Source organism: Halomonas sp. FeN2, from assembly GCF_020595105.1.
In the GTDB taxonomy this organism is placed as follows: domain Bacteria; phylum Pseudomonadota; class Gammaproteobacteria; order Pseudomonadales; family Halomonadaceae; genus Vreelandella; species Vreelandella neptunia.
Genome location: NZ_CP074200.1, coordinates 1,672,477 through 1,903,162, shown reverse-complemented (window position 1 = coordinate 1,903,162; position 230,686 = coordinate 1,672,477). Strand labels below are relative to the sequence as shown.

General features: G+C 56.0%; 197 protein-coding genes, 3 pseudogenes and 1 riboswitch (2 of these 201 running past the window's edge). Of the genes and pseudogenes, 105 read left to right on the top strand and 95 right to left on the bottom strand.

Annotated elements, in window-relative coordinates; translation table 11 throughout:
* The 4 genes from KF947_RS08765 to KF947_RS08750 form a co-directional block, all read left to right on the top strand.
* Positions 1–762 carry the 3' portion of a LysR family transcriptional regulator gene (locus KF947_RS08765; protein WP_223288524.1) on the top strand. 222 nt of this gene lie to the left of the window's left edge, so 762 of the gene's 984 nt are visible here — the last part of the coding sequence; its start codon lies beyond the left edge, outside the window; the stop codon is at positions 760–762.
* A 36-nt stretch (positions 763–798) separates the two neighbouring features.
* Positions 799–1,782: a TRAP transporter substrate-binding protein gene (locus KF947_RS08760; RefSeq protein WP_227406286.1), complete on the top strand. Its 984-nt coding sequence runs from the start codon at positions 799–801 to the stop codon at positions 1,780–1,782.
* Between the two features lie 92 nt (positions 1,783–1,874).
* Positions 1,875–2,438 carry a TRAP transporter small permease gene (locus tag KF947_RS08755; protein WP_223288581.1) on the top strand — a complete coding sequence of 188 codons (564 nt, stop codon included), beginning with the start codon at positions 1,875–1,877 and terminating at the stop codon, positions 2,436–2,438.
* 110 nt (positions 2,439–2,548) lie between these two features.
* The gene (locus tag KF947_RS08750; protein WP_223288523.1) at positions 2,549–3,853 is read left to right on the top strand and encodes a TRAP transporter large permease; all 1,305 of its coding nucleotides are present in this window, start codon (positions 2,549–2,551) and stop codon (positions 3,851–3,853) included.
* A 90-nt stretch (positions 3,854–3,943) separates the two neighbouring features.
* On the opposite strand, the gene KF947_RS08745 is transcribed toward KF947_RS08750, so the two are convergent.
* On the bottom strand, positions 3,944–5,026 hold the full coding sequence (locus tag KF947_RS08745; RefSeq protein WP_227406001.1) for an HDOD domain-containing protein: 1,083 nt from the start codon (positions 5,024–5,026) through the stop codon (positions 3,944–3,946).
* Between the two features lie 197 nt (positions 5,027–5,223).
* On the opposite strand from KF947_RS08745, the gene KF947_RS08740 reads away from it, so the two are divergent.
* The 3 genes from KF947_RS08740 to KF947_RS08730 all read left to right on the top strand — a co-directional run bounded on the left by KF947_RS08740 (position 5,224) and on the right by KF947_RS08730 (position 9,634).
* The gene (locus tag KF947_RS08740; RefSeq protein ID WP_227406000.1) at positions 5,224–7,899 is read left to right on the top strand and encodes a GGDEF domain-containing phosphodiesterase; all 2,676 of its coding nucleotides are present in this window, start codon (positions 5,224–5,226) and stop codon (positions 7,897–7,899) included.
* Between the two features lie 79 nt (positions 7,900–7,978).
* Positions 7,979–8,704, top strand: coding sequence for an HAD family hydrolase (locus tag KF947_RS08735; protein ID WP_223288521.1), 726 nt, complete (start codon positions 7,979–7,981; stop codon positions 8,702–8,704).
* A 36-nt stretch (positions 8,705–8,740) separates the two neighbouring features.
* Positions 8,741–9,634: an EamA family transporter gene (locus KF947_RS08730; protein WP_227405999.1), complete on the top strand. Its 894-nt coding sequence runs from the start codon at positions 8,741–8,743 to the stop codon at positions 9,632–9,634.
* Positions 9,635–9,652: 18 nt separating this feature from the next.
* Here the strand turns inward: KF947_RS08730 and KF947_RS08725 are convergent, their stop codons facing one another.
* From KF947_RS08725 to KF947_RS08690, 8 genes and pseudogenes are all read right to left on the bottom strand, one after another.
* Complete coding sequence (locus tag KF947_RS08725; RefSeq protein WP_227405998.1) at positions 9,653–10,903, bottom strand: RHS domain-containing protein; 1,251 nt, start codon at positions 10,901–10,903, stop codon at positions 9,653–9,655.
* Between the two features lie 379 nt (positions 10,904–11,282).
* Positions 11,283–14,717, bottom strand: a complete 3,435-nt coding sequence (locus tag KF947_RS08720; RefSeq protein WP_227405997.1) for an RHS repeat-associated core domain-containing protein — start codon at positions 14,715–14,717, stop codon at positions 11,283–11,285.
* A gap of 59 nt (positions 14,718–14,776) precedes the next feature.
* Positions 14,777–14,980: pseudogene (locus KF947_RS08715) on the bottom strand (DUF6531 domain-containing protein); the annotation flags it as partial.
* A 69-nt stretch (positions 14,981–15,049) separates the two neighbouring features.
* Positions 15,050–17,098, bottom strand: a pseudogene (locus KF947_RS08710) (type VI secretion system Vgr family protein); the annotation flags it as partial.
* A 229-nt stretch (positions 17,099–17,327) separates the two neighbouring features.
* A complete protein-coding gene (locus KF947_RS08705; protein WP_227406285.1) occupies positions 17,328–18,071 on the bottom strand; it encodes a sulfite exporter TauE/SafE family protein in 744 nt (247 codons plus the stop codon).
* Positions 18,072–18,173: 102 nt separating this feature from the next.
* Complete coding sequence (iolB, locus tag KF947_RS08700; RefSeq protein WP_227405996.1) at positions 18,174–18,980, bottom strand: 5-deoxy-glucuronate isomerase; 807 nt, start codon at positions 18,978–18,980, stop codon at positions 18,174–18,176.
* 11 nt (positions 18,981–18,991) lie between these two features.
* A complete protein-coding gene (gene iolG / locus KF947_RS08695; RefSeq protein WP_227405995.1) occupies positions 18,992–19,999 on the bottom strand; it encodes an inositol 2-dehydrogenase in 1,008 nt (335 codons plus the stop codon).
* Positions 20,000–20,042: 43 nt separating this feature from the next.
* Complete coding sequence (locus KF947_RS08690) at positions 20,043–20,906, bottom strand: MurR/RpiR family transcriptional regulator (RefSeq protein ID WP_227405994.1); 864 nt, start codon at positions 20,904–20,906, stop codon at positions 20,043–20,045.
* A 238-nt stretch (positions 20,907–21,144) separates the two neighbouring features.
* On the opposite strand from KF947_RS08690, the gene KF947_RS08685 reads away from it, so the two are divergent.
* The 9 genes from KF947_RS08685 to KF947_RS08645 all read left to right on the top strand — a co-directional run bounded on the left by KF947_RS08685 (position 21,145) and on the right by KF947_RS08645 (position 32,676).
* On the top strand, positions 21,145–22,095 hold the full coding sequence (locus KF947_RS08685; RefSeq protein WP_227405993.1) for a sugar ABC transporter substrate-binding protein: 951 nt from the start codon (positions 21,145–21,147) through the stop codon (positions 22,093–22,095).
* Between the two features lie 54 nt (positions 22,096–22,149).
* Entirely contained in the window at positions 22,150–23,280 is a 1,131-nt protein-coding gene (locus KF947_RS08680) for an ABC transporter permease (protein WP_133731503.1), read from the top strand.
* A gap of 1 nt (position 23,281) precedes the next feature.
* Positions 23,282–24,172, top strand: a complete 891-nt coding sequence (locus KF947_RS08675; RefSeq protein WP_227405992.1) for an ATP-binding cassette domain-containing protein — start codon at positions 23,282–23,284, stop codon at positions 24,170–24,172.
* A gap of 9 nt (positions 24,173–24,181) precedes the next feature.
* Positions 24,182–24,979: a TIM barrel protein gene (locus KF947_RS08670; RefSeq protein ID WP_227405991.1), complete on the top strand. Its 798-nt coding sequence runs from the start codon at positions 24,182–24,184 to the stop codon at positions 24,977–24,979.
* A gap of 100 nt (positions 24,980–25,079) precedes the next feature.
* Positions 25,080–27,032, top strand: a complete 1,953-nt coding sequence (locus KF947_RS08665; protein WP_227405990.1) for a bifunctional 5-dehydro-2-deoxygluconokinase/5-dehydro-2-deoxyphosphogluconate aldolase — start codon at positions 25,080–25,082, stop codon at positions 27,030–27,032.
* 1 nt (position 27,033) lies between these two features.
* Positions 27,034–28,881 carry a 3D-(3,5/4)-trihydroxycyclohexane-1,2-dione acylhydrolase (decyclizing) gene (gene iolD / locus KF947_RS08660; RefSeq protein ID WP_227405989.1) on the top strand — a complete coding sequence of 616 codons (1,848 nt, stop codon included), beginning with the start codon at positions 27,034–27,036 and terminating at the stop codon, positions 28,879–28,881.
* 31 nt (positions 28,882–28,912) lie between these two features.
* Positions 28,913–29,815, top strand: a complete 903-nt coding sequence (iolE, locus tag KF947_RS08655; protein ID WP_227405988.1) for a myo-inosose-2 dehydratase — start codon at positions 28,913–28,915, stop codon at positions 29,813–29,815.
* Positions 29,816–29,850: 35 nt separating this feature from the next.
* Complete coding sequence (locus KF947_RS08650) at positions 29,851–31,353, top strand: CoA-acylating methylmalonate-semialdehyde dehydrogenase (protein WP_227405987.1); 1,503 nt, start codon at positions 29,851–29,853, stop codon at positions 31,351–31,353.
* A 198-nt stretch (positions 31,354–31,551) separates the two neighbouring features.
* Positions 31,552–32,676 carry a Gfo/Idh/MocA family protein gene (locus tag KF947_RS08645; RefSeq protein WP_227405986.1) on the top strand — a complete coding sequence of 375 codons (1,125 nt, stop codon included), beginning with the start codon at positions 31,552–31,554 and terminating at the stop codon, positions 32,674–32,676.
* Positions 32,677–32,740: 64 nt separating this feature from the next.
* On the opposite strand, the gene mgtE is transcribed toward KF947_RS08645, so the two are convergent.
* From mgtE to KF947_RS08630, 3 genes are all read right to left on the bottom strand, one after another.
* The gene (gene mgtE, locus KF947_RS08640; protein WP_223288503.1) at positions 32,741–34,096 is read right to left on the bottom strand and encodes a magnesium transporter; all 1,356 of its coding nucleotides are present in this window, start codon (positions 34,094–34,096) and stop codon (positions 32,741–32,743) included.
* Between the two features lie 68 nt (positions 34,097–34,164).
* Positions 34,165–34,506, bottom strand: coding sequence for a DUF6482 family protein (locus KF947_RS08635; protein WP_133731495.1), 342 nt, complete (start codon positions 34,504–34,506; stop codon positions 34,165–34,167).
* 129 nt (positions 34,507–34,635) lie between these two features.
* Positions 34,636–35,652 (bottom strand): 1-aminocyclopropane-1-carboxylate deaminase, encoded by a 1,017-nt coding sequence (locus KF947_RS08630; RefSeq protein ID WP_223288502.1) that lies wholly within the window; start codon positions 35,650–35,652, stop codon positions 34,636–34,638.
* A gap of 203 nt (positions 35,653–35,855) precedes the next feature.
* On the opposite strand from KF947_RS08630, the gene KF947_RS08625 reads away from it, so the two are divergent.
* Complete coding sequence (locus KF947_RS08625) at positions 35,856–36,362, top strand: Lrp/AsnC family transcriptional regulator (protein WP_223288501.1); 507 nt, start codon at positions 35,856–35,858, stop codon at positions 36,360–36,362.
* Here KF947_RS08625 and otnC (KF947_RS08620) read toward each other — a convergent pair.
* From otnC (KF947_RS08620) to KF947_RS08595, 6 genes are all read right to left on the bottom strand, one after another.
* On the bottom strand, positions 36,359–37,018 hold the full coding sequence (otnC, locus tag KF947_RS08620) for a 3-oxo-tetronate 4-phosphate decarboxylase (protein WP_223288500.1): 660 nt from the start codon (positions 37,016–37,018) through the stop codon (positions 36,359–36,361). The two genes, KF947_RS08625 and otnC (KF947_RS08620), sit on opposite strands and share 4 nt — an antisense overlap.
* A complete protein-coding gene (gene otnK / locus KF947_RS08615; RefSeq protein WP_227405985.1) occupies positions 37,015–38,301 on the bottom strand; it encodes a 3-oxo-tetronate kinase in 1,287 nt (428 codons plus the stop codon). The genes otnC (KF947_RS08620) and otnK (KF947_RS08615) overlap by 4 nt, the downstream gene beginning before the upstream one ends.
* Before the next feature lie 22 nt (positions 38,302–38,323).
* The gene (locus KF947_RS08610; RefSeq protein WP_211594075.1) at positions 38,324–39,814 is read right to left on the bottom strand and encodes a tripartite tricarboxylate transporter permease; all 1,491 of its coding nucleotides are present in this window, start codon (positions 39,812–39,814) and stop codon (positions 38,324–38,326) included.
* Between the two features lie 58 nt (positions 39,815–39,872).
* Positions 39,873–40,361 (bottom strand): tripartite tricarboxylate transporter TctB family protein, encoded by a 489-nt coding sequence (locus KF947_RS08605; protein WP_227405984.1) that lies wholly within the window; start codon positions 40,359–40,361, stop codon positions 39,873–39,875.
* A 113-nt stretch (positions 40,362–40,474) separates the two neighbouring features.
* Positions 40,475–41,443: a Bug family tripartite tricarboxylate transporter substrate binding protein gene (locus KF947_RS08600; protein WP_227405983.1), complete on the bottom strand. Its 969-nt coding sequence runs from the start codon at positions 41,441–41,443 to the stop codon at positions 40,475–40,477.
* Between the two features lie 50 nt (positions 41,444–41,493).
* Complete coding sequence (locus KF947_RS08595; RefSeq protein ID WP_227405982.1) at positions 41,494–42,918, bottom strand: flagellar biosynthesis protein FlgA; 1,425 nt, start codon at positions 42,916–42,918, stop codon at positions 41,494–41,496.
* A 245-nt stretch (positions 42,919–43,163) separates the two neighbouring features.
* Between KF947_RS08595 and KF947_RS08590 the strand changes: the two genes are divergently transcribed.
* Positions 43,164–43,865 (top strand): GntR family transcriptional regulator, encoded by a 702-nt coding sequence (locus KF947_RS08590; RefSeq protein WP_227405981.1) that lies wholly within the window; start codon positions 43,164–43,166, stop codon positions 43,863–43,865.
* A gap of 61 nt (positions 43,866–43,926) precedes the next feature.
* Here KF947_RS08590 and KF947_RS08585 read toward each other — a convergent pair whose 3' ends face one another.
* Positions 43,927–44,904: a LacI family DNA-binding transcriptional regulator gene (locus tag KF947_RS08585; protein ID WP_227405980.1), complete on the bottom strand. Its 978-nt coding sequence runs from the start codon at positions 44,902–44,904 to the stop codon at positions 43,927–43,929.
* A gap of 358 nt (positions 44,905–45,262) precedes the next feature.
* On the opposite strand from KF947_RS08585, the gene KF947_RS08580 reads away from it, so the two are divergent.
* Genes KF947_RS08580 through KF947_RS08560 form a run of 5 tightly spaced genes read left to right on the top strand, consistent with a single transcriptional unit; the run spans position 45,263 to position 51,205 of the window.
* A complete protein-coding gene (locus KF947_RS08580) occupies positions 45,263–46,195 on the top strand; it encodes a Bug family tripartite tricarboxylate transporter substrate binding protein (protein ID WP_223288494.1) in 933 nt (310 codons plus the stop codon).
* Positions 46,196–46,232: 37 nt separating this feature from the next.
* Positions 46,233–46,670, top strand: a complete 438-nt coding sequence (locus tag KF947_RS08575) for a tripartite tricarboxylate transporter TctB family protein (protein WP_211594069.1) — start codon at positions 46,233–46,235, stop codon at positions 46,668–46,670.
* Between the two features lies 1 nt (position 46,671).
* Positions 46,672–48,192 carry a tripartite tricarboxylate transporter permease gene (locus tag KF947_RS08570; RefSeq protein ID WP_223288493.1) on the top strand — a complete coding sequence of 507 codons (1,521 nt, stop codon included), beginning with the start codon at positions 46,672–46,674 and terminating at the stop codon, positions 48,190–48,192.
* Positions 48,193–48,225: 33 nt separating this feature from the next.
* Positions 48,226–49,371, top strand: a complete 1,146-nt coding sequence (locus KF947_RS08565; protein WP_227405979.1) for a mandelate racemase/muconate lactonizing enzyme family protein — start codon at positions 48,226–48,228, stop codon at positions 49,369–49,371.
* Between the two features lie 31 nt (positions 49,372–49,402).
* Positions 49,403–51,205 carry an alkaline phosphatase family protein gene (locus KF947_RS08560; RefSeq protein WP_227405978.1) on the top strand — a complete coding sequence of 601 codons (1,803 nt, stop codon included), beginning with the start codon at positions 49,403–49,405 and terminating at the stop codon, positions 51,203–51,205.
* Positions 51,206–51,287: 82 nt separating this feature from the next.
* Here the strand turns inward: KF947_RS08560 and KF947_RS08555 are convergent, their stop codons facing one another.
* The 7 genes and pseudogenes from KF947_RS08555 to hemP all read right to left on the bottom strand — a co-directional run bounded on the left by KF947_RS08555 (position 51,288) and on the right by hemP (position 57,792).
* Positions 51,288–51,665, bottom strand: a complete 378-nt coding sequence (locus KF947_RS08555) for a YbaN family protein (protein ID WP_227405977.1) — start codon at positions 51,663–51,665, stop codon at positions 51,288–51,290.
* A 109-nt stretch (positions 51,666–51,774) separates the two neighbouring features.
* Positions 51,775–52,476, bottom strand: a pseudogene (locus tag KF947_RS08550) (ATP-binding cassette domain-containing protein); the annotation flags it as partial.
* Positions 52,477–52,529: 53 nt separating this feature from the next.
* Positions 52,530–53,570: a FecCD family ABC transporter permease gene (locus tag KF947_RS08545; protein ID WP_227405975.1), complete on the bottom strand. Its 1,041-nt coding sequence runs from the start codon at positions 53,568–53,570 to the stop codon at positions 52,530–52,532.
* Positions 53,567–54,445, bottom strand: coding sequence for a heme/hemin ABC transporter substrate-binding protein (locus tag KF947_RS08540; protein WP_227405974.1), 879 nt, complete (start codon positions 54,443–54,445; stop codon positions 53,567–53,569). The genes KF947_RS08545 and KF947_RS08540 overlap by 4 nt, the downstream gene beginning before the upstream one ends.
* On the bottom strand, positions 54,442–55,497 hold the full coding sequence (locus KF947_RS08535; RefSeq protein ID WP_227405973.1) for a ChuX/HutX family heme-like substrate-binding protein: 1,056 nt from the start codon (positions 55,495–55,497) through the stop codon (positions 54,442–54,444). The genes KF947_RS08540 and KF947_RS08535 overlap by 4 nt, the downstream gene beginning before the upstream one ends.
* A gap of 31 nt (positions 55,498–55,528) precedes the next feature.
* On the bottom strand, positions 55,529–57,502 hold the full coding sequence (locus tag KF947_RS08530; RefSeq protein ID WP_227405972.1) for a TonB-dependent receptor domain-containing protein: 1,974 nt from the start codon (positions 57,500–57,502) through the stop codon (positions 55,529–55,531).
* Between the two features lie 119 nt (positions 57,503–57,621).
* Entirely contained in the window at positions 57,622–57,792 is a 171-nt protein-coding gene (hemP, locus tag KF947_RS08525) for a hemin uptake protein HemP (protein WP_133731487.1), read from the bottom strand.
* 210 nt (positions 57,793–58,002) lie between these two features.
* Between hemP and KF947_RS08520 the strand changes: the two genes are divergently transcribed.
* Entirely contained in the window at positions 58,003–60,138 is a 2,136-nt protein-coding gene (locus tag KF947_RS08520; RefSeq protein WP_227405971.1) for a PhoX family protein, read from the top strand.
* Positions 60,139–60,337: 199 nt separating this feature from the next.
* On the opposite strand, the gene KF947_RS08515 is transcribed toward KF947_RS08520, so the two are convergent.
* From KF947_RS08515 to KF947_RS08500, 4 genes are all read right to left on the bottom strand, one after another.
* Positions 60,338–65,008 (bottom strand): beta strand repeat-containing protein, encoded by a 4,671-nt coding sequence (locus KF947_RS08515; RefSeq protein ID WP_227405970.1) that lies wholly within the window; start codon positions 65,006–65,008, stop codon positions 60,338–60,340.
* A 56-nt stretch (positions 65,009–65,064) separates the two neighbouring features.
* Positions 65,065–66,726, bottom strand: a complete 1,662-nt coding sequence (locus KF947_RS08510) for a ShlB/FhaC/HecB family hemolysin secretion/activation protein (protein ID WP_227405969.1) — start codon at positions 66,724–66,726, stop codon at positions 65,065–65,067.
* Between the two features lie 110 nt (positions 66,727–66,836).
* Positions 66,837–67,820 (bottom strand): helix-turn-helix transcriptional regulator, encoded by a 984-nt coding sequence (locus tag KF947_RS08505; RefSeq protein ID WP_227405968.1) that lies wholly within the window; start codon positions 67,818–67,820, stop codon positions 66,837–66,839.
* Between the two features lie 465 nt (positions 67,821–68,285).
* Positions 68,286–68,924 (bottom strand): NAD(P)-dependent oxidoreductase, encoded by a 639-nt coding sequence (locus KF947_RS08500; protein WP_223288481.1) that lies wholly within the window; start codon positions 68,922–68,924, stop codon positions 68,286–68,288.
* Positions 68,925–69,034: 110 nt separating this feature from the next.
* On the opposite strand from KF947_RS08500, the gene KF947_RS08495 reads away from it, so the two are divergent.
* Positions 69,035–69,940 carry a LysR family transcriptional regulator gene (locus tag KF947_RS08495; RefSeq protein WP_227405967.1) on the top strand — a complete coding sequence of 302 codons (906 nt, stop codon included), beginning with the start codon at positions 69,035–69,037 and terminating at the stop codon, positions 69,938–69,940.
* On the opposite strand, the gene KF947_RS08490 is transcribed toward KF947_RS08495, so the two are convergent.
* A complete protein-coding gene (locus KF947_RS08490) occupies positions 69,937–70,635 on the bottom strand; it encodes a FadR/GntR family transcriptional regulator (protein WP_227405966.1) in 699 nt (232 codons plus the stop codon). The two genes, KF947_RS08495 and KF947_RS08490, sit on opposite strands and share 4 nt — an antisense overlap.
* Positions 70,636–70,911: 276 nt before the next feature.
* On the opposite strand from KF947_RS08490, the gene KF947_RS08485 reads away from it, so the two are divergent.
* From KF947_RS08485 to KF947_RS08465, 5 genes are all read left to right on the top strand, one after another.
* On the top strand, positions 70,912–71,907 hold the full coding sequence (locus tag KF947_RS08485; protein ID WP_227405965.1) for an asparaginase: 996 nt from the start codon (positions 70,912–70,914) through the stop codon (positions 71,905–71,907).
* 77 nt (positions 71,908–71,984) lie between these two features.
* Entirely contained in the window at positions 71,985–72,986 is a 1,002-nt protein-coding gene (locus KF947_RS08480; RefSeq protein ID WP_223288478.1) for a TRAP transporter substrate-binding protein, read from the top strand.
* A 62-nt stretch (positions 72,987–73,048) separates the two neighbouring features.
* Positions 73,049–73,570: a TRAP transporter small permease gene (locus KF947_RS08475; protein ID WP_227405964.1), complete on the top strand. Its 522-nt coding sequence runs from the start codon at positions 73,049–73,051 to the stop codon at positions 73,568–73,570.
* A gap of 15 nt (positions 73,571–73,585) precedes the next feature.
* Positions 73,586–74,860 carry a TRAP transporter large permease gene (locus KF947_RS08470; protein WP_227405963.1) on the top strand — a complete coding sequence of 425 codons (1,275 nt, stop codon included), beginning with the start codon at positions 73,586–73,588 and terminating at the stop codon, positions 74,858–74,860.
* Positions 74,861–74,944: 84 nt separating this feature from the next.
* Complete coding sequence (locus tag KF947_RS08465) at positions 74,945–76,345, top strand: amidase (protein WP_227405962.1); 1,401 nt, start codon at positions 74,945–74,947, stop codon at positions 76,343–76,345.
* A 13-nt stretch (positions 76,346–76,358) separates the two neighbouring features.
* On the opposite strand, the gene KF947_RS08460 is transcribed toward KF947_RS08465, so the two are convergent.
* The gene (locus tag KF947_RS08460) at positions 76,359–77,408 is read right to left on the bottom strand and encodes a LacI family DNA-binding transcriptional regulator (RefSeq protein WP_223288474.1); all 1,050 of its coding nucleotides are present in this window, start codon (positions 77,406–77,408) and stop codon (positions 76,359–76,361) included.
* A gap of 190 nt (positions 77,409–77,598) precedes the next feature.
* Here KF947_RS08460 and ltnD point away from each other — a divergent pair, with 190 nt between their 5' ends.
* The 10 genes from ltnD (at position 77,599) to KF947_RS08410 (ending at position 87,845) form a co-directional block, all read left to right on the top strand.
* On the top strand, positions 77,599–78,534 hold the full coding sequence (gene ltnD, locus KF947_RS08455) for an L-threonate dehydrogenase (RefSeq protein WP_223288473.1): 936 nt from the start codon (positions 77,599–77,601) through the stop codon (positions 78,532–78,534).
* A 1-nt stretch (position 78,535) separates the two neighbouring features.
* Positions 78,536–79,834, top strand: coding sequence for a 3-oxo-tetronate kinase (otnK, locus tag KF947_RS08450; protein ID WP_223288472.1), 1,299 nt, complete (start codon positions 78,536–78,538; stop codon positions 79,832–79,834).
* Complete coding sequence (gene otnC / locus KF947_RS08445) at positions 79,831–80,490, top strand: 3-oxo-tetronate 4-phosphate decarboxylase (protein WP_227405961.1); 660 nt, start codon at positions 79,831–79,833, stop codon at positions 80,488–80,490. The genes otnK (KF947_RS08450) and otnC (KF947_RS08445) overlap by 4 nt, the downstream gene beginning before the upstream one ends.
* Before the next feature lie 49 nt (positions 80,491–80,539).
* Positions 80,540–81,337, top strand: a complete 798-nt coding sequence (gene otnI / locus KF947_RS08440) for a 2-oxo-tetronate isomerase (RefSeq protein WP_227405960.1) — start codon at positions 80,540–80,542, stop codon at positions 81,335–81,337.
* Positions 81,338–81,400: 63 nt separating this feature from the next.
* On the top strand, positions 81,401–82,363 hold the full coding sequence (gene denD / locus KF947_RS08435; RefSeq protein WP_227405959.1) for a D-erythronate dehydrogenase: 963 nt from the start codon (positions 81,401–81,403) through the stop codon (positions 82,361–82,363).
* 109 nt (positions 82,364–82,472) lie between these two features.
* On the top strand, positions 82,473–83,492 hold the full coding sequence (locus KF947_RS08430; protein WP_133731469.1) for a TRAP transporter substrate-binding protein: 1,020 nt from the start codon (positions 82,473–82,475) through the stop codon (positions 83,490–83,492).
* Positions 83,493–83,552: 60 nt separating this feature from the next.
* Positions 83,553–84,116 carry a TRAP transporter small permease gene (locus tag KF947_RS08425; RefSeq protein ID WP_133731468.1) on the top strand — a complete coding sequence of 188 codons (564 nt, stop codon included), beginning with the start codon at positions 83,553–83,555 and terminating at the stop codon, positions 84,114–84,116.
* A complete protein-coding gene (locus KF947_RS08420; protein ID WP_227405958.1) occupies positions 84,113–85,390 on the top strand; it encodes a TRAP transporter large permease in 1,278 nt (425 codons plus the stop codon). Before KF947_RS08425 ends, KF947_RS08420 begins: the two co-directional genes overlap by 4 nt.
* A gap of 50 nt (positions 85,391–85,440) precedes the next feature.
* Positions 85,441–86,901 carry an aldehyde dehydrogenase family protein gene (locus tag KF947_RS08415; RefSeq protein WP_227405957.1) on the top strand — a complete coding sequence of 487 codons (1,461 nt, stop codon included), beginning with the start codon at positions 85,441–85,443 and terminating at the stop codon, positions 86,899–86,901.
* Positions 86,902–86,972: 71 nt separating this feature from the next.
* Positions 86,973–87,845: an NAD(P)-dependent oxidoreductase gene (locus KF947_RS08410; RefSeq protein ID WP_223288577.1), complete on the top strand. Its 873-nt coding sequence runs from the start codon at positions 86,973–86,975 to the stop codon at positions 87,843–87,845.
* A 13-nt stretch (positions 87,846–87,858) separates the two neighbouring features.
* Here the strand turns inward: KF947_RS08410 and KF947_RS08405 are convergent, their stop codons facing one another.
* A complete protein-coding gene (locus tag KF947_RS08405) occupies positions 87,859–88,527 on the bottom strand; it encodes a TetR/AcrR family transcriptional regulator (protein ID WP_223288464.1) in 669 nt (222 codons plus the stop codon).
* 101 nt (positions 88,528–88,628) lie between these two features.
* Between KF947_RS08405 and KF947_RS08400 the strand changes: the two genes are divergently transcribed.
* Together KF947_RS08400 and KF947_RS08395 are read left to right on the top strand one after the other, a co-directional pair.
* A complete protein-coding gene (locus KF947_RS08400) occupies positions 88,629–89,789 on the top strand; it encodes an efflux RND transporter periplasmic adaptor subunit (protein ID WP_227405956.1) in 1,161 nt (386 codons plus the stop codon).
* Complete coding sequence (locus KF947_RS08395; RefSeq protein ID WP_227405955.1) at positions 89,776–92,850, top strand: efflux RND transporter permease subunit; 3,075 nt, start codon at positions 89,776–89,778, stop codon at positions 92,848–92,850. The genes KF947_RS08400 and KF947_RS08395 overlap by 14 nt, the downstream gene beginning before the upstream one ends.
* Before the next feature lie 303 nt (positions 92,851–93,153).
* On the opposite strand, the gene KF947_RS08390 is transcribed toward KF947_RS08395, so the two are convergent.
* On the bottom strand, positions 93,154–93,915 hold the full coding sequence (locus KF947_RS08390) for an SDR family NAD(P)-dependent oxidoreductase (RefSeq protein ID WP_227405954.1): 762 nt from the start codon (positions 93,913–93,915) through the stop codon (positions 93,154–93,156).
* 247 nt (positions 93,916–94,162) lie between these two features.
* On the opposite strand from KF947_RS08390, the gene KF947_RS08385 reads away from it, so the two are divergent.
* Positions 94,163–95,509, top strand: coding sequence for an aspartate aminotransferase family protein (locus KF947_RS08385; protein WP_227405953.1), 1,347 nt, complete (start codon positions 94,163–94,165; stop codon positions 95,507–95,509).
* Positions 95,510–95,517: 8 nt separating this feature from the next.
* Here the strand turns inward: KF947_RS08385 and KF947_RS08380 are convergent, their stop codons facing one another.
* The gene (locus KF947_RS08380) at positions 95,518–97,047 is read right to left on the bottom strand and encodes a PLP-dependent aminotransferase family protein (RefSeq protein ID WP_227405952.1); all 1,530 of its coding nucleotides are present in this window, start codon (positions 97,045–97,047) and stop codon (positions 95,518–95,520) included.
* Positions 97,048–97,317: 270 nt separating this feature from the next.
* Here KF947_RS08380 and KF947_RS08375 point away from each other — a divergent pair, with 270 nt between their 5' ends.
* The 6 genes from KF947_RS08375 to KF947_RS08350 all read left to right on the top strand — a co-directional run bounded on the left by KF947_RS08375 (position 97,318) and on the right by KF947_RS08350 (position 100,893).
* On the top strand, positions 97,318–98,175 hold the full coding sequence (locus tag KF947_RS08375; protein WP_227405951.1) for a transporter substrate-binding domain-containing protein: 858 nt from the start codon (positions 97,318–97,320) through the stop codon (positions 98,173–98,175).
* 65 nt (positions 98,176–98,240) lie between these two features.
* Positions 98,241–98,882: an amino acid ABC transporter permease gene (locus tag KF947_RS08370; RefSeq protein ID WP_022521643.1), complete on the top strand. Its 642-nt coding sequence runs from the start codon at positions 98,241–98,243 to the stop codon at positions 98,880–98,882.
* Between the two features lie 22 nt (positions 98,883–98,904).
* On the top strand, positions 98,905–99,570 hold the full coding sequence (locus KF947_RS08365; RefSeq protein WP_227405950.1) for an amino acid ABC transporter permease: 666 nt from the start codon (positions 98,905–98,907) through the stop codon (positions 99,568–99,570).
* Positions 99,563–100,330, top strand: coding sequence for an amino acid ABC transporter ATP-binding protein (locus KF947_RS08360; RefSeq protein ID WP_227405949.1), 768 nt, complete (start codon positions 99,563–99,565; stop codon positions 100,328–100,330). The genes KF947_RS08365 and KF947_RS08360 overlap by 8 nt, the downstream gene beginning before the upstream one ends.
* Positions 100,331–100,445: 115 nt before the next feature.
* Positions 100,446–100,631, top strand: coding sequence for a stability determinant (locus tag KF947_RS08355; RefSeq protein ID WP_223288456.1), 186 nt, complete (start codon positions 100,446–100,448; stop codon positions 100,629–100,631).
* Positions 100,618–100,893: a type II toxin-antitoxin system RelE/ParE family toxin gene (locus KF947_RS08350; RefSeq protein ID WP_227405948.1), complete on the top strand. Its 276-nt coding sequence runs from the start codon at positions 100,618–100,620 to the stop codon at positions 100,891–100,893. The genes KF947_RS08355 and KF947_RS08350 overlap by 14 nt, the downstream gene beginning before the upstream one ends.
* Positions 100,894–100,900: 7 nt before the next feature.
* Here the strand turns inward: KF947_RS08350 and KF947_RS08345 are convergent, their stop codons facing one another.
* The 4 genes from KF947_RS08345 to KF947_RS08330 form a co-directional block, all read right to left on the bottom strand.
* Positions 100,901–101,665 carry a M15 family metallopeptidase gene (locus KF947_RS08345; protein ID WP_208862673.1) on the bottom strand — a complete coding sequence of 255 codons (765 nt, stop codon included), beginning with the start codon at positions 101,663–101,665 and terminating at the stop codon, positions 100,901–100,903.
* 20 nt (positions 101,666–101,685) lie between these two features.
* Positions 101,686–102,960 carry a TRAP transporter large permease gene (locus tag KF947_RS08340; protein ID WP_227405946.1) on the bottom strand — a complete coding sequence of 425 codons (1,275 nt, stop codon included), beginning with the start codon at positions 102,958–102,960 and terminating at the stop codon, positions 101,686–101,688.
* A 404-nt stretch (positions 102,961–103,364) separates the two neighbouring features.
* Positions 103,365–104,627, bottom strand: coding sequence for a D-amino acid dehydrogenase (locus KF947_RS08335; RefSeq protein WP_227405945.1), 1,263 nt, complete (start codon positions 104,625–104,627; stop codon positions 103,365–103,367).
* Between the two features lie 165 nt (positions 104,628–104,792).
* A riboswitch (glycine riboswitch) is annotated at positions 104,793–104,893 on the bottom strand.
* A gap of 87 nt (positions 104,894–104,980) precedes the next feature.
* Positions 104,981–106,654, bottom strand: coding sequence for an isovaleryl-CoA dehydrogenase (locus KF947_RS08330; RefSeq protein ID WP_227405944.1), 1,674 nt, complete (start codon positions 106,652–106,654; stop codon positions 104,981–104,983).
* Positions 106,655–106,883: 229 nt separating this feature from the next.
* Between KF947_RS08330 and KF947_RS08325 the strand changes: the two genes are divergently transcribed.
* From KF947_RS08325 to KF947_RS08315, 3 genes are all read left to right on the top strand, one after another.
* Positions 106,884–107,177, top strand: a complete 294-nt coding sequence (locus KF947_RS08325; RefSeq protein WP_227405943.1) for a hypothetical protein — start codon at positions 106,884–106,886, stop codon at positions 107,175–107,177.
* A 21-nt stretch (positions 107,178–107,198) separates the two neighbouring features.
* Positions 107,199–107,495 carry a YciI family protein gene (locus KF947_RS08320; RefSeq protein ID WP_227405942.1) on the top strand — a complete coding sequence of 99 codons (297 nt, stop codon included), beginning with the start codon at positions 107,199–107,201 and terminating at the stop codon, positions 107,493–107,495.
* A gap of 204 nt (positions 107,496–107,699) precedes the next feature.
* Complete coding sequence (locus tag KF947_RS08315; RefSeq protein WP_227405941.1) at positions 107,700–108,227, top strand: HPP family protein; 528 nt, start codon at positions 107,700–107,702, stop codon at positions 108,225–108,227.
* Between the two features lie 2 nt (positions 108,228–108,229).
* Here the strand turns inward: KF947_RS08315 and KF947_RS08310 are convergent, their stop codons facing one another.
* Positions 108,230–108,820, bottom strand: coding sequence for a gamma-glutamylcyclotransferase (locus KF947_RS08310; protein WP_227406284.1), 591 nt, complete (start codon positions 108,818–108,820; stop codon positions 108,230–108,232).
* Between the two features lie 128 nt (positions 108,821–108,948).
* Between KF947_RS08310 and KF947_RS08305 the strand changes: the two genes are divergently transcribed.
* Positions 108,949–109,803 carry a sirohydrochlorin chelatase gene (locus tag KF947_RS08305; RefSeq protein WP_227405940.1) on the top strand — a complete coding sequence of 285 codons (855 nt, stop codon included), beginning with the start codon at positions 108,949–108,951 and terminating at the stop codon, positions 109,801–109,803.
* Between the two features lie 270 nt (positions 109,804–110,073).
* Positions 110,074–111,663, top strand: coding sequence for an ABC-F family ATPase (locus tag KF947_RS08300; protein WP_227405939.1), 1,590 nt, complete (start codon positions 110,074–110,076; stop codon positions 111,661–111,663).
* A 46-nt stretch (positions 111,664–111,709) separates the two neighbouring features.
* On the opposite strand, the gene KF947_RS08295 is transcribed toward KF947_RS08300, so the two are convergent.
* The 3 genes from KF947_RS08295 to KF947_RS08285 form a co-directional block, all read right to left on the bottom strand.
* Positions 111,710–112,306 carry a cell division protein ZipA C-terminal FtsZ-binding domain-containing protein gene (locus tag KF947_RS08295; protein ID WP_133731446.1) on the bottom strand — a complete coding sequence of 199 codons (597 nt, stop codon included), beginning with the start codon at positions 112,304–112,306 and terminating at the stop codon, positions 111,710–111,712.
* A gap of 32 nt (positions 112,307–112,338) precedes the next feature.
* Positions 112,339–112,806 carry a TspO/MBR family protein gene (locus KF947_RS08290; RefSeq protein ID WP_227405938.1) on the bottom strand — a complete coding sequence of 156 codons (468 nt, stop codon included), beginning with the start codon at positions 112,804–112,806 and terminating at the stop codon, positions 112,339–112,341.
* A gap of 132 nt (positions 112,807–112,938) precedes the next feature.
* Positions 112,939–114,057 carry an alkene reductase gene (locus KF947_RS08285; protein ID WP_133731444.1) on the bottom strand — a complete coding sequence of 373 codons (1,119 nt, stop codon included), beginning with the start codon at positions 114,055–114,057 and terminating at the stop codon, positions 112,939–112,941.
* 182 nt (positions 114,058–114,239) lie between these two features.
* Here KF947_RS08285 and KF947_RS08280 point away from each other — a divergent pair, with 182 nt between their 5' ends.
* Entirely contained in the window at positions 114,240–114,995 is a 756-nt protein-coding gene (locus tag KF947_RS08280) for a FadR/GntR family transcriptional regulator (RefSeq protein ID WP_166650365.1), read from the top strand.
* 20 nt (positions 114,996–115,015) lie between these two features.
* Here KF947_RS08280 and KF947_RS08275 read toward each other — a convergent pair whose 3' ends face one another.
* From KF947_RS08275 to KF947_RS08265, 3 genes are read right to left on the bottom strand one after another with little or no spacing between them, the layout of a single operon-like run.
* A complete protein-coding gene (locus tag KF947_RS08275; RefSeq protein ID WP_166650364.1) occupies positions 115,016–116,275 on the bottom strand; it encodes an allantoate amidohydrolase in 1,260 nt (419 codons plus the stop codon).
* A gap of 52 nt (positions 116,276–116,327) precedes the next feature.
* Positions 116,328–117,029 carry a DUF1028 domain-containing protein gene (locus KF947_RS08270; protein WP_133731441.1) on the bottom strand — a complete coding sequence of 234 codons (702 nt, stop codon included), beginning with the start codon at positions 117,027–117,029 and terminating at the stop codon, positions 116,328–116,330.
* An 18-nt stretch (positions 117,030–117,047) separates the two neighbouring features.
* Positions 117,048–118,442, bottom strand: a complete 1,395-nt coding sequence (locus KF947_RS08265) for a YfcC family protein (RefSeq protein WP_133731440.1) — start codon at positions 118,440–118,442, stop codon at positions 117,048–117,050.
* A 289-nt stretch (positions 118,443–118,731) separates the two neighbouring features.
* Here KF947_RS08265 and KF947_RS08260 point away from each other — a divergent pair, with 289 nt between their 5' ends.
* On the top strand, positions 118,732–120,291 hold the full coding sequence (locus tag KF947_RS08260) for a Fic family protein (RefSeq protein ID WP_227405937.1): 1,560 nt from the start codon (positions 118,732–118,734) through the stop codon (positions 120,289–120,291).
* A 112-nt stretch (positions 120,292–120,403) separates the two neighbouring features.
* Here the strand turns inward: KF947_RS08260 and KF947_RS08255 are convergent, their stop codons facing one another.
* The 5 genes from KF947_RS08255 to KF947_RS08235 all read right to left on the bottom strand — a co-directional run bounded on the left by KF947_RS08255 (position 120,404) and on the right by KF947_RS08235 (position 125,165).
* The gene (locus tag KF947_RS08255) at positions 120,404–120,778 is read right to left on the bottom strand and encodes a hypothetical protein (protein ID WP_138799281.1); all 375 of its coding nucleotides are present in this window, start codon (positions 120,776–120,778) and stop codon (positions 120,404–120,406) included.
* Between the two features lie 141 nt (positions 120,779–120,919).
* Positions 120,920–122,107 (bottom strand): M24 family metallopeptidase, encoded by a 1,188-nt coding sequence (locus KF947_RS08250; protein WP_227405936.1) that lies wholly within the window; start codon positions 122,105–122,107, stop codon positions 120,920–120,922.
* Between the two features lie 69 nt (positions 122,108–122,176).
* Entirely contained in the window at positions 122,177–122,917 is a 741-nt protein-coding gene (locus KF947_RS08245; protein WP_227405935.1) for a sulfite exporter TauE/SafE family protein, read from the bottom strand.
* An 11-nt stretch (positions 122,918–122,928) separates the two neighbouring features.
* Entirely contained in the window at positions 122,929–123,633 is a 705-nt protein-coding gene (locus tag KF947_RS08240; RefSeq protein ID WP_227405934.1) for a lysozyme-like domain containing protein, read from the bottom strand.
* A 113-nt stretch (positions 123,634–123,746) separates the two neighbouring features.
* On the bottom strand, positions 123,747–125,165 hold the full coding sequence (locus KF947_RS08235; protein ID WP_227405933.1) for a PLP-dependent aminotransferase family protein: 1,419 nt from the start codon (positions 125,163–125,165) through the stop codon (positions 123,747–123,749).
* Positions 125,166–125,442: 277 nt separating this feature from the next.
* Between KF947_RS08235 and KF947_RS08230 the strand changes: the two genes are divergently transcribed.
* The 4 genes from KF947_RS08230 to KF947_RS08215 all read left to right on the top strand — a co-directional run bounded on the left by KF947_RS08230 (position 125,443) and on the right by KF947_RS08215 (position 130,403).
* Positions 125,443–126,858, top strand: coding sequence for an APC family permease (locus tag KF947_RS08230; RefSeq protein WP_227405932.1), 1,416 nt, complete (start codon positions 125,443–125,445; stop codon positions 126,856–126,858).
* A 46-nt stretch (positions 126,859–126,904) separates the two neighbouring features.
* The gene (locus tag KF947_RS08225; RefSeq protein WP_227405931.1) at positions 126,905–128,356 is read left to right on the top strand and encodes an NAD-dependent succinate-semialdehyde dehydrogenase; all 1,452 of its coding nucleotides are present in this window, start codon (positions 126,905–126,907) and stop codon (positions 128,354–128,356) included.
* An 11-nt stretch (positions 128,357–128,367) separates the two neighbouring features.
* Complete coding sequence (gabT, locus tag KF947_RS08220) at positions 128,368–129,639, top strand: 4-aminobutyrate--2-oxoglutarate transaminase (RefSeq protein WP_227405930.1); 1,272 nt, start codon at positions 128,368–128,370, stop codon at positions 129,637–129,639.
* 362 nt (positions 129,640–130,001) lie between these two features.
* Positions 130,002–130,403, top strand: coding sequence for a GFA family protein (locus tag KF947_RS08215; RefSeq protein ID WP_227405929.1), 402 nt, complete (start codon positions 130,002–130,004; stop codon positions 130,401–130,403).
* A 574-nt stretch (positions 130,404–130,977) separates the two neighbouring features.
* On the opposite strand, the gene KF947_RS08210 is transcribed toward KF947_RS08215, so the two are convergent.
* Positions 130,978–132,558 (bottom strand): cryptochrome/deoxyribodipyrimidine photo-lyase family protein, encoded by a 1,581-nt coding sequence (locus tag KF947_RS08210; protein WP_227405928.1) that lies wholly within the window; start codon positions 132,556–132,558, stop codon positions 130,978–130,980.
* A gap of 158 nt (positions 132,559–132,716) precedes the next feature.
* Between KF947_RS08210 and KF947_RS08205 the strand changes: the two genes are divergently transcribed.
* Entirely contained in the window at positions 132,717–133,019 is a 303-nt protein-coding gene (locus KF947_RS08205) for an antibiotic biosynthesis monooxygenase family protein (protein WP_022521683.1), read from the top strand.
* 58 nt (positions 133,020–133,077) lie between these two features.
* Here KF947_RS08205 and KF947_RS08200 read toward each other — a convergent pair whose 3' ends face one another.
* Positions 133,078–134,004, bottom strand: coding sequence for a 1,4-dihydroxy-2-naphthoate polyprenyltransferase (locus KF947_RS08200; RefSeq protein WP_227405927.1), 927 nt, complete (start codon positions 134,002–134,004; stop codon positions 133,078–133,080).
* A 142-nt stretch (positions 134,005–134,146) separates the two neighbouring features.
* Between KF947_RS08200 and KF947_RS08195 the strand changes: the two genes are divergently transcribed.
* Genes KF947_RS08195 through menH form a run of 4 tightly spaced genes read left to right on the top strand, consistent with a single transcriptional unit; the run spans position 134,147 to position 138,512 of the window.
* Positions 134,147–134,650: a DoxX family protein gene (locus KF947_RS08195; RefSeq protein WP_223288439.1), complete on the top strand. Its 504-nt coding sequence runs from the start codon at positions 134,147–134,149 to the stop codon at positions 134,648–134,650.
* 28 nt (positions 134,651–134,678) lie between these two features.
* Entirely contained in the window at positions 134,679–136,001 is a 1,323-nt protein-coding gene (locus KF947_RS08190) for an isochorismate synthase MenF (RefSeq protein WP_227405926.1), read from the top strand.
* Between the two features lie 5 nt (positions 136,002–136,006).
* Entirely contained in the window at positions 136,007–137,770 is a 1,764-nt protein-coding gene (menD, locus tag KF947_RS08185; RefSeq protein WP_227405925.1) for a 2-succinyl-5-enolpyruvyl-6-hydroxy-3-cyclohexene-1-carboxylic-acid synthase, read from the top strand.
* Positions 137,760–138,512, top strand: a complete 753-nt coding sequence (menH, locus tag KF947_RS08180; RefSeq protein ID WP_227405924.1) for a 2-succinyl-6-hydroxy-2,4-cyclohexadiene-1-carboxylate synthase — start codon at positions 137,760–137,762, stop codon at positions 138,510–138,512. Before menD ends, menH begins: the two co-directional genes overlap by 11 nt.
* Here the strand turns inward: menH and KF947_RS08175 are convergent, their stop codons facing one another.
* Positions 138,513–139,982 carry an anion permease gene (locus KF947_RS08175; RefSeq protein WP_227405923.1) on the bottom strand — a complete coding sequence of 490 codons (1,470 nt, stop codon included), beginning with the start codon at positions 139,980–139,982 and terminating at the stop codon, positions 138,513–138,515. It abuts the gene before it with no gap.
* 267 nt (positions 139,983–140,249) lie between these two features.
* Between KF947_RS08175 and frdA the strand changes: the two genes are divergently transcribed.
* The 10 genes from frdA (at position 140,250) to KF947_RS08125 (ending at position 148,942) form a co-directional block, all read left to right on the top strand.
* On the top strand, positions 140,250–142,037 hold the full coding sequence (gene frdA, locus KF947_RS08170) for a fumarate reductase (quinol) flavoprotein subunit (protein WP_227405922.1): 1,788 nt from the start codon (positions 140,250–140,252) through the stop codon (positions 142,035–142,037).
* On the top strand, positions 142,034–142,786 hold the full coding sequence (locus tag KF947_RS08165; protein WP_133731416.1) for a succinate dehydrogenase/fumarate reductase iron-sulfur subunit: 753 nt from the start codon (positions 142,034–142,036) through the stop codon (positions 142,784–142,786). The genes frdA and KF947_RS08165 overlap by 4 nt, the downstream gene beginning before the upstream one ends.
* 12 nt (positions 142,787–142,798) lie before the next feature.
* On the top strand, positions 142,799–143,194 hold the full coding sequence (locus KF947_RS08160) for a fumarate reductase subunit C (RefSeq protein ID WP_133731415.1): 396 nt from the start codon (positions 142,799–142,801) through the stop codon (positions 143,192–143,194).
* 17 nt (positions 143,195–143,211) lie between these two features.
* Positions 143,212–143,592 carry a fumarate reductase subunit FrdD gene (gene frdD / locus KF947_RS08155; RefSeq protein ID WP_227405921.1) on the top strand — a complete coding sequence of 127 codons (381 nt, stop codon included), beginning with the start codon at positions 143,212–143,214 and terminating at the stop codon, positions 143,590–143,592.
* A 47-nt stretch (positions 143,593–143,639) separates the two neighbouring features.
* Positions 143,640–144,500 (top strand): 1,4-dihydroxy-2-naphthoyl-CoA synthase, encoded by an 861-nt coding sequence (gene menB / locus KF947_RS08150; RefSeq protein ID WP_133731413.1) that lies wholly within the window; start codon positions 143,640–143,642, stop codon positions 144,498–144,500.
* A complete protein-coding gene (gene menC / locus KF947_RS08145; RefSeq protein WP_227405920.1) occupies positions 144,500–145,450 on the top strand; it encodes an o-succinylbenzoate synthase in 951 nt (316 codons plus the stop codon). Before menB ends, menC begins: the two co-directional genes overlap by 1 nt.
* A 189-nt stretch (positions 145,451–145,639) precedes the next feature.
* A complete protein-coding gene (locus KF947_RS08140) occupies positions 145,640–146,107 on the top strand; it encodes a PAAR domain-containing protein (RefSeq protein WP_227405919.1) in 468 nt (155 codons plus the stop codon).
* Position 146,108: 1 nt separating this feature from the next.
* Positions 146,109–146,909 (top strand): polymorphic toxin type 44 domain-containing protein, encoded by an 801-nt coding sequence (locus KF947_RS08135; RefSeq protein WP_227405918.1) that lies wholly within the window; start codon positions 146,109–146,111, stop codon positions 146,907–146,909.
* Between the two features lie 5 nt (positions 146,910–146,914).
* Positions 146,915–147,487, top strand: a complete 573-nt coding sequence (locus KF947_RS08130) for a hypothetical protein (RefSeq protein ID WP_227405917.1) — start codon at positions 146,915–146,917, stop codon at positions 147,485–147,487.
* Between the two features lie 57 nt (positions 147,488–147,544).
* The gene (locus KF947_RS08125) at positions 147,545–148,942 is read left to right on the top strand and encodes an AMP-binding protein (protein ID WP_227405916.1); all 1,398 of its coding nucleotides are present in this window, start codon (positions 147,545–147,547) and stop codon (positions 148,940–148,942) included.
* A 27-nt stretch (positions 148,943–148,969) separates the two neighbouring features.
* Here the strand turns inward: KF947_RS08125 and KF947_RS08120 are convergent, their stop codons facing one another.
* Positions 148,970–150,238, bottom strand: a complete 1,269-nt coding sequence (locus KF947_RS08120; protein WP_133731410.1) for a Zn-dependent hydrolase — start codon at positions 150,236–150,238, stop codon at positions 148,970–148,972.
* 193 nt (positions 150,239–150,431) lie between these two features.
* Between KF947_RS08120 and KF947_RS08115 the strand changes: the two genes are divergently transcribed.
* The 3 genes from KF947_RS08115 to KF947_RS08105 all read left to right on the top strand — a co-directional run bounded on the left by KF947_RS08115 (position 150,432) and on the right by KF947_RS08105 (position 154,063).
* The gene (locus KF947_RS08115) at positions 150,432–151,805 is read left to right on the top strand and encodes an aspartate aminotransferase family protein (RefSeq protein ID WP_227405915.1); all 1,374 of its coding nucleotides are present in this window, start codon (positions 150,432–150,434) and stop codon (positions 151,803–151,805) included.
* A gap of 46 nt (positions 151,806–151,851) precedes the next feature.
* Complete coding sequence (locus KF947_RS08110; RefSeq protein ID WP_133731408.1) at positions 151,852–153,348, top strand: CoA-acylating methylmalonate-semialdehyde dehydrogenase; 1,497 nt, start codon at positions 151,852–151,854, stop codon at positions 153,346–153,348.
* A 94-nt stretch (positions 153,349–153,442) separates the two neighbouring features.
* Positions 153,443–154,063 (top strand): TetR/AcrR family transcriptional regulator, encoded by a 621-nt coding sequence (locus KF947_RS08105; RefSeq protein WP_133731407.1) that lies wholly within the window; start codon positions 153,443–153,445, stop codon positions 154,061–154,063.
* A 7-nt stretch (positions 154,064–154,070) separates the two neighbouring features.
* Here the strand turns inward: KF947_RS08105 and KF947_RS08100 are convergent, their stop codons facing one another.
* A complete protein-coding gene (locus KF947_RS08100) occupies positions 154,071–154,529 on the bottom strand; it encodes an Lrp/AsnC family transcriptional regulator (RefSeq protein ID WP_227405914.1) in 459 nt (152 codons plus the stop codon).
* 125 nt (positions 154,530–154,654) lie between these two features.
* On the opposite strand from KF947_RS08100, the gene KF947_RS08095 reads away from it, so the two are divergent.
* From KF947_RS08095 to KF947_RS08080, 4 genes are all read left to right on the top strand, one after another.
* Complete coding sequence (locus tag KF947_RS08095) at positions 154,655–155,593, top strand: nucleoside recognition domain-containing protein (protein WP_227405913.1); 939 nt, start codon at positions 154,655–154,657, stop codon at positions 155,591–155,593.
* 354 nt (positions 155,594–155,947) lie between these two features.
* On the top strand, positions 155,948–156,580 hold the full coding sequence (locus KF947_RS08090) for a hypothetical protein (protein WP_133731404.1): 633 nt from the start codon (positions 155,948–155,950) through the stop codon (positions 156,578–156,580).
* Positions 156,581–156,603: 23 nt separating this feature from the next.
* Positions 156,604–158,541, top strand: a complete 1,938-nt coding sequence (locus tag KF947_RS08085; RefSeq protein WP_227405912.1) for a hypothetical protein — start codon at positions 156,604–156,606, stop codon at positions 158,539–158,541.
* Positions 158,542–158,702: 161 nt separating this feature from the next.
* On the top strand, positions 158,703–163,622 hold the full coding sequence (locus KF947_RS08080) for a DNA repair ATPase (RefSeq protein ID WP_227405911.1): 4,920 nt from the start codon (positions 158,703–158,705) through the stop codon (positions 163,620–163,622).
* Between the two features lie 114 nt (positions 163,623–163,736).
* On the opposite strand, the gene KF947_RS08075 is transcribed toward KF947_RS08080, so the two are convergent.
* Complete coding sequence (locus KF947_RS08075; protein ID WP_227405910.1) at positions 163,737–164,279, bottom strand: hypothetical protein; 543 nt, start codon at positions 164,277–164,279, stop codon at positions 163,737–163,739.
* 509 nt (positions 164,280–164,788) lie between these two features.
* Here KF947_RS08075 and KF947_RS08070 point away from each other — a divergent pair.
* From KF947_RS08070 to KF947_RS08055, 4 genes are all read left to right on the top strand, one after another.
* Positions 164,789–165,841, top strand: coding sequence for a class I fructose-bisphosphate aldolase (locus KF947_RS08070; protein ID WP_227405909.1), 1,053 nt, complete (start codon positions 164,789–164,791; stop codon positions 165,839–165,841).
* A 121-nt stretch (positions 165,842–165,962) separates the two neighbouring features.
* Positions 165,963–166,238, top strand: a complete 276-nt coding sequence (locus tag KF947_RS08065; RefSeq protein WP_133731399.1) for a PAAR domain-containing protein — start codon at positions 165,963–165,965, stop codon at positions 166,236–166,238.
* 187 nt (positions 166,239–166,425) lie between these two features.
* Positions 166,426–166,887 carry an Hsp20/alpha crystallin family protein gene (locus tag KF947_RS08060; RefSeq protein WP_133731398.1) on the top strand — a complete coding sequence of 154 codons (462 nt, stop codon included), beginning with the start codon at positions 166,426–166,428 and terminating at the stop codon, positions 166,885–166,887.
* A gap of 37 nt (positions 166,888–166,924) precedes the next feature.
* Positions 166,925–167,323, top strand: coding sequence for an Hsp20/alpha crystallin family protein (locus KF947_RS08055; protein ID WP_133731397.1), 399 nt, complete (start codon positions 166,925–166,927; stop codon positions 167,321–167,323).
* Between the two features lie 72 nt (positions 167,324–167,395).
* On the opposite strand, the gene KF947_RS08050 is transcribed toward KF947_RS08055, so the two are convergent.
* Together KF947_RS08050 and KF947_RS08045 are read right to left on the bottom strand one after the other, a co-directional pair.
* On the bottom strand, positions 167,396–168,268 hold the full coding sequence (locus KF947_RS08050; RefSeq protein WP_227405908.1) for a PhzF family phenazine biosynthesis protein: 873 nt from the start codon (positions 168,266–168,268) through the stop codon (positions 167,396–167,398).
* Positions 168,255–168,467, bottom strand: a complete 213-nt coding sequence (locus KF947_RS08045) for a DUF1127 domain-containing protein (RefSeq protein WP_227405907.1) — start codon at positions 168,465–168,467, stop codon at positions 168,255–168,257. Before KF947_RS08045 ends, KF947_RS08050 begins: the two co-directional genes overlap by 14 nt.
* A 164-nt stretch (positions 168,468–168,631) precedes the next feature.
* On the opposite strand from KF947_RS08045, the gene KF947_RS08040 reads away from it, so the two are divergent.
* Positions 168,632–170,071 carry a PLP-dependent aminotransferase family protein gene (locus tag KF947_RS08040; RefSeq protein ID WP_227405906.1) on the top strand — a complete coding sequence of 480 codons (1,440 nt, stop codon included), beginning with the start codon at positions 168,632–168,634 and terminating at the stop codon, positions 170,069–170,071.
* Here the strand turns inward: KF947_RS08040 and KF947_RS08035 are convergent.
* Both KF947_RS08035 and KF947_RS08030 read right to left on the bottom strand, forming a co-directional pair.
* A complete protein-coding gene (locus KF947_RS08035) occupies positions 170,066–170,776 on the bottom strand; it encodes an anti-sigma factor domain-containing protein (RefSeq protein WP_133731393.1) in 711 nt (236 codons plus the stop codon). The genes KF947_RS08040 and KF947_RS08035 overlap by 6 nt on opposite strands.
* The gene (locus KF947_RS08030; protein ID WP_227405905.1) at positions 170,755–171,318 is read right to left on the bottom strand and encodes an RNA polymerase sigma factor; all 564 of its coding nucleotides are present in this window, start codon (positions 171,316–171,318) and stop codon (positions 170,755–170,757) included. The genes KF947_RS08035 and KF947_RS08030 overlap by 22 nt, the downstream gene beginning before the upstream one ends.
* Before the next feature lie 187 nt (positions 171,319–171,505).
* On the opposite strand from KF947_RS08030, the gene KF947_RS08025 reads away from it, so the two are divergent.
* The gene (locus tag KF947_RS08025; protein WP_133731391.1) at positions 171,506–172,057 is read left to right on the top strand and encodes a fasciclin domain-containing protein; all 552 of its coding nucleotides are present in this window, start codon (positions 171,506–171,508) and stop codon (positions 172,055–172,057) included.
* A 67-nt stretch (positions 172,058–172,124) separates the two neighbouring features.
* Here the strand turns inward: KF947_RS08025 and KF947_RS08020 are convergent, their stop codons facing one another.
* Positions 172,125–172,748, bottom strand: coding sequence for a DNA-3-methyladenine glycosylase I (locus KF947_RS08020; RefSeq protein ID WP_133731390.1), 624 nt, complete (start codon positions 172,746–172,748; stop codon positions 172,125–172,127).
* Positions 172,749–172,762: 14 nt separating this feature from the next.
* Positions 172,763–173,488 carry a phosphatidylcholine synthase gene (gene pcsA, locus KF947_RS08015; RefSeq protein WP_413614122.1) on the bottom strand — a complete coding sequence of 242 codons (726 nt, stop codon included), beginning with the start codon at positions 173,486–173,488 and terminating at the stop codon, positions 172,763–172,765.
* Positions 173,489–173,768: 280 nt separating this feature from the next.
* On the opposite strand from pcsA, the gene KF947_RS08010 reads away from it, so the two are divergent.
* The gene (locus KF947_RS08010; protein ID WP_133731388.1) at positions 173,769–174,218 is read left to right on the top strand and encodes a GNAT family N-acetyltransferase; all 450 of its coding nucleotides are present in this window, start codon (positions 173,769–173,771) and stop codon (positions 174,216–174,218) included.
* 21 nt (positions 174,219–174,239) lie between these two features.
* On the opposite strand, the gene KF947_RS08005 is transcribed toward KF947_RS08010, so the two are convergent.
* The 4 genes from KF947_RS08005 to KF947_RS07990 form a co-directional block, all read right to left on the bottom strand.
* Positions 174,240–174,749: a YbaK/EbsC family protein gene (locus KF947_RS08005; protein WP_227405904.1), complete on the bottom strand. Its 510-nt coding sequence runs from the start codon at positions 174,747–174,749 to the stop codon at positions 174,240–174,242.
* A gap of 44 nt (positions 174,750–174,793) precedes the next feature.
* The gene (codA, locus tag KF947_RS08000; protein ID WP_227405903.1) at positions 174,794–176,047 is read right to left on the bottom strand and encodes a cytosine deaminase; all 1,254 of its coding nucleotides are present in this window, start codon (positions 176,045–176,047) and stop codon (positions 174,794–174,796) included.
* Between the two features lie 16 nt (positions 176,048–176,063).
* The gene (gene codB, locus KF947_RS07995) at positions 176,064–177,329 is read right to left on the bottom strand and encodes a cytosine permease (RefSeq protein WP_227405902.1); all 1,266 of its coding nucleotides are present in this window, start codon (positions 177,327–177,329) and stop codon (positions 176,064–176,066) included.
* Positions 177,330–177,395: 66 nt separating this feature from the next.
* On the bottom strand, positions 177,396–178,019 hold the full coding sequence (locus KF947_RS07990) for a TetR family transcriptional regulator (RefSeq protein WP_133731385.1): 624 nt from the start codon (positions 178,017–178,019) through the stop codon (positions 177,396–177,398).
* Between the two features lie 324 nt (positions 178,020–178,343).
* Here KF947_RS07990 and KF947_RS07985 point away from each other — a divergent pair, with 324 nt between their 5' ends.
* The 3 genes from KF947_RS07985 to KF947_RS07975 all read left to right on the top strand — a co-directional run bounded on the left by KF947_RS07985 (position 178,344) and on the right by KF947_RS07975 (position 184,658).
* Entirely contained in the window at positions 178,344–179,438 is a 1,095-nt protein-coding gene (locus tag KF947_RS07985) for an efflux RND transporter periplasmic adaptor subunit (RefSeq protein WP_133731384.1), read from the top strand.
* A 1-nt stretch (position 179,439) separates the two neighbouring features.
* Positions 179,440–182,487: an efflux RND transporter permease subunit gene (locus KF947_RS07980; protein ID WP_227405901.1), complete on the top strand. Its 3,048-nt coding sequence runs from the start codon at positions 179,440–179,442 to the stop codon at positions 182,485–182,487.
* A 467-nt stretch (positions 182,488–182,954) separates the two neighbouring features.
* Positions 182,955–184,658, top strand: a complete 1,704-nt coding sequence (locus tag KF947_RS07975) for a methyl-accepting chemotaxis protein (RefSeq protein WP_227405900.1) — start codon at positions 182,955–182,957, stop codon at positions 184,656–184,658.
* 83 nt (positions 184,659–184,741) lie between these two features.
* Here KF947_RS07975 and KF947_RS07970 read toward each other — a convergent pair whose 3' ends face one another.
* The 5 genes from KF947_RS07970 to KF947_RS07950 form a co-directional block, all read right to left on the bottom strand.
* Positions 184,742–185,605 (bottom strand): ABC transporter substrate-binding protein, encoded by an 864-nt coding sequence (locus KF947_RS07970; RefSeq protein ID WP_133731381.1) that lies wholly within the window; start codon positions 185,603–185,605, stop codon positions 184,742–184,744.
* A gap of 167 nt (positions 185,606–185,772) precedes the next feature.
* The gene (gene preA, locus KF947_RS07965) at positions 185,773–187,116 is read right to left on the bottom strand and encodes an NAD-dependent dihydropyrimidine dehydrogenase subunit PreA (protein ID WP_133731380.1); all 1,344 of its coding nucleotides are present in this window, start codon (positions 187,114–187,116) and stop codon (positions 185,773–185,775) included.
* A complete protein-coding gene (locus tag KF947_RS07960; protein ID WP_133731379.1) occupies positions 187,113–188,492 on the bottom strand; it encodes an NAD(P)-dependent oxidoreductase in 1,380 nt (459 codons plus the stop codon). Before KF947_RS07960 ends, preA begins: the two co-directional genes overlap by 4 nt.
* A 47-nt stretch (positions 188,493–188,539) precedes the next feature.
* The gene (gene hydA / locus KF947_RS07955; protein ID WP_133731378.1) at positions 188,540–189,979 is read right to left on the bottom strand and encodes a dihydropyrimidinase; all 1,440 of its coding nucleotides are present in this window, start codon (positions 189,977–189,979) and stop codon (positions 188,540–188,542) included.
* Between the two features lie 32 nt (positions 189,980–190,011).
* Entirely contained in the window at positions 190,012–190,878 is an 867-nt protein-coding gene (locus tag KF947_RS07950; protein WP_133731377.1) for a nitrilase-related carbon-nitrogen hydrolase, read from the bottom strand.
* Positions 190,879–191,495: 617 nt separating this feature from the next.
* Between KF947_RS07950 and KF947_RS07945 the strand changes: the two genes are divergently transcribed.
* Positions 191,496–193,013: an NCS1 family nucleobase:cation symporter-1 gene (locus tag KF947_RS07945; RefSeq protein WP_133731376.1), complete on the top strand. Its 1,518-nt coding sequence runs from the start codon at positions 191,496–191,498 to the stop codon at positions 193,011–193,013.
* Between the two features lie 36 nt (positions 193,014–193,049).
* Here the strand turns inward: KF947_RS07945 and KF947_RS07940 are convergent, their stop codons facing one another.
* Positions 193,050–193,952, bottom strand: a complete 903-nt coding sequence (locus tag KF947_RS07940) for a LysR family transcriptional regulator (protein WP_133731375.1) — start codon at positions 193,950–193,952, stop codon at positions 193,050–193,052.
* Between the two features lie 204 nt (positions 193,953–194,156).
* On the opposite strand from KF947_RS07940, the gene KF947_RS07935 reads away from it, so the two are divergent.
* Entirely contained in the window at positions 194,157–196,856 is a 2,700-nt protein-coding gene (locus tag KF947_RS07935; RefSeq protein ID WP_227405899.1) for an EAL domain-containing protein, read from the top strand.
* On the opposite strand, the gene KF947_RS07930 is transcribed toward KF947_RS07935, so the two are convergent.
* From KF947_RS07930 to KF947_RS07910, 5 genes are read right to left on the bottom strand one after another with little or no spacing between them, the layout of a single operon-like run.
* A complete protein-coding gene (locus KF947_RS07930; protein ID WP_227405898.1) occupies positions 196,853–197,842 on the bottom strand; it encodes a CobW family GTP-binding protein in 990 nt (329 codons plus the stop codon). The two genes, KF947_RS07935 and KF947_RS07930, sit on opposite strands and share 4 nt — an antisense overlap.
* Positions 197,843–197,878: 36 nt before the next feature.
* On the bottom strand, positions 197,879–198,931 hold the full coding sequence (moaA, locus tag KF947_RS07925) for a GTP 3',8-cyclase MoaA (RefSeq protein WP_227405897.1): 1,053 nt from the start codon (positions 198,929–198,931) through the stop codon (positions 197,879–197,881).
* Positions 198,928–200,199, bottom strand: coding sequence for a gephyrin-like molybdotransferase Glp (gene glp, locus KF947_RS07920; RefSeq protein WP_227405896.1), 1,272 nt, complete (start codon positions 200,197–200,199; stop codon positions 198,928–198,930). The genes moaA and glp (KF947_RS07920) overlap by 4 nt, the downstream gene beginning before the upstream one ends.
* Positions 200,196–200,822 carry a molybdenum cofactor guanylyltransferase MobA gene (gene mobA / locus KF947_RS07915; RefSeq protein ID WP_227405895.1) on the bottom strand — a complete coding sequence of 209 codons (627 nt, stop codon included), beginning with the start codon at positions 200,820–200,822 and terminating at the stop codon, positions 200,196–200,198. The genes glp (KF947_RS07920) and mobA overlap by 4 nt, the downstream gene beginning before the upstream one ends.
* Positions 200,819–201,694, bottom strand: a complete 876-nt coding sequence (locus KF947_RS07910) for a formate dehydrogenase accessory sulfurtransferase FdhD (RefSeq protein WP_133731370.1) — start codon at positions 201,692–201,694, stop codon at positions 200,819–200,821. The genes mobA and KF947_RS07910 overlap by 4 nt, the downstream gene beginning before the upstream one ends.
* Before the next feature lie 212 nt (positions 201,695–201,906).
* Here KF947_RS07910 and KF947_RS07905 point away from each other — a divergent pair, with 212 nt between their 5' ends.
* The 11 genes from KF947_RS07905 to glp (KF947_RS07855) all read left to right on the top strand — a co-directional run bounded on the left by KF947_RS07905 (position 201,907) and on the right by glp (KF947_RS07855) (position 212,636).
* Complete coding sequence (locus KF947_RS07905; protein ID WP_133731369.1) at positions 201,907–202,347, top strand: DUF3305 domain-containing protein; 441 nt, start codon at positions 201,907–201,909, stop codon at positions 202,345–202,347.
* The gene (locus KF947_RS07900) at positions 202,344–202,976 is read left to right on the top strand and encodes a DUF3306 domain-containing protein (protein ID WP_227405894.1); all 633 of its coding nucleotides are present in this window, start codon (positions 202,344–202,346) and stop codon (positions 202,974–202,976) included. The genes KF947_RS07905 and KF947_RS07900 overlap by 4 nt, the downstream gene beginning before the upstream one ends.
* 199 nt (positions 202,977–203,175) lie before the next feature.
* Positions 203,176–204,903 (top strand): 4Fe-4S dicluster domain-containing protein, encoded by a 1,728-nt coding sequence (locus KF947_RS07895; RefSeq protein WP_227405893.1) that lies wholly within the window; start codon positions 203,176–203,178, stop codon positions 204,901–204,903.
* A gap of 4 nt (positions 204,904–204,907) precedes the next feature.
* Entirely contained in the window at positions 204,908–205,522 is a 615-nt protein-coding gene (locus KF947_RS07890) for a molecular chaperone (RefSeq protein WP_133731366.1), read from the top strand.
* A gap of 84 nt (positions 205,523–205,606) precedes the next feature.
* Positions 205,607–205,807, top strand: coding sequence for a twin-arginine translocation signal domain-containing protein (locus tag KF947_RS07885; RefSeq protein ID WP_227405892.1), 201 nt, complete (start codon positions 205,607–205,609; stop codon positions 205,805–205,807).
* A 24-nt stretch (positions 205,808–205,831) separates the two neighbouring features.
* Positions 205,832–208,684, top strand: coding sequence for a molybdopterin-dependent oxidoreductase (locus KF947_RS07880; protein ID WP_133731365.1), 2,853 nt, complete (start codon positions 205,832–205,834; stop codon positions 208,682–208,684).
* 64 nt (positions 208,685–208,748) lie between these two features.
* Entirely contained in the window at positions 208,749–209,363 is a 615-nt protein-coding gene (gene fdh3B / locus KF947_RS07875) for a formate dehydrogenase FDH3 subunit beta (RefSeq protein ID WP_035580821.1), read from the top strand.
* Positions 209,364–209,374: 11 nt separating this feature from the next.
* Positions 209,375–210,475: a formate dehydrogenase subunit gamma gene (locus tag KF947_RS07870; RefSeq protein WP_227405891.1), complete on the top strand. Its 1,101-nt coding sequence runs from the start codon at positions 209,375–209,377 to the stop codon at positions 210,473–210,475.
* A gap of 103 nt (positions 210,476–210,578) precedes the next feature.
* Positions 210,579–210,911 carry a DUF1244 domain-containing protein gene (locus tag KF947_RS07865; RefSeq protein WP_223289106.1) on the top strand — a complete coding sequence of 111 codons (333 nt, stop codon included), beginning with the start codon at positions 210,579–210,581 and terminating at the stop codon, positions 210,909–210,911.
* A 5-nt stretch (positions 210,912–210,916) separates the two neighbouring features.
* Positions 210,917–211,438 (top strand): molybdenum cofactor biosynthesis protein B, encoded by a 522-nt coding sequence (gene moaB / locus KF947_RS07860; protein WP_133731362.1) that lies wholly within the window; start codon positions 210,917–210,919, stop codon positions 211,436–211,438.
* Positions 211,431–212,636 (top strand): gephyrin-like molybdotransferase Glp, encoded by a 1,206-nt coding sequence (glp, locus tag KF947_RS07855; RefSeq protein ID WP_227405890.1) that lies wholly within the window; start codon positions 211,431–211,433, stop codon positions 212,634–212,636. Before moaB ends, glp (KF947_RS07855) begins: the two co-directional genes overlap by 8 nt.
* Here the strand turns inward: glp (KF947_RS07855) and KF947_RS07850 are convergent.
* The 17 genes from KF947_RS07850 to KF947_RS07770 all read right to left on the bottom strand — a co-directional run.
* Positions 212,611–213,063 (bottom strand): hypothetical protein, encoded by a 453-nt coding sequence (locus tag KF947_RS07850; RefSeq protein ID WP_227405889.1) that lies wholly within the window; start codon positions 213,061–213,063, stop codon positions 212,611–212,613. The two genes, glp (KF947_RS07855) and KF947_RS07850, sit on opposite strands and share 26 nt — an antisense overlap.
* A 1-nt stretch (position 213,064) precedes the next feature.
* Positions 213,065–213,625 carry a chemotaxis protein CheW gene (locus KF947_RS07845; RefSeq protein ID WP_227405888.1) on the bottom strand — a complete coding sequence of 187 codons (561 nt, stop codon included), beginning with the start codon at positions 213,623–213,625 and terminating at the stop codon, positions 213,065–213,067.
* Positions 213,615–215,297, bottom strand: a complete 1,683-nt coding sequence (locus tag KF947_RS07840; protein ID WP_227405887.1) for a diguanylate cyclase — start codon at positions 215,295–215,297, stop codon at positions 213,615–213,617. Before KF947_RS07840 ends, KF947_RS07845 begins: the two co-directional genes overlap by 11 nt.
* Before the next feature lie 74 nt (positions 215,298–215,371).
* The gene (locus KF947_RS07835) at positions 215,372–215,734 is read right to left on the bottom strand and encodes a response regulator (RefSeq protein ID WP_227405886.1); all 363 of its coding nucleotides are present in this window, start codon (positions 215,732–215,734) and stop codon (positions 215,372–215,374) included.
* A 54-nt stretch (positions 215,735–215,788) separates the two neighbouring features.
* The gene (locus tag KF947_RS07830) at positions 215,789–217,909 is read right to left on the bottom strand and encodes a hybrid sensor histidine kinase/response regulator (protein ID WP_227405885.1); all 2,121 of its coding nucleotides are present in this window, start codon (positions 217,907–217,909) and stop codon (positions 215,789–215,791) included.
* A gap of 1 nt (position 217,910) precedes the next feature.
* Positions 217,911–219,407 (bottom strand): CheR family methyltransferase, encoded by a 1,497-nt coding sequence (locus KF947_RS07825; protein ID WP_227405884.1) that lies wholly within the window; start codon positions 219,405–219,407, stop codon positions 217,911–217,913.
* Positions 219,404–220,471: a chemotaxis-specific protein-glutamate methyltransferase CheB gene (gene cheB, locus KF947_RS07820; RefSeq protein ID WP_227405883.1), complete on the bottom strand. Its 1,068-nt coding sequence runs from the start codon at positions 220,469–220,471 to the stop codon at positions 219,404–219,406. The genes KF947_RS07825 and cheB overlap by 4 nt, the downstream gene beginning before the upstream one ends.
* Before the next feature lie 12 nt (positions 220,472–220,483).
* Positions 220,484–222,538: a methyl-accepting chemotaxis protein gene (locus tag KF947_RS07815; RefSeq protein ID WP_227405882.1), complete on the bottom strand. Its 2,055-nt coding sequence runs from the start codon at positions 222,536–222,538 to the stop codon at positions 220,484–220,486.
* 166 nt (positions 222,539–222,704) lie between these two features.
* Positions 222,705–223,871, bottom strand: a complete 1,167-nt coding sequence (locus tag KF947_RS07810) for a glutathionylspermidine synthase family protein (RefSeq protein ID WP_227405881.1) — start codon at positions 223,869–223,871, stop codon at positions 222,705–222,707.
* Positions 223,872–223,890: 19 nt separating this feature from the next.
* Positions 223,891–224,499 carry a DUF1190 domain-containing protein gene (locus KF947_RS07805; protein WP_133733321.1) on the bottom strand — a complete coding sequence of 203 codons (609 nt, stop codon included), beginning with the start codon at positions 224,497–224,499 and terminating at the stop codon, positions 223,891–223,893.
* A gap of 26 nt (positions 224,500–224,525) precedes the next feature.
* Positions 224,526–224,939, bottom strand: a complete 414-nt coding sequence (locus KF947_RS07800) for a DUF350 domain-containing protein (protein WP_007112741.1) — start codon at positions 224,937–224,939, stop codon at positions 224,526–224,528.
* A gap of 323 nt (positions 224,940–225,262) precedes the next feature.
* Positions 225,263–225,985, bottom strand: a complete 723-nt coding sequence (locus KF947_RS07795; RefSeq protein WP_227405880.1) for a DUF2491 family protein — start codon at positions 225,983–225,985, stop codon at positions 225,263–225,265.
* A 45-nt stretch (positions 225,986–226,030) separates the two neighbouring features.
* On the bottom strand, positions 226,031–226,726 hold the full coding sequence (locus KF947_RS07790; RefSeq protein ID WP_227405879.1) for a PspA/IM30 family protein: 696 nt from the start codon (positions 226,724–226,726) through the stop codon (positions 226,031–226,033).
* 117 nt (positions 226,727–226,843) lie between these two features.
* Complete coding sequence (locus KF947_RS07785) at positions 226,844–227,302, bottom strand: DUF2170 family protein (protein WP_227405878.1); 459 nt, start codon at positions 227,300–227,302, stop codon at positions 226,844–226,846.
* A 133-nt stretch (positions 227,303–227,435) separates the two neighbouring features.
* Complete coding sequence (locus KF947_RS07780; protein ID WP_133733317.1) at positions 227,436–228,974, bottom strand: malonate--CoA ligase; 1,539 nt, start codon at positions 228,972–228,974, stop codon at positions 227,436–227,438.
* Positions 228,971–230,338, bottom strand: a complete 1,368-nt coding sequence (locus KF947_RS07775) for a malonyl-CoA decarboxylase (RefSeq protein WP_223288629.1) — start codon at positions 230,336–230,338, stop codon at positions 228,971–228,973. The genes KF947_RS07780 and KF947_RS07775 overlap by 4 nt, the downstream gene beginning before the upstream one ends.
* Before the next feature lie 11 nt (positions 230,339–230,349).
* Positions 230,350–230,686: the 3' end of a TRAP transporter large permease gene (locus KF947_RS07770; protein WP_133733315.1), read on the bottom strand. The gene runs 998 nt beyond the window's last position; only the last 337 of its 1,335 coding nucleotides appear in the window; its start codon lies off the right edge, out of view; its stop codon occupies positions 230,350–230,352.

The window sequence follows — 230,686 nt, the reverse complement described above, 5'->3', positions numbered from 1 at the left end:
CAGCGTGACGAGGCGATGAAGCTTTTCGATGATGAAGAGGCGTTTTCTGCACCATTGCGGCTCGGCACAATTGAAACCATCGCCCATAGCTGGTTTCCCGAATTTATGCGCCGTTTAACCGAACGGTATCCGCGTTTGACCATTGAACTGACAGTGGATTATTCGCCGGTGCTCAATGAGCGGCTATTGGGCAACGAACTGGACATTGTATTGGCGATGAATGGTTATTCACCGCAAAAGCAGATCGAGTACGAGTCCTTGAGCCCCTATGAAATGGGCATGTTTGTCTCTCCGCGCCACGTCAAGGTGCTGAGCGAGAGTGCCGACACTTGGGGCAAGCAGTTGCCGTTTATTTCATTTGGTAAGCAGGCTCGACCCTATGCAGAATTGGTGAGTTATTTGGCAGAGCTGGGAGTCGCTAATCCTCGTATCCATAGTGTCAGCACGCTAATGACCATTGTGCGCATGACCACCGAAGGGCTGGGGATTGGCGCGCTGCCCGTCGCCACCGTGCTGGATGAGTGGCAGCGTGGGGAGCTCTACCGTCTCTCGCTACCGGTGCCGTTACCGGCCATGCACTATGATGTGATATGGCGCAACGCTAACCACCCGCGCTTTTGTCGTGGGGTGGCCCGCCTGGCCCAGCAGTGTGCCTGCAGCTATGCCCAGGCGCGCCGTGCCGATATGACAACAACACTTTTCTCCGGGCGCTGGGTTACCGCCAGCGCCTCCTCTGGTACCACCGAAGCAACACACTATTAGCACCATACTATTAATAGAAATAAGAGGGTTCTTATGATGCGCAAGACAATAACGACTTCATTGCTACTGGCAACTGCGTGCGGTTTAACGGTGACGGCTCACGCTGCGGAATGGACTATGGCCACGCCTTACGGTGATGCCAGCTTTCATACCCAAAACAACAAGCAGTTTGCCGAGGATGTGGCTGAAGCCACCGACGGGGAGTTGACCATTACCGTTCATAGCGGCGGCTCGCTGGTTTCTCATGGTGAAATCAAGCCGTCGGTTCGCCGTGGCACCATCGATGCGGGTGAAGTATTCCTCTCCGTTCTTTCCAACGATGATCCCATTTTCGAAGTGGATACCTTGCCCGGTGTGGCGGGCAGCTACGAAGATGCCTATGCACTGTGGGAAGCCACCAAGCCGATGATCACAGAGCTGTTTGCCTATGAAGGCTTGATTCCGCTCTACGCCGTCACCTGGCCTGCGCAAGGTATCTATACCTCTGAACCTCTTACTGACCCGGAGCAGTTTGAAGGCTTGCGCGTTCGTGCTCCTAACATCAATACCCAGCGTTTTGTCGATAACCTGGGCGGTAGCCCTACCGAAACCGAAGAGTCTGATATACCCACTGCGTTCAGCACTGGCCGTGTGGATGCCATGATTACCTCAAGCTCTACCGGCAACTCCATGGCGGCGTGGGATTACGTGACTGATTACACCGACGCTAACCTATGGCTGCCCAAAAATATCGTCTTCATTAGCCAACGCAGTTTTGATGCCCTGGATGAAGCGACTCAGGAAGCTCTGATGGAAGCCGCCGCTGAGGCTGAAAAACGTGGTTGGGAAATGAGCCGCGAAGATAATCAGGCGAGCCTAGAAGCTCTGCAAGAGAACGGTATCTCTGTTTCAGAACCTAACGACGCCGTTTCAGAGGCACTCCAGGCAGCCGGTGACAAACTGTTTGAAGATTGGCAGTCGCGTGCTGATGACGAAGCCAAACAGGCGCTGGAATCCTATCGCGAGCAGCGCGACAGCTAAACGCTGTTGTAATGTCTCTTACAGCGGGGGTGGCAACGCCTCCGCTGCTGTTCCCGCGTGCTTTTTCCCATGTGCTTCGTGAGGCTGCGAACATGACGTTTAAATTCGACAAGCTCTACCGCCTGGGTGCTTGGGGTGCGGCGGCCTGCATGGTTGCTATTTGCGCGCTGATAGCGCTTCAGGTGACCTTTCGTCTGGTAGACGCCCTGCTGGTGCTCGTGGGCCTGAGCCGCTTGGGCCTGAGTATTACCGGCGTTTCGGAAATCGCTTCTTATCTATTGGTGGGGGCGACCTTTCTGGGGTTGGCCTACACCTTTGTGCATCACGCCCATATTCGCGTGACGCTGTTGATTACCCGGCTACCTTCGGCAATCCGTGTGTGGTTTGAAGTGTTTGGTTTGATCATCGCCCTAACGATCAGCCTAATGCTCTGTTACGGCCTCATTGGGTTGGCGAGGGAGAGTGTGCAATACAACGATGTATCTTCGGGCTTTGTGTCGATTCCGCTCTGGATCCCCCAGCTTGTGCTGGCGACCAGCGTAGGGCTGCTCTGTTTAGCGCTGGCTGAAGCCCTGTTTATGGCGCTACGGATTGCCATTCGAGACCCTGCGAGCTTTCGTGAAGCGACGGCCCCAGATGAAAGCGAGGGCGATTAAATGGTGACGTTAGCTATGTTGTTGTTGAGTACGTCGTCTTGGTTGAGTACGTCGCGGTTAGCTGGATCACTGTTAACGCTGCTTCTGCCTTATAAACTGGAGAGATCCTCGTGCTGCTACTAAGTCTCGCCACTATTTTCACCCTCGTGGTTCTTCTAGGGAGCGGGGTGTGGATCGCCTTTGCGCTAATCGGCACTGCCTGGATAGCGCTAGAGTTCTTTAGCTCGTTCTCGCCGGGCTCTATTTTGGCCTCCGATTTTTGGGGCGCCAGCTACGGTTGGGATCTCACCGCGCTGCCTATGTTTATCTGGATGGGGGAAATTCTGTTTCGCTCTGGGCTTGCGGACAATATGTTTCGTGGTCTGTCACCCTGGTTAAACCGCCTGCCGGGACGTTTACTGCATACCAATATTATTGGCAGCGGCATGTTTGCGGCGGTCTGTGGCTCCTCGGCGGCCACCTGTGCCACGGTGGGCAAAATGACCCTGCCAGAGCTCGAGCGGCGGGGCTACGACAGCAATATGGCGATTGGTACCTTGGCCAGCGCCTCCACCTTAGGGCTTTTGATTCCACCTTCCATTGTGCTCATCGTCTACGGTGTGGTCACCGAGCAGTCGATCTCCAGGCTGTTTATGGCCGGTATTGGTCCGGGGCTGATGATCCTGGCCATGTTCATGAGCTACCTCATTTTGTGGGCGTTGCTCAAGGGCAATCGTGAAGGGCTTACCGGCGAAGATGAATCCGGTATGAGCTTTGCTGAAAAGCTGCGTAATACCTGGTCGCTGGTGCCTATTCTGCTATTGATCGGTGGGATTATCTTTTCGATCTATGGCGGGTTGGCGTCGCCCACCGAGGCCGCGGCGGTTGGTGTGGTGCTGTCGATTGTCATTGCGCGTTTTAACGGTCACTTTGATCGCGACATTTTTAAAAGCTCGCTGTTTGCCGCCGTACGTACCGCCTGCATGATTGCTTTTATTATTGCCGGCGCGTCGTTTTTGACCTCGGCCATGGGCTTTACCCAGGTGCCGATGAAGCTGGCGCAGGCGATTGGTGAGATGGGGCTTTCGCCGACCATGCTGCTGATTGCGCTGACCTTGCTGCTGCTGGTGATGGGCTGTTTTCTCGACGGTATCTCGCTGATTCTACTCGTCACCGCGATTATCATGCCGCTGGTGAGTGCTGCCGGTTTCGATCTGATCTGGTTCGGTATTTATCTGGTCGTGGTGGTCGAGATGTCGCAGATTACCCCGCCGGTGGGCTTCAACCTGTTCGTGATCCAGGGGCTAACCGGTAAAGATATTCTGACCATCACCAAAGCCACGCTGCCGTTCTTTCTATTAATGCTGTTAGCGATTGCCTTAATGCACCTCTTTCCGGGTATCGCTCTCTATCTACCTGAGGCAATGACTCGGTGAGGCGTTTATAAAAGGAAAAGTGTTCAGCGTGAAGTAGAAAAAAACGCTCTGGCCGGGGCGCTTGATGGCATGCATGCTCTGGCCAGCAATTTAAGACTGAGTACGGGATTGTTTATTGAGTTTTTTGAAAGAAATATCTTTGTTGAATCCATCAGGGTCACTGTACCCTTTACGCAACATCGTTAATGCTTTGTGTTGGGCTTCTCTACGGCTATTGAGTATAAGCGTATGGTTTAGCAAGAGTTGCTGAGCATTTTCCAGCAGCTCTTTGGGTTCAATAGTCGCGGGGGTGTCTATCATCAGCGTTTTAGCGATCAACTCCATTTTAGGCTGAACTTCTTGTAGAACGCTTTTAAATGAGAAAGAGGGCACACCTGCGGTCGTGCTTAAATCGTATAGCAGGGCGGCAAGTTGCTCTTCTGGTGCGCTTGATAAGCAGGCATCTGCCGTGGGGCCGGATATGCGAACGCAGGTTTCCATCAAACTATCGCTTGCATAACCGGCATGGCTAAAGCGTATGGTGTTAACCATCGCCGATGGGATACCCCATTTAGCGGCTAGCCAAGCCCCAATAATGGTGTGGTCACAACCAAAGTAACGCTGCTCCTCCTCGATAAGACGAGCATGTGGAATAGCACTATCGATATACAGTTCGTCTACTTGTTCAGGGTACGTCGCACTCAGAGCCAATATGCCAATATCCTGCAACAGTGCTGCCGTAAAAGCATTACCTGCCTGTTTGGGGCACGCTTGCTCAGCCAACTGGCGTGCTATCAGCGCAGACAGAATAGACCGCTGCCAAATATGCGTATGCTGTGGCCCCTTACTGGGGTGCTGAAAAAGATTGAAGCTCAACACTACGGTCAATGTGGCATCTAGCCCTAAACGCTGGATCGCCTCAAGGCACGTTTGCGTGGAATTGGCGGAGCGGGTGTGGTGAACGCTATTGGCGAGGGATATTAACCGAGCGGTTAAGGCTGGATCATGTTCAATGGTGTCGGCAACATCGTTGATAGTCGCTTTTGAAGATTGCGTTAACCTGAGGATGCGTAATGCGATTGAGGGAAGCGAAGGCAAGCGCTGGCACTTTAGAAAATCGCTGATCAGAAAACCAGGCAGTGCTTCAGTTAGCATTACATACAGTGCTTCATCCTTTGTCGATGTTTTAGTCACGTTATCTCCTGCGCACTTTGTAGCGTAGCTGCCAGCCATTATGAGGTGATGTCCTAAGTTTACCATATACCCAGCGAGTGTTGACGTTGTTATAGTTGGAAAAGAACGGTTTATGCTTTGTAGGTCGCTATATATACTTTCTGAGGTGAGTAGCAGGCGCCCCAACTGCTCCAGAATTAAAAAAAGTGAGTGCAACCATGCACACAAAGAACGACGCGGCCGATATATTTCGTCAGTTGGCAGAAGGCGTAGGGAACAGCGGGAGCCCCCGCTTTTATGCAACGCTGGTGGAACGCCTGGCAACAATACTGGGCGTCGATCATGTGCTAGTCGCCGATGTTACTCAATTGCATCGGGCTGAGACGTTGGCTGTCTGGTCAAATGGGGGATTAGTCAGCAACATTACTTATTCGCTGGCCGGCACCCCTTGCGAGACCGCGTTGGGGCGCGAGTGCTGCCTTTATGCCCGTGATGTTCAGTCACGCTTTCCTGACGATAAACTGCTGTGTGAGCTGGGAGCCGAAAGCTACTTAGGGCGGGCGCTCTATGCGGTGGATGGCGCGCTGATTGGCCTACTAGCAGTGCTCAAAAATTCCCCTATGCAGCAGGGGGGCTTAGCCAATGAAATACTGCACATCGCCGCCGCCCAGGCGGGTGCGGAGTTGGGCCGACAAAAAGCGGAGCAGGCATTAAGAGAGAGCGAAGAGGTCGCGCGGGAAAGCGAGCGCCGTTTGGATACGCTGCTCAACCATCTGCCGGGAATGGCCTATCGCTGTCTGAATGACCGCGCTTGGACGATGCAGTTGGTTAGCCAGGGTGCGGAGGTGCTAACCGGATATCGGCCTGACGAGCTACAGGGTAATCGGCTAATCAGCTTCGCGGCACTGATTCATCCTGATGATCAAGACAAGGTCTTCCATGAGGTACAGTCGGCTATTGCCAACAGGCGCCCTTACCGTGTGATTTACCAACTGCGCCATCGCGACGGCGGTTACCGCTGGATGTGGGAGCAGGGTCAGGCCGTCATGGACGAGGCGGGCGATATCATATGCTTGGAAGGCTTTATCTCTGATATGACCGATCAGCAAGAGTCGCAGCGGGTGCAAAACGCGGTGGTTCAAGTGGCTTCTACGGTGACTACCCAGGTGGGGGATGGTTATTTTCAGCAGTTGATTGCTACCTTGGTCAAGGTACTGGAAGCCGACGCAGGCTTTATTGCGTTGCTGCACACCTCACCCCAGGGCAATGAAAGCGTCTATGGAAAGGCAACCACCGTCAGCATGGTGGTTGACGGGGCTCAGCGTGAACCGTACACCTTTGCGCTGAGAGGCTCGCCCAGCGAGCAGGTAGTGCTGGAGCGTGAAGCGGTTATGCATGATGGCCCACCGTTGCTATTGCCAGGCACCCTGTTACCCACAAAGGCATGGATTGGGCGGCGTTTAGATAATGCCAATGGGGAAGCCATTGGCGTGATGATGGTGTTTTATCGCCAGCCGTTGACCACTAATGCGTTTGCCACTTCGGTGCTGCAAATTCTTTCGACCGGTGCTGCGGCAGAGCTTGAACGCCGTCGCGACCATCGTCACATGCATCAACTGGCCTATACCGACAGCACCACTGGGTTACCGAACCGTATCCGTTTTATGGAGTTGTTAGCGGAGATGTGGAAAGAAGCCCACCAAGCAGGGAGCGGGCTTTCGCTGCTGTTGCTGGATATCCGCCGTTTTAAAGAGGTCAATGACCTGCATGGCCACCAGGTGGGCGATCAACTGCTGGTGACAGTGGCCGATCGCTTAGCGAAGCTCAGCCGTTCATACGGCTCCCTGGCACGTTTATCAGGAGATGAGTTTGCCCTGCTGGTAGCCGATACCACCCCCAGTGGCATAGGCGACCTCGCGGAACAGCTACGATTAGCGGTGAAACCGCCACTTCATCTGGAGCGCCGCGTCTTTCACCTCGATGTTAGTATCGGTTTTGCTCATTATCCACAGGATGTAAGCGAAGCAGGCGAACTCTTTAACGCTGCCAGCATTGCCCTCCATCACGCCAAGCGGCGTGAAAATAGTATCTGCCCCTATACTCAAACGATGCGCCACGCGTTGCAGCGACGCCAAAGGATGACTGAGCGACTCAGCGCTGCTATCACTGAACATCGATTAGAGCTCTACTTTCAGCCCCAGGTAAACCTTACTAGCGGTCAACTGACCGGCGCAGAAGCCCTTTGCCGCTGGCACGACGCCGAGTGGGGCTGGGTGAGCCCCGGTGAGTTTATTCCCCTGGCCGAAGAGCGTGGTTTGATACGTGCCCTGGGGGACTGGGTGCTGGAAGAGTCGGCAAGGCAGTTACTGGCATGGCGTGAACAGCCTGAGGGCGGGCTGCCTGGGAGGCTATCGATCAATATTTCCGCCCAACAGTTTGCCGACCCAGAACTCACCAGCCACATCGGGCAACTCACCGCTGGCGTTTCGCCGAGCGCTATCGCTCTGGAGCTCACCGAAAGTGATTTTATGCGCGACCCGGATCAGGCCGTTGAGATCACCCACACCATGCGCCAAGCGGGCTATGCCCTCTCTATCGATGATTTCGGCACCGGCTATTCATCGCTTTCCTACCTACGGCGCTTCGCTGCCGACGCACTAAAAATTGATATCTCCTTTGTGCGCGAGATGCTCGATAACCACCATGACCGCACCATCGTTCAGACCATCATTGCCATGGCGCAAGCGCTAGAGATGAAAACCGTGGCGGAAGGCGTTGAAACCCGCGACCAAGCGAGTTTACTTGCTGAAATGGGGTGCAATGAGGCGCAAGGGTACTGGTTTGGTCGCCCGCTACCGGCGGATAAGTTCGCGGCGCAGTGGTTGACGACGTAGCCTTCACTTAGCGTCATCGTCTTGTCATCACCTTTGGCATACCCTACGCGCCGCCAACCCGCGATGAAAGGAGTGCCCCATGCGCCTGGCCCTGTTTGATCTTGACGATACCCTCCTGGATGGAGACTGCAGCGACCGCTGGAATTTATGGATGATAGAGCAAGGTTGGATCAGCGATGCCGAAGCCTTTATGGCGCGGGCGGAGCAAATGCACCAGGCCTATCACGCGGGGAAGCTAAAGCTTGAAGAGTATTTGGCCATGACCCTAGCGCCGCTGCGAGGGCGCCGGGTGAAAGATGTGCAAAAAGAGGTCGAGCGTTTTGTGGCCACACACCTGCAACCGCGTATTTTTGAACAAGCCTGGGCCTGCCTGGAAGCGCACCGTCAGGCAGGCGATACCCTGGTACTGATTTCTGCCTCGTCACGCCATCTGGTCGAGCCGATAGCGACCACGCTAGGCATTGAGCACGTGCTGGCGGTCGAGTTGAGCGTGGAACACGGTATCAATGAAGACGCGCGCTACACCGGTGGCAGCGAGGGTATTTTTTCTTATCGCGGCGGTAAGGTGCTGCGCTTAAAACAGTGGTTGGCCGAACAGCAGGTCATCCCCAGCCACACGACTTTCTACTCAGACTCCCGCAACGACCTTCCGCTGCTGCAGTACGTGGATTGCCCTGTAGCGGTCAACCCCGATCCAGTACTCGCTGAGGTGGCTAGCGTTGAAGGTTGGCGGCGCTTAGACTGGCGGACGCCCACAAGCGCTTCGTCGCCTAATGCTCTGCCAGGAAAATCGGCGCATGTCTGATGCCATCAATACACGTCTTCAATACAGAGAGCGTCCTTGAGTTCAGCCGCGCTTGCTCTGGTGTTAGTCTCGGTATGCATGCACGCCGGATGGAACGTGTTGGGCAAACGCAATGCGCCGTCGTTAGCCTCTTTTACCCTGGCTTACGGCGCGGGTGGGGCGGTGATGCTGCCGCTGGTGTTGTTTGGGCCGTCGCTCACTGCGTTACCAAGTGCATTCTGGGGCTGGCTGGCGCTTTCTGGGCTGTGTCAAATGCTCTACATGGGCGGCTTGGCCTGGGCCTATGCGAGAGGGGACGTTAGCGTACTCTACCCAATCGCCCGGGCATTGCCGGTAGTGCTAGTGCCGCTGGTATCCATTGTGCTGTTGGGTAGTCAGGTGCTGGATCGCTGGGACGGCCTTGGCATGGTGCTAGTCGTGGCAGGCGCGCTTTGCCTGCCGCTTAGCCATCCGCAGGCGCGCAGGATATCCACCTATCTCACCCCGGCCATGGGGTTTGCGCTACTAGCGGCAGCAGGCACCGTTGGCTATTCGCTGATCGACAAGCAGGCCCTCGGGCTAATGCAGGGGGCAGGGCACAGCGGGTTAACCGCCGGGGCGGTGTTTATGGTGCTGCAAGCGCTGATGACACTAACCTGGTCAGTACCTCTAATGGCGTTGCTACCGGCAGAGCGACGCCGCTTGCCTGCGCTTCGCCAGCAGGGGCTGACCATGCTGGTTGTTACCGGGCTGATGATGACTTGCACGTATGGCTTGGTATTAATCGCCATGGCGCTTACCGACGAGGTGAGTTATGTGGTGGCGCTGCGCCAGCTCTCTATTCCAGTCGGCGTGCTAATGGGTGTGCTGTGGCTGAAGGAGCCAGCATCCAGGGCAAAAGCCGCCGGTACGCTGGTGATGTTGGCAGGGCTGGTGCTGGTGGCGCTTTAGACCATTACGCTGGCGGCGCTATTGGGCATCCCCAACTGATTCCGCTTGGGGGCTGACAGTTGGTTGATAAGCATTGGAATATAAGTTGGTCAGGATAATAGCAGTGAATACATATTGGCCTTGGAACCGGATCGGTTGGGTGAGGTTGCGCACAGCGCGTTGGTTTTTGACTGCCGCCCAGTCGTCCGGTTCGGCGAGCCAGCGGGGTTGGCCGTTGGGGGTGACCAGTTGCATGGGCGTACCCAGTGCATCGGTGATGTAGGCGCTGAGCACTTGGCCTTGTTTAGTATCATCAATACGCAGCATGGGCACAAAACTGCCCGGCTCGTAGACCACCGTAGTGCGCTGGTTGTCCGTTTCTTCGCGGACGATGCGATCACCGTCCCAGCCGTAGTAGGTGGTGGCGGTGGTGCCGTTGGGGTGGCGCACGGTTTTGCTGATGCGTCTTCCCAGGCCGTCGTAGCGGTAGGTGACTTCGCGGGTCGCCCCCAGCTCACTGGCGTGGATCAGGTGCACTAAGCGGTTGGCGCCGTCGTAGCCAAGCGTTAGGCGTTCGCCGTTGGGCTGTTGGCGTTCGACCAGGTTACCGGCACCGTCGTAGCGGTAGCGGGTACCGTTTAACTGCCCCAGGCGATTATCAGAAAGGGCCTGTTGGCCTTCTAACCGGTTACCGGCCGCGTCCACGCTATAGCGGTGGGCGTGGTCGCCGTGCTGGCTGCCGATCAAGCGCCCGGCAGCATCGTAACTGTAGGCGATGACTTTTTCTGCTGGATCACCTTGCAGGCTGCGGAAGCTCATACGGCCCAGGGCGTCGTATTGGTAGCTCTGCTGGCTGGTGGTGTCCGGGCTGCGTAGGGTGAGGTGATCCAGCTGGCCCAGGTTCGTATACCCGCGCTCCAGCACCAGCGGTTGATTGTGCGCATTGGCACCGGTGCTGAGTCGGCGCTGGGTTTCCCGGTGCAGGGCATCGGGTTCCAGGGCGATCTCAAGATCCAGGCCGGGGGCGCTCATGCCGTGCAGGTGGCCGCTGCCATAGGTATGCCAGTTAAGCGCGGGTAGGTCGCCGAACTGGCTGGCCTGGGGCGCGCCGTTGGCGATGAGGGTGTGCTGATGTTGCCACTGCCAGCCACTTTCACCTGCTAGGCTCGCATGGCGCTGGTGTTCGCCAATTAAGCGCTGGGCTTGATCATAGCGAACCCTAGTGTCGCAGGCCTCTAAGTCACCGGCTACTCGGTTGGCGGCGAGTATTTGGTCGATGGTGTGAGCCATGGTGCTAGGGTGAGTTGGCTTGTAGGTATATTGTCGTCTGGTAATATGAAAGGAAGGCTCGGCTCTCCCTGACGAACAAGCTACAGCGATACGTGCTGCTATTGTCTATTGCGTAGGCTCAGGAGCGACTTATCGGCGATTTTTTTTATCCCTTTTTACGTCTTTTCCTTTTTGATATTTATCTAGGTAGTCACCGAAGCCTTGTATGAGAAGTATGAATGTGGTGCCAATCGCTATTACGCCGGAGATCCTTAATATCCACATTAGTAGCTCCCACTTCTCCACTACGGAACTATTATCAGATCCAAGCGCTAGTATGGCGCCACTCGCAAAAAAAATCACAAAAGATGAAAGTCGTACTTTATGGATTAAATTCATATTATTGCTCACTATCTCCTTTCCTTAAAACTGTAGTTGTTGTTTTACAGTGCTGAATTCCACCTGCTAGGCCTAAGCTAGGCCCAAGCCAGCCGCTCGCTCCAGCTATAGCTCCTCCACCAACATCAATAGATGCACCGCCTCCTTTAATAACAGCACCGCGTACAAAAGGTCCCCAAGTTTCTGAAACACCATCTTCAAGGGGAGCGGAGCCAACACTCGCATTTCCTCCAACGCCTGCTCCTCTAAATATACCTAGACCATACTGTTGGCATTCAGTTATTACCCATGCAGCGTTACCAACATTGTCGAACTTTAAGCCCGTCGACACTGTTTGGCCAAATACACCGCCGAATGTTTCTGCAGAAGCATTTCCTTCGCCGGTTATAACAATATTTTCTGCAGCCCTACTCACAGTGTTGGATTGGCTATAAGGTCCGTTGCCCAGGCCATAGACTCCACTTAGCCCTTGTGGGTCTACTTCGATGCTTGGAGCAACCGCATATTGATACATGTTAGTACCACCCCGCAGTCCAATCGGATCCTGGCTAATATACCGCCCCTGCTGCGGGTCATAATAGCGGTGGCGGTTGTAGTAGAGACCTGATTCTTCGTCGTGCCATTGGCCCTGGAACCGGATCGGTTGGGTGACGTTGCGCACGGCGCGTTGGTTTTTGACGGCCGCCCAGTCGTCGGGTTCGGCGAGCCAGCGGGGATGGCCGTTGGGGGTGACCAGTTGCATGGGGGTGCCCAGGGCGTCGGTGATGTAAGCGCTGACTAGCTGGCCTTGCTGGGTATCATCAATTCTGAGCATGGGCACAAAACTGCCCGGCTCGTAGACCACCGTGGTGCGCTGATTGTCGGTCTCTTCGCGCACGATGCGATCACCGTCCCAGCCGTAGTGGGTAGTGGCGGTAGTGCCGTTGGTGTGGCGCACGGTTTTGCTAATGCGTCTTCCCAGGCCGTCGTAACGGTAGGTGGCTTCGCGGGTCGCTCCCAGTTCGCTGGCGTGGATCAGGTGCACTAAGCGGTTGGCGCCGTCGTAACCAAGGGTTAGGCGTTCGCCGTTGGGCTGTTGGCGTTCGACCAGGTTACCGGCACCGTCGTAGCGGTAGCGCGCGCCGTTGAGTTGTGTGAGGCGGTTATCCGTCAGTCCTTGCTGCTTGTCTACACCCTGCTCTAAGCGATTACCCGCCGCGTCCACCGAGTAGCGGTGGGCGTGGTCGCCGTGTTGGCTGCCGATTAAGCGGCCTGCGGCGTCGTAGCTGTAGGCGATGACTTTTGATGCTTGATCGCCTTGTAGCGCCCGGAAGCTCATGCGCCCCAGGGCGTCGTACTGGTACTGCTGTTCACTGGCGGCGCTGTTGGCACCGCGCAGGGTAAGGTGGTCTAACTGGCCGAGGTTGGTGTAACCGCGTTCTAAAATCAGCGGCTGTGATTGCTCACTACCGCTTAGGCGGCGCTGGGTCTCCCGGTGCAGGGCATCGGGTTCCAGGGCGATCTCAAGATCCAGGCCGGGGGCGCTCATACCGTGCAGGTGGCCGCTGCCGTAGGTGTGCCAGTTAAGCGCGGGTAGGTCGCCGAACTGGCTGGCCTGGGGCGCGCCGGTAGCCGTGAGGCTGTGCTGGTGCTGCCACTGCCAGCCGCTATCGGCATGTTGCTGCTGTTCGCCGATTAAGCGTTGGGCGTGGTCGTAGTTAAAACTGACCTCACCGTGGTCGTTGGTGACGCTGAGTAGCTGGCCATTCGTACCCCACTGGTACTGCTCCGTGCTGGCCGGGGCGTGCTCGGTCGCGGGTAGATGGCGGGCGGTGAGGCGACCGGCTTGGTCATAGTCGTAACGGGTGACCAGCGGCTGGCCGTCCGGGCCTTTGCGGTTAGCTTCAATGCGTTCGACCAGTCGTCCGGCGTCATCGTAGCGGTACTGCTGCTCGCGGCCATCGGGGCCGGTCTCGCTGGCTAAGCGATCCATGTCGTCATAAGCAAAGCGGTAGACGGCGCCGTTGCCCAGGGTCAGCTCGCTTAAGCGGCCCACGTCATCATAAGCGGTAAACTGCTGACTGCCGTCGGCCTCGATGCGTTGCACAGGGCGGCCGTGGTCATCAAAGAAGAACTGCTGCCTAAACCCTTGCGGGCCTTCCAGCTCTACCGGCCGCCCTAGAGAATCTACATGGTGGTGCCAGTAGAGCCCGTCGGGGAGCTGGGTGGCGATACGCAGGCCCATCTCGTCGTGCTGGGTGCGGGTGGTCTCGCCCAAGGCGTTGGTGACGCTAGCCAGATAGCCGTTTCGGTCATAGGCGTACTCGTTACGCTGCTGTGAGCAGTCGATCTGGGCGGTCATCTGGCCTAGAGCGTTCCACTCCCGCTGGTGGGTGGCGCCACCCGCATCGGTGAGAGTAGTCGGGCGGTCAGGTAACTGTTCATTCTCATAGGTGAAGGCGGTAGTGCCTTCTGGCCCGGTAACCTCCAGCGGATGGCCGAGGTCGTTACGTGTGATCTGCCAGCGCTGATTGTCGGGCCGCTCGATACTCACCGGCTGGCCCAGGGCATCCCGCTCGATGGCCCAGCGGGTGCCGTCCGGGCCGGTCTGTGTAATCACTTGCCCGTGGTCATCCCGTTCAATCAGCGTCTCGTGGCCCAACGGATCCACCGTCGCTATCTTGAGCCCCGCACGGTCGTAACGAAACTCTATCCGCGAACCGTCGGCGCGGGTATGGGCCGTCCAGCGGCGGCCGGGGCCGCTGCCCACAAAGTGGTAGCGCTCCTCCCGGCCCAGGCTGTCGGTGACCAGGGTGTGAGCTACTTGGTAGCTGTACGTCCGCGCCAACCCACCGGCTTCCTGCTGGCCCACCACGCGACCATCCGGGGCGTGACGATCCCAGGTGTAGTGGGCTTCCATGCCCCCGGGCACCCGGTGGGCGGTAAGCATATGGTCTTGCCACTCAAACTCGCGTACCACTTCACCGTGGCGGTGGCGCACCGCAATCAGGTCGCCTGCGGGACTAAACGAATAGCGTACCAACCACTCGTCCGCCGACTCACCGTCGTGGGCCTGCACCAGCTTAACGCCGGTTAAGCGTTGCCCGCTATCGCCCTGCATGGCGGGTAACAGCGCATCGTAAACCAGTTGGTAGTGGCGCTGGGCGCTGTCGATCACTCGCACCAGCAGGCCACCTTCCCAGCGGTACTGGGTGGTGTAGCCATTGCGGTCGCGCTCTTCGATTAAGGGCCAGCGAGCAGCGTTATCTTTTGAACTATCACCTGAAGGCGTATCCGAGGTTGTCGCCACGTCTGCTGGATGGGCAAACACATAGTAAAGCCCGCTGGCATCGCTAAGAACAATACGTTCGGGATCCTGGCGCAGCGTCTCGTCCAGGGCTTGCCAGCGAGGCGCGTTACTCTCTTCATCGGCTGAGGCGCCTCCACGACGTACCACAGCTGCTCGGTGGGCGAGAAGCGCGCCTGGCCGGGGGCCAGTGGCCCAAAGGTAATCGCACGGCCCTGGGCATCGTGGACGATACAGGCGTCATCGTTAAGGGTAATGGCGAGACTTTCCCCTGGCACCGACCAGCCCTGGCCGAGTACCCCAATCCGCCCGTTGCTGGAGAGGTAACCCCGGCTAAGCACAAAGGGCCGTGGCGCCGGGAGGGCAAAATCGGTCTCGGCGGGCAGCAGCTTGGCGCCCAGCAGCGGGTTCACCGGGCTACCCACCGCGGGTTGGCAGGCACTGCAGTCGTCGGCCAGGCCATCGGTGATATCGATATCGTCCAACGCTAACGGGGTCGCGGCGGCAATCTCACTGCTCAGCAGCGGCGTCTGGTGCGGTTCGAGGGTGACGTCCTCGCTCTCCTCGGGCTCGGCCTCAAAGGGTAAGCGGGGCAGTACAATCGCTTGGCCCTGGCCACGTCCAGGGCTACCGCCGGAGTTGATCTTGACCTGGGGGCCGACAATGGTCACCCCGCCGGGGTCGAGCTTAATAAAGCTACCCCCGGCTTTCAGGGTGATCTCGCTACCCGCTTCCAGGACGATCTGGCTGCCCGCCTTGTGGTGCAGCTCGCGACCGGTCTCCACCAGTTGGGCTTCACCGTAGACCTCATGGCGGGTTTGATCGACCTGGAGGTGATCGTCGCCCTTGATCTGGGTGTAGCGCTTACCGTGGACGGTGAGGTGGTCGTCGTTATGGATTTCGCTCAAACGGTTGCGATGCAGCTTGAGGTGGCTGTCCCGGCGGATCTCCTCGGTGCGGTCGTTAAGGGTCAGCAGCTCCAGGTCTTTCTGGGCGTGGAGCCAGATCTGCTCTTCGCCGGTGGCATCCTCGAAGCGCAGTTCGTTAAAGCCTTCCGATTTGTGGCTTTGGGTGCGGATCACCGTTCGGGTCTTGTGCTCCGGCAGCGGGTAGGGCGGGGTATTCACTGCGTGATAGGTGCGCCCGGTGACCAGCGGCTGATCGGGGTCGCCCTCTAAAAACGAGACAATGACCTCATGGCCGATCCGCGGGATCGCCATGCTGCCGTAGCCGCCGCCTGCCCAACCCTGGGCGACCCGTATCCAACAGCTGGCGGTCTCATCAGGATCAGCATAACGATCCCAGGGGAACTGTACCTTGACCCGGCCGTGTTCGTCGCAGTAGATCTCTTCGCCTTCGGGGCCGACCACAAAGGCCACCTGGGGGCCGTCAACGCGGGGCTTAGGATTGGGCACCGGACGAAAGGTCTGATCCCGGGGCATGATCACCACGTCGTTGTGGTAGCGGGTCATCAGCTCGCCTGACTGGGCACTGCTCCCGTTATTTCCCCGCGCCATACCGTCCTCTTCCAGGGCCTGGGGCTGCTCGCCGTGGTGCACCACAGAAACTACTTGCCAGGCACGGTTAAGGCTGTCGATATCATGGTCGGTCAGGGTAAAGCAGATGCCCGGGGCGAGCTCGGGCAGGTCACTCTCCGCTTCGGCGGTGGTGGCGTCGGCGCGCAAGGACTCTAAGCGGTGGCGGGTAAAGGGCTTGCCGGAGGCGTCCTTCTTGTAGCGGCCGGGGTAGTCGAAGTGTTCGTAATCCTCCCGCTGGGCGTGTTCGCCCAAGTTGGGAGCGAGGTGCTCGTGGATCTGGGCGTAGGGCGGGTTTTTAAAGGTGTAGTCCTTGAGCATCGCCGAAGCAGGGCGCACCCGGTTGGCCTGACGCAATTTGCGCAGGTGTCGTCGGGGCGGCGTGCCCCCGGCGCGACTGTGGTAGGTGCGCTCACCCACGCTGGGCAAGACCACCGTGGCATCGGCAAACACCAGCTGGTGTTTACCACCTTCGGCATTTTCAAATTCATGAAAATAGAAGCAGCCCTCTTCGGCGGCTAAACGCTCGATAAAGGCCAGGTCGGTCTCGCGGTACTGAACCAGAAACTCCCGATCAAGGGGTGTGCGGGTAGTGGCAAAGCCGATATCGGTGAGGCTGCGTTCGCTGGCTAGGGTGGTGATGGCGTCAAAAGGCGAGGTGTCCTGAAAGATCCGCGAGTTATGGCGCAGCGATAACCGCCATAGCGCGGGACGAATCTCCACCCGGTAGAAGCTGCGCCGGTGTCCCCTGTCGCCGCGGTGAAGCTCAGCGACCATGCCATGGACACGACGTAGCGGCTCGCCGTCCTGCCAAATGGTCAGGGTGGCGTTTTGATCCAAGCAGTCGCTGGGCGACAGGTCGTGGGTACGGCTGGCAAACTCAACCGAGAGCGAAAACGGCTCAGACAGGGCCTCACGATGGGTAAAGCGCACCACGGCGGTGTCATCGGCCCCGGGTAGGGTCAGGGTAAACTGTAGGCCTGTGCCGTCTGCCATTGCGCCGCTCCTTGGATCATCACGAGTAAATGAGAAACGATCAGGATAGCGAGCGGGGGCCAGAGAGCAAGGCCTGAAGGGCAAGTGACAGGGATCTCTTACACGCATGTAAGATATCTCTTACATGCGTAAGCCATCGCTTACAAATTTTTAAGTGATGGCTTACAGCTAAAATGTTTAAAAAGTGGTTGGCTTAAAAATGAGTGACACTCCGTAACTGAATACCACCCTATTTCAGCGCCTGCCAAATCAGATTAAAACCGACTAAAAACATGGCCAGAATCACTAAACGGTAAAACAGTGCTTCGTTGACGCGGCTTTGTAGCCACAGGCCGTTGCGTACACCGATCCAGGCGATGGGTACGAGCAGCAGCGATGCCCAGGCGCTGGTGACGTTGATTTCGCCAAGCCACACATAGGGCACTAGCTTGATCACGTTGACTACGGCAAAGGTCACCGCACAGGTGGCAATAAAGGTCTCTTTCGATAGTTTGCGCGGCAGTAGGTAAACGTTTAGCGGCGGCGCGCCCGCATGAGCCATAAAGCTGGTAAAGCCGCAAACGCTTGCCGCTGGCAAAGCCCAACGGGGGGAGATCGGTTTCTTGGCAACGGGCTTGAGCAACATGTAAGCGGCGAACAGCAGGGTAATCACGCCGAGCGTCAGGCGTAAGCCCTGTTCACTCAAACTGCCAAACAGCAGCGTCCCTACCGTCACGCCGATAAACAGCCCCGGCACAAAGCGCCAGACCTCAGTGGCGTCCTGTTTGCCCCACCATGCTTTCACCGCAAACACGTCCATCACTAGCAACAGTGGTAGCAGCAAGCCCGCTGCCTGGGCGGGGCTGATCGCCAGCGCCATTAGCGGTACCGAGAGCGTACCAAAACCACCCGCAAAGCCACCTTTTGAAACGCCGGTCAGGTAAACGGAAAATGCAATTAACAACCAGGCGATGACGGAGTAGTCGGGGAGCATTGAGGCCTCTGGATACTCAAAAAAGTGAACCACAAAAAAGCCCCGCATCGGCGGGGCTAGTTAGCATAGCATTAGATAAACGTTAGCGGGCGAAGTGTCGATCTATCCAGCGTTCATCAGCCATTCGTGATTCGGGTCGTTGTGAAATTTCCATGCCCGCTTGGGCCCCGCCATCACATTTAAGTAGTAGAGCGAGTAGCCATGGGGTGCTCCCACGGGGTGGTAGCCCTTGGGTACTAACACACAGCAGCCGTTTTCCACCGCCATGGTTTCATCAAGGCTTCGGTCATCGGTGTAAACGCGCTGGAAGGCGAAGCCTTGTGAGGGATTGATCCTGTGGTAGTAAGTCTCTTCCAGCAGCGACTCGTGGGGTAATTTATCCACATCGTGTTTGTGTGGCGGGTAGCTCGACCAATTGCCCGCGGGTGTGAATACTTCGACGACCAGCAGGCTATCGGCGGGCTCGGTTTCCGGCAGAATATCGTGAACATGGCGGGTGTTGGTGCCCTGGCCACGAGTGCTCTGCTTGATGCTGTTAGGCGCGATCAGCCTTGGGGCGTGATTGCCATGCCCAGGGGCGGCGCACACGGCTAGCTCTAAGTCCGTTGTCGCTTCCACAGCGTAGCTAACATGGTCAGGCAGGTAAACCGCATAGGGCGGGGTCTGTTCAAATATATCCATGCGCTGGCCGATATCTTCAAAGCGGTGCTCGCCGCAGGTTACCGTGGCGCGACCGGTGAGCAGCACCAGGCACACTTCCTGATCATCGCTGCTGGCCTCCAGGCGCTGGCCCTTGGCGAGTTTATGCACCCGAAAGCCAACGTGCGTCCAGCCAGCAGATTCAGGGGTAACGTCAATCACGGTGCCCTGGGCATCTGGGGCGGTGGGGCGTACCAGTAGGGAAGCCATACGTTGCTCCTTTATTTATCAAGGTTGGAATCAGCCTGAAGCAGGATTTTGCGACCTTCCCGCAATGAGCGCTCCGCTGCGTCGGCTAAGCGCAACGCCTCTAGGCCATCTTGGGCGCCTGCTAGAGGGGCGCGCTTTTCTCGCCAAGCTTCGACAAAGTCGCCAATCTCTAATCGATAAGCCTCGGCATAACGCTCCAGGAAGAACCACTTGGGTTTGTCTTCCACTTGGCCTGCTTCACCGGTGAAGCGCAGCCGGGTATCACTCTCGTTCTGGGCTTGCAGCATGCCTTGGCTACCAAAGGCTTCGATGCGTTGATCGTAGCCGTAGCAGGCGCGTCGTGAGTTGCTAATTTGGCACAGCTTTCCACTGGCGGTGGTAAGGGTGACCATGGCGGTATCCACATCGCCCGCTTCGCCAATAGCAGGGTCAATAATGCTGCTACCAACGGCAAAGACACTTTCGATGGGTTCATCTAGTAGCCAGCGCGCCATGTCCAGATCATGAATCATCATGTCTCGGAACAGGCCGCCGGACTCAGCCACGTACTCGGCAGGCGGGGGAGACGGGTCGCGGCTAATAATCGTTAGCGTTTCAAGTGCGCCAATACGCCCTTCGGTAATCGCTTTTTTCAGTGCCGAAAACTGAGGATCGTGGCGGCGGTTAAAGCCTAACGCGCAGGTCACCGGATGTTCACTGAGTACCTGCAGAGCATCTCGTGTGCGGGCTAAATCCAGGGCGATGGGTTTTTCGCACAGAACAGCCTTGCCCGCGCGGGCGGCACGCTCCAGATACTCCGCGTGAGTAGGCGTGCTTGAAGCAATCAGTACGGCGTCAATGGTGTCATCCGCGAAGATTTCATCCACAGAGGCCGCTTGGCTGGCGTACTGCTCGGCCAACGCTTCTGCGGCAGGCTGATGAAAATCGGCCACGGCGGCCAGTGTAACGTTTGGGTGTGAATAAATGGCCTGGGCATGCACCTTGCCGATGCGTCCAGCGCCGATAAGTGCGAGTTTCATAAGCTCTCCTGTTTTGTTTTTGCTGTTGGCTTGCTTTGGATGTTTAGGCCTTATGCTGTTTGTCACGGCCCTTTTCTTTGTCGCGTGTTTTGTCTTGCCGCACGCCCAGGGCAATTGCCAAGGTCTGGGTCAAGCAGAGCGACGCGGTCAAACTGCGGAAACTTTTCACTTCGGCTTCGTTGACAACGAAGACGACATCCGCGAAACGGGCCAGCGGGCTGAGGTTCGAATCGGTAATCACTACAATAGGTAGACCGCGCTGATGGGCGTCTTCGCAGGCTTTTTGGCTCTCTTCTGCATAGGGGGAAAAGCTGATGGTCAGTAGGGCGTCGTGTTGGCTCATAGCGCGCAGCTGCTCGCCGTACATGCCCCCCAAACCATTAACCAGCAGCGCAGGCTTATCCACATGCGCTAAGGCATAGGTCATGTAGCTGGCGACCATGAAGCTTCGCCGTGCGCCCATCACATGAATGGCGTGCGCCTTCTCAAAAATATCTAACGCTTTTTCCAGGCTCTCTGGATTAATGCGGCTGGGAAGCTGCTCAAGCACGGCACGGTTGGCGTCAGCGAACTCCCATAACAGCTGGGTGCTATCCGGTGTTTCTCCGGTGGCGCTGCGTACCGCGCGAATTCGCTCGGTGTAGTTAGGCAACTCATCGACTAGGCGGCTGCGAAACAGCTGCTGCATTTCTGAAAAGCCCTTAAAGCCCAAACTATTGGCCAAGCGAATTAAGGTGGATGGAGTGACATCCGCCTGTTCGGCAATTTTGGCCACGGTCGCTAAAGCAACTTCTTGGGGGTGATCAAGCATAAAACGGGCTGTTTGCTGCAAACGTTTGCTTAAAGTGGCGTATTCGGCAGTGATCAGCGTTTCCAGCTCACGGTAGCTTTGTGGCGGTTGAGGCATACAAATTCCTTCGCGTTGGCCCATTTAGCACCCATTTGCTAATGCACTACGGGTTATCAGTAGTAGGCGAAATTACTAGTTGCTATGCAGTCTAGTTGAGTGGAATAAATATTCCATTTATACCAAAGTATAGAATAAATAATTTGCAGTAATTACTATTTGGAATCTATATTCCATAGCGCCAAGGCATTTAATGCCACTTCCCTTCCAACAACGATAACGTTATGAGGAATTATTTATGGCACGTCTATCTCAATGGCTTCTAGCTACTGCCGCCACCACGGCATTAATGGCAGGAGCAGCACAAGCACAAGAACCGCAGCAAGACGCGAGCCGTTTCGTCATGGTGACCCACGGTGTCCCCTCTGATCCTTTCTGGTCAGTGGTGAAAAACGGCGCAGAGGCGGCCGCGGATCTCGTAGGCGCTGAGCTGGAGTACCGTGCACCGTCTACCTTTGATATGGCCAAAATGCAGCAACTTGTAGAGGCAGCGGTAGCCTCTAACCCCGATGGCTTGATCCTCTCTTTTACCGACGAAAATGCCCTGGGCGGCGCTGTCCAAAATGCGGTCGATAACGGCATTCCAGTGATCACTATTAACTCCGGTGGCGACGTGGCGAGGGATTATGGTGCCCGCCTGCACATCGGGCAGAGTGAATACGAAGCAGGCAAGCAGGCTGCTGAACGCATGCAAGAAATGGGCGTCGAGAAAGGCGTCTGCGTTAACCATGAACAAGGCAACCAGGGACTTGATCAGCGCTGCGATGGCTTTGTCGAGGGTTTTGACGGCAATGCGGAGCAGCTAGCGACGACCTACGACCCCACCAACATTCGCAATGCCATTGTCGCTTACCTCAACGAGAACAGTGATGTGCGTGGTGTACTGACCTTGGGGGCATTGGCTGCTGAACCGATGATTCAGGCCATGCGTGAGCAGGGAGCTACCGATATGTTCACCCTCGGTACCTTTGATCTTTCACCCGGTATTTTAGAAGCCTTGGATGCGGGTGAGCTGAACTTTGCGATTGACCAACAGCAGTACATGCAGGGCTACTTGCCTGTCATGTTCCTAGATCAGTTCGTCAAGAACGGTCTACTACCCGCAGGGGATGTTGCCACCGGCCCAGGATTTGTCACTCAGGAAAACGCAGCACAGGTCATTGAGCTGAGTAGCCAGGGCATCCGTTGATAACGAGCTAATCGGAAAAGGCTCGACGGTGTCGAGCCTTGGGAGTCGATCGCCATGAATTCCACTGAAACGAAGCAATCGGTTGCGCCAGCAGCGGCTGATCAAGATGAGCGTATCCAGAGAGTCTCTTTCTGGAAGAAGGCGCTTAATCGCCCAGAGCTGGGGGCTTTGGCCGGTGCCGTGTTGGTGCTTGCCTTTTTTATCGCTGCTTCCAGCGGCACTGGGATGTTTACCCCTGCAGGTATTATTAATTTTCTTGAAGTCGCCGCTCAGCTCGGCATTATCGCCACGGCGGCTGCATTGCTGATGATCGGCGGGGAGTTCGACCTTTCGATTGGTTCAATGATTGGCCTAGCAGGCATTCTGATTGCTATTCCTGCGGTGGAGTATGGCTGGCCACTATGGGCCGCCATTTTATTGGCGTTCGCCTGTGCGGGGCTGGTGGGCTGGATTAACGGCAATCTGGTCAATAAAACTGGGTTGCCATCATTTATCGTTACTCTGGGCTTCCTGTTCATTCTGCGTGGTTTGGCTATCGGTACTAGTCGGTTGTTGACAGGACGTACTCAGGTGGGGGGAGTTCAGGATCATATCCCCGGAGATTGGTTCGCGGCGCTTTTCTCTGGAGAAGTCGCTACGGGGCTATTTAGCTGGATGGCGGAAAATGGCTGGATGGCGACCAACTTTGCGGGCAACCCTACGGTCACCGGTATTCCCGTCTCGATCGTCTGGTGGCTGGGCTTAACCGCTGTAGCGACTTGGGTGCTGCTGTGTACGCCTTATGGCAACTGGATCTTCGCCAGCGGTGGCGATGCCAATGCGGCGCGCAATTCAGGCGTCCCCGTTCAACGCGTCAAGATTTCGCTTTTCATGTTCACCGCTTTCTCCGCCACCATCTTTGCCTGCATCCAGGTCATGGATACCGGTTCGGCAGACACCATTCGCGGCTTATTAAAAGAGCTGGAGGCCATTATTGCGGTGGTTATTGGCGGCGCTTTGCTGACCGGTGGCTATGGATCCGCTATAGGGGCAGCTCTTGGTGCGCTGATTTTCGGCATGGTGCAAATGGGCATTTTTTACACCGGCGTTAACACGGATTGGTTCCAGGTTTTCCTGGGTGTGATGTTGCTGGTGGCGGTGCTATTCAACAATTACATGCGCAAGAAGGCGATGGAGGCTAAATAACATGACTACACGCACTCCAATGATTGAAATGCGCAGTGTCAGCAAACACTTCGGCAGTGTGATCGCCTTAAGCGATATCTCGATGCAGGTCTATTCCAGTGAGGTGATGTGCCTGCTGGGGGATAATGGTGCTGGCAAGTCAACGTTGATTAAAACCCTTTCCGGTGTTCACCAGCCCACCCATGGCGAGATGCTACTGGATGGCAAACCCGCCCGTTTCAAATCCCCGGCTTACGCACTCGACGCCGGTATCGCCACTGTGTTCCAGGATCTGGCCATGGTGCCGTTGATGTCGATTACCCGTAACTTTTTTATGGGACGCGAGCCGACGGTGGGCTGGGGCCCTTTAAAGCGGATTGATTGGAAGTATGCCGACCGGGTTGCCAAAGAGGAAATGGCTAAAATCGGTATTGATGTACGCGACCCAAGCCAGCCAGTGGGCACCCTTTCCGGTGGCGAACGCCAGTGTGTGGCCATTGCCCGCGCTGTCTACTTTGGCGCCAAAGTGCTGATTCTGGATGAGCCAACATCAGCGCTTGGGGTTAAGCAAGCCTCCGTTGTACTGCGCTACATCGCCAAAGCCCGTGCGGATGGCCTTGCGGTCATTTTTATCACCCACAACGTCCACCACGCTTACCCCGTGGCTGATGCATTCACCCTACTGTCACGCGGCGGTAGTTTGGGCTCCTTCCGCAAAGAAGAGGTCAGCCGCGAAGAGGTGCTCAACATGATGGCGGGTGGCGCTGAGCTTGAAAGCCTGGACGCAGAGCTCGCGGAATTCCAGCGTGACGATAAAGCCAAGAAGGCCAGCTTAGCCGAACAAGACGCCCAGCCCGTGAATGAAACAAGCAGCACTGAGCCCCCTTCACCGCGAACGGCGAGCGGCTATTAAGGAGCCATGATGAATAAACCTACCCCATCATCCCCGTTCACGCTGGCCGTTTGCGCTGAAATGGTTTTCCGCGATTTACCCGTGTTGGAACGAATTAAGCGCATTTCTGATTTGGGTTTTCAGGTCGAAATCTGGGACTGGACCAAGCACGATATTGACGCACTGGCGAACAGCGGGGCGACGTTTTCATCCATGACCGGCTATGTCACCGGTACCCTGGCCGATGCCGCCGGGGCCGATGAAATGTTACGCACCGCCGCTGAGTCGGTTGAAGTGGCCAAACGGCTGGGTATTCCGCGTCTTAATTTACATGGCACGGGGCTGGATGGTAATGGGCTTCCCGTAAAACCTTGCCAACAGATGACCGGCGCTATGTGGCTAAAAGCCCGAGACACCCTCAATCGGCTGGCGGATCTCGGCGAGCAGCACGGCGTCACCTTTGTGCTTGAAAACCTCAATACTGACGTTGATCACCCAGGTGTGCCTTTTGCGCGCTTGGAAGATGTTCTAGCGCTGGTGGAAAGTGTTGATCGGCCCAGCTTGCGCATTATGTTGGACGTTTATCACGCCCAAATTGGCGAAGGTAATCTGATCGAATTGATTCGCCGCTGCGGGCCGTACATTGGTGAAGTGCAGGTGGCTGATGTGCCGGGGCGCTGCGAACCAGGGACTGGCGAGATTAACTATCCGGCGATTGCCAAAGCGCTGAACGACATAGGTTATCGCGGCACCGTGGGCTTGGAAGGCTGGGCCTCTGGGGATGACGACCTCGCGCTCGACCGATTCCGTGCTGCCTTCTCACTTTAAGCCACGGTTGATAAGCCTTATCGATTGCCGCCCAAGACGCTTGTATGCCCAGTGCCATCTTTTGCCCGATACCACGAATTTGTGACGTGGGGAGACGTTTATGCTGAATAACAATAGTCAACACAGACCACTTGACCTGATTTGTCTTGGGCGCGTGGCGGTCGATCTTTACGCCGAACAGATTGGCAGCCGTTTAGAAGACGTAGCCAGCTTTGCCAAGTACCTGGGTGGTAGCTCGGGCAATATGGCCTACGGCACTGCGCGGCTTGGGCTGAAGTCCGCCATGCTTTCGCGAGTCGGCGACGAACAGATGGGCAGCTTTGTACGCGAAGAGCTGGAACGGGTGGGGGTAGATACCTCAGCGTTACAAACCGACCCCGAACGTCATACCGGTTTGGTACTGCTAGCGTTAAAAGACCGCGAGAGCTTCCCACTGCTGTTTTACCGCCGCGACTGTGCTGATATGGCCATCGACGCCGACGCCATTGACCCTGAATTTATCGCCCGGGCCAAGGCGCTGGCGATTACCGGCACGCACCTTTCTACCGATACCACCCGCCGAGCCTGCCGCAAGGCACTGGACGCCGCCGCCCATTATGGCGTGAAGCGGGTGCTGGATATCGACTATCGCCCCGTGCTGTGGGGGCTAACCAACCCTGGGGATGGTGAAACCCGCTTTATCGCCGACGAAACCGTCACCACTGACCTGCAGCGCTGGCTTCCGGATTTTGATCTGATTGTGGGCACTGAAGAGGAGTTTCATATTGCCGGCGGCAGCACAGACACCTTAGCGGCTCTGCGCGCAGTGCGTGGGGTTAGCGAAGCTACCTTGGTATGCAAGCTGGGGCCCATGGGCTGTGTGGTGTTTGAAGGCGCCATTCCTGACCGTATTGAAGACGGCATTCTGGTCAAGGGTGTACAGGTCGAGGTGCTCAATGTGCTGGGCGCCGGGGATGCCTTTATGAGTGGCTTGCTACGCGGCTGGCTACGCAATGAACCCTGGCAAACCAGCGCGGGTTACGCCAATGCCTGTGGTGCGCTGGTGGTCTCCCGCCACGGCTGTGCCCCGGCCATGCCCACCGAAGACGAGTTATTTGATTACCTGGCGCGCCGCGACGAGGTACCCCGTCCGGATATCGATCAGCGGCTAAACCATTTACACCGGGTCACTACCCGAGTGCCTGCTCAGTGGCCTGAAGTGCTCGGGCTGGCATTTGACCACCGCCGCCAGCTCACCGATATGGCCCGCGAAGAGTATGCCGACAGCGCGCGGCTGCCAGCACTCAAAAAACTGCTGGTCACCGCCGCCGAAGAGGGTGCCAAACTGGGCGGTATTTCCACGCCCGCGATCCTGGTAGACGACGTGCTGGGTCAGGACGCGCTCAATCGAGCCAGTGGAAAAGGCTGGTGGATTGGTCGCCCGGTAGAGCTTCCAGGCTCACGCCCGCTGCGCTTCCAGCATGGCGATGATTTAGGTGCCTGCCTGCGCAACTGGCCTAGAGAGCAGATCATTAAATGCCTGGTGTTCTACCACCCCGACGATGAACTCTCGCTGCGCCTGGAGCAGGAGGAGCGGCTACGCCAGCTCTACCAGGCGGCCTGTGCTTATGGGCTGGAGCTGCTGATTGAAGTCATTCCGCCCGCCGACATGCCCAATGACGACACCACCTTGCCGCGCAGCCTTCAGCGACTCTACAACCTGGGTGTTCGCCCTGATTGGTGGAAGCTACCCTCAATGACGGATGTTGCCTGGCAGGCGGTGGGCGAGACGATTGAGCGCGAAGATGTCTACTGCCGTGGGGTCGTACTGCTTGGGCTCGACGCCCCTATGGACGACATGAAACGCGGCTTTGAAGCAGCGGCCAATCATGCCTGCTGTAAGGGGTTCACCGTTGGGCGCACGCTATTTGCCAGCGCGAGTCGTGACTGGTTGGCCGGGCGTATCGACGACGCCAGCTTGGTAGAGCGGGTCGCCCAGAACTATGCCGAACTGATAAAGGCGTGGCGGCAATTAAGGCAGCCACAGTCGCTGGCTCACACGGAGGAGGCGTAAGATGAGCACCATTCGACTCACCATGGCCCAGGCGCTGGTCAAGTACCTTGCTGCACAACGTATAGAGGTGGATGGCCAAGAATTGGCGCTGTTTGAAGGCGTATTTGCGATTTTTGGTCATGGCAATGTGGCCGGAATGGGTGAAGCGCTCTACCACGTGCAAGACACGCTGCCGACCTTTCGCGCCCATAACGAACAGTCCATGGCCCACGCGGCGATTGCCTTTGCCAAAGCCAATGGCCGCCAGCGCTTAATGGCGGCTACCAGCTCGATTGGCCCAGGGGCGACTAATATGGTCACCGCTGCGGCGCTCGCCCACGCCAACCGTTTGCCGATCCTACTGCTGCCGGGGGACACCTTTGCTACCCGCGAACCCGACCCGGTACTCCAGCAGGTGGAGCACTTTGGCGACCCGACCATTAGTGTTAACGACTGTTTTCGCCCGGTGTCGCGCTACTTCGACCGCATTAACCGCCCCGAGCAGCTGCTGACCAGTTTGCCCCAGGCTATTGCCACCCTGCTTGACACTGAACATTGCGGCCCCGTGACCCTGGCGCTGCCCCAGGATGTGCAAACCTTTGCCTACGATTACCCGGAGGCCTTTTTTGCCCCCAGGGTGCATCGCATTCGCCGCTCGCCGCCGGATGCTTACGAGCTTCGTCAAGCCATCGCCGCGCTACAGCAGGCCAAGCGTCCGCTGATCATTGCCGGTGGCGGCGTGCATTACGCCGCTGCCTGCGACGCTTTGGCCGAGTTTGCCAAAACACGCGGCATCCCGGTAGCTGAAACCCAGGCCGGAAAAGGCGCACTGGCCGATAGCCACCCTTGTGCGGTAGGTGCTATTGGGGTGACCGGCAGCGCAGCCGCCAACCAGTTGGCAGAGCAGGCGGATGTCATTCTGGCGGTGGGTACGCGGTTGCAGGACTTTACCACCGGCTCCAGAGCGCTGTTTGAAAGCAGCGATAAAACGCTGATCGCCCTCAACGTTGGCCGCTTCGACAGCCTCAAGCATCAAGCACTGCCGCTAAGCTGCGATGCCTTGGTCGGGCTGAGTCAACTCGACGCGGCGCTGGGAGAATGGCGTGGCGGTGATGAATGGCGCGAACAAACCGGCACGCTCAAGCGCGAGTGGGCCGAAATCGTGCACAACGTGACCGCTGATCAAGGGCTGGCGCTGCCCACCGATGCCCAGGTGATCGGTGCGGTTAATCGCCAGGCTGGCAATGATACTACCGTGGTATGCGCCGCCGGTGGCTTGCCCGGCGAGCTGCATAAGCTCTGGCAATGCTCCGGCCCCGGCAGCTACCACGTGGAGTACGGCTTCTCCTGCATGGGCTATGAAATAGCGGGCGGGCTGGGCGTCAAGATGGCCAAGCCAGAGCGGGAAGTGGTGGTGATGGTCGGCGACGGTAGCTACCTGATGCACAACTCGGAGCTGGCGACCTCGGTGATGCTGGGCCACAAGTTGACGGTAGTGGTGTTGGATAACCGCGGCTATGGCTGTATCAACCGCTTACAGCAGGCCACTGGTGGCGCCGGGTTCAACAACCTGCTGCAAGATTGCCGCACTGTGGAAGCGGGTGCACCCAAAACCGATTTTGCCGCCCACGCCAAATCGCTGGGCTGTGAATCTGAAGCGGTCACCGGTATTGCGGAATTGGAGCAAGCGCTGGTGCGCGCTCGCAGCGCCACCTCGACCTATGTGATTGCCCTGGACACCGATCCGTTACCCAGCACCCAAGAAGGCGGTACCTGGTGGGACGTCGCTGTGCCCGAGGTCTCCGAGCGGGAAACGGTCAATAAAGCCTATCAGGGCTATCGCGAGGCCAAGCAGCGCCAACGCCACTAATACCAACAAACATAATCACAAGGAATACGCTATGCCAACGGTTACTTTAGGCATCAACCCGCTCACCTGGACGAACGATGACTTGCCCAGCCTGGGCGGCGCAACACCATTGGAAACCTGTTTGAAAGAGGGCCGCGAAGCAGGCTTTAGCGGCTTTGAACTGGGTAACAAGTTCCCCCGCACGCCCGACGCCTTGAATCAGGTGCTGAGCGCCCACGACCTGGCGCTTGTGTCGGGCTGGTACTCCGCACGCTTGCTGGAGCGCACTCCTGAAGAAGAGATTGACGCCATTCAGGATCACATGAACCTGCTCAAGGAATGCGGTGCGAAGGTAATGGTGCTGTGTGAAGTCACCCACTGTGTGCACGGCGATCAGGAGCGACCGCTCTCCCAGCGTCCGCACCTTTCCGAGCAAGAGTGGCAGCGACTGCTGCATGGCCTGGATGTCGTGGGCGACTACCTGAAATCCCAGGGTATTCAACTGGTGTATCACCACCACCTGGGCACGGTGATCGAAAGTCAAGCCGACGTTGAACGCTTAATGGACAACACTGGCGAAGGCGTGGGGCTGCTGCTTGATTTTGGTCATTTGCGAGGTGCTGGCGGTGACCCTCTCGCCGTCGCCAAACGCTACAGTGGGCGCATCCATCATGTGCACTGCAAAGACCTGCGTTTCCCGGTGCTGGATGCGGTGCGCAACCGCGACAAAAGCTTTTTAAACGGCGTGTTAGACGGCCTATTTACGGTGCCGGGGGATGGCAATGTGGATTTCCTGCCTGCCTTAACCCACCTGTGCGAACAGGGCTACCAGGGGTGGTTAGTGGTTGAAGCCGAACAAGACCCGGAAGTCGCCCACCCGCTGACATACGCCCGCCTGGGTTACCGCAACTTGCGTCAACTTGCCGAGCAGGCAGGCTTCGACGTTGCCAGCTAAACAGCGCCAGCGGCGCCTTTTAATCAGGAGCCTATATGCAAACGTTATCCCACTATCTTAATGGTCAGCTCTCCACCGGTCAGAGCCAGCGCACTTCGCCGGTTTATAATCCAGCCACCGGTGAGCAGAGCGCCCAGGTGGCGCTGGCCACCGTTGACGAAACCCGCGAAGCGGTGCGTATCGCCGATGAGGCCTTTGTCGCCTGGTCAAAAACCTCGCCGCTGAAGCGCTCGCGTATCCTGTTTAAGTTCAAGGCGCTGGTTGAGGAGCATACCGATGAGCTGGCGCGCCTGATTTCCAGCGAACACGGCAAGGTGTTTTCTGACGCCAAAGGCGAAGTGACCCGCGGCCTGGAAGTAGTCGAGTTTGCCTGTGGCATTCCCCACCTGCAGAAGGGCGAGCACTCCATGAACGTCGGCACCGGCGTGGATAGCTACTCGATGATGCAGCCGCTGGGCGTGTGTGTAGGTATCTCGCCGTTCAACTTTCCCGCCATGGTGCCCATGTGGATGTTCCCCATTGCGCTGGCCTGCGGCAACACCTTCGTCATGAAACCTTCGGAAAAAGATCCCTCTACGCCGCTGCGCTTAGCCGAGCTGCTTAAAGAAGCGGGTCTGCCGGATGGTGTCTTTAATGTCGTCAATGGTGATAAAGAAGCGGTGGATGTACTGCTTACTGATGAGCGTGTTCAAGCGGTTAGCTTTGTGGGCTCTACCCCAATTGCCGAGTACATCTACGCTACCGCATCAGCCCATGGCAAGCGTGTTCAGGCCCTGGGCGGTGCCAAAAACCATATGGTGATCATGCCCGATGCGGATCTCGATCAGGCCGTGGGTGCCCTGATGGGGGCGGCCTATGGCTCGGCAGGCGAGCGCTGCATGGCGATTTCGGTGGCCGTACCCGTTGGCGAAGAGACCGCCAACCGTCTGCGCGAAAAACTGGTGGCCGAACTTGATAAGCTGACAGTTGGGCCTGGCCTGGTCGATGGCCCGGATAACGATATGGGGCCGCTGATCACCCGCGAGCACCGCGAAAAAGTGGCGGGTTATATCCAAACCGGCGTGGATGAAGGCGCAGAGTTAGTGGTCGACGGTCGCCAGACCACGATTGACGGCGCAGGGGATGGCTACTTTATCGGCGGCAGTCTGTTTGACCATGTCACGCCCAGCATGCGTATTCACTCCGAAGAGATCTTCGGCCCGGTGTTGGCGATTGCTCGCGTGGCCAGCTTCGACGAGGCGGTCAGCATGATCAATGTCCACGAATACGGCAATGGTACGGCGATCTTTACCCGGGATGGCGATGCGGCGCGTCAGTACTGCGAGCAGATCCAGGTCGGCATGGTCGGCGTTAACGTACCAATCCCGGTACCTATGGCGTTCCACAGCTTCGGTGGCTGGAAGCGCTCGCTGTTTGGCCCGCTGCATATGCACGGCCCCGACGGTGTACGTTTCTACACCCGCATGAAGACCATTACCCAGCGCTGGCCCAGCGGCATTCGTGAAGAGACCAACCACTTCACCATGCCGACCATGTAAACAACCTGAAAGTGGGCCACTAAAACAGGCCAGTATATCTGGTGATGAGGGCAGATTTCCGCGAGGGCGCTGTGAACCCGTCCATGGGCGCTACTTTCGCCATCCATGGCGAAAGACCCTCGCTTCAACCTGCTCTCACACCACCTTTATGGAGTCTTTATTTTACTGGCAGTGAAATTGTTAGCAGGGATAACCACAATGAAAACCCTCAAAATTGGCCTAATCGGCACCGGCTTTATGGGCAAAGCCCACGCCATTGCCTTTAATGCGGCGTCCAGCGTTTTTGAACTGCCCGCCAAGCCCGTTTGCGAACTGCTGGCGGATGTCGACCTCGCCACGGCAGAGAGCCGAGCGCGGGCCTGGGGATTTGCCCGCGCCACCGGCGATTGGCGCGCCCTGGTGGCCGACAGTGACGTGGACGTGGTGGATATCTGCGCGCCCAATTTCCTGCATAAAGAGATGGCGCTGGCCGCCATTGCCGCCGGTAAACATGTTTACGCCGAAAAGCCGCTGGCGCTGAGCACGGTAGACGCCGACGAGATGGTCGTTGCGGCTGAAAAGGCGGGCGTCAAAACCCTGGTGGGCTTTAACTATATTCGCAATTCCGCCACCCAGCTGGCCCGCCAGGTTGTTGCCAGCGGTGAAATTGGTGAGCTGATTCACTTTCGTGGGCGGCACAACGAGGATTACCTGCTCGACCCGGAAAAGCCCCACGACTGGCATACACAGCGGGCAACGGCAGGTGCCGGTGCGCTGGGCGATGTGGGCTCGCATATTCTCAATATGGCCGAGTTTTTAACCGGGCAGCGCATTGCCAAGGTATGCGGTCAGCTACAAACCGTTATCCCCACTCGGCCCAAGGCCGACGGTAGCGGTATGGCGGCGGTAGAGAACGATGACCAAGCCCAAGCCATGCTGCGCTTTGACCAGGGATTAATCGGTAATATCGAAACCTCCCGGGTGGCGGCTGGCCGCAAAATGGGCCTGGCCTACACGCTAACGGGCACCAAAGGCGCCATTGTGTTTGATCAGGAACGCATGAGCGAGCTGCAGCTATATCGCCATGGGGATGCCCACGGCAGGCGCGGCTTCACCACCCTGTTGGCGGGCCCCGAACACCCTGACTATGCGGCGTTCTGTCCCGCGCCGGGTCACGGCCTGGGCTATAACGATCAGAAGGTTATCGAGGTGCGCGACCTGGTCGAAGGCATCATCAACGATCGCCCCCTTTATCCAGACTTCCGCGAAGCCGCGCGGGTGAATCGATTAATAGATGCCATCGAAACGTCAGATCAGACGGGGCAGTGGGTGACGGTACCGTAGTTGCTTCTGCCTTGAGCGCCTGGGCTTTTAAATCAACGCCCAGGCGCCTGCCGGGAGGAAAAAGTTACAGAATAATCAGCGTCGCGAGTCCTAAGAAGGATAAAAAGCCGACCACATCGGTAACGGTCGTCAAAATAACCGCGCCGGATAACGCGGGGTCGATCTGGAGTTTTTTCAACACCATGGGGATGAGTACGCCGGATAAGTTGGCGAGGCTCATATTGATAAAGATGGCCAGGGTGATCACCAGCGTAATCATGGTGTCGCTAAACCAAATATGGGAAATCAAGCCGACCACTAATGCCCACACCAAACCGTTACTCATACCCACCCACATCTCTTTGTTATACAGCCAGCGGACGTTGTTGCCCGCAAGTTGGCCCAGCGCCAAGCCGCGTATAACCACGGTGAGGGTTTGGCTACCCGCAATACCCCCCATGCTCGCCACCACCGGCATCAAAATGGCCAGCGCCACGATTTGATCTAAGGCCGCTTCAAATTGCCCGATAACGAAGGCGGCTAAAAAAGCCGTTAACAGATTAATACCCAGCCAAATGCCGCGACTTTTCGCACTGCGTAAAACGGGCGTGAAGACTTCCTCTTCGTTACTGACGCCGGACATATGCTTTAACGTCATGTCAGCGTCGTCTTGGGTGATTTCAAGTACGTCGGCGGCGTTTAGCTGACCTACTAGTAACCCATCGCTATCGCACACGGGCACAAAGTGTAGCTCTTTAGAGCGCAATAACGCCGCTGCATCACTGACTTTCATTTGATCATTTAGGGTAAAAAAGTCATCCATGTAATCATCAACCATCGCATCTTGTGGTTGCTTGATTAAATCAATCAGGGTCAAAGTGCCGAGTAAGCGTTTGTCTTTATCCGTAATCATGATCTGTTGCGACTCATCGTCGAGCAGATGGTGGATGCGGATATAGCGCTGTACGGCCTCTAACGACACGCCCTGTTTTACATTGACCGTCTCGGGATCCATGTAACGGCCAACAACGTCATCTTCATAGGCGTGAAGATTCTCAACCTGGGCGCGGATTTCTTGCTCTAAGCTAGCGTAAACGCTGGTTTTTATGGCTTCATCGGCAACATCTAAAACTTCAGCAACTTCTTGAGCATCCAAGCCTTTAACAATTTGCTCTACATCGCTGGCCGATAAGTCTTCGATGTAGTCAGCGCGGATGTCTTCGTCAACTTCAGCAAGAACCTCGCCGATTAAATCGTCGGGGACATACTCCCAAAGAAAATCTCGCGTTTTGGCCGGGAAGGACTCCAGCGTTCGCGCGATGTCTAAAATATCGAGTTCAGAGAAATACGCTTGTAATGCCGCTGTGTCTTGGTCATCTAGCAGGTTTTGAAGGTAGAGTAGCTGCTCTTCGGAATTGGTGTATTTTTCATCATCGCGCATAGAGTCCGTCCTTGTTGGAAGCTAAGTGTTAAAGAAGTGCAAACTCCTGGCGGCTCGCTTTATGAATGTTATAGACAGGTATGGTTGAACGCCACGCGAACACCATAGACCATGCGCTGCTGGGCAGAAACGGGCGGTACGTCGGTGCCAATCATCTCATCATCGGCGTCGGCCCAGGTCAGCGTACCGTGGGTGAAACCCAGCGGCGCCAGCGCGCGACCAATCCACTGCGTACCGGTAAAGCGTTGCGCCTCACCATTCTGGTCGGTAAGCACGCTGATGGCGTTATCCTGATGCAGGCGCACGATGTACCAGCCCATATCGAGTCCGTGTACTTCTACATCGGGCAGCGGTGCGGAACATTGCGCTAGTTCTTCAAGGGTGAGATGTGCGGGAAGCGTTGAAGACATGGCGTATCCTCATGAGTGAGCATCTTATACGCCAAGACTAAAGGGTGTGCATTATTTGTACAGCAGTAACCGCCTGATCGGCGTCATTGAGGCGCTGTATCAGACGGTTCGAGGCAGGTATTTTATTCCTTATCCATTTCTAAACAGGAAACTATAGGCATTTAACGCAGGTACGCCGCCTAGGTGGGCGTAGAGCACCTTGGAGCCTGGCGGAAATTCACCGTTGCGCACCATGTCGATCATGCCGTGCATGGATTTACCTTCGTAAACCGGGTCGGTAAGCACACCCTCCAGACGAGCACAGAGGCGAATGGCTTCCAGCGTGCCTTCGTTGGGCAGGCCGTACTCGGGGCCGCCGTAGCGGGTATCCAAAATGACATCGTCATCGCTAACACCGCCTTCCAATTCCACCAGCTCGGCCGTATTACGCGCAATGCGCAGGATCTGTTCACGGGTTTGCTCAGGCTTGGCAGAGGCATCAATGCCAATCACTCGCTGGGCACGGCCATCGGCGGCAAACCCCACCACCATGCCCGCCTGGGTGCTGCCGGTAACCGAGCACACCACGATATAGTCAAACGTGAAGCCCAGCTCTTTCTCCTGCTGGCGCACCTCTTCAGCAAAGCCTACAAAGCCTAAGCCGCCGTAAGGGTGCTCGGAGCAACCAGCGGGAATCGGGAATGGCTTACCACCGCGCTGGCGAACATCTTCCATGGCCTGCTCCCAGCTGGGGCGAATGCCGATATCGAACCCGGCGTCATCCAAGCGTACATCGGCACCCATGATGCGCGACATCTCGATATTGCCCACACGGTCATACACCGCGTCGGAGTAGTTGACCCAGTTCTCCTGTACCAGCACACACTGCATGCCCAAATGAGCGGCCACGGCGGCGACTTGGCGGGTCTGGTTGGATTGAATACCGCCAATAGATACCAGCGTATCGCAGCCCTGTTCCAGCGCTTCAGGAATCAGATACTCAAGCTTGCGGGTCTTGTTACCCCCAAAGGCCAAACCGCTGTTGCAGTCTTCACGCTTGGCGTAGAGCTCTACTTCACCGCCTAAATGTTCGCTTAGCCGCTTGAGCGGCGTAATGGGAGAGGGGCCAAAGGTGAGTGGGTAACGTGGGAAGCGTTCGAGGTTCATAGCAATCTCCAGCTTTAAAACATTGGGTGCGATATAGGGCGGCTAAGGTTGTTGTGAACAATTGGCGTGCTCTCTGCTATTTATAGTAAGTGTTAGCTATGATTTTTGTGTTGCAAATTTGGCTGGTTTAAAGCAATAAAGGTTTCTAAAACATGTTTTATATGGGTTTGAATAGTGTCTATAGATGAATAAGGTAAATAATAGTGTGTGCAAAAACCTCCCGTTCACGCCCTGAGCCTGATGATCAGGCCGCTGAACTAGATCGAACAGATCGGCGTATCCTTAAACTACTTCAGGAAGATGCCACGCTCTCCAATGTGGCACTGGCGGAGCAGGTGAACTTGAGCCCGGCGGCGTGTTTACGCAGGGTGGAAAGGCTCAAGCGGGATGGGGTCATCAGCCGAGTGGTGGCGCATTTAGACCCAGAGCAGCTTCAGGCAGGTATGGTGGTGTTGATTGGCGTGGTGCTGGATCGCTCGACGCCGGAATCCTTCGCCGCCTTTGAAGAGGCGGCCCAGAAGGTTTCTGGCTGTATGGAGTGCCACGTGGTCACCGGGGAGTTTGATTACTTTATGCTAGTGCGCACCCGGGACAGCCAAAGCTTTAACAGGCTGCACGCTGAACAACTACTCTACCTACCCGGCGTGCGCCAGATCCGCTCGTTTATGGGGCTGCGACAGGTGGTCTCTACCCATAAAGTGCTGGTTTAGTCTCTTGGAAAGCGTGCTTCCAGCTCGACCACCTGTTCCGGCGTTAGCCCGCGCGGGTTCTCGCCCCGTAGCAGCAGGTAGAGCTTGGCGGTCTCTTCCAGCTCTTCAGTGGCATACACCGCAGCTTCGAGGTTTTTCCCTGCCACCACTGGGCCGTGGTTGGCCAGTAGTACCGCGCTATGCTTGCCCGCTAATCCCCGTACTGCATCGCCCAGCTTTGGGTCACCGGGAATGTGATACGGCACCAGCGGTAGCTTGCCCACCCGCATCACGTAGTAGGCGGTGAGCGGTGGTATGCAGTCGCAGGGATCCACTTCGGGCAGGCAAGAGACCGCTACAGAGTGAGTGGAGTGCAGATGCACAATCGCTCCGGATTGCGGTCGCTCCTCGTACATTGCCATGTGCAAAAACTGCTCTTTGGTAGGCTTGTCTCCACTCAGCAGTTGGCCGCTGTTATCCAGGTGGGATATTCGTGCAGGATCCAGCCGCCCCAAGCAGGCGTTGGTGGGAGTCATCAGCCAGCCGCCATCGTCCAGGCGCACGCTGATATTACCGCTGGAACCCATGGTCAGGCCGCGGTCAAATAGCGATTTCCCCAGCGTGCTGATCTGCTCCCGCATGCTGTTCTGAGAATGGCGATGCAAGTGGATGCTCATGCCAACACCTCAAACGCCCGGGTAAAGAAGTCGACGCCGCCGAAATTGCCAGACTTCAACGCAAGCGACAATGGTGCCTCGCGTACCGCCAGTGGGGCTTGAGTCCAAGGTACGCCTGGATCAATCTGCTCACCAATCCGTAGGGTAGTAATGCCGAGTGCTGAGACCACCGCGCCGGAAGTTTCACCCCCGGCGACCAGCAAGCGGCCCACGCCTTCGTTGACCAGCGTGACAGCCAGTTGGCTCAAAGCCTCTTCGACTAGATGACCTGCACGTTCCACGCCCAGTTCGGCTTGTGCGGCTTTCACTCTCTCTGGATCCGCTGAGGCGTAGATCAATACCGGAGCGTTGCTGGATAAACGCTCCAGAGCAAAGGCCAGCGCTTGCTCCCACTGCTTGTCTCCTTCACTTAGCGATAACGGATCCAGGGCAAAGCCACCGTCGGGGTACTTGGCCAAAAAATCCGCCACCTGGGCCAGCGTCGCACGGGAGCAACTGCCGGAGAGCACTAGCGCACCGCCTGAAGCAGGAGATAAACGGCCCGGCTCAGTGATCCTTTCTAGCCAGCCCTGGGCACGGTATTGAGCTGGCAGCGCCTGCCCCAGACCAGACCCACCTGTGACTAACGGCATCAAGACGGTAGCGTCGGCCAGCACGTCCAAATCCTGCTCATCCAAGGAGTCACAGATCACATGGCGCATGCCGTGCTCGGCCAGTGATAATAAATGCGCACGGGTGGCCTCCGATCCTTTAGCTAGTATGGCGCGATTGGCTAAACCCACTGGGTGTGGTGTTTGGCGAGAGAGCACTCGTACTAGGTCGGCATCCTTCATCGGCGTGAGCGGGTGGTGCTGCATACCGCTGTCGTTGAGCAAGCGGTCGCCCACAAACAGATGGCCTTGGTAAACCGTACGGCCGTTAATCGGGAAAGCGGGCACCATCACCGTTTGATGCGCTCCTAGCGCTTCCAGCAGCGCATCCGTAACCGGGCCGATATTGCCCTGGTCGGTGGAGTCAAAGGTGGAGCAGTACTTGAAGAACAACTGCCGGGCCCCCTGCTGGCGAAGCCACTCAAGGGCGGCCAGAGAGTCCGCCACGGCTTCGCCCACCGGGCAGGAACGCGATTTCAGCGCCACGACCACCGCATCGATATCAGTGAGGTCGATCTCTTGTTGGGGCACGCCAATTACCTGCAGGCAGCGCATACCGCCGCGCACCAAGTTATTGGCAAGATCCGTGGCCCCAGTGAAGTCGTCGGCAATAGCGCCTAATACAATTGTCATAGGTTGCATCCGTTATCAGGGGTCAGGGAGTGGCGGCTTTCATGCGAGCGCGTTTAATCAGTGGCGAGATAATCGTCACTGCCAACAGTAGTGCTGCAATGGCCAGTAAGGTGGCGCTGATGGGGCGGGTAAAGAAGATCGATATATCTCCCTGGGACATCGACAACGCACGGCGCAGCTCGCTCTCTGCAATGGGGCCTAGTACTAGGCCTAGGATGATCGAAACCAGCGGGAATTTTAGTTTTTCCAGCAGGTAGCCCATGACGCCAAAGCCAAGCATCAACCACACATCAAACATAGAGTTGCGCACCGAGTAGGTACCCACGATGCAACACATAAGAATGATCGGGCCGAGCGCCGAGTAGGGCACATTCAATAGCTTGGTGAACAGGGTGATAAATGGCTTGGAGAACAACAAAATCATAAAGTTGACGATAAACAGACCCGCGAACACGGCATAGATTAGGCTGCTGTGGGTCATCATAAACATTGGGCCAGGCTGCAGGCCGTGCATGATAAATGCCCCAAGAATGACCGCTGTGGTGCCACTACCTGGAATGCCCAGGGCAAACAACGGTACTAAGGCGCCCATGGCAGCGGCATTGTTCGCCGACTCTGGCGCTGCAATACCTTCCGGGGCCCCTTTACCAAATTTCTCGGGATGCTTAGACCAACGCACTGTTTCGCTATAGCTCACCATGGCAGCGGTACTAGCGCCAATGCCCGGTAAGATGCCAATGATTACGCCAATAATAGAAGAGCGCGTAAGCGTTGTGCCGATTTGGCGCAAGATAGGTAGATCAAAGATTTTAACTTTTACTTTCGTAATCGGCTGATGGCTGTCTTGATCTAGGGAGCGTTTCATCACTTCAGAAACGGCGAACAGCCCCACAATCATAGGTATCAGTCCCACCCCTTCCATAAGGTTCAGGTTATCGAAGGTATAGCGGCTGGTGCCTGTGAGTGGGTCAATACCAACGGTGGCGATAAACAAGCCAAGAGTGGCGCCAATCAGTCCGTAGATCAGGCGGCCTCCTAAAGAGGCAACAACGGTTAAGCCAAGCACGGCAAGGGCAAAATACTCGGGGGAGGAGAACCTTAGCGCCATTGTGGCCAACATGGGGGTAAAGATAATCAGCGCAATGGTACCCACTAAGCCGCCAATCGCGGAGCTTAGTACGCCAATGCCCAGTGCTTTACCTGCCTGGCCCTGCTGGGTCATCGGGTAGCCATCGAAGGCAGTCATTACCGCCTCTGGCGTCCCGGGGGCACGGTAGAGAATAGCGGTGATCAAACCAGAAAAAACAGTCGCGCCGTAGATGGCAGTCAGCAACATAAAGGCAGTCGTGGAGTCCATGCCATAGGTAACGGGTAGCAGGATAACCACCAGAATAACGCCGCTGATGCCGGGTAACGCACCACCGATAAATCCGATAAAAACGGCTGAAGTAAGTAGTAGCAGGTTGAGTGGCTGCATCACTACAGCCAGCCCGCCTAGAAAATTCTCTAGCATCATCAACTCCTAAACAGGTAGCAGTAGCGGTTATCGGCAAGCTTCTTAACAACAAGTGTCATAGCGGGATGCCAAGCAGCATGACGAAGACACCCTGCATCAGCAGCGTGGCAACCACCACGGTAATTAGAATCGTGCGCCAGGAGCGAGCCCCAAGCAGCAGCGTACCTACCAATGTGAAAGCGATACTGGCGATTAAAAAGCCCACTATGCTGATTAACCAGGTGTAGATAACGGTGGCGGCAATCAGCCACCAGTGTCGCGTGGACACTAGGGCAAAGCGTTGAGCCGTGACGGGATCGTTCTGAGGACGAGAAGCTTCTTCCGGTTCATCGCCATAAATTTTGCCTCGCCGCACATCACGCCAAGTGATCAGTAGTAGTGCGCTACCCAACCCAAAAAGCACAATTACTAGCGTCAGAGGCCATACGCGAGGGCCGATAAAGGTAGAAACCTCAGCGGAACTGGGAAACTGCAGTGTGGGCACTAAACTGACCAGTGCAAGCAGCACCACCGCGAATGCGAAGAGAGAAATCCTGGCGTGCATGATAAACCCCGAAGGGAACGTGGCAGGGCCTACCTGAGAAAAATAGTCCCAGCCAGTGAGTTAAAAGGCAGGCAAATTTATTGCCTGCCTTCACTTAGCACTTAATTCGATTTTTATTGATCGTTATTAAGTAGGCGCGAATAGAGTTCATAGTTATTTTCTAGGCGCTGACGATATTCGTCGCTGCCCATCCAGCCTTCACGATAAGTAAGGTTTACTCGCTCGGCGTATGTCTGGTACTCCTCAGAGTCGTAAACCTTTTTGAAAGTATCTTCTAAGCGTTTCAGAAGCGGTTCAGGTGTATCGGCATGGACAAAAATGGCACGGTCGTTGCCATCGGTTAGATCCCACTCGTATTCAGCTGTAGTTGGAACATCAGGATAATCGGCCAAACGCTCATCGCTGAATACCAGGATTGGCATCATTTGGCCCGCTTCCATATAGCTCAGCAAAGGGCTAAGTGACGTGGTGGTCGCGTCGATATTGTTGCCCAGAACATTAGCGGTGGCATTGCCTGTGCTGTCGTAAGGAATGAAATTCATATCCAGGCCTGATGCATCACGCAACGACAGAAATGAAACGTGGTCAGGGCTAGCGGTGTGGGTGCCGCCCACAGTGACTTCGCCTGGGTTTTCCTTGGCGTATTCCAAGAACGATTCAAAATCCGGGTAACGCTCTGGATTGACGAATAATGCCATTACATCTGACTGCATCCGTGCCACTGGCGTGAGCTGATCTAAGCCGATTGGGTTTTGTCCCGCTGCTAAAGACGTCACTAGGGTGGTGGAAGCGAAATCAAGGGTATGGCCGTCAGCTGCGCCAGTAGCGGTGCGCTGGTGAGCTAATGCACCAGAGGCGGAGGGCAGGTTAATAACTGTAATATTTGCGCCGCCCAGGGCTTCTTCAAACATCGGGCGAACCACACGAGCGAAGTTATCCGTGCCGCCACCAGCGCCTGCCGCTACCAAAAACTGGATAGTCTTTGTCGGATAATCCGCTGCATCATCAGCGTTGACAGCTGTGGCGACGCTAACCAGCGCGACGCCGAGCGTTGCCATTTTGAGAGTGGATTTAGTGAGCATAGTGTTTCTCCTATCTGATTGTTATTGCTTTTAATTCCCGTTAGGGAAGTTTAATTTAGCGCGCTGTCGATAGCGGCTTTAGGAACTAAGGTATTTTGTTGAAACAACTGATCCTGCTTTTCACGAAGCTGTTTTAAGGTTGATTCAGGCAGTGCCACATCCGCTAAGGTAATGGGCTGATTGGGGGCAATGTCTCGGATCACTTGAGCGCCTGGCAGTAGATAAAAAGGCACTTTTGCTTCTGGTGCTAGCGCCGCGGCGGGATGCAGCTCTGGACGTAGCCCTTCGATGTGCCTGTGGTGGCCGCGCATTTCGAGGTGCTGGCCCGCTTTCATGTGCTGGGTTGCCCGCGCTGTTAGGTCAAACCTGGGTGTCGTGGCGTGACCACCGCCGGAGGTTTGACCATTGATGACTACATCGAGAAGTGAAATTGGTGCTTCTAAGCCAAGCAAGTGGCGAGGCAGATAAATCATCGCACTACTGCCGCTGTGGCTAAGCACATGGCCTTTATCCCTCAGTAGGGACCAAACATGCGCATCTTCGCAGCGCACCACTACAAAAACGCCTCCTGCAAAGCTCAGTTCATCTGGTCGGCGTAGGCAATTAAACACTTCCAAGCGCTCAAGCCCTTGCAGTACCCCACCTTGATTTTGAATGTCCAACAGGGTCGGTACTTCCGTGGTGCGCAGCACCATGGCATGAAGCTCAGGGCGATCCGGACTTAGCCCCGTGGCGTTGGCTACGTTGACCATTTCGCACAGATCAGGCACTGAAATTTGAGGAATCGCAGCGAGTAGCTTGCCACGCGCTTCCACCACATCGCGTTCGCGGCCTGCCGGTAATTCCCAAAGTCCGCTCAAGCCAGGGGCAGGAAATGCGGTACCGTTGCAAGTAACGGTCTCGTTTGCCTCATCCCAGATAAAGTCGTATTCGCTGCTTTTACCTGCTGCAATAATCTCAAAACCAAGGGTGCGGGCCCAAGTAAGTAGGCCAATAAGCAGGCTAGGCTGGTCACCATCCAAAGGAGTGAAGAGGCGACCCTGTTGATAGGCAAGGCTAGTCAAATAGGGGCCAACCACAGATTCCGTCTCTTTGGTGGCAATGCCAACGTGTTTACCTGCGAGCAGAGCGGCTTCTGCATAGTGCGCTCCTACGTCAGGTATGCCAGTAGATTCCACTAAAATATCGAAAGGCAGGGCTTGGATAGTTTCAAAGGCAGTCGTAGCGATAAATAATCCTTTTTGCCAAGCTTTTTCAGCATCATTTTGAGAATGGCATACCATTATCTGATCGTTAGGGATGCCAGCATGACGCAGCGCATCAGCTGCTTTTTCAGGATTAATGTCGATTGCAATACGTGCTGATAGTTTTTCCATTTGGCGCGCTTGTCGCAAAACGCCACGCCCAAAGTCACCAGCGCCCGCGATGCAGGCCTCAACAACCTTGCCTTTTTCAAAATGTTGTAAGTAGTTCATAAGGTGTTGGTATTCCCTTTACTGGTAAAACTGCTGCGATGACATTTTCTATCGTCATGGCGCTAAAGAGGTAAGCCTTTCAGAAATTCTATGAATGAAATGTAGTGGTATACCATTTTAGAGGTCAATTGGCTGATGTTAATACTTTGGTATTGAGTAGCTCTTTTTTTTATTTATAGTATTGATAAATATGGATTTAAAAAATAATCGTTTTAACGTAATTTGTTTGAAAGGTTTTTTTTGGTATGCCATTCTTGGTGTTCGCTTACTATGTGAACATGCCAATGGAAGAAGTCGCCCAGCCAAATCAGCCCGGACTTGTGGAGAAAGTCGCGAATTATTTACGTGAACATATCGTGATGGACCATTTTCAGCCTGGCCAACGTTTACCCGAGCGAACATTGGCGGTTGAACTTCAAGTATCGCGTACCCCGTTACGCGAGGCCCTGAAGATACTTGCTGCGGAAGGGTTGGTGGTGATATTGCCAAACCGGGGGGCCGTGGTGGCGGATGTAAGTCCCGCCGATATGAAAGAGAAAGCGTATGTATTGAGTGTGCTTGAGCAGGCCGCAGCAGAGCTAACGTGCGCCAACGCCAGTGATGATGATATTGCGGAGTTGCAGGCGCTTCACTATGAGATGAAGGCTTCATTCTTACGACGTGACCGGCAGAACTATTTCCGCCTAAACCAAGATATCCACAACCGGATTGTGGCACTGTCGGGAAATACGACGCTGATTGATATGCACGCCAACCTCAGCCGTCAGCTATATCGTGTCCGCTACCTTTCAAATCAAAAAAATGAAAAGTGGGCAACGGCGATGGAAGAGCACGAAGCTATTCTTGCTGCTTTGGAAGCGCGGGATGGTAAACGTGTGGGGCACGAGCTACGCAATCATCTGGGCAAGACGTGGGTTAAGTATGCTAATGGGGAGGCTTTGCCTTAGGTACTCGCACAACGTTTTCTTTTCTTTGTAATCAGCCAGAGGCAAACTAAGTAAAAGAACCTCAGGTGCTTTCTCTTACGATTAGCTTGATGCCTAAATCAATCCTCTTTTCTGGGTTACCTCCCTTGAGCCGATCAAGTAGCAATCTCGCGATATGCTCGCCAATTGCTTGTCGCGGAGGCTCCACCGTGGTCATTGGCGGCACTGTGCTGTCAGTGAAGTCTTGGTTGCCGAATCCCACAATAGCCAAACGCTCGGGTATCGCCCAGCCTTGTCGTTGGCATTCAAGCATTGCGCCTAGGGCGACCATGTCATTGGAGCAGAACACTGCTTGAATCTCAGGATGGTCGTTGACAAGAGTGCATAGCAATTGGCCAGCCTCTGCGGTATTGCTTCGCCCGGTAAGTTCTCGAACTAGCACCGAGCCGCCAGTGGCGGCGATCGCGTCGTGAAAGCCCTGATAGCGTTCGTTGGCACGGATGTCGCGCTGGAAGTTGGTGCTCAAAAAAGCCATGTGCTGATACCCGCTACGCATGAGGTGTTCCGCCACCAGTCGCCCACAGGTGCGGTGCGAAAAGCCCACAACCATGTCCAATCCTTCCTGACCGTAATCCCACATTTCAATGATTGGAATATCGCTATTACTCAGCAGTGAGACTGACTTTCTGCTATGCGAAAAACCAGTTAATACGAGTCCTGAAGGATTCCAGCTTAGGATTGAGCGGATCAGTTCCTCCTCACGCGAAGCATCGAACTCGGTGTTGCCTATTAATAGTTGGTAGCCGGCTGCGCGAAGGTTTCTTTCCAGTGTCTCTAGCGTCTCCGAAAAGAAGGAGAAGGTTATCGTGGGAACGATCACACCAATGATATTGGAGCGTGATGAGGCTAAACCACCAGCCATCGTGTTAGGTAGATAGCTCAGCTTATCAATCGCCATTTGGATCCGCTCGGCCCTACGAGAAGAGACCTCATCGGGACGACGCAAATACAGCGATACGGTACTTGGAGAAACATCCGCGAGCTGTGCGACTTCGCTCATGGTGGCTCGTTGTGAACTTCGTTTGCGTTTTTTCACTTTCCCTCTCTACCCGTTTTCTTTTCGAAACAGATCCTTGCATGCTTTCGATTAGGCTGAACAGTTATCTCATAACGTTGAATTCATAATTGATCATGCTGGATAAAGCGCGTGCTGGTAGCGGTATTAGCGCAGACCTTGAGTGATAACCCGATAGCTAGCTATTCGACCAATGGACAATCATTTCATTATTGACCTCCCATATCGTAGCGCTACGATTAAAGCGTGGAAAGTACGCAAATGATAGAAACTGACGTTAAATTCAAAATAAAAGCATCAGCTATGGAAAATTTCGTAGCGATACGAAAAGGAGATTACAATAATGAAGCCTATACGCCACTCCCTGGCTCTGATGGTTCTCATCGGGGCCTCACATGCTGTTCAAGCCCAAGAGACCTTAGAAATCGTTGTCCCATTCGCGGCGGGCGGCGCTACGGATATCGTCGCACGTAGTTTCGAACCGATTTTCTCCGAGAAGCTTGGCGTCACCTCGGTCGTTCGCAACCTTGCCGGCGCCAGCGCCACGGTTGGCACCAGCGAGGTCGCCAAGAGTGAAGGCAACCCCAACATAATCGGCTACGAACCGGCCGGCGCGCTCAGCATTCAGCCATCGTTGAAAGACCTTTCCTACGGGCCGGAAAGCTTCACCTATATCTGCCGAACCACGTCTAACCCGATGTTCCTGATGGTGTCGAAGTCTTCTGATATCGAGAACTTCGATCAGCTCGTTGCCGCCTCCCAGGAGGAACCGCTGTTCTATGGCTCATCCGGCCCCGGCACCTTGCCCCAACTGGCGGTCGCCGCCCTGGTAAGCGAAAGCGATCTTGATGCTGCACATATCCCCTATAGCGGTTCCGGCCCGGCCATGAACGCGCTGGCGGGTAATGAAATCCAGATCTTCGCGGACACCGAGACCGTACTCACCAATTACGACCTCCGGCCTCTGGCGGTATTCGCTGAGCAACGCCTGGAAGGCTACGACGATGTGCCGACCATCGGCGAACTCGAGGGTGTGCCTGACATGGACTTCTCCGTTTGGCAGGGTGTCGTGGCGCCTAAGGGCATCAGCCAGGAGCGTGCCGATCAGTTTACTCAGGCATGCAAGGCCACCATGGAGTCCGATGAGTTCAAGAGCTTTGCCGAACGGGCCAACGTCAACATTGCCTACCTCGGGCCGGACGACTTCGAGTCGTTCGTGAAGGAACGCTTCGAGGCCAACAAGCAGGTGCTGCGTGATGCAGGCCTGCTTGATTGAAACGACCAAGGCATAACGATTTAGCGAGGTAAGCATCATGGTTGCGAGATTGGCCCACCCCAGGGTATTGCTGGCTCTGGGGCTGTTCCTGATCGGTGTCGTGCTAGCGTTCCATGCCTGGAGCGGTCCCGCCGATGCCATGCTGGTTCCGCGCATTGTCTTGACCTTGTGGTGCGTGATCGCCCTGGCGATCACGCTCGTAGAGCTTTCACGTGTATCGGGGATGGGCAGCGGGTCGCTGTCGACACTCCCCGTATTGATGGCGGCCTTACTCATCGCTGCCATCGCCGTGGCGAGCCTGGGGTTTCTGATCCCCTCGCTGCCGCTCGTCGCCTTGACTCTCTGGATGTTTCGCCTGCGTCGCCCACTGCCGTTGGCGGTGGGTACGCTGGTGATCGCCGGTGGTCTGTGGTTCCTGTTTCACCATGTGTTGCTGATTCGATTGCCGACACTCTTAAACAGTGGAGCGCTGTGACATGGATATCATTCTTGCCGCGGTGAGTGATGCCTTCACTTGGCAGGCTTTGCTCGCCATTGTCATAGGTACCTGGGCGGGGATAATCATCGGTGGTCTGCCTGGCCTCGGATCAGTGGTGGGGCTGACCATCTTCCTTCCTTTTACCTTTGGCATGGACACCATTACCAGTATGGCGCTGTTGATCGGTGTTTACTGCGGCTCGGTCTATGGTGGGTCGATTACCGCTATTCTCATCAACACCCCTGGCACGCCCCAGTCGGCAGCGACGACCTTTGACGGCTACCCTATGACACAGCAAGGGCGTGTCGACGAAGCACTGGGTTGGGCGACGTTCGCGTCCTTCTTTGGCGGTGTATTCTCCTGCGTAATTTTGATTTTCTGCGCGCCGCAACTCGCTAAATTCGCCGTCAACTTCGGTTCGATAGAAGTCTTCGCGCTCATCTGCCTGGCGATGATGTGCATCGTGGGCGTGTCCAAGGGTAGCGTCATGAAGGGGCTGGTTTGTGGCATGGTCGGCTTTTTTCTTTCCATGGTGGGATCGGATCCCATCACCGGAGCCGACCGCTTCACCTTTGGCAGCTACGCCCTGTCTTCGGGGCTGACGCTGATTCCGGTAGTGGTTGGTGCGTTCGCACTCTCGGAAATCTTCATGCGCTTTGCCACGCGAGACGACCCCAGTGCGAAGATCCCTGAGGCCACCTTGCGCTTTCCCAAGCTAAGTGAGTGGTTCAAGCGCTTGGTGGAGTTGGTACGTGGTTCGTTGATCGGCAGCTTTATCGGCGCACTGCCGGGCACCGGGGCGGCCGCTGCAGCGTTTATCAGCTATGCCACAGCGCAAAAGCTGTCCCCACGCCGCGATCGCCTGGGCAAAGGTGAGCCGGATGGCATCATTGCTTCAGAGTCGTCCAACAACGCGGTGACCGGCAGCTCGTTCATTCCCACGCTGGCGCTAGGCATTCCCGGAGATGTCGTCACGGCGATGATGATGGGCGCGATGGTGATCCATGGCATAACGCCAGGTGTGCGGTTGATGGTCGATCAAGCACAGACGGTTTACTCCCTGTTCATCGTGCTGATCATCGTCAACGTCGCCATGCTGATCCTTAGCAAACCCTCCATTGGCCTGTTTCGCTACCTGTTCCGGCTGCATCAGGGCTACATCATGGCCGCCATCGTGATCTTCAGCTTCATCGGTGCCGCGACGGTGCGCGGCAATCCGCTCGATCTAGTGGTAGCCGCTATGACCGGCATCCTGGCTTACGCCCTGCGCCGCGCTGATTATCCGATGGCACCACTTGTAATAGGTATGGTGCTGGGCCCAGAGCTGGAAAGTTCGTTGCGTCGCGGCCTGCTGATCAAACGCGGCGACTTCCTGGAATTTTTCACCCATAGCGGGATTTCCATGACACTGTTTTCGTTGCTCGCGCTGTTTATCGTCTGGACCGTGTGGTCGAGCATCGCCCAGCAGCGCCAGGCATCGACCGCCTCCCGGCACGCCGAGAGCAACTCAGCCAAGTAAGGCCCTTTTCGAATTCGTTACTGGATACGCCACATGATCATTACCGACATCAAAACACACGTGCTTTCCGCCCCGCTCGAACAACCCTTCGCCTTCTCGCAAGGGTGGGTTCATCAGCGCACTGCCATGCTGGTTGAGGTTCATACAGAAGATGGTCTGATCGGCTGGGGTGAGTCGATCAATCATGGCCTTCAGCCGCCGCAGGTCGCCCAGGCCGTCGTGGAGTATGCTTTAAAACCTTTGCTGATGGGTCGCTCGGTGTTCGATCACGAGGTGCTTTGGGAAGAGATGTATAACCACACTCGGCCCTATGGGCAGAAAGGGGCAGCGCTGTTTGGCATAGCAGCGATAGACATTGCCCTATGGGATCTTTTCGGCAAGGCGTTGGGGCAGCCGATTCATCGGCTCATGGGCGGCGCGTTTCGGCGAGAGATCTGTCCCTATGCGACCGGCTTCTATCGCCGCAAAGACGGATGCTACCCCGAGGATATTGTGGAAGAGGCATTGCGCCACCAAGCCAACGGCTATCGGGCAATGAAGATCAAGACCGGCTTTGGTGTCGAATCGGACATTCGTGACATGCGCGCGGTGAGGGAAGCGGTCGGTGACGATGTCCAACTGATGATGGATGCCAACTGCGCCTATAACGTGCCGGCGGCACGTCGCATCCTCATGGAACTCGAAGATACGCGGGTGCACTTCTTCGAGGAACCGCTCAGCCCCGAGAATCGTCATGGTTACCGCGAGCTCAAGGGCGTGTCGCGCACTTATGTGGCTGCTGGTGAGAACGAGTATACCAAGTTTGGCTATCGCGAGCTGATCAGCGAGGGCGCGCTGGATATTATCCAGCCTGACCTAGGAGCCGCCGGCGGATTCACGGAGTGCCGCAAGATCGCCGCGCTAGCCCAGGCCTGGCACGTGCCGCTAATTCCACACGTGTGGGGCACCGGCATCGGCCTCGCCGCTGCCGTGCAATTCATTGCCACACTGCCGCCACAGCCGCTGTCGCTGAACCCGGACGAACCGATGCTCGAGTACGACCAATCAGCGCACCCCTTCCGTCAGGAACTGATTGGTGGTGAGTTCGCGCTCAACGCACGGGGTTATGTTGAGATCCCCGACAAACCTGGGCTGGGTATCGAGATCGACCGAAATGTCATCGACCGTTATCGACTCTGAAGCACGCATGTTCTAGCCAAGGGAGCAATGTATGTACAACGCGAAAAAAGTATTGGTGCTGGGCGTCGACGGTCTGATTCCCGAGTTGGTCGATAGGTTTTGCCATGAAGGTGTACTTCCCCATATTGATCGATTGCGTCGCGAGGGTGGAACAACCCGGCTTATGCCCTATATCTCGACCTGGGGAGACACCAACTTCGTCAACTTCTTGACCGGGCAGGCACCAGGGAACAGTTGGGTCGGGCAGCGCATCTCTCCTAGTGGTACGCGGCACTTGTTGGAGTTGATGACCGAAGCAGGACAAAATTGTGCGCTGGTGCACTTCCCCGAGTCACTCAAGCCCACCGGCAAGAACGATCTCTGTCTGGCGCCGTTCTGGAGCGGTAAAGGCCCGGCCCCCATGGAGATGGCCCCGGCCGGCGTGCATAGCACGGATCTTTCCCAGTGGCCCAACGTTGCCCAGAACGAGGCGCTGGGCTGGCCACCCAGCGGTAGCCTAGCCCATCACCAGAAGCACAACCGCCACGCAATCGAGCGCTCGGAGGATGGCTATCACGCCTTAATCCGGCTCAATGCCGGCGCTAGTCTGGCAGTGACCTTGAGCCCAGTGGCCGACACGCGGCTCCGACTGACGCTAAACGAGTGTGCGGCGACACTGGGCGTCGGCGAATGGAGTGACTGGTTGCCCATCGAGGCCGGAGACGAGCGGGGGCATGTGCGCTTCAAGCTGCTGGCCTACGATGCCGAGCGGAGGCACGTGGATCTGCTGCAATCACAGATCACCATGCCCGAACGGCTGGGCAACCACCTGGCCCTGGCCGAGAAGCTGACACAACGCCACGGGCCATTCATCTCCAAGTGGGCCGTGTCAGCGGATCCCGACACGCCCTATTTCGAGACCAGCTTCGAAGAGGGTCGCTACCAACTGGATTGGCTCGTCGATAGTGCCCTGACCTTGCTGAACGAGGAGGACTTTCACCTGTTTGCCACGGTGTTCCGTCTCAATGACGAAACCCATCATACCTGTCTGGCCTATTGCGACCCGGAATCCCCATTCTTCACTTCCGATGGGCAGGAACGTTACTTGAACACCATCCGTACTGCGTACCAAGTGCTCGACGATGCAGTGGGCCGCCTGCTGGCCGGGCGCCGCGAGGACACCGTGATCGTGCTCGCTTCGGATCATGGTGACGTGCCGAACCATTACCTTTGTGATATCCACCGGCGACTGGCTGCGTTCGGGCTCTGTACACTCGATGAAAATGGCCGACCAATACGTCAGCGTAGCCAGGCCTTCCTTAAGGATGAGCGCGGTGGCCTGGAGGTCTTTGTCAATCGAGACATCCTGGACGAGGGAATCGTTTCCGAGGCTGATGTGGCCGAGGTGCAGACACGCATCCTCAAGGCGTTGAGCACGTGGTATATCGATACCCAGCAAGGCGAGAGTAACGTGGTCGCTTTCGCTCTCAAGAAGCAGGATGCCAGTGTATTGGGGTACTGGGGTGAAAACGCCGGGGATGTAATGTTCGCCTATGCCTCCGGGTTCGTATGGGGTGTCAATAGACGTGGTGATACCGTGGCTGCCGTTGAAAGCGCCGGAGCTAACCACGGCCCTCAGGTACCGTCCGCCAGCACCGCATTCGCCTCCAATCATGGTTTGGCGATCCTGCACGGTGAGGGAATACTGCCCGGCTCCAGGATACCCTTCGATACCCAACGCGGCATCCAGCGAATGGACAATGCCGGGGCCACGTTCGCACGCTTGCTGGGGCTAGACTCCACCACCCTCGATGGCATGCCGCTGAATGCGCTATTAGACGAAGATGTTAGATAGCAGGCCGCTGCCGCGAAATGTTAGGCGTTAACAGCGCAGAATTTTGTAGCGTTAAAGCCGTGTTAGCCACCACTGCCAAGCTTTACTCATTAGAAGACGAAGGCTCTGGCCGAGTAGCCAGCCAAACGGCAATCAGCATTAGTAGAGCGATCACGCCCCAGCGTGTCCAGCCGGGGCCGAGCGACCAAGCCGTGATCAGTGCACTCAATGCGATCATGCTAACAGCCGCCAACTTAGCGCGCCGGGGTATGGCGCGCTCTTGCTCCCAGTTAACCAGCAGTGGCCCGACATACTGGCGGGAGCGAATCCATGCCTCAAAGCGCGGTGAGCCTTTGGAGGCACAGTAAACAGCCATTAGCATAAACACGGTGGTCGGCAGCAGGGGTAGAAAAATGCCTAACACACCGATGCTAAAACTCATCCCTGCCAGCATTACCCACATGAGGCTGATCAGTCTCATTCTTGCTCCCCAATTGGCACGGTGATGCCTATATTGCCCTTTACGTATGGATAAGTATGGACTTATATGAGGGCTTTGCCACTCGACTCGTTGGCTGCTGAAAGCCGTCTTAAGGCGCCAGGGCGAGCAGGGGCTTGCCATGGGGGCCGCCCTCAATGTGCTGCAACTCGGCCGCGTAAATCTTCGCGATGGTTGCGGGGTTGAGTACTTGGTTGGGTAGACCATGGTCAATACGCTGCCCTTGATGTAGCAACCATACCCGGTCAGCGTAGGTGCTGGCGAGATTAAGGTCGTGGAGCACGCAAACAATGGCCATGTGGTGCTGCGTGGCCCAACCGCGCAGTTGGCGCATCAGGCGCTGCTGCTGGCCGATATCCAAGGCGCTGGTAGGCTCATCCAGAAGTAAAATACCGCCATCCTTGGCGGTGGGAGAACACCTTGAGAGTAGCTGGCAGGCGCCTCTCGCGATCATCACCCGCTGGCGTTCGCCGCCGGACAGCGAGAGTACGCTGCGCTTGGCGAGGCGGGTTAGATCCAGATCATCCAGTAGCGCCGCTACTAGTGATTTAGCCGGGTTACTGCCTAGACTCAACAGCTCGTCGGTTTGCCAGTCAAAGCCGGGTAACTCCTGCTGGGCGACCAACGCTCGGCGATTGGCAAGTTCGGCGATGGGCCATTCGCGCAAGGGTGTGCCATCCAGATGTAGTTCGCCCTGTTCGGCTGGGCGAAAGCCTGAAAGCATGCTGAGCAATGTGCTCTTGCCCGCGCCGTTGGGGCCGACAATGGCTAGCAGCTCGCCGGGTCGAATCGTGCCATCTAGTGGGGCGATAGTAGGTGTGGTGGTTAAGCCAGCCTGATGGAGCGTTAGCATGCTCGGTTCCTACGCATTAGTAGGTACAGGAAGTAAGGGCCGCCGATCAGGCTAGTCAGCAGCCCGACGGGGATTTCTGCCGGGGCAGCGACGGTGCGGGCCAGGGTGTCAGCCACGACCAGCAGTAGCGCGCCGCCGAGCATCGAAGCGGGTAACAACAGCCGGTGGCCAGGCCCTAGCCAAAGCCGCAGGCAGTGGGGCACCAGCAGGCCCAAAAAGCCAATGACGCCGGTAAGCGCCACACAGATTCCTACTCCCAATGAGGTCGCGATCACCACCCGGCGTTTTAAACGCGCCGCATCCAGTCCCGCCGCATGGGCGGTAGCTTCGCCCAGCTGGAGCAGGTCGAGTTCACGAGCGCTAAGCATTAACAGCCATAGAGCAGCGGCAATTAGGACGAGGGCTAACGCCGTGGTGCGCCACAGGGCGTTAGTGAGCGTACCCATGCCCCATAAACTAAGCTGGCGTAGCTGTTCATCGCTGGCGATAAAGGCTAAAACCCCACCGCCAGCTCCGGCTAGGGTGTTGATGGCCAAACCAGCCAGTAACAGGGTCATCACAGCGGCGCTGCCGCCGCCCTGGCGCTTGGCGATGCCAAAGACAATCAAACAGACGCATAAGGCGCCCAGAAAGCCTGCTGCAAACTGACCGTAAAGGCTGCCTGCGCCGCTGTTTTGAAACAGCACAATCCACACGGCTACGAAAAGCCCGGCACCACTGGCAAGGCCGAGCAGGGTGGGGTCGGCCAGCGGGTTACGAAACAGCCCTTGCATGGCGGCGCCGCTACCGGCAAGCATTGCACCCACTGCCACGCCCAGCAGTAAGCGCGGCAGGCGCAGCTGCCACCACACCTGAATACTGAGCGAGTCGGCTTGGCCGCTGATGAGTCCCCAGGGGGAAATGCCCAACGCGCCAGAGGCGGCCGCCCAAGCTAAGGCCAGCAGCAGCGTAGCGGTTAATCCGACGAGCACGCGGGTAGTGCGACTCACCGGCAGCCGCACTCGGAAACGGTCAGTGTTAAGAATGGCTATCATGGGCTTAGCTGGGCGCTAGTTGGTGCGCTCAATAGCGCTTCAACGTCCTGGCGCAGGGTGAGTAGCTGATCGGGCGTGCGCGGGCCAAAGCCAAGCAAGGCTTGGTCATCAATGATAATCAGCTGCTGCTCTCGACCTGCGGGCGTTAACGCCATACCGGGTAACTGCCATAGCGCGGCTTCGCCGCCCATTGCCGCCAGGCCCCGTTCGGAGACAATCACAACCTCCGGCGCTTGCCGGGCCAGGGCTTCGGCGCCCACGCTGTGGTAGCCCTGCATCGCGGCGAAGGCATTGGTCAGGCCCACCGCTTCGAGCGCGCTATGCGCTGCGGTATCTCTGCCCGCCGCCCGAGGTGTTAAGCCGCTATGCTGCATGATAAACATAGCGCTGGTCGGGGGTAGGGTAGGCAGGTTGGCTAGTCGGTCAAGTTTCTCATCCAAAGCGTCTGCCAATGCCCCTGCTGCGTCACTGCGATCAGTTAATTGGCCGACGGCACGGACTTTATCGGCAATGGCATCAAGGGTTGGCGGGGCGTTAATAGTGGCGACGTCGATCCCCACCGCCTCAAGCTGCGCCAGCACTTCCTTGGGGCCTGCATGTCCTGCTGCTAACACTTGGTTAGGTTTAACCGACAGGACGCTTTCAGCGGAGAGCTGGCGTAGGTAACCCACCGAGGGCAGCTCCGCCATGGCGGGTGGATGCACGACCGTGTCATCCCGAGCGATAACGTTGATATCGGCATCCAGGGCGGCCAGGGTTTCGGCGATATCGCCGCCCAGCACCACCCAGCGCTCGCTGGCCAATGCGGCCCCGGTGGTTAGCCACCCCATCAGCAGTAGTGCCAGTGAGCGGCGCATTAGGCGTTTTGCGTTCATGCCACCGCCTCTTGGCGACCGAGTTCATCCAGCAATTGCCGCCACTCGCGACGCTCCGCGCGGCCTTCCTGGCGCTGTGCGTAAAGTTGCAGCACTAGCGAGCCTTCGGCATCAAAGGCTTCAATGCTGGTCACGCCGCCGTCGCGGTTGGGTTTGCTGACTTGCCACACTTGGTCAATCGCGGTGTCATCAAGGTGCAGGGTGAACTGCTCGCCAAATAGATTCAGCCAGCCACGAGCCCGTTGCGGGGTGGGCAGGGTGCCGGTGCGAATCTGCACGCAGCCGGGGCTGGCGACAAACAGCATCAACGGCAGCGCGCGTTGGCTTGCATGCTGCAGCACTGCTTCCAGGGCATTGAGGGGCAGCGCGCGGGTATAGCGGCCTTCCATTAACTGGTTGGCCTCAATACGCTCCAGATGATGGCGCTGGAGGAGGGCAAAGAACTGGTGCACGTCGCGCATCGCACCCCACTCGCTGGCCAGGGTCGGCGCTTCGGGCAGCGGCCGCTGTAGGCGGGGCATGCTCTGGGTAAACGCCGGCGTATCCCGAGTGCCCAAGGCCGCTAAGGCACCCCAAGAGCGCGGCAGTGGGTTCTCCAGGGCAAAGCATTTGTGAACGGCGCAGCCATGCTGGTTGAATATCTGCAGGCTCCAGCGCCACTGCGCCTCTTGCGCACTGGTGGCAGGCATAGGATCACGAATCAGGCAGGCCCAGTGCCAGTTCGTGTAGAGCAGCCGTAAATCCAGGCCGCCAGGGTCGAGCAGCAGGCCAGTATGCTCCCCGCCGCTAAGCTCAGGGTAGTCGCCGGTTTGCTCTAGCACGGCCAGCCGGGAGCGAGTCAACGCCTTAACCCGCCCCAGTTGGGGCAGGTAGGCAGCGATATCGCTGGGCGAGAGCGGCAGCGTCCATACGTCGCGCCCTAAACGGGCGGCCTGCAGCTCGCCTTCGCTGATCGATAAGCGTTCGGCAATCTCAATCGCAGGTAGCCGCGGCTGCGCGGCGCGTGCCGCGTCAAAGGCTTCGATAATCGCGATCTGTTGGGATGGAATCATGACGCACCTCTATCGGGTTGACTGCATGGATTTACCACTGCCAGTTGAGGGTGGCGAACAGGCTGCGCCCATCGCCCAGGCTGCCGTCGGGGCGGTACCACACCTTGTCGCCAATATTGGCAAGGCGCAGCGAGGTATCCACGGCCGGAGTGAGTTGCCAGGCAAGGTGTACATCGTGCAACCCATAGCCGGGCAGGCGTTCGTCATCGCCCTGCTTATCGAAAGATTGGGCAAAACGCGCTTGCCAGCCCAGGCGGATATCGCTGTTGTACAGAGCCACCTCGCTACCCAAAGTGGCTTCCAGCGGTGTTTGACTGCCTAGGGGCTCGCCAGAATCGCGGTCTTTGCCGGAGACTTCCGACAGGCCCACAAAGCTGGTGAGTAGTGGGAAGGCGCTGGGCTGCCAGGTCACCCGGGCGTCATAGCCCCATAGCTGGGCGCGCTGAACGTTCACCGCCTGGGTGGTGCCCGCCATGATGTCGACGTGGGTGTCGATAAAATCGTCGGCGCGGGTGTCGAAGTAGCTGGCACGCACCTGCCAGTCGCCCTGATGCCAGACCATGCCGCTTTCCCAGGTGTGGCTGGATTCAGGCGAGAGGTTGGGATTGGGAATCCAGTAATTGTCCGGTGTGCAGAAGGCTGGCCCGGCGCAGAAACCGGCAAAGTGGCGCTCGTTAGCGTAAAGCTCGGAAAGGCTAGGCGCGCGAAATGCTTCGGCGTAGCCCGAGAACAGCATCAAAGCGTCATCGGGCCGCCAGGCGAGGCGAAAACGCGGCGATACCTGGTCGTGGACGCTATCGGCTTCATTACCGCTGGCGTCGTAGCGGTCGTAGCGGGCACCCAGGCCAACATCAAACTGGCCGGCGCCGCCATCGGATAGATAGCGTCCAGCGGTAAGCGTGGTGTCGAGATAGGCTGACTCGGTGTCGATATCGGCTTTAGGAAAGCCATTCGCTTCGCCACCTGGCCGTTGGCGTGCCTGCTCCAATTCGGCACCGAACACAAGCGTTTGCGAGAGCCAGCCGTGATCCATGGTGTGGAAACCGTCGCTCTGGAGACCGACCCGCTCTAAGGTGCGGTTGGCCTGGGGCTCATCGATATCCTGCTGGCTAAAGGTAAGCTGCGAAGTGACTTCGGTTGCAGCGCTGGGCTGCCAGCGGTGGCCCAACTGGACGTTGTTGCTTTCCACATCGCGATCGCGCAGCGGATTGCTGGCATCGGTGGAAAGCTGCTGTGGGTTGGCGGGCTGGGTGGCGCGTTCGTCGTAGTGCTGCCAGCTCATAAATAGCCGCTGATCGTCGCTTGGCTCCCAACCGCCTTTTAGCAGCAGGCTATTGAGCGTTGCATCCTCTTCGGCTTCATCGCCCCCGGCGCGGCGAATATCACCGGATTCACTGCGACCGATTGAAAAGAGACCATCCACCTGGCCATTGGCGGTATCGCGGCGGCCAAAGGCCGTCAGGCTGCCCCGCAGCTCATCGCTGGCAGTGGTGCCGCCTACCGATAGGCGTACGCCGCTATCTTCGCCGGGAGCAAGCAGGTCGTTGGCATCCACACTGGTGAAGCTGACCACTCCGCCCATGGCATTGCTGCCGTAAAGGCTGGAGAGCGCACCGCGCGCTATCTGTACTTCTTGAATCAAGCCAGGGTCGAGGAAGAAGTTACCGATATGACCGGTGGAGATATCCTGGCGTACCCCGTCTAATCGCACCAGCACACCTTTACTGCCAAAACCGCGCATACTTAAGGTCTGGCCATTTCGACGCCCTTGTCCAGCCACATGCAGGCCGGGTTGGCGGCTAAGTACGTCTTCGACCCGGCTGGCGGTGGCCAGCACCGCATCATCGCGATCAATAATATCGATAATTAGCGGCGCCCGGGAAAGGTCAGTCGGTGCTCGGGTGCCGGTGACCGTCACTGGGTTCAGCTCGGCATCGTCTGCTTGGGCGGCTAGCAGTGGGAGCAGCGTTAAACAGAGGCCACCAAAAGCGCGTGTGTGGTTCATAAGCCAGAGATTTCCAACAGGGATAAGTGGAAGAGGTCGCTGGCTGGGTGCGATGGGCTACCTGGCTGGCTTTGCTGTATAAATCTTTAAATTAATTAGGTGCTTAGATGTTAAGGGCGTTAGGCGTTAAGGATTAACTTGCCGTTTTTAGTACGGCGCAACACATAGCGGCGCTGTTCATGGTGAATAACCAGCTGGCCTGAGTTACCAAGTAATTCTTTGCTATTCACCTCGTGGGGCGTCGAGGCCGACGTATCTCCCTGGCCAGTGCCCTTGGCGGGTAACTGCATGAGAGAGTAACTCCTGTGTTAATGATAACTATTAGCGTTAATTTAGCAGAGTTGCAGACATCCCTCAATAGGGTTGGGGGAGTAAAAGTGGCTAGCATTCGACCGTTCTTCATCTAAATGCAGGCGCTCCGTCATCGTGCTGTCATTAAGCTTCTTTAGTGTCTCCTAACGTTCAATCGTTGGCTTACAAACGATCAGGGGGAGACCAAAATGAGTAAAGAGATCGAAGATCATCGCCTGTTTAACCACAGCGGCAATCAACCTTTTGCGGAAGTATTGGCGCGCCATGTATCCCGGCGCGATGTGATGCGCGGTGGTTTGAGCATGGCGGCTGCCTCGATGCTTAGTTTTGGCGGTGCTGCGCAAGCGCTTGCCTCAAGCAGCAACCAAAAAACACCCCTGACACTGGCGTTTGAAGCGGTTCATGGGTCGCTCACCGATGCCGTGGTGGTGCCAGAAGGTTATGTGGCCCAAGTCTTGGTGCCGTGGGGCACGCCGCTGAACCAAAATATTACCTGGCAGCCCGAACAGCCGATGACCGCTGAGCGTCAGGCGGAGAGTGTGGGTATGCACCATGACGGCATGGCCGGTTTTGCCCTGGATACCGACAACGCCTCGCGTCGTTTTGTGCTGGCGCTCAACAATGAGTATATCGATCAAGCCGCGCTATGGGCGCCCCAAGGTGGCCCCACTAATGCTGATGAAGGCCAGCGGCCAGCAGAGGAGTCGCGCACCGAAATCAACGCTCACGGTGTTACCCTTGTTGAGGTCGAAAAGAACGCCAGCGGCCAATGGGCGCACGTGCCGGGATCGCGCTATAACCGGCGCCTCACCAGTGCGACGACGATGGAGCTTTCCGGGCCAGTGGCGGGCAGTGACTACGTCAAAACGCGCTTTTCGCCTGAGGGCACCCAAACCCGTGGTACAAACAATAACTGTGGTAACGGGGTAACGCCCTGGGGCACCTATATTGCCTGTGAAGAGAACTGGCCCGATATCTTTGTGAACCGCGGCGAACGCTTCCAGGACGATGCCCGGATTGGTATTCCCACCGATAAAAGCCGCTATGGTTGGGATACTTCGGCAGGTGATGCCTCTGAACAGAATGACGAATTTGCTCGCTTCGATATTACCCCGCGCGGCGAGCGTGCCGAAGACGATTACCGTAATGAAGCACGCACGTTCGGCTACCAGGTGGAAGTCGATCCCTATAGTGATGCATTGGCGGTTAAGCGAACGGCGCTTGGGCGTTTCCGCCATGAAGGGTGTTGGTTAGGCAAGCTGGAAGCCGGTCAGCCAGTGGTTTACTACTCGGGGCACGATGCCCGCAACGAGTACGTATATAAATATGTCTCTGATGCCGCCTGGGATCCCGCCGATGCCAACCGCCCAGGTGAAGAGTACGATCGTCTTGCCATTGGCAACAAATATTTGGATAACGGCACCCTCTATGTGGCCCGTTTCCACGCTGACGGCAGCGGCGAATGGCTGCCGCTAACGCCTAGCACCCAAACGCGCGATGGTCGCACACTGGCGGCGGCGCTGGGGCTAGCCGACGATGATGCGGCAGGTATCATCATCAACACCTGCGATGCAGCGGATTTGTTGGGTGCCACGCCAATGGATCGCCCTGAGTGGGCTTCCGTCGATCCTGCATCCGGTGAGGTGTATCTCACCCTCACCAATAACACGCAGCGTACCGCTGAAGAGACATCCCCAACTTACACTAATGACGGTGAGCGTCTGGAACAGGTAGGTGTTGGTTACGATTTAGCGCCTACCAATGCCGCCAACCCTCGCGCCAATAACGAAGCGGGGCATATTATTCGCTGGCGCGAAAGCCGGTTGCCCAATGCCTTTACTTGGGAGGTGTTTGTGTTCGGCGCCGCCGCTGACGATGCAGATAACCACTCAGGCCTGACAGAAATGAATCAGTTCGCCAGCCCCGACGGGCTCTGGTTCGACGAGCGAGAAGACGGTCAGGGTATCCTCTGGATCCAGACTGATAACGGTTATGATGGGGTCACCGAGTACACCAACGATCAGCTGCTTGCCGTGGTACCTAATGGGCTAGACGACATCCAGGGAACCGGCCCAGTGATTAACCGCAGCAACCAGCAGCAGCTTAAACGCTTTGCGGTAGGGCCTAACGGCTGCGAAGTCACCGGTATTTTTGCCACGCCGGATAAAACCGCGCTGTTTATTAACATTCAACACCCCGGTAACTGGCCTGCCGATGGTGGCGCGCTGACACAAGACGCCACCGTTGCGGCTAGCGGCCCAGTCCGCCCACGGGCATCAACCGTTGTTATTCAGAAGCGCGATGGCGGGCCAATAGGGGTTTAAAATTACGCGCTGAGTGCAGAGCGCTGCCGCTATTAAGACGCCGCTATGTTAAAGCTTCGAACCTCTCTCGGGTTCGAAGCTTTTTTATTCCAGGCTGGGTGAGCCTGACACTTTTTCTGTCGGGCTTCTAACGCCTGAATGGCATTTGACCCTTAATGGCAGTTGTATCGGCCCGTACCTGGGCCGATCTCCTGGCAAGTTACTGTTCTGAGTTCGGCAGGATAAGGGCGTCATCATCAACGTTAAGCACGTAGTCGCCGTTGGTCGGTGCGCTCAGCTTAGGTTTTCCCGATGGTTGGCTGACGATAGCTGACTGATAATCGTCGGTCTGAACAAAGCCCTGCATGTTGGCAGGCACCGAGTCGGGGATGATGAGCTGATAGTTGCCTGCGTCAGCGCCGGTCAATGAAGCATCAACCAGCACACGGTTCTCGCCCGGTGTGAGGCCCGCGAACAGGCCACTGAGCTGAAGCTCTACGTCGTCGCCACTGATGGCGCCGTTAAGCACCCCTTCCAACACCGCCGTCAGCGTACCGTCAAACGGCTTGTCTTGAGCCAGGATATCGGCGGCGATGGCCTTACGCTCGATGGTCAGAGCGCCGTCGATAAAGGTCAGCGCGTAATTGCCGTCGCTGCCGCTGGCGGTCAATACGTAGGTGCCCGCGTTGGTGCCCGTGCCGCCGCTGGTGGTGATCCCATTGAGCACACTGGCATCCTCGCCGTTCACCAGGCCGTCGACGGTAAAGCCGCTAACGCTTTGCTCGGTGCCGTTGTAGGTGGTGGTGCCGCTGTTGGCGGTGACGGTGGCCTGGGCCTTATTGATGGTCAGGGTACCGTCTACAAAGGCCAGTTCGTAATTGCCGTCGGTGCCACTGGCAGTCAGGGTGTAGCTACCCACATTGGTGCCTTTACCGCCGCTGGTGGTCACGCCAGTCAATACGCTTTGATCCTCACCATTAACCAAGCCATCAACAGTAAAGCCATCAACACTCTGCTCGGTGCCGTTGTAGGTGGTGGTGCCGCTATTGGCGGTGACAGTGGCCTGGGCCTTATTGATGGTCAGGGTGCCGTCGACAAAAGTCAGCTCGTAATTGCCGTCGCTGCCATTGGCGGTCAGCGTATAGCTGCCGGCGTTGCGTCCGCCACCATTGACGGTGACGTCAGTCAGTACGCTTTGATCTTCACCATTAACCAGACCCTCGACGGTAAAGCCGCTGATGCTTTGCTCTGTGCCGTTGTAGGTGGTGGTGCCGCTGTTGGCGGTGACGGTGGCCTGGGCCTTGTTGATGGTCAGTTTGCCATCGACAAAGGTCAGCTCGTAGTTATCGGCGGTACCGCCGCCAACCGTGAGCACATAGCTACCCGCATTGGTGCCTTTACCGCCGCTAGTGGTCACGCCAGTCAGCACACTGGCATCTTCGCCGTTAACCAAACCGTCGACGGTAAAGCCACTAACGCTCTGCTCTGTGCCGTTGTAGGTGGTAGTACCACTGTTGGCGGTGACGGTGGCCTGGGCTTTGTCGATGGTCAGGGTGCCGCCACTGGTGGTGATTAGGTCGTAGCCCTGTTGATCCGAGTACAGGCCGTTCATACCGAGGGCGTAGGCACCGGCATTTTTGCCGCCGACGGGTTGACCGAAAATGCGATCAGCATCGTACGCGCCAGCGGCGCTCCAACTGCCGCCCTGTTCCGTGCCGTTATAGGTGACGCTGGTGTCGTCGCCGGTGACTTCAAGGGCGGTCAAAAAGTGCCGCAGCAACGGGGCGGTATAACCTTCGTAGATACGCCAGACCTTGCCCGTGCCGCCTTGCGCATCAATATCCCAGCCTGTGAAGCTGTCGGCTTGCAGCATTTGTGCGGTGGTCAGGCCGGTCATACCAGAGGTGCCTCTGCTACTAGAGCCAACAGCGCTGGTTTGGCCGCTGGTTTCGGTGTTCCAGTAGGTATTGACAATATCACCGTGCAATTGACCTATTAGACCGCCAATCCGGAGCGCGGTGCCGCCGACTTGTCCTGTGGCGTAGCTTTCTTCAATTGCGCCGTATTCGCTGGCGTATCCGACCAGACCGCCGATATCTGAACCACTACCGGTTACATCAGCCGAACTGTAGCTCTGTTTGATGGAACCAGTTGATTGGCCGACCAAGCCACCGACAAACTGTCTTCCGCTGACCCGGCCGGTTACATAGCTCTGCCTGATAGACCCGTTAAGGTCGCCGACAAGCCCGCCTACATTGCCACCGCCGGTGATGGCGGCGTTGATCAAGCCGATATTGTGAACCTGGCTACCGCCGAGTGTCACTCCAAACAGGCCAACGTTATTTGTATTGGGCCGGTTGATGGTCAGACCGTTGATGCTATAGCCAAGGCCGTCGAAGACGCCTCTGTAACCGTAAGTCCCGTCCCCAACGGGCACAAACCCCGCTCCACCGTTCCAACTGGCGGTATCGGCGGCGTCGATGTGGTTGCCAAGCAGGTAGTTGGCCGTGACGTCATTGCGCATGGCCTGTAGCTGCTCGACGTTCTGGATCACGGTATAGAGCGCCGGGCGGTTGGTGGCGTCGAGGGTGCCGGTGGGCAGGTCGTTTTTGTTGAACACCCGGTTGCCGGCCAGCGCGCGCAGGTAGGGGGTGGTTTGATCGTCGGCATTGGCCCAGGTGCCGGCAAAGTCAAAGCCGGTGAAGTTGGCGGCGTCGAACATCTGCGCGGTGGTGAGGCCGGTGGTGCCGGCGGAGCTTCCTGCACCCACTGCGCTGGCCTGGCCGCTGGTCTCGGTGTTCCAGTAGCTGTTGGTGATGGTGTCATCGTAGTTGTTTCCAGCCAGCCCGCCGACGTAGTCACGGCCTTCAACGCTGCCGGCGGCATAGACGTTGCTGATGGTTCCAAGGCTGTACCCCACCAGGCCGCCGACGTAGTCAAGGCCTTCAACGCTGCCGGTAGCATAGGCGTTGTTAATGGTTCCCGATTGGTTAAATCCGACCAGCCCGCCGACTTGATTAATACTGCCCTTAACGCTACCGGTGGTATAGGCGTTGTTGATGGTTCCCGATTGGTTAAATCCGACCAGCCCGCCGACTCTGCTTAAGCTCTCAACGCTGCCGGAGGCATAGGCGTTGTTAATGGTTCCCGATTGGTTAAATCCGACCAGCCCGCCGACTCTTTCACGGCCCTCAACGCTGCCGGTGGCATAGGCGTTGCTGATGATACCTGAGCTGACGCCGGCCAGCCCGCCGACATGGTTACGGCCGGAGACGCTGCCACCTACCAGCCCAATATCGCGGACCACGCTGCCGCTGGCGGTAGCGCCAAACAAGCCAACAAAATCCGTACTACTGCGGTTGATGGTGAGGTTGCTGAGGGTGTGGCCCAGGCCGTTGAACGTGCCGGTGAATCGATCGCTCTCACCCACTGGCTGCCAATTGCTGATACTGCTCAGGTCAATATTGCTGCCCACAGCATAGTTGACGGCCAAGTCACTGTTCATGGCTTGCAGCGCCGCAGCATCGTTGACCACGGTGTAGCTGATCACACTGCCGGTCGAGCCTTTTTGGGTGGTGAAGTTGTTGCCGCTTTGCAGATTGATGGGGGCGTTGATGTGGTAGTCCGCCGTGCCGCCATCGGTAGTGGCTTGGCCGTATTGCAAGGCGACTTTGCCGTTTGCACCTTGGGCCGTGATGGCGGCGTTGATGTTGATGTCGTTATGAGCGTTCAGCGTCAGCGTGGTGTCGGCATTCCAGGTAACGGCGGCCTGGACGTTGATGTCGCCCGCTTCGCTACCGCTGGCCACTGTTTGCAGGGTGATGCTGTTGTTAGCCAGGTTGGCCGATAGCGTATCGGCGCCAATGCCGCTGGCGGTTTGCGGATCGTTGCTATCGCTGATGGTGAAGTCGGTCGGGTCGATCAGCCATTCGCCGGTGGTGCCGCTGTTGGCTTTGGTAGTGACCTGGGTGCCGCCAGCGATTTTGACGTGGGCACCAGAGGTGTCGATAAAGCCGCCGTCGCCGCTGTCCGGCGCTGAGGCATCCAGTGTACCGGCGACGTTGACCGTACCGCCGTTAAAGCCACCCTTGAGCACAATGGTGCCGTTCTGGTTGTCCAGGGTTTGTGCTTCGACGATGCCGGTGTTGTTGACCACGGTTTGTAGCAGGGCGTTGGTAGCGTTGGCGGTCATCACCACCTGACCGCCGTTGGCGCGAACCAGTTGGTGGTTCTCCACCAGCGCGTCGATGGTGCCTTCATCCACGGTCACGTTGAGCAGGCCGTCGCCGGCAAAGTCTAGAGTGATCTGGTCACCAGCGGCCAGGGCCACGGTGCCCTGATTGGCCTGAATGATGCCGTGGTTACTGACTTGCCCGCCGAGCAGGGCGACCGCGCCGCCGTCGGCATTGAGGGTGCCGTGGTTTACAACCGCAGCATTGTTGCCGTCGCCGCTGAACTGGTAATGGCCGTTATTGAAGTCCTCATCACTGAGGCTCAGGGTCGAGGCCACCAGCGACCCCACGTTGACCGCTGCGCCCTCGCCAAACAGCACCCCGTTGGGGTTGATCAGAAACACCTGGCCGTTGGCATTGAGGTTGCCGTAGATCGCCGAGGCGTCTTCACCGATCACTCGGTTCAGCGCTACCGAGTCGCTGCCTGGCTGGTGAAAATTGACCGTGTTGCCTGCGCCAATATCAAAGCTGTCCCAGTGGGTGATCAGCTGGTCACTGTTCTGCTGCACATCCAGGCTGTTGCCCTCCTGGCGGAGACTGCCGGAGCCGCCGACGATATTGCCGCCGGTGGGCAGGTCGGCGGCGTGCAGGTGGGCAGAGGCCAGGCTGATGGCGATGGCCAGGGCGGTGCGGGTGAAGGTGGGGGCTGAAGGGGACATATGACGTACCTTTGCGGCTGACTGCCTAGGGCCTTTCGTTCGTTTGTCGTCTCGGTTTAGAACATCCATTGCACTTGCCCCCATAGATAAACGTCTTCCGGCTCGTCGCTGATGGCCTCTTCGCCATCTATCGAGGTGGCGGCGGTGGCACTGATTTGCCATTGGTGATGGGGTTGCCAGTAGGCGGATACCCCAGCGCCTTTGAGGTGACGATGGCGATCACCGGTGGCTAGCGGGTCTTTGTTATAGGTAATGCCGCCCGCTTCGAGGAAGGTGCCGAGCTGCCATCGTGGGTTCACGGCGTAGCGCAGTTCGGCACTGGCCAGCCAGCCCTCGTCACCCGAGGCTTCCCCCTGCGGGAAGGCGCGGATGCCGTAGGCGCCGCCCAGGCTCATTTTCTCAACCGAATCCAGGTTGCCGCCGGCTAGCTGGCCGCGCAGATTCATGTTCAGTGTGAAGCGCTGGCTCAGCCGCTGCTGACGCAGCAAGGCCAGGTTGACCTTGTGGTAATGGCCTTCGGTGCCATAAAAGTCGGCTGCGGCGGCATAGGGGCTGTCCATCGACAGCTCGCCGTGGGTCCAGCTCAGCCGGTAGCTGTTGGCACCGCCGCCTAGTAGCTCGTCACGCCAGTAGCCGTTGACGAGATCGAGGGTGACGCTGCGCAAGGTTTTCTCGCTGGTTATGCCGAGCTGCTCGTCTTCTAGATCGCGGTAGCGCCATTCGATGCGGCTTGACACGCCCCAACGGCGTTGCTGCCACCAGTTTTGGCTGGCATACAGGCTACCGCTAGTGGCTCTGCCCTCTGCATTGAGTGTTTCGAACTCTTTGCCCAGTTCGTAGTTAAGCCAGGACAAACTCACACCCACGCGGGTGTTCCACGGGCCAACCGGTAGCTCGTACTGGGTGTTCAAAAAGTGCTGATCGCCGTCGGAGACCAGCGCTTGCAATTGCAGGCTGTCACCTAGCCCTAAGGGGTTGGCAACGTTGATACCGCCGCTCAGGCGATATTCGCCGTTGTAGGTGTTGCCATAATTGTCGAGCGCCAAATGACCGCTGAGGGGAGGCTGGTTGCCGACATCGATATCCAGCGCCGTGGTGCCGGCCGCATCACCACGCGAAAGGCGTGAGTTGACCTGGCTGGCGGGCAGCGCATCGAGACTCATCAGCGCGTTTTCCAGTGTACCTGCGCGCACACCGTCTCCCGCGTTCAGGCCGCGAGTGGCATTTCGCAGCAGGCGATCCGGCAGGTTGCTTTGGTTGTTCAGTTGAACGCGGTCGTATTTGCCTTCGACGATTTGAATCGTCAAATAGCCGTCATCGATTTCCTGCGGCGGCAGGATGGCGCGGGCGAGTAGCCAGTCATGCTGCCGATACCAGGCCGTGATGCGGTCGGCCGCCTGTTGAAGCTGGCCAAGGGTGAGAGGCCGGCTATGTAGGTTCTCCAGCACGGCAGCCAGTTGCTCATCACTGAATGCTGAGTTGCCGGTGAAGCGAAAGCCCTGAATATCGACGGTTTGGCCGCCGGCGTCTTGTTCCGTTACGTCAGGGGACGTCAACGTTGGGGTATCCGTGGGCGGCTCGGGTGGCAGGCTCAACGGTCGAGTTTCCAGGTCGCGCAGTGCGCCACCTACGGTTTCGGCTGCCTGCAGCGGCATTGCTATAAAGCACGACATCAGGCCAAGGGCCTGCAAACTGGATACGGCGGTCAGTTTGTTCACGATGTTTCCCCGTCCCTAGTGACGCTTTGCGTTATTAGAAAGCGGGGAGATTAGCAATGCGCTTTTGTGGTGGCTTCCACTCAGCGCCACAACGTGAATCGTGCTGACCGTCAGGCAGGTAGCTTGTCATACCGTGGGGTGTCGGACAGTTCCCGGGCTTCGCCGGGTGTCAGACCAAAGCGACGCCTGAAGGCGCGATAAAACCAGGAGGGGTTGTTGAAACCTGCGTCGTAGATAATGTCTGCAACCTTCTTGTGGGCATGTGCGGGGCTGCGTAGGCACCGAAATACCCGCTCCAGGCGTATCCCCAATAGGTAGTCTGTAAAACTCTGGCCTTCCTGTTCGAACATGGCGCGAATGTAGCCGGGCGAAACGCCGTGCCGTTTTGCCAGCCAGCTTAGGGAGGTATCGCCGTGCCATGCACTGATACGCAGATCAGCCTTGACTGCGCGTAGTCTGGCCTGCTTGAGGCCGCGATGCCGGGCGGTGATTTCAATATCCCGCGATGCGCCAACGGATAGCGCCGCGAGATCAAGCAGTTGGTTGGTTTCGGCAATGATGCTTGGATCTTTCGGGCCTGGCTCACGAACCAGGTCGGTCGCACATTGGGCCAAAAGGTAGAAGGTTTCTCTGGACAGATGCGGTGATTTTCTAGCGTTCTCAAGATCGTTGACCAGCGGGCCAAGCAACGCACGCGAAAAACAGATATTGAGCATGTAGGTGCGGTTGCCGTGAAACTCGATAGAACCGGGCCGGTCGTTGAAGCTGAAGCAGCCGGCGCCTGGGAGGCACTCTATTTCGCCAACGCCATCTAGTTCAGAGCGCCAGGCGGATCGCCCAGCTGGATTAAGCAGCAGGGCGAAGTCATCGTTGCCGTCTTGAATCTGCCGTGAGCGGCGTTTGACGGTAAGGGGGGACGTTTTTATCAGCGCGATGGAGATGCCGGGCAGCAGACGAATGCGGGTCTCGATCTCGGGAGCGTTGCCCCGAGGCAGCGAGACATCGATGTTAGCCATGGCCGCGTAGATATCCTGGGAGGCCTCAAGGCGCTCTGCTTCAGGATAGTTTGAGGTGGAAAATGTGATGTAAGCCATGCTGGGTGACGACCTTTCCCCGAGCTGCAAAAAATATATCTCAATGATTCGGACAGTTTTAAAGAAATCCTGATGCTCAGATAACGGGGTCTTTAATAACATCACCACCCGAGCACAGGGCTTCACGAAAATAGTCAATACGGTTTTTCAGAAGATGTCCAGCATCAAAAAAACTGTGCCCATTCATGCTCTTGACTCTGCTGCTCTGCCGATGGCGGCTTCATGCACAAGAGCGGCCGATACACTGAAGGGTTGGTTCAGTTCTCTAGCGGTGGCACAGGTAATGCCGAAAAGGGGCTGGAGATTGCTACTCTGGCCGATTTTTTTGCTTTGATTAGTTTTAATCAATATAGATGCCTAACTTTGGGTAGAAGTAGAGGCAAGGTAAGGCAGGACAAGCAAAGCTATAACAGGAGAGGGAGGTAACCTCTCACCTATCGCTGGTGAGAGGTTCTGGGAACTTGCTCAATACGCAACGCAGAAACGCTGATTGCTGTGTCGTGGGTTTTCCAACTCATCGATCATGGCGATGGCGTAATCCTGCACGGAAATACGGCTGCTGCCTTCGCTATCGGTCAGTAGCGTATCGCCGCCCAGCCGGAAGTTGCCCGTGCGTTCACCGGAGAAAATCTCAGCAGCGGGGGAGAGAAACGTCCATGCTTGAGCCGTTTGGGTGCGCAGTGTTTCAAGGGCAGCTTGCGCCCCTTCCGCCGTGGCCCGGTACTCTGCTGGAAAACCAGGTGCATCTAACAGCAGCTTACCCGGCGCTACCTCGAGTGTTGCCGCGCCACCCACTATCAGTAGCCTAGGTACCGAAGCTTTTTGAGTGGCTGACAAAATCGAGTGAAAGCCTTTGAGGTAATAGCCGTAAACATCCTCTTGGGCGTGGCCACTAAAGGCGCTGATAACGGCCTCGGCACCGCGTAGCTGCTCGGCCAGTGCATCGGTGTTTAACACATCGCTTTTAATGCTAACGACATTTTCCTGCGGCGCTACCCGCTCGGGCCGAGTCACTAACGCCGTCACGTGATGGCCGCGGGAGAGCGCCTCAGTTAATAGGGTGGAACCAATAAATCCGCTAGCGCCAATCAGTGCAATCTTCATAGCAGTACTCCTTAAGTAGGTAGTCGCTGCATTGTCGGACGCTTTATTGATTTGAAAAATAGCGATTAACGTAATTTACTGTTATTGATTTCATAACAGTGGGGCGATAAATGACCACCACCAACGAGTTCGATTTAAACGGTTTGCCGATCTTTGTCGCGCTGGTGGAAGCTGGCAGTTTTACCAAGGCAGCGGAGCGGCTAGGCTGTACGAAAACCCGCGTAAGCCTGCAAATTCGCCAGTTGGAAACGCGCCTGGGCGTTACGCTTTTTTTCCGCACCACACGGCGGGTTCAGCTCACCCAGGCCGGAGAAGCGCTCTACCATCAGTGTCAGCCGCTGTTGATAGATCTACAGGGGGCGCTTGCCAGTGCCGTGAGTAACACTCAACAGCTGCACGGCGAGTTGCGTATCACGGCCCCCGAAGATTACACCGCCGGGGTGTTGAGCAACGCGGTGGTGGCGTTTAGTCGCTTGCACCCTGAGCTGCATATAGAGCTTCGCAGCGGCGACCAGATAAGCGATATGGTGCAGGAGGGTATCGACTTGGCATTTCGTTTAGGCTGGTTAAAAGACTCCACGCTGCGTGCCCGTCGGCTAGGCACCTTTCAGCAGCACGTTGTGGCTGCGCCTGATTACTTGAAACGCCACGGCACGCCCACACACCCCAATGCTCTGGAAGATCATGCATGGATCGCTTTTACGCCGTTAAAGGCGCCGTTAACCTGGGCTTTCCAGCGGCGCGATGAGCGGTATGAGGTGCAAATGAGCGCGGGTTTGGCAGCCAACTCAACGGCGAGTTTAGTCGCGCTAATGGTCGCAGGTGGTGGTCTCTCAGTAATGCCGGACATGACCACTGCACCAGAGATCGCTGCTGGACGCTTAGTGCGTGTACTTGAAGAGTGGAAACTGCCGGAAGGCGGCGTCTATGCAGTCTATCCGCCAGGACGGCACATAACCGCTAAAGCGCGCGCCTTTATGGTCTTTTTTGATGCTTGGTTACAAAGAGAGTCCTAGCGGGGTGCTGCACTTAATTCACTGTCACTTTCATATGTTAGGTTGGTTTCCCAGCTTTCGCTGCTAACGGCTATCGCTGCATGAATACCGGCGGTATCGCCTGCTTTGAAGGCAGCATAGATAGCTTTATGATCCTTCAAGGCGGTTTCCGGTAGTGAGCGCATGGAGGTTTCCAGTGCGGCTTCGATCAGTTGCAGCAAGGTTTCGCCGACGCGGATGGTCATGGGGTTATGGGTGCTGTGCAGAATGGCGCGATGGAAGGCAATATCGTGCTTGGAGGTTTGAGCACCCGCGCGGATCGCTTCTTCCATGGCGTCGATACTCTGCTGAATACGTTGATGATCCTCTGCCGTTGCCCCGTTCATTGCTTGAAGCGTGTAAGCCGGTTCGAACATACGGCGAAACTCCAGTACATCCCGCGTCATGCCTCGCGCCAGGATCATCCCGAACGCCATCGGGTCGACGAGCGGCGTGCCTGGTTCGCGGCGGATCATGGTGCCTTGACCCCGTTTGACCTCAACGATCCCTATCGCTTGCAGCATCTTGATGGCTTCACGCACGCTGGATTTACCAATGCCCAGGGTGTGAGTGAGCTCTGTTTCCGAGGGCAGGTAATCCCCTGGCTTGAGATCGCCTCGTATAAGAGCGCTTTTAATACGCTCTAGCAGTTGCAGCGCAACTGAACTGCGATCCATCGAATCTCCAAAAGAGGTTGTACGGGTCGAGCTAATCTCGGGCTGGCGTTTAAAACTCATGAGGGCCTCGCGTGGCTCATCGGTGTTTCCTGCATTTTATCAATGCTCTAAGCCTAGCGGCTTAAGGCAGCCGATTGCATATATTTAAAAGACATATTCTTATCTTCCATTGTTTTATGCGACTGCCTTGCTAATAGTTTGTTCTTTAGTCTAGTCTGAAATCAGACATCTGATGTCTGTTGTATGTGGCAAAAAGCATAAAAGATGAGAACCTGAATGACCAAAAAGCACATCGTGGTATTGACCACGGGCGGCACTATTGCCAGCAAGCCCAGTGATTCAGGGCGCAGCCAGTCAGGGGCATTAAGCGGCGAGCAGCTACTGGAGAAGGTGGCGCTGCCGCAGGGCGTCGACGTCACGTTAGAGGTGATGTCGATCCTGCAGAAACCCAGTAATGCCGTCACTCTCGCCGATCTTGCTGAACTCCATTGCCAGGGGCGGAGAGCATTGTCGCGAGCCGATGTGGACGGTCTGGTGATCACCCACGGTACCGATACCTTGGAAGAGACCGCTTACTTTCTATCGCTCACGCTGCCAGCGGATAAACCTTGTGTGATCACCGGTTCCCAGCGGGCGCCTCACCAGTTAGGTACCGACGCCTTTAAAAATATCTGTGATGCCATCGTGGCGGCGGCCAGCCCCCAACTGAGTCAGCTTGGCTGTGTCGTGGTGTTCAACGAGTCGCTGTTTGCTGCGCGCTATGCCCGCAAGGTGAGCAGTTTCCAGTTGCATGGATTTGACGCCCCCGGCGCTGGTGCGCTGGGGTATATCGACGGGCAACGGCTCAAGCTTTATCACACGGGAACGGCGATAGCGCCCCCCATTGAAGGGTGGGATACCCCGCTGCCGCGTGTCGACCTACTGCCCGCCTATCTGGATGCTTCGCCCACGCTGTTGAAAGCCTGCGTAGAGAGTGGCGCGAAGGGGGTGGTGATCAATGGCTTAGGCCGGGGCCACGTGCCACCTGGCTGGATGAACGAAATACGAGCATTGGTTAGCGCAGGTGTCCCTGTAGCGGTCGTGAGTAGTTGCGCTCAAGGGCCGGTGAACACCAGTTATGAGTTTAGCGGCAGCCTGGCCGATTTAATGTCGGCTGGGGTGATCGCGCTCAACGATATCAGCGCACGTAAGGCAAGGCTTGCACTTGCCTTGCTGCTGAGTAGTACCCCACGCGAAGCGCTGGGGGATGCGATGGAACGCTTGATGGCGTGAGCGGCCTTTTAACCTTGCTCAACTGCAGTAACAGGAAACTAAAAAGCAAATCACCATAACTAAATAAGGTGCTGGACATGAAACTAACGCTGACAAAAGCCACTCTCGCCGCTGCTATTGCCGTTGCTTCTCTCAGTACGGCTCAACTCCATGCGGCCGACTATACCTTCAGCTTCGCCCACGTGTTGATTGAAGAGACGCCGAACGGTCAGGCGGCGCTGCGCTTTAAAGAGGAGGTAGAGGAGAAGTCCGACGGTCGTATCGAGATTAACGTACTTCCCGCCGCTCAGGTGGGTGGCGACGTTGAAATCATTGAGCAGATTCAGATGGGCCTGGTCGATATCGGTATCCCACCAACGGCTACCCTGGGCAACTTTGAGCCGCGCATGCAGATTTTGGATCTGCCGTTCTTGATTGCCGATTACGACACCATGGTGGAAACCCTGGATGGTGAAGTGGGCCGCGAAATCCTCGATACCCTGAATGGCCATAACATGTACGGCGTCAACTTCTGGGGAGCGGGTTTCCGCCATATCACCAACAATGATCGCCCGATCGAAACCCCCGAGGATATGGATAGTATCCGCATGCGCACCATGCAGGCGCCTATCATCATCTCCACCTATGAAAACCTGGGCGCTAACGCCACTGCAATGGCCTTCACCGAGGTTTACAATGGCTTGCAGCAAGGCGTGGTGTCGGGGCAGGAAAACCCACTGGCCAACATCTATACCATGCGTTTCCATGAGGTGCAGGATTATCTCTCGCTGACCAATCACGCTTACCACGCCTATGCGGCGGTAATGAACCAGGACTCCTGGGACTCGCTGCCGGAAGATCTGCAAGCGGTCATGCTGGAAGCCTTCGACAACGGTCGAGACACGTCCCGTGCGCTAACGCTGCAGGACGAAGAGACCATCATGGAAGAGATCAAAGACGACATTGCGATCAATGAACTCACCCCAGAGCAGCGCGACGCCTTTATTGAAGCCAGCATGCCGGTGCACGAAGAGTATGAAGATATCGTCACCACGGAGTTGCTGCATAAAGTATATGACGCTGTGGGTATCGAGTATTGATCCAACGGGTCTACTAAGGCCTGGTTCCTCTCTTCTTACCCCTTTCAGGGTGTGGATATCTCATGTTCGAAGCGCTCAACAAATGTCTTGATCGCTTGGAAAGTGTGGCGATGGTCGTTTTCATGTCGATTGCGACCATCCTCACTACCATCCAAGTCGTGTATCGCTACGGCTTTAGCGGTTCGCTATTTTGGGCTGAAGAAGTCGTTATTTACTCCATTATCTGTATGAGTTTTGTAGGCGCCAGTATGGGTGTGCGCCATGGCACGCATATTTCGGTGGATGTGCTGAATGCCATTGCCTCGCCTGCTGTGAACCGCTGGCTGCACATGATCGCAGCACTGATCGGTATCGTGTTCGCTGGTTTCATGACCTATTACGGCTTTGTGCTCTATTTCAGCACGCTGGGTCGCGGGCAGTTAACCGCTGCACTTCGCCTGCCGATGGCATGGTTCTATCTGCCGATTGGCGTTTCCGGTGTACTACTGATTCTGCGTTATCTATGGGTCATCAATGAAGTCTGGAAAAAGCCTCCGGTGAGTCTCTCCGAAGAGCTTGTAGCTGAGTCGGATAAGCTCATTTAACCCTGGAGGACGACCATGATTACTGCGTTATTACCGATCTTTTTTGCCGTTCTACTGCTTGGGCTGCCCATCTTCGCTTCTTTGGCATTGGCAGTGTTTCTTGCCATTGAGTTCTTTGGTGCCACCAATCCGGTCATCGTGCCAATGCGCATGTTTACCGGCATGAACAACTTCTCGCTGATGGCGATTCCGTTCTTTATTCTGGCGGCGGAGCTGATGCGGATTGGCGGGCTTTCCGACCGGTTGATAAATCTTGCCAAGGCGTTGGTAGGGTGGGTGCCAGGGGGCTTGGCAGCGGCCACGGTGCTGTCATGTCTCTTCTTTGGGGCCATTTCCGGTTCGAGCCCGGCCACGGTGGTGGCGATTGGCTCAATCATGTTCCCGGCACTTGTCGCGGCTGGCTACGATAAACGCTTTGCGATTGGGTTGATTGCCACCGCCGGTACTTTGGGGCCTATTGTGCCGCCGAGCATTGCATTGATTATCTACGGCTCAGTGACCGGTACTTCGGTGGGGCGGCTATTCGCAGCGGGTCTGCTGCCCGCCATTGTGATTGCCTCTATTCTCATCGCCTACTGCATTGTCTTTAGCAGCATCAAAGGCTATGAACGCGCCCCTTTTCCTTCGCTGCGGCAAATTTTAGTGGCCTTTAAAGATGCTGCCTGGGGCCTTGGGCTGCCGGTAATTCTGCTTGGGGGAATCTACAGTGGCGTATTCACCCCGACTGAATCAGCAGCGGTGGCCTGTGTATATGGTTTGTTTGTCGGCATGGTGGTGTATCGCACTATCAACCTTAAGGAGCTAGCAGGAACGTTAAGAAGCTCTGGGTTGATTTCCGCGACGCTGCTGCTGATTACTGCGGGTGCCTCTGCCTTCTCTTGGCTGCTCGCCATTACCGGTACGCCTAGCCAGTTGGCAGGCGAGGTGCTGTCGTGGACAGACGATCCGTTTCAGGTCATGGCACTGTTTAATGTCGTGATGATCGTTGCTGGCTTCTTCCTCGATAGCGCCTCCGCCATCATTGTGCTCTCGCCGTTGCTGCAGCCGATTGCAGCCCAGGTAGGCGTGGATCCGGTGCATTTTGGGGTGATCACGCTGATTAACTTCTCGGTGGGGATGATTACGCCGCCGGTAGGGTTAAATCTGTTCGTCGCCATGGCGATCTCCAAGATGTCGCTGCAGGAAGTGTTCAAGGCCTGTTTGCCGCTGATTGGCTTGATGCTGTTAGCGCTGATCATCATCACCTACGTCCCATGGTTAAGTACTTGGCTGCCTTCGCTGATTTATTAAAGGTGGAACCGTTAATAAATCAGCCAGCGCTTTGAATGATGCAGTTTTGAGGTGCATATAGCACCTAATGGAGGCACATAAAGCATGCAGGATTCACCCATTTTTCTACCCTTACGTGAGCAGCGTGCACGCCTGCGTGCAAGCACCCTCACAGCGACCGAGCTTGCCGAGGCATCTATAGCGGCTTACCAACAACGCGGCAAACACGACCATGCCTACCTCACCTGGAACGGAGAGCAGGCACTGGCAATGGCAAAAGTTGCCGATGCGGTGCTCGCTCAGGGCGGTGATGCGGGGGCGTTAATGGGCATGGCGGTCTCGATCAAGGATATCTACGCCGTGACCGGGATGCCTACCTACGCGGGCTCTTCTCAGCGGCTGCCTAAACGCTGGGAGCGTCCTGGCCCGATGGTGAGCGCGCTGTTGAAACAGCTGCCTTCTGTGATGGGTAAAACCCACTCCGTTGAGTTTGCCTTTGGCGGTTTGGGTACCAATGCCCACTGGGGCGCGCCGCGCAATCCATGGGATGTTCATCAGCACCGCACGCCTGGAGGCTCCAGCTCAGGCGCGGGTGTTTCGTTAGTGGGTGGCACGGCGAGCCTAGCGTTGGGCACCGACACTGCCGGTTCAGTGCGCATACCTGCCTCGATGACCGGCGTAGCAGGATTGAAAACCACCGCTGGGCGCTGGTCGACTGAGCAGATTGTACCGCTCTCAAGCACGCTGGATACCCCAGGGTTACTGGCGCGACGGGTGGATGATATTGCCTTCGCATTTGATGCGCTGGATCCCGGCATTGGTGGTAAAGATAACCGAGTCCCGGCGACGCCCTCCCTTGCGGATCTGACCTTCGGCGTGCCAGAAACGTTTTTCTGGGACGACTGCAGCCCGGGCATTGCCGAAACCGTTCGAGCGGCCATTAAACAGCTGGAAGCCGCCGGAGCGCGAATAGTGACGTTGGAACTGCCCGGTATCAACGACGCATATGAACTCTTCAAACTGGGCGGTGTGGCTGCGCCGGAATTGGCAGCGTTTCTCAAAACCGAACTACCTGAGATGATTGATTCTCTCGATCCCAACGTTGCCGCCCGAGTCAAAGCAGCTGATGATATGCCCGCTTGGGAGTACGTACGTCGCCGTACAGTGCTTGATTCGCTTGCCACCTCTGCTGCCGCTCGCATGGACGATGTAGATGCAGTCCTGACTCCCACGGTAGCGATTACCCCGCCCACTATCGAAAGCCTCGAGCCAGAAGGCGCCTATCCCAAAGCCAACATGCATGCCCTGCGCAACACGGTGATCGCTAATTTCCTAGGCCTGTGTGCCTTAACGCTCCCGGTTGGCAAAGACGCTGTGGGTATGCCGGTTGGCCTGCAAGTGCTCGCCGGGCCGTGGCAGGACGCGAAGCTTTTATCCATTGGTCAGGCGATTGAAAACGAACTGGGCACAGGCTTGGAGGTTCTTGGTCAACCGCCATCGATATGAGCGCTGAGGCGGCCTAAGTACTCCCACCGGCTTGAAGCGTAAAGCCAACATCGTGCTGGCGGCGGTAGACGTTTTTGCCGCTTAGCCGCCGAATAAGTTCTTTGGCGGCTAGGCGGCCCATTTCTTCTCTGGGCGAAAGAATGGTCGTGAGCTGAGGGGTTACGTGTTGACCAAGTGGCAGGCCGTTAAACCCGGCAATGGCGATATCCCCTGGCACGTTTAGCCCTTGACGTTGAGCAGCCAGCAGGGCACCTGCCGCAAGGTCGTCGTTGGCAAAGTGAATGGCTTGGGTATGAGGGTATTGCGAGAGCACCTGGGCCAGCCCTTCAGCGCCCGCTTGCAGGCTGCCCAGGGTGTCTAGTTCCAGTAGTGGGGCGTCGATCCCTTTCTCCTTTAGCACCGCTTTATGTCCATCAAAACGCATGCTGGCGCGATAATCCTGCGACAGCCGTGCACCCACATAAACAATATGGCGGTACCCTTTGTCGATTAGATGGCCGGCCATACAGCGGCCTGCCGCTACGTGATCTAGCCCCACGTTAAGATCCATGCCTTTGCCCAGCTCCATCACCTCCATAATGGGGTGATCCCAGTTCGCCAGCAGCGTATGACACGCCTTGTTATGGCGCAGCCCAGCGGTGACCAGTGCAGAGCATGACCAGCCCAGAAAAGTGCGCACCAACTGATACTCACGGTCTAGATCATAGTCGGTGTTACCCAGCAGTATCTGATAGCCCTGGGCTTCCAGCGTCTCCTGCAGCCCCTTGATGACTTCCACAAACACGCTATTGATCAGTGATGGCACAATCACCGCAATCAGCCGCGAGCGGGAAGAGGCCAGACTACCGGCTACCAAGTTGGGTACGTAGCCCAGTTTCTCTACGGCTTGTAGAACACTCAGGCGTGCGCTATCGCTGACCTTATCAGGGGAGTTCAGTGCTCGCGATGCGGTAATCGGTGATACCCCTGCTGCTTGCGCCACTTGGCTGAGCGTGACCTGATCGGAGCTTCGGCGCTGCCTGGTAGGGCTGGGAGAGGCAGCGTTGGGAGAGTCTTTAGACATTGGTCGCACGTCCCTGATTTTAAGCTTGTCGTAATGGCAACAATAATCTAAAACGAATGGTAGCGCTATCATGATAGCGCTACCATTTTCCTGGTAGCGATGATCGAAGGAAAAGCAAAGCAAGAGAAAAGCACCGCGACGATAGCAAGACACACAACAGCAATGCACAACAACCGCGAGGTGTCGGCTGGTGAGTCAACACGATAAGCAATCACTTCAAGTAGGTCTTATTGGCCTGGGCGCCATGGGTATGGGTACGGCCACCGCTTTGCTCAAACAGGGATTTAACGTGACCGGGTGTGATATTTCCGTTGGGGCACGCGATGCCTTCGTGGCAGCAGGGGGGCAAAGCGTAGCCACTCCTGCTGAGCTTGCTCACTGCCATATCGTGTTGGTGGTTGTCGTTAACGGGGTGCAGGTTGAGCAAGTGCTGTTCGGTGAACAGGGGGTGGTAAGCCACTTGGCCCCAGGCAGTCTGATCATACAGTGCGCCACGGTGGCGCCCAGTCAGGCCAAACAGCTTGGTGAGCGTGTGGTGGCACAGGGCTTGATGCTGCTGGATGCGCCGATTAGCGGCGGTGCTGCTAAAGCCAAAAGCGGTGAACTATCGGTAATGGCATCCGGGGCAACGGAGGCATTTATCTACGCCGAAGCGGTGCTAAACGCCATGGCTGCCAAGGTTTATCGACTTGGTGATGCCCCTGGCGTTGGCTCAAGTATGAAACTGGTCAATCAACTGCTGGCAGGTGTGCATATTGCCACCGCCGCTGAAGCCATGGCGCTGGGCATTCGTATGGGGCTCGACCCCGAAGTGATATATGACGTCATTACCCACTCGGCGGGCAACTCCTGGATGTTCGAAAACCGCGTGCCGCATATCCTGAGTGGTGACTACACGCCGCTTTCGGCGGTGGATATCTTCGTCAAAGATCTCAACATTGTGCATCAAACCGGCCGCGAGCTGGCGTTGGCAACGCCCGTTGCTTCAAGTGCACTGCAGCAGTTTACCGCTGCCAGCGGTGCAGGTTTTGGTCGCGAAGATGATTCGGCGGTGATCAAGGTTTATCAGCGGCTATCGGGCATCGCGTTGCCAGAAGCCGCTAACGACGCCCAGGGAGCCGAATAAAATGGGGATGGGAGCGAACATCGTGCTGGGCGCCATTGCCGATGATTTCACTGGCGCGACAGACCTTGCCAATAACCTGGTGCGCGGCGGTATGCGCTGCCTACAGGTGATTGGCGTGCCCCAGCAAGAGGTCGATCTCACTGGTATCGATGCAGTGGTTGTAGCGCTGAAATCACGTTCCTGCCCGGTAGACGAAGCCGTGGCGGACTCACTCGCTGCCCTTGAGTGGCTTCGCCAGCAGGGCGCCCGGCAGCTGTTCTTCAAGTACTGCTCCACCTTTGACTCCACCGACCAGGGCAATATCGGCCCGGTGGCGGATGCACTGCTGGAAGCGCTAGGAGCGCATCAAACGGTGATGGTGCCCGCCTTCCCGATTAACGGCCGTACGGTCTACCAGGGCCATCTGTTTGTGGGCGACCGCCTGCTCAACGACAGCGGTATGCAGCACCACCCACTGAACCCCATGCAGGACGCGGATCTCATGCGAGTACTCGCACGCCAAACGCCGCACCCGGTGGGCTTAGTCAACCGCACGGTGTTGGCGCAAGGCGCTGATGCAACGCGTGCTCAGTTATCGGCGTTGGCAGAGCAGGGCGTCCGCCATGTGATCTGTGATTCCCTGGATGAGCAGGATCTAGATGTACTTGCCGAAGCTACGGTTGCGATGCCCTTGGTTACCGGCGGTTCTGGTCTGGGGCAGGCGTTGCCCGCCCAGTACCGTGCCCAAGGCTGGCTAGACACGATCAGTGAGCCGGGGCGCTTATCGCCTGCCTCGGGCGGTGCGCTGGTGCTATCTGGCAGTTGCTCCCGGGCCACGCTGGCACAAGTAGCGGACTTTCTAGCCAAGTACCCTGATGGTGGCTTTGCCCTGGATCCCTTGGCGTTGGCCGAAGGAGGAAAACAGCAGGAGCAGGCGCTGGCCTTTGCCCGCAAGCGCTTATCTCAAGAGGCGCCGGTACTGCTCTACGCCTCGGCGGATACTGAAAAGGTTAACGCCGCCCAGAAAGCCCTTGGCGTTGCGCATGCGGGTGCGTTAGTGGAAGAGGCGCTGAGCCAGTTGGCTGTCAACCTAGTAGATGAAGGCGTTGGCCGGTTGCTGGTCGCCGGGGGCGAAACGTCAGGCGCGGTGGTCTCGGCGTTGGGCATTACCACTCTACGCATTGGTGAGCAGATCGACCCCGGCGTGCCCTGGACGCAAACCCCAATGGCGGGTCGCGAAGCACCGCTGTCGTTGGCGCTGAAGTCCGGCAACTTCGGCGGCGTCGATTTCTTTACCTGGGCGTTTGAGGTGCTGGTATGAGCATTCACTTGCATCGCTATCCCCAAAACAGTTTGCGGGAGCAGATCAGCACCCTGGGCAAGTCGCTGTTTGACCGCGGCCTGACCATGGGCTCCAGCGGCAATATCAGCGTGCGGCTAGATGATGGCGGCTGGCTGATGACGCCCACCAACGCCTGCTTGGGGCGGCTGGATCCTGCGCGGATTTCTCATCTGGATAACAACGGCCAACTGCTGAGTGGCGATAAGCCTACCAAAGAGCAGTTTTTGCATATGGCGATGTACGAGGAGCGCCCGCAATCCGGTGCGATTGTGCATCTGCACTCCACTCACTCGGTGGCGGTCTCTTGCCTACCCGATGTGAATCCCTGTGACTGTATACCACCGCTTACCGCCTACTATGTCATGAGGGTCGGCAAGCTGCCGCTGGTGCCGTATCACATTCCCGGCGACCCCAAACTGGGCGATACAGTGCGGGGGTTAGCGGGCAAGCATAGCGCGGTGCTGCTGGCCAACCACGGCCCAGTAGTGGCGGGGAAAAACCTTGAGGCAGCGGTCTATGCCACCGAAGAATTGGAAGAGACCGCCAAGCTCTACCTGCTATTGCGAGGCAATAACCCACGCGGACTAACACCGGAGCAGGTGGCTGAGCTAGAAGCGCGCTTTCCAAGAGATTAATGGCGCTTTTACCATCAATAAACATGCAATCCATAACAAGAGCACCACGATGATTCGATTAGCCGCCAACCTCAGCATGCTGTTTAACGAACACGCCTTTATTGACCGCTTTGCGGCCGCTGCGGACGCGGGTTTTAAAGGTGTCGAGTATCTCTTTCCCTATGCGTTTCCCCAGGAGGATTTGCGCCATGCGCTGAAGGAAACACAGCTGGAACAGGTGCTGTTCAACCTGCCGCCGGGAGATTGGGATGGCGGGGAAAGGGGGCTGGCGAGCCTGCCTGGCCGAGAAGGGGAGTTTCGCGACTCGGTTGTAGAGGCGCTGCGTTATGCCGAGGCGCTTAACTGCCCCCGCGTGCATGCCATGGCAGGACTTTTACCTGAGGGTGCCGATGCCGCGGCGAAAGCTGACCACCAAGCGACCTATATTCGAAATTTGCGTTTTGCGGCGGCTGAGGCGTCGAAAGTCGGCCGAGAGGTGCTCATCGAACCCATTAATACCCGCGATATGCCGGGATTTTTTCTGTCTCGCCAAGCGCAAGCCATGGCAGTGCTGAAAGCATTAGGGGCGGAAAATCTCAAGCTTCAGTTTGATCTCTACCACTGCCAGATCATGGATGGCGACTTGATCCATCGCCTTGAACGCCAGTTCAGCGCCATCGGCCATATCCAAGTCGCGGGTGTGCCCGAGCGACACGAGCCAAATGTTGGAGAAGTGCACTATCCCGCCATCTTCGAGCGCTTAAGCGCACTGGGCTATAGCGGCTGGGTCGGCTGTGAGTATCGACCCCAGGCCGGCACTCGCGCGGGGCTGGGGTGGGGCGAGGCATGGGGCCTAACAACCCACTGATCGACGCCCACTGACCTAACCTAACTGAATGAACAATAACAACACCACAACAGGATCCTCACGATGCATATTGCCATTACCGGTGCAGCCGGGTTTCTCGGCCAGCGTTTAGTCAAGCAATTGCTTGAGCGCGGTGAGCTTCGCCAGCAACCGATTACCCGCTTAACGCTCCTTGACCAAGTGGAAGCGCCGCAGCCCGCCGCAGGGAGCGTTGAGGTGACATCAGTGGCGCTGGATATTACCGCGTCAGGCGCGCTGGATAGCGTGCTGGCGCAACGGCCCGACGTTATTTATCACTTAGCCGCGGTCGTCAGCTCCGCAGCAGAGGCCGATTTAGAACTCGGCATGCGGGTTAACTTTGATGCCACGCGCGCGCTGCTGGAAGGCTGTCGGGAGCAGGAGCTATCCGATACACGCTTGATTATGGCCAGCTCGGTGGCGGCTTACGGCGGTGAGTTACCGGAGGTGCTGGGTGATATGACGGCACTCCATCCGCAAAACTCCTACGGCGCCCAGAAAGCCATGTGCGAACTGCTCATCAATGATTACAGCCGTCGTGGGCTCATCGATGGGTTAGTGCTGCGCCTACCAACGATCGTGATTCGCCCCGGCCGACCTAATGCGGCGGCCTCCAGCTTTGCTTCCAGTATCCTGCGTGAGCCGCTCAATGGCGAGGCGGCGGTTTGCCCGGTGCCTACCGAGCTGCCGATGTTTGTAATGTCGCCGGACAGAGTGGTGGCGGCGCTGATCCATGGTGCGGAGGTGCAACGCGAAGCCCTGGCGCCTTTCCGTGCCTTTATGCTGCCGGGCATTACCGTCACTGTGGCTGAAATGTTGGCAGCATTGCGCGATGTGGCCGGCGAGAAAGCGTTTGCGCTGGTACGCCATGAGCCTGACCCGCGCATTGAAGCCATTGTGGCGAGCTGGCCTGCGCGTTTTGACACCGCGAAAGCCAAACAGCTGGGTTTTGTTGGCGATGACAACTTTAAACAGATTATTGATGCATTCGTTACTGAACCGTCGTGAGTTTCGGTCTGCCGCATGGCATGCGGCAGGCAACAGCCTGGGGCGACGTTAGCAATAGCGTTTGTCGCTCCACACTCCACCCTCACAACAACATAAAGAGGGCACTTCAATGACTAAGCAACACTCTACAACGACACCCACAATTACTCGCCATGCCCTGGTGGCGGCGATTAGCGGTATTGCTACTGTCGGTATAGCACTACAGGCCCATGCGGCGACGGAAGTGAACCTGGGCCACACCCTTTCTGACAGCTCTCACTACTCAGTGGGTGCAGACGCCTTTAAAGAGGCGCTGGAGCGTTTGTCTGATGGCGAGTTTACGGTAACTGAGCACACCTCGGGGTCGCTTGGCGGCGAGCGGGAAATGATCGAAGGACTGCAAATCGGCACCGTCGATGTGGTGATTACCTCCACCGGCCCGCTAGGTAATTTCGTTCCCGAAACCTACGTGCTCGACCTGCCGTTCCTGTTTGAGAACTACGACCAGGCGCGCTGCGTGCTGGATAGTGAGCTTGGCGACGAACTACTGGAAAAAATGGGCGATCACGATTTGATCGGCCTGGCGTGGACAGAAAATGGCTTCCGCCATCTGACCAATAGCCAGCGAGAAATCGCCACACCCGCAGATGCCGAGGGCCTGCGCGTGCGCACCATGGAGAACGAGGTGCATCAGGAAGCATTCCGCCAAATGGGCGCCCGGCCAACGCCGATGGCCTTCCCGGAACTGTTTACCGCACTTCAGCAGGGCACCGTCGATGGTCAGGAGAACCCAATTACCGTCATCGTCGCCACCAACTTCTGGGAAGTTCAGGATTACCTCTCGTTAACCGGACACGTCTACTCGCCAGCTATCGTACTGGGGTCGCCGATTCTGCTGGATGGCTTAAGTGACGAAGAGCGTGGCTGGTTTAGGGAAGCCGCTGTCGCATCTGCTGAAGCAACCCGTGAAGAGGTCTCGCGGCTAGAGCGTGAAGGTGTGGCGCTGCTGGAAGAGAACGGTATGACGGTAAAAACTGATGTTGATGTTGCTCCGTTCCAGGAAGCGGTTCAGCCCGCCTACGAGATATTTACCTCTGAGCACGGCACGGAAATGCTGGATCGCATTCAGGAAAAAGCCAGCAGTTGCTGAGCGCTTCTCCCTCCTCGGCCTCCGGAAACGCCGGAGGCTGCTTTGGCATGGTGATCTCTTATGCTAGCGGTATTTCTTCGTTTTGAGCATCAGTTAACCCGGCTTGCAATGCTGATCGCAGTGGTGATGCTGGCGATATCGGTGACCCTCAGCTTTTATCAGGTGCTCACCCGCTTTGTGTTTAACGCCCCCTCTACCTGGACGGAAGTCGCCTCCCGCGCTGCCATGATCTGGTGCGTATTTATGGCCGCTGCCGCCACCTTTCGGGGCGGTTACATGATGGCGGTGGAAGTCGTTTATAAAGTGGTGCCTGCGCGTTTTCTCACCCTTTTAGAGGTGCTCATTGTGGTGTGCTGCCTGCTGGTGCTTGGGGTGCTGATCCATTACGGCATCCAAATGACGATGCGGGTGAGCAATCAAACCATGTCGGGAATGAATATTTCGATGTCTTGGGCCTATGCGGCGATTCCCACAGGTTCAAGTTTTGCCATTGTGGCTGTTGCAGCTCGACTTTTAGCGCAGCTCAGTGGACGTGAAAAGGTGGGGCCGGAGAATAGCGAAATTACCCCTGAGGAGGCGTTGGTTGAAGATGGCCAACTCCATAAAGGAGGGGCGAAGTCATGAATATGGTTATTGGCCTGTCGCTGATCATTCTATTCACCTTCGGCGTGCCGATCGCGATTTCGATTATCCTGGCATCGATTATCGGTATCGAATTCTTTACTCGCTTGCCGCTGTTGCTGGTGCCGCAGCAGATGTTTATCGGCATCGATAAATTTCCGCTGATGGCGATCCCATTTTTTATTCTTGCCGGGAATTTGATGGCCGCAGGGGGAATTTCCCAGCGTTTGGTGGACTTAGCCAAATCTATCGTGGGGAAGGTGCAGGGCGGCTTGGCGATGTCCTGCGTACTGACCTGCATGATGTTTGCGGCGGTGTCAGGCTCCAGTGTGGCCACCACCTTTGCGATTGGCGCCATCCTGATTCCGGCGATGGTGAAACATGGCTACCCTAAGCCATTGGCTGCCTCCATTCAGGCGTCATCCGCTGAGCTGGGCGTGCTTATACCCCCGTCGATTCCTCTCATTCTTTATGGCGTGAGTACTGATACCTCCATTGGTCAGCTGTTCCTCGCCGGCATTGGCCCCGGCATATTGATTGGCAGCGCGTTGATACTCTTTCTCTACCTGTTCTGCAAGGTGCGCGGTTACGGCAAGGACGACTATAAAGACAGCACCGGCTTTATGATCTCGGTAAAGCGTGCCTGGGTGGCGATGCTGATGCCGGTGGTCGTGATCGGCGGTATCTATGGCGGGATATTTACCCCGACTGAAGCCTCCGCCGTGGCCGTGTTTTTTGCGCTGATCGTGGGAGGTTTCTACTACCGTGAACTGAAGGTCGATGACCTGTGGCCGATTATGCGCCAGAGCGTTGTCTCAACAGCTGCCGTCATGCTGATTATTGCCGCCGCCTCGCTCTTCAGCTTTCTGCTAAGCCGCACAGGGCTGCCCGCGCAAATTGCCACTCTGGTCACCAATACCATCAATGACCCGCTGATGTTTCTGTTGGTGGTCAATGCCCTGCTATTGGTTGTTGGGATGTTTATCGAAACCTCCGCCGCTATTTTAGTGTTGGCACCGATTTTAACGCCGATCGCTATTCAGTTCGGTATTCACCCGGTTCATTTTGGCCTAGTCATGGTGGTTAATCTGGCCCTTGGCATGATCACTCCGCCCCTAGGCGTAAACCTATTTGCTGCCTGTGCGGTCGCCAAAATATCGATCGATCAAATGTTGCCCTGGCTGGTGCGCTTTGTGCTGGTGGTGCTGGCCTGCCTGATGGCAATTACCTATATGCCGTGGATTTCCATGGGGCTGGTGACTGCTTTTTACGGTTAACCCCGCCGTTTTTAGCGTTAATCAAACAATCATAATAAGAGGAGTGCGATATGCCAGATGCATTAACGTTGCCACCGCAGCAGGCGCTGGTGGCTGGAGAGTGGGTGAACACCACCACAACGCTACAGGTGGAAGCCCCAGCCAGTGGCGAACCGCTGACCCGTATTGCCCGTTGCCAAGTAGACGACGTAGCGGCGGCGGTACAGGCCGCACGGCGGGCCTTTTCTGGCCAGCTAGGCGAGTGGGCCCGGTGGTCTGCAAGGCAGCGCAGCGAATGGTTGCTACGCTTTGCAAATATTATCGAGGCGCATCACGAGCAACTGGCACAGCTTGAGTGTGCTGATACCGGGAAGCCCATGACTCAAGCCAGGGGCGATATTGGTGCCTGCGCACGCTACTTTCGTTTCTATGGCGGGGCGGCGGATAAACTTCACGGTGAAACCATCCCCTTTGAGACAGACTTCGCGGTCATGACTTTGCGTGAGCCCTACGGCGTGTGTGCGCAAATTATTCCCTGGAACTATCCATCGCAGATCTTCGGGCGCTGTGTGGCCGCGGCGTTGGCCGCGGGTAATACCGTTGTGCTCAAGCCTGCAGAGGATGCCTGTTTGAGCGTGCTACGTTTAGCGGAACTGGCAGTGGATCATGGCCTTCCGGCGGGTGCACTCAATGTGGTGCCAGGGCTTGGTACTGAAGCGGGCGCTGCCCTTGCTGCCCACCCAAATATTGATCATCTCTCCTTTACCGGCTCGCCAGAGACCGGCACCCGTGTCGCCCAGGCGGCCGCGCAGCACCATGTACCCGTCACCCTGGAACTTGGCGGCAAATCTCCTCAGTTAGTGTTTGCAGATGCGGATCTTGATGCCGCGCTGCCCGCAGTAGTGCGCGGGATTATCCAGAATGCCGGGCAGACCTGCTCCGCAGGCAGCCGTTTGCTGGTGCAGCGGGAGATCGCTGAAAGCGTAGTCGCTAACCTCTGCGAGCGCTTCGCTGCCCTGCGCTGTGATGCCGGCGAAGCGGACGCTGACTGCGGCCCACTGATCAATGCACGTCAAAAAGCCAAGCTGGAAGCGCGCTTGGCGGCCGCCGAAGCTGACGGTATTCGCGTGGCGGCAAAAGGCCAATTAGCGGCAAGCGCGCCAAGTGGTGGCCACTTCGTAGTGCCTCAACTACTCACCGATATTCCCGAAGGGCATGAAGTGCTTCAAGAAGAGTTGTTTGGCCCAGTGCTGGTGGTGCAGGTGTTTGAGGACGAAGCGGAAGCGCTGGCGCTGGCTAATGCCACCGATTTTGGCCTCTGTGCCGGTATTTGGACGCGCGATGGCGGCCCTCAGCTCCGTTTGGCCAAAGGGATTCGCAGCGGTCAGGTATTCATCAATAACTACGGCGCCGCCGGCGGTGTAGAGCTACCATTTGGTGGCGTTGGCCGTTCCGGGCACGGTCGGGAAAAAGGCTTTGAGGGCCTGCGAAGCTACACACGAATCAAAACAGTGGCGATCAAGCACGACTAGCACCTATTTCACAAGAATGGCCGGTGCATACAAATGGAGCGCTAACAATGACAACAGCAACGACAACCGCAATGAAAACATCTCGCCAGGTAGGTCTCGTCGGCGTCGGCCTGATGGGTCATGGGATCGCCAGCAGTCTCCTACGCGCAGGCCATCAGGTTAGCTTTCTGAATCACTCCGGTAACCAGCCAGCAGATGACCTACTGGCAGCCGGTGCCAGCGCGCTGAATACAGGACGGGAGGTGGCCCAGAGCGCTGAGGTGGTGATTCTGTGCGTCACCGGCTCGCCTCAAGTAGAAGCCGTACTGTTTGAATCCAACGGCGTATTAGCGGGGTTAAAGCCCGGTTGTGTCGTGGTGGATTGCTCCACCGCGCTGCCCAGCTCAACCGAAAAAGTCGCTGCTCGCGTGACTGCTGCGGGCGGGCGCTTTATGGATGCCGCCATGACGCGCACCCCCAAAGAGGCAGCTGAGGGGCGGCTTAACTTGATCGTCGGCGCGCCGAAGGCGCTGTTTGATGAAACGCTGCCACTACTGCAGAGCTTTGCTGAAAACATTGCCCATGCGGGCGATGTTGGCGCGGGGCACACCCTTAAGCTGCTGCATAACTTTGTCTCTTTGGGCTTTTCGGCCGTATTGGCTGAGGCCACGGCTGCATCTCGCAAAGCGGGTATCAGTGATAGTGCATTGCTAGAGGTACTGGGAGCCGGTGGCGGTGGTGGGGTCGTGCTCGAGCGGCTACGCCCCTACATCGCTGACAATGACCCTTCAGGGTTTAAGTTTAGCGTTGCCAATGCCAGCAAAGACCTGGGTTATTACCACACCATGACCGAAGATCTCGCCGTAGAGGGAGGTATCGCCGAAGCCGTTCACAACCTGTATACATCGGTTGAAGATCAAAGCCTTCCAATACCCGCGCTAATCGGTGTGCTTGAGCGGCGTTAAGGTAGAGAATGACTCAACCGTTGTTATCTCTACTGGCCTTTCCATACGCCGCCAAAAACACATCCACGGCGCTACTGATCTGGCGGTGAAGCTCCTCATCGCTGGGCGATTGACGTACACCCATGCTGACTTCTGTGACCAGCATACCTTGCCACATGCTGCACAGTTGGTCGGCGGCAAGGGTGTGCGCACCAAGCGTTAAATGCCCGGCGTTGGCCAGTCTTTCTAGCTTTTCCTGTAGCCATTGTTGCATGGCCCAGGGGCCTGCCTCGAAATAAGCCTTTAACAGCTCCGGGTACTGCTCGCCCTGGGCGCTCATTGCTCGCTCAACCGCCAGCACCTGGGGCTCTAATAAAAAGCGTACTAGGCTAATGCCGACCTCAATCAGCGATTGGCGCACTGCCTCGTGGGTGTCGGGCAGCTTATTTAATCCGTTGCGGATGGTCTCAGTTTCGCGGCGTATCACACTGCCAAACAGTGCCTCTTTGGTCACAAAGTGGCCGTAGACTGTAACTTTGGAAACCCCCGCTTCTCGGGCAACGGCTTCCATCGTTACCCCCTCTAAGCCGTGGCGGAAAAACAGACACGCCGCCGCATCCATCATGGCATTCCGTTTAGCCATATCCTTGGGGCGGCCAGCGCGGCGCTTTGGTTGAGGCGATGTAGGTTGAAAATCTGTCATGCGATGCAATCCATGCTCATCGAGCAAATAAATATTGAACGTACGCGTACAAATATTATAGTGAACGGTATCGTTCAAGAATAAACCATTTCGAGGCCATTATGGGTAGGTTATTAGCGTCTTCTTGGCGCCTCCGACTGGGCGGCACGCTGGCGGTGCTGTTGATGCTAGGTGCCACACTGGCGGCGGTGTCTTTCCTCTCCAGCCAGCACAGCAGTGCTCAGCAGGCCCACGAGCAAGGCTCTGATAACGCCCTGCTCCAGGTGGCGACAGTGGCCCTGGAGCAAGCCGAGCAACTGCAGCGAGATGTGCGCTTAACCGGTCGTGTGGTGGCGCGCCAGTCGGTATCGCTGGCGTTCGAACCCGCGGGGCGGGTTAGTGCTGTATCAGTAGACAGAGGCGATGCGGTTGAACAGGGGGATGTGCTTGCCACGCTGGATACCCGCCGATTGGAAAGCCGCTTAGCGGAGGTAGCTGCACGCAGTGAAGAAGCTCGTGCCAGCCTCGCCCTGGCTCAGCGCCAGGAGGAGCGTGAAGCACAGCTCAACCAGAATAACTTTGCCAGCCGCACGGCGCTGGATCAGGCCCGGACAGATCGACTCACCCTCCAGGCTCGCCTGGCGGCGCTAGCAGCCGAGCGCGATAGCCTTACCGCCGATTTGGATGACAGCACGTTAAAAGCGCCCTTTGCGGGGCGAGTGATTGAGCGCCATATCAGTGTCGGCAGCTTGGTGAGTAGCGGCACTACCGCTTTCGATCTTATCGACGTCGAGCAGTTAGAAGCGCATCTTGGCCTACCCGCAGCGCTGGCCGCGACGTTTGCTCCTAATGAGGCCGTTGAGCTGATGGTGAATGGTGAGGACGTCAGCGGCGAGGTACGTGCCCGGCTCCCTCAAGTTGATAGCGACAGCCGCACCCAGACGCTGGTGGTGTCACTGGAAGCCCCAGACCACGCCGTGCCCGGCGATCTGGCCGAACTGCGTTACACGATCACAGAGCCCGCAAACGGCTACTGGGTGCCGTTGGATTCTCTACAAGCCGCTGACCGTGGCCTGTGGAACGTATTGGTGGCCGAGCCGTTAGAGAACGATCACTACCGTGTGGCCCAGGCCAGCGTAGAGCTACTGCATAGCGAAGGCGACCAAGCCTTTGTGCGCGGCACGCTGGCGCCGGGCATGCGGCTGATTACCGGTGGTACCCACCGTGTAACGCCGGGCCAGCAGGTCACGCTAAGCGAGGAAGTGACCCATGAAGCGCCTTGAGTGGTTATTTAACCGTCGACTGTTAGCGCTCGCCCTGGGCCTTCTCATTGTCGCTGGGCTGTCGGCCATTCAAACGCTGCCACGCGCGGAAGACCCCCATTTAGTGGCGCGCATGGCCACCGTGCTGGCGCCTTTTCCTGGTGCGACCCCGGAGCAGGTCGAAGCGTTAGTGGCGCGTCCCATTGAGGATGAGCTGCGCACTATCGCTGAGATTAACGTGCTGGAATCCACCTCACGCCAAGGCATTGCGGTGATTAGCCTTGAGCTTGAGGACGAAGTGACTAACGTGACGCCGGTGTGGAGCCGCGTACGTGACAAGCTGGCTGATGTCGCCCCGACACTGCCTGACGGCGTGCAAACGCCGGAGCTGCTGGATGATCGAGGCTACGCCTTTAGCATCGTGGCCGCACTGCGCTGGACACTCGACTCCCCACCCAATGCCCAACTGATGGAGCGCTACGCCGAGCGCTTGGAAGCAGCGTTTAGAAACGTCCCTGGCACGGAGTATACCCACCGCTTTGGCGTGGCGGGGGAGCAGGTAGAGGTAAGGGTTAACCCGCTTGAACTGAACGCCTTGGGGCTCTCCGTAGGGCAATTAGCGGCCACGATTGAGGCAAGCGATGGACGACGTACCGCAGGTGAAGTGGTCACCGACGGCCACCGGCTGACGGTGGGGCTAAGCGGTGAGTTTGATGCGCTCGATAGGCTGCGCGAGATAGAAGTGGCAACTCGGCAGGGGCACACCGTAAGACTTGGCGAGTTGGCTGAGCTACGCCGGGGCGTGCAAGACCCGCCAGCCGCGGTGGCACTGCTTAACGGCGAACGAGCGGTGTATGTCGGCGCACGCATGGCACCCGGTCAGCGAATTGATAGCTGGGTGGAGAAAGCCCAGCAGCAGTTGGCGGTGTTCGCCGATGAGTTGCCTGTCGGTATCGCGGTTGAAGAGGTTTTCGAGCAGGCCAGTTACACCAACCAGCGCTTAAGTGACGTGGCTGGCAGTCTACTGATTGGGCTAGTGCTGGTGGTGGCGATTCTATTTCTGACCATGGGCTGGCGCTCGGCGGTGACGGTGGGGTTGGCGATTCCCGCCACGGCCCTGCTCACCCTGGCGTTCTTCAAGCCGCTGGGTATCGATATCCACCAGATGAGCATTACCGGCATTATCGTGGCGCTGGGGCTAATGGTCGACAATGCCATTGTGATGACCAACGCCCTGCGCGAGCGTTTTTTGAAAGGTGATTCAGCGCTTGCGGCTACCCGGGACACGCTGCGCCACTTAGCGGTGCCGCTGCTGGCCAGCACCTTAACCACCATATTGGCGTTTATGCCGATTGTGTTGATGCCTGGCCCAGCGGGGGAATTCGTAGGGCCCCTGGCCATGGCGGTGATGGTCGCGCTGGTAAGTTCTTATCTGGTTTCGTTGCTGCTGGTGCCTGCGCTGTCACCCATGCTGTTAGCCAGGGTCGCTGATAAACCACCAGCGCCTCGAAATAACGGCGTCAGTGGCATGCTCAAGCGCGGCTTCCGCCGTACGGTACGCAGCGCGCTGCGTCACCCCTGGGCCGCCATGATCATCACCCTGTGCGTGCCAGTGGGTGGCATGGCGTTGATGCCCACGCTGGACGTGGCGTTTTTTCCTCCTGCCGACCGCGACCAGTTTCACATTGAGGTGCGCCTGCCCCCCGCCAGCAGTATGGCCAACACCGAAGCACTGGCCCATGAAGTCGATGCCATGATTCGTGAGCTGCCGGGCATCGCCCGCGTCTCGGCGTTTGTAGGTGAAAGCGCGCCAATGATGTACTACAACGTGCTTACCAATGAGGATAACAACCCGGCATTTTTGCACCTGATTGTGGACACAGCGTCTTTACAAATCACTAACCAACGGGTGCCCGCCTTACAGCAGGCGCTCGATCGGCGTTTCCCCCAGGCCCAAAGCGTAGTGCGCAAGTATGAGCAGGGGCCGCCGTTTAAAGCCCCCATTGAACTACGTGTCTATGGTGATGACTTAGCAGTGCTTTCATCGCTGGGCCTTGAGCTAGCGGGCCTAATGCATCAACTGCCTCAGGTGACCCATGTGCGCGCTGGCATGCAGCGTGATTTGCCCAGGTTAACCCTGGATATCGACCACACCGCACTGAGTGATGTGGGGCTAACGCCGCAGCGGCTAGCGGAACAAGTGGGGGCCGCGCTCTCGGGGCAATCGGCCGGCATGCTGCTGGAGGACACCCAGCAACTGCCGGTGCGGGTGCGCTACGCCGATGAGTGGCGTACTAACGCTGAACAGCTGGCGGCGCTACGCTTGGTCAGCGACCAAGTGGCTGAGGGCCTGCCACTGGCGGCGGTGGCAGAGGTGTCGCTCACGCCTGCCTGGAGCGTGATTACCCGGCGTAACGCGGAGAGGGTGCAGTTGGTACAAGGGTACCTGGTGGCCGACGCTCTTCCGGCGGTCTCCATGGCCCAGCTGGATGCCAAGGTTCAGGCGGCGTTGGCGTCGGGAGCGTTTCAATTGCCTCCAGGTTACCGAATCGAAACCGGTGGTGAAGCCGCCGAGCGAGATGAAGCCGTGGGCAAGTTGCTTGCCTCGGTGGTGCTGTTGGTCATCGCCATGGTGGCCACCGTGGTATTGGCATTTAACTCTTTCCGCCGTGCCGCCATCGTATTTATTGCCGGCGCCCAGGCGATGGGTATGGGCATTGTGGCGCTGCTACTAAGCGGACATGCGTTTGGCTTTGTGATTATCGTCGGCATTATGGGGCTGGTAGGGGTAGCGATTAATGCCACCATTATCATTATTGCCGCCTTTGATGACGATGAAGCCGCCCGCCGAGGCGATATCGATGCCATGCTAGCGGTGATCAGTGGCCCCACCAGCCGGCATATCGTTTCGACCACGGTCACTACCTTTGCAGGCTTAATTCCGCTGATGTTGGCTACCGGCGGGCTATGGCCCCCGTTCGCGCAAACCGTTGGTTTTGGACTACTCTTAGCGACGCTGGTGTCGTTTTTCTTTACCCCCGCCCTTTATCGGCTATGGGTATCGAGACCTGCTGACGTTTAGCACCATAAGCGCACAACTATTTTACCAGGATGAGTCAATAGACCGTATCAACAATCGGTCAAAAACAACCGTCATAACCGACGGCTACAGCGGTTTATCGCGTGGCGAAAAGCCCATGTGGGAGGCCAATTGATTGGGCGACGGCGGCGATAGCCGCCCTTAGACTGCCGGGGCAACGGTGCCCCTATCATCACGAGCTAAAGCTCCCTCCCACTAGTCAAGCTGCCCTTAGCCTCCTCAGGTTGGCAGCTTGAACGTTTTGGTGGTTTTAGCCTATAGCTGATTAAACCCGGCGAAGCAGGCTTAAGCCGGGTCGCGATCTATAGCAAACGCTGACCATGCCTGACGAACGGTCATAATTTCCAAACGATTGATGTTGATATGGGCGGGCAGCGTGGCCAAGTAGTAAAGCTGCTCGGCAATATCTTCCGCTTGAAGTGGCGTCGTACCCCGGTAAAGTGCATCCGAAGCGGCCTGGTCGCCTTTCGTTCTGACCAACGTGAACTCGGTTTCTGCCATGCCGGGCGCTAGATCAGTGACCCGCACGCCAGTACCTAATAGATCACAGCGCAGGTTATAGCTGAACTGTTGAACAAAGGCTTTCGATGCGCCATACACATGCCCGCCTGGATACGGCCACTGACCCGCCACCGAGCCGAGATTGAGAATACTCGCGCCTTTACCGGTTTTCAGCAGCAGCGGCAGCGCCGCGTGTGTCACATTGACCAACCCGGTGATATTGGTGTCGATCATGGTGTGCCAATCCTCCAGCGCCACCTTTTGCGCCGGTTCCGGTGCTAACGCTAACCCTGCATTATTAATCAGGCAGGTGAGCGGCAGAAACTCCTCTGGCAGATCACTAATCGCCGCTGTTACCGCGTCACTGTCACGGACATCCAGCGCCAGTGTTAGCACGGGCACCTGCTTGGAAAGCTCCTCCTCAAGTGCTTTGAGGCGCTCTACGCGTCGCCCGGTTAAAATCAATGACCAGCCCGCTTTGGCAAAGCGCTGGGCAGCCGCTTTGCCAAACCCTGACGTCGCTCCGGTAATAAGTACGCTAGGCATTGCAATCTCTCCACGTTATTCAAGCTATTTAAAGGCAAATAATTAAAGGCGATGGGCGCGTTCTTACATCACTGTAAGCAACGCTGGTTCAAGCCTTTAGGGCCAGTTCGTGCCTGTTACTGTGACATCGCTGTTTTCCAATGCGCCTGTCCCGTTGGCACGTAACGACTGGCCCTACAGCCTAACCGGTTGACTCACTAGGCTGGCAAGCACGCTTTTTCTTAATGGATTAATTAGGGTGCTTGCTATGAATACCAATATTGCCGCTTCACATCCACCCGAAAGCGGTGTGGATAATACTTATGTACACACCTTAGACCGCCAGTATGTGTTCCACTCCTGGGCCCAGCAAGGCAGTTTAGACCCTATGGTGATTGCAGGGGCTGAAGGGTGTCGCGTGTGGGACTATGTGGGGCGCTCGTATCTGGATTTTAGTAGCCAGTTAGTCAATACCAATATTGGCCATCAGCACCCCAAGGTGGTAAGCGCGATTCAAGCCCAGGCCGCAAGCCTGTGTACCATTGCCCCAGCCCATGCCAACCTAGCCCGGGGCGAAGCGGCCAAACGTATTATCGCTAAGGCGCCCGCTGGGTTTAGTAAGGTGTTCTTCACCAATGCGGGCGCGGATGCCAATGAAAATGCTATTCGCATGGCGCGTCTTTATACCGGGCGAAGCAAAATCCTTTCCGCCTACCGCTCCTATCACGGCAATACCGGTTCAGCGATTGCCGCCACCGGCGATTGGCGGCGTGTGCCCAACGAGTATGCCAGCGGCCACGTGCACTTCTTCAACCCTTACCTCTATCGCAGCGAGTTTTGGGCACGCAATGAAGAGGAGGAGTGTGATCGGGCGCTGCAACACCTGCGCCGGGTGATTGAGTGCGAAGGTGCTAATGCGGTCGCGGCCATCCTGTTGGAAACCATTCCCGGTACTGCTGGCGTGCTGTTACCCCCGAAGGCGTATCTTCAGGGGGTTAGAAAACTCGCCGATGAGTTCGGTATTGTACTGATTCTCGATGAAGTGATGGCTGGCTTCGGTCGCACGGGGCGCTGGTTCGCCTTTGAGCATTACGATATGGCGCCGGACTTAATCGTTTTCGCCAAAGGGGTGAACTCGGGCTATGTACCCGCCGGGGGCGTGATTATCTCTGAACCCATCTCACGCTATTTCGATGACCACTTTTTTGTCGGCGGCCTAACATATTCCGGCCACCCGCTGGCAATGGCGGCGATAGTCGCGACCCTGGATGCGATGGAAGCTGAGGGCGTGGTTGAAAACGCTGACGCGGTGGGTAATGGCCCGTTAGCCGCAGGCTTGCAACAGCTTGCCGAGCGCTATGCCATCATCGGTGATTGGCGGGGTGTTGGTGTGTTTCATGCTTTGGAGCTTGTCAGCGACCCGGTTTACAAAACGCCACTGCCAGGAGCGGAAGTATTAAAACTCAAGCAGCAATTAATGGAAAACGGGCTGCTGGTCTTTACCGTAGAGAACCGCCTCCATGTGGTGCCGCCGTGTATCATAACGGCCGCTGAAGTAGAGGAGGGATTAGCCATCTTAGATCGCGTGTTGAACAACTATACGGCATCACGCTAGATGATAGGTTAAGTACTCAGGGCGTTATCGTAGGCGAGGCCCAGGCGCTGTATGCCTGGGTCGATACGCTCTCTTTCAATCGCACCAAACCCTAAGCGGAAAAAGCGCCGCGGCGGGGCGGCATCGAAGAAGTGCTGGAAGCCGGGTTCAATCAGCACACCCCGCTGTGCGGCATGCCAGGCTAGCCGCTGAGTATCGATGCTAGCATCCGCTTCCATCCAGAAGGCGCTGGAGCGATTGCTGCTATGGCTGAGGCAGCCGGGCAAGGCCTGATCAATGGCAATGCGCATCGCGTCCCGCCGCCGGTCGATCTCCTCTACGTGAAGTTTGAGGTAGCGCTCGTAATAGCCTTGAGAAATAAACTGTGCCAGCTGGTGTTGTAACGCGGCGGGTGGGTGTCGGTACATCATGCGGCGCAGCGCTCGCAGCTCGTCGATCACTTCGGCATCGGCTACTACATAACCCATGCGCAGCCCCGGCGAGAGTGCTTTGGATAAACTGCCCATGTAGATGATTCGCGCGCTCTGGGCACTGGCTTTGAGCGCTGGCAGCGCGAACTGGTCGCCATGAATCTCAGCGTCGTAGTCATCCTCAATCACGATTTGGTCGCGATGGGGTAGCTGGGCCAGCAATGCCTCGCGCCGCTCGCGGCTCATGGTCACCCCTGTGGGCACCTGATGACTGGGCATGACGTACAGATAGTCACACTGCTGAGACCCCTCAAGGCGCATGCCTTGCGTATCCATGGTTTGGAATTGCAGGCTGGCGCCGCGCTGGGCAAATACATTCATTGCCTCGCGGTAACCGGGAGATTCCAGGGCTACGCGGGTGCCCCGATGGCAGAGCAGTTGTGCGATCAGATAGAGCGCATTTTGCGTTCCCATGGTAATCAAAATCTCTTCTGAGCGAGCAAAAATTCCCCGGCGCGGCAAAATACGTTTGCGCAATTGCTCAATCAGGAGCGGGTCGTCCTGGTCAATACGGTCGCGCAGCCAGGGTTTATCGCGTTGCGAACTCAATAAGCGCCGAGAAACATCGTGCCATTGGGCTAACGGAAAGAGTCGCGTATCTAACTGGCCGTAAATAAATGGATAGGCATATTCTGACCAGTTACTGGGTTTGAGGATGCCTTGGAAGTCTGTAGGGCGCTGAATAATCCGCTTGCGCCAATTTAGTGCGGTTGTCGCGTCGTCATTTAGCTCAGGTAACCCTGATAAGTGCGACGTTAATGGGGAATGCCCCTCGTTATAGTCAGGGTGCAAAAAATACCCACTTCTTGGGCGACTAATCAGATAACCATCTTCGACCAGTTTTTCATAAACGATCGCCACCGTATTACGCGAAATACCCAGCTGTTGCGAAAGCTTGCGGCAGGAGGGCAGCGCATCTTCGCTAGGTAAACTCCCCATGCGAATCGCTTCCAGCAGCGTTTTGCGTAGCTGTTCTTGCAGGCACGGGCCAGCGTTAGGGTCGACCTCAAGACACAGCGTTGTCATGCACATCTCCTCTTCAAAATCCTGGCTGTATAGCTCATTCACTCAAGCACCTCTCTAACGGAAGCATCTTTCGTGCCAGTTCTCATGTCGGCAATGGCTAGCGGTAACTGTCCTTTTAATTTGCGCTAACTGGCTCTAATCGCTGAGAGGATAAAAATCTAGGGTGAAGTCAGCTTCTGCATATCGCCCAACTGTTTGCAGACCCACTGCAAACGCAAAGGCGAGCGATGTTTTGACTGCTTTTTTGAAACGTATTTTTCTAAAAGCGTATTTTTGAAAACCTATTTTCAAAAACTTAGGGGATATCGGACGATGAAAAAAATAACTGCCTTAGCTTCCGCATTAAATCTTGGCGCACTTGCGTTAAGTGCTTCATTGACCGTTTCCGCTGCGGATTTAGACGAAATAGAGAGCCGTGGCTATATGAGCGTGGCCACCGAAGATAACTACGCGCCGTTTAACTTTATGAGTGGCAGCGACCCGGATGGCTTTATCAAAGACATCTTGATTGAACTGGAAGAGTACGCTGACTTCGAAGTCCGCCAGGATATTTTGCCTTGGACGGGGCTATTGGCGTCGGTTTCATCGGGCCAATACGATATGGCACTTACCGGCGCGTCGGTGACCGACGAACGCCTGCGGGTGTTTAACTACGCGCCGCCGTTTGCCTCTGCCCAACACTTCTACATCAAGCGCGCGGGCGATGACCGTATCAACAGCGTCGAAGATTTAAGCGGCATGACGCTGGGGGTTCAAGCGGGCAGTGCTCTGCTATCGCGCCTGCCAGAGCTGGAGGTAATGCTGGAAGAGAGCGGTGGCGAGCTGGGCGAAGTGATGCAGTATGAGGCCTATCCAGAAATCTACGCTGACCTGGCCAACGGTCGTGTTGATTACGTCATCAACTCCATCGTGCCAGTTAATGACCTGATCCGTGAGCGGCCTGATGTATTTGAAGCGGGTCAAGCCGTTTCCGGCCCAGGTTTCGTGGCCTGGCCGATGCCTAAAGACAGTCCAGAACTGCTGACCTATATCACCGACTTTATGAGCCACCTACGTGATTCTGGCCGCCTAGCCGAGCTGCAGGAAAAGTGGTTTGGCGAGTCCTTTGATGACCTGCCGACAACCCCTATCACCTCAGTGGAAGAGTTCCACGAAATGGCCGGTATGTAAGCCATCACATTCGCCTGCCGCCCAGCCTGGGCGGCGGTTTTCTTATCGCGAATTAGGGGGTGAGCATGGACAGTAGCGCATGGGGGCTTCTCATCCAGGGCGCCTGGACAACGCTTTGGATATCCGGCATATCCATTGCCATCGGTGTGGTAATGGGATTGCTGATTGCCTTGTTAAGAGTGGCCAAAATCCCCGTTCTGCATCAACTGCTAGGCGTTTACATCAGCCTGGCAAGGGCCACGCCACTGGTAACGCTGGTGCTGTTTATATTCCTAACCGCACCGACCATGGGCGTTAATCTCAACCGCAATGTGGCCGGTATTATCGCGTTAACCCTCAATACCACTGCTTTTAACGCTGAAATCTGGCGCTCTGCCTTTAACAACTTCTCCAAAGAGCAGCGTGAAGCGGCCCTGGCGATTGGCATGACCCCATGGGTCTATTTCCGCCGCATTATGCTGCCACAAATTACCATTACCAGCCTGCCGGGCTTGGTCAACGAGATGTCGTTCCTAATCAAAGGCAGTCCCGCCATTGCCGTCATCGGCGTGGTCGACCTTACCCGTGTGACCAACCGTATTTCAGCGGTTACCTACGACCCACTGCCACCCATTTTAGCGGCTGCGGCGCTGTATATGCTGATTATCAGTCTGTTGGTGTGGTTTCAACGTGTGGCTGAGCGCAAAGCCAGCCGGCTGGCCGTCTAAGGTGGTCGTTTAGGGAGTCTCTATGAGCAACTGGGAAATTCTTTGGTCATCTTACGATGTGTTTTTAAGCGGCTTTTATAACACCTTAAAGCTATTTGGTTTATCCGCTGTCTTGGCTTTTTTAATGGGTAGCGCCATGGTGTTTTTATTGGAGGGGTCTCGCCCACGGTTAAAGATTCCGCTGCGGATTTTTATCGATGGCATGCGCATGCTGCCATTTTTGATCCTGGCCTACCTGCTGTATTACGGCCTGCCCAGTGCAGGCATCCGCATGAGCGCCTGGACGGCCGGGATTATCGCCCTGGTGATCTACCACGGTGCATACTTCGCGGAGATTCTGCGCGGCTGCCGGGCTACCTTCGCCCAAGGGCAGGTAGAGGCCGCCATCGCCCAAGGATTTTCGCAGCCCCAAATGTTTATGCGCATTATCTTGCCGCAGCTGATTTTGAAAACCCGCGGCTTGCTGGGCAATCAACTGATTATCCTGCTCAAAGATACTGCCTTTCTGGTGATTATCACCGTGCGCGAACTCACCGCGGCGGCGAGCAGCCTGTCGAGCACCTACTTCATTCCCATGGAAGCATTCATCGTGGTGATTGGCTTCTACTGGCTGATCAGTATTGGTTTAGAACTGTTTATCAAAATGATTGGCCGTTTTGGCGCCAAGCGAGGATTCGAAAATGCCTGAGACCGCCGCTGTTAGTATTCGTAACCTTTCCAAAAGCTTCGATGGCACTGAAGTGCTGCGGGATGTATCGCTGGAAGTTCAGCCCGGCGAAGTGGTGAGTATTTTGGGCTCATCAGGTTCGGGTAAATCTACCCTGCTGCGCTGCATTAACTGGCTTGAGCAACCCGACCGGGGCGACATCCGTATTGCCGGTGATCGCATTGGCGTGAGTGACACTGGAAAACCGATGTCGCGTCGTGAGCTGGCAGGCATGCGAGCGCGCTTGGGCATGGTGTTCCAGGGCTTTAACCTCTGGCCTCATTTAAGCGTGCTGCGTAATGTCACCGAAGCGCCTGTTCATGTTCAGGGGCTAAGCAAAACCGAAGCTGACGAGCGAGCGATGGCGCTGCTCGAAAAAGTCGGTATGGCCGACAAACGCGAACAGTACCCCTACACGCTTTCCGGCGGGCAAAAGCAGCGGGTAGCGATTGCCCGGGCTCTCGCCATGCAGCCCAAGGTGATGCTGTTCGATGAGCCCACTTCAGCCCTCGACCCTGAGCTGGTGGGGGAAGTGCTTGGGGTCATCAAAGACCTCTCCAAAGAGGGCTACACCATGGTGCTGGTGACCCACGAAATGGAGTTCGCCCGGGCAGTCTCCGATCAAGTGGTCTTCCTGGATAAAGGCATCATTATTGAAAAGTCCCACCCCAGCGAGTTCTTCGAGAACCCTAAAACCGACCGAGTAAGGCGCTTTTTGGAACTTGAGGCGCCAGCGGTGTGAGTCAAGCATTGATCTCAGCGAAATTGAGCGGGATATCGCTAACTGGAGAGCATCTAGGCTGACAGAAGGGGCAGCGTTGCACTAGACTGAGATATACATACACAGGAGGCGCTTTATGGGCACCCCACTGGATCCGATCATCAGCGAATTTGAGACGCAGGAGCAGGCAGACAGCTACCAACGCTGGTTCCGCGAGCGCGTACAAGCCAGCCTGGATGATCCCAGGCCTTCAATTCCCCACGATGACGTGATGGGTGAAATGCGTGAATTGATCGCTAAACGTCGCGATGCTGCTAGTTGAGTGGCGCCCCCAAGCCCGCGAATCGCTGTGGGCGATCCTCGACTATCTCAGCCAACGTAACCCCTACGCCGCCGAAGCACTTTATCAAGCCATTGAAGAAGCGACCGAGGCGCTACCTCAGCATCCATACCTGTATCGCCCAGGTCGTGTGGTTGGTACCCGAGAAGCCGTGGTGCACCCAAACTATATTGTGGTTTACCGCTTAGCAGCAGGCTGTATTGAGATCGTTAACGTCCTGCACGCACGCCAGGAATACCCTTAGCTAATAATTACCCCAACTGCCTGCGCCAGCGGTTCTCAATGGTATCCAGCTCTGCCGGGCCGTAGTGCGCATGATCATGCGCTCCGTAGTAGGCCCATAATTGATCACCGTAATCGAAGTGCCACCATTCGCTGGGTAGGTTGGTGAAGCCTTGTTGATGCAGGGTGTGATACAGCAGGCGGCGGTTATCCCGCGCCTTATGTTGCTGCGGGGTAAGCATTTCCAGCGTTTCGAAATAGTCGCTATGGGAGGCGGGAATCGCTTCATCAAATAGGGTGCCCATATCCAGCGGCAGGCCATCGGCATCACAGAGCGTGACATCGACGGCGCCGCCGGTGAGGTGCGGGCTGGGGGCTAAAGGGTCGCGGCTGGGTACCGATACGAACTCCCGCGTGCGTTCCAATAGCTCCGCTTCGCTGAGATCTGGATGGTGGTGGTGGATGGCTTCATTAAGGGTATCAAACAAGTACTGCTGCACCCGCCATGGCCGCCAGCCATCTAGTACGATTAAACCGATGCCGTCGGGTAAGCTGCGTGCTGCAGCGAGTAGCGCGCGATAAACCCCCTCACGAACGAAACACTCCGGTACTGCACCTGGAATGCCCAGCCTAGCATAGGCGGGGAACACGCTGACCGGTGCCGGGGCGAGGCTCATCGGTACCAGGCGCTCGCCGTTATCTTTAATGGGCGCACGGCGCAGCTTTTCCCAGCAGGGGGCAGGGTGGCTGGGGATAGGCGGCAAGGCCTTCAATAGTGTGTTCAAAGGCATCATGTTATCCAAGGAGGGTGTTATCAAAATTGAGTCGGCAGCCATAGCGTCAGCGATGGAAAAAGGATTAATAGAATAAGTACCGCAATCGCTGTTAGCACAAAGGGCCAAATGGTTTTGAACAGCGACACAATCTCTAGGCGACTAACCGCGGCGGCCACGAATACACAGGCGCCAAGCGGTGGCGTGATCAAAGCAATGGTAATGTTCAGTGTGATGATGACGCCCAGATGAATGGGGTCGATACCTGCCATCATCGCCACTGGCGCAAAGATAGGCGTCAGTAGCACCAACGCTAACACCTCCTCCATAAACATGCCTGTTATAAAGGTGATGGCACTAAGTAGCAGTAGGATTAATACGGCGTTATCTATGTACGGAGATAAAAGCGAGACAAATTGCGCAGGCACTTGCGCATAGGAGAGCAGCCAGCTAATGGTCGCCGAGGCCGCCATGATGAGAAAAATCGCCGAGGTTAAGCGTGCCGTATCGAGGATGGCTTGCCAGCACTGTTTAAAGCGTAATCCTCCCAGCACAAAGCCGCATAAGGCCACATACAGCGCTGTCAACGCACCCGATTCTGTAGGCGTAACGAAGCCCAGCACGATACCAGCAACAATAATAAAGGGAGCGATAAGCGCGGGCAGAGCGGCTGCGAAGGCTATGCCAAGTTGGCTGATCGAGGGCAGTTGACCACTTTTAGGTAGTCGGTGGTGCCAGGCATACCAGGCGTTCATGCCCATAAAGGCAACCCCCAGCAGCAGACCTGGCACCACGCCCGCCAGAAATAGGTCGCCTACTGAGGTGTTGGTCAGTGAGGCGTAGAGGATCATAAAGATACTGGGTGGAATAATCGGGCCGATCAGCGAGCTACCAGCGGTCAACCCAGCGGCAAAGGCCCGTGAGTAGCCCTCTTTCTCCATGGCAGGTACTAACAGCGACCCCAGTGCCGAGGTGTCCGCCACCGCTGAGCCATTGACGCCAGCGAAGAAAACGCTCGACACCACATTGACGTGGCCCATGCCGCTCCGCAAGTGGCCCACTATCAGGCGGGCGAACCCCATCAAGCGCTCGGTTAAGCCACTGACGTTCATCAGGTTGCCAGCGAAAATGAATAGCGGAATAGCCATTAAGGAGAACACATTGATACCGCTAAAGAATTGCTGGGGCAGCATACGTGGAATCATCGGGGGGTCGACAAACAGAAAGCCCACTATCGCCGTGGTCAGCAGCGCGATGAAAAGAGGAAGCCCAAGCAGAACGTGGCCGAGGAAAACCGCCAGCATCGTCACAATCATAAGGAGTCTTCAACGGTCTTCATAGAGAGTCCTCAACGGTTGTGGATGGAGAGTCCTCAACGGTTTTAAGCGGCGCGGGGCCATAGAGAAGCGCATGCCAAGCCAGTAATAAAAAGCCAACGGGTAGCGAGAGGAGGGGCACCGTGCGGCTAATGCCGAGCCCAGATGTGGTAAACATGCTGACCGAGAGTGCATAGCGATAGCTGACCCAGGCACCCCCCCGCTGCAATCACCAGGGTGATCAGCCACTGGTACACGTTCAAACAACGCGCCTTTCATGAAACACAGGAAATAGGGCCGGTAAGGTTCCAGCCCCTATTGTTATGTTGACTATGCAATACCTAAAGCCGCGCCTGAGCGAACCTTTTCGGAGGATCACAGCAAGCGCGGTTGTTGTGTTGGGTCTAGATTAGCGATTTGGTGGCTTGCTGAGAGTGGACGTTTGTATCCTGTACTGCATCCGCCAGCATATCCGCGGTGATGGCGGAGAGCGTCCAGCCCAGGTGGCCGTGGCCGGTGTTGTAGAACACCGTGGGCAGTTTGCCGGGGCCGACTTTGGGCAGCATGTTGGGGAGCATCGGGCGCAGCCCCGCCCAGGGCACAACACGGCGGGTGCTGACGCCGGGGAAGCACTCTTCCACCCAGCGGATTAGCGGGCGGATACGGTTGTCGCGGATATCGCGGTTATAGCCGTTAAACTCGGCGGTGCCGGCGATACGGAAGCGGTCATCGCCCAGGCGGCTGGTCACCAACTTGGTTTCGTCATCCAGCAGACTCACGGTGGGGGCTGCCTGCTGTGAGGCGGCATCATCAAGCTGCACGGTGATCGAATAGCCCTTTACCGGGTAGATATTGACCCTGTCGCCCAGCTTGGCGGCCAGGGCGCGGCTGCCTACGCCTGCGCATACCACCACGCTATCAAAGGTTTCGCGCACCGGTTCAGCGTTAGCCTCGCCTTCAAGGGTGGCGGTGATCCAGGCGTGCTGTTCGTCTGCGCCGATATCCTGCACGTTGTGGCCATATTTAAGCGTTACGCCGCGGCGCTCGGCGGCTTGAGCCAGGCCGTGGGTAAACTTATGAATATCGCCGGTGGCATCGCTTTCGGTATAGAAGCCGCCGTAGTAGCTGCCCGCCAGAGTAGGTTCGATGGCGCGCATCTCGTCGGGGGTGACCGCCCGGCGCTCCAGTCCGCCTTTGCTAAGCAGCTGCGATACCTTGGCGGCGTGGTCATAGCCCGCTTTATCGCGGTAGATATGCAAAATCCCTTTCTGCTTGAGGTCAAAATCGATCTGCTCGTCTTTTGCCCACTGAAACAGGTGCTCTCGGGCGGCAATGGCCAGGCGGGCGGTTTCGGTAGTGTTGGCAGCGTAGCGGGGGATCGAGGCGATAAACTCGCCAAACCAACTGAGCTTGTGCCAGCTTGGGCGGGGATTGACCAGTAGCGGGGCGTCGTTTCTGAGCATCCAGCGCAGGCCCTTGATCACGGTTGGCCAGTGGTTCCACACTTCGGCATTGGAGGCCGATAGCTGGCCGCCGTTGGCGAATGAGGTTTCCATGGCGGCGTAGCGATGCTTTTCAAAGACGGTGACGTCATAGCCACGTTTGGCCAGGGCGTAGGCGCTGGTAATGCCGGTGATACCACCACCGATAACGGCAATGCGTTGCATAACTCTCTCCAGATTGTATGAGCGTCGGGGATCCCGCCTAACGGCGTAGCTGCTGCTGGGCGTACCCCTTCCGTCATGGAACCTGAGAGATTCGCGCATCCGTGAGGGGCGCTTGCTCCTTCGGTGGGCTGAGTGACGCAGTCATCAGCCGCTCTTCGGAAAGTGATGGTGATAGCGGTCCGGTTGCCTGAGAGTTTCCGGGGCTGTTGCTCCTTCGGCGCTGGCGTCATCGCTAGCGATGCGCCAAGCTCTCCCGCTATTACATTGCTGCTGGCTTTTAATTAAACAGTTTTTAATGTGATTAGTTTTACGCGATCAGTTTTAGCATGGAAGACGACCATAGTCGTGAACGCTTATTCCACGGGCCGGGCACGCTGGATGATTGCCGCGCAATCCAGCCCGGTGGGCAGCGTGCCTGTATTGAGGCCACTGCGGTCGGCAAGCCGACCAGCGCAGAATGCATCAGCCACGTAGGCAGGGGCGTGCTGCACCATCAGGGCGCCCTGTAACGCTAGGGCCATGCCGTCCGCCAACTGCCGGGCGCGGTACTGGAGCGCTTGGGTATCCTGCATCTGCCGCTGTAATTGGTGGATAAAGCGGTCAAGATGCCCATTGGCGCCCTGCGCTTTGGCAAGTTCGGCGAAGTAGGCGTCGAGCACTTCGGGCTGTTTTTCAATCGCGCGCAGGATATCCAAACACTGCACATTTCCGCTGCCTTCCCAAATGGCGTTGATGGGCGACTCGCGGAACAGGCGCGCCATTATGTGGGTCTCCATTACCCCGCTTCCACCAATCACCTCCATTGCTTCGTAAGCGTGGTGGGGCGTGCGCTTACAGATCCAGTACTTGCCGACGGGGGTGGCGATTCGCGAAAGCAGGCGCTCATGCTCGTTGTCCTGATGATCCATGGCTCTGGCCATGCGCAGCATTAAGGTAGTGGCGGCTTCGCTCTCAATGGCCAAGTCAGCAAGCACATTTTGCATCAGCGGCTGGTCGCTTAGGCGCGCCCCAAAGGCATGGCGATGAGAGGCGTGGTGAATGGCTTGGGCGGTGGCTTGGCGCATGCCGGCAGCTGAGCCAATCATGCAGTCGTAGCGGGTCATGGCGACCATCTCAATAATGGTGCGCACGCCGCGGCCTTCATCGCCCACCATCCAGGCAAAGGCACCCCGCAGCTCGGTCTCGCTGGAAGCATTCGATACGTTGCCCATTTTACGTTTTAGCTGCTGTATATGAAGCGGGTTCTTACTGCCGTCGGGCCGCCAGCGCGGCAGCAAGAAACAGCTCAAGCCGCCGGGCGCCTGGGCGAGTACCAGAAAGGCATCGCACATTGGTGCGGAGACAAACCATTTATGCCCCACCAGCTCAAAAGCTTCACCCGGCCCGCTTTGATCAATCGGGTAGGCGCGAGTGGTGTTCAAACGCACATCGGAGCCGCCCTGCTTTTCGGTCATTGCCATGCCGAGAGTGAGGCCCTGTTTCTCATAATAAGGGACGTTGCGCGGGTCGTAATGTGGGGCGGTGACTTTATCGCCCCACTCTACGAGCAAGCTGGGCTGGTGGCGAAGCGCTGGCAGGGCGGCAAAGGTCATGGTAATCGGGCAGCCATGGCCTGCTTCTACCTGGGCCTGTAAAAAATAGCGGGCGGCACGGTTAACATGCGCACCGGGCTTAGGTTTTCTCCAGGGGCTGGCATGCAAGCCGTGCTCTATCGCCGTTTGCATAAGTTGATGATAGGCGGGATGAAACTCGATCAAATCGACCCGATGGCCTTGCCGGTCGTGGGTCGCTAACTGGGGTGAGTAACGGTTGGCCTCAACCCCTAAGGCAATCGCCTCGGCGGATCCCGCCCACTGACCAAATGTCTTGAGTGGGGCATCGTCGTCAGACCCGCTTTCGCGGTTAACGCCTTCCTGAAGTGCGCGATCAGCCGTATAGCTATTGTAGTTTGCAAGCGGCGGCGGCTGGTTTTCCACCTGATGGGTATTAGCTTGGAGTTGATCGGCCAGGGGGTAATGATGGTTCATAGCTGGCACCTAGCGCGTAACGAGGATATAGGGTGATTGTTTCAGCTAATGTTTTACGGCTCATATATTTTGGAGCGTTTATGAGAGCGTAGTTGCTGGACGGAAAAGTCGCTAAAAACGGAGGGCGAAAAGGGGGAGGGATGGGTCCTGCTTTGCTCAGTCAGCGTATTTAACCGACAATGCCGCTTATCCTTCTCAGTCATGGTTACTATCGATGCAAGCAAACGCGATGCAGACAAACGGATTTTTTGACGAAATTGGCGAAACGATCGGTGAAGCCATCCGCGTGGTGGTGGAGTTTCTGCTGGGTATTTTCACCAACTTCTTCGGTGCGTTCGGCGATTTCATCGATGGTCTAACGCGCTCGCTGGGGATCAACGATTCCTTTTTCAGCATTGCCGTCTTAGTGGTTGGGCTACTGATCCTGTGGGGCGGTTTGCGCGCTTTTCTGCGTGGCTCGCTAATCGGCGGTATTGTACGTACCGTATTGGGTCTGTTTATTCTTTCATGGTTGATGATGTAGACACACTAAGAGGGGTAGTAGATGAAGCAGTTTGCGTTGGTCGCCTACGATTACACTGATGTAGGTGCCTTAAACCGCCGCTTGGCTTGTCGCGAGCCGCACTTGGAGGGGCTCCGTACTCTCTATCGGTCGGGTAATTTCGTAAGTGGTGGGGTGGTGCTGAACGATGAAGGTAAAATGATCGGTTCAAATGCACATTTCAGATTTGCTACTCGAGAAGATTTAGAGGCTTGGCTGGCGCAAGAGCCTTATATGACTGAGCGTGTCTGGGAGCGGGTCGATATACGCGAAGTTAAGCTGTTTGATCCCTCTGTATAGTATGACGAACGAACTCGGGTATTGTTTATAAGAAATGTCATAAAATAATGCCCCCCGTTTCTCTCCTTGGTTAACACCCCATACACTGATGATGAGCAATCGCGTTCCCCTTGAGTCAGTTTCATCAGAGGCATGATAGATTGTCATTTGCTTATTTGGTGCATTTTGGCATCATTTGCACTCATTTTGTGCAAAGCGAGTGTAATGAAAACTTATCTTGGCAAGATGCGGGGGCAGCCAGTCAAACGTGCCTGGGTAGGCTGGCAGGATGCTTTTTGGTCATGGGTCGGAGCCTTTACCGGTATGGCGGTTATTTGCTGGTTAAGCTCGGCGTGGCTGTCACAACAACTGCTCATTGTAGGCTCCTTCGGCGCAACCTCGGTGCTCATCTATGCGGCACCTGAAAGCCCTTTTGCCCAGCCCAGCCATGTACTGTTTGGCAGCGTGCTCTCCGCGGGTATTGGCGTTGCTTGCTTCCAACTGCTGGGAGCGACTCCGCTCTCAATGGCGCTGGCCGTATCACTGTCGGTGCTGGGTATGCAGCTAACCCATACGGTTCACCCACCGGGAGCCGCGGCGGCCCTGATTGCGGTCGGCGGGGGCGCCAGCGTTCATCAACTGGGGTGGTGGTATCCGCTTTTGCCAATCGGAGCGGGCAGTATAGTGATGCTGGTAATCGCCATACTGGTCAATAACCTTGCCCGGCATCGTCGTTATCCACGCTACTGGTAGTGTTAAAAGCGGCTCAACTGCTGCTCCAGAGCAAAGATATGGGCGTCTTTGGCACCTAGCTCCCGAAGCGCCTTGGCGAGGTTGACCAAGTAGTCGCGGTTGGGGCCGCTGGGGCCGTGGGCGTTGGCAATTTGCTGGGCGATCTCGTCAAGCGGTGCGTCGCCCAAAAAGGCCGGGTTGTCATCGCTGGCCAGATAAATAAGCCCTTCGCTCTGTTCGGTTCCGCTACTCTCCTCAGCAACAGGCGTCTTCTCATCCATAAACGTTAGCAGTACTTTTTCCCGCAAATAGCCGTTCTTCTCCCGCACATCCAACGGCGCGAGCACTTCCGGGGCAATGCGGTAGGCCATGCCGTGGCAAATCGAATCTTTGGCGCGGATCAGCGTTGCCACCCGCCCAGGTGCTTCAGGCGTGCCGCGGTGATCATGGGAGCCCTGCCAAAATCGCCGCTCCCAGCCGTGTATATACGCCGGGCGGCGCTCCAGGTAGGCAAAGTCAGCCTTCCAAATCAGCGAGCCGTAGCCGAATAGCCATATAGCCGCATGGCCTTCGAAGAAGTTTCTTTGCTGGTTAAGTGCAGTGGTATCAAGCATCGTTATCAAGCAACATATCGTTATCAAATAGCATCGTGGGCGACACCCGTGGTAAAGCCGCCATCTTACCATGCCACTGATGATCACTGACCCGACAGCTCACTCAACCCCAATTAGTAGAGGCAAGCATGCGCGCGATTTTTTTAGTGGATAACGGCTCGCTACGAGCGCAGGCAACGCTGAATTTACGCCACGTGGCGGCTTCGCTTAGCGAGTTGTTAGGCGAAACCGTACAGGCGGCCTCGCTGCTGCACTCCAACAAGATCCCAGCAGAAGAGGTGGGAGGCATTCCCGCCACTACCCTTGGCCCCGCCGCTGAACGCAGTGCCGAACAGGGAGCAACGGAGATCATCGTACTGCCGTTCTTTTTTGGTCCCAGCAAAGCGCTGACGGGCTATCTGCCCGAGCGTATGGCCACACTGCAGGAGCGCTTTCCCCAGGTTAAAGTGCGCGTAGCCCAACCCTTGGTGGATGAGTTCGGCGATAACGACCTGCGTTTAGCACAGTTGCTGGCCGATAACGTGCGCGACAAGCTTCGGCCAGGTGCTAAGCCGCATGTGGCGCTGGTGGATCACGGCAGCCCGATCCCTGAAGTCACTGCCGTACGCAACCGCCTGGCGGGGCAGCTAAGCGTGCTGTTAGCCGATGACGTAGCGTGTGTTGCCGCTGCCTCCATGGAGCGGCGCGAGGGCGATGAGTACCGCTTTAACGAGCCGCTGCTGGAAAACTTGCTGGTGACACCCGAGTTCAAGACAGGCCCGGTTATCTTGGCGATGCTGTTTCTTTCGCCGGGGCGCCACGCCGGGGAGGGCGGCGATATTGCCGAGATTTGCGCGGCGGCTGAACAGCAGCATCCAGGGCTTTCCGTTACCACGACCAAACTGGTGGGTGAACATCCGGGCATTGTCGATATTCTTGCCACTCGACTACGCCAAGCGCTTGATGATCAACGCTTTCTACTCGATATCCCAGCAATCACCTGATGTGACGAGGCTTTGTACGAAAAGTCGGCGAGCGAAGGACAGGCAAGGCAAAAAACGGCGAAAAAGCGGAGTTTACTGGGTGTAAATGAGCATTTTGATCGGACTCGCGCACGAGGCGTTTTTTAACGCCGCATGGCCGAGCGCAGTCAGTTTTCATGCAAAGCCTAAAGTCTGATGGGTGAATACAGGCCAAATAGCGCGTAGAATCGCGAGCCTTTCTATTCGTTGTAAGCTGTCGTTACCGACAATGCGCTAACCAGGGCTCCTTTTGTGATCGCTACCGCCAATATCACCATGCAGTTTGGGGCCAAGCCCCTGTTTGAAAATGTCTCCGTTAAATTCAATAACGGCAACCGCTACGGCCTGATCGGCGCGAACGGCTGCGGTAAATCCACCTTTATGAAAATTCTCGGTGGCGATTTGGAGCCCTCTTCCGGCCAAGTGATGCTGGATAGCAGTACACGGTTGGGTAAGCTGCGTCAGGATCAGTTTGCGTTTGAAAACGAGCGCGTTATCGATACCGTCATCATGGGTAACGTAGAGCTCTGGTCGGTGGCTGCCGAGCGCGAACGCATTTACTCCCTGGCCGAGATGAGCGAAGAGGACGGCATGGTCGTCGCTGATCTGGAAGTCCGATTTGCCGAGCTGGATGGCTACACCGCGGAGTCTCGCGCAGGTGAACTATTGCTGGGCTTGGGTATTCCCATCGAGCAACACACCGGCCCGATGAGCGAAGTCTCACCTGGCTGGAAGCTGCGCGTGCTGCTTGCTCAGGCGCTGTTCTCCGACCCGGATGTACTGCTGCTGGATGAGCCGACCAACCACCTGGATATCAACACTATCCGCTGGCTGGAAGATATTCTTAAAGCGCGCAGCAGCACCATGATCATCATCTCCCACGACCGCCACTTTTTGAACAGCGTTTGTACGCATATGGCGGATCTGGATTACGGTGAAATCACCCTGTTCCCAGGTAACTACGATGATTACATGACCGCTGCCACGGCGGTTCGTGAGCGCCAGCATTCGGATAACGCCAAGAAAAAGGCTCAGATTGCCGAGCTGCAGCAGTTCGTGAGCCGCTTCTCCGCGAACGCCTCCAAGGCTAAGCAGGCTACGTCTAGGGCGCGTCAAATCGATAAAATCAAACTGGAAGACATCAAGCCATCCAGTCGGGTAAGCCCCTTTATCCGTTTTGATCAAGCCAAGAAAATCCACCGCAACGCCGTTAACGTGGATGGCATTACCAAGAGCTATGAGGGCGACAAGCCGCTGTTCGAGCGCCTCTCCATGACCGTAGAGGCCGGCGAGCGGATTGCCATTATCGGCCCCAACGGCATTGGTAAAACCACGCTGCTGAAAACCCTGGCGGGCGAGCTGCACCCGGATGCTGGTGAAGTGAAGTGGACCGAAGCCGCCGAGGTGGGTGTTTTTGCTCAGGATCACAGCGATGATTTTGCCGTCGATGCCACATTGTTTGAGTGGATGTCGGCATGGACTCAAGGTGGCGAGCAAGTAGTTCGCGGTGCCCTGGGGCGGATGCTGTTTTCCAGCGACGATATTGGCAAATCGGTGAAGGTGATTTCCGGTGGCGAGCAGGGGCGCATGTTGTTCGGTAAGTTAATCCTCACTCAGCCCAACGTAATGCTGATGGATGAACCGACGAACCACCTGGATATGGAGTCTATCGAGGCGCTGAACCTGGCCCTGGAGAACTACCCCGGCACGCTGCTGTTTGTAAGCCACGACCGCGAGTTCGTCTCGTCACTAGCCACGCGCATTATTGATATGCAGCCGGAAGGCATTGTCGATTTCAGCGGCAGCTACGACGATTACCTGCGCAGCCAGGGAGTCGTCTAACGCTGTTTTTTTCAGCATGGTTCTTTGTAAGAATAGCTCTGTAAGTCTATTCGCCGATAATTTGCTCAAAGGTGCTGTCGGTGGCGAGTTCGCGCTCGTCATTGAGCATTTTGCCGCTAAACACCGTCTGCATCTCTTTGGCGAGTTCTACGTAGACATGCATTTGTTGATTACGTCGCTTACGTAGCGGTGGTTTCACTAATAAACTAATACCCTTGATGGGAGCATGGGTTTCCCCGCGCAGCAGGTCAGGCATTTCCCCCGGTGGAAAGGCGTTGGCGATAGTGATGGGGTTCGACGGCTGTTGGCCGTCGATTAAAAATATCTTTTTTAGCGCGTCGTAGTGAGCGTCTTTCTCCCGTAGCCACTGGGTAAGGCGCTCGTCTGAATCTTCACTAGGCTGATCAAAGATTATAAAAAGCGAATGCTGCGTAACTTTTTTAGTTTGCTTTGAAGGTGCATGGGCGTCAGGTTCTTGAGCTTCTTCAGAGCTGTCTAATTGAACCGGACGAGAGGCAGCGGCTTTCGCTGCGCGCCGTCGGCGGCGCCAGGGCACAATGACGTATATAAATATCGCTGTTGCTATTGCGGCTAATACCAGCGATGCGAAGGCGAGTACTATTATAGTCGTGGTGCGATCCATACTCTCAGAACCCTTTGTTTTTTAATCAACGCTCAGGCTTTATTTAGCCGAAAAATAGTGGCATTGAGGGCTAACGCAAGTGCTACCCAGAGCCCGTAGGGCACCATAAGCCACGCGGCTAGGGTGTCCACCTGGGAAAACAATGCAATGGTGGCCGTAATTAATGCCAGTAACCCCATGATATCTACCAGCGCAGCGACAATTTGTTTACGCCCAAAGAACAGCCACGACCAAGCGGCATTGACCATGAGCTGCAGCGCGTAAGCCGCTAAGCTTGCTGAGCGCCATGCTGAGTCATCCGCCATGTAAATACGCCATGCGGCGATAGCCATCAACAAATACAGTATGCCCCAAGCAATAGGGAAAGCGATATCTGGAGGTGTCCAGCTTGGCTTACTTAGTTCGCGATACCAACCATCAGGCCGAAAGCGCGCACCAGTCGAGGCGGTAAGGCCGACGAGCAGTAGAGACACCAGCAGCGCTAATAGCGAACCAAGCATTCATCACCTGTATGTTCAAACGAAAGTATCAATAGCCTAGCAGCGTTTTACTATAAGCAGATATAAAAAAAGCATCACCTAAGTGATGCTTTTCAAACGTAAGGGAGTAGCAGCAGTAGTGGTGTGCTGTTTTTAACTCATGCGATCATACCCGTTATCCATGAATGGATAGTCGGTGTAACCCTTCTCATCACCGCCATAGAACGTTTCGTGGTTCGGCTCAGTCAGTGGCGCGTTAACTCGGAACCGCTCGGGTAAATCAGGGTTGGCGATATAGGGGCGGCCAAAGGCAACGGCGTCGGTGGTGTTCTCGCTGATACGTTTCTCGGCGCGCTCTGCATCGTAGTTGCCGCAGTAGATGAGGCTGCCGCTAAAGCGCTCACGCATCTGCTCGCGGAAGCCGTCAGGGAAGGTGATATCGCCACCGGCCCAGTTGGGTTCGTTCAGATGCAGGTAGGCAAGGCCGCGCTTGGAAAGCTGCTCGGCCATGTAAAATGCCATCGCTTCCGGCTCATCGTCGGTCAAACCAAACAGTTCGATAAACGGCGTCATGCGTATGCCAACCCGGTCAGCACCGTAAACGTCAATCACCGCATCAACCACTTCCAGCGGGAAGCGAGCACGGTTTTCCAGCGAACCGCCGTACTGGTCGGTACGCTTGTTGGTGCCCGTCGCCAGGAACTGGTTAAGCAAGTAGGCGTTCGCGGCGTGGACTTCGACCATATCGAAGCCAGCGCGCTTGGCGCGTTCGGCCGCTTGGCGATAGTCGGCAACAATGCCTGGGATCTCGTCGGTTTCCAGCGCACGTGGCGTGCTGGTGGGGTGCTGACCTGCGGTGCCATCTTCAAACTCTACGAAACACTGGGCGCCTTCGCCTTTCAAGGCACTCGGTGCTACCGGCTGTTGGCCGTCAGGTTGAACCATTTCGTGAGAAACTCGCCCAACGTGCCACAGTTGCAGGGCAATACGGCCACCTTTGGCGTGTACTGCATCAACAACGCCTTTCCAGCCTGTTTCCTGCTCGTCCGTCCAAATACCGGGTGTATACACATAGCCACGGGCAGTGGGAGAGATATTGGTGGCTTCGCTGATGATCAGCCCCGCTCCTGCGCGCTGGCCGTAGTAAGCTTCCTGAAGTTCTCCCGGTACGCTATCGGGTGTACGCGCCCGTGTCAGCGGCGCCATAACAACCCGGTTAGGAACCGATAGGCTACCCAGTTGGAGGGGAGTAAACAGTGTTTCGAAAGCCATCAATTAAGCTCCTTTTGAATGCTTCGATGAAATAGTACGCACCAGAATAGACCAGTTTACTAGTTAGTGCCAGCCAGATATTTTTAAACGTATTTATGCGCTCGATAACCTTTTATGTGGCATCCAAACTCGCGATCTCTCTGGTACTCTTGCTGCTTATTACCAAGGATGTTGTTGATAGCATGTTAAAAAACGCCTCTCAGCGCCGCCCTTATCAGGTGGCGGAAACCATTAAATGCTGGATCGTGGATCGGCACCTAAAGCCGGGTGACCGGCTACCTAGCGAGTCGGAGCTGATGGAGACCCTGCAGGTCTCGAAAGGGACAGTGCGAGAGAGCACGCGAGTACTGGAAGCCCAGGGGTTGGTCGAAACTCGCACAGGGCCCGGAGGCGGCGCTTTTGTGCGTGAGATGAGTGAGGCCAAAGCGATATCGCTATTAAGCAATTACCTGTTTTTCAAAGAGATATCAATCAAGGATATCTATCAGATACGCTTGGCGTTAGAGCCTGAACTAGCCGCTTCGTTAGCCGGTAAAGTGGCTGCCAGTGATATGGTGCGTTTACGTGAAAGTCTGCATAGTTACGCAGACCCTGCGGACGATAGTGAGACTGAGCGTCAGCAACACCTTGATTCGCTGCATTTCCACCTGATGCTCGCTGAGCTAGCCGGTGGCAATCAGCTGCTGACATTTATTATCCGCTTCACCATACAGGTGCTCTCAGATCTGACGATTTATCACCGTCTCTATGAGCCAGTTACCCACGATTTAGGACAGACTGGCTGTCGCTATCATGCAGAAATTTTGGATGCCATTGAGCTTGGCGATGCCGAAAGCGCCTATAACATCATGCGCGAGCATATGCTTGATGCCCAACAAGTGATGAATCAGCAGGAGGCTCAGGTACGCCGAGGCTTTTTACCTGAGCCACTAGCGTAACGGGCTAAGGGCGGAAAACGCTATGGACGTGGCAGCTGCTGTAAAAATGCCATGACCACTCGCGTCGCGGCTTCGCCGTCTTCGGCGGTAATAGCTTCGTCTGGGTGGTGGCTAAGCCCCTCTTTACAGCGTACAAACAGCATGCCGATATCGGTTAATGCCTGCATCGCTAAGCCATCATGCCCAGCGCCGCTAAACATTCGCTCTGCCGGTTGGCCAACCTGGGTGCACGCCTGTTCGAGGGCGGTCATCATCCAGTCGGCACAGGCCACCGCATCGGCGCTGTAGGTGTTTTCAATATTAATGGTTAATCCGCGGCGTTTCGCCACTGCCTCCAACGCTGCTGTTACGGCTTCCCTTCCATATTGGCGAGTCGCCGACTCTGGAGAGCGTAGCTCTACCGTGAACGTTACCTGGGCGGGAATCACATTGACCGCGTTGGGATGGACATCGAGTCTGCCCACCACGCCGACCAACTCATCGGTGTTCTGCAGTACGCTATCGATAGCAAGCACCATTTCCGCCGCGCCGACTAGCGCGTCATGTCGCATGTTCATCGGCGTAGTACCGGCATGACCGGCCTTGCCGCTTAGCGTGACCTTGTGGCGTTCAATACCCGTTAGCGCCGTGACAATGCCCACAGCATGATCACGCTGTTCCAGGATTGGCCCTTGTTCAATATGTACTTCTAAAAACCCCAGCGTGTTGGCAGGTTCGCGGGCGGTAGCGGGAATGTCCTCAGGTGTACAACCGAAGGCCATTAATGCCTCTCGCAGAGAGATTCCCTCTGCATCCTGGGCTTCCAGTTGGTCGGGTGTCACGCTCCCCGCCAGCGCTTTACTGCCGACCAGCGTGGTCGGAAAGCGAACGCCTTCTTCGTCGCCAAACGCGACCACTTCTACCCCGAATGGCAGCGTCACGCCTTCGCGTTTAAGCGCCTCCAAGGCCAATAGCGGTAGGGCCACGCCTAGCATGCCGTCGTATTTGCCCCCTTCTATTACTGAATCTTGATGAGATCCCATAATGAAGGTTTTCTCACCCGCTTGAGCTTTGGGGCAGCGACCCACAAGATTGCCAGCGGCATCCAGTTGGGGAGTAAGCCCCGCGTGTTCCATCCAGCGGCTGATTAACGGTAATACCTGGCGATGCGCCTGGGAGCAGAACAGTCGCGTGACACCAGGGCCTGGCTCAGAGTATTGGGCAGCTTCGTCCAGGCGTTCAATCAATGCCGTTCCCAGTTCGCCTTGGTTAAAAGCAGTGTGAGCAACCGTGTTGGTCATAAACTCTCCAATAGGCGCTGGCAGAGGGGCCAGCAAAAGAGTAGAAATGCTTTTAGCGCAGCGGCAGTTGACGCCAAAAGGCTTGAAAGTTCTCGGCCATAAACTCATCGACTAACGCCCGCAATGCGCCTACGACGTCCTCCGACCAGTCGATGCGCAAATCGATAGGCGCTTGATGAAAAGATTCGATACGCAGCGCGGCCGAGCGTGCACCGCGTTTATCGCCGCCCGCTGATAGAGCAGCATCGAGAGCGTCAATCAGATGCGTAAGCAGATGTTGGTCGTGATGAATAGGGAAGCGGGGCGATTCGTTGCGTTGAATGGCAGCGCTGCTATTAGTGGCGCTAAGGCGTAAAAATTGCTCTGCAAAAATCCGCACGACTTCGGTGCTCTGCAGCATATTCCCAGCGGCAGCGACGCTGGGAAAGCAGGTTTCAGCCACTTCAGGCACATTCTCTGCACCTGAATGTACTGATGTGCGGCCCTGAGAATCCATCACCAAGCATTGGCGGAACCCTGAGTCGTTGTCCTCGCTAATGGCGGCGCGAAGCGCCTGCCGGGCGCTGGCGCCCGCGGCAAGTGCTTCATATATCCGAGCTGGGTACCACGGGTTGGTAAAGCGCCCTTGGGTGACGCATGCCCCAGTGCCTCGCCAACAGTGATGCACATAGCCTCCCACCGCCACTCCGCCTGTAGCGGTGATGGCCGCAACGGTGCCTGTGGCAGGATTGCAATGAACGAGAGAAAGCGTCATCGCGGTTGCCTCTATTGTTCAGTAACCCACCAGGTGGCCAATCACCAACCCTACCCAGGCTAATACATACACCAACGCCATAAAGGGCATAATCGCCTTCAACCACTGGGCGTATGAGACGCGACCCAGCGCCAGCATGGCGAGTGTGCCGCCAGACGTGGGAACAATCAGGTTCGTTAAGCCGTCGCCGACTTGGAACGCAGTGATCATCAGTTGACGGCTCATACCCACAAGATCCGCCACTGGAATCAGAATGGGCATTGTCACTAGTGCCTGACCAGAACCGGAAGGGATAAAGAGGTTGATAATACCCTGCACCACACTGGCCATAATCGCGGAAAATATTGACGGAATGCCGTCGATCATTGCGCTCAGCGAGTTAACGATGGTGTCGATAATCACGGCCTGCTCAAGGATGACCTGAATTGAGGCCGCCACCCCGATCACAAGCGCGCCTGCGGTTACGCTGGCAGCACCCTCCATCATCTGTTTAACAATACCGTTCGCCGATAGGCCGTTTAAGGCGCCAATGATGATCGCCAGCAGCAGGAAAGTGCCTGCAATTTCATTGATATACCAACCGCGAGTGAACACGCCAATGAGCATAGCGACCAGACCACCCACGAACACGACCATCGTCAGGATGTTGCGCTTGGTGAGAGAGTATTCGCTAAGCGGCTTGCTCAGTGCTTCCGCATTATCCGGCTCTTCAAACTCCATTTTGACGACGCGTTTGCAGATATACAGCGAGAGCAGTGACAGTGACGAAAGCACCAGCAACGTACGTAGCCAAGCGCCAGAGAAGGTCGGCAGTTCCGCGATCCCTTGAGCAACCCCCACGGTATAGGGATTGATGGGCGAGAGTGCAAAACCGATCCCAATACCACCAACGGCCATAGCGGTACCCACCAAACTGGAGCAGCCAATAGCGCTGGCGATGAGAACCGCAATGGGGACTAATGCAATGTTGTTTTCAAACCCGACGGCTACACCAAAAAAGCCGTAGATAAAGGTACCGACGACAATAATCACGTTACGTCGCTCAACGCCAACACGATTAACCGCTACGCCGATCGCGTTCTCTAACGCACCGGTCTTTTGCAAAATATGAAACAGACCACCGGCGATAAAGACGATAAATAGATACTGCGAGGCGGAGATAAGCCCTTCAGGAATCGCCACAAAAATATTGAAGAGGGGGATGTTGGCAACGTCTTCTAAATAGGCAAAAGAGCCCGGCACCACCACCGTTCGGCCATCTTGGGTAACTCGTTCAAATTCACCTGCGGGGATAATGAAGGTCAGAAAATAGGTAGCAACCAGAATAATAAAGATTAGCACCATGGGGTCGGGAACCGCCTGATACCACTTTTTACGCGAGCCAGAGGCTGCCGCGGTTTGTTGTTCAGCCATGAGGATACCCTGTCTTGTGATGTGTCTCAGCGTTGACGCTCGTTGGCGCCTCATCTTGAATTTATCATGATAAATAGCAGGGTCAAGCAAGGCTGAATTTTCAAATGGTAGGAACTCGCCGATAAACTGTCTGCAACCCTAGTAGTTAGTGCCTCGCTCATCAGAAAGGGGAATGCCGCTCGTGCCAAAATTGCATTTACATGCACCGTTCTACATCATGAGGTTAACTTAAACGTTATATGGCCTTACACGTGCTGTATGACGTCAACCAAACGCTTGAGCAGGCGGCATGACACCTAAACTCCCCATCAACATTGATGACTTGCTCCATCACCGCACGGTGGAAAGCGAACGCATTGAATACAAGGAAGGATGGAACCCTGAGTCCATCCTGCATACCTTGTGTGCCTTCGCTAATGACTTTCACAATTTGGGTGGCGGTTATGTACTGGTGGGCGTTGCTGAAAAGAATGGCCAACCGCAGCTACCGCCTGCTGGTTTATTACCGGAGCAAATCGATGCTATTCAAAAAGAACTGTTAAATCTTGGGCACTCAGCGATTGCGCCGCACTATCATCCGTTAACCGCGACCTATGAGATCCAGGGCAAAACAATTCTGGTGCTATGGGCTCCAGGCGGTGAAACACGCCCCTATAAAGCTAAAACCAGCTTGAGTAAGAAGAGTGATTGGGCCTATTACCTGCGCAAACATACCAGCACGGTAAAAGCATCGGGGCGGGATGAGCGCGAGCTGCTAAATTTGGCGGCAACCGTGCCCTTTGATGATCGCTATCGCCAAACTGCGAACTTAAGCGATCTTTCTCCCTATTTGATGCGTGATTTTTTGCACGACATTAGCAGCGAGTTAGTGGGTGAAGCCCGTGACCTGGATATTGAAACCCTGGGCCGCCGAATGAATGTGGTTGGTGGGCCAAGCGAAATGGCTTTTCCTAAAAATGTAGGGCTTTTGTTCTTTAACGAGCAACCCGAGCAGTTTTTCCCCGCGACTCAGATCGATGTGGTGTATTTTCCAGATGGTGCCGGTGGCGATCATTTTGAAGAGAAAATATTCAAGGGGCCGCTGGGGCGCATAACCCGCACGGCATTGGACTACATTAACCGAAACTATTTAAAAGAGGGCGTAACAAAACATGCTGACCGCCCAGAGGCCGAGCGTTTCTGGAATTTTCCGCTGATCGCTATTGAAGAGGCGGTGGTGAATGCGGTGTATCACCGCTCTTATGAAATTCGTGAGCCCATTGAAATCCGTATTGATGGCCAGGAGCTTGTCGTGCTCAGCTTTCCAGGGCCAGATCTATCTATTCGCTTGCAAGACCTGCAAGCAGGTAAAGCAGTCAGCCGCCGCTACCGCAACCGGCGTATCGGCGAGTTTCTGAAAGAGCTGGATTTAACCGAAGGTCGTTCAACGGGCGTGCCAAAAATTCTTCGGGTCATGAAGGCGAACGGTTCTCCAGAGCCGGTGTTCGAAACCGATGATGAACGCAGTTACTTTTTGATTCGCTTACCCGTTCATAAAGGTTTTTTGGTAGATGAGGACATAGCCTCTGTAGCAACTAAGCAAGTAACCGAACAAGTAACCGAACAAGTAACCGAACAAGTAATGAGGTTATTGCAAGCTCTGCTTGAAGAACCAATGAGCACTAAAGCACTTCTTGAAGCGTTATCACTCACGCATCGCCCCACGTTTTTACAAAATTATTTACAACCGGCATTGGCACTGACATTGATTGAAATGACGCAACCTCACTCGCCGCGTAGTCCAACCCAAAAATATCGATTAACAGACCTAGGTAAGCAAGTGCTTGCCACCAAGAATACGCATCAATAAACACCGCCCTTATCACTTCCAAGGTTTGGAGCTTCTCTATTGCCTGCTATCTTGACACCGGGGGCATGCTGGCAAGCGCCAATAGATACTTCTTCTGGCCCCCAATGCTCTCTCAATTCCACTTCGCCCAAGGCCAGCGCCGTTTGGCAGGAGTGTCGATCTGCTGGAGCGCACTAGATAGTGGCAGCATAATGGCACCCAGCTGGCGATAGCAGACCGCGCTGCTGAGTACCCCTGGGCACTGTTTGAGTAGCAGCTCGCACTGTTGCGAGGCGATATAGAGCTGTTCGGTGACGGCTGGGGCAAACAGCGGCTTGGACTGCTGGCAGCAGCGAGTGAGTTCCCGCGACAGCATGGAAAGCATGCTGGTATCCATCCAGCAGGGCAGCGGGTCTTCCAGGCGGCCGGCAATAGAGTGCTGCACCGCTTCAAAGGAGGTGCGCAAAAATATGACCGTTTGGCGAAGTTGCCGCTGCTCGCTAGTCATCCCACTAATCCCTCACGCCTGACTGTCTGCTTAATTAAACTCTTCTTAATGGAATAAGGAGAGTGTTTCTCATTTGCATCTATGTTGACGATAGCGCTACTCCATCGACCTGTCAATGCTATGGCTATAAGGCGCAGTGGCTTATGAGCGCGCCTCAAACAGCTGCCAGTCGTTATTGGTCAGTGGTTTTGCTCCATTTTCAGTAACCACCACAGTGTCGCTTATGCCAACGCCCCATTGGCCGGGCACACGTAGACAGAGCGGCAGGTGAAAAACCATATTGGTTTCAAAAGTGCGGGCCTGGCCTTTGGCAATAAAGCCGGTGCCCTCCACCCAGCTAGGTGGAAACTGTGCGCCCACGGCGTAGCCAAAGACTCCGGAGAAGAAATACTGGTCGCGGTGGGGAGCGAGTAGGGAATCAGCCGCCTGGGCAGCGGCATCAAAGGTGTTGCCAGGCCGCATGGCGTCGCAGAGCGCTTCAAAAATTGAGCGGCATAGATCCCGGGTGGCCGAGAGAGCTGGGCTTGGCACGCCTGTAACCGCAGTGCGCATCATGGGTGCCGTATAGCGTTGATAAGCAGCACCAAACTCCAAGAACACTGGCTCATTAGCCTGGATGACACGCCGCTTATGATTAACGTGAATTACGCCTATACGGTGCCCGCTGGTCACAATGGGCTGGAGGCTCATGAACTCGCTGCCATTTTCGAGCAGCGCTTTGGCGCCCACGGCAGCAATATCGTTGTCGGTCATGCCGGGACGAATACTCTGCATCGCGGTTTCTAAACCGAGAGCGGTAATGCGTGCGCTCTCTTGCAGCATCTCAAGTTCGGCAGGACTTTTGACAATCCTAATCGCATCAACCACCACGCCTGCTTCGCTAAAACGCTCACGGCCGATAGTCTGCATCAGCGCATCAATCACCCCAAAACGCATGCCGCTGCTCCAGCCATCAATACCAATTTTCGAGCAAGGAGAAAGCAGGTCTGCCAGCGGCGTGATGATTTCATCCAGGTTTTCCCAGCGGTAGCCGATGATCTCATCAACCCGGGCGGTGACCACTGCCGCACCGGTTTCAATTGAGGCGACTTGCAGCACTAGCCGTGCTTGGGTGCAAACCAAACAGGCATGCACCGAGACTTCAAAAGTGTGATAGCCGGTGAGGTAATTGATATCGGCGGGGTCGGTAAGCAGTAGCGCGTCTAATCCATGCTCTGCCATACCCTTGCGCACCTTCTCCAGGCGCACCTGGTATTCGGCAGCGGGAAAAGGCAGCTCACTTTGGGCGAGCGTTTCCGCAAGGGTGGTGCGGTAGTGGTGGTAATCCATAGCGACCTCCATCAATAGATAAGGTCAGTATAGGCACCTGCTTTAAGCTCGCTTTTATCTGCCTCAACGCTAGCGAGTGAGTAGAAAGAGCCCTTGCAGGAAATAGAAAACCCCAATACCGGTCACGATCCAGCGCGTCCAGGTGCGGAAGTTGGCATCGGTGAGACGGTGTAAAATGCGGTTGCCGGTGTGGGTGCCAAAGATCGCAAACGGCGCCGCTAGCATTACAATGCCCCATTCGCCGGTACTAAGCGCCATGGCGGCGCCGAGATAGAAGATGATTTTAATGCTGTGAGCCACTACCTGAATCATTGCCTTGGTCGCCACGACTTGGCGGCGATCCATACGTGAGCGGACAAAGAAGATATCGATTAGCGGCCCGGAAACCCCTGCGGCAATCGTCAAACCGCCAGAGGCGATGCCGCAGCACAGCGCGTGGCTGGCGCGGTTGGCATCCAGGTGAAACCAGCGCTTGGGCAGCCATACCAAAATCGGCATTAGGCCAATCAATATAGAGACGCTGGCGGCATTGGGACTGTAGTTGAACAGCAGAAGCAGGCCAGCGGCGCTTAGTACACCCAGCGTCATAAAAGCGACAATGCGCCAGGCAATATAGCGCCGTGACAGCCACGCCCGCGAACCGTTAGACGTGAGTTGAATAACCCCGTGAACGGCCATCGCCGTGCCGGCGGGAAAGATCAGCAGCAGAAACCATAGCAGTACCAATCCGCCCGCCATACCAAATACCCCGGAGAGCATTGAGGTGAAGAACACCACGCTAACCAGGGCCGCACCCATCCATAGTGACATCGTCAGCGTCCTTAACTACGACAGAATGGCCAGACCTGGTAAAACTTGCGGCATTGGAACTCCGCTTCGCAAGCGTTGAGCTGGGCTTGGTAACGGTTAGCGCGGGTCGCCACTTGTCTACCCGCACTCAATACGTGGGACTTCCCGCGGTAAGTACCCCGTTGGTAGCCCCCCGCGCCTTCATGATAGGCATAGTAGAGGTGCTCAGGATTATTTAGTGAGATACCCGCCTGCTGCTGGGAGCGGCGGTTGTACCAGCCAATAAAGTCCGTGGCGTGTTTCATATGAGTACGCCGGGCAAACAGGCTGCCCGCTTGATCCTCATACTCTTCCCAAACGGGGTCTTGGGCCTGGGCGTAGCCTTTGGCGGAGGAGGGACGTGGGCCGGGGATAAAACCTAGATAGTACTTGCGATCCGGGCGGACATGGCTACGAAACGAAGACTCCTGCTGAATAAACGACATCTGGGTGGCGATCGGAGTGCCCCACTTCTCCTCGGATTCCTGAGCGTAGTCGTACCAGCTTGGCTGCTCGCGGAAGATCTCGCAGATATTGCTTTGATCCTGGGGTGGGTTTGGCGCAAAAGTGGCGCAGCCGGAAAGCAGCGTTAAAAGGCTCAGCGTTACCCATAGGCGCAGCTTAGTGAAAGTCGCTGGGAAGCAAGACGAGAAATCAGCGCTAAAGTGCTCAGTGATACCATCAACCGGGTGACGCATAGCAAGTCCTTGTGAATTATCTTTTGTGGATTGGTTCTTATGAATAGACTCTTGTGGATAAACCCTTGGAAGCCTGTGGGTAACCATTGGGTAACTTTGTTTGATCAATAGCCCTAGCGTAACAACACCTCTAAGCAGCGGCGCAGCCGTTGAGCTTCGCGCACTAACGTTTCACCCGAAAGCATACCCACCCCCATTACAAGACCAGATCGTGAGTCGCCCTTAGCGCATACCGGACTCAACGGACGCACAATTAAGTGCTCTTTTAATAGCGTTTGAGCAATCTGCACGTCATTGATATGCGGTTCAAATTCGACGCATAGACTGATGGCACTGCTCGGCGGCGAAACGCTGCGCACTAGCGGCAATGAGCGAAGCTGATCATGCAGCACCTGTTGGCGCCCTAGGTAGTCGCGCTGAATGCGCCGACACCAGGCATCCAAATCACCATCAAAAATAAACTGTGCTAGTACTGCCTGATCCAGCATGCGTCCTTCGCGGAATAGTTCACTGCGCAGGCGGTTCATTGGCCCCGCTAAATGACGCGGAACCACTAAATAACCTAAGCGCAGACCTGGAAACATCATCTTGGAAAACGAGCCCACCAGCAAGTGGCGCTCCGAGTGCGGGTAGAAAAGCAGATTGGAATGGTCGTCGCGGTTAAACTCGTAATCATCTTCGACAATATACGCGGGCGCTAAGGCATCGCATAAGCGCTGTTTATCCACTGCACGGGTGGGTACGCTGAGCGGGTAATGGTGCGAGCCGGTCAGATAGGCCAGCTTTACCGGGCCAGGATCAGGCGGAAGCATGTGCCCCTGACCTGGCAGCCACGCCACCGGTTCGATTTCCAAACCTGCGGCGGTAAAGACATTGCGCGCCCCCCAGTAACAGGGTGACTCCATGGCAACGGTGTCGCCCACATCGGCCAGCGCTACGGCGCATAGCTCAATGCCGTTATGGGTACCGTCAGTGATGATGATCTGTTCCGTGTCGCAACTAATATTACGCCAGCGCGCCAGGAAATCGCGTATCGCGCGCTTCAATGGGCCGTAACCACCGGTGGAGTAGGAGAGCAGCAGGGCATTTTGCGGCACCGTAACGCTGGCGTAGAGCTGCCGCCATTTTCGCATCGGGAACTGGGCGATATCGGGAATGCCGGGCACGAAGGCGCCGCTTTGGATCATGCTAGCGCCTGGGCCATCCAATACCCGCTGTGCGCGTGATGAGAGCTGCGCGTTGCCAGGCAAGGAATGGCTTGGGGTCACGGGGCGGTACGTCCAGGTGCCTTGGCCGTGGGCGGTTTTAAGCAGGGCCTCCTCAAGTAGAGTATGAATCGCCAGCGCCAGGGTTTGACGTGCAACGCCAAGGGCATCCGCCAACTGGCGATGGGAGGGCAGCCGCAGCCCGGAAGGCCACTGCTGGGTAATGGCTTGTCGCAATGCTTGCTCTATACGCACCTGCTTACTCAACCGCTCTGGCTGGAGTGCATAAAGTTGTACAAGTTGGTGCACCACCTCCTTGCGATCCATTTGGACTCCCCTTAATCCCGCTTAACCCGCTAACGACGGGCACTTAGACGAAAGCCGTATGAAAATGGCGCACCCTTTTGGTGCGCATAAAAAGTGGTCTAGTCGAACGCCAAAGTGGTGCATTCGTGTTTTCTCTCCCGCCTGCTAGCGTGTTGCTATCCTGTTTTACAAAACCGTTTAAAACATGCCCGTTCAAAGAGAAGCGGTTAAAACAGGATCAGGATACTGCGCCCCTGAGCGCCTACGACAACATCCAATAACTCGCAGGACATTTCAAATGACCACACCCTCATCAGAACAGGAAGGGCTCGTCCGGGTATTGGCCCGTGGCGACGTATTAGCGCTGGCCTTCGGTGCCATGATCGGTTGGGGCTGGATTGTACTCACCGGTACCGCCATTCAATCCGCTGGCAGCCTAGGCGCCATTATAGCGTTTATTATCGGCGGTTTAGCGATTGTATTAGTTGGCTTAACCTATGCTGAACTTGCCGCTGCGATGCCCAAAGTGGGTGGCGAGCACGTCTACAGCTACCGCGCCTTGGGCCATCTGCCTTCTTTCTTATGCACCTGGGCGATTATTTTAGGCTACCTAAGCGTGGTGGCCTTTGAAGCGGTAGCACTTCCCACGGTGATTGAACACCTGGCGCCCAACTATGCCGTCGGTCATCTGTGGACGATTGCCGGGTGGGAAGTGAAAGCCACTTGGGTAGCCGTAGGCGTGGGCGGCTCGCTGGCCATGATGGTGATTAACTACTTCGGTGTAACGACCGCTGCGCTGCTGCAAAAGGTAGTGACTGGGTTAATTTTGCTGGTGGGCGTTATGTTTGTCACCGGTTCGCTGTTTGAAGGCGAAACCATCAATATGATGCCGCTCTTCACCCAGGCCGATAGCGGCGTGTTCGCAGGCATTGTGGCGGTACTGGTGATGGTGCCGTTCCTGTTTGTGGGCTTTGACGTTATTCCCCAGGCCGCTGAAGAGATTAACCTGCCCTATAAGGCCATCGGCAAAGTGCTAATGATGTCGGTGATTCTAGCGGTGGTTTGGTATGCGCTGATTATTCTGGCCACCAGCTTGGCACTCAATAGTGATGAGTTGGCAGCAAGCTCGCTTAGCGTGCCGGATGCCATGGGCAGCCTGTTTAACGCCGCGTGGGCCAGCAACTTAATGGTCATGGCGGGTATCGCGGGCATCATTACTAGCTGGAACGCCTTTTACATTGGCGGCTCCCGGGCGATCTATGCCCTCGCTAAAGCAGGCATGCTACCTGCGCCGTTTGCCAAGCTGCACCCACGCTACAGAACCCCAACCAATGCCATCTTTATGATGGGCTTTCTCTCCTGTCTGGCGCCCTTCTTTGGCCGCCCAGCGTTAGTGTGGATCGTTAATGCGGGTGGCTTAGGCATCGTATTGGCCTACCTGTTTGTGGCGATCTCCTTTGTGGTACTGCGGGTGCGCGAGCCGGATATGCCCCGCCCGTTCAAGGTGAGCAACGGAAAGTTGTGCGGCACCCTCGCCATCATCCTTTCTTTCGGTATGGCGTGCCTTTACCTGCCCGGTAGCCCGGCGGCGCTGAGCGTTGCTGAGTGGATCATCTTTGTCGGTTGGTCACTGCTTGGCCTGGCGCTATATGTCCACGCCCTGCGCACCTATGGGCGTGACTACAGCGATCGCCATATGAAAGCGGATCTGTAAGCCGTCCTACAAGATTTCCGGACTTAAGCTTTTTTAGGAGCAACATATGAGCTTTATCGAACTGTGGTTGCACGATGCGGTTCCAGCCTTGGTGGGGGGCGAGTGGCGTACAGGTCAACAAACCTTTGCGGTGGATAACCCCGCCAACGGTGAAACCATTGCCCGGGTGGCGGATATGGGTGCCGACGATACCCGTGATGCCGTGGCCGCCGCCTACAACGCCGGTGCTGCCTGGCGCGCCACGCCGGTGAAGCAGCGCTCAGCGCTGCTGCGTCGCTGGTTTGAGCTAATTAATGAGCACGCCGACGACCTGGCCCGCCTGATGACCTTGGAGCAGGGCAAGCCCCTGGCGGAAGCCAAAGGCGAAGTGACCTACGGCGCCTCGTTTATTGAGTTTTTCGCCGAAGAAGCCAAGCGCATGGCAGGGGAAACCCTGCCTAGTCACGGCGCGGACAAACGCTTATTGGTTCTGCGCGAGCCGGTAGGCGTGGTCGCGGCGATCACCCCGTGGAACTTCCCGCTGGCGATGATTACCCGTAAGTGCGCCCCGGCCTTGGCCGCGGGCTGCACCGTGGTGATCAAACCTGCTGAAGCCACGCCGTTAACGGCGCTTGCTGCTGCTTACCTAGCCCTGGAAGCGGGCCTGCCCGCGGGCACCATTAACGTCATTACCGCTTCTAAACCAGCTGCAGTGGGCGATGTGCTCACAACAGATTCACGGGTGCGCAAAGTCTCGTTTACCGGCTCTACTCCGGTGGGTAAGCACTTGCTTGCCCAGTGCGCCAGCACGGTGAAGAAAACCGCCATGGAACTGGGTGGCAACGCGCCGTTCATCGTGTTTGACGACGCCGATGTAGATGCCGCTGTTGATGGCGCCATCGCCTCCAAATTCCGTAACGCCGGGCAAACCTGTGTCTGCACCAACCGCTTTCTGGTGCAGGACGGCATTTACGATGCGTTCGTCGCTAAGCTCACTGAGCGTGTGAAGGCGCTAAAAGTGGGTGATGGCCTAGCAGAAGGCAGCGTTATCGGCCCGCTGATCAACCAAGCGGCCGTCGATAAAGTACAGCGTCATATTGATGACGCCGTCAGCCACGGCGCGCGCGTACTGTGCGGCGGCAAGCCCCACTCCGCGGGCGAGCGCTTCTTTACCCCCACGGTGCTGGCGGATGTCACCACCAAGATGGCGGTGGCCGACGAAGAGACCTTCGGCCCGGTAGCGCCGGTGTTTCGCTTCCAGCGTGACGAAGAGGCCATCCAGATGGCCAACGACACGCCTTTCGGCCTGGCCGCCTACTTCTATGCCACTGACTACCGCCGCATCTGGCGCACCATGGAGCAGTTGGAGTACGGCATGGTCGGCGTCAACGAAGGGCTGATCTCCACCGAGCTAGCGCCGTTTGGCGGCGTAAAAGAGTCCGGGCTGGGCCGCGAAGGCTCTCACCACGGGTTGGATGAGTTTACTGAATTGAAATACGTCTGCGTTGGCGGCTTATAAAGAGAATGATGATGACGAACCAAGAATTGAACGACCTGAAAAACCGCTACGTGGCCAACGGTGCCGCGACGCCAACCACCCAGTTTGCCGAGCGCGCTGAAAACGCCGAGTTGTGGGACGCAGACGGCAACCGCTGGATCGATTTCGCCGGCGGTATCGGCGTGCTGAACCTGGGCCACCGCCACCCGAAAATCGTTGCCGCGGTTGAAGCACAGCTCAAAAAAGTCATGCACACCAGCGCCGCAGTCATCTCCTACGCGCCCTACGTGCAGCTGTGCCAAAAGCTCTGCGAACTAAGCCCGGTGCGCGGCCCCGAGCGCAAGGCAATGCTGGTCAACACCGGTGCCGAAGCGCTGGAAAACGCCGTGAAGATTGCCCGCGCTGCCACTGGCCGCACCGGCATTATTACCTTCGACGGCGCTTTCCACGGCCGTACCATGATGACCCTGGCCATGACCGGCAAGGTGCTACCGTACAAGAACGACTTCGGCCCGATGCCGGGCGACGTGTTCCGCGCCCCATTCCCGAATCCGCTGCACGGCATCAGCGAAGAAGCGTCTTTGGATGCCATTCGCACGCTGTTCAAAACCGATATCGCCCCGCACCGTACAGCGGCCATCGTGATTGAGCCGGTTCAAGGTGAAGGCGGCTTCTATATTGCGTCACCTGACTACCTTAAAGCGCTGCGCGCACTGTGTGACGAGCACGGCATTCTGCTGATCGCCGACGAAGTGCAGTCTGGCTTTGCACGCACCGGCAAGCTATTTGCCCTCGAACATAGCGGTATCGAGGCGGATATTCTGACCACCGCCAAGAGCTTGGCGAACGGCATGCCGCTCTCGGCTGTGGTGGGTAGCGCCAAGGTAATGGACGCCTCCGGCCCCAACTCCCTGGGCGGCACCTACAGCGGCAACCCACTCTCCTGCGCGGCAGCGCTGGCGGTGATTGAGGTGATCGAAGAGGAAGATATCCTGGCCCGCAGCGAGCAGATGGGCAAGATGCTGGCCGAGCGTTTCGCGGTATGGGAAGAGCGCTTCCCCGCCGTAGCCCACGGTCGCCAGCTAGGCGCCATGGCGGCGTTCGAATTGCTCGATAGCGAAGGAAAACCTGACACAGCGCTCACCGGTGCGCTCTGTGCCAAAGCCCGCGAGAAAGGCCTGATCCTGCTTTCCTGTGGCTTCTACGGCAACAGCATCCGCATTCTGGTGCCGCTGACGGTTTCTTCTGCGGTGTTGGAAGAAGGCTTGAGCATTATCGAGCAGTCGCTGGAAGCGCTTGGCTAACAGCATTTAAGCAGTACCGAGCCCGCCCTCGTCAAGCAGCAATAGCTGTTGGCGAGGGCGGGCTTTTTTATGGGCAAAGCCTAGACCTAAGATAATCAGTCGAACTAAGTACCCTGTGCTAATCTGGGGTTGGTAGGGTGGATGCTAAAAATAGCAAGACAGATACCCTTTCAACGTGGAACACTGGCAAATGTAGCAGAAGTGCGAGTTTTGGATACTCAGCCTAATAAAAATAAAAGACTTGGGGAAATATGACAGGCTGCATTTTTGGACAATCATGCCGATGCGATCATCCAATCATAGAGCGCGCTGTCTAATACTTATTATGTGTGCGTAACCTGCAAGCCATAGAAGGTAATCCTATGACTAAGCATGTTGGTTCTTGCCTGTGTGGCACAGTTAGATTTGAGGTCAATGGGGGCTTCGACAGCTTTTACCTGTGCCATTGTGAGTATTGCCAAAAAGATACAGGATCTGCTCATGCGGCAAATTTGTTCTCGCAGTCAGCTAAACTGACCTGGCTGGCGGGTGTAGATGCTGTAACTTCCTTTAATCTTCCGGGTACTCGCCACAACAAAAGCTTCTGTAGATCGTGTGGTTCAGCATTACCAAGCCCCCAACTTACAGACCTGCTCGTTGTTCCTGCAGGGTGTTTGGATACTGAAATATCTGTGTTGCCAACTGCGCACATCTTCACATCAAGCAGAGCGGTTTGGGACGAGGCGATTGTTGACGTACCAGAGTTCGAGGGCCTGCCAGAGTAGACTAAGATCACATAACCAGCGGCTGTTGGCGGACGGATATTCGCTGGCGTTCCGACACGCCGCAAAGCCAAGTCATTATATTTTTCGGAGATTGATTTGCTAACCCTAGAGCTACTTGATAAGCATATTTCTGAATGCAGAGAATGTGGGATGGTAAAAGGGCTTTGTAATCTTTCGCAAAGCAACGAGTTTCGTGCATTCAAAATATAACCAGTGCAGGCACGGCGGCGCCAATTACATTGCGCTTTCGGCTCCATTTCATGGGCGCGCATGCTGCAAGCGTTAGGAACTTTCTTGTCAACTGAGCAAGTACATTTCGGATCTTTCTCGAACGAGACGCAGGGAAGGTAAAACCGTGTACCTAAACGTTTGGTTAGAGATATTAAGGCGGTAAGCTCACAAGCAAAAGCGTTTTGCTTATGTCGTGGTTTTCCCGATGCGGCGCGAGTAGGTAATGGCGTCATTAAATAGAGTATGACCGGCACTGGGTCGCTTAATCAGCTATGTTGAGTCGGTGCTAATGCGGTCACTCCCTCTGTCGAAGAGATTAGTGAGACCTATCCAAGAGTAACCGCTACGTATCTTCCAACCCTCCATCATCAAACAGCGAAAGCTGCTGACGATTGACGGGTTTTGCTTTTTTAGCGCGCTGAGCGGGCGGTCGTCGCTGGCTGGCGAGCTTATCCACAATCGCTTGGCTTGATTCCCTGGCTTCCGGCGTACGACGCAGCTCATACAGCATCTTCTTCCAGTGGCGTGCTTCGGCTTCAAAGTCGTGGGGGATTGGGTAGTGCTCGCCGGGTTGAAAGCCGAACCGGTGGCGTAGGCTTTCCGGCAGCGCCCAGGGTTTTGCGCGCCACTCTAACGGCAGAGCCGTTAATTCCGGCACCCAGCGGGCGACAAACTCGCCGCTAGGGTCATTATCCTCCGCCTGTTTGATGGGGTTATACACCCGCAGTGCGTTGGTGCCCGTTGCGCCTGCCTGCATCTGCACCTGGGGGTAGTGAATGCCGGGCTCGAAGTCGGTAAATAGCCGCGCCAAGTGCAATGCTGGTTCGTACCAGTGCAGCCCTAAGCCAAAAGTGGCGTGGGAGATCAGCATGGCGCGCATGCGAAAATTGATCCAGCCGGTGGCGATCAGGCTGCGCATGCAGGCATCGACTAGCGGTACGCCGGTTTGGCCGCGCTTCCAGGCGATCAGGTTAGGATGTTCGGGGTCACGCTCTCGCAGGCCGCGCAGCGCCGGGTGCAGGGTTTGCGACTCAATGCTCGGCTCGCTTTCCAGCTTTTGAATAAAGTGGCAGTGCCAGTGAAGCCGGGAGGCAAAGGCGCGCAGCGAGCGGGACCAAGCGGTGTCTTCAGCATGCTTTTTTCGCTGGCGGCGCAGCGACTGCACCACTTCGCGCATGGAGAGTGTGCCCCAAGCCAAGTGGGGCGAAAGCCGCGAGCCAAATTCCCATGCCAGCAACGGTTTAGACAGCGAGCCGCGATAGCGCCGCCCGCGCTGGCTTACAAAGCTGCGCCACACTGCGCGGCCTTCGCTGCGGCCACCAGGCTGGCGCTCGGGGCAGGGCGTGGCATCAAATCCTAGCGTCAGGCCGTGAAGGTGTTCGACGTCAATATGGTGAAAGGCTTGCCAGCCTTCGGCCGCTTGAGCGTTTTGCGGGGCTGAGAAGGTAGGAGCGGTCATTAACGCTTCCCACTGTTTTTCCCATGCATCGCGCTCTGCCACCCGTGATTTCAGGCCGCGTATTACGCCGTGCTGGCGTGCTTCATACCATGGCGCGCCTTGCTGTTGGCACCATGCCTTGACGCTAAGATCGCGGGCAAAGCTCCAGGTGTTGCCTGTCTCTTCATGGGAGTGAAGAGCAAACTCGCCGTAATGGGTTTTCAGGGCGTTCAGCAAATCGATAATATCGCCCTGCCAAATACACAGCGGTAGGCCAAGTGTCTCCAGAGCGTGAGAAAGATCGACAAGTGAGTCAGCGGCAAACTGCCAATGGCGCAGGGCACTATCCGGCGCTTGCCACTGCTCTGGCTCAATAGCGAATATGGGCAACACGGGGCCAGCCGCCGCTGCATTAGAAAGCGGCGCGTGATCATGAATACGTAAATCGCGTTTGAACCAAACGACCTGGATAGGTGCCTTAGCCATTAATAATACTGATACCTGACGGTTGAGAGCTATTCGCCGCTAAGTCTATTCGCCACTGAAATGTGACGTTACCATCAAGCTACCGTTTGCCAAATCAACCCAACAGGGCCAACCCAGCAGGATCAACTCTGCAGGAACAAACCCGTAGGAGAGTAATGATGTATATCGCCATGAACCGTTTTCGGATTGCCCCAGGCCGTGAAGAGGATTTTTTAGAGGTGTGGCGTAACCGCGACTCTCACCTGGATGAAGTGCCGGGCTTCAAACAGTTCAAGATGCTGCAGGGCGAAAGCCAGGAAGATCACACCGTGTTTATCTCCCACAGCGTGTGGGAATCGGAAGAAGCCTTCCGCGCCTGGACTAAGTCAGACGCGTTCCGGAAGGCCCATGCAAATGCCAAGTCACCCGAAGGTATTTATCTTGGCCCGCCTAAGTTTGAAGGTTATGAGGTGGTGCTGTAAGGCGGCACGGCTAAACGAAGCAGGTTGGCAGCGGGGCGCTTGCCCCGCTTTGGGGGCTTTAAAACAGCGCCAAGCCAATCGACAGCAGCACGCTGTAGAGCAGCGTCGAAATAGCGGTTTTCTTCAGCATATTGGTTAGCATCTCGCCATCACGGGTATGGCTTAGCGTTCTTGCCGCATCAGTCAGTGGTTTGGTCACCAGCAGGCAACTCCATCCCACCCACGGCACCGGCAGCGCAACTAAATAGATCAAGGTAAGCAGCAGCGCTAATCCCAGCAGCGCCCAGTGGTAGCTAATCGCCTTAGTGCGGCCAAGCCGCACCGCCAGGGTGATCTTGCCGTTACGAGCATCGCTTTCGATATCGCGCACGTTATTCACATTGAGCACGGCGGTGGCCAGCAGGCCGCAGGCGGCGGCAGGTAGAAATGGCAGCCAGCTTAGCTGCTGTACATGTAAATAGTAGGTGCCCAATACGCCAAGCAGACCAAAAAATATAAAGACCGCAATGTCCCCAAACCCTCGGTAGCCATAAGGAGTTCCCCCTAGCCCAACGGTATAGTTTACCGCTGCCAGCAGGGCAGCAGCCCCTAAAAGAATGAAGATGAGAATTTGCCCCCACTGATTCCCAAACGCGGCGACCAGCAGTAACAGCCCCAATAACGCGGCAACCGTGGCCGTGGCGATCATTCCCGTGCGCATTTTTTCCGCGGTAAGCAAACCAGAAGAGACCGCTCTTGCAGGCCCTATACGCTGTTCGTCATCGGCACCCGATGCGGCATCGCCATAATCATTGGCCAAATTAGACAGCACTTGAAGCGCAATAGCGGTCAGCAGGGCAAGTACAAGTACTGCCATATTTAGAGCACCCACACTCGCGGCTAGCCCACTGCCCAGCAGAATGGAAGCACAGGCTAGCGGGAGCGTTCGGGGGCGAGCAGCTAACACCCAGGCTTGGTAGTGGCGGCGCTTACTATTTTGTCCCATTCCGTTGATATTCCTGTTGACCGTTTTCATTTAATAAACATTCGGCAATGTATGATTAAGTGCGGAAAAGTAGATCTAAGTCAAAATATGCCGCGTCATCTTGTCTCACACTGCAAGCACCCCTTGAGTAGGAGTTTACGCGATGATTGGCGACTTATTTAGACATAACAAATATATGGCGGTAGTTTGGTTGCTGCTAAGGCTCTATTTAGGCATCACCTGGCTAACCTTGGGCATTGGTAAAATGACCGGCGGCTTTAACGCCGAGGGCTTCTTAAGCAATGCTGTTGCCAACCCTGTGATGCGTGAGGGAAGCGCGGTTTACCCTAACTATGTTGCCTTTCTAGAGAATTTTGCGCTGCCCAATGCGGATGTCATTAATTTCATTATACCGTTGGGAGAAGTGTTAGTGGGCCTGGGGTTGATCGTTGGTGTACTGACCTCATTTGCTGCGTTTTTTGCCATCATGATGAACATGTCGTTTTTGATGGCAGGCACGGTGTCCACTAATCCATGGATGATTGCGCTGACTTTCTTTTTACTGGTGGCGGGTGCCAATGCAGGGCGGCTTGGCGGTGATCGGTGGGTGCTACCTTATATAAAGAAGAAGCTAGGCTTAACGTACCAAGCTGGCGTTAGCAGGTAATTGAAAACGCTGGCCTAACAGGCGAACTATGCAATCTAACCCTATTGAAGCCCTCAAGCATCAGCTTGATACGCTTTGTGAAACCGATAAAACAGGGTTTATCCGCCTAACTACCCCCTGCCAGGTGGGTAACCTGATGGGGTGGCTAAACGTGCAGAGCGTTTATCCCCGCCTCTATTGGAAGGCGCGTGATACGAACGCCGTTGAGTGTGCGGTGTTGGGGGCGATTAAGGCGTTTGATTCGTTAGCGGCGCTGCAGGCGGATCTTGCTGCGCTGGCTCAAGCAGGCTGCCAACAGCCCAACTATTTTGGTGGCATGGCCTTCGACCCTGGTACGCCGGGGTGGGAGCACTTTCCAGCCTGCCACTTTTTGCTGCCGCGTATCGAGCTTAAACGCCATCAAGGTGGCGCGACGCTATCACTTAATCTACGTTTCGATGACCGCTCCCCCGGTGCCGAAATCACCCAGGCTTATGCCTGTTTAGACGCGTTGGTAGCAGAGCAGCCGCTGCCTCGCCTGCAGCCTTTGGTTTACCAGCGTGAAGATCGCCCTAGCCAACAAGAGTGGGTGGCTTGGGTGGGACAGGTGACGAACCCCGACCACCTAGTGCATACGCCCAAGGTGGTGCTTTCCCGGGAGACCTGCCTGACGACCCCTGAAACGCCTAGCCCTTGGGCGCTGCTAGCCCGCTGGCAGGCGGGTGCCGCCGACTGTTTTCACTTTGGCGTCCAGTTTACCCCCCATGAGGCCTTTATCGGCTGTCCGCCGGAACGGCTCTACAAGCGTGAAGGACGGCATTTAATGACCGAGGCGCTGGCGGGTACCACGCGTCGTGGGCAGGATGCCCAACAAGATCAAGCGCTTGCCGATGAACTGCTTGCCGATAAGAAAAACAGTCTGGAAAACCAGTGTGTCTATCAGCAGCTTTTGATCCAGCTTGAGCCGCTCTCTTCTCAAGTCCAGATGGGCGAGGCGCATATTGTTAAGCTGCGCTCGGTGCAGCATATCCGTCGTCTGATTCACGCCGAGTTGCACCGAGACGTCACCGACCAGCAGTTGCTGGCAGTGCTGCCGCCTACCCCGGCGGTAGGCGGTGTTCCCCGCGAAACAGCGCTGGCGTTTATTCGCCAGCATGAGCTTCATCAACGCGGCTGGTATGCGGGCGTTTTCGGCCGAATTAGCCACGCCAGCAGCGATTTGGCCGTGGCTATTCGCTGCGCCCATATCGGCCCAGAAGCGATTCGCCTGTATGCCGGTGCAGGCATTGTGGCAGGCTCCCAACCAGACGAGGAGTGGCACGAACTGGATACGAAAATTGCTGACATTATGTCGCTGCTTGGGATGGGATAACGTAGATGACAGCGCTGACATCGAACGGTTTTACGAAGAGTGGTTTTTTGAAAGAGTACGCCACCTTTAATCATGTGTGGGCGGCGCTGATGCTGGAAGAGCTCTACCGCTTAGGCGTGCGCGATGTGGTACTGGCGCCAGGCTCTCGTTCATCGCCTTTAACCATGGTGGCCAGCGAGCATGCCGGGCTGCGCTGCCACTGCCACTTTGATGAGCGTGGGCTGGGGTTTATGGCGCTCGGTACTGCCCGGGGCAGTCAGCGCCCGGTCGTCATTATCACTACCTCAGGCACCGCTGTAGCCAACCTTTACCCGGCAGTGGTGGAAGCCAAGCTGCTCGGCGTACCGCTGATTGTGCTCTCCGCCGACCGCCCCATTGAGCTGCTGAATAACGGCAGCAATCAGGCGATTGACCAGCGGGATATTTTCTCCCGCCACACCATTGTTCACCACGACCTGCCGCCGCCGGATGCTGAGATAAAAGCAGCGTTTCTACTCAGCACGCTTGATCAAGCCGTCGACCAGCAGCGTCGTACCCCTGGGCCCATTCACATTAACTGCCGTTATCGCGAACCGCTTTACCCCGGTAGCTTCCTGGTGGATGCCGGTGATTATCTTGCTCCGCTGAGGGCTTGGCTGACGACTTCAAAGCCGTGGAGTGATTGGTCATCCAGCACTACGGTTCCTGCTATCAACAACGAGTGGGAAACGTTTGCCCAACAGCGTGGCCTGATTGTGGTTGGCAGGGTTGAAGACAGTGCTGATAATTCCCAGCAGGCGCTGCAGATTGTTGAGCTATCCAAGCAGTTGGGCTGGCCGCTGCTGGCCGACATACAGAGCCAGGTTCGGTTTGACCCTCACAACCTAATCCATTTTGACTTGGCGCTGCATGATGAGCGTTTCAGCGCTGAGCTCGCCAAAGCCGAGGTGTTGCTACAGTTTGGTGGCCGGTTAATCTCCAAGCGATTAAGCCAATTTATTGCCCAGCAGCCCTGGCAGGATGTCTGGTTGGTTGATTCGTTGCCCCAGCGACTGGATCCCGACTACTGCGTTAAGCGCCGTTTGATATGCTCGCCCGCCAGCTTTATAGATGATTTGCCAACGATACCTGAGCAGCCTCCCTGGCATCAGCTGGCTAGCCTCCAACGACGCACTACTCAGCTTGTTGAAGAGCGCTGTACAGCCTTCTCAGAGCTGGGAGTTTGTCACCTTTTAGCGCAGTTGGCTGAAGGCCAGTTATTTATAGGCAACAGCCTACCCGCGCGGCTAATGAATATGCTGGGTACGCATCGCCAAACGCCGCTACGGGTATTGGCCAATCGCGGCGCTTCTGGGATTGATGGCTTAATTGCCACCGCTTTTGGACTCAGTTGCACACGCTCGGAGCCCACCACCATTGTGCTGGGAGATACCAGCGCACTCCATGACCTCAATAGCTTGGCGCTGCTGAAACAGGCCTCCCAACCTCTGGTGGTGATTATCCTTAATAACGATGGCGGCAGTATTTTCCATATGCTGCCGGTGCCCAAAGAGGGCGAACTACTGGAGCGCTATTATCGCCAGCCTCATGGCTTGAGCTTCGAGCATGCGGCGAAGATGTTTGGACTTGGCTACTCGGCGCCCAGTTCATTGGAGGGCTTCGCGGCGGCTTATACCCAGGCGTTAGAGGTAGGCGTTTCACTGATCGAGGTTAACGTGCCCCATCAGCAGGTCGCCGATGATCTAAAGGCCCTTGGCGAAGCGATTCGAGGGGAGCCGCGTGAGCAGTAAATCACAGCAGCAGGCACCTACCCTGGTACTGCTCCATGGCTTACTGGGGGATCGTCAGGATTGGGATGAGGTCATCGCTGGCTTGGAAAGCATTAACTGCTTAGCGTTAGACCTGCCGGGCCACGGTGAGAATCACCAGATACGGCTGGCCTCGTTTGAGGCATTTCACCATTGGCTTTGCGACACACTGAGTGACCGAGGGGTTAGCCGCTACTGCCTTCTGGGTTACTCCCTGGGCGGGCGTTTGGCGCTTTATCATGCCAGCCGTCAGCCATTGGGGCTGGAAACGCTCTGGCTGGAGAGCGCTCACCCTGGTTTACCCACCAGTGAGCGTGCTGACCGTATTGCCCATGATGAACGCTGGGCGATACGTTTCGAGCGGGAGCCATTGGGAAACGTACTTGCCGACTGGTATCGGCAGCCGGTGTTCGCCGACTTAACCGAGGCCCAGCGCACTCGGCAGATTCAACGCCGCTTAGCGAATCACGGGCCAGCCATTGCCAGCATGCTGCGATCAACTTCCTTAGGCCAACAGCCTTCGCTTTGGCAGTGGCTGGAAAGTACCTCGCTTCCGGTAAGCTACTTTTCGGGGCGGCGGGATGCCAAGTTCCACTCTTTGGCGTCTCATCTGACAACAATGGCCCCGCGCCTGCGCCATATCACGCTGGAAGGGGGCCATAATCTTCATGCTGAGCAACCGGAGATGATTGCTCAGCAGCTCAACGCTTGGCTAAAACACTGATCAGCTGATCACCATTAACCAGGGCAGGCCAATCACCAGCCAAACCACCAGGAAGAGCAGCCCAAAGATCGCCCCCAGCCGCCAAAACAGTGCACTGGGTAAGTAGCCGCTGCCGTAGTAGACCGGGCTTGGCCCTGTGCCGTAGGGGGTGAGAATGCCCATAAAGCCAAGTGTGGGTAGCAGCAGCAGAATAAACATCTGCATATCCAGCCCGGCAATGCCTGATGCCGCGGCCAGAATTACCGGCAGCAGGGCGGTCACGTGGGCCGTCACGCTGGCAAAAAAGTAGTGAAGTAAATAGAAGATGACTACCAGCGCCACCATAGCCATCAGCGGGTCGAAGTGGCTTATCTGACCGCCCACCACATTGCCAAACCAGTTGACGAACCCAACTTGGCTGAGACCGCCTGCCAGTGCCACCAGGGTGGCAAACCATACAAAGGTATTCCAAGCCGCGCGATTATTAAGAATATCGTCCCAGTGAATGATGCCCGTTAACAGCATGCCGCAGATCACCACTAGGCCCACGAGTGAACCAGAGATAACACTGCCGGCAAAAATCCACAGCAGCAGGGCGGTGACCACCATAGCGACCAACATTATTTCATGGCGGGTCAGTGCCCCCAGCTTGGTTAACTCCTTTCCCGCCCAGTCGGAAATTTCATCGCCTGCCTTCACTTCGGGGGCGCATAGCCAGTAGCTCAGCAGCGGCACCAGCAGAAGCAGCAGGATGCCCACCGGCACGACCGCCATAAACCACTGTCCCCAGTTGATTTGGATGCCAGTGGTGCTTTCGGTGAGCGCGATAGCCAATAAGTTGGGGGCCAGGGCGGTCAAAAATAGCGAGCTGGTTACGCAGGTCGAGGCCAACGCGGTCCACATCAAAAAGCTACCCATGCGCTTCATGCTGGGGTCATTGGGGTGCGAATCGTAAAGCGGCGGTAGATTGCGAATGACGGGATAGATCGTGCCCGCACTGCGCGCGGTATTCGAGGGCGTAAACGGCGCCAAAATGCCATCGGCAATCATCACCGCGTAGCCAAGGGTCAAGGTGCGCCTCCCCATGGCTTTGACCAGCCAGAGCGATATCCGCCGCCCGAGCCCGGTTTTTTCGTACCCCAGGGCAAACATAAAGGCACCGAAAATTAGCCAGACGGTGGAGTTGGTAAAGCCTGACACCGCCCAGGAAAAGGCTTGGCCCGCGGCATTAAATCCGTCAGCCGCTAGTTGCTCCGGCGAGAACAGCACCCACCGGGAAAGCAGTGCCACCAGGGTAACGCCGACCAGACCCACCACTGCGCCCGGTAACGGTTCAAGAATAAGGCCAACGACACAGCCGAGGAAAATGGCGAAAAAGTACCACGCATGAGGCGAAAGCCCCGGGGGGGTGGTTATTAGCGCGACGATGATAGCGATTGCTAGCGGCGCTAACAGTTTCCATCGCGGTGAGGGTTGAGCATTGGTCGTCATGCAGCACCTCTCTTCAGTGTTAGTAGTGTGCTCTTTTCTTGCTTGGTGGGCAGTGGTCTGCCCGGCAGTGAGTGACTTGAAGAGTAGGCGGTGCAGCACTAGGGTAAAAGCGATGCTAGCTCGATTCCTTCCTTTCTTGATGTACATCAATAGTCCTTTGGACTAATGAACAGGGCCTTCCTCTTGTATGGTAAGTTCGAATAGACAAGACGGCAGCGCAGATTGCCGCCAGTACCACCTTTGACTTGGCTAATGAAGGGGCTTTTCATGCAGCAGCGAGATTTCGATATCGTCATTGTTGGTGGGGGTGGTGCAGGCTTGCGCGCTGCTATCGGGGCTGCTGAGCAGGCCAAGGAGCAGGGCACTCCCCAGCGCATAGCGCTGCTGTCCAAGGTTTACCCCATGCGCTCCCATACCGTGGCGGCTGAAGGCGGCGCCGCCGCCGTCACCAGTGCCGAAGATTCCCACCAGGCGCATTTCGACGACACAGTGTCTGGTGGTGACTGGCTGGTTGAGCAGGGCGTCGTCGACTATTTTGTTCATCACGCTTACCAAGAACTGGTGCAGATGGAGCGCTGGGGCTGCCCCTGGAGCCGTAAAGAGGATGGCCAAGTGCAGGTGCGCCGCTTCGGTGGCATGAAAACCGCACGCACCTGGTTTGCGGCCGACAAAACCGGCTTCCATATGCTCCACACCCTGTTTCAGACCTCGCTGAAATACCCTGAGATTGAGCGTTTTGATGAGTTCTTCGTGCTCGATCTGGCCGTTCACGAAGGTGCGGTAATCGGCGTAATTGCCCTGCAGATCGCTACCGGTGAATTGACCCTGCTACGCGCTAAAGCGGTGATTCTCGCTACCGGCGGCGCTGGGCGCCTGTTCCGCTTCAATACCAATGCGGGCATTGTCACTGGCGACGGCATGGCGATGGCTTACCGTCACGGTGTGGCGCTGCGGGATATGGAGTTTGTCCAGTACCACCCCACCGGTCTGCCCGGTTCCGGCATTTTGATTACCGAAGCGTGCCGGGGCGAAGGCGGCATTCTGCTCAATAAAGAAGGCTACCGTTACCTGCAGGATTACGGCCTGGGACCGGAAACCCCGTTGGGCAAGCCGGAAAACAAATACATGGAGCTGGGGCCGCGGGACAAACTCTCCCAAGCCTTCTGGCAGGAACAGCAGGCGGGCCGCACCGGCAAGTTTGGCGACAGCGACGTGGTTTATCTCGACCTGCGTCACTTGGGTGAAAAGTACATTCTGGAGCGCCTGCCGTTTATCTGCGAACTGGCTAAATCCTATATCAATGTCGATCCTGTTAAAGAGCCCATCCCTATTCGCCCGGCGGTGCACTACACCATGGGCGGAATCGAAACCAATCCACAGTGCGAAACCTCAATCGCCGGGCTCTACGCCGCAGGAGAGTGTGCCTCTGTCGGTTTGCACGGCGCGAACCGTCTGGGCTCTAACTCGCTAACTGAGCTGTTAGTGTTTGGCCGCCTGGCCGGTGAGCAGGCAAGCAAGCGCGCAGCACAAACCGAGTGGGCCGCTGAGCGGCTGCTGGAAGCCCAGGGCGACCGCCAGCAAGCCAAGCTGCTGCGCCTTTGTGATGGAGCCGGAAGTGGGGAGAACTGGGTCGAACTCAAGCGCGCCATGGTGCAGGCCATGGAGAGCGGCTGCGGGATTTACCGCACTGAAGAGGGCATGCGCCATTCGCTTGAGACCATGCGCCAACTGCGCGCTCGCTTCAATGAGATACGCGTTAAAGATACCAGCAAGATATTCAATACCGAGCTGCTGGAGTGTATCGAGCTTGGCTATGGGTTGGATATTGCCGAAGCCTCTTGCTTGAGTGCTCTTGAGCGCCGTGAATCCCGCGGTGCCCATCAGCGCCTGGATGAAGGCATGCAGAAACGCGACGACGTTAACTACCTCAAGCACAGCCAGGTGTTTTACCAAGGCGAGGCGAATGCCGAGCTGCGCTGGCAGGATGTCGATGTGCGGTTCTCCGCACCGGCTGAGCGGGCCTATGGCGATGCAGGCAAGGGGGGCAAGGCATGAATACTCAGCAGATCATCACCAAACACATCAGCGTCAAGCGCTACATGCCCGACAGCTCGGCTGAACCCTATTGGCAGCAGTACGAACTGCCGGTGGACGACAGCACCTCGCTGTTGGATGCCCTAAACCATATTAAAGAGCAGCTCGATAGTACCTTGAGCTACCGCTGGTCATGCCGAATGGCGATTTGCGGCTCCTGCGGTGTGATGGTGAACGGCATTCCCAAGCTCGGCTGTAAAACTTTCCTGCGCGATTACGAAGGCGAGATCCGCATCGAGCCACTATCCCACTTCCCGGTGCAGCGGGATTTAGTAGTGGATATGGAAATATTCCTTGAGCACCTGGCGGCGGTTAAGCCCTACCTGATCGATGACAACCCAGTAAAACCCTACGACCCCCAGGCACCGGAAACCTATCAGCAGTCTCCCGAACAGCTCGCCCGCTATAAGCAGTTCGCCAACTGCATTAATTGTGGTCTCTGCTACTCCGCCTGCCCGCAGTTTGGACTTAATCCTGAGTTCCTTGGCCCGGCGGCGCTAACGCTGGCCCACCGTTACAACCTGGATAGCCGCGACCATGGCAAGAAGCAGCGTATGGCCGAACTTAACCGCCATGAGGGGGTGTGGAGCTGCACCTTTGTGGGCTTCTGCTCCAAGGTTTGCCCCAAACACGTTGACCCGGCCGCTGCTGTGAATCAGGGCAAGGTCGAGGCAGCCAAACACACACTCATTGCGCTGTTCAAAGGGTAGGGGAGGAACGTCATGGATAAATTATCAACACAACGCCTGCCGCCGCTGAAACGCAACTGGTGGCTGAAACACCGCTTCTTTAAACTCTATATGCTGCGCGAAGCCACGGTGCTGCCGCTGGTGTTTTTTACCCTCTGCCTGCTCGCCGGTATGGTTGCCCTGTTGCAGGGGGCGGATAGCTGGCAGGGGTGGATCGCCTTTATGGGCTCTCCCATCGTATTAGTGCTGAATCTTCTCGCGCTGGCCGCCAGCCTGTTTCACGCCGCCACCTTCTTTGTGCTGTTTCCCCGGGTAATGCCGCTGCGTATCGCCGGGCGCAGCCTGCCTGATCAGGCCATTGTTGCCGGACAGTGGGCGGGAGTGGTGGTCGTTGCGCTGCTATTTTTCTGGCTACTGGGGAGGGCCTAAGTATGGAAAAAATAGCCATGAATAAACACGACAATCGGCATAAACAAGCCATTGATGAGCCGCTTTGGTGGGGGCTGTTTAGCGCGGGCGGCGTTTGTTTTGCCGTCTTGCTGCCCGCCGTGATTCTCTTTATCGCCGTTCTACTGCCCCTTGGCCTGCTGCCTGCCGAAGCGCTGAGCTATGAGCGCGCATCGGCACTGCTGTTTAGCGTACCGGGCTTTCTGTTTGTTGGGGCGGTGGTCTGTTTGCCGCTCTTTCACGCCGCCCACCGCCTGCGCCATGGGATGTTTGATATCAGCGTGGGTAATGACTCAATCAACAAAAAACTAATGTACGGTGGGGCTGCGTTGCTTAGTATTGTGGCGCTGGGTTTAGTCGTGGCGGGCTTCCTGGGTTAAACGGCTCGCTGCAAGCATTTCGCCTCAACAGATAAAAAGAGACTGGCATGATCAACGGACTCACTGAAACGGAACTCTATGCACCAGTCGAGTGGCAGGATCGCTCCGATGGCTATCAGGATATTTTGTACCACACCACTGCCGATGGCATTGCCCGCATTACCATCAACCGGCCAGAGGTTCGCAACGCCTTTCGCCCGCTAACGGTTAGCGAGATGGCCCAAGCGCTTAACCGCGCCCGCCACGACAGCGCTATTGGCGCCATTCTGCTGACTGGCGCAGGCGACAAAGCGTTCTGTTCCGGCGGTGACCAGCGCATTCGCGGAGACTATGGCGGCTACCAGGATGAAGAGGGCACCCACCACCTCAACGTGCTGGATTTCCAGCGCGATATTCGTACCTGCCCTAAACCGGTAGTGGCGATGGTGGCGGGCTACGCCATCGGCGGCGGCCACGTGCTGCATCTAATGTGCGACCTGACCATTGCCGCCGACAACGCGATTTTCGGCCAAACAGGCCCTAAAGTCGGCTCCTTCGATGGCGGCTACGGCGCTTCTTATATGGCGCGCATTGTGGGCCAGAAAAAAGCCCGGGAGATCTGGTTTTTATGCCGCCAATATAGCGCCGCCCAAGCGCTGGAAATGGGGCTGGTGAACCACGTGGTGCCATTGGACGAACTGGAAAAAGAGAGCGTGCGCTGGTGCCGGGAAATGCTACAGCACAGCCCCATGGCGCTGCGTTGCCTAAAAGCCGCGCTCAATGCCGACTGCGACGGCCAGGCCGGGCTGCAGGAATTGGCGGGCAATGCCACCATGCTCTACTACATGACCGAAGAGGGGCAGGAGGGCCGTAACGCCTTTAACGAAAAGCGCCGCCCGGACTTCTCCCGCTACCCGCGTAACCCTTAATGCAGCTGGCGCTCTATCGCTACTCCCTCCCGTTCCTCCAGCCGTTAGTGTTTAAAGGAGAGCGGCTGGCGAATAGAGAAGGGCTGTTAGTTTCCATTAACGGGCAGTGGGGCGAGATTGCCCCGCTACCTGGCTTCTCGACTGAAACGCTGGCGGAAGCTGAAGCCGAAAGTCTGGCCTGTTTGGCTGCGTTGAGCCGAGGCGAAAAAGTCTCCCCAGCACTGCAATCGGTGCAGTTTGGGTTTGACTGCGCCCAACGCTCTTGGCCAAGCAATCTTCCTGCTTCTTTGCCGCCCTACCCGTTGCTCCAGGGTGCACCTGCCGCGCTAATCCAGTCTCTTCCAACCGCCGATTGGCAAGCGTCGCCACCGTCTCGGCTTAAGCTAAAGGTGGCGCGCTATGCTATGGAAGAGGAGCTAGCGCTGATCGAACAGCTTGCCGCCCGGCTGCCGACGACCAAGCTGATTCTGGATGCCAACGGCGGCTGGACACGGCAAGAAGCTCAGCGCTTCTGTGAGCGCCTGCCCCTTAAACAGATCGACTACCTGGAAGAGCCCTGCGCTACCTTCGCTGACACTATCGCTGTTGCAGAAGCCACCGGGGTGGCCATTGCCCTGGATGAAACGCTAACGCGCGGGGAGGAGTGGAACTATCACCCGCAGCTTAAAGCCCTGGTGATCAAACCCTCGCTGGTCGGCTCGCTAAGCATCTGCGGGGCACTCGTTCAACGAGCAAGGGCGGGTAACCTTCGCGTGGTGATCTCCTCTAGCTTTGAGTCCGATCTGGGCCTTGGGCTGTTGAGTCGGCTGGCCAGCGAGTGGGCGCCCCATGAGCCGCCGGGACTGGATACGGGCCATTGGCTTACCGAGCGCGTGACCACTGAAACGGGCGAAGTGAAGACTGACTCGCTGCACTGCCTTTATCTGAATAATGAGTGTTCCGATCTTTAACTCCTCGCCGCTAAAGGGATATCAGTTCCACACGTGTTTCTCAGGCTCAGTTTTATTAATATCATTATTTACTGCACAAGATCATCCTGGTATTTTGAATAATAATCAGTTCAATTTAAATGGACTAAGTTTGTTGGAACCGTCTATCGGTTTTATTAGGACGATTATACCGCCATTGAACAAGCCAAATTGGGCGATCAGGTTGCCTGCCCCTGTAACGGAGGCCCTCACCGTATTGTTAGTGCGGCCTCCACCACCTTTGTTGATGGGATACCCGTCGCACGTGTTGGCGATCGCAGCTCTTGTGGTGCCAGTATCACCAGCGGTCTTGATTGGTATCCCATTGAAGGTGCTGCGGCCGCTATTCATGGCAGCGAGACCTCATGCGGTGGGGTGGTTATTGCGGCGGCTAGTGCGATCACTGGCCAGCCGAGAGGTGGCGCAAGCACCACACTCCCTGCCGTTCCGCCGCCGCGCTACAACCGTCGAGTGGTGTTTCGTGACGAATTCGGCGCTCCTCTGGCTCATGAACCCTACCGACTGGTGCTTGAAGGTGGTGATACAAAAGAGGGGCAAACCAACGCTCAGGGGGAAGCCGATCTTATGGATTCAGACCTTGCCGCCAAGGTGGTAGATATTCTGATTAGGGGCAACTGAAATGGCCGAGTGGCAACGTATCGCGCAAACAGTCACCACACCAGAAACACTGGATGATCCCTTTATCGTTACTGTGCCTTGCCCGCATAGAGATCAGGCGCTTGATATCGCTGCCTGGATAGTCGAAGAAATCCAGACCAACGTAGAATCCGAAGCCGCCCAACGCATAAAACAGCAAAACGCTTACAACGCTCAGGAGGCAATGGAGCGCTGGCGGAGGGAAGGTGAAACGTTAAATAGCATCCAACGCCTTGCCCGTGATATGGCAAGGCCTGATTTCATGAAGATCGAACGAAATGCCCGAAGGGCGGCAATTGCTGGTTGGACTTGGCTGGTGAGGCCAAATGGCGTGTGGGATCATAAACAGTACTTTCAAGAAGGTGGTGAGAAGTATGACGAATTTAACAGCACGGGGGTCTCAGCTTATCCTTGGCACCACAAATACCGAGGGTATGAGTACTATTATGACATTTGGTCTAATATTCACTACGGTTACGTTGGCCGCTACCTAGGTTTCTCTGAAGATAGTTTGTTGGACGGTGCCGGGCTAGCGCAGCTCGGAAGCGATATTGCAAATCGCAGCATTCCAACTGACCGAGTTGATACTAATGGCATTGGATTCCGTCGCTTTGACGATGTAACCGACTACCTTTCTGTCCGTTTGGGAATATCATTGTTTGAGAGTTTTTCTCCGCACCAGCTAACGGCTTCTGTTCTAATGAATGAGATTTCTCACGTAGATTATCCAATCGAAAGAGACTCAAAAATTCCCCATGATTGTCAGAAAGCAAGGAGTCGATAAAGCTAATGCCATTTTATCGCCGTAAAATATTTCTCGTTCCGATCATTATCATTGCTACTTTTGTAATTTGGCAGAATTATATATTTTCGACAATGGATTATCGGCCAGATCCAAATCTCACAGAGCCAACTGAAGCTGTTTTTGAGTTCATAATTCAAAATGATATAGGGCGCGTTTTAATAAAGAATGGAAAGGCCGAAGCCTTTGTGCTTGATGGATGGCGTTGGAAGACTGTTGAGCTGAGAGAGATGCTTCCAGTGTCTATTATAGAGAGCATAGAAGAATCAAAAATTAATATAAAACATGCAAGTTTTAAACGCCTTTGTCGATCAAAGTGCTATTTGAATGCCATTTTTTATATTAACAGACCTTTTGAAGCCGCATTTCTTCCAATTTATACGCCTTGGTGGTATCTGCAATATGCGCCAAGCGGAGGGATTGAGGCAGAAGTAGTACCTTCTATAGAAGACGCCATTAAAGAGAAAAGAGATTCTAATAACCTACAGAATGGGTATTTTTTTTGCGAACCCTCAGAACTGGAGCACTGGTACCTGTGCACAGGGCTTCATGCAAGTTAACGTCGTGTTAAGCCAGCTTTCTTGTCAGTTAAGTATGATTAGCAATGACGGCTTTACATGCTAGACACCTGCCCCATCCACTACTGGGCCAAAGAGACCCCTGAGCATATTGCGGTAGAGGCTGGCTCGGTGCGTCTTAGCTACCGAACGCTTAATCGCCGGGTGGCGTCTTTAGCGCAGCAGCTTGCGCGCGCAGGTTTTGTGCCGGGTGATCGCTTAGTGGCGCCCGCCAAAGGCTCGCTTAAATCCTTGCTGCTGGCATGGGCCTGCCTGCGGGCCGGGGTTGTTTTCTGCCCGCTGAACCCTATGTTCCCTATTTCCCAGCAGCTCACTCTAGCCAAACGCTTGCAGGCTGGGCTGGTTTGCCAAACGGAAAGCGACCATCATTACCCTGCCGAGCTTACACCGGTTAGCTTCGATTTTTTGACGGAAGCCGATGTGAGAGAGCCACCGGCGCTGGATAGCAACCAGCTGTGCAACACGATTTTTACCTCCGGCTCCAGCGGCACGCCCAAGGCGGTGCTGCATCGTGTGGCCAATCACTTGGCCTCCGCGCGAGGCTCGGCGTCGTTTATTCCGGTTGATCAAAACAGTGGCTGGCTGTTGTCGCTGCCACTGTTTCATATCGGTGGCTACGCTATTCCATTTCGCGTTTTTCTTGCTGGTGGGCGGGTGATTCTCGATGACGATCCGCAAACGCTCCCCGCACGCCTTGAGCAGCAGCCGATTACCCACCTTTCCCTGGTGCCCACCCAGCTCTGGCGGTTGCTGCAAGCGGGCTTTTCGCCCCAGCGCACTCAGTTGCGGCAACTGTTGCTGGGCGGCGCGACGATACCCGCTCCGTTGGTGGCGAAGATGATCTCCTTGGGGCTAACACCGAAGGTCAGCTATGGGTTATCGGAAATGGCCAGCCAAGTTTGCACTGGTATACCCACCGCGCCGGGCGTCGTCGGTAAGGCGTTGCCGGCTCGTGAAGTGAGGGTTGTTGAGGGGGAGATACAGGTGCGTGGAGAGACCCTGTTCTGTGGCTATTTGAATAATGGCGAGATTGATCCAGCCCTCAATGACGAAGGCTGGTTTGCCACCCGCGACAAGGGGCACTTCACTTCGGAAGGTGCGCTGGTGGTGGAAGGTCGGCTCGATAACGGCTTTATCTCCGGTGGCGAGAATATTCAGCCAGAAGCAATCGAGCAGCGCTTGGTCGACCACCCCGGCGTTGCCCAGGCGCTAGTGGTACCGGTGCCCCACCCCGAGTGGGGGGAGCGCCCGGTGGCGTTTATCGATTGGCATGGAGAAGGCGTGACAGAACAGGCGCTAAGCACTTGGGTACGCGAAGCGTTACCCGGCTTTATGGTGCCCGATGCCTGGCTAGCTTGGCCGCCTGGAGTGGGCTTTAAACCCTCCCGCACGCGGTTTGCTGAGCTGGCGCGGGCACGCGTGGATTTTACCGTTTAGCGGCGCAACCCATTGGTGACTTAATACCTATTCCGCTAGGCCAGCAGCGTCCAGCATGGCGTGGAGCAGAACGTTACAGCCTGCATGAACGTGTTCCGGCGTGGCGCTTTCGATCTCGTTGTGACTAATGCCGTCCTTGCAGGGAATAAAGATCATTGCCGCAGGAGCTACGCGGCCTACAAACATCGCATCGTGGCCCGCGCCGCTGATGATGTCCATATGCGATAGGCCTAGCTGCTTCGCCCCTTCACGCACCGCATCAACACACTCTTTGTTGAAGTGTTCCGGGGCAAAATCCGCTGTGGGCGTTAATTCATATGCCAGCCCGTGGCGTTGGCAAATGTCTTCCACGGCGGCGGCCACCGCCTTGCCCATTGCGATAAGGGCTTCAGGCTCCCAGTGGCGCATATCCAGAGTCATTTTAACCTGGCCGGGAATCACGTTACGTGAACCGGGGTGCAGCGTCATGCAGCCCACTGTGCCACGGCCGTGGGGCTGATGTTCAAAGGCGATACGGTTGAGCGCTTGGGTGACTTCTGCTGCGCCCATCATAGCATCCCGACGTAGGTTCATCGGTGTAGGGCCTGCGTGGGCTTCAAGTCCAGTCAGCGTTAAGTCGAACCACTTCTGCCCAAGTCCGCCGATAACCACACCAATAGTGGTGTCGGTATCTTCCAAAATCGGGCCCTGTTCAATGTGTGGTTCAAAGTAAGCTTTGATCTCATCTGGCGAGACGCTGTCGCTGCCGCGGTAGTGAATGGCGTCCAGGGCATCGCTTACCGTGACGCCATCAGCGTCGGTGCGCGCCATCATGGCATCAAATTCTAGCTCGCCGGTAAATACGCCGGAACCCATCATGCAGGGCGGAAAACGGCAGCCCTCTTCGTTAGTCCAGGCTACGACTTCGATTGGGGATTGCGTGGTGATGTTGTGCTGGTTAAGGGTGCGAATCACTTCCAGACCGGAGAGTACACCGAAGCAGCCGTCGTACTTGCCGCCGGTAGGCTGACTATCAAGATGGCTACCGGCCATGACGGTTTTGGCGGTTGGATCGCTGCCTTCCCTACGGGCAAAGATATTGCCGATATTATCAATGCGAATCGTGCAGCCCTCGGCACGGCACCACTGGATAAAGAGGTCACGCCCCTGGCGTTCTAGATCGGTAAGCGCCTGGCGATTAACGCCGCCTTTAGGGGTGGCGCCTAGTTTGGCCATCTCCATTAGTGCTTCCCAGAGGCGGTCACTGTCAGTGCGCAAATCAGCTGTAGCGATTTTCGGTTCAGCAAACGAGTTCATATGACTTCCTTTTATTGAGCACGGAGGAAGCTGGCGACTCCCCGATTATTGTTTGGCTCATTGCTAGAGTAGAGATAAAAAAGCCGACGTTACGTATAGATTCTCTAACGTGAACAAAAGAAAAGTGTAATTTTATAAACGTGTTTGCTGGCGCATGCTGAGACCAAGTCTTATAGCGATGGAGCTGGACAGCATGTTTGGAATAAAAAGCAAAACGAAGCCTGAAGCATCGAGCTCTTCTATGGAGGAGGGGTCTTCTAAAACGGCGCTTAATCAGCACTACTGGATGCCGTTTAGTGCTAACCGCGACTTCCATGCCAATCCTCGGGTTATCGCCGGGGCGGAAGGGCGCTACTACATTGATGACCAGGGCCGTAAGCTGTTTGATTCGCTTTCCGGGCTATGGACCTGCGGCGCGGGGCATAACCGTGAAGAGATCCAAAAAGCCGTAGCGGCACAGCTAGGCAGTCTCGACTTTGCACCTGGTTTTCAAATTGGCCACCCGCTGGCGTTCAGACTGGCGGAAAAGGTGGCCAGCCTTACGCCATCCGGGCTGGATCATGTGTTTTTCACCAACTCAGGTTCGGAAGCCGCCGATACCTCGGTGAAGATGGCCAAGGCCTACTGGCGGCTAAAAGGTAAACCTGAGAAGACCCGCATGATCGGCCGCGCCAAGGGCTACCACGGGGTGAATATTGGCGGTACCAGCCTGGGCGGGATTGGTGGCAATCGCAAACACTACGGCCAGTTGATGGACGTAACGCATCTGCCGCATACCCTTCAGTCGGGTCACGCCTACACTCGTGGCCAAGCGGAAACCGGTGCCGAGCTTGCCGATGCATTGCTCGATCAAATCGCCCTGCACGATGCCTCCACCATTGCGGCGGTGATTGTTGAGCCAATGTCCGGCTCTGCGGGTGTTATCGTGCCGCCAAAAGGCTATCTGGATCGGCTGCGTGAGATCTGTACTGCCCATGACATCCTGCTGATTTTTGACGAAGTGATTACCGCCTTTGGGCGCAGTGGCGCGACCACCGGCGCCCAAGCCTTTGGCGTAACGCCGGATATCATGAACGTGGCGAAGCAGATCACCAACGGCGCCATCCCCATGGGCGCAGTGATCGCTTCCAGCGAGATTTTCGACACCTTTATGCACGCCGGTGGCCCCCAACACGCCGTTGAATTCCCCCATGGTTACACCTACAGCGCCCACCCAGTGGCCTGCGCGGCGGGTCTGGCTGCGCTTGAGATGATGGAGCGAGAAAACTTCCCAGCTCAGGTTAGCGCCATCGCACCTGCCTTTGAGCAGAAACTGCACGCCCTGAAAGGCCGCAATCACGTTGTCGATATTCGTAACTACGGCTTAGCGGGTGCCATTCAGCTAACGCCACGGGACGGCGACCCCATCATTCGCCCGAGGGATGCTCATATGGCGCTTTGGGAGGCTGGCTTCTACGTGCGCTACGGCGGCGACACGCTGCAGTTTGGCCCTCCCTTTGGCACTACCGAGGCCGAGCTGGAGCGCTTGTTCGACGCGGTGGCCACCACCCTGGATTCGTTAGCCTAAGAGTCGTTGGCATAACCGACTGACCTAAATTTCAGAGAGTTTAAATATGAGTGTTGTTTCCCACCTGATCAACGGCGAGTTAGTTGAAAGTAAGCGCACGCTGGATGTGACCAACCCTTCAACGGGTAAAGTGATTCGCCAAGTGGCTGACGCAGATGCCGCCGATGTAGAGCGCGCCATTGCCGCCGCCCAAGCGGCGTTTCCCGCCTGGCGAGATACGCCGCCCGCTAAGCGCGCCCAGGTGATGTACCGCTTTAAGCAATTGCTCGAAGATAATGCTAACCGCTTGGTACAGCTGGTCAGCGAAGAGCACGGCAAAACCCCCGAAGATGCCATGGGCGAACTCAAGCGCGGCATCGAGAACGTCGAGTATGCTTGCGGTGTGCCGGAGCTGCTAAAAGGTGAGTACTCCCACAATGTAGGGCCGGGCATTGATGCTTGGTCAAACTTCCAGCCGTTGGGTGTGGTGGCAGGTATTACCCCGTTTAACTTCCCCGCCATGGTGCCGCTGTGGATGTATCCCATGGCGATTGCCTGCGGTAATACCTTCATCCTTAAACCTTCAGAGAAAGATCCTTCAGCGGCCATGGCCGTAGCTGAACTGCTTCAAGAAGCGGGGCTACCCAAAGGTGTCATGAATGTAATTCACGGCGGGCGCGAAGCGGTGGAAACGCTGCTTGATGCAAAGGCAGTTAAAGCCATTTCGTTTGTCGGCTCAACGCCAGTTGCCGAAGCGATTTATTCGCGCGGTTCCGCTGCGGGCAAGCGCGTTCAGGCGTTGGGTGGGGCGAAGAACCACGCCGTGGTACTGCCGGATGCCGATTTGGAAAACGCCGCCAATACCTTAATGGGCGCAGCGTTTGGTAGCTGCGGCGAGCGCTGCATGGCGATCTCGGTAGCGGTATGCGTGGGCGACGAAACTGCAAACCGCTTGGTTGAAACCCTACTTCCGAAAATCGCTCAGCTAAAAGTCGGCCCCGGCACCAAGCGAGATCTGGATATGGGGCCGCTGGTAACCGCTGAGCACCGCGATAAAGTCCTCGGCTATATCGAAGATGGCGTAAAGGCTGGCGCGACGCTGGTCGCCGATGGCCGTGATTTGAAAGTCGCAGGCTATGAAGAGGGCTATTTCGTTGGCGGCTGCTTGTTCGATAACGTCACCGCGGATATGCGCATTTACCAAGAAGAGATCTTCGGGCCAGTGCTCTGCGTCATGCGGGTCGCTAGCCTGGACGACGCCATGCAACTGATCAACGACCACGAGTACGGCAACGGCACCTGCCTGTTCACCCGCGATGGCGAAGCTGCCCGTCGCTTTACCGATGGTATTGAGGTTGGCATGGTCGGGGTGAACGTGCCGCTACCAGTGCCCGTGGCCTACCACAGCTTTGGTGGCTGGAAGCGCTCGCTGTTTGGGGATCTTCACGCCTACGGGCCGGACTCGGTACGCTTCTACACCCGCCGCAAAGCAGTTTCTCAGCGCTGGCCTTCGGTCAGCGAAGCGACGCAGGCGGAGTTCTCGTTCCCTGCCAATCAGAGTTGACGTCCTAAGGTAAATAGGAGATCTTCTCAGCACCGTCGTTCTGCGACGGTGCTGTTTTTTGGTGCCTATCTTCGACGTAAGGGACGAGTACAACGTGGCAAGAACCCAGGACGAAATTCGCCAGACCAACGTTAATAAGATTCTTCAGGCGGCAGAGCAACTGTTTGCCGAAAAGGGTTATGCCGGTGCTTCCATGGGCGAAATCGCACAACTGGCAGAGATCCCCAAGTCCAACGTGCACTACTACTTCTCGACCAAAAAAGCGCTGTATCAAGATGTTCTGTTAGAGCTTCTCGAGGTGTGGAAACAGGATGCGCTCTGCTTCGAGCTCTACGATGATCCTCGCGTGGTGCTTTCCACCTATATTCGCGCCAAGATGAACCACTCCCGCAACCGCGCCCACGGCTCGAAAGTTTGGGCGGCCGAAGTCATGCAGGGCGCGCCGATCCTTAAAGAACGCCTGCGCGACAACCTTTATGAATGGGCCAAGCTGAAAGAGTCGAAAATTCGCGAGTGGGTCGAGTCAGGTCAAATCAACCCCGTCGAGCCTTCCTACCTTCTATACATGATCTGGGCCTCCACCCAGCACTACGCCGACTTCGACTACCAAATCTGCTTGCTTAATGACGACCAACCGCTGGACGACTTACAGTTCGAAAAAGCCGTGCAGTCGGTGACCTCGGTGATTTTGCGCGGGATTGGGTTGACGGCGTGAGCAGCACTCAACGACTGAGCTGCACAGACGTATCAAACTTATGCCGCTTACGTGACAGTAGCGTGCGGAACTTACGCATATTGTCGTCGCCATAAAGTACACGATCGCAGAAACGGTCGTACTCATCTAAATCAGCCACCGTTACGATCAATACAAAATCACACTCGCCGGTTACCTGATAGCACTGCTTCACTTCAGGGGCGCTCAGCGCTGTTGTTAGAAAACGCTGGTAGAGTGATTTGTTATCCCGCTCCATGGTGACTTCTACCACCATGTGTAGGCACTGCTCTAGGGCGTCAGGGTTGAGTAGTGCCACCTCTCGCTCAATGATTCCAGCATTGCGTAATCGATTAACGCGCTTTAAACAGGCAGAGGGTGAAAGTCCTATTTCGTCTGCTAGTGCTTGGTTGGTCAGGCTGGAGTTACGCTGAAGCTGGTCAAGGATTCGTCGATCAATGGCGTCCATGAAATAAAATGTCCTTTCTGCGCTTATAAAGAACGAATAGTGACTGTTAGTGCGGAATTGAAAAGAAGATTCTGCGTAAGCCCCATTATCATAACCGTTGTTCTAAGGATGGCAACGGAGGCTTGATGCAGATAACAATTCACCATCTATTGGCTTGGATAACCCACCTATTACAAGACGCGCTGCGCGTGTACCTGACGTTGCTCAAAATCCTGATTCCGGCATTGCTTATCGTCAAAGGATTAGAACTCTTGGGTGTTATCGGCTGGCTGGGAACGGTATTGGCTCCATTAATGAGCATACTCGGTTTACCCGAGCAGTTGGGCGTTGTGTGGGCGGCGGCGCTCTTTACCAACTTGTACACCGCCATTGCGGTCTTTCTTCAAGTAGCCGGTGATATGCACTTGAGTGCCGAACAAGTAACGGTGCTGGGTGCGCTAATGCTGGTAGGGCACTCAATTCCTGTTGAAGGGGCCGTTGCCAAGCGCGCTGGCGTACCATGGTGGGCTACGTTACTCCTGCGCGTAGGTGGGGCTTTGCTGCTTGCCTGGCTCTTGCACTGCTTCTATTCGTATTTTGGTTTGTTGCAAGCGCCAGCAGCACTGGTATGGCAACCAAGCTTGTCACCAGAGCCGACGCTAAGCAGCTGGGCTATAGCACAGCTTGAAACCCTAGCGCTTATCTTCGTGATTATTTTAGCGCTGATTGTGCTGCTAAAACTTCTGAAAAAGCTCGGCCTGGAGCGCTGGATTCATCTTGGCTTGCTACCGTTGCTCAAACTATTAGGCATTGGCCGTTCGGCGGCTAACGTTACCGTGATTGGGTTCACGTTGGGATTAAGCTACGGCGCAGGGTTGCTGATTCGGGATGTGCAAAACGGTGTGCTTAACAAGCGGGATAGCACGCTTGCACTATGCTTTCTCGGCCTCTGCCATAGCGTTATAGAAGACACGCTGCTGATTTTGATGCTCGGGGCCGATATAGCGGGCATCTTGTGGGCAAGGCTACTCTTTGCCGTTATTGTCACCGCAATGATTGCCCGTTGGCCTAGGTTCACTGCTTGATTAGATGAACGTAAGAGACAGTAAACCCCTTAGCCAAGTTTTCTTTGTTTGAACACCACTTTGTCGTTGGTGATCAGACCTAGCCGCCCAAAAGGGCGGATTTTGTAAGACATTCGCTATTGGTTTTGTAAGATATCTCTTAAAAATCGATGACTGAATTGATTTCGCTAGGAGATGCTGTAGTTTTTCTTGGCGTTGTTAGCAGAGCTAAAGTCTCGAGCAAGTAAGTGGCATCGACTTAATACGACTTTTTATTGAAAAGCCCTTTCTCAGCAAAATGAAAAGGGTTGATCACTCATGGCGGCATTCAGTATTGATGGCGCTTATATTTAGCCTTACCGGGTTTTCAGGCGCATGCCCCTATTTATTTCGATTATCACCAGCTTTCCTACCGTCATCTTTACGGTACTACTAAGTGTTGCCGTTCTTTACTGGTTAATTTCGCTATCAGGTTTGGTCGATAGCGACGTAGTCGAGGGTGATGTTGGCGAAGGCGGTTCGCTGGCGTTGGGCGGTTTACTGGCAACGCTGGGCTTACACGGCGTTCCCCTGCCGCTAGTGATTACGCTGCTGGCATTAACCGGCTGGCTGTTTAGCTATTTTGCAATGCTGTTGTTAGGAACCCACCTAAGCCCAGGCCTGTTGCTGTGGGTGTTTAATAGCGTCGCGCTGGTATTAGGGTTTGTTGTCGCCACTATCGTAACGTCCTTTCTGATTCGCCCTTTGCGGCCCCTTTTTCGACCCGCTCAGCACCTGCCTATTGAGCAGCGTTTGACAGGTAAGCAGTGCACGGTTCGCTCGGCAGAGGTGACAAAAGAGGAAGGTCGCGCCGATGCGCATATCGATGGCGATCATCTTATTTTGCAAGTGCGAAGCGACTCCGCGCTGGTGCGCGGTGAGCGCGCCATCATTATTCAGTACCTGTTGACGGAAGATGCGTATTGGGTGGTATCTGAAAAAGATTTTGAAGCCGGCTTAGCCGATTAATTGCCTTGGTGCAGGAGATAAAGATGGATTTGTCGTGGATCATGCCACTACTGGTGACTGTCAGTGTGATTGTTATTGCACTGCTTGCGATACTGGCACTGTTTAAAGCCTTTTATCGAAAAATAGATCAAGGCCAGGCATTAATCGTTAATGACCTTTCCTCAACGCCCAAGGTTTACTTTACTGGGGCTATGGTGCTGCCCGTTGTTCACCGTTCCGAAACCATGAAGGTGTCGGTGATCACCCTGGAACTCAATCGTACCGGGAAAGAGGGGCTGATTTGCCGCGATAATTTGCGTGCCGACATTAGCGTAGCATTCTACCTACGCGTCAATGCCACTGCCGAAGACGTCTTGCGCGTTGCTAAATCCGTAGGTGTTGGTCGTGCGTCCGATCGTGATGCCGTTAATGAGTTGTTTAACGCCAAGTTCAGCGAAGCATTGAAGACCGTCGGTAAAAAGATGGACTTCATGCAGCTCTTCGAAGAGCGCCAGCAGTTCCGCGACGCCATTGTTGAGACCATTGGTCAGGATCTTAATGGCTATATTCTCGAAGACGTTGCCATTGATTATTTAGAGCAGACGCCAAAAAGCTCGCTGGATCCGAACAATATTCTGGATTCAGAAGGTATCAAATGCATCACCGAGATTACCGCCCGGCACAATGTTGAAACCAACCGCCTGGAGCGCGACCAAGAGCTGGAAATTCAGCGCAAAAATGTATCGGCTCGTGAAGCCGCATTAGAGCTTGAGCGAACTCAGGCCGATGCCGAGGCGCGTCAGCGTCGTGAAATCGAAAGCCTGCAGTCTCGTGAGCAGTCTGAAGCCGAGCAGGTGCTTCAGCAAGAACGTGCGAAAAGCGAAGCCGCGCGGATTAAAACCGATGAAGAGCTGGCGATTGCCGAAGAGAACAAGCAGCGCCAGATCGAAATGGCCACCAAGGCCCGCGAGCGTGCCGTCCAGATCGAAGAGGTGCGCATTCGTCAGGCGAAAGAGCTTGAGGATGTGACCCGCGAGCGCGCGGTAGAAATTGAACGAATCGGTATGGAGAAAGCGCTGGAAGAAGAGCGCAAAGAGATTGCCGACATTACCAGCCAGCGTATTGCGGTTGAGCGCAGCGTGGCTGAAGAAGAAGAGAATATTAACGATGTGCGCAACCGCGCTGAAGCTGAGCGTCAGAAGGTCACACGCCTGACCGCAGCTCAAGCCGAAGCGGAAGAGCGCAAGCTCAAAGAAGTGCGCGCCGCGGAAGCAGTCTTCGAGCGCTCCAAGCTGGAAGCGGAAGAAGCGGTTATTCGCGCCCAAGCTGATCTGGATGCGGCAGAGAAGAAATCCGCCGCAGAAGAGAAGCAGGCGCGCGGCCAACAAGCACTTGCCGCGGCAGACGGGCTGGCAGAAGCGCAAGTGCTCGAAGCGCGTGCTCACGCCCAGCGCAGCGAAGGCTTTGCCCAGGCCGAGGTTAAAACGGCCAATGCGAAAGCCGATGAAGATGCTGGACTGGCGGAAGTGCGTATTCTTGAACAGCGCCTTGAAGCCGAGGCGATGGGCGAGGAAAAACTGGGCACCGCGAAAGCGCAGGCCCGGGAAGCAATGGCCAAAGCCGAAGCCAATGGCTTGGTCGAGAAGCTGCGCGCTTACGACAATATGTCCGAAGAGGCGCGCCACTTCGAAGAGTTCCGTATGAACCTGGAAGTCCACGAGAAAGAAGTCATGGCGCAAATCGAAGCCCAGCGCATCGGTATGCTCGAAAATGGCAAGGTAATGGCTGCCGCGATGCAAAATGCCAAATTTGAGCTGATTGGTGGCGACAGCGATGTGTTTGAAAAACTCACCGCCGGCCTGGGCTACGGTAAGGCAGTACAAGGTGTGCTCGATAAGTCACCAGCGCTGCAAGCTACCCTGGCGGGCTTGGCGAATCGTGCCCTGAACGCTGACGCTGGCAAAGCCTCCGAATCTGTCTAAAGGGCAGGGCGACTCTCCATGCGGAGAGTCGCTTTCCCTCCTATGCAGAGAGTCTCGGCCTATGTCGTTCCAAGCGGCCGGTGACACCTTTCCAAGACCGCAATCGTCACCCCTTTGCGGTCTTTGCTATTTCTAGTGAGCACTTTTTCAGGATGACTACTATGTCGAAGGAGCACTCTTCGGTTGAAAACATCGTCAGAGAAAGCACCGCATTCGAGACGATTCAGCGGCGGTTGAGAACCCAGGGCGGCGAACTGGGTGCTTCGATCGGTAAGCTGAACGAAGCTCGTGCTGATGTTTTTGGTAGCAGTAGTATGGCGCTGTTGGGCAGGGCCCGGGTACGTACCGAAAATAACGCCATTGCGCGGGATATGGTGCGCATTGGTGAGCAAATCCTGTTTGGTTTCAATGTTCAGCTGGGGTTGCGTAAGGCATTGGAAGCGAACGATATCTTTGCGCTCTATTACCTTAAAGACGATGAAGAGGGGCTTGAGTTAAGTGAAGCGCCTTTCGAGAATAGCTTCCTCACCGAGAGCCGCTTTGTTCAGGATTTCAAAGAACTCCAGAAATACTACAGTCACGCTACGCTGGTTCAACTGATCACCCTGAACAACAAACTGCTGATCGCTTTTCAAATAGGTGAAAAACTTAGCGACCTGCGCGTTTTCCGCTGGGAATTAGCCGCGAGCGGCGAGGTGAGCCGCTATATCGATAACCGCGGCGAGCGCGACCTAGTGTTCCCCGACCGCTTCGCCTTCCCCTGGCAGACAGCAGGTCGGGATATGCAGGAGCAAGGCCGCGCTCCCCACCTGAATATCCTCGATACGGTCTTTGTTGATAACCTGCGCGGCAACATTACCTTCAAGATCGAGAACAACACCAGCAGCGGCGAGGGGGTATTTGCCGACCCGGTGGAGTCTGACTCCCAGTCGCTGGACGATGCCAGCTTTGAATATGCTGATCTCGGCGCAGTGGTGCTGATCCGCATTTTGCCCTTCAATGAGAAACAGTGGCGCTACTACCTTTTTAATCGTGGCGAGCAGCACGTTAAACGTGTCGATGCCATGGCGGGCTCGGTGGTTGAGCTGCCGGAAAACCACGGCCTGATTTTTCCTTCAGGCTACTACTTAAATACCGGTGAGTTGACCACCTACGAAGTCCCCGAGGAAGACCTGCGTTTCAAGCGCATGGTGCGCTCGCCAAACGGCGAAGATGTTCTCTACATTTTCTACGCGCCGCAAACCGGACAGGTGGTGCTTTATCGCTACAATTTGATCCGCAAGCAGGTCGATACCCCTATGGTGGGACACGGGGCGGCGATACTTGAAAACGGTCACCTAGCGATTTTTTACGCTGAAGACGAGCCCACGTTGGTGCATCCTATCCAGGTATGGGCCACGCCCTTTATGTCGGAGCGTTTTCATGCCCAGGATGCGGTGCGCAACGACACGCCACTCGGCCGAATCGGCAACCCTGATCTGGTGCGCGGTATTGCCGAGCTCAATAGCATTGTGCAGCTCGCTAACGAGCAGCAGGCGTCCGAGCGTCACTTTAACGCCATTATTCGTCGGGTCGACCGCACGCTGAACCAGTTCCACTGGATTGGTGAAGCTGACTTTAAAACCATTCACGCCGCGCTTGAACAGCTAAAGCACACCGCTGAACTGATGCTCGATGAGTATGAGAAAGTCCAGGCAATTCGTGCCCAGACAGCCCAGGCGCTAGACGAAGTTGAAAAACAGCAGGCGACGCTGCTGCGGGAGCTCAAACCCAGTAGTTGGAAAACCCCCGATTTATTTGTTACCTACCTTAAGCACTTACGCGACCATCGTGGTCGGCTGATGGCGCTGCGCGAGCGCCGCTATCTGGATGAGGAACGCCTGCAAACGTTAGAGCAAGCGCTGGATAAAGCGGAACAGTCGCTAACCCAGCAGACTTTTAGCTTTCTTGCTCAGCCAGAAGCCTTGGACGGCTACCGGGAAACCCTGGCGACATTGAAAGAGCAGGTGGGTGAGGCAGAGAATCGCCAGCAACTGGCGGAGTGCGTGGAGCGCTATCGCGAATTAACCGCGGGCCTAGATATGATTCAAGGGCTGCTGTCGTCGATGTCCGGCGGCGATGCTATTGAACAAACGCGGATTACCGAGAATATCTCCAGCATCTACGCCTCGATTAATCAGCAGCGCTCCGAAGCGGAGATCCGTTTAAGAGAGCAGGGGAGCGCAGAGGCTCAGGCGCAGTTTGCGGCGCAGATCCGCCTGTTTGAGCAGAGCCTGGCCAACGGAGTCGGCGCGCTGCGCGAGCCCGACGACTGCGATCAGCTAATGACCCGTATGCTCGATCAGCTCCAGGAGCTGGAGAGTCAGTTCGGTGAATTTGATGAATTTTTAACCACCATTCTTGAACAGCGTGAAAGCGCCCACGAAAGTATCGAAGCACGTCGCCAGCAGTTGCAGGATGAGCGTCAACGGCGTGTCTCTACCCTAACGGACGCCAGCCAGCGGATTCTGGCCAATGTGGAGCGCCGCACTGAGCGCTTTGAAACCCTGGAAGAGCTGCATAGCTTCTTCGCAGCGGATGCCATGGTGGGCAAAGTGCGTAGCATGATCGATGAGCTACGCGAGATGGGCGGTAACCTTGAGGCGGACGATATCGCCGGGCGGCTACGCTCCTCTCAAGACGCCGCCATGCGTAGCGTGCGCGACCGTTCCGATATCTATGAATCCGGTGGCGATGTTATTCGCTTGGGGCCGCGTCACCGCTTCAGCGTCAACCAACAGCATCTCGACTTAACCCTGGTGCCGCGCCAAGAGCGCATCATGCTGCACCTGACGGGCACCCAGTATTACGAGCCACTGGAAGACGAGCGGTTGACCGAGCTGAAAGACTACTGGGGGATGCTGCTGCCTTCCGAAAGCCCCGCTGTTTATCGCGCCGAGTACCTTGCCTATCGCTTTATGGGTGAACTGGCGCAGCCTGGTGCCAAGCCCATTAATGTGGAAGATTTCAGCGAGCTGCAGCGTCAGATTGCCAATTTTGCCTCACCACGCTATCGCGAAAGCTACGAAAAAGGCATTCACGACCACGACGCCGCGTTAATCGTACGCACCCTGTGGCCGGCTCGCCAAAGTGCTGGTCTGCTAGGCTTTGGGCCGCTGCCCCGGGCGCTGGCGATGCTGTTCTGGGCCGACCGTATTCATGATGAAGACGCGACCCGCAACCTGCGCGCCCGCTGTCTATCGGCAGGCATTCTATGCCGCATTATGAATAACGACGATCTGCTAAACGCCTTGATCCAGGAAGTACAGCCGCAGCTTGATGCTTTTGTATCGGCCCAACAGATCAAGTGCTCGGTGAGTCAGATAAGCAGTGCCACTGACTTTTTGGTGCGCCAGTTGGCTGAAGAGGGCGAGCGTTTTCCGGTCACCCAGTACGCTGCCAGCTTAGTGGAGAGCTTTACCACCTCCATGCAGCAGCAGGGGCATTACGCACACTTCCAAGAGGCCTTGGCGGTGGTGGCGGGTAACCCCGGCGCCCGCTGGGTGATCACTTCCCACTGGCTGCAGGCTCACGCGGGGCAAGCCAAGCAAGAGGCGTTGCTACACTACCTGCCTGAAGCGATTGCTATGCTCAATACGGCTGACCGGTTAAGTACCGCGACCCATAATGTCGAGCTAGCCTTCACCGTCACCGGGTTGCTGGGGCAGCACGGGCGCTTAGAACAGCAGGAGTTGTCGCTTCAGCTCGATGACTTTCAGGAGCGGCTGCGCCACCACGAGCAGGTCGTGATACGCGACTGGACGGCACTGCAGGAGCGTCGTCAGCTGATTTTACGCGAGCAGCGGGAACGGTTGCGGCTCGAAGAGTACCTACCTAAACCGCTAAACTCCTTCGTGCGCAACAAGCTGATTACCGAAAGCTACCTACCCATTATTGGCGATAACCTGGCTAAGCAGATGGGCACGGTGGGAGATACGCGGCGAACGGATAATAGTGGTTTGCTGATGATGATCTCGCCCCCCGGCTACGGTAAAACCACCCTGATGGAGTATGTGGCGAACCGCCTGGGGCTGATCTTTATGAAGATTAATTGCCCCAGCCTTGGACATGATGTGACCTCGCTGGATCCTGACGCGGCTACCCACTCCACCGCCAGGGCCGAGCTGATCAAGCTCAACTTGGCGTTTGAAATGTGCAACAACGTCATGCTCTATCTGGATGATATTCAGCATACTCACCCGGAGTTTTTGCAGAAGTTTATCTCGCTATGTGACGGCAGCCGGCGGGTAGACGGTATCTGGAACGGGCGCACCAAGACCTACGATATGCGCGGTAAGCGCTTCTGCATCGCCATGGCGGGTAACCCCTACACCGAAAGCGGCGACGTGTTCAAAGTGCCCGACATGCTGGCCAACCGCGCCGATGTTTATAACCTGGGCGATGTATTAAGCGGCATGGAGGAGGTGTTTGCGCTCTCCTACATCGAGAACGCCATGAGTGCCAATACGGTGCTTGCCTCTTTGGCCACGCGGGGCATGGACGATTTTTACCGCTTTGTTGATATCGCCATGGGCCGTGAGGTGCCGAGCACCGACTTTGAACACGACTATAGCGCCGCAGAGCGCGAAGAGATCGTGGCGGTGTTGAAGAATATGTTTAAAGCACGAGAAGTGGTGCTGCGCGTCAATCAGCAGTATATCGCCTCCAGCGCCCAGGCCGATGAGTACCGTACCGAGCCATCATTCCGCCTCCAGGGCAGCTATCGCAATATGAATCGCTTGGCGGAGAAGATGTCACCAATCCTCAGCGACGACGAGCTTGAAGCGATCATTGATGACCACTACGTCGGCGAAGCGCAGCTGTTAACCCACGGCGCTGAAGAGAATCTACTCAAGCTGAAAGAGCTTAGAGGCACCCTAAGCGAAGAGGATAAGCAGCGCTGGGAAGATATCAAACGAGAGTTCCAACGTCGGCAACTCACCGGTGGCAATGAAGAGACCGGTGCCCTTGTGGTGCGCCAACTGAGCTTAATTGCCGAAGGGGTTGGGCAGTGGGGGAAGGTAAGAACGGAGGATGGATAATGTTGCTGGAGGAACTACCCGAACACTAATCATGAGTCATTGATTGGAGATACTTAATCGTTAAAAGTCAGCCGCTGATTATCAGCGGCTGATTAATCATTTATCTAAAAGCACTCACTCAATAGCCGAGTAAGGATTTTCTGCCATTAAAAAAGCGCGTAAGTCGGCTTTTTGAGCGTGGCTATGCAGCCACTCGCGCACGTCGCAGGCTTTTTGGTAGTCAACATCACCAAACTTGCTGCGATAGAGCTGCTCAAAGGTGTCACTGGTTTTTTCCTGACGTATCCGCTTTTGCCAGGCGTCTGTCAGTATGCTGTTAAGGTTACCTGCAAGTCCTTCGGCGACCAGCATTTCCCACTCGCCTTTATTCAGCCAAACGCCGCCTACACGAGCGCTATAGTCAATCCGGTGGGAATTATCTTTGGTGATTCGGAACTTGCTCATAATGCCGCCGGTCACCGGGCAAATAAGCGCGCCTACCGTATCTTCCGCCTCAACGCTCTCGACACCAATATCATCAAATACATGTTCGGGGTGACGTTCTTTCCAGCTAATGTAATCTTCAATCAAGATCCAGTTGCCGCCGCAGTTGTCGCAAGTATGGCTACGGAAAAGGGCATCAATAAAGCTGGGAACTAAGTTTCCCTGCTCTGGCATGCGGTACATTTCATCGGCGCGTTCCTACTACTAAGTTCATGATATCTTTCTCATATATGAAAGTTGTCACAAAGATTAATTAAGATCAAGTTGTTGCGCCGAAAAATAGGTACTTAGAATAAAGTGATGCCCAGTATGACACGAAGAAAAAAGATCCATCTTTGAGAATAAAACTCATTATTTACTGTGTGTTCATCCTTTAGTCGTAGACTTGCCAACTGTTGAGAAACCTAGTGCTACCTGATTGCGGTGGTGCTTCCCCTATGGTCTATTGAAGCGCTAGGCTCTGTCTGATAACTGGCTGCGCTCGACCATACGGCGTTAAAAATCGGCTCAAAGTACTCATTTACACCATGTAAACTCCGTCTTTTCGACGATTTTGCCTTGTCTGGCCTTCGCTCGCCGACTTTTCAGACAAAGCCTAGGCTTTATTAAATCGATACGCTTCATTTAAGCAGTTTTTGGCATACACTTACTTTTTGTTACATATAAATATAAAGGAGCTCATCATGACTGATATAGCCGCGTTGCTTGGCAGTGACGCCGATAGTTTGCTTAATCACACCTGCCAGGGCGTACCCCGGAATAGCTTGCACCTGCCGGGCCCAGATTTTATTGACCGTGTTATGGCGGATAGCGACCGCAGCCCAGCGGTGCTGCGCAATATGCAGAGCTTTTTTAATCACGGCCGTTTGGCGGGCACCGGTTACCTCAGCTTGCTGCCAGTAGATCAGGGCATTGAGCACTCAGCGGGCGCTTCTTTCGCGCCTAACCCGCGCTACTTTGACCCGGCCAATATCGTTGAACTGGCACTCGAAGGTGGTTGTAACGGCGTGGCGTCGACGCTGGGTGTTTTATCATCGGTGGCGCGGCGTTATGCCCACAAGATACCGATGATGCTCAAGCTTAACCACAACGAAACATTGAGCCATCCGGCGATATACGATCAGACGCTATTTGCCGATGTAGACCAGGCCCACGATATGGGGTGCGTGGCGGTGGGGGCGACGATTTACTTTGGCTCCCATGAGAGCCGTCGGCAAATCATGGAAATTAGCGAAGCCTTCGAGCGCGCTCACCAGCTGGGCATGGTAACGGTGCTGTGGGCTTATCTGCGCAATCCAGCCTTCAAGCAGGACGGTACCGACTATCACGTCTCCGCCGACCTCACCAGTCAAGCTAATCACATGGCAGCGACAATTAAAGCTGATATCGTCAAACAGAAGCTGCCCGAGAACAATGGTGGCTACCGTGCGGTAGGCTTTGGTCATACCCACAATAATGTCTACAGCGAGCTGACCACTGACCATCCCATCGACCTGGCCCGCTACCAGGTCGCCAACTGCTTTATGGGCCGCGCCGGTTTGATCAACTCCGGTGGCGGCTCCAAAGGTCACTCGGATCTTGGAGAAGCGGTGCGCACGGCGGTGATCAATAAACGTGCCGGTGGTATGGGCTTGATCTCAGGGCGTAAGGCGTTCCAAAAACCGATGCAGGAAGGCGTTGAGCTGCTGCATGCGATTCAGGATGTCTATCTCTCTACCGATGTAACGGTCGCTTAAGCTGGCTATTGGCTGACCGTAGACCTTAAACGAGCACCAGTAAACTTGATGAATATTAATTAATATTAAATAATCGTCGCATTGAGATGTTTAAAACGGCATACGCTTAAGGAGCTATATCATGAGTGGAAAGCCTGCAGCACGTATTACCGACCTTACCGCGTGCCCTATACCAGGGCACGGAACAAACCCGTTGGTAAGTGGCTCGCCTGATGTTTTTTACGATGGGTTGTCTGCCGCAAGACTAGACGATAAATCTGCATGTGGCAGTCCTATTACCCACGAGGTTTCGTCCACCGTATTCGTCAATAGTAAGCCTGCTGCTGTCCTGAGCAGTGTGGGTGCCCACGGTAATGTAGTCATCACCGGGTCGGGGACGGTCATCATCGGTAAGTAGTGATTGCTGCCCCCTCTGATCAGAGCGCTGGCGGCCGTTAAAAAAGCCTGAAAATTGCCATCCAGACCCTTGAAAATCGACTGACCGCTCCTATTTTTTACAGCGTAGAGGCTGCTTCTGTGGGTTGCGTAAGAGGCTGCCTCTTATGACAACTTTCATAGTCTGCTTAACGTAGGAGGTGTTCGATATGTTCGATGATCTCAAGCGTTTTGAAACCGGTTTGCCTCGCCAGTTTGACTGGTTTAGCCAGTTGCTGGATGGCTTCTTGCCTGACACCAATGCGATGGATATTCGCGCGGTGCCGCGTGGTAGTTTCCCGATGATCAATGTCGCCCGGAGCGACGATGCCGTGAGGGTCTATGTGTTTGCGGCGGGTCTGGCACCCTCGGATTTGACCATCGATGTTCAGGATAATGTGCTGACACTGCGTGGCAAACGCGATGCTGTGACGGGCAGTAATGAAGATGGCAGCTCCCGCCCGGTATTTCGTCGTGAGCGCGCCAGCGGTGAGTTTGTTAGAGCGATTGCGCTCCCCGACGGTCTCGATGCCGAACGGGCAGAGGCACGCCATGCCCATGGTGTGTTCGAGATCGTGTTGCCTAAACGCGAAGAACTCAAGCCGCGGCGTATTGATGTTCAGGCGGCGTAAATCATGTTTGTTAACCTTGAAGAAGGAGGGATAAATCATGAATAACGTTGTTCGTTCATCCAACCACTCCCCGCTGCAACAAGGTGGCGAAGAGCAACGCCGTGAAGAAACCCTGCTGCCAGCGGTGGATATTATTGAGGAGTCTAACGCGCTCAAACTGGTGGCGGATATGCCCGGCGTGACTAATGAGACGCTGAAAATAGAGCTCGACAACAACGTGCTGAGCTTGGAGGGTGAGATAGCGCTAAATATGCCCGAAGGGCTGAGCGCGCTGCACGCCGAGGTTCGCGGCCAGCGTTTTGCGCGGCGTTTTAACCTCAGTCACGAAGTGGACAGTGATGCCATTAGCGCCACTCTCGTCAACGGCGTACTGACGCTAACGCTGCCCAAGAAAGATAGCCACCGTATACGCCGTATTGAGGTACAGGCAGCATAACGTTAGCCAACTGAGAATAGATGCTGAGTGTCCGCGATAACGTGGGCACTCTTTTTTTGTTTCAGCTTTTGGTTACTGTTCTAGGTAAAACTCTCCCTTACCCACTACCACTGTGTTACCGCCAACCTGCACAAAACCGGGTTTGATACCGCCATTTGCTGCTGTGTAGATAACACTAGGCCGCCCCATCTCAACACCCTGATGAATCTTGCAATGCAAAGCATCGGGTTGAAGTGAGGCCAAATAGCCGGTTAAAGCAGCTGCGGCGCTACCGGTAGCGGGGTCTTCGCAAATGCTGGCATGCATACAAAACATGCGGCTGTGAACAATCGTTTCTGCCCCGCCTTGTTGTTCAATAACATACAGGTAAATCTGGACGGCACTGCTAGCCATAACAGCACTTGCCCAAGCCGTCGTAGCAATACGTACGCTCTCTAGCGCTGCCATATCAGTGAGTTCGATCAAATGAAAGGGTAGCCCAAAGGAAGCAATCACCGGATCACCAATAACCTGATGGATGTCCAATCCCAGCAGCTCAACGGCAGTGGTGCGATCAATAGTGCTGTCGGTGATCATGGCTGGCTGGGCTGTCTTAAACGTTGCGCTATCTTGTTCATAATTAACCACTAGCTCGCCGATGGGAGGTTGGAGGACAACGCCTTGCTCGCGGTTCACTAAATTCAGCTCTCTTAGCAGGTGCGCGGTGCCTACCGTAGGGTGGCCTGCAAAAGGTAGCTCACGAGTAGGCGTAAAGATCCGCATCGGGTAGTGATTCGGTTCAGCGGCTGAACTTAAAAACACCGTTTCGGCCAGGTTTAGCTCATTAGCCAGCGCCTGCATGGTACTGGCTGCCAACCCATCAGCCTCTAGAAAGACGGCCAATGGGTTGCCGGTAAACGGCTGGTCGGTAAAGACGTCGAGTAGGTAATACTCAGCGGTTTTCATAAGGCCCCTCATCGAGTGATGTATGCTTCCAAAACGCTTTATGTCCCTCTTTGAGCGCCTGTGTGCGGTCAATGCCGATATCCTCAAGTAGTCTGTCATCAAGTGATAGCAGTTGGCGTCGGCTGCGACGGTAGTGGCGGTACTGACGTAGTTGAGATCTTAGCTGATAACGAAGCTGGGTGAGGCTGAAGCGTGGCATGGCTAATCCTCCGTGTTATATGCCCAACCAGATTACTCAGTGCTATCATTTGAATACAGATATAGAGTTTAATGTTTTTAAGATACAGAAGGGTGTGTTATGCCTCTGTATGGCCGATGTCGAGGTCATCTGTATTGTTATCAGGCTGCATTAGGGGGAGTGTCATGACGCGCTATGAAGAAGTCGCCAGCATTTTGCGCGAGCGTATCGAACACGGTATTTACCGTGTGGGTGATCGCCTGCCTTCTATCCGTGCAGTGTGCCAGGAGCTGGACGTTAGCATCTCGACGGCCCAGGAGGCTTGCCGCCAACTGATGGACGTGGGGTTGATCGAGTCTCGACCAAAATCGGGCTACTTCGTACTGCCTAGCCGCGTACCATCGGTGCTGCCGTCGGTCTCACGACCCGCGCAGCGCCCGCTGGATATTTCCCAGTGGGATCAAGTGCTGGAGCTCGTCGCCACCCAACGTGATGACGTGCGGCTGCTGCTGGGGCGCGGCATACCGAATTTTGAGTATGAAACGCTGCGGCCGCTGTCGAAAATCCTCGCTGGCCTTCATCGCAGTAATGACCTGCACGGATTCAATTACGATAGGTTGAGCGGCAGTCCCGAGCTGCGCCAGCAGGTGGCGCGATTGGCTATTGCTTCCGGCTGCTTGCTACACCCAGACGACATTATGGTGACCACCGGCTGTCAGGAGGCACTCTCGATTGCGCTGCGTACGCTAACCCAGCCGGGTGATGTGGTGGCTGTCGATTCGCCCAGCTTCTACGGCACCATGCAGATACTCAAGGCCAACGGCTTAAAAGCCCTGGAAATCCCTACCGACCCGCAAACGGGTATCAGTCTGGAAGCCCTCGAGTTGGCGTTGGAGCAGTGGCCGATCCGCGCGATACAGGTCACGCCTACTTACAACAACCCGCTGGGTTACACCATGCCTGAAGCACGCAAGCGGGCGCTGTTTCAGCTTGCTCAACGCTTCGATGTAGCCATTATCGAAGACGATATTTACGGCGACCTGTCATTTACTCTTCCAAGGCCGCGCACTGTGAAATCTTTCGATGACGACGGGCGCGTGATGCTGTGCAGCGGCTTTTCCAAAACCTTGGGGCCGGGGTTAAGAGTGGGTTGGTTGGCGCCAGGGCGCTATCGTGATCAGGCGTTACATATGAAGTATGTCTCCACCGGCGCTTCGGCGACGTTGCCGCAGCTGGCAGTGGCGGAGTTCGTCGCCAAAGGACACTACGAGCGCCACGTCCGTTACGCTACCCGCCAATATCAGCGCCAGCGCGATATCATGATCAGTTGGGTTCAGCGCTACTTCCACAAGGGAGCGGGTATTAGCTACCCACAAGGGGGCTTTTTGCTATGGGTAGAGCTACCCGCCGCCGTGGATTGCGTGCGTTTGAATGAACGCTTGGCGGAGCGTGCTATCCACGTAGCACCGGGATCGCTGTTTTCAGCCTCGGGCAAGTTTCGCCAGTGCCTGCGCCTTAACTATGCGTTTACGCTAACGCCTAGCATCGAAGCGGCCGTGCGAACGGTGGGGGCGCTAGCCACGGAGATGGTGGAAGAAGCGCAGGCGCATGAGGTTGTCTTATAAATTGAAATTACTACCCGCCATTGGCGTCAAACGGCCATGGTCGATAATCGGCCCGGTTGGTTGTCCACCGGGAGCGCCCCCTTGAGGCTCAACACTTACGGCTAAATCGGCATTGAATAATTGGGCGCGTAGCTCCGCACTGGGTTGGAGACGTAGGCTGCCTTGCTCCGGCAGCAGGCCTAGAGAAATGGGCGTGCCATCGGCAATCAACCACAGCTCGCCGGTCTGCTCGCTATTGACCTGGGTTGGTTGAACCGCTTGCACGATCAGCTCTCCCCCCTCGGTGGCGCTAATGATCCAGCCTGGCGTGCGCGATTCGTCCTGAACCACGAACACCGCTTCTCCCTCTGGCGGCGTAGTCAGTTCAGCTTGTTGCCAAAGAAGGCCCAGCGCGACCGCCATTACCCCAAAACTGGCCGCCATGGCCTGCCATGCACCCAGGCGTTGCCACCAGCGTAAAGGTAACGCCCCGGTCGCCGCTGTAATGCGCTGCCAGACCTCTTTTGGCGGTGTCTTAGGATCCAGGCGTTCGTTGAACAAGTGGAGATGCTCTCGCCAAGCTTCCACGTCATTACGTAGGTCATGGCTGACAGCCAACAGCGCTTCAAATCGCGCTTTTTGGTCGCGATCCAATACGCTCAGTACGTACTCACCAGCCGCAAGGTGGCGATCATCAGGGTCGCTTAAATCCCATTGGTTAGGCATGTTTTTAACCTCTCGAGTCCACGGCGGATCCAGCTTTTGACGCTGCCCAGCGGTTGGGACAGAGAGCTGGCAAGCTCGCTGTGAGTCATACCCTGAAAGTAGGCCATTTCCATTAACTGGCGCTGATTACCACTGAGTGTGTCGAGGCAGTCATTCAGTTTGGCGCTTTGCTGATGACTGATGCTGTCATCTTCAGGGTCGTCGGTGCCTTGTAGCGTCGCTAACAAGGGTTCATCGGTGGTGGCGTCTTGGGGTTTCTGGCGGCGCAGCCAGTCGATGCCAATATTGCGAGCGAGTGTGGACAGCCAGGTCATCGGCTTGGCTCGTGTGGCGTCGTATTGGTCGGCAGCATGCCAGATTCTGATAAAAACATGTTGGAGACAATCCTGTGCGGCACCTTCATCTCTTACTATACGCAGCAACTGAGCATATAGATGCGCACTGGAGGCACGATAAAGGCGCTCGAATGCGTTGCGGTCGCCCTGGGCGCAGCCGTTGAGTTGTTCAATAAGATATTGGTGGCGTTGTGTGGCATCTAGCATTCAGGCATCTCAGCACAGTAAACCGAAACGTCAGTCTTGGTGAGCCCGCCGTTGAAGGCAATAGGCGAGGGGTAAGCAGCGAATAAAATATTTTTGAGATAACTTGCATCCGCTTTGGCATCAGGCGCGTAAGTGTTAGTGAGCTTGCATGGTTGAGCTCTTTTAATTACAACCAGGAGATGCCCCAATGAAACTCAAACTTCTTACTACTAGCCTGTTTGCTGCTGCCCTCTATACCGGTGCTGCCGTTGCCGATCATGGACCTACTACGGTAGGCGGCGCTAGCATGCTTCCTGAGCGCAATATCATCGAAAATGCGGTTAATTCGGGTGACCATAAAACGCTAGTGGCCGCCGTTCAAGCGGCTGAACTGGTTGATGTGCTGCAAGGGGAAGGCCCCTTTACTGTATTTGCTCCGACCGATGAAGCTTTTGCGGCATTGCCAGAAGGTACGGTTGATACCTTGCTGAAACCTGAGAATAAAGCGCAGTTACAGACCGTTCTGACTTATCACGTTGTGCCTGGCAACATGAACCGGGACGCATTGTGGGAAGAAATCATGGAAAACGATGGCACCGTGGCCTTCAAAACCGTACAAGGCGAGTACCTTACCGTAGCGCGCAATGGTAATAACCTGATGGTCATGGATGCCCAGGGCAATAGTGCCAACATTACTGTCGTGGATGTCGCGCAGTCGAATGGCGTTATCCACGTAATCGATAGCGTATTGATGCCCTAAAGCTTAAGCACACAACGGATAATGACAGTTATTCGTTTTAGATTACGTTTACCCACCGCCTGGCTTACTAGGCGGTGGGCTTTTGTCGATCAGATGGCCGTATAAAACGTTCTCGGGCGCGAGTTACTGGTTCGCGAATGACACATTCTTCCGCATGATCATTAAGCAACCCCATGGCCTGCATAAAGGCAAAGGCGGTAGTGGGGCCGAAAAATTTCCAGCCTCGCTTTTTCAACTCCTTGGCAAGGGCGATAGATTCAGGCGAGGTGGTCTGTGTTTGTGGCACCGCTAACGCGACAGGCTCATAGCGCCAGAAGAAAGCAGCCAGCGAGCCTTCCTGCTCGACCATTTCCTTTGCACGTTGGGCGTTATTAATGGCTGCTTCGATTTTTCCACGATGGCGAATAATTCCCGCATCTTGAAGTAAACGCTGCACATCGTCTTCGCCAAAGCGGGCGACTTGGTGGAAATCGAAGTGGTGAAAAGCAGCGCGAAAATTTTCGCGTTTATTGAGAATTGTGCGCCAGCTTAAGCCCGACTGAAAGCTCTCTAGACACAGCTTCTCGAACAGCCGCTGATCGTCGTCTACGGGAAAGCCCCACTCGTTGTCGTGATAGGGCAGAAACTCTGGCGCGCCGCCACACCACTGACAGCGGGGGTGCCCGTCGGGGGCGATAAAGTCGTTGGTCATCAGATCCCCATCCGTTAATCGAACCACTCTTGGGCGGTGCGCCACAGGCACATACCGATGAAATAAGCCGATGTTACTCCCCATCCCCATAGTGCCCAGCTGGCATGAACGGGGCTGGAGAGCACCAGTGACGTAGCGCATACACACCACACCAGCGTCACGGCGATATTGAGCGGCATAAACTGGCGCACACGAAAGGGGTGCAGAAACTTCATTCGTGTCACGGTGAGGACAGCCAGCAGTACGATAGTGGCAAACGTGATGAACGGCGGAAGGTCGAGAACATAGAAATAGGCGGCGGCGATGTTCCAGGCGGCAGGAAAGCCAACGAAGTAGTTATCCTGGCTTTTCATATCGACATTGCAGAAACAGAACATCGATGACAACAGAATGATAAATACGGATAGCAGCCCTAAATAGGGTGGTAATGCAATAAAGTAATAGATAAACAGGGCGGGAATAAAAGCCCAGGTCAGGTAATCGATGACCATATCGAGGGTTGAGCCATCGAAATGGGGCAGTATGACCTTTACGTCATACTTGCGTGCCAGGGTGCCATCGATACCATCAATCATCATCGCAGCGCCTAGCCACAGGAGACAGGCGACCGGGTTATCGTCGACCAGTGCGAGCAGTGCCATCGTACCCAGCAGCACACCGCTAGCGGTAAATATATGCACGCTCCATGCCTTCCATATCGAGGCGCGGGATTCTGTATGCGAAGAGAGCGGTTGAGCCACATTAACCCCATTGGGAACGTGGTGTCCCCTTACTGTGCGATTTATTGGTAGGCGTGTTAAAAAACCATACCCTATCACTGTTTTTTTATATCGGCCGCTTAAATTGCTGCCACACTGCCACACCATTGGCAGCGGGGGTATCCGTGAGGGGCGATAAAATCGAGCATGGTAACGTCTCTGATTGCGTTGTTTATACTGTATTCCATTGTCTAAACATTGTTTACTCAATGTTTAGACCTAGACGGTTAATTCAATGGTAAGCATGTCAGGAGGCCCCACCATGAACACGATTCGCTCAGCTACTCTTAACGATCTTGACGCTTTAACAAGGCTGTTGGATGGCTATCGCCAGTTTTATCAGCAGCCGAGTGATGTCGATGCGGCGCGTGCTTTTCTGCGCCAGCGCTTTGGTCGGGCGGATTCACGCATCCTGGTGAGTGAGGATGCTGAAGGTGGGCTCACCGGTTTTGTGCAACTTTATCCTGGGGTTTCCACGGTGGGCTTAAATGCCCGCTGGACGCTAAATGATCTGTTTGTGCTGCCGGAGTGCCGTGATAAAGGCACCGGGAGAGCATTAATGGAAGCTGCCACCCAGCTTGCCCATGATCACGGCGTCTCACGCTTAATATTAATGACGCAGGTAGAGAACGAACGCGCCCAACACCTTTATGAATCATTGGGATGGCAGCGTAATACGGCGTTTTACGGTTATTTACTCGATATTAAATAACACGGCGTTATAGGTGCGTGCTTAAGTGGCGTTCTCCGGCAACTTACACACATCCACCCACTTGGCATTGACCAGCTCGGCCAATCGCTTTGGGCTTAGGCGCACGGCACTGGTGGGCGAACCAGCGGCGGGTAGCACTTCGTCATAGGCGTGGAGCGATTCATCGCAGTAAACCGGCAGGTTAGTGGCAAGCCCAAAGGGGCAAACGCCGCCGACTGGGTGGCTGGTGAGCTCCATGACCGTCTCGGCGTCGAGCATTTTGGCCTTGCCGCCGAAGGTATCGCGAATTTTGCGGTTGTCGATACGCGCATCGCCACTGGCGACAATGAGTAGCGGTTTTTCACCGACTTTGAATGCCAGGGTTTTGGCAATTTGCCCTGGCACTACGCCGTGGGCGTCGGCGGCCAACTGCACCGTAGCGGTGCTGGTATCAAGTTCTTCGATTTTTATATCCGGCGCGTGCTCGGCAAAAAACTGGCGAACGGTTTCGATGCCCATCGTGGATTTCCCCCGGTTATTAACAGTCGGCATTAACGTTCTCGGTCAAATAACTAATCTAACGTGCCCTTGCTACATTAGCCAAGCCACGGGGGCGTCGTAATTTTGGCTGGCTCACGCTGCATAATGATCTCGCCGTGGCGTACGGAAAGCAGCACCTCACCTTGGGTGCGTAGCACGCTGTAGTCATCCTCACCCTCCAGCAGATTGAAGCTGGCAGGCTTGCCTACCTCAATGCCGTAACGCGCTTCAATATTGAGCGTGCGGGCGCTGTTATCGGTAATCAGTGACAGGGCCTGGCTGAAGTCCTGATAGCCCATCATTTGGCAGATATGCAGGCCAAAATCCAGCGTTCGCAGTAGTTTGCCGTTACCCAGTGAGTACCAGGGATCGAAGATGGAGTCCTCGGCAAAGCAGACGTTAATGCCCGCTGCGTTGAGCTCCTTAACACGCGTCACGCCGCGCCGTTTCGGGTAGGTGTCAAAGCGCCCCTGCAGGTGAATGCTTTCGGTGGGGCAGGAGACAAAGTTAATACCCGAGCGTTTTAGCAGCAGAAACAGTTTGGAGCAGTAAGCGTTGTCGTAGGAGTGCATCGCCGTGGTGTGACTGGCGGTCACGCGGCTGCCTAAGTCGTTAAACAGCGCTTCGCAGGCCAGTACTTCGAGAAAGCGCGAGTTGGGATCGTCAATCTCGTCACAGTGCACATCTACCAAACGGTCGTACTTGATTGCCAGTTCGATCACTCGCTTCATGGAAGCGACACCCAGCTCGCGGGTGTATTCGAAGTGGGGAATGCCGCCCACCACATCGGCGCCGATCTCCAGCGCCTCTTCCATCAGCCTGTCACCGCCTGGATAAGAGAGGAGGCCGTCTTGAGGGAAGGCGACTACCTGAATATCAATTTTATCTTTTAACTCGTCGCGCAAAGCGCACAGTGTTTTAAGCCCAATCAGGCTCGGGTCGCTGGTATCGGCGTGGGTGCGCACAAACTGCACGCCATTGCCGATCAATAAATTAAGCGTTTTCAGCGCTCGCTCACGTATATCCGCTTCGGTGAGCATAGGCTTACGCTCGCCCCAGCGCTCAATGCCTTCAAACAGCGTGCCGCTCTGGTTCCAGCTAGGCTCGCCCGCCGTAAGCGCGGCGTCCAAATGAATATGGGGCTCAATAAACGGCGCGCAAACCAGCTTGGCGCCCGCATCAATCTGCCCCTCAATTGCTGTTTGCGGCGTATCTTGGGCGGTAATCGCAGTGAACGTGCCGTTCTCAATCTCAATTCGGTAAAGCTCTGGGCGCTGGCGAAGGCGGGCGTTAATGATCTGCATGGGCATATGAAAAAGGGCTCACTTATTGTTTAGCAGTAGAAGGAAGTGTATCGCTCAGCGTAGCGTGGTTTAAACGAAGCAGCACGGCGTAGCTGCCTGCCGCCACTGCCACGCCCACCAGCGGGGGAAGTAATGGGGAAAAGTAAGCCGCGCCTGCACCGATGGCATAGGCAGCTAAACCCCGGCGGTTGAAATCGGGCAGTGCCGCAGACGCAAGCGACGGGTAGCGGCCTTTATGCTTGAGCCAGAAGTCCGCCATGATCACCCCGCCCATGGGCGGTATAAAGGTGCCGAGTAACACCAGAAACGGGATGAGTAGGTTATACATGCCGCCCACCGCCAGCACGGTGCCAATCGCTGCACCGCCCACAGTGACCAAACGGCGCTTTTCGGTGCGCAGTAAATTGCAGCCCGCCACGGCGAAGTTGTAGATGGTGTTGTCCTGGGTCGTCCAGATATTCAGAAACAGCATCAGCACGGCGATGGTGACAAACCCCTGGGCGATCAATACATCCACGATATCAGCCTGCTGGTAAATCATGGTGCCCAGCGCGCCGGTCAGTACCATTAAGCCGTTACCTACAAAAAAAGCCGCCATGGTGGAGATGACGGCAATTTTTGGTGTCTTGGCGAAGCGGCTCCAGTTAGTGGCTTGGGTGCCGCCGCTGATAAAGGTGCCAATGATGACGGTAACCGCCGCTGCTACGCTCATGCTTTCTGTGGGCGTTTGCTGGCTCAGTCCCGCAAAACCGCGCACATCGACCAACCCGGTAAACAGGCTGATTAAGATAAACAGCATCATCGCGGGGACGGCAAAGCGCGAGAGCCAGTCCATGCCCTTGTAGCCGATCATGGCGGTGACGCAGAAGCCAAACCCAAAGAGCACCATTAAGGGGATTTCCAGCCACTCAGGCATCCCTGTGGTGCGTACTAACACCAGAGCAATCGTGGCGGTGCCCCAGGCGTACCAGCCGATCTGGGTAAAACCGAGAATAAAGTCAGAGAGCTTGCTGCCTTTTTCGCCGAAGCAGAAGCGTCCCATCAGCACCGAATTGAGCCCGCTTTTACAAGCAATATAGGCGAGGGCTGCCGCATACATTCCCAGCAGGAGGTTGCCAATCACTATGATCCATAGCAGTTGGCCAATCGGAAAGGCTTGGCCTAACGTGCCGCCCGCCCACATGGTGGCGGTGAAAAACGTAAATCCAAGCAGCACTGCCGAGGTAGAAAGCAGGCCCTTGCGGGCGCTGGTAGGGACTTCACTGAGGGGGTAGTCAGAATGGTGCATGGTAAGCTCCAGGTAATATTATCCTGTTGATATAAGCAACCCGCGTGCCAAGTCATACTCAATGTTTCACGGCTTATTTTCCACCAATAAACCACGCATTAACGTTTCCACGATGCCGCTGCTCTCATCCGCCAGAGAATGCTGCTGGGTATCCTGCAGCCAGTCGAAACAGACGCCAATCAAAAAGCCATGAAATTGGCGTCGGGCGCTGGCTGGGGTTAGGTCAGCGCGTAAAGTGCCCGCTACCTGGGCCTGTTCGAACAATTGCTCTACTCGTGCCTCTGCATGCTCAGAGAGTCGAGTGATCATGCAAATCCGCGGGTGTTCCTCTTCCAGTTTCTCGCAGCGGTGCAGCACGATGGTGGCTGCCCTCTGCAGAGGCAGGTCGTGAGAAATGGCTGCCAGCGAGCGTAGAGCAATCTCGCGTAAGCAGTCTGCCGGTGCTGAACCTAGACGCGCCACCACCTCATCGACAATTTCATCCAGAGGGACACGCACACGTTCCAAGAGTGCATCGAACAATGCGGCTTTGTCTTCAAAGTGCCAATAAATGGCCCCACGTGTCACGCCTGCTGCCTGGGCGATGTGCGCCAAGGTGGTACGCGAAACGCCTTGGGCTAAAAAGGTGGTCTCTGCCGCGTCCAGAATGGTTTCTCGGGTACGTTCGGCATCGGCCTTACGACGGGACATAGCGGCTCCTATTAATAAAATTAAGAAACCTCTGATTAACTATTGCGCTCGACCATACAGCGTTAAAAATCGCCTCAAAATGCTCATTTACAACCCGTAAACTCCGCTTTTTCGTTGATTTTTGCCTTGTCTGGCCTTCGCTCATTACGTTAATCAGAGGCTCCTTAGCGGTATTTTGGCAGTGATGAATAGCAAAGTCGCCGGTTGGTGATTATTATACACTTCACTGACATTCATGAATGTCAGTGAAGTGACTATATTACTCAATGTATGTTCTGAATGCAGGGTTGAAAATTCGCACTGTCCGCCATCAAGGAGCCAATCGTGCCCGTTACTCTTCTCCGTTCGCTGCCCGTCATACTGGCCCTACTCGTGCTAACGGGCTGCGAGCAACCTCAGGCGCAGTCGACTGACGCCACACGGCCAGTAAAGTTGATGACATTACAGTCAGCAAATGCCGCGGCCTTGCGGCAGTTTCCGGCGCGGGTGGAAGCCTCCACCCGCAGCAATTTGTCATTTCGTATGGCCGGGGAGTTATTGGAGCTCAATGTGAGCCCCGGCCAACGGGTGAGCGAAGGCGAGGTGATTGCGCGCATTGATGATCGCAATGTGCAAAGCGAGCTGGACAGCGCCCGCTCGCGCTTGGAGCTAGCCGAGGCAACGCTAGAACGCATGCGCTATACCCTGCAGCGTGGGGCGGTCAGCCAATCCCAATTTGATGAGTCGGAAAGTGAGTGGCGGGCCGCCCGGGCCACCTTCGAACAGGCCCAAGAGCAGGTCGAGCATACAAAGCTACGTGCCCCATACGATGGTGTGATTGCCCAAGTGCCGGTGGATAATCGCCAGATTGTTCAGGTGCAAGAAACGGTCGCGGTGATCCAGCAACCGGGGCAGTTAGACGTGGTGTTCCATCTGCCAGAGCAGATAGTACAGCGCATACCGCGAAGCAATGGAACGCCTTTCGGAGACGCGTTGGCGTTTGAAGTGCGCTTTGGCAATAGCGATAAACCCTATCTCGCCCAGCTAGCCTCTTACACCACCCAGGCCAGCGCGCAGAGTTTGGCGTATGAAGTCACCCTAACGCTGCCCCAGCCGGACGATATCACCCTTTTAGACGGCATGAGTGCCAATGTGCGGCTCGATTTGAGCTCGCTGCAAACCGAGAATAGCGTCCCGCTGTGGCTGCTGCCCGCTGACGCGGTGAGCTATGCTGGTGATGATCCCGACCAGGCCCAGGTATGGCGATTCGTTGAGCCAGAAAACGTTGAAGCGGTTCCGGTTGAGGTTGGTCGGCTGACCTCAAACGGCCTGGAAGTCAGCGGAGACTTGGCCGCGGGGGATCGCGTTGTGGCGGCCGGAGCCCACCGTTTAACCGTGGACACCAAGGTGACCCCGTGGGAAAAAGAGCAGGGGCTTTAAAATGGTCGACTACTTTCTACGCCATCGAGCGGCCAGCTATTTAATGACCGTGGTGCTGCTGGCGGGCGGCGCGCTGTCTTTTTTAGGCATGGGTCAACTGGAGTTTCCCGAATTTACCATCCGCAATGCGCTGATTACCACGCAGTACCCAGGCGCGACGCCTGAAGAGGTAGAGCAGGAAGTCACTTCGACCCTGGAAGAGTCTATCCAGGCGATGTCATCGATCAAACGGGTTAGCTCGGTGAGTTCTGATGGCCTATCGCAGATCACCGTTGAGCTCGAAAGTACGGTGCAGAACGAGGAGTTGGAGCAATTATGGGATTCGCTGCGCCGTAAAGTACAGGATGCCCAAGCCGCGCTTCCGCCGGGAGCGAGTCAATCCCGCGTAAATGATGACTTTGGCGATGTATTTGGTTTTATGGTCAACCTGACGGGCGACGGCTATAGCATGCCGGATCTGGCTGACCATGCTGATTTTCTCAAGCGCGAGCTCGCTTTGGTGAAGGGCGTCGCGAAGGTGTCGCTAAGCGGTGAGCACGAAGAGCGCATCTATATCGAAGTTGATCGCGAACGCCTGCGCGCACTGAATATTCCGTTAACACGATTACAGCAACTGCTTGAGACCCAAAATGCAGTGGCAGACTCAGGGCATCTTAAACAGGATGGCCGCCGTTTTCGTATCACCCCCACGGGCAGCGCGGCAGATATTGAAGCTCTGCGCGCCCTGATTGTCAGTGAGGGCGATGGCGAGCTGGTGCGGCTGAGCGATATTGCTGATGTGAGCCGCGAGCTTGCGGAACAGCCCCAGCAGCTTTACCGCGATATGGGCAGGCCGGCGATCTCGTTGGGCGTCTCCTTTGAAAGTGGGGTGAACGTTGTCGAGGTAGGAGAACGGCTACAGCAGCGTCTGGATGCACTGCAAACACGCACGCCACTGGGTATGGAGCTGAACGTCGTTTACAACCAGCCCCAGGTGGTTGACGACGCTGTATCCGGCTTCCTGGTCAGCTTGATCCAGGCGGTGGCCATTGTCATCGTGGTGCTGATGCTGTTTATGGGCTGGCGCAGTGGTCTGCTAATGGGCTTTATTCTGCTGATCACCATTATCGGCACCTTTATGCTGATGCGCTTCCACGGTTTGCAGTTGGAGAAAATCTCGCTGGGAGCGCTGATTATTGCCCTGGGAATGCTGGTAGATAACGCCATTGTGGTTACTGAAGGCATGCTGGTGGGGTTAAAGCGCGGCAGCACGATTCGCGATTCTGCACACCAAGTGATCCGCCAAAACGCTTGGCCCTTGCTGGCCGCAACGCTGATTGCGATTGCCGCCTTTGCGCCCATCGGTTTATCGCCAGACACCACCGGTGAGTTTATCGGCTCGCTATTTTTCGTGCTGCTCTACTCGCTGCTGCTGAGCTGGATAACGGCGCTGACGTTGACGCCGTTCTACTTCAAGCTGTTTTTCCGCAATGTGGCCCCCGGCGATGGACAGGAAGACCCCTACAAAGGCGTGGTTTATCGTTTTGTAGGCCGTGTCATTACCACCGGTATTCGCTGGCGCTGGTTAACCTTGGCGCTGATGGCGGTGATATTAGCAGGCGCGGTGGTCGGCTTTGGTTCGGTTAAAAATGCCTTCTTTCCGGCCTCTAATACGCCGATCTTTTTTGTCGATTATCGCACGCCGGAAGGCACTGATATCCTCGAAACTCAACGCCGCGTAAGCGAGCTTGAAAAGAGCGTGATGGAGATGGACGGCGTTCGCCACCTGACAACCACAGTGGGCGGCGGGGCGCAGCGCTTTACCCTCACCTATTCACCGGAAGACCGCTACGCAAGCTATGCGCAGTTGATTGTCGAAACCGACGATAAAGCGACGCAACACGACCGCATGGCTGACGTAGAGCAAGTGTTGGAGCGCGACCATAGCGATATCGACTATAAAATCGCTCCGTTGGAGGTCGGCCCTTCGCCTAAAGCCAAGCTAGAGGCACGCTTCTACGGCAGCGACCCGGCGGTACTTCGCCAGTTGGGCGATCAAGTTGAGGCCATGTTCCGCGATACCCCGAACATGACCAGCGTGCGCACCAGTTGGCGTAACCGCGTGCAGGCGATTGAGCCCGTTTTTCTTGAAGATACTGCACGTAGGCTGGGTGTGACCCGTGAAGACCTGGCCAGCACCCTGGCGCTGAGTACCAGTGGCAGCCAAGTGGGCATTTACCGCGACGGCAGCGACCTGATTCCGATAGTGGCGCGAGCAATCCCCGAACAGCGTCACGATGTGGATAACCTAGGCTCGCTTAACGTCTGGAGCGGAGAGCAAAACCGCTATATCACCGCCGATCAAGTCATCGGCGATATCACCACACAGGTGTCGGATCCGCTGATTATGCGTCGCAATCGCGAACGCATGCTGGCGGTGTACGGTGAGCCGGATCCGCTAAGCGGGGTGACAGCAGCCAGCGTATTGGCCGACATTCGCCCGAGGGTAGAGGCTTTGGATCTACCGGCAGGTTACCGGTTGGAGTGGGGTGGTGAGTTTGAGACCGCTGGTGAAGCGCAGAGTGGTTTATTTGCCTCACTGCCGCTGGGCATAGTGATGATGTTTATTCTCACTGTAGTGCTGTTCAATAACTTCCGCCAACCTCTGGCTATTTGGTCGCTGGTACCGCTAACGATTATTGGCGTAGTGGGCGCGTTGTTGATTACTGGGATGCCCTTCTCGTTTATGGCGCTGCTGGGCACGCTGAGCTTGATCGGTATGGTGATCAAAAATGCCATCGTGCTGGTGGAGGAGATCAACGTGCAACTGCCGCTGCACCAAGACCGCTACCATGCGGTAGTGCGAGCAGCTGTCAGCCGCGTGCGTCCGGTCGCCATGGCTGCGTTAACCACCATGCTGGGGATGATCCCGCTGATTAGCGATGCCTTCTTCGCCAGCATGGCGGTCGCGCTGATCGGTGGCCTGGGTGTCGCCACGCTGTTAACCCTGATAGTGCTGCCGGTGGTTTATTGCGTACTGTACCGGATCAAGGTTCACGCCGACTCATAACCCTGCCAGGGTCTTATGCCCTCCGCTGCCCTCGTCGCTTCGGCCACTGGGGCAGCGCTTTTTCTTCTCTTCACGATCCTGCTTCACGACTTAACGCCGTTATTTCATTCTTCTCTAGGCGCGATAGTGCCCCCGGCGTGATGAAGCGGCAGTGCCAAAAATATATTAGTAAATCATGGAATAAGTACCGTTATAGTTCAAACTCATATGATTGAATATTATTCGATAACATAGATTAAGTTTAATGTTTTGTTCATAGATTAACGGTCTCTGGTTATTGACTGATTAAAAAGAGTTGGGTGTTTAAATAAGTTTGGGTTTTTGCTAAAGTGAAACTTATCTTGGCCGATAAAGTTTTGCGCGCAAGATAAAAGATTGTTCTTATAATCCAAGCCATCGGTCAGCCTGCTGCTAGGTTATCAAGATCATCTAAAGCGAATATACCTAGCCAGGAGCAGTACCGCACCATGAACCGTCTACTCAGCAATGTGTCCGTCAAGATGGGGTTAACCCTCGTTCTTGCTGTCTTTTCGTTATTAATTATCGTTATCGCCTTTCTTGGTTATCGAGCTGGCGAAGAGGGTAGCTCTTCGCTTAGAGAAGTCGACCGTGCGGCGGATCAAATGCGCGCGGTTAACCAAGGCCAGTTATCGGTAGCAAACGCACAGCTTTTTTATGTAAACAGTTTTGTCGCGAGTTATGAAGGCGATGCTCGTTCGGCCCGTCAATACTTGGCAGAGGCCCAGGACATGCAGGAAAGTGCACGAGATCATTTTGACCAATTTGAGTCGATCGCGGTGCCGGCGCCCCGTGTAGACACCTTGATAGCAAGCTTCGACCGCTTGATCGAACAGGGGCTTATGCCCCAGGAAGCGGCGCTGGCTGCCGGGGACGAGGACGCTTTTCGCAACGCAAGAGAATCGGCCAGTGATTTGAATCAGCGGTTCATCGAGGCGAGCAGGGCTTACAACGATTATATGGCGGATCAAAACAAGCTTATGGTCACCGATTATGAAAGTGACATGCAGCTGATTGGCTATATCGATATCGCCGTACTGTTATTTGCAGCATTGATGGTTATATTTGTGCGTATCGCCATGGTGGGCTCTATCGTAAAACCGCTTAACGAGGCAGTGGCGCACTTTGAGCGAATTGCCCAAAACGATTTGTCGGGCAAGGTTAGTGACCGTGGCCGTAACGAGATCGGTAAACTGTTCAGCGCCATGCAGTATATGCAGAGTAATTTGGCTAAGACAGTCTCTGAAGTACGCGATGGCAGCGGCTCGATTCATATCGGTGCACGTGAAATTGCCAGTGGCAATGCGGATCTATCGTCACGCACCGAACAGCAGGCTGCTTCGCTGCAGGAAACCGCTGCTAGCATGGAGCAGTTAACCGCTACTGTTAAACAGAATGCCGACAATGCACGCCAGGCCAGCCAGTTGGCGAACGATGCTTCAAGCACCGCAAGCAACGGTGGCGAAGTCGTTGAGAAAGTCATTACCACCATGCACGGTATCTCTAGCAGCTCGCAGAAAGTGGCGGATATTATTACCGTTATCGACTCTATCGCCTTCCAGACCAATATCCTGGCGCTTAATGCCTCTGTTGAGGCTGCGCGGGCAGGTGAGCAAGGGCGGGGCTTTGCAGTAGTGGCCAGCGAAGTACGTAACCTGGCCAGCCGCAGTGCCGATGCGGCCAAAGAGATCAAAGCACTGATCGAAGCGTCGTCCAGCCAGGTGAAAGAGGGCTCAGCATTAGTCGAAAGCGCCGGTGCGACGATGCGGGATGTGGTCTCCTCGGTGCGCCGGGTGACCGATATTATGGATGAGATCTCCGCGGCCTCGCAGGAGCAGAGTTCGGGCATTGAGCAGGTCAATCAAGCGGTTGCCCAGATGGATGAAGTGACTCAGCAGAACGCGGCCCTGGTTCAGCAGGCTTCGTCAGCGGCCAGCTCGTTGGAAGAGCAGGCGGCGCGGCTTGAAAGCGTTGTTTCAGCCTTTCGTTTAGCTGATGGGGAGAGCCGTACACAACACGCCCCACTTGCCTCGCCACAGCGCTCATCTCAACATTTATCTCAACAACAGCCCGCGCTGATGCGGCCTGCGCCACGCAGCCAAGCGAGCAGCAAAACCACGGCTAGCACTGAAGATGATTGGGAAGCCTTTTAAGCTAACTTTCGCGTCATGTAGGTTTCTCGCTATTTAGGCTGCATTACCCCCTCATTAAGAGGGGGTAATGGTTTCGTGAGCGCTTAGTTACCTGACGAGTTTAGCGCGGCAGCGACTTCTTCAACCTGTAGCGCCAGACTCTGCAGGCCGCCACCGGAGAGGTACCACAGCGCGGGGGTTAGCATAACAACCTGCGCTTTCTCAGCACCCGCATCTAAGAGCGTTTTCGCTAAGGCATCTGCATCGGCAGGCTCATCGCCAATCGCGGCGCTGCGATCAACTACCAGCAAGACCTCTGGATCAATTTCGCTAATCGCCTCAGGTGAAAGCGGGGTAAAGGTACGGGTACCGCGGGTTTCAGATGTCACGCTAGCAGGCATCTCAACGGTAGCTACACCCAGCACGTCGTGAACTACTGGGTGCTGATTCAACATCAGGTTACCGCCGTTGTGGGTTACCACCAGCGTGCTAGGAGCGTTGCTTAGCGCTTCGCGCTGGGTCTCAATCTCGGCGTGCAGTATTCCCAGCGCCTCTTCAGCTTTGCCTTCCACCGCTAAACGACTCGCCAGTTCGCGTATGTTGGCGTCAAAAGCAGTCAGGTAGTCGTCACCCTGAAGGCTGGTGTTGAGCAGCGGAGCGATCTCGCTAAGTTCCTCTTCCCACTCACCCTGGCGTCCGGTGTAGAGAATGAGGCTAGGCTCGCTTTCGCCAAGGGCATCCATATCCGGTGAGCGTAGGCCGCCGATATTGGTGACGTCATCGGCTGCATACTGCTCAAGATAGTCAGGCAGGCTGGCTTTCGGTACACCCACGACCTGCTCTTTTAAACCGAGTGCATCCAGCGTATCCAGGCTGCCTAAATCGAAGGTGGCGATTCGTTGGTCGGCGCTCGCAGTAGCGCTGGCAGCCGCTAAGAGCATAGCGGTGGTAGTGATAGCGAACTTCATTGAACTTCCTTTTATGAGAAAATATTCTATATGCGATATTTTCTCATGTTCTCAGGAATGCTGTCTCTTGTCGCTATTGGGTGAGGGAACAGTATGTTGCAGAAAACGCGACCGCCCTCATAAGCTGAGGGCGGAGGGTAGTGTCTTGAGGAAATTAATAGACGGCTTTAAGAAGCGACCCGGAAAGGATTGCGTGGGTCGTTATCCCAGGCCAGGAAGGGTTGGCCGGTCTCTTGGGGCACCATGGTGATGCAGTTCTCCACTGGGCAGGTGATCTGGCAAAGGTTACAGCCTACGCACTCCTCTTCAATCACTTCATAGCGGCGAGCGCCGTCCTGTTCGGTGAGCTTGGCAATCGACTGGTGGGAGGTGTCCTCGCAGGCGATATAGCAGCGGCCGCACTCGATGCACAGATCCTGATCGATCTTGGCGATGGTCTTGAAGTTGATATCCAGGTGTTTCCAGTCAGTGGTCTGCGGTATCGCCTTTCGGGAGAACGCCTCGATCGAGTCGTAGCCTTTTTCCGCCATCCAGCGGGAAAGCCCGTCTTTCATCTCCTCCACAATACGAAAGCCGTTGAGCATCGCCGCGGTACATACCTGCACGCTGCCCGCGCCTAGGGCGATAAATTCCGCCGCATCCCGCCAGGTGGAAATACCGCCAATGCCGGAAATGGGCAGCGTTGGCGTGGCCGGGTCGCGGGCGATTTCCGCCACCATGTTCATGGCGATGGGTTTGACGGCGCTGCCGCAGTAGCCGCCGTGGGTGCTCTGGTGGCCCACGGTGGGCTTAGCGACCATATTGTCCAGGTCGATGCTGGTGATCGAGTTGATGGTATTGATCAGCGACACCGCATCGGCGCCGCCCCTCAGTGCTGCCTGGGCCCCCACGCGAATATCGGTGATATTGGGCGTAAGTTTTACAATTACTGGTTTTGAATAATGCTTCTTGCACCAGTAGGTGACTTTTTCGATCAGGTCGGGGTTTTGACCCACCGCCGCGCCCATGCCGCGTTCCGGCATGCCGTGGGGGCAGCCCAGGTTTAGCTCGATGCCGTCCGCGCCGGTGGCTTCTACTAAGGGAAGAATATAAGCCCAGGCTTCCTCGTTGCAGGGCACCATGATGGAGACGATCAGCGCGCGATCAGGCCAATCCTTCTTCACCTGGGTGATCTCTTTGAGGTTGATTTCCAGCGAGCGGTCGGTAATCAGCTCGATATTGTTAAAACCGATGACCTCACGATTTTTGCCGTAATGGGCCGAGTAGCGTGAGGAGACATTCACCGCAGGTGGCTCTTCACCAAGGGTTTTCCATACTACGCCGCCCCAGCCAGCTTCATAGGCGCGTACCACGTTGTAGGCTTTATCTGTGGGCGGGGCGGAGGCTAACCAGAAGGGGTTAGGGGCTTTGATGCCGGCAAAGTTCACCGATAGGTCAACGCCGTTAACGACACTGTCGCCGCTGTTTTTCTTGCCTGGAAAAGAGAGGGTGTTGAAAGGCGTCGTGTTCATGCGGCCTCCTGCTTAGCGGCGAGTGCTTGATGAATGGCGTGGGCCGCCAGCTTGCCGTGCTGCACGGCTTGTACGGTGAGATCTTGGCCGGGTTTTACACAGTCGCCGCCAGCGTACACATTGGGCAGTGAGGTTTGGAACATCTCGTTAACGTGAATGCGTTCTCCGTCCCGATCAAGCTCAGCCGCGGTGGCATCGCTTAGGCTCGCGCCTTCGAACCCTTGGCCTATCGCGGTGAAAACAGCGTCGGCGGTGATTTCAAAGGTTTCTCCGCTAGGGGCTAAGCGGCCCCCTTGATCATGGGTTTTGGCAAAGCGCATGCCGGCTACTCGGCCCTGATCGTTGAGCAAAATTTCGTCGGGCTGGGCCCAGGTCACCATTCGCACGCCGTTGGCTTTGGCGATCTCTTGCTCATGGTCGGTGGCGGACATGGCTTCAACACCACGGCGGTAGACCAGCGTTACTTCGCTTGCCCCTAAGCGAGCCATTTGCGTTGCCATATCAATGGCAGTATTGCCCGCACCAATCACGATACAGCGCTTGGCCACGGCCAAACTGCTTAGGTCATTGGTTTGGCGGAGAACCTTGATGTAGTCCACCGCAGGCATCAGGCCGGGGGCTTGCTCCCCGGTTAAACCAAGAGCACGGCTGGCGCCCAGGCCCAAACCGAGAAACACGCTGTCGTACTGCTTGCGAAGCGTAGCAAGCTCCAGGTTTTCGCCCAGACGCTGGCCGTACTGGATCTCGATGCCGCCAATTTCCAGCAAAAACTCGACTTCCTTACGGGCGAAGTCATCGGTCATTTTATAGCGGGCGATGCCGTATTCGTTCAGCCCGCCGGGCTTTTGCTCAGCTTCAAAAATCGTTACCTGGTGGCCCAGCATCGCCAGGCGGTGAGCGCAGGAGAGCCCCGCGGGCCCAGCGCCGACGACGGCAATATGGCGGCCTGTGCTGGCGGCGCGTTTAAACGGGTGGCTCTCGAACTGCATGTTATCGGTGGCGTGGCGCTGTAATAGGCCTATCAGTACTGGCTGACACTCGGCATCGTGGTTACGCACACAGCTGCGTTCACAGAGAATTTCGGTAGGGCACACCCGGGCGCAGCTGCCACCTAGGATATTGGCTTCCAGAATGGTTTCCGCCGCGCCGTTGATATTGTTCTCGCTGATTTGGCGAATAAAGCTAGGAATATCAATATCCGACGGGCAAGCCTCCACACAGGGCGCATCAAAGCAGTAAAGGCAGCGCTGGCTTTCGATCATCGCCTGGCGCGAGGTTAACGGTGGGTGTAGATCGCTAAAATTGCTGTCCAGCGTATGCGGGTCGTAGGTGCCGACCTCTTTTGCGCTGGGTAGATGGTTCAGTTGGCTAGTCACGGTAGAGCCTCCGCTGTTTTATAGAAACAACAGTTATTAAGCGCCGGTTATCGTTTAACGGCGACGGGGGCGTTAAGCTCGGCACGCTTGGCCAGCAGCTCGAAGACGCCGGGGTAGGCGGGGCGTTCTAAATAGCGGCCCGCACCGCGCTCGGCGCGCAGCTCGCCATCCCGCCACACCCACTTGCCCTTGCTGATAGTGTGACGGGCAATGCCGCGCACCGTTTTGCCCTCGAAAATGTTGAAATCGACGTTCTGGTGGTGAGTTTTGGCAGAAATCGTGCGGGTGCCGTTTGGATCCCAGACCACGATATCCGCATCGGAACCCACTTGAATTGCCCCTTTGCGGGGGTAGAGGTTGAATATCTTGGCGGTGTTGGTGGAGGTCACGGCGACGAACTCCTGAGGCGAGAGCTTGCCGGTGTTAACGCCTTCATCCCATAGCACGGCGAGGCGATCTTCCACGCCAGCGGTGCCATTGGGAATCTTGGTAAAATCATCTTTACCGGCAGCTTTCTGCTCTTCGCAGAAGCAGCAGTGGTCGGTAGCGGTAGTCTGTAGATTGCCCGACTGCAGGCCGTGCCACAGGGCTTCCTGATGGCCTTTAGGGCGGAAGGGCGGACTCATTACGTGGGCCGCGGCGGTTGCCCAGTCGGGGTGCTGATAGACACTGTCGTCAATGACCAAATGGCCCGCTAAGCACTCGCCAAATACTGGGTGGCCCTGCTGGCGGGCGTAGGCGATCTCATCCACTGCGTCTTTGGTGGAAACATGTACCAGATACACCGGTGCCCCCAGGGTAGTGGCAATGCGAATAGCTCGGCTGGCCGCTTCGCCTTCGACTTGAGGCGGGCGGGAAAGTGGGTGGGCTTCTGGCCCGGTGATCCCCTGTGCCAACAGCTTCTGCTGCATGTGATACACCAGCTCGCCGTTTTCAGCGTGTACTGTCGGCACCGCGCCCAGTTCCAGACAGCGAGAAAAGCTCTCTACCAGAATGTCATCGGTGGCCATAATCGCGCCTTTGTAGGCCATAAAGTGCTTGAAGCTATTGACCCCGTGCTTCCGCACTAGCGTGCCCATCTCCTCTTTGACGCTCTCATCCCACCAGGTAATCGCCACGTGGAAGGCAAAGTCGGTGGCGGCTTTTTCCGCCCATCCCTGCCAGGTTTCAAAGGCTTCTAGCAGTGATTGGCCGGGGCTGGGAATCACAAAATCGATAATCGTCGTGGTGCCGCCTGCCATGGCCGCGGCGGTGCCAGTGTAAAAATCTTCGCTGGCGACGGCCCCCATAAAAGGCATCTGCATATGGGTATGGGGGTCAATGCCTCCAGGCATCACCAGTTGATCGCTGGCATCGACAATCTCACACCCTTCAGGGACATCTAGATCGGTGCCAATCGCATGGATTTTACCGTCAACACACAGCACGTCAGCGCGGTAAGTGTCAGCGTGGGTGACCACGGTGCCGCCCTTGATTAATAAGCTCATGGTTTACTCCTTGGGAAATTAATTAACAGGGCTTATTCGCCGTCGGTGAGGCGGGTATAGGTTTCCGGGCGGCGGTCGCGGAAGAACTGCCAGTTGTTGCGCACCTCCCGCACCATGTCCAAATCGATCTCGTGTACCAGCAACTCGTCTTCGCTTTCGCTGGCCTGGGCTTCGATTTTGCCGCGGGGGTTAACGATGTAGCTGGAGCCGTAGAAGTCGCCGATGTTCCAGGGGGCCTCGGTGCCAACCCGATTGATCGCAGCGATAAAGCAGCCGTTGGCGGCGGCGGAGGCGGGCTGTTCGAGCTCCCACAGGTATTGGGAAAGCCCAGCTACAGTGGCGGAGGGGTTGAAAATCACCTCCGCGCCGTTAAGAGCAAGCGCCCGCCAGCCTTCAGGGAAGTGACGGTCGTAGCAGATATACACGCCGATTTTGCCGTAGGCAGTATCGAACACTGGCCAGTTGGATTTTCCCGGTTTGAAGAAGAATTTTTCCCAAAAACCAGCCACTTGAGGGATGTGGGTTTTGTGGTATTTGCCCAGGTAGCTACCGTCGGCATCGAACACCGCGGCGGTGTTGTAGTAAACGCCGGTCTCGGTCTCTTCATAGACCGGTACAATAATCACCATACGGTGCTCAGCCGCGAGTTTCTGCATCATTTGGCAGGTGGGGCCTTCTGGCACCCGCTCGGCGGCGGCGTACCACTTGCCGTCCTGGCTAGGGCAAAAGTAGGGCTGATTAAACACTTCCTGGAAGCAAAGCACCTGCACGCCCTGATCAGCCGCTTGCTGAATCATTGGCAGATGTGCCTCGTTCATGGCGTCGCGGATAGCTTCTGGTTCAAGATCGGTGCTGGTTTTCAGGCCCATCTGAATCAACCCGATTTTCATCTTCTGCATGAGACGCTCCCTCTGATTGTTGATATGTAGCGTATGTTTGTAGTGTTCTCAAAACTAGTTTTATAAAGCTGACGAAAGAGACAGCTTTTGTTGAAAGTAGCGCTGGGTGGGTGGTTTTAGCAAGTCTTTAGAGGAGATTTGTTAATTTGTGTTTAACTCTTTGAGTTTACTTGTTTTTATTGTTCTATTTGGCGCTGTTCACTTTTTTGGTGAACCTCTGCACTATTTTGGAAGAAATTTTTATTTATTTTAAATCAGATGGTTAGTGTGTTTTTAATGTCTGTGTTTAGATTTTTGTTGTTTAAAGTTGGTGCAAATATTTTTTTTGATCTAGCTTGGTTTAGTTGGTTTTTGTTTGAGGTAGGGGAAATATAAAGATAACAAGCTAACAATAATATTGTTGTCCTGAAAGGCAGCTTTTTAATCAATGAGTTAATTGACCTGCTTTTTCAAGTAGGCATGCTTATTGCTTGTTTTCTAAAAGCTATGGTTTTTAAGAACGATGGTTTTGAAAAACAATGCTTTCTAAAAGCCATGATTTCTAAGCGCCTTTTTGAAAAGCTCCACTGGCCGTGGGAGCTAGACAGCGCAATAACGCAATGCTGAGGAGATAAAAAATGACCGAAACAACCTCTCAGATGGTGGATCGAGGTGGGCTGATAGAGCTTGATGTAGGGGACGATGTACGCAGCAGTTCTCGCTTTAATGAGGATATTGCGCCTACCCAGGCCAGCGAGCGCACCTGGAGTAAGTGGAATATTGCGGCACTCTGGGTAGGCATGTCGATCTGCGTGCCCACCTACACCCTAGGCGGGGTATTAACCGCCTACTTCGGGCTGAGCGTGGGGGAGGCGCTGTTTGCCATTCTGTTGGCCAACGTAATCGTGCTGATTCCTCTCACCTTAAATGCCTTTCCCGGTACTAAGTTTGGTATCCCCTTTCCGGTGGTTTTACGCTCGTCTTTCGGTATTTTAGGTTCCAACGTTCCCTGCCTGGTGCGCGCCTTAGTCGGCTGCGGCTGGTTTGGTATTCAAACCATGTTTGGTGGTTTAGCCATTCATCTGCTGCTCTCCGAGTTGATTCCCGCTTGGGCAGCGCTTGGCGGCGTAGGTGAAGTGATCGGCTTTTTTGTCTTCGGCGCGATGAATCTCTATGTGGTGATTCGTGGGGCAGAGTCGATTAAATGGTTGGAAACCCTGGCGGCGCCCCTGCTGCTAGCCGTTGGGTTTGGTCTGATGGTGTGGGCGTGGCCACATATGTCGATGACCGAACTACTGGCGCAGCCGCCGTCGCGGCCTGAAGGAGCGTCGGTTTATGGCTACTTCTTCGCGGGCTTAACCGCCATGGTGGGTTTTTGGGCTACGCTGTCGCTGAATATTCCCGATTTCAGCCGCTTTGCCAAAAGCCAAAAAGATCAAATCGTGGGTCAGGTGATTGGACTACCGCTAACGATGTTCTTCTTTGCCGCGCTGGGCGTGGTATTAACAGCGGCTTCCGAGACGCTGGTGGGCCAAACCGTTGCCGACCCGGTACGTTTGATTGGCTATATCGACAGCCCCTTCTGGGTGGTACTGGCGATGCTGTTGATCATTATTGCTACGATCTCCACCAATACGGCTTCTAACATAGTGTCGCCTACCAACGATTTTCAGAACATTGCCCCCAAGTTGATTAACCAGACGCGCGGCGTGCTAATGACCGGCGCGGTGGGCGTGCTACTGATGGGCTACGATCTGCTACAAAAAGCGGGCGTTATTCCGCCAGGTGTCTCTCTTGAGCAGATGTACTCCAACTGGTTGCTGGGTTACTCCAGTTTGCTGGGGCCCATCGCGGGCATTATGGCGGTGGATTATTTCCTGATTAAAAAGCAGCGCCTGGATGTGCCCAGCCTATATATGGATAGCCATGCCTATCCTGCTGTAAATGTCGCCGGTTTCATCGCCTTCGGTGTGCCCGTGGCGCTAACTTTACTATCGCTGTTAACAGGCACTATGAACTGGTTCTACGATTACGGCTGGTTCACCGGTTCGGCGCTGGGGGCCATCGTTTATTTTGTCGCCAGCCAAGTGCTGGCATCATCGCCTCAGGCGGGGCCTGCGCCAATAATGGCCAATGAGGCAGCCGAGCAGCGTTAAACAGTTGAAACCCGGCTTCGTGCCGGGTTCTCTATCCTAGCTGCTTTTGATTAAACGTAGAAACGCATCGACCACTCGGTTGGGGCGGCGATCATGTCGGGTGATCAGTACAAAGGGGATGCGGTAGTGCTGCGAGTTGGCGTGTAGAGCCCGCATCTTGCCCGCTGCCACCCACTGTGCTGCGACGTGTTCAGGCAGAAAACCGATAAAGCGCCCGGTAAGAATCAAAAAAGCAGCGCCTTCACGGTCGGATGCCGAGGCACGCAGGCTTAGCGCATCATGGGCCTGGCGGGCCTCAACCGGCAGCGGGTAGCGGGGCGAAATAGCCGAGTGTTGAGCGATATCTGCACAGCTAAGCGTATTATCATCCTCCGTAAACAGCGGATGGCCTGCCGCGCAGTAAAGATACGATGGCTCATCGTAAAGGTGCCGCGCTTCTAAACTGGTGGGCAGGTTCACTGCAGGTACTACGCCGACGTGCAAGTGGCCATCCATGACGCCCCGAATGACCGCGTCAGAAGGCTCCATATGAATATGCAGCGTTACCTCATGCTCCGGCGCGCTAAGTTCCGCCAGTGCATTGGTGACGTGCATGGCAGGCAGCGTCACCAGGTTGTCGGTAATGCCGATATTCAGCTCGCCTTTGATTGTTTGATGCAGGGCATTGACGTCGCTTTTAAATGTTTCAAGCGCAGTCAGTAGCGTCAACCCTGCCTGATAAATCTCTTTACCCTCCTCGGTTAAACTAAACCCGCCACGCCCCCGCTGGCAGAGCGAAAACCCCAGCCGCCCCTCCAAGTCGTTCATGTGCTGGCTAATCGCCGAACGACTGATACCCAGCGTGGTTTCAGCCGCGGTAAAGCCACCACACTCAACGACTGTCTTGAAAATACGGATTAGCCGTATCTCGTAGTCACTCATTTGGCCCAGCGATGCCATAACAATTCCCTGGTAGATAGGCTATCAATGCATAACATCACGCTTTTTAGGGCATTAACGGTGATAAAAACTGATATACATCCTAAAAGCGCCGCGGCACTATCGTATCAAGCCACGTGTCAGCGCGTGTTATGTATCGTTTTTGGTTACTTTTTACACTGTATCAGGTGCCATGCTGGGTTACCTGGATAAGGCTTCTATGCGATGTCCGCTACCTCCAATGATGTAAATGATGATGTTTTGAAAGCTACCAAGACTTACCGCCAACAGCGCCGCCATGTGATTGCGCTATATCTACTCGCACTGCTTGTCATGATGGTACTTTTTGGTTGGCTGTTGAGCGAACAGTATAAGCAAGAAATTGAGGCTGCTGAGTCACGTATTACCGCTCGTGCCAATGTGGTCGCTGAGTGGGCAAAAGGTGTATTTGCACAAAGCGGGCAAGCGCTTTTTGGGCTTGCTGAGATGCTAACCCTGCAAGGCATGCCAGATAGCGAGAATGCCCAGGCCCTTCAGCGCTCGCTAGAAAACCTGACCCTGTATGTGCCCATGGTGGACGAAATCGCTGTGTTGAGCGCCGAAGGCAGAGTAATGGCGAGTAGCCGAAGAGCAGGTGCTGATATCAGCGATACGACGTTGTTTAATGCCTTTAAGCAAGCAGGACAAGAGGAACTGATTACCCCGCTTTACTGGTCTATCAGCGACCAACGCTACTATTTGTACCATTGTCGACGATTAGAAACCTCGTCCGGCGAGTTTGCTGGGGTGGTCATCTCTAGCATTGTGCCTGAAGTGTTTGCCGACGCCCTGGAGCAGATGAGTGTCTATGACGGCGAGAGCATTGCCCTGGTTGACCCCAGTTTAAAATTTATTGCTCGCTACCCGACCCCAGAAGAGCCATTTTCGATTGGCAGTCAAATTGATAGTCCAGAAACAACTGAGTGGCTTACCCGTGGTGAGGCTACTTGGTCAATTAACGTTGACTCGCCTATTGATGGCCGTAAGCGTCTGTTTCGCATGCTGAGGGTAGGCGAGTATCCCATGCTGACCGTGGTAGGCGTTGACCTACACGAGGTACTAACAGGGTGGCGACAGCGTGCTTTGATTTTAACACTGGTGATGGCAGTTATTGCTCTGCTGGGTGCTTGGGGCGCGCGTCACTACCTGAATCGTTTAGCGTTAGCGCATCAATTGCGACAGCGTATTGAGGAGCGCGAACAGGCCCGTGCGGAGGCGCAAATTGCCGCCGCTGCTTTTAAAACGCACTTGGGTGTTCTGATTACTGACCCAGAGGGAACCATTCTCAAGGTGAATGAGACCTTCAGCCGTATTACGGGCTACAGCGAAGCCGACATTGTGGGTCAAAATCCGCGTATGTTCAGCTCTGGGTTACAAAATGCAGCTTTTTATCGCCGTTTGTGGAAACAGGTGCTTACAACAGGCAATTGGGAAGGCGAGATATGGAATCAGCGCAAAAACGGTGAGCTTTTCCCTGAATGGCTAACCATTAGCGCGGTGTATAGCGTTGAGGGCACATTAACCCACTACGTGGCCACCATGAGCGATATCAGCGAGCGTAAAGCTGCTGAGCAGGAGATTCATCAGCTAGCGTTTTATGACACCTTAACCGGATTGGCCAATCGGCGGCTGTTTATGGATCGTATAGGGACTGCCCTGAAAGAGCTACAGCGCCATCAGCGCTGCGGCGCACTGCTTTTTGTTGATATCGATAACTTTAAACAAATCAATGACACCTTGGGGCACTATGCGGGAGACCAGGTGTTACAGAGCGTTGCTAGGCGGATGGGTCAGATGCTGCGTGATACCGATACCTTGGCGCGCCTGGGGAGTGATGAGTTTGCGGTATTGATTGAAGGCGTTGATAGCAGTTACGCCCAAACCACTCTGCTTGCCGAGCGCATCGCGCATAAGCTGCTGACATCGCTCAACGAGCCAATCACCCTGGCCGAAGAGAGCATCACGGTGACGGGGAGTATTGGTATTGCGATTATGGCGAGCAATGAGTACGGCGTTGATGACTATCTGCAGCAGGTTGATATGGCGCTTTTTCAGGCTAAGAGCAACGGCCGCCATGGGGTGTGTTTTTTTGATCCCTCAATGCAGGCAGCGCTTCTTGCCCATGTGAAATTAGAGGCGGACCTACGCCTAGCGCAGGCAAGTCAGCAGTGGCAGCTCTATTATCAGCCTCAGGTGGATCACCACGGTAGGATCACCGGCGTGGAAGCGTTACTGCGCTGGCAACATCCCGAACGCGGCATGGTCTCTCCGGGGGATTTCATTCCGCTGTTGGAAAGCAATGAGCTGATCAACGATGTCGGCGAATGGGTGTTAGAAGATGCCTGCTATCAATTAGCGCGTTGGGCACAGCACCCGCAGCTAAGAAAATTGACCATTTCAGTGAATATCAGTCCGCTACAGTTTCGCGATGAGCACTTTTTGGCCCGCGTAGAGGGGGTGTTTGCGCGCACACAGGCGCCGCTTCAGCGGCTAAAACTGGAAGTGACCGAGTCGCTGTTTGTGGAAGCGCGAGATGACGCTAGGGATAAAATGCTTGCCCTTAAAGCGCGAGGCGTACGTTTCTCTCTGGATGATTTCGGCACTGGCTACTCGTCACTGGCTTATTTGGCGCAACTGCCGCTGGATCAGCTTAAAATCGACCAATCATTTGTGCAGCAGGTGCTCGAAAGCCAAGCCAACGCGGCGATTGTCGAGAGTACCATTGCCCTGGCAGAGAGCCTTAATCTAGAGGTCATTGCGGAAGGGGTAGAGACCAAAGCGCAGCAGGCGTGGTTACTGGCGCACGACTGTCACGCTTACCAAGGTTATCTGTTTGGGCGACCGGTCACAGCAGAAGCCATCGAGAGATTGATTACGGGCGCTTAACCCAGCGTCAGTAAGCGGAGTCGGCCTTCGATATCGAGAGCGGGACTCGTATCAGGAAGGATAACCTCCAGCCGGGAGTCTTGCCGCCACGCGCTGCTTTCAACGCTGAGCGTACCATCGGCGCGGTTAAAGCGTTTCCAGCCGCTATCGGTATGAAACACGCCTTTAATGCGCGCCTTGCTGGGTAGCTCTCCCAAACAGGCGGCCAAGTTATCCAGATCGAAGCGCTCGCTTGGGTGCCAACGTAATCCCGTGCTGGTGTAGCCCAGCGAGGTGCCGATTTCACGTTGGGGCTTGCCGGGCGGGGGCGGAAAATCAAAAAAAGACCCGGCTAAGCTGGGTGTTGCGGACAGCTGCTGATGGTTTGCGGGCACGTTCATATCGCTTGCTTCTGCGTTTCCGCTTTGGGTCAGCAGCCCTATGGGTAGTTCACCTTGGGGAGCTTCCTGCACCCATTTGCGCGGCGGCCAGCGCTGCGCCACAAACGCATGAGCGGCGCCGAGCTGCTCGGGTGTGCTCTGGTCGAGCATAGTGAGTGCCACCGCATCGGCCATATCGAGCTGGTCGCGGAAGGTGTCGTGCTGTCGAGCGCGGGCGTCATCTAATCGGCGTGGGTCAAGAGTAGCAATAATATCGCGTACTTCGACCGCCTCAAGAAAGGCTTCCCCACGCAGTAGATCCAACAGACCAGCGGGATGGCCGAGGCCTGAGGGCTCGATGATTACCCGGTCGGGCTTGCTGCGTGCGAGTAAATTCACCAGTGCCGCTTGCAGTACAAAGGCGAGCTGGCAACACAGGCAGCCGCCGGGAAGGCCTTTCACTACCACATCGTCACGGGCGTCAAACATCGCCTGGTCGATGCCGATCTGGCCAAACTCATTGACCAGGATGGCCCACTTTTCATCCACAGGCTTCTGCTCGATGAGGCTGTGGATAAGCGTGGTTTTGCCGCTGCCGAGAAAGCCGGTAATAATATGTACCGGCACTTTTGCGTTTGCTGTTTTTGCCACCCCTGCCAACGCTTAGCCCCCCGTCATATTCATAAAGCGTACCACCTGCACATCGCCATCGGTGGTGAAGTGATGTCGTTCCGGCTTAAGCGGCAGGGCGTTGATAATCGCCTCTTTCAGTGCCTGCATGTTGCCGGGGTGGCGGCGCAGCACAGCGCGCAGATCCACCGAGTGTTCGTTGCCTAGGCAAAGCAGCAAACGGCCTTCCACGGTTACACGCACCCGGTTACAGGTATCGCAAAAGTTGTGGCTATGGGGGGAAATAAATCCAACCCGGCTGTCGCTATCGGCCATTTTGAAGTAGCGCGATGGGCCGGGTGTGGTTTCGGTCGTGGGGATCAGCGGATAGCGCGTTTCGATCAATTCTTGAACGTCATCGCTGGAGTAGAAGGTTTCCGCCCGTGAGTGGTCGGAGACATCGCCCAGCGGCATCTCTTCGATAAAGCTAATATCGAGGTTTTCCTGGCGTGCAAAGGTGACCAGATCGATCACTTCGTCGTCGTTGCGACCTTTTAAGATTACCGCGTTGAGCTTAATGCGTTTAAAGCCCGCTTCCTGGGCAGCGTGAATGCCGTCGATGACTTTGGTCAAATCGCCGGTGCGGGTTAGCTGCTTGAAGCGCTCTGCATCCAGTGAATCCAGGCTAATGTTCAGCCGCCGCAGGCCGCTGGCGTAAAGCTGCTTGGCGTGCTTGCGTAGGCTGGCACCATTGGTGGTCATGGTGAAGTCGTTAAGACCTGGCATGGCGCCGATCTCGTCGACTAATTGCTCAATGCCGCGGCGTACCAGCGGTTCGCCGCCAGTCAGGCGGATTTTTTCCACGCCGAGTTCGGTGAAGGCGCGCGCCACCATGGCGATCTCTTCCAGCGTCAGCACCTGGGCGCGGGGTAGGAATGTCATCTCCTCGCTCATGCAGTATACGCAGCGAAAATCACAACGATCGGTGACCGAGATGCGCACGTAGCTAATGCGCCGACCAAAGTCGTCGATCAGTTGCTGGTCAGCGTCTGGCTGGACAGATCGCTGCTGATTAGCTTGAGGTTGTGCGGGTCGTTGCTCGGTCATAGCCATCCCGTTAGTGGTTGTATGCTGACTACCTCGCCTGGCTGGGCGCCTGCCTGGTCGTCGGCAAGTTCAATCAAACAATTAGCAGCCACCATCGAGGTTAAAATGCCCGAACCCTGGGCGCCGGTACTACGCACGAGTAACCGTCCTTCGCTATCAGTATGGTAAATGCCACGGATAAAATCAGTGCGCTTCAAGCGACTTTTTAAGGCGTCATCGGCTATAGCAGTAAGGCGACGGGGCGTTGATGTTGGCTGCCCACAAAGCCGATCCAGCAGCGGCGACACAAACTGTAGAAAGGTTACCATGACCGCCACCGGATTGCCGGGCAAGCCAATAAACGGCGTGCGCTTTTCACCCAGCCAGCCGCAAGCCATCGGGCGGCCAGGTCGCAGCGCTACCCGCCAGAAGGCTAGGCGGCCTAGCTGTTCCAGAGCCTCACGGGTAAAGTCAGCTTGGCCAACGGAAACGCCGCCGCTTGTGATCACCAAGTCGCTTTGCGCCGCAGCGTCTTCCAGAGCCGTTTTAATGGCGTTTAAATCATCCGGCAAAATGCCCAGGTCAATGACGTCGGCGCCGTGTTCGGCAAGCAAACCCATCAGGGTGAAGCGGTTGGCGTCGTAAATACCTGCTTTGGGCAGCGGCTCCCCGGGTGCAGCGACTTCATTGCCAGTGGAAAAAATCGCCACCCTTGGACGCTGGCACACTACAACGTCTGCGTAACCTAACGACGCTAAAAGCCCAAGGGCCGCCGCATCGAGCCGTGCACCTGCATGAAGGGCTGTGTCACCCATGGCAATATCCTCTCCGGCCTGGCGAACATGTTGGCCGTGTTTGAGGAGTTCTGGCGACTCGATGATCACATGGTTCGGGCGCTCATCTAACGGTTCGCGCAGCTGTTCACTTATCACCACGGTATCGGTGCCCGGCGGCAGCGGGGCGCCGGTGGTGATACGCACGCAGTGACCGGCAGGTACCAGTTCACTGCGATACTGCCCGGCCAGCACCTCACCGGCCAGCGGCCAGAGAGTTTGTTTGGCCCCAACCCCTTCTCTGGGCAGGGCTAGCGCTACGCCGTCCATGGCCGCGTTGGTATTTTGCGGCACGTTAATGGGGGCCTGAATGGCTGTGGCCAAGCGGCGGCCGTGAGCCTGCGCCAGCGGGATCTGTTCGCTGCCCAGCGGGCGTTCAATCAAGGTGGCGAGCGCTTGGCGCGCTTCGTCCACGCTGAGCATCTGCTCGCCAAGATCAAAGCAGGAGAGGGTCATTTCACCTCCTTGCTCGAAGAACCCATTAGTACTTTTTCCAGGTGTAGCTTCTCTTCCTCGGTATTAAGGTTAGCAAAGGCATCAGGGCAGTCCGACATATCAACCTTGCACCAGTTGTGGCGGGCGTACCAACGGTCGATCTTACGCTCGCCCACGGCCAGGGTGGCGGCCAAATCATCGGCCAGCGAAGTGCGCAGCAGCGCAACTACCGGGTGAAGCCGTTCGCCGTCAAAAGCCACGGCGATATCATGCTGACCAACGCCTTGCACCATGCGCGCCACTAAGTCGTCAGGCAGGGCGGGGGAGTCGCAGGGAGCGACCAGTAACCAGGGCGTTTTTGCCGCCCGTAGGCCGCTATAGATCCCCATCAGCGGGCCTTTAAAGCCGCCTTCGGCACCGTCCATTACAACATCCGCTATAACGCGATCGGCGAAAAAGCGGTAGGCGTCAGCATTGCGGTTGGCGTTAATCAGTAGCTCGGCCACCCGACCTTCAAGGCGCTTCACCACATGGCCGACGAGTGGCAGGCCCGCAAAAGGCTCCAGCCCTTTGTCACGGCCGCCCATTCGGCGCCCTTCGCCGCCCGCGAGAACCATGCCAGTGAGGTCGTGAGTGGGGATCATGAGCTTGCCTTTTTTGATGAGCGATATTCTTGCGATGAACGGGCATGGGATGGGCGCGGTGGAATAGCGTCCAGGGCTAAACGGTTTTGGGTGTTGATTGCTTGGAAATGGCGCCCTTTGGCGCGGGCGATTAGCATCACGCCAAAGCGTTCGGCCAGTTCGACGCCTTTCTGGGTGACGCCTGAGCGAGAGACCAGCACGCTAATACCCATTTGCGCTACCTTCAATACCATCTCCGACGTTAGCCGTCCGGTGGTGTAAAAAATGTCCGCATTGGCGCTGTCGGCCTGTTGTAGCCATTGACGCCCGGCCAGGGTATCCACCGCGTTATGCCGTCCTACGTCTTCAACAAAGTCGAGCACGTCGGTTTGCTGGCACAGTGCGCAGCCATGAACTGCGCCAGCGCTGCGGTAGGTCTCGTTATAGGCGTTAAGGTTTTGCAGCAACTGATAAAGCGTGGATTGTGCCAATTGAGTATCGGGCAGCGCCGTGAGAGCGGTTTGGTCGAGCAGTTTACCAAATACCGTGCCCTGGCCGCAGCCGGTGGTGACCGTACGAGTGCTTAAACGTGCTTCTAAATCCTCGGGCAGGTGGCGGGTAATCACGACCGCCGCTTCTACCTCCCAATCGACTTGTACGGCTTCTAAGTCAGCCGCGGCGTTCAGCAGCCCCTGATTACGCAAATAGCCGACCACCAGAGCCTCCGGGTCGTCACCCAAGGTCATCAAAGTGACAATTTCACGCTTGTTGAGGTAGACGGTCAACGCTCTTTCAGCGGCAATCGCCTGCTGGCGCGAATCGCCATACTCATCCACGATGCTGATCTCGGTGGTGGCCGGTAAGCGGGCTCGGCTTAACTGAAGGGCGTGCATCCGCAATCCTCGCTGCTGAATATGAAAGCATCTGACCCTGATAAAATACCTGAGTAAAAAGGTCAGAGTTGACGATGATGGCGCTGGAGAGGCTTACTTGTCTACCTGTTCAACTGCTATCCGTTCAAAGTCTAGGTGCTTCGCTTAAGTACTGTGCTTAAGTTCTGTACTCAAGTACTTTGCTTAGATACTTCGCTAAGGGGTTTTACGCGATGTCTGATAATTTACGTTCACTGAGTATCACCCTGGTCGCCGAGCCTAAGCAGGTGAAAAGCTTTACGCTAACCCAGTGGCGTATTGCAGAGCTTACCCTGAGTGATCAGGGGCCCAATGTGCTTAACCTGCAGCTGTCGATGACCGAGCGTGCTGCCTACCGTTTCAACCTGACGTCTGCTACTCCACGACTATTTGTGCGGGCGGGTTTTACTGGGCAAACACCCAAGCCTGATGCGATTACCGCGAGCCAGGACGTGGCGGCCGGCTGGATGGACGGCGAGCAGCAGGTGCTTGAAGCGCCGATGCCTATGGCCATTGAGGTCTGGATTGAGAGCTATCTCGCGCGTCACGGCGAAGCGCCGATGGAAATGCGCAAGAAAAAACGCAAAGGTGCGGGGCGCGCCAAAGAGACCCCCTCCAAGGAGCAGCCACAATGAGCCGCCTAGAGCGCTGGTCGCGACTAAAACGCAACGTTCCCCAGGAGCAAGATGCGCCGCCGGTTGCAAAGTCTGATGATGAACTGGCGGCTAAATCGGATCTTTCACCTGATGCCGCTCAGGAAACGCCAGAGCCGTCATCACCACAGCCGTCACCTTCAGAACAATCGTCTTCAGAACCAGCACCTAAGCCCGGCAGCTTAGACCACACCTTGCCCGACCCTGAAACGCTGGAAGCGGGCAGCGACTTCAGCGCCTTTATGGTGCCAGGAGTAAGCGGAGCCCTGCGACGGCGTGCTTTGAAACGCCTGTGGACCACCGGTAACTATAACGTTCGCGATGGCCTGGATGACTACGATGCCGACTACAATCAGCTGTTAAAGCCCATGGACTCCGAGCTCGCCAGCAAACTGCGCCGCTGGACGCATAAAGTGGAAGAGACGGTTGATAAGTCACTAGACGAGCCCGAGTCCCCAAAAGGGTTAGCAGAGAACGAGCAAACAGAAGAGAATCCGGTCGCGCTTGAGGAAGAGACCTCAATGCCTGGCGCTGAAAGGGAAACAATTGTAAAAAAAGCGCCGCTAGACGACCAGTCTGATTATTTATCTGACTCTAAGACGAAAACATGAGATCGACGCTAAATTTATAAAAGTCAACGTGTTGGGTATGTGAGCGGTCGCCAGCGTTGGTAGCGTTGACGGTAATCAGGTTGGCAAATTGTGGATTTCGCCATAGGCTGAACTTAGCTTTAACGCATTGTTATGCCACAATAGTTAATCAATATGACTCAAAAATATAATAAGAATTATTCCCTGACCGTGAGAGCGCATGAACCAACGAATCCAACTGGCGTCGCTAGACGACCAGCGCAATGCCGAGGCTCGGGAGACGGTACGCCAGCGTATCTCCTGGCCCGCTAACCTAACGCCTGCCAATGTGACCTATCACAGCCGTGGTCATGCGCTGCTACTCGGCTGTGAGCGGGATACCCGACAAGCCGCGCGCATTCTGCAAGGGCGTGGTTTGGCTTCATTGACGCTGGTTTTTACCGCGCCCAACGCCGCAGGCGTTGACGACGGGGTTAATGATAGTGACTTGCTCGCTGCCACCGAGATCCTCACCACTCAGGCGCTAACCCGTGCCCAGGCCGAAAAGCTGCGTATTAGCGGTCATCTAGGCATGTTTAAAACGCTGCTTGATGGCGATGAACCGCTTGATCTTGCCCAGGCGCTGATCGAGCGAGAGGCGTTTGATTTAATCCTGGACTTAAATGCTACTCCTTGCCTACCAGTGGAATTATCACCGCCTGGCTATGTGGTAATGCAGTGGCAGAACGTCGAGCAGCGCAGCGATATCCTCGATGACTTTGTGGGGCTGGTGGGCGAATTCGACAAGCCGCGATATTTTCAGGTCAATAGCGACTTATGTGCCCACTCCACCAGCGGCAATATTGGCTGTACCCGCTGTTTGGATGTGTGCCCGGCGGATGCTATCTCCGGCATCCAGGGGCGGATTGAATCTCACATCGAGATTGATCCTTTCCTCTGCCAAGGCGTGGGCAGTTGCACTAGCGCTTGCCCCACCGGCGCTATCGAATTTCGCCTACCGGAAACGCGCCGCCAACAGGATACGCTCTCCGCTTGGTTGGGCGCCTACCGAGAAGCGGGTGGTCAAGCGCCGGTGCTGCGTTTTATTACCCATGATTCCCAAGACGCTGAACGCGCGGCGGGCGTAGTGCCCGCAGGTCATATCATAGATGCACCGCTTGAGGAGCTGGGAGCCGCGGGTCACGACCAGTGGTTAACTGCCCTGGCCTCAGGGGCCGCCGAAGTGCGTATCCAACTGCACCCCAATATGCCTGCCCGCTTGAGTGCCTTTTTGACCGATCAAGTTGCTCAGGCGCATGCCCTGTTAGACGCCTTAGGTCATGATCGCGCTCGCGTAAAGCTGATCGAGATAGCCGATGATGCGGCCCGGGATGCGCTACCGGCACTCACCCCGTTGACAGAGTCGCCGCTAAGCTTGCCTGAGCCAGAAAAGCGTGCGCGCTTGAACCGTGTGCTAGCGCGGTTGGCTGAATTGGGTAACCCTAGCGGCGAGCGGGTTGCCGTACCGGCAGGCGCTGCCTACGGCGCCATTCAAGTCGATAGCGACGCCTGCACGCTCTGCCACGCCTGTGTCAGCAACTGCCCGACCCCGGCATTAAAGTCAGGCGGCAACACGCCCGCGCTGAGCTTCCTTGAAGCGGACTGTGTGCAGTGCGGCTTGTGTGAGCAGGCTTGCCCGGAAAATGCGATTACCCTGATGCCTGGCTTCCTGGCATCCAATGCCCGCGAAACGCGCCAGATCTGCCACGAAGAAGCGGCCTTTGAGTGCATCAACTGCGGTAAGCCATTTGCCACTGTCAGCACGGTCGCTACTATTAAAAAGAAGCTGGCGAACCACCCCTACTTCGCCGGCGAGGCGATGATCCGCCTGGAAATGTGCGAAGACTGCCGGGTAAAAGATGTCTGGAAAACCATGATTCGCGATCCAGACGCGCAACTGAAGGTATAAGCCGATGACGGATGCACTGCCCACGCTCAAAGAAGCAGATGCGCTACGCGCCGATATCTACCGGTTGTTAGCCACGCTACTCCGCCAACCGCCGGATACTGAGTTACTCAGTTGGTTGGCTGAGCTAGCCATCGAGCAAGATGGCAGCCGCTTGGCGGAGTGCTGGCAGTCGTTGGCAGTAGCCGCCAACGGTGCGAATACTGAGGGACTGCAGCGAGCTCACTTTCGCCACTTGGTAGGTGTGATTCAAGGCGAGGTTGTGCCCTATGCCTCCTGGTACCGCAACGGCGAATTGATGGAAGCGGCGCTGGTGGCGCTGCGCCAAGACCTAAAAGTGCTCGGCTTTGAACGCAGTGAGCATACTCGGGATCCTGAGGATCACCTGGCGGCCCTGTGTGAAGTCATGGCGATGCTGATTGACGTTGAAAGTTCAGAGCAGGGCTATTTCTTTAGCCAACATTTAGCCCCCTGGGCGGCCAGCTGTTTTGCCGACCTTGGGCAGGTAGACACCGCTTTCTATGCAGCGCTGGGGCAGTTGGGTAGCGCTTTTATGGAGAGTGAACAGGCTCGCTTGAGGGTTGATGCGGGCCATACGCCAGTGCGTATTCTTGAGCCTTAACGCAGGCTTCATAAAAGAAACAGCAAAAAAGCAAAAAACAGCATAAAAAGACCCGCACAAAAAAGCATGCAAGAGGAGAAACCCATGCAACCGTCACACAACGCTGAGCGCCGCCGGTTTATGAAAACCGTTGGGTTGGGAACCGCCGCTGCTGGCGCCGCGGCGGCAGTCGGTCATGTCACTCTGGCACAGGCTGACACTGCCCCGGTGAAAAACAAAAAACCAACGGTTAACTACCGTGAGACCGATCACGTCCGTGCTTATTACGCCTCGCTGCGTGACTGACGGCGGAATGCCAGGAGATTTGCCATGCGCTTAACTCGCAAAACAGACACCCCCAAGGCCTCAGGGCTGGGTATTTCCCGTCGCCAGTTCCTCAAACGCAGCGGTGCAGCCACTGGTGGAATGGCCGCCGTTGGCTTTATGGGTGCGCCCATGATGCAGCGCTCAGAAGCAGCCGACAAAACCCCCGTGCTGGATTCGCCGGTCGAGACCAAACGCACTATCTGCTCCCACTGTTCAGTGGGTTGTGGCGTGTATGCCGAAGTTCAAGAGGGCATTTGGACCAAGCAAGAACCCGCTTTTGACCACCCCATCAACCGTGGTGCGCACTGCGCGAAAGGCGCTTCGCTGCGTCAGCACGGCCACTCCACGCGGCGCCTCAAGTACCCGATGAAGTTAGTCGCGGGTGAGTGGGAACGTATGAGCTGGGATGACGCCATTAACGAGATTGGCGACAAACTGCTTGAGCTGCGCGAAGAGCACGGCCCGGACAGCGTTTACTGGCTGGGCTCGGCGAAGTTCAACAACGAGCAGGCGTATTTAATGCGCAAGCTTGCCTCGCTATGGGGCACCAACAATACCGACCACCAGGCGCGTATTTGTCACTCCACCACCGTGGCGGGCGTAGCGAATACCTGGGGTTATGGAGCGATGACCAACTCGCTCAACGATATGCATAACAGCAAGGCGATTCTGTTCATTGGCTCCAACCCCAGTGAAGCGCACCCGGTAGCGATGCAGCATATCCTGATCGCCAAAGAGCGTAACAATTGCGACATCATCGTCGCCGACCCGCGCTTTACCCGTACTGCGGCCAAGGCCAACAAATACGTGCGTCTACGTCCCGGTTCGGACGTCGCCTATATTTGGGGCTTGTTGTGGCACATTTTTGAAAATGGCTGGGAAGACAACGAGTACATCAATCAGCGCGTTTACGGTATGGATGAAGTACGCGCTGAAGTCGCCAACTTCCCGCCCAGCGTTGTAGAAGAAGTCACCGGCGTTCCAGAAGCCGAGATGTACGATGTCGCTAAACGCCTCTCCGACAATCGGCCTGGCTGTGTGGTCTGGTGTATGGGCGGCACCCAGCACACCACCGGCAACAACAATACCCGCGCTTACTGCATTCTTGAGCTGGCGCTGGGGAATATTGGTGTGGCGGGCGGCGGCGCAAACATCCTGCGCGGCCATGATAACGTCCAGGGCGCAACTGACCTTGGCCTTGGCTGCGATTCCTTGCCGGGATACTACGGCTTGGCAGAGGGTGCCTGGCAGCACTGGGCGCAGGTGTGGGATCTCGACTATGAGTGGCTAAAAGGCCGCTATGACGATACCGAATACGCCGACGGCAAGCCCATGTACACCGCCGGTATTACCGTGTCGCGCTGGGTCGATGGCGTGCTCGAAGAGGACGAGAACATCTCCCAGCGTACCGCGCTGAAAGCGATGTTCTACTGGGGCCATGCGGTTAACTCCCAGACCCGCGGCGTCGAAATGCAAAAAGCGATGCAGAAGCTTGAGATGATGGTCATCGTTGACCCTTATCCCACCGTTGCTTCAGTGATGCACGACCGCAGCGACGGCGTGTATCTGCTGCCAGCGGCCACCCAGTTCGAAACCACAGGCAGTGTTACCGCGACTAACCGTTCGATTCAGTGGCGTGACCGCGTGATTGAGCCGCTGTTTGAGTCCAAGCCCGACCACGAAATCATGTACCTGTTCGCTCGTAAGCTGGGCTTCGGTAATGAGCTGGTCAAGAACTACCAGATGAACGGTGACGAGCCGCTGATCGACGACATTCTGCGCGAAATCAACAGCGGTATGTGGACGGTCGGCTACACCGGGCAAAGCCCCGAACGCCTCAAAGAGCACCAGAAAAACTGGCACACGTTCAGCTTCGAGAACCTGCGCGCAGAGGGTGGCCCGGCGGATGGTGACTACTACGGCTTGCCGTGGCCCTGCTGGGGAACGCCTGAGTTTAATCACCCGGGCTCGCCCAATCTTTACGACACCAGCGTGCCAGTGATGGAAGGCGGCATGGGCTTCCGCGCTCGTTTTGGTATCGAGCGGGATGGCGTCAACCTTCTGGCGGAAGGTTCAGCGCCGGTGGGCGGCGATATCGACGACGGCTATCCAGAGTTCAACGACCAACTGCTCAAAGACCTAGGCTGGTGGGACGACCTGACTGCCGAAGAGAAGCAGGCGGCGGAAGGCAAAAACTGGAAAACCGATCTCTCGGGCGGTATCCAGCGTGTCACCATTGAGCATGGCTGTGCGCCCTACGGCAACGCCAAGGCACGCGCCGTGGTCTGGACTTTCCCGGACCAGGTGCCGAAGCACCGTGAGCCGCTCTACACCACGCGGCGCGATTTGGTTGAACGCTTCCCTACTTGGGACGATTTCGACTCCATCATGCGCCTGCCGACCATGTACAAAACCATTCAGGATCGCGACAACACCGGTGAGTATCCGATGATTCTTACCTCTGGGCGACTGGTTGAGTACGAAGGGGGCGGGGAAGAGACGCGCTCTATGTCGTGGCTTGCCGAGCTTCAGCAGGAGATGTTTGTCGAGATCAACCCGGCGGACGCTAACGACCTCAGCATCAAAGATGGCGACGATGTCTGGGTTGAAGGGGCTGAAGGAGGCCGTGTGAAAGTTAAAGCGCTGGTCACGCCGCGCGTTGATCGTAACGTGGCGTTTATGCCGTTCCATTTTGGCGGCATGTTCCAGGGCGAAAGCCTGCGCGACCGTTACCCGGATGGGTCTGATCCATACATCATCGGTGAAGCGGCCAATACCGCCACCACCTATGGCTACGACCCGGTGACACTTATGCAAGAGACCAAGTGCACCATTTGCCGCATTGAGCGCGCTTAAGCCCCGACCGACCTGACAGCACGACGGTGCGGGAGCCATCCCGCACCGTCATGAGGAGAACACCATGGCTCAAATGAAATTTATGTGTGACGCCGAACGCTGCATTGAGTGCAACGGCTGCGTCACCGCCTGTAAAAATGCCAACGATGTCGAGTGGGGCATTCAGCGCCGCCGCGTGGTCACGCTCAATGACGGTGAAGCCAGTGAAATGTCTATCTCAGTGGCCTGCATGCATTGCGATGACGCCCCTTGCATGGCGGTGTGCCCCACCGACTGCTTCTACAAAACCGATGACGGCATCGTGCTGCACGACAAAGACCTCTGCATCGGCTGTGGCTATTGCCTCTACGCCTGCCCGTTTGGCGCCCCGCAGTTTCCCCAGCAGGATGCCTTTGGTGAGCGCGGCAAGATGGACAAATGCACCTTCTGCGCGGGTGGCCCTGCCGAAAGCAAAGAAGAGGAGTACGAGAAGTACGGCTCCAACCGCATTGCCGAAGGTAAGCTGCCGCTGTGTGCTGAGATGTGCTCCACCAAAGCGCTGCTTGCCGGTGATGCGCAAGATGTGGCCGATATCTTCCGTCAGCGCGTGGTTCATCGCGGGCACAAAGATGGCGCCTGGTCTAATAACCCTCAGGCCAGTGCCGACAACCTAGCCTATGATGCTGCCCATAAAGGGTAAGGAGGCGTGTCATGAACCTGTTGACTGCACAGGCACCCGGTGGGGTGCCGCGCTCAGGTAAAGGGCTCGCCCTGGGTATTTGGCGCTTTATGTTGGTGGCGCTTGCTCTGGTGCTAAGCCTCGGTTTCACGCAAGTGGCCGTTGCCCAAGCGGATCCTGATCGCGAGATGACCACTGCAGCCCCCGGCATTACCGCCGACCAGTGGCGCCAGGTACGTAGTGGAGAAACCGGGCCCAATTACCGTGATTCACGCGCTGACAGTAACTACAGCCTGATCAATTCAAGCGGTGAAACCTGGCGGCAGATTCGTAACCGCTGGGTATCGCCGTTTGGTTTGATCGCGGTATTTGGCATGGCGGCGCTGATCGCGCTGTTCTACTTCATTGTTGGGCGTAAAGAGCTTGAGGCGCCGCGCACGGGGCGTCTGCTCTTGCGTTGGACGCTGATGAAACGCGCGTTGCACTGGACGGTAGCAACGCTATTTATCATTCTGGCGCTGACCGGGATGACGCTGCTGTTCGGGAAATTCGTGTTCCGTCCACTGTTTGGCGATGGGATTTGGGCCTGGATGATTGCGGCGACAAAAGTGCTGCATAACTACCTGGGGCCGATCTTTGGCATTCTGCTGGTGATCCTGCTGGTCAGCTTGATCAAAGACAATATTCCCAAAAAGCACGACTGGGTATGGTTCAAGAAAGGCGGCGGTATGATTGGCAAAAAGCATGTGGATGCTGGTTTTGCCAACGGTGGTGAAAAAGCCTGGTACTGGCTGTTAGCGACGGTGGGAATCTTAGTGGTTGCCAGTGGCTTCGTGCTCGACTTCCCCAACTTCGACCAGGGCCGTGACACCATGCAGTGGGCCAATATTATCCACGCAGTTGGCGCATTGGGGCTTACGGCGGTTTCCCTCGGACATATCTATATCGGCACGTTGGGTACCGAAGGCGCGCTAGAAGGTATGACCACGGGCTATGTGGATGAGACCTGGGCCAAAGAGCACCATAATCTTTGGTACGAAGAGGTCAAAGACCAAACGCTATCGGAACAAGAGGTGGCGGCCCGCAAGTCATCTGGCGGCAGCAATGAGCCGTCGGCAACGCGAACCAGTTAATAAGCATTTAATGGTCGCTAAGACACCGCCTTTCGGCGGTGTCTTTTGTTATGCTTCACCTTAAATTATTAAATAACCCAAGCCATGTATGAGAGGAACGGTTATGTCAGCGTTTGATGAGTTAGACCCAACCACGCGCACCGAGCTTGAAGCCGCCGCGTTTCGCCGCTTGCTACAGCATCTGGACGATAACAAAGATGTCCAGAATATCGATCTGATGATCCTGGCGGACTTTTGCCGTAACTGTTTATCTAAATGGCTGGTGAGTGCCGCTGAAGCGCGGGATGAAAACCTCAACTACGAAGAGGCACGTGAGTACGTTTACGGTATGCCTTACAGCGAGTGGAAGGAGCTTTATCAGCCGCCCGCTACGCCTGAGCAAATGGCGGCCTGGGAAGCTCACCACGCCAAAAAGAAAGCAGCCAAACAAGGGTGATGTCGATGAGTGAGCCAATGGTGCCCCTCAACATAGCCGTACTCACGGTCTCGGATACCCGCACGGAAGAGACGGATCGTAGCGGTCAAGCCCTGGTCGAGCGGCTAATCAACGCCGGTCACACTCTCGCTGAAAAGCGCATCGTGCCTGACGATGTCTATCGTATTCGTGCGGTGGTGGCGAACTGGATCTCCGAGGCGGATGTGCAGGTAGTTATCACCACCGGAGGCACTGGCTTCACTGGGCGTGACTCTACCCCTGAAGCCATCTCGGTGCTGCTGGATAAGCGCATCGAAGGCTTTGGCGAACGCTTTCGTCAGCTAAGCGGTGAGGAAATCGGCAGCTCCACTATTCAAAGCCGCTGCCTCGGTGGCCTAGCCAATGCCACGGTCGTGTTCTGCCTGCCCGGCTCAACCGGCGCTTGCCGCACCGGCTGGGATGGCATACTGGCTGAGCAGTTAGATAGTCGCCACAAGCCCTGCAACTTCGCCAACCTGGTCATCCCAGGCCGGGGGCAGCATGGCTGATTTACAGCCAATATCAGCCGCGCTTGAGGCGCTGCTAGCAGACGTCAGCGCACTCGCTGCAGAGAGTATCCCGCTGGAAGCCGCCGGTGGACGTGTGTTGGCCGAGGCCGTCACCGCGGAGCTGGATGTGCCACCCTTCGATAACAGCGCGATGGATGGCTACGCCCTGCACGCTGCCGATGCGGGGCAGTGGCTGCCCGTGAGTCAACGTATTGCTGCAGGTACGCAGGCTGAAGCGCTTGCACCCGGTAGCTGCGCGCGTATTTTTACCGGCGGTGAGATTCCTCCCGGGGCTGACTGCGTGGTGATGCAGGAGCGCGTACAAGTTGACGGTGATCGTGCGCTGATGCCTGAGGGCGTTCCCGCAGGTGATAATGTCCGCCGCCAAGGGCGTGACGTGCGCCAGGGTAGCATCCTGTTAGATGCTGGTGAGCGGCTCGAAGCAGCGGCTCTTGGCCACTTGGCAGGTCAGGGGATTACCCAGGTCAGCGTCCGCCGTCGCCCCCGTGTGGCGCTGCTTTCGACCGGCGATGAGATTATTGATCCGGGCACTCCGCTCAAGCCGGGGCAGCTCTACAACTCAAACCGACCGATGCTTAGGCGCCTGTTAGAGAACTTTGGCGCCGAGGTGGTGAGTACCGTTAGCGTACCGGATGACTACGCCCGCACCGTGGCACTGTTAACGGCCGCTGCTGCTGAAGCAGACTTGGTGGTCACCACCGGCGGCGTCAGCGTCGGCGAAGAGGATCACGTCAAAGCCGCGCTGGAAGCGATTGGCCAGCTCGACATGTGGAAGCTGGCGATTCGACCCGGTAAGCCGTTAGCACTGGGCCGCCTGCCCCGCGATGACGGCAGCCAGGCACGATTTGTTGGCCTGCCGGGCAATCCAGTATCGGGATTTGTCGGCGCCTGGCTGTTTTTACGCCCCTTGCTGGGCGCAATGCTCGGCTGTCCGGCGTTAAAAACGCTGCCGAAGGTGACTGCGAAAGCTGGGTTTGCTACCTCAACGGGGCCACGTGAGCACTATATGCGCGTGACGCTCGAATTCGCGCCCAGCGGCGTAATGGCGACGGCCTTTGCTGATCAGAATTCTGGCGTGCTTTCGTCGTGTATCAACGCCGACGCCTTTGCAGTCATTCCCGCCAATAGCGACATAGCCGAGGGCGATGCCATTAGCTGTTTGTGGTTGACTGGCTAAGAGCAGGGGCCTGAGAAAGCGAAGGACTAAGCTGGCGGGCATCCAGTAGCAGTACTAGCTGCTGCTGGTCGAAGGTTAAGCCGCATAGCGCCGTTGAAAATCGGCGTGAAAGCAGCAGTTTAGGCAGCGGGTAGAGCGTGTTGACAGGGAGTTGCTGCAAGGTAATGTCGCCGCTTACGCCCAGTTGCCAAATGTGTTGGTGGTCACTAGTTGTTTGAGTGTCGCGCAGGGTGAGCCAGCGGCTAGGCGGAGAGTCATGGTCGCCACCTTCGAAGAGCAACGTTTGAGCATTGGCAGTGCGCAGTGTCGTGGGATGATCGGTCATCGCGAGCACATGGCATGCCTCCAGGGCCGCACGGTAAGGCCCTACGCAAAACAGCACCAAGGCAACCTGGGCCTGCTCATGATGGCCGTGATGCAAGGGCACTTTAACCCAGTCCCTGCTGGTAGGCGTCGAACAGTGCCTCTGGGTCAAGCAGTGCAAGCGCTTGGCGCTCATCTATCTGCCACAGTGCACTAACATAAGGGCGCAGCGTGCCGGGAAGTGTTTCGGGGGGAGCCTGCAGCATACTTTGGGCGACCTCGCACACGTCGTCGAGCTGCTCAATACGCACACCGCTAGTAATCCCCGCTGTGCGGACTAACAAAATCATCCCCTTAGATGTGCCTTCCGGTGCAGGTAAACCGAGCAGCTGGTGCAGGCTAATGACGGATTCAATTTTGCCTCGCAGGTGCAGCACGCCTTCGGTAGAGGTGGGCAGCCCTGGTACGTAATAGACGGGCTGGTCGCTGGATAAAATTTCACTCACCGAGCTGCCGGGTAGCGCAAACTGCTGGTTATTGAGTCGAAAGAGCACTAGCTGTTGGGTGGGTTCATCAACATCAACTACCGTTTCAGTATCGCCGTTTAGCGCTAATGCCTCCTCCAAGGTCTGTGTAGCGATTGGTCGTTCATTTGCTTCGCCGTCACGGGAATATTCAGCGCTCATCGGCTAGCTCCGTTGATATCACTATCTGATTGCGCCCTTGGTGTTTAGCGCGATAGAGCGCTTGGTCGGCGCTTAAACGCAGCGACTCGGTAGAGGGGTGCGCGGGGAAGCGGCTGATGCCTGCACTGAAAGTACAGCGAAAGCGAACGTCGCCGGCGTGAAAATCAACCAGCGCAAAATCCTCGCGCAGGCTGTCGATTAATGTTGCGGCTTTCTCTGCACTAATGCCTTTCAGCAGCACAACAAACTCTTCACCGCCGTAGCGGCCGATAATATCAGATAGCCGCAGGCGGCTCTTCAATAGCCTCGCCAAGGTGATAATCACCTGATCGCCCGCTAAGTGGCCGTGGGTATCGTTAACATGTTTAAAGTGATCGATATCGATCATCGCCATGGCGTGCTGGTTATCTTCGCGGTGAGCTTGGGCGAGGGCTTTAGTGATGAGCTCGGTGGTGGTGCTGTGGTTATACAGCCCGGTCATGCTATCGCGGGTCATTAATGAGCGCAGCAGACGCAGGCGTTCGGCACGCAGACGCACGGCAGAAACGAGTTCATCGGGCTGCACGGGTTTGGTAAGAAAGGCTTCAACACCCGCAGACATGGCGGAAATCTGCTTTTGGCTGTCGGTTTCGCTAGAGAGGTAGATAATCGGTAGGCCCAGATATTCCGGCTGCTGACGAATAATCGTCGCCAGCTCTTCACCCGAACACACCGGCATATAGACATCGACCAGCAGTAAATCAGGGCTAAAGCGCTCCATCGCATTAAGCGCATCGGCGGGATGATGCACTTGATGAACACTCATGCCGTCCTCTTCAAGCAGTAAGGCGTGGTAAGCAGCTGCTTCGGGCTCATCATCCACTACGAGCACTTTCAACGGCTCTTCCACCGCCGGAGCAGTGAGCTCATCCACTGCCAACATAAGATCCAGTGGTTTTACCGGCTTGGTAAAGTAACCTCCGCAGCCTGCACGAACGGCACTCAGGCGTGAATTAAAGTCGCTGTGGGCCGACAAAACGATGGCGGGAAGTGGCTGGCCGGTTAGTTTGTTCAAACTGGTCAGAGTTTCAGTCCCTGCCGTCTGGCCCTGAGGGAACTGCACATCCATGATGACCGCATCAGGGCGACGCGTGAGTACGGCGTTAAAGAATGTTTCAGTATCGATAAACTGAACGACTTCATGACCGAAGCAGCGTAGGTGATGAATCAATTGGTCGACCTGCTCGGGCTCGTCATCGCACAGATAGATTAACCGCTGGCGCTTATTGCGCAGGGGTGGTTCAACCTGACTGGTGAGCTCGAAGCTGTTTACGGCCGCCAGCGCTTGCTGTTGACCGTGGTGGGAACGCAGGTGCTGCTGCTCGCGGCCTAGCTGGAGTAGCAGCTGGCTGATAAACGTATCGATATCGTCGCGGGCGGGAGAGGTAGTGAGTGCCTCCTCCGCCTGATCCGCCAGTAGAGCAAGTCGCTCAAATCCCAGGGATCTCCCGGTTCCTTTTAAGCTATGAAAGAAGCGGTGCAGCTCTGGCGCGAGCCGCGCCTGCTCTTCGCTCGTCGTGCGACTCTGCTGCCACAGCTCGGCGGTTTGCGCTAAGCGTGAGGGAAGCTGCTCAATAAAACGCTCACGCAACTGATGTAGCTTATCGTGCAGCGAGGGGGCGGGCTTAGACATCAAACTACCTACGTAAGTGATCGAAAGCGGCGATCCATTCCATCTTTAATCCATTCCATCGCATCGAGCGTGGCTTAGCCGTGGAGTGCTAGAGCCTGCCTCACGGCGACTTCCAGGTTCCAAGCCAGCTCGGCATCTTTACGCAAACAGGCGTTCAGGCCCGGTGTCTGTTGAAGCGCTGCATCCGGCGTGTCCCCGGTGAGTAAAATAAACGGCAGGTTATTACCCTGTTCGCGCAGCATCGCTAATAGGGCTAACCCGCTGACCAGGGGCATATGCATATCGCTAACGATCAGTTGGATATCGCTGTGAGTGTCTAACTGCTCGACGGCTTCCATCGCATCATTGGCCAGCAGAGGCTCATGGCCCTGAGACTCAAGCAGTGCCGCCGTCATTTCCCCAGCAAGCGGATCGTCGTCTACGACCAGGATATGCATTCCATGACCTCATGGTTGTTGTGTCATTCACGGTTGTGTCAGTAACGCTCGTCGTTAGCCCAGCAGGGCCTGGAGCGTCTCTACTAAATTGTTTTGATCAAAACTGCCCTTGACGATGTAGGCGTCGGCACCGACCTCAATACCGCGTCGGCGATCAGCCTCTTTTTCTCGCGAGGTGATGATAATAATCGGCCGATAACGATAAACCTCATTTTCGCGCAGTCGGGCAGTCAGCGCAAAACCATCCATTACCGGCATTTCAACATCGGTAAGTATGGCATCAAACGGTTCTGCCAATGCTTTGGCTAAACCATCGCGACCATTTTCGGCCAGCGTGACGTGATAGCCCCACGCTTCGAGCACGTCTTTTTCTATTTCACGGGTATTTAGTGAGTCATCGACCACCAGAATGCGTTTCGCGAGAGCGGCGGTCGCGCGCTCTTCGTTAGGGCGTTGGGTACCATGCCGGGAGACTTCCAGCAAGGCAGGTACATGCAGCAGGCTGACCAGCGCATTGCGTCCCATGGAAACCATGCCCGAGACTAGTGGTAAATAGCGTAGATGCGCCGGTAGAGGCTTGATCACCATATCGCGCTCATCAATCAGTGAGTCGATAATCAGGGCGAGTTTCTGGTGCCGCTGGTGGACGACCAGCAGTAGGGTGTTATCAGCGGCTGCAGTCGTCGCGGGTAGCTCAAGCAGTTGGGCTAGTGATACCACCGGCACAAATTCGTTGCGTAAAATCAGCGTGCGCTGTCCGGCGGCATCAATGAATGAGTGTGATGAGCACTCTACCAACTCTGATACGTAAGGCGCGGTTACCCCTAGGTTGACGCCCCCAACGCTGACCAGCAGTACCCGCATCATCGCCAGCGAGAGCGGTAGGCGCAGGGTAAAGCGCGTGCCGCTGCCGCGTTCGCTGGCAAGCTGCAGGTCTCCGTTGAGCTCGTCCACCACGGTGCGTTTGACTACATCCATACCTACGCCGCGCCCAGAAAAATCGGTAATCATGCTTTTGGTAGAGAAGCCCGGCAGAAAAATAAGCTCCAGCGTCTCCTGTTCGCTCAGCGCATTCAACTGCTCTTCGCTGACCAGCTGCTTGGCGAGTGCTTTCTGACGCACCGCCTCCAGCGCAATCCCAGCGCCATCATCACGCATCTCAACCACCACCCAGTCAGCGTCCTGCCACGCTTCAATAATCAATTGCCCTCGGGGAGATTTGCCCGCTGCCTGGCGTTCGGCAGGTGGCTCCAAGCCGTGATCCAAAGCGTTACGCAGCAGGTGAATAAGCGGATCAGATAGGCGATCGATCATCTGACGGTCGAGTTCGATTTCACTGCCTCGCACCCGGCAGTCGACCTGCTTGCCCAGTGACTGGGCCAGATCCCGGGACATATGCGCGAGCGGGTCAAACACCACGCTTAGCGGCAGCATGCGCATTTGCAGCGCACGGTCGTGTAGGTCGCTCATTAGCGAATCATGGCCTAAAACGCTGTCTTTCAGCTCACGATGAAAGGCATGGAAAGGCCCTTGCTGTTCGGCAGGAAGCGTAGCGCTTAGCTCACGGGCTTGATCAACCAGCCCATGTAAGTGGTGGTGGCCTGAAAGCACCTCCCCCATCAAACGAATAACATCGTCCAGTCGATCCAAACGAACCCGTACGGTGTCACTAAGGCGCAGTTCGCTCTCAGTCACTAGTGCAGCGGAGGAATGAGGCGTTGAGGAGGACGATAGCGCAGGCTCAGAGGACGGCGTAACCACAGCGGTAGTAGGTGGGGCCTGTCCGAGGGCCGTCGCTTCCAGAGCGCTACATAGCGCCTCATCAGCGGCAGGTAGGTCGTCACCCGTCGCCCCTTCGGCTAGCCGACCGACCAGGTCTGCCAGCCCGTCAACTGCCTGGCTGAGTAGGCTGATAACCGGCGGCGTTGCGGTTAGCGTGCCGTCGCGCAGGGCGCTGAGCAGCTCTTCAGTGCTATGGGCCAGTGCTGTAATCGGCACCAGTTTTAGCATTCGCGACGAGCCTTTCAGCGTATGCGCAGCGCGGAACAGCTCGTTGACCTGTTCACGATCAGCGTGGCCTTGTTCCAGCGCGCTGATCCCTTCGCGCAGGCGGGGCAGGTGGTCGGCCGCTTCTTCCACAAAGCGCTGTATAAAGCGGCGAATATCCAGCGCCATATTAACCCACTCCCTGCGTAGTACTTGCGGTTGCCAGTGTGATGTCCACCGTATTTAGATAACGTTCGGCAAGAAAGCGCGCATCGCCTGGCGGTAGCGGCGGGGTGATTGTCTCTAGCCCTCCATCAGAGGTGGGCGCGGTGGTCAGCAAACGAACTACTGCAGCATAGCGCTGCTTGCGCTGTAATGGCTCGTCGGTCAGTTCGCCCTGGCGATAAAGTTCGGCTAGATAGAAGTGTGCAGGCCAGCAATCCGGGGCAACGTAAATGGCTCTTTTGAAATAGTCGTAGGCTTGCTGAGGCTGCTGCTGCCAACGGGCGACTAACCCTGACAGCACCAGGGCATCGATAGACCACGGCTGTTGCTTAAGCAGTTCCTCAAGCAGCGTCGCGGCGTCGTCAAACGCATTTTGGTTGAGCAACTGATGGGCGGTGTGCAGTTGGTGGGTAATGCTGTTCGTTGCTGTTTTTTCTAACTCTTTGTTTTCTAAATTTTTGTTTTCTGAATCTGAGCTTTCTAACCCTGTGTTTTCTAATTCTGTATTTTTCGCTGCTTGCTCAGTCGGCGTAGCGGGTGCTAAACCAGCGCTGCTGGTTAGCGCGATAGTGGCGCTTTCACCGTTATCAATGTTGTCACCAGCCCTGTTGTCTACCGAGAGCAAAGGGGGCTGCAGGGACGCCGTTGGCACTGCCCCGGGCTGCTCTGCATGGCGAAAGTAAAACACGCCTCGGGCTTCGGTTAGTTCAAACACGCCGAGATCGTTACCGAAGGTTTCGGTGACGCCACAGAGTAAAATACCGTTCGGGGCCAGCAATTGGCTAAGCTGCTGATGAATATGACGCCGCGTCTGCTGATCAAAGTAGATGGAGACATTGCGAAACAGAATCACATCAAAAGGGCCACCGGGGCTGTCTTCATTGGCGTTTAACAGGTTAAACGGTCGAAAAGTTACCCATTGGCGCAGCGATTCGTGAAGCTTGTAGCGGCCCTGGTAGGGGCTAAAGTAACGCTCTTTAAAGGCGGGCGAGAGGGCACGAAATGCCATGCCGCTATAAACCGCCTGGCGTGCCTTGGCGAGGATTTGGTGATCCAGGTCTCCGCCGGTGAGGGTAAACAGTGTTTTGGCCCGCTCACCAAAGCGCTCAAACAGCATCATCGCCACGCTATACGGCTCTTCGCCGGATGAGCAGCCTGCGCTAAAGATAGAGAGCGGCGGCTCCTCAGTCGCTAAACGTTCAGGTAAGTAGGTGCTGACCAACCAGTTCAGGGCGTCCGGTTCGCGGCAAAAATAGGTTTCATTCACCGTTAAGTGACTAACAAACTGATCGAATAGCGCTGGGTCGCTGGTTAATTTCTTGAGGAGTTGAGTGTTGTCGGTTAGCCCGGTGGAGGTTTGTAAGCTGGCCACCGCTCGGAATAGGCGGGCCTCGGCTAAGCCTTCCAGGTGTAAACCGCAGCGCTGATGCACCAGGGCCTTAAAGGAGGCAAACGCGCTCATGCCAGAGGCTCCGGTCGGCTATCTAAGTAGCCACGAACATCGCGCAACAGCCGATCCGGCAGGCTATCAAGTGGTAATTCATGTTGTATGACGCCCGCTTTAACAGCTTCCTGATTCATGCCGTAAATAACCGAGCTGGCTTCATCTTGCGCAAAAGTACTACCGCCAGCCTGATAAATAGCCCGGATGCCATTCACACCATCGCGTCCCATGCCGGTCAAAATAATGCCGATTGCATCACTGCCGTAGACCTCTGCGACACTCTGCAGCAGTACGTCGCAGCTGGGGTGATAGAGAAACGTCTCGGGACTGGATTGAAGCTGAAAACGGTGGCGGGGGGTTACACATAAGTTACGCTCGGAAGGTGACAAATAAATATGTCCAGGGCGTAACTGCTCACCCTCCTGGCCCACGCTGACCGGCATGGCACACAGCGATCCCAGCCATTGTGCCATGCCATCGATAAAGCCATGACTGATGTGCTGGGCGATCACAATAGGTGCTGGAAAACCAGCAGGTAGCGTGCGCAACAGACGCACTAAGGCTTGCGGGCCCCCGGTGGAGCACGCGATCGCCACCACGTGTTGAAAATCCCGCGGGACTCCCCGTGGAGCGACGGGAAAGCTAGGCAGAGTGATGATGGGGGCCGGCGTAGTGACGCGTCGCCGTAGGCGAGTGATCACCGCGACACCGGCTAACAGATGTACACGCTCCAAAAGGCGCTCGGCGTCGGTTCCTTCCAACGTGGGTTTGGGCATTACTTCCAGCGCGCCCACTTCTAGCGCTTGATAGGCCGTTTGCGCATCGGAGCGGTCGCTGACCACCAGGATGGGCACCCCTTTGCTGTACATGATCTCTTCGATGGCGGACAAGCCGTCCATCACCGGCATATTGAGATCCATGGTGATTAGCTGCGGTGCCAGGCGCTTGGCCAGTTCCACCGCTTCGCGGCCATTAGTGGCTTCACCCACGATCTCAATATCACCGTCTCGACTGAGGATATCGCGTAGCACGTCGCGGGCTACCTGGCTGTCGTCGGCAATGACTACCCGAATTACACTCATCCGGTATCCTTATCAGCGATCTTTATTTGTTAGGGTGAACTCCTGCACCAGCGCGTTAAGCTCAGCCGACATATGGATCATGTCCTGGCTGATATCGGTAATACTGCGCACTGAGTGTGCGTTGCGTGAACTGGCCGTATCGATATCGCGCAGCGCCATCACCACCTGGCTGCTGGCGGTTTTTTGCTGTTGAGTAGACAGCGATATCTGCTGGGCCGCGCTGCTGGTTTGACTCGCCGCCTTGAGCAGTGCCTCTAGATCCTGGGCGGTGCTCATGCTCGCTTCTACGCCCTGCTCGATGGAGGAGGCACCTTTTTCAGAGGCCACCACTAAGCGATTAATGGCCGTCTGAATATCATCGGTATGCGCTTCAATTTCTTGGGTTGAGTCGGTTACGCTGTCAGCCAAGCGGCGTATCTCGCTGGCGACAACCGAAAAGCGTCGGCCCGACTCCCCCGCGCTTGAAGCTTCCAAGGCGGCATTAAAAGCGATCAGCTTGGTCTGGGCGGCCAGGGTGTTGATCAGCTCCATAACCTTGTTGATCTGTTTAGACTTCGCCCCCAGCGTCATGATCTCGGTCAGGCTCTGCTCGCTGTCGCTACGGATATCCTGCATTTTTGACTGTAGCAGCTGCATGGCCGAACTGCCTTTACGGCTACGCTCCAGCGTCTGATTTGCAACGTCGACCACCGACTGGGAATGATCGGCGATTTGGGTTGACGAGGTAGAGAGCTCTTCCATGGTGGAGGTGATTTCCGCGACTGAAGAGGCCATCTCCTCGACCGCTGCGGCCATGGTTTGGCTGGCTTCATGATCGATATCGCTCCCGTGCACACCGGAAAGGCCAGCCGTTTTCGCCAGGCGGTCGGCAACTTGCGTTAGTGCCTGAGCGTTCTTGGCCACTGCCGCAATCGCCCGGGAAAGACGCTCAAGAAGCTCGTTGGTTTGATTGGCCAAATCGCCAAGCTCTGCTTTGTCATCGGTGCTGACCCGCCGAGAAAGATCCAGGCTGTGGGTGATGTCTTTCAGCTGGCGCTGGAAATCAATCAGCGGACGTATGAGGCTTCCGGTCAGCGGGTAGAGAATGAGTAATCCGACAAGCAAAATGAGCAAGCCTATACCACTGGACTCAAGAAAGCGCTGGCGGGTGGACGCCAAGTAGGCCTCTTTGTCGACTTCCACCATCAAATAGCGCTGCAGTTCGGGTAGCCAACGCGTGCTAATCAAAAGAGTCTGGCCGTCGCGCTCAACTTCTTGTAGCTGAAGTTGTTCATCACGCAGCAATCGCTGCGACGCTTGCTCTGGTAAGGGTTCCGCTGCTGTCTCGCCAATGGGCGCCGTTTCATCACTGCGAATGCTTTCACCACTATATTCACCGCTACGAACGAGCAGTTCACCTTCAGCGCTGAGCAGCGAGGCGTGACCTATGCCACCTAAGCGAAAGTCATCAATCAAGCTGGCCACCTGGGAGAGATCAAGTCCCGCTCCAGCCACGACCAGCGGTCGACCGTTGGCGGCATTTACCGCGCTGCGGTAATTGACGTATACGAAGGCATCGTCGGGAGAAAAGGTGTCACTATCTAAATTCAGCTCGTAAGTGTTACCGCTTTCAGTAAAACTGTAGTACCAATCATCTTCGCTACCCGGCGGCTGGATAACACGCTGCAGAAACTCACCGTTGCGCAGTTGGAAATAGTAGCCACGCCCCTGGTATTGAGCGGCGATAAACAGCAGCTCGGTATCTAACTGCTCCATTAGGCGAGCAAGGTAACGGTTAATATCGTTTTGTCGTTCTTCAGGCAGCCCGTCGCGAACCCACTGCTCAATAAAGTAGCTATTGGCCAGGCTTTCGGAAATGGCGAGATCCTGGCTAAGGTTAAGGTTTATATGCGCGGCTAGCCCTTCGACCTGTGCCGGCAGCTCTTGGTTGAGCAGGTTGTTCAGCCGCGCTTGGCTGTGGGAGCGTGCTTGAAGATAGAGCGCCAGGAGCATCGCCAGTGCTAAGACGATCCCAAAGGAGAGAAATAGCCGAAGCCGTAGAGGTAGGGATTTCCAGCGCGCCATCATGTTCGCCGTTGCTCCAAAGTAAACGGTGGCCCTAACGACGCTGCTCAATAGCGCTCAGGGTGAGAAGTAGAGTGATACTTACCACTCTACTTAGGGTAGTGGCAACGATTTCAGCTTTTTTTATGAAGGTTGTCTAGCTTAGGTAAGCGTGTTTTGGTACTTGCGCTTACACGATCGCGTGGGGCACAAAGCAGGAGGAGTCTTTGGTAATGCGGCCAACGTCTTCGCGAATGCCCATGCCGCAGGCGCGGTCGCCCACTACCCAACTGCCAATTAAGGCGTGGTTATTACCAAAGCGTGGCATCGGGTGGTAGGCCTGACGAATCCATGGGCTGTCGGTGTAGGGGCCGTCCACGGCCTCGCGCTGACCGGTGGGGGTGATGAGTTCCACATTGCTGCCTTCCCGGGAAAAGAACGGCTTACGCACCCAGCCTGCGGGCAGCGGCGGGCTGTTGGCATCCTCGAAAAACGCCGGTAGTAGATTGGGGTGGCCCTCAAAATGCTCCCATAGCAGGGGCAGAATTCCCTTGTTGGAGAGAATCGCTTTCCAGGGCGGCTCAAACCAGTGGGTGTTTAGCTGCGGGATATATTCGCCAAACGCATCGTCGGCCATCTCTTCCCAGGGGTAGAGTTTGAACAGGGCGTGGATAGGCTTGTCATCAAGGTCAACAAAGTGCTCCGCGCCTGGGTATAGACCAATATCTTCGGTGAAGATAAAGGGCGCATTGAGGCCTGCCTGCACCGCCACGTCTTGTAAATAATGCACGGTGGCGCGCTCTTCGGCGTTATCTTTGATACAGGAGAAGTAGAGCATGCGCGCTTCAATGCGGTCGCCAAGGTGCGCCATGGCATTGATCAGACGCTCTTGAATCGAGTTGTACTGATCCGCATGGCGGGGCAGGATGCCTTGCTGGATAGCTTGCTCAAGCCACACCCACTGAAAAAAGCCCGCTTCGTAGAGCGAGGTAGGGGTGTCGTAGTTGAGTTCCAGCAGCTTCGCCGGGCCATCGCCTGAATAGGCAAAATCCATTCGCCCGTAGAGGTGCGGCTGACCTGACTTCCAGGAGTTGTGGATGCTGTCCCACATGTGTTCAGGCAACGCCAGACGCTGCATGAGTGCATTGGAGTGGCAGACCTTATCCACCAGTTCCATGCACATCTCATGCACTTCCTCGGTAGGCGCTTCAATGTCGCGCTCTACCTGCTCCATCGTGAACTGGTAGTAGGCGTCCTCTTTCCAGTAGGGCTCCCCGTCGATGGTATGAAAATGAAAGCCCAGCTCGTGGGCCAGGGCTTTCCAATTGCTTCGTTCAGGGATATCGATTCGCAGCATAGAGACCTTTGCTGGCGGCTTAAGAGCCCCAGCCACCCCGTGCAGAAGAGCGCGAGCCAAAGCCTCTGCGCTGAGACGTCGCCACCGAATTGCGCATTGCATCGTTACGCTGGGTGACGCGCTGAGTCGCCTGATTGGTCGCGGTGTTCCAATTGCCCTGATTTTGGCGATTACGGTACACCGGCTCCTGATATACCCGCTCGAAGGAGCGTCCACGGTTGGTGTTGGACATCATGCTGCCGACCATATAGCCCATCATGGCGGGCATAAACCAACTGCCCCCAGTGCTGCCAGTCGCTGCTTGGGACTGCTCTTCGGTCGGTGCAGTACAGGCACCTTCGCCATGTTCGGCCTCGCACTCTTCAAGGGTGCTGAAACGCGGCACCTCTTTTAACGAGGCTTCGTAGGCGTCTTCACAGGCGCTGCGAGTATAGACATTCTCCGCAACGCAATCCTCTACGCTTTGAAAGCTGCGCGGCTGATCGAACTCTATATCGGTGATTTGCTCTTCCTGGGGCGGTTGGCCACAGGCGGTAAGACCAAAAGCGCTGGCGCCCATCATCGCCAGTGACAAGCGCCCACTGCGCTTGCGGCGCGGCAGATGAGGGGTACTATCGTGTTTAGACATGCAGGCTCTCCTTTACCACGTCGTCGTTACCAAGTCATCGAAGCGGCGTTGAGCAAGCCGACTGCCACAGCCACGCTGGCCATCAAAATGCCGTAGGCCTGGTGACCTTCGGTGATGTGTTGAGACAGGCTTTCGCCCTGTTTACGCAGAAACAGCTTAACCGCGAAGAAGGTGGCCAACTGAACAATAAAGGCCACGATGCCCCAGAGCACAAAATCGATAAAGTTGATCGAATGGGCCATCGCGCTATACAGCGGAATGGTAAAACCTAAAATGGAGCCGCCGTAGGCAGAGGCCGCGGCCGCATTGCCTTCGCGAATCAGCGTCCACTCGTGGTGCGGGGTAATACGGCTGTAGCAGTACATAAAGGCAGCGAGCAGTACAATCGCCGTGACTAGATAGGCAATAAATGACGGCAGGCCGTAGAGATAATTCACCATGGTGGCAGTTTCCTTTTTAGTGCTGAAAAAAGCGATGCCTTAAAAGAGTATGTCTTAAAAGAGCGTTCTTCATTATCTTATGCGGATTTAATATTAATTAGCTATTTTGCGCCTCGGGATCCCAGATGAAGCCACTCAACTAGCTACCTGTTGTGGGAGGCAACTTCAGTTGGCGAAGGTACCCAGGTTTTATCATTCTGGCAGCCTAAACGGTCGCGAGCTAAAGCTACCTCCCACGGGTGCAATTACCAGATTTGGCAGAGTTAATTCCATAACTGAGTAACGAGGAACCGATAAGAGCGTGTCGTAAAAAAATCGGGAGACTACATCGCGTCGATATCGACAGAGGCCACATCTACCCCCACGTTGTGCACTACCATAAAGCTGCCTTCGCCATCGTTTTCAGCACTCAGCAGTAAGTACTCCATACGTTCAGCGCCTTCGATGGGGCGCTCATAGAGCATGGCATGGTGGGTCACATGGCGCGCCGACACGCTCTCGGTGGTCATTACCTGCTCTTCGAAAACCACCGGCGGCGACCACAGGCTGTCACCATTCCCCCACACTCGCTGATAGGTGCAACTGCGCGCCTCCTCAGTGGTTGAGGTGAGCGCGATGGTTTGGGCGCCGATGCTATCGGGCTGTTTATCTTTTCCGTTGATGGCGTCATCAAACTCAGTGTCTGAAAGATGGGCAACACGGTAAAAGTCGAACAGCTTATATTCAAGCACCTGACCATTCTCAATGTTGGCCTGCAGCCAGGTGTCGTTATCCAGATAGAAGCGCACCAAGTGCGCTCCTTGACCAAGATCGACGTGTCCCACGGCAGCAATATGATGGTAGGCATCGTCGTTCCAGCGAAACAGCGCATCGGGGTGGGCACGCAGGCCGATCAGCTTAATATTGACGCGCCCATCCAGGCGTAAGTCCTCAAGGTCTTCCTGGCTGATACCCATAGGTAGGCCCGCGGCTACCGGTCGGCCTGTGTTAGGCTCGGGCGGCTTTTCCGTGGTGGCGCGAAAAAGTGCCTTGAGGGTGTTAAACATGGCCTGGCTCCCTAATAAATTTAAACGCTGACTTGCTCTTAACGCTTATTCCTGTGCGGCGTTTTTCTTCGCTTTTAGGCGCGCTAACACGTCGTCTGCTTTGCGATTCTGGCCACCCACGCCGGCTGCTTTCAGGCGTGCTTCAAGCGAGCTACCGCTTTCTTCTGCCGCCATGTCGTCAGCGGCTTGCATTTGCGCTGAATTAAGCTGCTGGCGCTCTTTAATGCGCTCGAGTGATTCCATGGCGCTGCTCATGGCGCTATTCTGGCCAGAGTGGCGAGCCGCGACGGCAGATTGGGCTTTTTGTGCTGACTCAGTCGCCTTAACGACGCTCACCTGTTGCTTGAGCTGGCGAAGCTGGTTGTCGGTACCGCGAATTGCGCCACGCAGTTTTTCAATGCTGGCGTCGTACTCGCTAATAATGGCGCGCTCCGCTTCCAGGTCATCCTGAAGCGCCACCATACGTTCTGCCACTTCAACGGCGAGCTGTTCTTCGCCTTTATCCAGCGCAGCCTCAGCGCTTTTTTCCAGCTCGGCGATTTTGCTTTCCAGCGTGTCGGCTTTACTGCTGTTCAACTGGCGCTGGCCCATCAGTCGGGTGAGTTCGGTTTTAGATTGGCTCAGGTGATTTTCCGAGTCGCGGATTTCCTGATCTAAAATACGCAGTGCCTGGGAATCCACCACGGCTTGGCCGGTTTCATTCGCTTTGCCACGCAGGGCTGTCATGATTTTGCTTAACATATAAGTGTCTCTTTTAAGAATATCTTTAAATAAAGCGCCACTGTGTCGATATAAATGTTGGTGCCGCTATCAGTGGCTATGACCGATTAACTCTGTCTTCGATAAACCCTGTTAGGCCTAGGCGAAGTGCGTTTGAATCAGTTCGGCGACGTCCATGGCCGCGCTGGCCGTGGCGTGTAGCTCGGCACAAATCGATTCAAGCTTTGAGTCGCCAAACAGTTGTCCGTAAGCCACATAAAAGTCGTGACCGTCGATTTCGACGATACCCACGGAAGCCAGCGGTAACGCAATGCCCTGGCGCAGCAGCACTTCGTTGAGTTCAGCGGTATTGTTGACGCTATCTACGGCCACAATAGGCGCCATGGCGACCCACTCATTTTCGCTGCGCGAAAGGGTAATCGGCAAGTTGCCGTAGTCGTTAAGCTCCCAGATCAGGGTCTGATTCGTTTCATCCAGACTGATAGTACCCTCAGGCCACTCAAGGGACGCATCTCCGTCGTTGTTGTTCGCTGGCTGGTGGACTAATTTATATAGCTCGGTGGCGGTGATGCCGTTGGTAACGGTAGGCGTAGTCAAGGCAATCTGCTCCATCGTTTGTTAAGTGACCTTACCTTAACATTTCGTAGAGCAAATGGTTCCTTTTCGCAAAAAAATGCCCCGCATGCTGCGGGGCAAAATATTGGGAGAATTGTGCTTTCAAGACGGATAGTTAGGAGGTTCGGTAAGTGTCGTTGAACCGCTTGCGCAGTTCATTTTTCTGTACTTTGCCCATGGTATTGCGCGGCAATTCATCGACAAAGAAGACCCGCTTGGGCTGCTTATACTTAGCCAGGCGACCATCTAAATGGGCGATGACTTTCTCCTCTTCAAGCTGGTTTTCTCCAAGATCAGCGCCCTGCTGGCGAACGACCACTGCGGTAACGCCTTCGCCAAAGTCAGGGTGCGGTAGACCGATCACTGCGGATTCTGCGACCTGGTCAAGCTCGTCGATCACCTGCTCCACCTCTTTGGGGTAGACGTTGTAGCCGCCGGAAATTACCAGATCCTTGTCGCGACCAACAATATGCACATAACCCTGATCATCGACCATGGCGAGATCGCCGGTAATGAAGAAGCCATCGTCTAATAGCTCTTCACGGGTTTTTTCGGGCATTCGCCAGTAGCCGATAAAGACATTCGGGCCGCGAATCTGCAGCATGCCAATCTCGCCAAAAGGCACTTCATCGCCGGTTTCTCGGTTGGTAATGCGCATCTCCACCCCGGGTAGCGGCATGCCTACGGTGCCTGCTCGGCGGGCGCCGTCATAGGGGTTGGAGAGGTTCATATTGGTTTCGGTCATACCGTAGCGCTCAAGAATCGCATGGCCCGTTTTGGCTTCAAATGCCTCATGGGTTTCAGCGGTGAGCGGGGCGGAGCCGGAAACGAACAGCCGCATATGGGCGGTAGCTTCTGGGGTCAGGCGCTCGTCCTGCACCAATCGGGTATAAAAAGTGGGTACGCCCATCATCACGCTGCCATGGGGCAGCTCTTCGAAGATCACATCGGCATCGAACTTAGGCAGGAAGAGCATGCTGGCACCCGCCATCAAGGTGACGTTGCAGGCGACGAATAAGCCGTGGGTGTGGAAAATCGGCAGTGCATGGATCAGCCGATCATCAGCGCTGAAATGCCACGCTTTGGCCAGTGTCTCTGCGTTAGAGGCGAGGTTTTTGTGCGTTAGCATGGCGCCTTTGGAGCGCCCGGTGGTGCCCGATGTATAGAGAATAGCAGCCAGGTCGCGCTCGCCAAGTGCCACAATATCCTCACGCGGCGTTGCCGCTTGGGCGGTTTCCATCAGGCTGCCATCGGCGGCGTTGCCCAGGGTGACCACCGCCGGACAGCCGGTTTCAGCAGCAAGCGACCGCGCTTGCTCTTCTATCTTGGGACGACAAACGAACAGCGCAGGCTCTGCATCGTTTAAAAAGTAGCGAATCTCATCGCCGGTATAGCCCGTATTAAGCGGTAGATAGACACCGCCGATGCGCAGACAGGCCAAATAGAGCAGTATCGCTTCAGGGCTTTTATCGACCTGGACGGCAACGCGATCGCCTTGCTTAACGCCTAACTCGGTTAGTGCGCCAGCAAGCTGCGCACTGATGGTCAGCGCATCGGCATAGCGATAGCGGCGGCCGTCGCGGGTGGTAATAAAATCGGCCTCTGCGCGTTCGCGCATTTTGGCAGCAAAGGTTTCAAATAGATTGTGGCTCATTTGGTGGTCTCTCCCTTGGCCAGTTTGCGGGCGCGTTTGGCGAGGTCACGCACCTCATTTGAGCAAGCAACGGCCGCCTTGGCTGTATAGTTTTCGTGATTGCGCTCGATATCGTCCAGCACATACAGGTAGTTAACCATCAGTCCGGCGGCTTGTTTAAAGCCCTTCTCGGAGATATCGCCCAACCAGTTAATGCGGTGAAGTTCGGCGCCATTGCCGAGGTGAAAGCGGGCCACCGGGTTGAGCGGCAGGCCGTGGCGGTTCTTCTCTTCGACCAGGTAACGGGCAGCCAGCGGGCGAATAATGGCTTTGAGCTCCTCTTCGCGGGCTTTGTCCTGATGCCATCCCTGTGTTTCAAGCCCTTTGAGTGATTTACGCAGCGACGCGGGAAGCTGCTCATCCTCTCGCTGCTCCTGAAGCCACTGAGCGAAGCCAGGCACCGGAGAAAGGGTGACGAAGTATTTAAGCTGCGGCAGCTCCTGGGAGAGCTCTTGCACCACCTGTTTGATCAAAAAGTTACCGAAGGAGATACCGCGCAGCCCGGTCTGGCAGTTGCTGATACCAAAGAACGCTGCTGTATCGGCATCTTCGGGGTCGTCGATACCTTTTTTGCTATAGCTGCTTTCGCCAGAAAGGATGGGCTGAATACGGCTTGGCAGACCCTTATGCAGGGCCACTTCCACAAAGATCAGCGGTTCGTCGCCAATCGCCGGGTGGAAAAAGGCGAAACAGCGACGGTCACGGGCATCTAGGCGCCGGCGCAGATCGTCCCAGTCCTGAATTTCATGCACCGCTTCGTAGCGGATGATCTTCTCTAGAATTGAAGCGGGCGTGTTCCAGTCAATGCGCTTGAGCATCAAAAAGCCGCGGTTAAACCAGGAACCGAACAGATGGGCGAAATCGTCGTCGATGGGCGCTAATTCCGGCTGTTCGCGTAGTAGCCCCAGCAGGTCTTCACGCATTTTAACCAGCTCATAGGTGCCGTCGCTGGCCAGGTTTAACCGTCGGAAAAGCTCTTGGCGCCGTGGCTCGCAGGCCTCAAACAGGCGCTGTAGTGATTGGTTGTCGCGCACCTCTTGATATGCCAGATAGGCCGCGTCAATGGGGCCGGGCTCGGCCGCAAAGTCAGCCGTTAGGCGGGCAAAGAAGCTGCTTTTTTCAGCTGCCGAAAGGCGCTGGTAAATCGCCAAAGCGCGGCTCGCCAGCGCGATGCTAGAGGCTTCGCCATCGCTTTCCAACAGTTTCTGGCAGGCATGAACCAACTGCCCATGGTCGGGCGTTAAGGTCTCGGGATGGCGGCGCCGCAACAGGGCATCACGCTGGGTGATGTTGTTGAACAGCTCCTGCAAAAACAGCATGTTCATGGTCGAACTCCTTAACCCATGATCAAGTTAGGTAGCCAAAGCGCGATGCCTGGGAAGAGACACAGCAGCAAGATACCCAGCACCATGCACAGCGCGTAGGGCAAGCTCCCCATCAGAATGTCGCGCAGCGAAATATCCGGCGCGATGCCTTTAATAATGAACAGGTTGAGACCCACCGGCGGTGTGATCAGGCCGATCTCCAGGTTGATGGTCAAAATCACCGCAAACCAGTAGGGGTCGAAATTAGCTGCCAGGATGATGGGTAACAGAATGGGCGCGGTCATCACGATCACGGCCACGGGGGGCAGGAAGAAACCGGCCACCAGCAGAAAGAGGTTAATCACCCCC

Bases quoted from the DNA above. Each gene is read 5' to 3' on its own strand.
- KF947_RS08760 (WP_227406286.1), top strand. From the start codon at position 799: ATGCGCAAGACAATAACGACTTCATTGCTACTGGCAACTGCGTGCGGT.
- KF947_RS08755 (WP_223288581.1), top strand. From the start codon at position 1,875: ATGACGTTTAAATTCGACAAGCTCTACCGCCTGGGTGCTTGGGGTGCG.
- KF947_RS08740 (WP_227406000.1), top strand. From the start codon at position 5,224: ATGCACACAAAGAACGACGCGGCCGATATATTTCGTCAGTTGGCAGAA.
- KF947_RS08735 (WP_223288521.1), top strand. From the start codon at position 7,979: ATGCGCCTGGCCCTGTTTGATCTTGACGATACCCTCCTGGATGGAGAC.
- KF947_RS08725 (WP_227405998.1), bottom strand. From the start codon at position 10,903: ATGGCTCACACCATCGACCAAATACTCGCCGCCAACCGAGTAGCCGGT.
- KF947_RS08705 (WP_227406285.1), bottom strand. From the start codon at position 18,071: ATGCTCCCCGACTACTCCGTCATCGCCTGGTTGTTAATTGCATTTTCC.
- iolB (WP_227405996.1), bottom strand. From the start codon at position 18,980: ATGGCTTCCCTACTGGTACGCCCCACCGCCCCAGATGCCCAGGGCACC.
- iolG (WP_227405995.1), bottom strand. From the start codon at position 19,999: ATGAAACTCGCACTTATCGGCGCTGGACGCATCGGCAAGGTGCATGCC.
- KF947_RS08690 (WP_227405994.1), bottom strand. From the start codon at position 20,906: ATGCCTCAACCGCCACAAAGCTACCGTGAGCTGGAAACGCTGATCACT.
- KF947_RS08685 (WP_227405993.1), top strand. From the start codon at position 21,145: ATGGCACGTCTATCTCAATGGCTTCTAGCTACTGCCGCCACCACGGCA.
- KF947_RS08680 (WP_133731503.1), top strand. From the start codon at position 22,150: ATGAATTCCACTGAAACGAAGCAATCGGTTGCGCCAGCAGCGGCTGAT.
- KF947_RS08675 (WP_227405992.1), top strand. From the start codon at position 23,282: ATGACTACACGCACTCCAATGATTGAAATGCGCAGTGTCAGCAAACAC.
- KF947_RS08670 (WP_227405991.1), top strand. From the start codon at position 24,182: ATGAATAAACCTACCCCATCATCCCCGTTCACGCTGGCCGTTTGCGCT.
- KF947_RS08665 (WP_227405990.1), top strand. From the start codon at position 25,080: ATGCTGAATAACAATAGTCAACACAGACCACTTGACCTGATTTGTCTT.
- iolD (WP_227405989.1), top strand. From the start codon at position 27,034: ATGAGCACCATTCGACTCACCATGGCCCAGGCGCTGGTCAAGTACCTT.
- iolE (WP_227405988.1), top strand. From the start codon at position 28,913: ATGCCAACGGTTACTTTAGGCATCAACCCGCTCACCTGGACGAACGAT.
- KF947_RS08650 (WP_227405987.1), top strand. From the start codon at position 29,851: ATGCAAACGTTATCCCACTATCTTAATGGTCAGCTCTCCACCGGTCAG.
- KF947_RS08645 (WP_227405986.1), top strand. From the start codon at position 31,552: ATGAAAACCCTCAAAATTGGCCTAATCGGCACCGGCTTTATGGGCAAA.
- mgtE (WP_223288503.1), bottom strand. From the start codon at position 34,096: ATGCGCGATGATGAAAAATACACCAATTCCGAAGAGCAGCTACTCTAC.
- KF947_RS08635 (WP_133731495.1), bottom strand. From the start codon at position 34,506: ATGTCTTCAACGCTTCCCGCACATCTCACCCTTGAAGAACTAGCGCAA.
- KF947_RS08630 (WP_223288502.1), bottom strand. From the start codon at position 35,652: ATGAACCTCGAACGCTTCCCACGTTACCCACTCACCTTTGGCCCCTCT.
- otnC (WP_223288500.1), bottom strand. From the start codon at position 37,018: ATGAGCATCCACTTGCATCGCCATTCTCAGAACAGCATGCGGGAGCAG.
- otnK (WP_227405985.1), bottom strand. From the start codon at position 38,301: ATGACAATTGTATTAGGCGCTATTGCCGACGACTTCACTGGGGCCACG.
- KF947_RS08610 (WP_211594075.1), bottom strand. From the start codon at position 39,814: ATGCTAGAGAATTTTCTAGGCGGGCTGGCTGTAGTGATGCAGCCACTC.
- KF947_RS08605 (WP_227405984.1), bottom strand. From the start codon at position 40,361: ATGCACGCCAGGATTTCTCTCTTCGCATTCGCGGTGGTGCTGCTTGCA.
- KF947_RS08600 (WP_227405983.1), bottom strand. From the start codon at position 41,443: ATGCTCACTAAATCCACTCTCAAAATGGCAACGCTCGGCGTCGCGCTG.
- KF947_RS08595 (WP_227405982.1), bottom strand. From the start codon at position 42,918: ATGAACTACTTACAACATTTTGAAAAAGGCAAGGTTGTTGAGGCCTGC.
- KF947_RS08590 (WP_227405981.1), top strand. From the start codon at position 43,164: ATGCCATTCTTGGTGTTCGCTTACTATGTGAACATGCCAATGGAAGAA.
- KF947_RS08585 (WP_227405980.1), bottom strand. From the start codon at position 44,904: ATGAGCGAAGTCGCACAGCTCGCGGATGTTTCTCCAAGTACCGTATCG.
- KF947_RS08580 (WP_223288494.1), top strand. From the start codon at position 45,263: ATGAAGCCTATACGCCACTCCCTGGCTCTGATGGTTCTCATCGGGGCC.
- KF947_RS08575 (WP_211594069.1), top strand. From the start codon at position 46,233: ATGGTTGCGAGATTGGCCCACCCCAGGGTATTGCTGGCTCTGGGGCTG.
- KF947_RS08570 (WP_223288493.1), top strand. From the start codon at position 46,672: ATGGATATCATTCTTGCCGCGGTGAGTGATGCCTTCACTTGGCAGGCT.
- KF947_RS08565 (WP_227405979.1), top strand. From the start codon at position 48,226: ATGATCATTACCGACATCAAAACACACGTGCTTTCCGCCCCGCTCGAA.
- KF947_RS08560 (WP_227405978.1), top strand. From the start codon at position 49,403: ATGTACAACGCGAAAAAAGTATTGGTGCTGGGCGTCGACGGTCTGATT.
- KF947_RS08555 (WP_227405977.1), bottom strand. From the start codon at position 51,665: ATGAGACTGATCAGCCTCATGTGGGTAATGCTGGCAGGGATGAGTTTT.
- KF947_RS08545 (WP_227405975.1), bottom strand. From the start codon at position 53,570: ATGATAGCCATTCTTAACACTGACCGTTTCCGAGTGCGGCTGCCGGTG.
- KF947_RS08540 (WP_227405974.1), bottom strand. From the start codon at position 54,445: ATGAACGCAAAACGCCTAATGCGCCGCTCACTGGCACTACTGCTGATG.
- KF947_RS08535 (WP_227405973.1), bottom strand. From the start codon at position 55,497: ATGATTCCATCCCAACAGATCGCGATTATCGAAGCCTTTGACGCGGCA.
- KF947_RS08530 (WP_227405972.1), bottom strand. From the start codon at position 57,502: ATGAACCACACACGCGCTTTTGGTGGCCTCTGTTTAACGCTGCTCCCA.
- hemP (WP_133731487.1), bottom strand. From the start codon at position 57,792: ATGCAGTTACCCGCCAAGGGCACTGGCCAGGGAGATACGTCGGCCTCG.
- KF947_RS08520 (WP_227405971.1), top strand. From the start codon at position 58,003: ATGAGTAAAGAGATCGAAGATCATCGCCTGTTTAACCACAGCGGCAAT.
- KF947_RS08515 (WP_227405970.1), bottom strand. From the start codon at position 65,008: ATGTCCCCTTCAGCCCCCACCTTCACCCGCACCGCCCTGGCCATCGCC.
- KF947_RS08505 (WP_227405968.1), bottom strand. From the start codon at position 67,820: ATGGCTTACATCACATTTTCCACCTCAAACTATCCTGAAGCAGAGCGC.
- KF947_RS08500 (WP_223288481.1), bottom strand. From the start codon at position 68,924: ATGAAGATTGCACTGATTGGCGCTAGCGGATTTATTGGTTCCACCCTA.
- KF947_RS08495 (WP_227405967.1), top strand. From the start codon at position 69,035: ATGACCACCACCAACGAGTTCGATTTAAACGGTTTGCCGATCTTTGTC.
- KF947_RS08490 (WP_227405966.1), bottom strand. From the start codon at position 70,635: ATGGATCGCAGTTCAGTTGCGCTGCAACTGCTAGAGCGTATTAAAAGC.
- KF947_RS08485 (WP_227405965.1), top strand. From the start codon at position 70,912: ATGACCAAAAAGCACATCGTGGTATTGACCACGGGCGGCACTATTGCC.
- KF947_RS08480 (WP_223288478.1), top strand. From the start codon at position 71,985: ATGAAACTAACGCTGACAAAAGCCACTCTCGCCGCTGCTATTGCCGTT.
- KF947_RS08475 (WP_227405964.1), top strand. From the start codon at position 73,049: ATGTTCGAAGCGCTCAACAAATGTCTTGATCGCTTGGAAAGTGTGGCG.
- KF947_RS08470 (WP_227405963.1), top strand. From the start codon at position 73,586: ATGATTACTGCGTTATTACCGATCTTTTTTGCCGTTCTACTGCTTGGG.
- KF947_RS08465 (WP_227405962.1), top strand. From the start codon at position 74,945: ATGCAGGATTCACCCATTTTTCTACCCTTACGTGAGCAGCGTGCACGC.
- KF947_RS08460 (WP_223288474.1), bottom strand. From the start codon at position 77,408: ATGTCTAAAGACTCTCCCAACGCTGCCTCTCCCAGCCCTACCAGGCAG.
- otnK (WP_223288472.1), top strand. From the start codon at position 78,536: ATGGGGATGGGAGCGAACATCGTGCTGGGCGCCATTGCCGATGATTTC.
- otnC (WP_227405961.1), top strand. From the start codon at position 79,831: ATGAGCATTCACTTGCATCGCTATCCCCAAAACAGTTTGCGGGAGCAG.
- otnI (WP_227405960.1), top strand. From the start codon at position 80,540: ATGATTCGATTAGCCGCCAACCTCAGCATGCTGTTTAACGAACACGCC.
- denD (WP_227405959.1), top strand. From the start codon at position 81,401: ATGCATATTGCCATTACCGGTGCAGCCGGGTTTCTCGGCCAGCGTTTA.
- KF947_RS08430 (WP_133731469.1), top strand. From the start codon at position 82,473: ATGACTAAGCAACACTCTACAACGACACCCACAATTACTCGCCATGCC.
- KF947_RS08425 (WP_133731468.1), top strand. From the start codon at position 83,553: ATGCTAGCGGTATTTCTTCGTTTTGAGCATCAGTTAACCCGGCTTGCA.
- KF947_RS08420 (WP_227405958.1), top strand. From the start codon at position 84,113: ATGAATATGGTTATTGGCCTGTCGCTGATCATTCTATTCACCTTCGGC.
- KF947_RS08415 (WP_227405957.1), top strand. From the start codon at position 85,441: ATGCCAGATGCATTAACGTTGCCACCGCAGCAGGCGCTGGTGGCTGGA.
- KF947_RS08410 (WP_223288577.1), top strand. From the start codon at position 86,973: ATGAAAACATCTCGCCAGGTAGGTCTCGTCGGCGTCGGCCTGATGGGT.
- KF947_RS08405 (WP_223288464.1), bottom strand. From the start codon at position 88,527: ATGACAGATTTTCAACCTACATCGCCTCAACCAAAGCGCCGCGCTGGC.
- KF947_RS08400 (WP_227405956.1), top strand. From the start codon at position 88,629: ATGGGTAGGTTATTAGCGTCTTCTTGGCGCCTCCGACTGGGCGGCACG.
- KF947_RS08395 (WP_227405955.1), top strand. From the start codon at position 89,776: ATGAAGCGCCTTGAGTGGTTATTTAACCGTCGACTGTTAGCGCTCGCC.
- KF947_RS08390 (WP_227405954.1), bottom strand. From the start codon at position 93,915: ATGCCTAGCGTACTTATTACCGGAGCGACGTCAGGGTTTGGCAAAGCG.
- KF947_RS08385 (WP_227405953.1), top strand. From the start codon at position 94,163: ATGAATACCAATATTGCCGCTTCACATCCACCCGAAAGCGGTGTGGAT.
- KF947_RS08375 (WP_227405951.1), top strand. From the start codon at position 97,318: ATGAAAAAAATAACTGCCTTAGCTTCCGCATTAAATCTTGGCGCACTT.
- KF947_RS08370 (WP_022521643.1), top strand. From the start codon at position 98,241: ATGGACAGTAGCGCATGGGGGCTTCTCATCCAGGGCGCCTGGACAACG.
- KF947_RS08365 (WP_227405950.1), top strand. From the start codon at position 98,905: ATGAGCAACTGGGAAATTCTTTGGTCATCTTACGATGTGTTTTTAAGC.
- KF947_RS08360 (WP_227405949.1), top strand. From the start codon at position 99,563: ATGCCTGAGACCGCCGCTGTTAGTATTCGTAACCTTTCCAAAAGCTTC.
- KF947_RS08355 (WP_223288456.1), top strand. From the start codon at position 100,446: ATGGGCACCCCACTGGATCCGATCATCAGCGAATTTGAGACGCAGGAG.
- KF947_RS08350 (WP_227405948.1), top strand. From the start codon at position 100,618: ATGCTGCTAGTTGAGTGGCGCCCCCAAGCCCGCGAATCGCTGTGGGCG.
- KF947_RS08345 (WP_208862673.1), bottom strand. From the start codon at position 101,665: ATGATGCCTTTGAACACACTATTGAAGGCCTTGCCGCCTATCCCCAGC.
- KF947_RS08340 (WP_227405946.1), bottom strand. From the start codon at position 102,960: ATGATTGTGACGATGCTGGCGGTTTTCCTCGGCCACGTTCTGCTTGGG.
- KF947_RS08335 (WP_227405945.1), bottom strand. From the start codon at position 104,627: ATGCAACGCATTGCCGTTATCGGTGGTGGTATCACCGGCATTACCAGC.
- KF947_RS08330 (WP_227405944.1), bottom strand. From the start codon at position 106,654: ATGAACCATCATTACCCCCTGGCCGATCAACTCCAAGCTAATACCCAT.
- KF947_RS08325 (WP_227405943.1), top strand. From the start codon at position 106,884: ATGCAGACAAACGGATTTTTTGACGAAATTGGCGAAACGATCGGTGAA.
- KF947_RS08320 (WP_227405942.1), top strand. From the start codon at position 107,199: ATGAAGCAGTTTGCGTTGGTCGCCTACGATTACACTGATGTAGGTGCC.
- KF947_RS08315 (WP_227405941.1), top strand. From the start codon at position 107,700: ATGAAAACTTATCTTGGCAAGATGCGGGGGCAGCCAGTCAAACGTGCC.
- KF947_RS08310 (WP_227406284.1), bottom strand. From the start codon at position 108,820: ATGCTTGATACCACTGCACTTAACCAGCAAAGAAACTTCTTCGAAGGC.
- KF947_RS08305 (WP_227405940.1), top strand. From the start codon at position 108,949: ATGCGCGCGATTTTTTTAGTGGATAACGGCTCGCTACGAGCGCAGGCA.
- KF947_RS08295 (WP_133731446.1), bottom strand. From the start codon at position 112,306: ATGGATCGCACCACGACTATAATAGTACTCGCCTTCGCATCGCTGGTA.
- KF947_RS08290 (WP_227405938.1), bottom strand. From the start codon at position 112,806: ATGCTTGGTTCGCTATTAGCGCTGCTGGTGTCTCTACTGCTCGTCGGC.
- KF947_RS08285 (WP_133731444.1), bottom strand. From the start codon at position 114,057: ATGGCTTTCGAAACACTGTTTACTCCCCTCCAACTGGGTAGCCTATCG.
- KF947_RS08280 (WP_166650365.1), top strand. From the start codon at position 114,240: ATGTTAAAAAACGCCTCTCAGCGCCGCCCTTATCAGGTGGCGGAAACC.
- KF947_RS08275 (WP_166650364.1), bottom strand. From the start codon at position 116,275: ATGACCAACACGGTTGCTCACACTGCTTTTAACCAAGGCGAACTGGGA.
- KF947_RS08270 (WP_133731441.1), bottom strand. From the start codon at position 117,029: ATGACGCTTTCTCTCGTTCATTGCAATCCTGCCACAGGCACCGTTGCG.
- KF947_RS08265 (WP_133731440.1), bottom strand. From the start codon at position 118,442: ATGGCTGAACAACAAACCGCGGCAGCCTCTGGCTCGCGTAAAAAGTGG.
- KF947_RS08260 (WP_227405937.1), top strand. From the start codon at position 118,732: ATGACACCTAAACTCCCCATCAACATTGATGACTTGCTCCATCACCGC.
- KF947_RS08255 (WP_138799281.1), bottom strand. From the start codon at position 120,778: ATGACTAGCGAGCAGCGGCAACTTCGCCAAACGGTCATATTTTTGCGC.
- KF947_RS08250 (WP_227405936.1), bottom strand. From the start codon at position 122,107: ATGGATTACCACCACTACCGCACCACCCTTGCGGAAACGCTCGCCCAA.
- KF947_RS08245 (WP_227405935.1), bottom strand. From the start codon at position 122,917: ATGTCACTATGGATGGGTGCGGCCCTGGTTAGCGTGGTGTTCTTCACC.
- KF947_RS08240 (WP_227405934.1), bottom strand. From the start codon at position 123,633: ATGCGTCACCCGGTTGATGGTATCACTGAGCACTTTAGCGCTGATTTC.
- KF947_RS08235 (WP_227405933.1), bottom strand. From the start codon at position 125,165: ATGGATCGCAAGGAGGTGGTGCACCAACTTGTACAACTTTATGCACTC.
- KF947_RS08230 (WP_227405932.1), top strand. From the start codon at position 125,443: ATGACCACACCCTCATCAGAACAGGAAGGGCTCGTCCGGGTATTGGCC.
- KF947_RS08225 (WP_227405931.1), top strand. From the start codon at position 126,905: ATGAGCTTTATCGAACTGTGGTTGCACGATGCGGTTCCAGCCTTGGTG.
- gabT (WP_227405930.1), top strand. From the start codon at position 128,368: ATGACGAACCAAGAATTGAACGACCTGAAAAACCGCTACGTGGCCAAC.
- KF947_RS08215 (WP_227405929.1), top strand. From the start codon at position 130,002: ATGACTAAGCATGTTGGTTCTTGCCTGTGTGGCACAGTTAGATTTGAG.
- KF947_RS08210 (WP_227405928.1), bottom strand. From the start codon at position 132,558: ATGGCTAAGGCACCTATCCAGGTCGTTTGGTTCAAACGCGATTTACGT.
- KF947_RS08205 (WP_022521683.1), top strand. From the start codon at position 132,717: ATGTATATCGCCATGAACCGTTTTCGGATTGCCCCAGGCCGTGAAGAG.
- KF947_RS08200 (WP_227405927.1), bottom strand. From the start codon at position 134,004: ATGGGACAAAATAGTAAGCGCCGCCACTACCAAGCCTGGGTGTTAGCT.
- KF947_RS08195 (WP_223288439.1), top strand. From the start codon at position 134,147: ATGATTGGCGACTTATTTAGACATAACAAATATATGGCGGTAGTTTGG.
- KF947_RS08190 (WP_227405926.1), top strand. From the start codon at position 134,679: ATGCAATCTAACCCTATTGAAGCCCTCAAGCATCAGCTTGATACGCTT.
- menD (WP_227405925.1), top strand. From the start codon at position 136,007: ATGACAGCGCTGACATCGAACGGTTTTACGAAGAGTGGTTTTTTGAAA.
- KF947_RS08175 (WP_227405923.1), bottom strand. From the start codon at position 139,982: ATGACGACCAATGCTCAACCCTCACCGCGATGGAAACTGTTAGCGCCG.
- frdA (WP_227405922.1), top strand. From the start codon at position 140,250: ATGCAGCAGCGAGATTTCGATATCGTCATTGTTGGTGGGGGTGGTGCA.
- KF947_RS08165 (WP_133731416.1), top strand. From the start codon at position 142,034: ATGAATACTCAGCAGATCATCACCAAACACATCAGCGTCAAGCGCTAC.
- KF947_RS08160 (WP_133731415.1), top strand. From the start codon at position 142,799: ATGGATAAATTATCAACACAACGCCTGCCGCCGCTGAAACGCAACTGG.
- frdD (WP_227405921.1), top strand. From the start codon at position 143,212: ATGAATAAACACGACAATCGGCATAAACAAGCCATTGATGAGCCGCTT.
- menB (WP_133731413.1), top strand. From the start codon at position 143,640: ATGATCAACGGACTCACTGAAACGGAACTCTATGCACCAGTCGAGTGG.
- menC (WP_227405920.1), top strand. From the start codon at position 144,500: ATGCAGCTGGCGCTCTATCGCTACTCCCTCCCGTTCCTCCAGCCGTTA.
- KF947_RS08135 (WP_227405918.1), top strand. From the start codon at position 146,109: ATGGCCGAGTGGCAACGTATCGCGCAAACAGTCACCACACCAGAAACA.
- KF947_RS08130 (WP_227405917.1), top strand. From the start codon at position 146,915: ATGCCATTTTATCGCCGTAAAATATTTCTCGTTCCGATCATTATCATT.
- KF947_RS08125 (WP_227405916.1), top strand. From the start codon at position 147,545: ATGCTAGACACCTGCCCCATCCACTACTGGGCCAAAGAGACCCCTGAG.
- KF947_RS08120 (WP_133731410.1), bottom strand. From the start codon at position 150,238: ATGAACTCGTTTGCTGAACCGAAAATCGCTACAGCTGATTTGCGCACT.
- KF947_RS08115 (WP_227405915.1), top strand. From the start codon at position 150,432: ATGTTTGGAATAAAAAGCAAAACGAAGCCTGAAGCATCGAGCTCTTCT.
- KF947_RS08110 (WP_133731408.1), top strand. From the start codon at position 151,852: ATGAGTGTTGTTTCCCACCTGATCAACGGCGAGTTAGTTGAAAGTAAG.
- KF947_RS08100 (WP_227405914.1), bottom strand. From the start codon at position 154,529: ATGGACGCCATTGATCGACGAATCCTTGACCAGCTTCAGCGTAACTCC.
- KF947_RS08095 (WP_227405913.1), top strand. From the start codon at position 154,655: ATGCAGATAACAATTCACCATCTATTGGCTTGGATAACCCACCTATTA.
- KF947_RS08090 (WP_133731404.1), top strand. From the start codon at position 155,948: ATGCCCCTATTTATTTCGATTATCACCAGCTTTCCTACCGTCATCTTT.
- KF947_RS08085 (WP_227405912.1), top strand. From the start codon at position 156,604: ATGGATTTGTCGTGGATCATGCCACTACTGGTGACTGTCAGTGTGATT.
- KF947_RS08080 (WP_227405911.1), top strand. From the start codon at position 158,703: ATGTCGAAGGAGCACTCTTCGGTTGAAAACATCGTCAGAGAAAGCACC.
- KF947_RS08075 (WP_227405910.1), bottom strand. From the start codon at position 164,279: ATGCCAGAGCAGGGAAACTTAGTTCCCAGCTTTATTGATGCCCTTTTC.
- KF947_RS08070 (WP_227405909.1), top strand. From the start codon at position 164,789: ATGACTGATATAGCCGCGTTGCTTGGCAGTGACGCCGATAGTTTGCTT.
- KF947_RS08065 (WP_133731399.1), top strand. From the start codon at position 165,963: ATGAGTGGAAAGCCTGCAGCACGTATTACCGACCTTACCGCGTGCCCT.
- KF947_RS08060 (WP_133731398.1), top strand. From the start codon at position 166,426: ATGTTCGATGATCTCAAGCGTTTTGAAACCGGTTTGCCTCGCCAGTTT.
- KF947_RS08055 (WP_133731397.1), top strand. From the start codon at position 166,925: ATGAATAACGTTGTTCGTTCATCCAACCACTCCCCGCTGCAACAAGGT.
- KF947_RS08050 (WP_227405908.1), bottom strand. From the start codon at position 168,268: ATGAAAACCGCTGAGTATTACCTACTCGACGTCTTTACCGACCAGCCG.
- KF947_RS08045 (WP_227405907.1), bottom strand. From the start codon at position 168,467: ATGCCACGCTTCAGCCTCACCCAGCTTCGTTATCAGCTAAGATCTCAA.
- KF947_RS08040 (WP_227405906.1), top strand. From the start codon at position 168,632: ATGACGCGCTATGAAGAAGTCGCCAGCATTTTGCGCGAGCGTATCGAA.
- KF947_RS08035 (WP_133731393.1), bottom strand. From the start codon at position 170,776: ATGCCTAACCAATGGGATTTAAGCGACCCTGATGATCGCCACCTTGCG.
- KF947_RS08030 (WP_227405905.1), bottom strand. From the start codon at position 171,318: ATGCTAGATGCCACACAACGCCACCAATATCTTATTGAACAACTCAAC.
- KF947_RS08025 (WP_133731391.1), top strand. From the start codon at position 171,506: ATGAAACTCAAACTTCTTACTACTAGCCTGTTTGCTGCTGCCCTCTAT.
- KF947_RS08020 (WP_133731390.1), bottom strand. From the start codon at position 172,748: ATGACCAACGACTTTATCGCCCCCGACGGGCACCCCCGCTGTCAGTGG.
- KF947_RS08010 (WP_133731388.1), top strand. From the start codon at position 173,769: ATGAACACGATTCGCTCAGCTACTCTTAACGATCTTGACGCTTTAACA.
- KF947_RS08005 (WP_227405904.1), bottom strand. From the start codon at position 174,749: ATGCCGACTGTTAATAACCGGGGGAAATCCACGATGGGCATCGAAACC.
- codA (WP_227405903.1), bottom strand. From the start codon at position 176,047: ATGCCCATGCAGATCATTAACGCCCGCCTTCGCCAGCGCCCAGAGCTT.
- codB (WP_227405902.1), bottom strand. From the start codon at position 177,329: ATGCACCATTCTGACTACCCCCTCAGTGAAGTCCCTACCAGCGCCCGC.
- KF947_RS07990 (WP_133731385.1), bottom strand. From the start codon at position 178,019: ATGTCCCGTCGTAAGGCCGATGCCGAACGTACCCGAGAAACCATTCTG.
- KF947_RS07980 (WP_227405901.1), top strand. From the start codon at position 179,440: ATGGTCGACTACTTTCTACGCCATCGAGCGGCCAGCTATTTAATGACC.
- KF947_RS07975 (WP_227405900.1), top strand. From the start codon at position 182,955: ATGAACCGTCTACTCAGCAATGTGTCCGTCAAGATGGGGTTAACCCTC.
- KF947_RS07970 (WP_133731381.1), bottom strand. From the start codon at position 185,605: ATGAAGTTCGCTATCACTACCACCGCTATGCTCTTAGCGGCTGCCAGC.
- preA (WP_133731380.1), bottom strand. From the start codon at position 187,116: ATGAACACGACGCCTTTCAACACCCTCTCTTTTCCAGGCAAGAAAAAC.
- hydA (WP_133731378.1), bottom strand. From the start codon at position 189,979: ATGAGCTTATTAATCAAGGGCGGCACCGTGGTCACCCACGCTGACACT.
- KF947_RS07950 (WP_133731377.1), bottom strand. From the start codon at position 190,878: ATGCAGAAGATGAAAATCGGGTTGATTCAGATGGGCCTGAAAACCAGC.
- KF947_RS07945 (WP_133731376.1), top strand. From the start codon at position 191,496: ATGACCGAAACAACCTCTCAGATGGTGGATCGAGGTGGGCTGATAGAG.
- KF947_RS07940 (WP_133731375.1), bottom strand. From the start codon at position 193,952: ATGGCATCGCTGGGCCAAATGAGTGACTACGAGATACGGCTAATCCGT.
- KF947_RS07935 (WP_227405899.1), top strand. From the start codon at position 194,157: ATGTCCGCTACCTCCAATGATGTAAATGATGATGTTTTGAAAGCTACC.
- moaA (WP_227405897.1), bottom strand. From the start codon at position 198,931: ATGACCGAGCAACGACCCGCACAACCTCAAGCTAATCAGCAGCGATCT.
- glp (WP_227405896.1), bottom strand. From the start codon at position 200,199: ATGACCCTCTCCTGCTTTGATCTTGGCGAGCAGATGCTCAGCGTGGAC.
- mobA (WP_227405895.1), bottom strand. From the start codon at position 200,822: ATGATCCCCACTCACGACCTCACTGGCATGGTTCTCGCGGGCGGCGAA.
- KF947_RS07910 (WP_133731370.1), bottom strand. From the start codon at position 201,694: ATGCACGCCCTTCAGTTAAGCCGAGCCCGCTTACCGGCCACCACCGAG.
- KF947_RS07905 (WP_133731369.1), top strand. From the start codon at position 201,907: ATGTCTGATAATTTACGTTCACTGAGTATCACCCTGGTCGCCGAGCCT.
- KF947_RS07900 (WP_227405894.1), top strand. From the start codon at position 202,344: ATGAGCCGCCTAGAGCGCTGGTCGCGACTAAAACGCAACGTTCCCCAG.
- KF947_RS07895 (WP_227405893.1), top strand. From the start codon at position 203,176: ATGAACCAACGAATCCAACTGGCGTCGCTAGACGACCAGCGCAATGCC.
- KF947_RS07890 (WP_133731366.1), top strand. From the start codon at position 204,908: ATGACGGATGCACTGCCCACGCTCAAAGAAGCAGATGCGCTACGCGCC.
- KF947_RS07885 (WP_227405892.1), top strand. From the start codon at position 205,607: ATGCAACCGTCACACAACGCTGAGCGCCGCCGGTTTATGAAAACCGTT.
- KF947_RS07880 (WP_133731365.1), top strand. From the start codon at position 205,832: ATGCGCTTAACTCGCAAAACAGACACCCCCAAGGCCTCAGGGCTGGGT.
- fdh3B (WP_035580821.1), top strand. From the start codon at position 208,749: ATGGCTCAAATGAAATTTATGTGTGACGCCGAACGCTGCATTGAGTGC.
- KF947_RS07870 (WP_227405891.1), top strand. From the start codon at position 209,375: ATGAACCTGTTGACTGCACAGGCACCCGGTGGGGTGCCGCGCTCAGGT.
- KF947_RS07865 (WP_223289106.1), top strand. From the start codon at position 210,579: ATGTCAGCGTTTGATGAGTTAGACCCAACCACGCGCACCGAGCTTGAA.
- moaB (WP_133731362.1), top strand. From the start codon at position 210,917: ATGAGTGAGCCAATGGTGCCCCTCAACATAGCCGTACTCACGGTCTCG.
- glp (WP_227405890.1), top strand. From the start codon at position 211,431: ATGGCTGATTTACAGCCAATATCAGCCGCGCTTGAGGCGCTGCTAGCA.
- KF947_RS07845 (WP_227405888.1), bottom strand. From the start codon at position 213,625: ATGAGCGCTGAATATTCCCGTGACGGCGAAGCAAATGAACGACCAATC.
- KF947_RS07840 (WP_227405887.1), bottom strand. From the start codon at position 215,297: ATGTCTAAGCCCGCCCCCTCGCTGCACGATAAGCTACATCAGTTGCGT.
- KF947_RS07835 (WP_227405886.1), bottom strand. From the start codon at position 215,734: ATGCATATCCTGGTCGTAGACGACGATCCGCTTGCTGGGGAAATGACG.
- KF947_RS07830 (WP_227405885.1), bottom strand. From the start codon at position 217,909: ATGGCGCTGGATATTCGCCGCTTTATACAGCGCTTTGTGGAAGAAGCG.
- KF947_RS07825 (WP_227405884.1), bottom strand. From the start codon at position 219,407: ATGAGCGCGTTTGCCTCCTTTAAGGCCCTGGTGCATCAGCGCTGCGGT.
- cheB (WP_227405883.1), bottom strand. From the start codon at position 220,471: ATGAGTGTAATTCGGGTAGTCATTGCCGACGACAGCCAGGTAGCCCGC.
- KF947_RS07815 (WP_227405882.1), bottom strand. From the start codon at position 222,538: ATGATGGCGCGCTGGAAATCCCTACCTCTACGGCTTCGGCTATTTCTC.
- KF947_RS07810 (WP_227405881.1), bottom strand. From the start codon at position 223,871: ATGCTGCGAATCGATATCCCTGAACGAAGCAATTGGAAAGCCCTGGCC.
- KF947_RS07805 (WP_133733321.1), bottom strand. From the start codon at position 224,499: ATGTCTAAACACGATAGTACCCCTCATCTGCCGCGCCGCAAGCGCAGT.
- KF947_RS07800 (WP_007112741.1), bottom strand. From the start codon at position 224,939: ATGGTGAATTATCTCTACGGCCTGCCGTCATTTATTGCCTATCTAGTC.
- KF947_RS07795 (WP_227405880.1), bottom strand. From the start codon at position 225,985: ATGTTTAACACCCTCAAGGCACTTTTTCGCGCCACCACGGAAAAGCCG.
- KF947_RS07790 (WP_227405879.1), bottom strand. From the start codon at position 226,726: ATGTTAAGCAAAATCATGACAGCCCTGCGTGGCAAAGCGAATGAAACC.
- KF947_RS07780 (WP_133733317.1), bottom strand. From the start codon at position 228,974: ATGAGCCACAATCTATTTGAAACCTTTGCTGCCAAAATGCGCGAACGC.
- KF947_RS07775 (WP_223288629.1), bottom strand. From the start codon at position 230,338: ATGAACATGCTGTTTTTGCAGGAGCTGTTCAACAACATCACCCAGCGT.